The sequence below is a fragment of the Ferriphaselus amnicola genome, assembly GCF_000974685.2.
GTDB classification, from domain to species: Bacteria; Pseudomonadota; Gammaproteobacteria; order Burkholderiales; family Gallionellaceae; genus Ferriphaselus; species Ferriphaselus amnicola.
The window spans coordinates 57,480-288,165 of record NZ_AP018738.1 but is presented as its reverse complement, the minus strand read 5'-3'; the positions used below and the strand labels follow the sequence as shown (position 1 = coordinate 288,165).

Below are 230,686 nucleotides of genomic sequence, written 5' to 3'. Positions count from 1 at the left end.
CGATGGAGCGCATCGCCGTGATGGCCGCGTTGAACATCGCACATGAACTGCTCAAAACCCGCCTCGGCGCAGGATTTGACCTCGGAGAGTTTAAGCGTAGAATGCAGGCTATGCAGGCAACGGTGGACTCTGCCCTAGCCGAACAGGATGCTCTGTTCTAACATTTGAAACACAGATTAAGTTTGTCCCCTGCGGTGTTTGTCAGGCTCATAATTCTTTGAACCAATAAGCGCTGCTTAAGGTTGTAACCCACTCAATTGCTGTTGTGAGCGTCCCTTAGTCGGATGTTCCTGATGCAACCGGGAAGCGACCATCTTGAACCCAGGTTCAAGACATTGAGCCAACGGCACAGGCGGGGGGCTTTATTCCGGGCATGAGAGTGCTCACGAGAAATGCGACTTCGGTCGCATTTTTCATTTCCTAGCCGCTATCGAATCAACGAGCTACCATGATTCTTTGGGAGTTCATTCATTTCTCCTCTTCCGTGTTGCCCTACACCTAGAGACAAGGTACCATTCCCGCCCTTTCGCTTGACTGTAGAACATGGCGATAGTGTATCGCCGATTTGTGTAGTCTGATTTTGATTAAGGAATAGCGTGAATCATCCTTCGATGCCGGTACAGCAAGGTCTGTACGATCCGCGCCAAGAGCGCGATGCGTGTGGTGTGGGCTTTGTCGCTCATATCAAAGGTCAAAAAAGCCATGATCGCGTACGCGAAGGCTTGCAGATTCTGGAGAATCTGGTACATCGCGGTGCGGTAGGTGCCGATCCGCTAGCCGGTGACGGCGCGGGTATCCTGCTGCAACTCCCCGATGCCTTCTTCCGTGCCGTTTCCGGTGTCGAGTTGCGTGCAGCCGGCGAATACGGCGTTGGCATGCTGTTCCTGCCACGTGACGCGAAAGCGCGTGCCGCATGCGAAGCGGCCATCGCTGACAAGATCGTTGCCGAAGGTCAAGTGTTGCTGGGCTGGCGCGATGTGCCGGTGAACAGCGCAATCTTGGGCGAAAGCGTCAAGCTGGTGGAACCGACTGTTCGTCAGGTGTTCATTGGTCGCGGCGTCAATTGCGCCGATCAGGATAGTTTCGAGCGCAAGCTGTTCGTGATCCGCAAGACTGCCGAACATGCTATCCGCCATCTGCCGGACGATCAGGGTGCTGGCTTCTACATCCCGTCGTTGTCGTCACGCACCATCGTCTATAAGGGCATGCTGCTGGCAGATCAGGTTGGTACTTACTACCACGATCTACAAGACTCCCGAGTAGTCAGCGCGTTAGCATTGGTGCACCAGCGCTTTTCCACCAACACCTTCCCGACCTGGGATCTGGCTCACCCTTTCCGCATGATCGCCCACAACGGAGAGATCAATACTGTGCGCGGCAACGTCAACTGGATGACTGCCCGCCACGCTGCGATGTCCTCCAATCTGCTGGGCAAAGATCTGGAAAAACTATGGCCGCTCATCACCGAAGGCCAGTCCGACTCCGCCTGCTTCGACAACGCGCTGGAACTGTTGGTGGCGGGCGGTTATTCGCTGCCACACGCGATGATGTTGCTGATCCCCGAAGCGTGGGCTGGCAATCCGCTGATGGACGAAGAGCGCCGCGCCTTCTATGAATATCACGCTGCACTGATGGAGCCGTGGGACGGCCCCGCCGCCGTCGCATTCACCGATGGTCAGATGATCGGTGCGACCCTAGATCGCAATGGCCTGCGTCCCGCCCGCTACCTAATCACCGACGATGATGTCGTGCTGATGGCTTCCGAAATGGGCGTATTGCCCATCCCGCAGAACAAGATTGTCAAGAAATGGCGCTTACAGCCAGGCAAGATGTTCCTGATCGACTTACAAGCCGGTCGCATCATCAGCGATGATGAGCTTAAGAATCAATTGGCTACCGCCAAACCTTACCGCCAATGGATCGAGAAGTCGCGCTACTTCCTCGGCGACCTTGCCGCTGGCGGAGCGAATCCCGGCCTGAACGGCTCCTTGCTCGACACTCAGCAAGCCTTTGGTTATTCCCAAGAAGACCTCAAGTTCATCCTCGCGCCGATGGCGACCACGGGCGAAGAAGCGACCGGCTCGATGGGCAACGACAGCGCATTGCCGGTGCTTTCCAACAAGAACAAGGTGCTGTACAGCTACTTCAAACAGCTGTTCGCGCAGGTGACCAATCCGCCGATCGACCCGATCCGCGAAGAGATCGTGATGTCGCTGACCTCGTTCATCGGCCCCAAACCCAACCTGCTGGGCATCGACGAAACCACTCCGACGCTGCGTCTGGAAGTACACCAGCCGGTGTTGACCAATGACGATCTGGCCAAATTGCGTGACATTGCTACGCTGACCAACGGCCAGTACCGTTCGCGCGTGCTGGACATCACTTATCCGGCCATCGAAGGTGCTGCCGGTTGCGATGCCGCCATCCAAGCGCTGTGCACGGCTGCCGATCAGGCCGTGGCTGAGGGCATCAACGTGTTGATTCTGTCCGACCGTGGCGTTTCGGCCTCACGCGTTGCTATCCCGGCGCTGCTGGCTACCGCAGGCGTGCACCACCATCTGGTGCGCGAAGGTCTGCGTACCAGCACCGGCTTGGTCGTCGATACGGGTTCCGCCCGAGAGACTCATCATTTCGCGCTGTTGGCTGGTTATGGTGCCGAGGCTGTGTGCCCATGGCTGACTTTCGAGACATTGGCTGATCTCAGCGCTGGCCTGCCTGGAGAGCTATCCGCCTATGAGGCTGGCAAGCGATTCATCAAGGCGATCAACAAGGGATTGCTCAAGGTGATGTCCAAGATGGGCATTTCCACGTACCAATCCTACTGCGGCGCGCAGATCTTCGAGGCCATCGGCTTGAACGCCGCATTCGTCGAACGCTTTTTCACCGGCACCTCAACGCAGATCGAAGGTATCGGCTTGGCCGAAGTTGCCGAAGAAGCCGTGCGCATCCATCTGGATGCCTTTGGCAACGATCCAGTGCTGGCCGACATGCTGGATGCGGGCGGCGAATACGCTTTCCGCATCCGTGGCGAAGAACACATGTGGACGCCGGATTCCATCGCCAAGTTGCAGCACGCAACGCGCTCCAACAACTTCAAGACTTACAAGGAATACGCCCAGCTCATCAACGATCAGGCGCACAAGCTGAAGACGTTGCGCGGCCTGTTCGAGATCAAGCCGCTCGGCGCTGCGGTACCTTTGGATGAAGTCGATTCAGCCAAGGACATCGTCAAGCGTTTTGTCACCGGCGCGATGTCGCTGGGTTCGATTTCCACCGAAGCCCACACCGTGCTAGCACAAGCGATGAACCGCATCGGCGGCAAATCCAACACCGGCGAAGGTGGTGAAGATGCAAACCGTTTCCGCGCGCTGAAAGCCGGAGAGACATTGTCCGAAATCATCGGCAAGAACCGCATCGAATCCGACCGCGTGATGGCGGAAGGCGACTCACTGCGCTCTGCGATCAAACAAGTCGCCTCGGGTCGTTTCGGCGTAACAGCAGAGTACCTATCGAACGCTGACCAGATCCAGATCAAGATGGCTCAGGGCGCGAAGCCCGGCGAAGGCGGCCAGCTGCCCGGAGGCAAAGTTTCCGAATACATCGGCAAGCTGCGTCACTCGGTGCCTGGCGTTGGTCTGATCTCGCCACCGCCGCACCACGATATCTATTCCATCGAGGACTTAGCGCAGCTTATCCATGACCTGAAGAATGCCAACTCCTCGGCGTCAATCTCGGTCAAGCTGGTCTCCGAAGTAGGTGTCGGTACCGTAGCAGCGGGCGTGTCCAAAGCCAAGGCTGACCATATCGTGATCTCCGGCTATGACGGCGGCACCGGAGCATCGCCCTTGTCTTCGATCAAGCATGCAGGTACACCGTGGGAACTCGGTCTGGCCGAAGCACAACAGACGCTGGTGCTGAACCGTTTGCGTGGCCGCGTCGGCCTGCAAGTCGATGGTCAACTCAAGACTGGTCGCGACGTGCTGATCGGCGCCTTGCTGGGTGCAGATGAGTTCGGTTTCGCCACGGCGCCGTTGGTCGTAGGTGGCTGCATCATGATGCGCAAGTGCCATCTCAACACCTGCCCAGTCGGCGTCGCCACGCAAGACCCTGAACTACGCAAGAAATTCACCGGCCAGCCCGAACACGTGGTCAACTACTTCTTCTTCGTCGCCGAAGAAGTGCGTGAGTTGATGGCACAGATGGGTATCCGCAAGTTCGAAGACTTGATCGGCCGCTCCGACCTGCTCGACGTGAAGCAAGGCATCGCTCACTGGAAGTCGCAAGGTCTGGACTTCAGCAAGATCTTCCACCAGCCGGATATGCCTGCCAGCGTGGCACGCCGCCATGCCGAATCGCAAGATCACGGCCTAGACAAGGCGCTGGACAACCAACTCATCGCCGAAGCAGCACCGGCGCTGGAGAGCGGCAAGTCGGTCGTAATCCGCAGCACCATCGGCAGCGTCAATCGCAGTGCGGGCACCATGCTGTCGCACGAAGTCGCCAAACGCTACGGCAACACCGGCCTGCCTGACAACACCATCGTGGTGAAACTGAAGGGTACGGCTGGACAGAGCTTCGGCGCATTCTTGGCGAGCGGCGTGACTCTCGACCTCGAAGGCGAAGGCAACGATTACGTCGGCAAGGGGCTGTGCGGTGGTCGCATTGTGATCCGCCCAGCGCAAGATTGCTCCATCGTGCCGGAAGAGAACATCATCGTCGGCAACACCGTGTTATACGGCGCGACAGGCGGCCAGTGTTACTTCAATGGCGTGGCGGGAGAACGCTTCGCCGTGCGTAACTCCGGCGCGATCACCGTCGTCGAAGGCACCGGTGACCACGGTTGCGAATACATGACCGGCGGCATCGTCATCGTGCTGGGGCAGACTGGTCGCAACTTCGCGGCAGGGATGTCCGGCGGCGTGGCTTACGTGCTGGATGAAGATGGCAACTTTGCCAAGCGCTGCAACATGGCGATGGTCAATCTGGAACCGATCCCGGCGGAATCCGCTGCCAGCGAGACTGGCGAGCTGGAAACTCATGGTCGCGTACACTTCAACCACCTCGGCAAGGCCGATGAGGCGGTGCTGCGTACCTACGTCGAGAAACATCTTGGCTTCACCAACAGTGCTCGCGCCAAGAAGATTCTGGATAACTGGGCAGTCTATCTACCTAAATTCGTCAAAGTCATGCCGACCGAATATCGCCGCGCCCTATCGGAAATCGCGGCACAACAAGCCAAGCAAGTGGAGGTGGCATAATGGGTAAGCCTAGCGGTTTCATGGAATTCAAGCGACTGAACGAGGCTTATCTGCCTGTCGATCAACGCTTGAAGAACTACAACGAGTTCGTGCAGACACTGACCGACGAACAGTCCAAGGTTCAGGGCGCACGCTGTATGGATTGCGGCATCCCGTTCTGCAACAACGGCTGCCCGATCAATAACATCATCCCCGACTGGAACGACTTGGTGTATCGCGGCAAGTGGCAGGAAGCGCTGACCGTGCTGCACTCCACCAACAACTTCCCCGAGTTCACTGGTCGCATCTGCCCCGCGCCGTGCGAAGCAGCCTGCACCTTGAACATCGACCAAGCGGCTGTAGGGATCAAGTCCATTGAGCACGCCATCATCGACAAGGGCTGGGAAAGTGGCTGGGTAATACCACAACCTGCCATCAAGAAGACAGGCAAGAAGGTTGCCGTAGTCGGTTCCGGCCCGGCGGGCTTGGCGGCTGCACAGCAACTGGCACGCGCTGGCCATGCCGTGGTCGTGTTCGAGAAGAACAGCCGCGTTGGTGGCCTGTTGCGCTACGGCATTCCTGACTTCAAGTTCGAGAAATCACACATCGACCGTCGCATGGATCAGATGCGCGCCGAAGGCGTGGAATTCCGCACGAGTGTCTGGGTCGGTAAGAACATGCCAGGCAAAGGTACGGCGAATGATGCACAGACCACCGTCAGCCCAGATGAGCTGATGAAAGAATTCGATGCCGTGGTGCTGAGCGGCGGTTCCGAGACTCCACGCGATCTGCCCGTTCCCGGACGTGAGCTGCAAGGCGTGCATTTCGCGCTAGAGTTCCTGATCCCACAAAACAAGGAAGTCGCGGGCGATGGACGCAATCCCATCCACGCTGATGGCAAGCATGTGGTGGTGATCGGCGGTGGCGACACCGGCTCTGACTGCGTTGGCACGTCCAACCGTCACGGCGCAACGGCCGTCACTCAATTCGAAGTGATGCCACGCCCACCCGAGTTGGAAAACGGTCCGCTGACTTGGCCTTACTGGCCGCTCAAGCTGCGCACCTCCAGCTCCCACGAAGAGGGCTGCGAACGCGACTGGTCGGTGACTACTAAAGAATTCATCGGCGAGAACGGCAAGCTGTCCGGCCTCAAGGCCGCTCGCGTGGAATGGAAGGACGGCAAGCTGTCCGAGGTCGCCGGTAGCGAATTCATCGTCAAGGCCGATCTGGTGTTCTTGGCCATGGGCTTCACCAATCCGATCCAAGCCATGCTGGATGCGTTCGGCGTGGAAAAAGATGGCCGTGGCAATGCCAATGCCTCCACTGAAGGCAAGGGCTGTTATCAGACTAATGTGCCCAAAGTGTTCGCCGCTGGTGACGTGCGTCGCGGTCAGTCACTGGTAGTCTGGGCGATCCGCGAAGGCCGTCAGGCCGCACGCGCCGTGGATGAATTCCTGATGGGCAGCAGTGTTCTGCCCCGATAAGAAAAGAGCCAAATGAACTTCAATGTTAAGAACGACACCTTCCTGCGCGCACTGCTGCGCCAGCCGACTGAATACACCCCACTGTGGATGATGCGCCAAGCGGGTCGCTACCTGCCGGAATACTGCGCCACGCGCAAACGCGCAGGCAGCTTCCTCAACCTGTGCAAGTCGCCTGACATGGCGACCGAAGTCACTCTGCAACCGCTAGAGCGCTTCCCACTAGATGCCGCGATTCTGTTCTCCGACATCCTCACGGTACCGGATGCGATGGGTCTGGGGCTGTATTTCGCGGAAGGGGAAGGCCCAAAGTTTGAGCGTCCACTGCGGACGGAGGCTGATGTCATGGCACTGCGTGTGCCAGACATCGGCAAAGACTTGAAGTACGTCACCGATGCCGTATCGCAGATCCGCAAGTCGCTGAACGGTAGCGTACCGCTGATCGGCTTCTCCGGCAGCCCGTGGACGCTGGGTTGCTACATGGTCGAAGGCGGTGGCAGCGATGACTACGCCAAGGTCAAGACCATGATGTACAAGGAACCGGCGCTGATGCACCACATCCTGAGCGTCACAGCCGAGGCCGTGACGCTTTATCTGAACGCGCAGATCGAAGCAGGTGCACAAGCGGTGATGATCTTCGATTCTTGGGGCGGCGCACTGTCACATGGTGCCTTCCACGAATTCTCGCTGGCTTATACCCAGCGCATCGTGGATGGCCTGATCAAGGAAAAAGACGGCGTAAAGATCCCGTCCATCGTATTCACCAAGGGCGGCGGTCTGTGGATCGACAGCATCGCGAATATCGGTTGTGATGCCGTTGGCTTGGATTGGACCATGGACATCGGCATCGCGCGCCAGAAGGTCGGTCACAAGGTCGCGCTGCAAGGCAACATCGATCCGACCGTACTGTTCGCCACGCCGGAAGTGATCCGGAATGAGGTCGAAAAGGTGCTGAGCAGCTACGGTTACGGCAGCGGTCATGTGTTCAATTTGGGCCACGGTATCTCTCAATTCACCAATCCTGACAATGCAGCCGCATTGGTGGCTGCGGTGCATGAGCTGAGCCGAAAGTACCACTAGCGCAGAAATAATCATGTGCGGTTATACACATAGCCGTATTTGAACGAAGGCCGTTGGCGAAATCCAGCGGCCATTATTTTTCTAAATCATAACTATTTGATTTTTATAGATATACATCGTAGCATAAAAAATAGGCAAGGCTCAGAAACGCTATACACCGTTAGCAGTTAGACGTTCCATTCAACGATTATCCACACAGTTATCCACAGGAATTGTGTGTAAGATAAAAACCTATTTTGAGACCATGGTGTTAGCGGTTTTTTGTAGAAAACAACACAGGTTATTCGACTAAATGCACATTGTTCGCGTGGCGCTCGACCTGCCGCTGTCAACTCTTTTCGACTACTCGCTAGCGGCAGATTCAGAGGCCGTCGTCGGGCAGCGCGTACTGGTTCCTTTTGGTCGCAAACAGCTAATCGGAATCATCATGGAAGCGGTTGATAGCTCGGAATTAGCGGACGAGCGCATCAAGCCCGTGAGTCGAGTTCTGGACGATGTCGAACCGCTGCCCGCAGAATTACTCCGCCTGCTGCGCTTTTGCAGCGACTACTACCACTACCCTTTGGGGATGACCGTGCTGTCGGCGTTGCCGGCGCGCTTGCGCTCGGACGAGCCGGTGTCACGAAAAGTTCCGCAGATCTACGGCTTGACTGAAACCGGACTGGCACTCGATCTTGCCACGCTGCCGCAACGGCAGAAAGTGCAGTTGCGCATCCTGAACGCCTTGCAACAGGGGGTGATGGACATCGCGCAACTGCGTGCCCTGTCCGCTAGCGCACCCGCCGCACTCAGATCGTTGGTCGAAGCCGGCTGGGTGGAACTCGCCATTCAAACCGCACCTGCCCATCGCTTCGCGACCCAACACACGCTAACCGATGAGCAGCAAACTGCGGTGGACGCAGTGACGCAAAACATGGGCTATGGTTGCTTCTTGCTGCATGGCATCACCGGCAGCGGCAAGACCGAGGTCTATGTCCACCTGATGCACCATGCGCTGCAACAAAATAAACAAGTGCTGCTGCTGGTACCCGAGATCAATCTGACCCCGCAACTGGAAAACTATTTCCGCAGCCGCTTCCCAGATGCCGAACTGATCAGCTTGCACAGTGGACTAGGTGATGGCGAGCGCACGCAGAACTGGCTACGCGCTCAAAATGGGCAAGCGCGGATCATTCTCGGTACGCGCTTGTCGGTGTTCACGCCTCTACCGGAGCTAGGGTTGATCTTGGTGGACGAGGAACATGACAGTTCCTACAAGCAGCAAGACGGTCTGCGCTACTCCGCCCGCGACGTGGCCATCTTTCGCGCCCATCAGCGCGGCATTCCCATCGTGCTCGGCTCGGCCACACCTGCATTGGAAAGCTACTACAACGCACAGAGCGGGCGCTACCGCTTGCTGCGCCTGAATCAACGTGCAGTGGCACAAGCCACCCTGCCCAGCTTGCGCCTGATCAATACCAATCAGGTACTGATGCAGGAAGGCCTGAGTCCGCAATTACTGACCGCGCTGGAACAGCGCTTGCAGCGTGGCGAGCAAAGTTTGCTGTTCATCAACCGACGTGGCTACGCCCCGGTGCTGATGTGTACCGCCTGTGGCTGGCTCTCCACCTGCCCGCATTGCTCTGGCAAGCTGGTATTGCACCTGCCAGATCGGCGACTGCGCTGCCACCATTGCGGACTGCAACAGCGCGTTCCCAGCGACTGCCCATCGTGCGGCAATCCCGATCTGCAACCGGTCGGCATCGGCACCCAGCGGGTGGAAGCCATGTTGAACGAACGCTTTCCGCAATCACGCATCCTGCGCGTGGATCGCGACAGCACCCGTAACAAAGGCAGCTGGAGCGCCATGCGCCAGCAGATCGCCGATGACAAGATCGACATCTTGGTCGGCACGCAGATGTTGGCCAAAGGACACGACTTTCCCAAGCTGACGCTAGTCGGCGTGCTCAACCCCGACAACGCGCTGTACAGCAGCGATTTCCGTGCCTCGGAAAAACTCTTCGCCCAACTCGCCCAAGTCGCTGGCCGCGCTGGGCGTGCGGAAAAGCCGGGCGAAGTGCTGATCCAGACCGCCTTCCCCGACCATCCGCTATTCCACGCGCTGCGCGAGCACGACTACGTCAGCTGGGCCGAAACGTTACTGGCCGAACGCCGATTAGCTGGATTCCCGCCGTTCTGCTTTCAAGTCATGCTGCGCGCGGAAGGCCCGCACGCTGACGGCGTGTTCACCTTCCTACAACAAGCCCGGAAAGCGGGCACCGCACTCACCCATGAAGTTGAGCTATACGGCGTGGTGCCCGCCGCACTCCCCCGCCGCGCCAATCACACCCGTGCCCAACTGCTGATACAGGCCGATTCACGCGCCACACTTCAGCCGTTTCTGCGTGCCTGGCGCCCCTTGCTGGAAGCATTGCCCGCCCCCAAACTCCGATGGTCGCTCGACATCGACCCGTTGGAGTTCTAGCCGCGCAATTGGCCCACCCCTTTGGGTAAGATGGACTACTCCATCATAGCGGTTGACGCTGATACACTTGAAGCCTGACACTATTAGAATAATCTAATATACCAAGAGAGGTGTGAAATGGCAGATGGCGACACTCTGAACAACCCCAAGCGACGTGATTTTCTGGGCAAGTTCACTACAGCCGCAGGTGTGACCGGCGCAGCAGCAGCCTGCTGGCCTTTCGTCAACAGCATGAATCCCAGTCAGGACGTGCTGGCCAAATCCGTGACTGAGGTCGATCTCAGCAACATCCCGCCCGGCGGGATGCACACCGTCGCTTGGCAAGGTAAGCCGGTGTTCGTGTTGCATCGCACCGAAGCCGAGATCCGCAAGGCTCAATCCTCGCCCGGCGGACTCGCTCCCGAAGAAGATGGTCGCCGCGTCCAGAAGCCAGAGTGGCTGGTCGTGGTCGGCGTCTGCACCCATCTGGGCTGCGTACCCAATCACAACGAAGATGGCTGGCTGTGCGCCTGTCACGGCAGCATGTACGACACCAGCGGGCGCGTGGTGCGCGGCCCGGCTCCGAAGAATCTCGAAGTTCCCGCCTATAGTTTTGAAGGCGAGAATAAGATCATCATCGGCAAAGCCTAGGAGAGACTATGCCTAACAAGACCATAGACTGGATCGACCAGCGCTTCCCCCTGACCAATTTCGTCAAGCATGAGCTGACCGGCTACCCGACTCCGCGCAACCTCAGTTACTGGTGGAATTTCGGATTCCTCGCCGGGTTCGTGCTGGTACTGCAACTGGCCACCGGCATCTTCCTCGCTATGCACTACAAGCCGGATGCAGCGATGGCGTTCGACTCCATCCAGCACATCATGCGCGACGTGAACTACGGCTGGCTATTGCGCTACCTGCACTCCACCGGCGCGTCGGCCTTCTTCGTCGTGGTTTATATCCACATGGCTCGCACACTGTATTACGGCTCCTATCGCAAACCGCGTGAACTACTGTGGTGGACGGGGCAAATTCTACTGTTGCTACTGATGGCGATCTCGTTCATGGGCTACCTATTGCCGTGGGGGCAGATGTCTTACTGGGGCGCTGCCGTCATCACCAACCTGTTCCGTGCCACGCCCTTCATCGGCGATCAACTCGTGGTGTGGCTGCGCGGCGACTACGGCGTAGGCGATGCGACGCTGACCCGCTTCTTCGCCTTGCATTACCTGTTCCCCTTCATCATCAGCGCAGCCGTGGTGATCCACTTGGTCGCCCTGCACTCGGTGAAGAGCAGCAATCCCTCCGGCCTCAATTTGGCGGATAAGGACAACATCCCGTTCCACCCCTACTTCACCATCAAGGATATGTTCGGACTGGGTGTCTATCTGATGGTGTTCTGTAGCTTTGTGTTCTTTGCACCGAATGCCTTCATCGAAGCGGCCAACAACATCCCAGCCAACCCGATGCAGACACCGGCGCACATCGTGCCGGAGTGGTACTTCCTGCCGTTCTACGCCATTCTGCGCGCCGTGCCAGACCTGATCGGCGGTGTGATAGCCATGGCGTTGTCAGTGCTGATCTTCGCTGCCATGCCCTATATGGATCGTTCGCGTATCCCCGGCGGCGCACATTACCGGCCGTTCTATCGCACCATGTTCTACATGTTCACGATAGACATCGTGGTGCTAGGCTGGGTAGGCTCGCAGCCGGTGACCAACACCACCGTGATCGTGGGACAAGTCGCCACCTTCCTCTATTTCGCCACCTTCCTCGCCCTGCCGTTCATCTCCAAATTTGAGGAGCGTTACCTACTCTCACGCCACCTCCCTCCAGCCTTGAAACTGATGCTGGATGCAGATCAAGACAGGAGTAAACAGAAATGAATTTGAAGTCCTTCATACGACATACGGCTCTTACCTTGCTGATGACGCTTGCCTCTGGCGGGGCGTCCGCCAACGAAGTCGTGCTCGACCACAGTCCGTTGCCGGAAGATAACGCTGCATTAGTGCGTGGCGCAGAGATCGTCGCCACCAACTGCAATGGCTGTCATGGCTTGAAATACCTGCGCTATCGGCATCTGCTCAATTTAGGCGTCAACAAGGATAAGATTGAAGAGTGGCGCGGTGGCCAATCATTGGATGCGACGCTGGCATCGCAGATGCCTGAAGAGGCCGCCAAAGAATCCTTTGGTGGCGCCGTTCCGCCCGACCTAAGTTTGATGGCCAGTGCACGTGAAGGTGGTGGACACTACCTATACTCCTATCTGACGGGCTACCACAACACTCAAGATGGGGCATTGAGCAATGCGATCTTCCCAGAAACTCGGATGCCGGACGTGCTGGGTATCGCCACCGCCACCGACGAGAAGCAAAAAGCCGACATTCAAGCGCAAGCCAAGGATGTCAGCGCCTTCCTGATCTGGGCGGCTGATCCACATGCGCCGGAACGTAAGCAACTCGGCATCTATGTGCTGATCTACCTAGCATTCATGACCATTCTGCTTTACCTGTGGAAGCGCCGTATCTGGGCCAGGATAGATCAGGAACCGCCGATCGAATAGCGCGGGCGCGGTATCATGGGCGCTCTTGAACAACTGAGCGCCCTGCGACCCATGAGCCGCGAACTGATCTCCCGACTGGCCGACATCGTCGGCCTTCCTCATCTACTGACCGACACGGCCGCCGCACCGTATTGCAGCGACTGGCGTAGTCGCTATTCCGGCACGGCGCTGGCCGTGGCTTTTCCGGCTGATACGCAGCAGGTCAGCGCCATCGTTGCGCTGTGCTCGGCTCATCGAGTCGCCATCGTGCCTCAGGGCGGCAACACCAGCTTGTGCGGCGCTTCGGTACCGTTGGCGGATGGAACCCCGCAACTGGTGCTGAACCTGTCACGCATGAACCGCATCCGCGACGTGGATGCCACCGATTACACCATGACCGTGGAAGCGGGTTGCAAGCTGGCTGAGCTGTATGAAGCGGCGGATCAGGCCGAGCGACTGTTCCCGCTGGGGTTGACCGCCATCGCGCCGCACTGCGAGATCGGCGGCAATCTCTCCACCAATGCCGGCGGCATCGGCGTGCTGCGTTACGGCAACGCGCGTGATCTGGTGCTGGGGCTGGAAGTGGTATTGCCGGACGGCCGCATTTGGAACGGTCTGCGCCGTTTGCGCAAGGACAACACCGGCTACGATCTCAAGCACCTGTTCATCGGTGCGGAAGGTACGCTGGGCATCATTACCGCCGCCGTGTTGAAACTGTTCCCGCGCCCAAAATCCGTAGCGACTGCCTGCATCGCCGTGCGCGACCCGGCCGCTTCGGTGGCGCTGCTGGCACATCTGCGCGCCACCTGCGGCGACAAGATCAGCGGCTTCGAGATCATCTCGCGCTCCTGCCTCGATCTGGTGTTCAAGAACATTCAAGACACGCACGAACCTTTCGCCCGTCCGCATGAGTGGATCGTCATCACCCAACTGTCGGACGTGCTGGCTGCACCGCTGGACGTTGCACTACGTGATGCGCTGCAAGCCTTCGGCGACGGTATCCTTGAATTCGTCGTCACTACCGACAAGCATCACGCCGAACGCTGGTGGAAACTGCGCAAGAACATCAGCGATGCGCAAAAGATCGAGGGACTGAGCATCAAGCACGACATCTCCGTGCCCATCAGCCGCGTGGCCGAGTTCATCGCCCAGGCCAGTGCCGATCTGCGCACAGCCTACCCCGGCATCCGCATCGTCGCCTTCGGCCACATCGGCGACGGCAACATCCACTACAACGCCTCCCTGTTCGATGCCGCCCAAAACACAGCCTTCATCGCGCAGCATGAGCCGGAAGTGAACCGCATTGTGTATGAAGTCGTGGCCAAACTCGACGGCAGCATCAGCGCCGAACACGGCTTAGGGCAGTTAAAGCGCGAGGAGATCACGCATTACAAGAGTTGTCTGGAGCTAGAATTGATGCGTAACGTAAAACGGGCGCTTGATCCACTGAACCTAATGAATCCGGGGAAAGTGATTTAGGGTGGGCTCTGAGTGATGGTTTATTTCGGCAGTAGAAGTCTTTGCCTCCTACTACCGAAATAAACCATACCCATATATTATTTGGACGTGGTAATGGGAAAGAATAAAACGTCACTCATCCGAAAGTTTCTACTGGCTATTCTGTGGATAGCCCCCGCAGTACTATCCGTAGTGGCATGGATTCTGTCCACGAAAACAGGATACGAGTTTATGTTCGATAACATTGTTAAGGTGATTGTGGTTTTGTACTGTACATACTATTTTCACTGTCGAGCTAACGGTGACAATTACGTGTTTGGCCCTCAATCTATGTCCAATCCACCTTTGGCCTTGCAGATTTTGTCTGATATTCTAGCGATGATAGTACTTGTTGTTTCTGCCAGACTAATGTTCTGAGAATAGGAAACAATAGGTGACAGACCACGATTTCAATAAGAAGGCGGTCGACTGACCACCTCATTCCGGGAGTTAGTTGTCTTGCGCCCCCTGATCCACCCACCGCTTAAACAGTTTAATCTTGTCAGGGGATAACGAGCCTTTGATTCCATAAGGCATGCTGATCGATGGATCGGCTCGGCCTTCGATCAGCATGTTCAGCGTGCTGTTCTGGCTGTCGCCGGGTTTGATGACGGGACCGAATTGCGTGCCTTTCATCAAGCTCTGGTAACTACTCAGGTCGAGCTTGCTCTTCTCAAATCCCTTGCCGCCCGGTACGTGACAACTCAGGCAGTAGTCATCAACAATGGGGCGAATATCCGCCTTGAAGCTCACGACCTTATCGGCCTGAGCGGTTACTGAAACAGCGGTCAACAGCATCGCACCGAATGTCGTGATTATTTTCATTGTCACATCTCCCCAAATGGAAACATCGAACTTCGTACCAGCGCTCATCTTAAGTCCACTCACTTGATAAGGCTATCATCCAAAGGGGGTATAATTGCCAACGAAAAGTTTCCACATATTTAGCTGCCAGAGGTATAGATAACAGCTATAGGTTGACGGAAAATCCAGCCACTCTCGGAAAGTTGGCTCCATACTCGGGTGGCATACCCATCGAACGATTATCAGTGATGAAATACAACCCAAAAAGCAAGGTATTAGAATTTTCCTCTGAGGACGAGGCCGCGCTGTTCCACAACCAATTGACCGATCTCATGCGCGCAGCGATGAACGGTGTTGGAAATGCGGAGACCACGGATGAAGAGGGGGCGCGGCTGACAAAGGAGTTTTTTGAGAGATATGCGGTTTTGACAGATGCGCTGTGTCGCTTGCGCGCCCACTTGCCTAGGAAAATGGACGATTAACATAATGATTTGCACGTGGTGTGTAGCTTAGCTTATGGATGAGGTAAAGATGATGAATGAGAAAAACTCTAGACGTTCCTTTTTTGGAAGGGTGGCGGCTGCGGTTGGGGTCATTGCGGCGGCTGCTTACACAAAAACATTGATTTCCGGAGCAAAAACTTCAGATGCCGGTCTTTCGGAAAAATACTCAAATGATGCGTCGCAGCAAGAAGAGGCTTTGATGGCAAACCGCTTGGTTGTTATGACGGACGCTGAAAAAAAGCAGCGTCTGGATGAGTTGCTAAGCTGCCATTCCAAAGAGCTCTCATAGGATTTATCAGATACCTAAGCTGGAGGTGCATATGTCAGAAGAAAATAATGTGAAGATGGAAGATGCGGCAGAGCTGGATGCTGGGCGTCGTGATTTCTTGAAATTTGTATGCACTTCAAGTGCCGCAGCACTTGTGGTGGCACCTGAGGCAGCAGAGGCCGTTGTGAAAGCAGCAGACTCAGCCGATGCCGACACGACCGTTGCCGAATTCTTCCAGGGACATTTTGTGCTGATGTCTGATGAGGAAAAGAAACAAGCCATCGCGCGTCTTGAAAAGAGATATACCGCAAAATTTGGCAAAGAAACGACGGTCTCTGATGTCGCCGCGCCGGATGATGTGCTTTTTGGCTATGCCCTCGACATGTCGAAATGCATAGGCTGCAGACGATGTGTTCATGCGTGCGTGGAGGAGAACAATCAGTCGCGCGAGGGGACTGTGATCCAATGGATACAGGTAATGAAGATTCCGAAAGGGAATATTTCATTTTCAGCCGACGAATTGGAGAAAGGTTATCCCGAGAAAAGCCAGTTTGGCGATTATGGCGTGCAGGTTGGTGGGAATGCCTATCATCCGGCAGGAATGACCACCGAAGGCGCGCAAAGCTATTACCAAGATGAGACCGTTCCTGACAAAGACTTCTTCTACATGCCAGTGCAATGTCAGCAGTGCGAAAAGCCGCCCTGCGTGAAGGCTTGTCCAGTGAGGGCGACATTCAGGGATCATGCTGGCGTGGTATTGATCGACTACAACTGGTGCATCGGTTGCCGCATGTGCCAACTGGCATGCCCCTATCAAGCAAGGCGCTTCAACTGGGGCGAACCCCAACTTCCCGCTGAAGAGATGAATCCCAAGACGCACTATTTCGGGAACAGGCCGCGCATGAAGGGGGTAATGGAGAAATGCACCTTCTGTGTTCAACGTACGCGTGAAGGACGGAATCCTGCCTGTCTAGAGGCGTGTCCGGTGGGCGCCAGAAAGTTCGGCAACCTGCTCGATCCCGAGAGCGATGTCCGCAAGGTACTCGAAACGAAACGGGTATTCAGATTCAAGGAAGAGTTCGGTACCTATCCGAAGTTCTTCTATTACATCGGCTGAGGACGCATCATGAATAAAGCTTTGTCTTTTGCGAAGGACACCAGTCTGTATGCGATCAAAGGCGGATCCATGTACTACGCATGGCTCCTCTTCCTGTCGTTCTTCATACTGGTCGGCACTTACACGTCGTACAGGCAGTTCACCGAGGGACTCATTCTGACTGGGGCAACCGACCAAGTCACTTTGGAAATGTTCTTTGCGAACTTCGTGTTTACTGCGCATGTGGCGGCGGCAGCCGTGTTAGTGGTTGCCCCCGGCTATTTCTACCATCGTCAAGACATGAAGGAACTTGCCGTCATGGGCGAGATTGTCGCGATGGTATTCGTGGCGACCGGCATCACCTTCATTCTGTACCACATGGGGCGTCCGGACAGATTACTGCACATGGTGCCGGGCATCGGATTCCTGAACTTTCCGAACTCGATGTTGGTGTATGACACCATTGTTCTAAACGTGTACCTGTACCTGAACCTCATTGGTGTGTTTTACATTCTTTATAAGAAATACGTCGGCACGTTTGATTCCAAACATCTGGCAAGATGGTTTACCCCGATTGTTTATCTGGCCATAGCCTGGGGGCCACTGATCCACATCGTCACGGCATTTGTGCTCGCCAGTAATGCTCGAATGGAGTCATGGGCTACGGCAGTCTTGCCATTTGGATTTCTGTCGATGGCAGGTGCATCCGGCCCGTCTCTGATCATAGTGATCTTCTTGTTGGCTCGGAAATATACCAAGCTGGAAGTCAACGACTCGGTCATCGACCTACTCACCACAATCATCACTTGGAGTCTTGGCCTGTTGATGTTGGTGTTTGCCGCTGAGATGTTTTCTGTACTGTATTCAAGCACAGAGCACGCGCATTCGATGAAGTACAACATGTTCGGCCACAATGGCCTGAATATGTACGTCCCTTGGTTCTGGGGAGTCATGATTACGCTAGTCGGTAGCTTTGTAGCTCTGCTTTTCCCCAGGGTCAGAAAAAGTTACAACCTCTGGCTGCCACTGGTCTGTTTCCTAGTGTTCTTTGGGGTGCTGATTGAGAAACCGATGGTTCTGGTGTTCCCAGCCTTTAGCCCATCGCCGCTCGGGGAATACACCGAATACCATGTGACTTTGATCGAGTTTTTCAACGTATTGTTCATTTGGGCCATGGCATTTCTCTGGCTGACGCTGATCATAAAGGGCGCGATCGGCATTTTGACCGGCGACGTCCGGTACGAGAAGTCTCCATCCAACACGGTGAAACAGAGCTAAGGAAGCACGTTCCTTTCGGTGTTGCAGTGGTGAACTCATTGAAGAATCCGGCCGATTAGGAACTTGTGGCTATACAGAGTATGAGGAGATGTACTAAATGATTTCCCAGCGCAAGGTATCGAAAACAGCTGCATTCATCCTGAGCAGCTTCCTCCTTTTTGGAGTGGGGGCGTATCAACGTGTAAATGCAGCAGACGAAAGTGCCGGAAAGCAGGCCGCAAAGCCAGTGACAGAGTGCTATGAAAGCCGAGTGGATTACACGACTGTGACCCGAACTGAGAATGCTGTCCCCAAGTATAACTACCCGAGTGTCAAATGCTCCAAGACCACTGGCGCCGTCCTGTGGTATGGCGACCCAATGGAGGGAACGATACCGATGGGCGAGATGCCGGAGATCAAGGATGAGACTCACGGCAACTTTGGTAATGCGTTTGTAAAGCCGCGGGAGCCGCATCTGACGTATTTCAATATGGGCCCAGATGGCTGTAAATCCTGCCATGATGGTAAAACAGTGCCTTATCCCAAGGACAAGAAGCCGCGCGAACTAGCGATGCATCAGGATATTGTCGAGAACTCTCTCGAGTTGCAGCATGGCCGTGGTGCGGTATGGTGCCTTGATTGCCATAGCCCGACGAATCGCAATAAGCTGATGAATCGCCGAGGCGAGGAGATCAGCTTTAATCAGCCCCAAAGAATGTGCGGAGATTGTCACGGAGAGAAATACATTGATTGGCGAGCCGGCGTGCATGGCAAAAGATCGGGGGCTTGGGCCTCGCACGAGGGTAAGAAGCGTTGGTGGGTTTGTACGGAATGCCACAATCCTCACACCGTACAGAAGAATCGATTCAATCCGATCAAGCCTGAGCCCGCACCTCCCCTTCCTCGCGGCATGAAGAATGCCAATCATGAGCGAGTCAGATCAGAAAAGTGATGGACGAATTCAAAGATAAAGCACAGAAAACCTCGAAGAACCTTCTGCGCAACTCGATTTCCCTTCAAGGCGCGGGCCGGCGGATGCTCGGCGGCTTTGCCGTCCCGCTCACTACACTGCGCTCAAGCCACTCGCTAAGGTTTTCAGGGCTCCCTGCAATTTTGAGTAGCGCAGCGCTGGTGGGCAGCTGAGGCAGCAGCCAACTCAGCCAGAATGGCCTCCTCCCCGCTGGCGAGGCATTAAGCAACATCATCAACGGCCGAACGATAGAGTGGGCGCACTCCTTTTTTCGCGCCGCTGCGGCTATCGCCGTATAATCCGCCGCTGATTAACTCACAAGACTCATCATGCTTTGGCTCAAGGCGTTTCACATCATTATGGTCGTTTCCTGGTTCGCCGGGCTGTTCTATCTGCCGCGCATCTTCGTCAACCATGCGATGGTGAGCGATGCAGCGACACTGGAGCGGCTGGCGCTAATGGAGCGCAAGCTTTACAAGTTCGTCACTCCCATAGCCGCATTGGCATTGATCTCTGGCCTATGGTTATGGTTCGGCTATGGTTTCGAGGGGGGCTGGCTGCACGCCAAGGTCGCATTGGTACTGGGTCTGGTCGCCTATCACCTGTACTGCGGCCACTTGGTCAAGGAGTTCGCCGCAGGACGCAACGCGCGTAGCCATGTGTGGTTCCGCTTTTTCAATGAAGTACCAGTGCTGGTATTGATGGCAGTGGTCATACTCGTGGTCGTAAAACCGTTCTGATATGCCTGACTTCTTCGCACCTTGCCCGCGCGGGCTGGAAAAACTACTGACTGACGAACTGACCTCGTTCGGCGCAACCAAACTTACGCCCACCGATGGCGGCGTCGGCTTCTTCGGCGACTGGGCGGTGTGTTATCGCGCCAATCTGCAAAGCCGGCTCGCTTCTCGCATCCTGTGGCAGGTGCAGCCCGCACTGCTGTACCGCAGTGAACAGGACATCTACCAGATGGCGATGGATCTGCCGTGGCCGCGTTGGTTTGACGTAAGCGACACCATCCGCGTCAACGTCACCGCCATCAAGTGCCCGCTAAAGAGTCTGGAGTTCATCACCCTCAAGATCAAGGATGCCATCTGCGACAAATTCCGCAGTGCAAAGGGCGCGCGCCCCAGCGTGGATACGCTGGAACCGGACATGCGCATCCACGCTTTCCTTGAAGGCGAAAAGGTCACGCTGTATCTGGATACCTCCGGCGACGCGCTGTTCAAACGCGGTGTGCGCCTACACACCAACATCGCGCCGATCCGCGAGAATCTGGCGGCGGGCATTCTGATGATGACCGGCTGGAAGCCTGGCATTCCGCTGATCGACCCGATGTGTGGCAGCGGCACCTTCCTGATCGAGGCCGCACAGATGTCGCTCAACATCCAGCCCGGCATAGCACGGCGTTTCGCCTTCGAGAAGCTAAAAAATTTCGATGCCAAGCTGTGGGCTGAGATGCGTGAACACGCACTGGCTGCGCAATTACCAGTGAGCGAATTGCCTATCTACGGCAGCGATTTGTACGGCGACGCGCTGCGCGCTGCGCACGCCAATCTGGATGAAGCCGGCCTGCGCGAGACCGTCGATCTCAAGCAATGCAATGCGCTGGAGGCCTCGCCGCCCACCGACGAACCGGGCGTGCTGGTTGCCAACTTGCCTTATGGCGAACGCATGGGTGAACTGGACGAGATGGCTGAGCTGTACCCCAAGCTTGGCGACGCGCTGAAGCAAAAGTTCGCTGGCTGGAACGCTTACCTGTTCACCGCCGACCTGCGCATCGCCAAGCTGATGCGACTCTCGCCCAGCCGCCGCACGCCGCTGTTCAATGGCGCGATCGAGTGCCGCTTGTTCGAGTACAAGATGCGAGCGGGAAGCAATCGCCCCTAGGCTCAGGTCAGCTTCAAATGGCCAATGCCCGACATCAGGTCATTGTCCTTAGCCGCCTTGCTTTCCAGCTTGATGCGCAGGCGCAGATCGTTGAGCGAATCGGCATTCTTCAACGCTTCTTCATAGGTGATCAGGTCGCTATCAAACAAAGTGAATAACGCCTGATCGAACGTCTGCATCCCCAGCTCACGTGATTTGCTCATCACCGCTTTGATCTCATTGATCTCCCCCTTGAAGATGAGGTCGGCGATGAGCGGCGAGTTCAGTAGGATTTCCATCGCGGCGATACGACCCGTGCTGTTCTTGCGTGGCACCAGCCTCTGCGAGATCAGACTCTTCAAATTGAGCGACAAACTCATTAACACCTGTTCATGCCGCTCCTCCGGGTAAAAGCTGACGATGCGATCAATCGCTTGGTCGGCATTGTTGGCGTGCAAGGTAGCCAAACACAGATGGCCGGTCTCGGCGAAGGAGATAGCGTATTCCATCGCCTCGCGGTCACGTATCTCACCGATCAGAATGACATCAGGTGCTTGACGCATGGCATTCTTGAGGGCGGACAGCCAAGATTCCGTATCTATGCCGATCTCACGATGGGTGACGATGCAATTGCGATGCTCATGGACAAATTCAACGGGGTCTTCCACGGTAACGATATGGCCGTGACTGAACTCGTTGCGATGACCAACCATCGCGGCCAGTGTGGTGGATTTACCCGAGCCGGTGGCGCCAACCAAAATCACCAGTCCACGCTTACTCATCACGATGTCTTTGAGGATAGGCGGCAAATTCAGGCTTTCCACACTGGGAATCTGTGTGGTGATGGTGCGCAGCACCATGCCGACATTCATCTGCTGCAAAAAGACATTGACCCGGAAACGACCGATCTCCGGCGGACTGATAGCGAAATTACACTCGTGCGTCGTCTCGAAAGCATCACTCTGCCTAGGGCTCATCAGGCAGTTCGCCATATCCTGAGTATCCGCAGCACTCAGCGGCGGGCTCAGAAGCGGTGTCAGCACCCCGTCGATCTTCAGCGCAGGCGGAAAACCAGCAGTAATGAATAAATCGGAAGCCTTGCGCGCCAACATCTGGCGCAACAGAGAGTGAATCAGTTCAGTCGCAAGTACGCGATCCATGAGCGGCTCCAGTCGTAGGTCAGGCCGGGAACATATCCTTGTTGGCGGCACGGGTGCGAGCCTCGGATGAAGCGACGACACCGCGCCGCACCAAATCCATCAGGCACTGATCCAGCGTCTGCATACCGATGGCTTGGCCGGTCTGGATCGCGGAGTACATCTGCGGCACTTTAGCTTCGCGGATCAGATTTCGAATCGCCGGAGTACAGATCATGATCTCGTGTGCCGCTACGCGACCTGCACCGTCCTTGGTCTTGAGCAAAGTTTGAGAGATGACGGCACGCAACGATTCCGACAACATGGCGCGCACCATTTCCTTCTCGTCGGCGGGGAACACATCGATGATACGGTCGATGGTCTTGGCGGCAGAGCTGGTGTGCAGCGTGGCGAACACCAAGTGTCCGGTTTCGGCGGCGGTCATCGCCAGACGGATGGTTTCCAGATCGCGCATTTCACCGACCAGAATCACGTCAGGGTCTTCACGCAACGCCGAACGTAGCGCATTACTGAATGAGATCGTGTGAGGGCCGACTTCCCGCTGATTGATCAGACACTTTTTGCTCTCATGCACGAACTCGATCGGGTCTTCCACCGTAAGGATGTGTCCCAGCATGGTCTCGTTGACATGATTGATCATCGCCGCCAAGGTAGTGGACTTACCTGAGCCCGTCGGCCCAGTCACCAGCACGATACCGCGCGGGTACTCTGAGATGTCCTTGAATATCTTGGGCGCTTTCAGATCTTCCAGCGTCAGTACCGTGGAAGGAATGGTCCGCAGTACCGCACCCACGCCACGTTGATGATTGAAAGCATTGACGCGAAAACGTGCCAGTCCCGGCACCTCAAAAGAGAAATCGATCTCCTTGTTTTCCTCGTAATGCTTGCGCTGTCCGTCGTTCATGATGTCGTACACCATAGCGTGTACATCTTTGCTTTCCAGCGGCGGAAGGTTGATGCGGCGGATGTCACCATGCACGCGTATCATCGGTGGCAAGCCGGCAGAAAGGTGTAAATCTGAAGCTTTACTCTTGACGCCAAAGGCGAGCAGTTCGGTAATATCCACTATAATCCCCCATCGTTTGGCAGCCGCACTTGAGATGCTTGCCGAGTCAACCTGAAACGCAACCGATTATGACCACAATCACTTCTAACTGGCAAGCTGTGAACGCGGCTATCGCAGCAGCACGCGACGCCGGACGCGATTCAGTCAACGTTGGACTGTTGGCGGTGAGCAAGACCTTCCCTGCGGCAGCGGTACGCGAGGCTTATGCCGCTGGGCAACGCGCCTTTGGCGAGAACTATGTGCAGGAAGCCATCGACAAAATGGCAGAACTTGCCGATCTGCCCATCGAATGGCATTTCATCGGCCCGATCCAGAGTAACAAAACGCGCGCCATCGCCGAACATTTCGCGTGGGTGCATGGCGTGGATCGCCTGAAGATCGCAGAACGGTTATCAGAACAACGTCCCGCCAGCTTGCCTCCGCTAAACATCTGCCTGCAAGTGAACATCAGTGGCGAAGACAGTAAGAGCGGCGTAATTCCTGCCGAGGTGGAATCGTTGGCGCTGGCCGTTGCCAAGCTACCAAATCTGCGCTTGCGTGGCTTGATGGCGATACCCGCCCCTGCCGACGGCGAAGCGCAACGCACACCGTTCGCCCGTATGCGCGAATTGCAGCAAAAACTCAATGAGCACGGACTGGCGCTGGACACGCTGTCGATGGGTATGTCACACGATTTTGGAGCGGCCATCCACGAGGGTGCGACTTTAGTGCGCGTCGGGACGGCCATCTTTGGACGACGAAATTACGGAGAACCAACATGAGCATCTGTTTTATTGGTGGTGGCAACATGGCGACGGCACTCATTGGCGGCATGCTCAAGCGCGGCTTCTCCGCCGGACGCATCCGTGTGGTGGAGATCAATGCTGAGTCGCGCGTCAAGCTCCATACACAGTTCGGCGTGCGCGCCGTAGCCAGCATCGCGGAAGGAGTCACTCATAGCAACGTCATCGTGCTGGCCGTGAAGCCGCAACAGTTGCGCGAAGTGGCGCGCGAGATCGAGCCACTACTCAAAGAGCAACTGGTGATCTCCATCGCAGCGGGTATTCGCGCGGCTGATTTGGCACGTTGGCTGAACACCCAGAGTATCGTACGCACCATGCCGAATACGCCCGCCTTGATCCGGCGCGGCGTAACGGGACTGTATGCACTCCCCAGCGTGACGGCAGAACAGCGCGAACAGTCTGGACTCATCCTCGCCGCCGTCGGACACACTTTGTGGCTGCAGAATGAAGACATGATGGATAGTGTCACCGCGATCTCCGGTAGCGGTCCGGCCTACGTGTTCTATTTCATCGAAGCGATGCAGCAAGCCGCACGAGAGTTGGGCTTCAACGATGAAGATGCGCGCCGCCTGACACTAGACACCTTCCTAGGCGCCACTAAATTAGCCGAATCCAGCAATGAAGATGTCAGCGTGCTGCGCGCGCGCGTCACCTCCAAGAACGGCACCACGGAGCGTGCACTACTCAGCATGGATGCGGCAGCGGTCAAAGCCAGCATCGTAGCTGCCGCCCATGCCGCAGCTGATCGCTCACGGGAGCTCGGCGACGAGTTGGGTGGCGACTGATGTTGGCACAAGCGATCCAATTCCTGCTCGACACGCTGGTGCAACCATTCGCGGCGATCCTACTGCTGCGATTCCATCTGCAATGGCTGCATGCGCCTTTACGCAATCCTATCGGCGAATTTGTCATGGTGTTCACCGATTTTGTGGTGCTGCGCACGCGCCGCTTCATCGCTGCGGTTAGAGGCTACGATACGGCAACGCTCTTGCTGGCCGCATTAGCCGAAGGCATCTATGTAACTGCCAGTCTTGGTGTACAGGGTTACCCATTCGCGGGCTTCCCTGTACTCGGTTTGTTGGCATGGACAGCCATTAAGCTTCTGAAGATCAGTATTTATCTACTACTCGGCTCGCTGTTCGTCGAGGCCATTCTCTCTTGGGTAAACCCGCACACTCCGTTGGCACCAGCGCTGGCTGCGATCAACCGCCCATTCCTGACACCCTTACGTAGCCGCCTGCCGATGATAGGCAACTTGGATCTCTCGATGTTAGTGCTGTTCATCTTGTGCCAGCTCGTGCTGATCGTACCCATCACTTGGCTGGAACGTCTAGCCGTCGGACTACTCTGAGATGGCCGAGTGGTATCGCCGTGAAGGCGATGTGCTAAGTCTGACCTTGCACGTGCAACCAGGCGCCAAGCGCAGTGAGGTCGCAGGCTTGCACGGCGAAGCATTAAAGCTGCGTCTGGCTGCGCCGCCCGTAGAAGGCAAAGCTAATGAGGCGTTGATGCGTTTTCTGGCCGAACTGTTCAGCGTACCGCTGCGCAACATCGAACTGAAGCAAGGCGCACAATCCCGACACAAGGTCGTCCGCATCACCGCCAGCCTGATCACCCCCGAAGCACTGCTCCCTACCCCCTCCGCAAAGTAATTCACTTCGAACTCGCTTCTAACAAACAACTCTAGGTTGTTTGCACAACTCGTTCTTTATCAAGGCAATTCACCAACACCAACAATCCGCGCTAACTCCTTGTACCGTAAAGAAAAAACCTGATTTCTTGCTTGACCGACCTGATATTTTTCAATATAGTGGGCGCAAGTGGTGATTTGTGGGTTTTTGTGGGAAATTAGAAACGAGGTTTAGGGTGTTTCAGGGAGCGGTTCAACTCAATCTGGATAGCAAGGGCAGGCTGGCAATACCGGCCAAGCACCGTGACGTCCTGCTTGCGCAGTGCGCGGGGAGATTGGTATTGACCGCCGACCACCAAGATGCCTGTTTGCTGATCTATCCCGAGCCAGAATGGGCGCCGATCAGCGAAAAGCTGCAAAAGATGCCCGCGCTCAACCCGCAAGTCCGCCAATTGCAACGCCGCCTGCTCGGCCACGCCGAAACCATTGAGATGGATGCCGCCGGACGCGTACTGGTTTCTTCGACCCTGCGCGACTACGCCAAGCTAGACAAGCAAGTGGTGCTGGTTGGCCAAGGCAATAAATTCGAATTGTGGGATCAGCAGCGCTGGAACAAGTTGAGTGAAGAGATCATCGACTTCGGCGAAGGCGCATTACCGCCCGGCATGGAGGGCTTCACACTGTGAGCGAGGGTTTGTCCCACGCCACGGTGTTGTTGCAGGAAGCAGTCGAAGCGTTAGAGATTAAGTCGGACGGCATCTACGTTGATGGCACGTTCGGTCGCGGCGGTCACAGCCGCCTGATCTTGCAACAGTTAGGCTCGCATGGCCGCTTGATCGCGCTGGACAAAGATCCACTGGCGATCGCCGCCGCTCAACAGATCACCGATGTACGTTTCCAGATCGTCCACAGTGCTTTTGCCGATCTGGATGCCGTATTGCAGGAATTACATGTACCGCAAGTAGATGGCGTGCTACTCGATTTGGGCGTGTCTTCGCCGCAACTTGATGACGCACAAAGAGGTTTTAGTTTCCGTTTCGATGCGCCGCTGGATATGCGCATGGACACTAGCAAGGGCCAAACCGCCGCAGAGTGGCTAGCCGTAGCTGAAGAAAGTTTACTCAGAGGGGTTATCAGGGATTATGGCGAAGAACGGTTTGCTGCACAGATTGCAAGGACGATTGTTGCTGCGCGCCAAAAACAGCCTATCGAAACCACCCGCCAGCTCAGCGAGATCGTCGCTCAGGCCGTGCGCACCCGCGAACCCGGCCAGAATCCGGCGACGCGTACCTTTCAGGCTATACGGATTTATCTCAACCAAGAGCTCGACGAACTCGCGCGGATTCTGCCGCAGTGCGTGGAGCATCTAAGAGACAAGGGGCGACTGGTGGTCATCAGTTTTCATTCGCTGGAAGATCGTATGGTCAAACGCTTTTTGCGTGACATGGCCGAGGGCGACAAACTCCCGCGCAATGTACCGATCCGCGCCAGCGAAGTACCACAGGGCAAAGTGCAGCTGATCGGCAAGCCGATCCGCGCATCAGAAGCCGAGTTGGCAATCAATCCGCGCGCGCGCAGCGCGATCATGCGCATAGCCGAGCGGCAGGGAGTTTCAGCGTGAGTCGCATCGACCTACTGCTGCTGCTCGTCGCCATCGTCTGCGCCTTGGGCGTCGTCACCGCTCAGCATCACGCCAGAAAGCTCACCGTGGCCATCCAGCAAGAAAAGGATCGGTCGCAACAAATGGAAGTGGAATGGGGTCAGCTCCGCCTAGAACACAGCACGTGGTCGATGCCCGCTCGCGTCGAGAACATCGTCGTCAATCAGTTGCAAATGCAGCTACCTAACCAAAAGCAGATCCAGTATGTGCATGTCAGTCCAGCCCTGTTGCAGGAGGCACAGCCATGAGCTACGCCAGCTCGCTACGCCGCCGTCCGCCGGAGCCGATGAAGCTGCCGCCTTGGCGCGCGCGCTTGCTATTCATGGCAATCTTGCTTGGATTAGGCGGCCTCGTGGTGCGCTCCGCTTACCTGCAAGGATTCCACGACACGTTCCTGCAAAACAAAGGCAACGCCCGCTATAGCCGCGACATCGAGATCACCGCGCATCGCGGCATGATTACCGATCGCGTTGGCGAGCCGCTAGCCGTAAGTACGCCAGTCGAGTCCATCTGGGCGAACCCTGAAGATGTCGAAGCCACGCCGCAGCAATTAGAGAAGCTGGCAAAGGTACTGCATATCGGTAAGGATGAGCTGGCAAGTAAGCTATCGAATCGCGATAAAGGTTTCGTCTATCTCAAGCGCCAACTCCCGCCCGACGAGGCCGAAAAAGCTGTTCGCTTGAAAATCCCCGGAGTCGCCCTGCATCGCGAATATCGCCGTTTTTACCCCGGTGCAGAAGTAACAGCGCACCTGCTGGGTTTCACCGGCGTGGATGATAACGGCCAAGAGGGCCTTGAGTTACTGCTGCAAGATCGACTGGCCGGCATGCCTGGCAGCGAGCGCATCATCAAGGATGCACGCGGCCATGTGGTCGAGGACGTGGCCAATGTGCGCGCTCCCAAACCCGGCACCGATGTCGCGTTGAGTCTGGACAGCAAGCTGCAATATCTAGCCTTCCGCGAAATCAAGATGGCGGTCGAGAATCACCACGCCAAAGCGGGCTCCATCGTCGTGCTCGATGCCAAGAGTGGCGAAGTGCTGGCACTGGCGAACTGGCCTAGTTACAACCCGAACAACCGTGAGCGTCCGTCCTTGCAGACCATGCGTAACCACGCCGTGACCGACCTATTCGAGCCGGGCTCGACTATGAAGCCGTTCACTGCCGCCGCCGCATTGGAGTCAGGCAAAGTGCGCCCCGACACCGTCATCAACACCGAGCATGGCGTCTATGTGGTCGGTGGCCATAAGATCCACGACACTCACGCAGAAGCGTCGATGACCGTATCGCAGATCATCCAAAAATCCAGCAATGTCGGCGCAACCAAGCTAGCACTATCGCTGTCCCCAGAAACTTTTTGGCACAACCTGAGCGAGGTCGGCTTTGGCGCACTGACGGGCAGCAACTTCCCCGGAGAAGCCTACGGACGACTACGCGATTTCAAACGCTGGGTTCCCATCGACCAAGCCACGATGTCTTACGGCAACGGGATCTCAGTCAACCTATTGCAACTAGCTCGCGCCTACACCGTGTTCGCCAACGACGGTGAATTGCAGCCTGTAACACTCATCAAGCGCGACGTACCCCTAGTTGGGAAGAAAGTGTTCTCTGAAAGAACAGCGCGCGAAGTGCGCGCCATGCTGGAGCTAGTAGTACAGCCAGGCGGAACCGCACCGCAAGCGCAGATAAACGGTTACCGCGTGGCTGGCAAAACCGGTACCGCACACAAGCTGGACGGCGGACACTACGTAAACAAATACATCGCCTCCTTCGTTGGTTTGGCACCCGCCTCCAATCCTCGTTTGATCGTAGCGGTCATGGTGGACGAACCAGCGGGAGCCCAATATTACGGCGGTCAAGTAGCTGCGCCGGTGTTCAGCAACGTGATGGGTAGCGCCCTGCGCATACTGAACATTCCCAACGATGCGCCATTGGGCAATGTGTTGATGCCGCCCGCTGGCGAGATCATTAAGGAGGAGGTATGACCTTCACTCCCGATGCCTTGAAATCACTCGGAGTTTCGGTCACACGCCTGACCACCGACAGCCGTGCCGTGCAGCCGGGGGATACCTTCGTCGCTCACCCCGGAGCCGCCGCTGATGGCCGTCGTTTCATACCGCAAGCCATCGCCAACGGTGCTAATGCGGTGATCTGGGAATCTCACGGATTTGAGTGGAACACAGACTGGCACAGCCCGAACCTGCCCATTGCCAGCCTGCGCGAACACGCTGGCGTGCTGGCCGATGCTGTGTACGGCCAGCCGTCTGAAAAGTTATGGATGATCGGTGTGACCGGCACCAACGGCAAGACTTCGTGCAGCACTTGGCTGGCCACTGCACTCGCCGCGCAGGGCAAGAAGTGCGGCTTGATCGGCACGCTGGGCAACGGCTTCCCCGGAGCGCTGCAAGCGACGCTCAATACCACGCCGGATGCCATCCGCGTCCACGGATTGCTGGCCGACTTCCTAGCTCAGGGTGCGAACAGTGTGGCGATGGAAGTCTCCTCTCATGCGCTGGAGGAAGGTCGTGTCCAAGCCGTGCGCTTCGACGTGGCACTGTTCACCAATCTGAGCCGTGACCATCTCGATTTCCACGGCGACATGACGCACTACGCGGCCGCCAAGCGCAAACTGTTCGACACCCATCAGCTCAAGTACGCAGTACTGAATCTGGACGATGCCTACGGCATGGAATTCGCCGAACAACTACGCGACAGCGAAGTCGAGGTGATCGGCTATGGCTTGAGCGATGCAGCACTTCAACGCGCTGAACATCTGGGCATCCGCATGGTATTCGGTGGCGAGCTCAAGATGGACAGCGCAGGCCTAAAGCTGAACGTGCATTCGAGTTGGGGCGGCGCACAACTGAGCAGCCCGCTGGTCGGTCGTTTCAATGCCGCCAACCTGCTCGGCTCACTGGCCGTGCTACTGGTCAGTGATGTGCCGCTAGCACAAGCAGTAGCCGCCTTAGAGCAAGTGCAAGCCGTCCCCGGCCGGATGCAGAAAATCGGCGGCGGCGACCTTCCATCCGTCGTCGTGGATTACGCCCACACGCCCGATGCACTGGAAAAAGTGCTCGCTGCTCTACGCGAACTGGCAGAAGCACAGCACGGCCAGTTAATCTGCGTGTTCGGCTGCGGTGGCGACCGCGACAGCGGCAAGCGCCCGATGATGGGCAAGATCGCCGAGAAGCTGGCTCATCAGGTCATCGTCACCAACGACAATCCGCGTAGCGAAGCGCCACAAACCATCATCGACGAAATCGTGTCCGGCATGCAGAACGGCCAAGTCGAGGTAATCGAAGATCGCGCAGCAGCCATCACCACGGCCATTGCGCGAGCAGGCGCAAGCGATACCGTGCTGCTGGCAGGTAAGGGCCATGAGCCCTATCAAGAGATCGCCGGCATCAAACACCCGTTCAGCGATTTGACTCAGGCCGAGCAAGCTCTATCCGCATGGAGGGCTCACGCATGATGACGCTCCTGCAGATTTCGAAAGCACTGGGAGCTCCACGCTGCGAAGCAAACCCACGTATCGCCCAAGTGAACACCGACAGTCGCAAGATCATCGCAGGCGACCTGTTCATTGCCCTGCGCGGCGAACACTTCGACGGCGCGGCCTTTGTAGCGCAGGCCGCTAAAGATGGCGCAGTCGCCGCCGTGGTCAATGTGGGCAGCGAGATCGGCGACGTGACTATTCCCGTATTGCGCGTGGCCGACACCCGTTTGGCGCTGGGACAACTCGCCGCTTGGTGGCGTAAACAATTCGACCTGCCGCTGATCGCCGTCACCGGCAGCAACGGTAAGACGTCCGTAAAGGAAATGCTGGCAGCCATCTGCACCGTCGCGGCGGGCAACAAAGATGCCGTACTGGCGACCCAGGGCAATCTGAACAACGACATCGGCATGCCGCTCACTTTATTACGCCTGCGCAAATCGCATCGCTATGCCGTGATCGAGATGGGCATGAACCACCCTGGCGAGATCGACTACCTGACTCGCTTGGCGACTCCGAACGTCGCACTGGTGAACAACGCCAGCGGCGCGCATCTAGAAGGCCTCGGTACCGTCGAAGCCGTGGCGCGCGCCAAAGGTGAGATCTTTGCAGGTCTGTCCGCAGACGGTGTGGCCGTACTCAATGCCGACGACGCCCACGCCGGACTCTGGCGCAAGCTCGCCGCTCCGCATTCCATCATTGATTTTGGTCTGGATGCCGCCGCCGTAGTGTGCGGAAGCTGGCAGCCGATCGCAGCCGGTTCGCAGCTGACCATCAGCACTCCGGCAGGAGCTTCGCATCTGCATCTGCAAGTGCCCGGAGCGCACAATGCACGCAACGCGCTGGCGGCGACTGCCGCTGCGTTGGCGATAGGTATCAAGCTAGAACAGATCAAAGCCGGTCTGGAAGCTTTCGCTGGGGTGAGTGGTCGCTTGCAGCGCAAGCGCACCGCCAGCGGTGCGATCGTGATCGATGATACCTATAACGCCAATCCCGCTTCGATGCGTGCCGCCATTGCTGTGCTGGCACAAGCCGAAGGGCTGCGCATCTTCGTGCTGGGTGACATGGGTGAGCTGGGCACAGACGCAGCGCGCTTTCACGCCGAGATCGGTGCCGCCGCTGCGAACGCTGGCATCGAGCGTCTGTATGCACTAGGCGCACTGAGCGCGCATGCAACGCAAGCGTTCGGCGCAGGCGGACAGCATTTTGACCGCATCGAAGATTTGCTCGATGCACTGGATAGAGCGCTGGGACCCGAAGCCACGGTACTGGTGAAAGGATCACGCTTCATGAAGATGGAACGGGTAGTTGCCCACTGCATCGCTGGGGAGGAAACATGCTGCTCGCATTAGCACAATGGTTGGGCCAAGACGTACGCACGTTCAACGTGTTCGGTTACATCACGCTGCGCGCGGTGCTGGCCGCGATGACGGCATTGTTCATCTCCTTCGCCGTCGGCCCGTGGATGATCCGCAAGCTGACTTCGATGAAGATCGGCCAATCGGTACGCGATGACGGTCCGCAGACGCATCTGGTCAAGGCTGGCACGCCCACCATGGGCGGCGCACTGATCCTCACCTCGGTCGCCATCACCACTTTGCTTTGGGGCGATCTCCACAACGCTTACATCTGGGTGGCGCTACTTACCACGCTGGGTGTAGGCGCCATCGGCTGGGTGGATGACTACCGCAAAGTGGTGCATCGCAATCCTAAAGGCTTGTCGGCCAAGGCCAAGATGTTCTGGCAATCGCTGATTGCACTGGCAGTTGGCGTATTCCTGTGGAAGACCGCCGTACTGCCGCAGCACACCGAGCTGATCTTCCCATTCTTCAAGCATCTGATTCTGCCTCTGTCGGCCTTCGGCTTCCTCGTGCTGGTGTACTTCGTCATCGTCGGCACCAGCAACGCCGTGAATCTGACCGACGGGCTGGATGGTCTTGCAATCATGCCAACGGTGATGGTTGCCAGCGCCCTAGCGATCTTCGCTTACGTTGCTGGCCACGCCGTGTTCTCCAAATATCTGGGCGTACCGCACATTCCTGGCGCGGGTGAGTTAGCTGTGTTTTGCGCGGCCATCGCCGGAGCTGGACTGGCCTTCCTATGGTTCAACGCCTACCCAGCGGAAGTGTTCATGGGCGACGTCGGCGCGCTGGCACTGGGCGCGGCGCTCGGTGTGGTCGCCGTGATCGTGCGCCAAGAAGTGGTGTTGTTCATCATGGGCGGCGTATTCGTCGTGGAAACTCTGTCGGTCGCGGCGCAAGTGAGCTACTTCAAATTCACCAAGGCGAAATATGGCCAAGGGCGGCGCATCTTCCTGATGGCGCCGCTGCATCACCATTACGAACAAAAAGGCTGGAAAGAAACTCAAGTGGTGGTGAGGTTCTGGATCATCACCATGCTGCTGGTCTTGCTGGGACTGGCATCCCTCAAGTTGAGATAGGAGACTACGCAATGGAATGGGTCAACAAGAACGTGTTGGTGCTGGGTCTAGGTGAGACAGGCTTATCGCTCGTCCGCTGGTTGAGCGCGCAAGGTGCGCGTTTGCGCGTCGCCGATAGCCGCAACTTCCCGCCCGGCCTTGAATCCCTGCGCGAGCAATTCCCACTGGCCGATGTCCGCTGCGGATTCTTTCGTGGCGAATTACTCGACGGCATCGACGTGATCGCCATCAGCCCCGGCGTTCCCGTCGCCGAACCGCTGGTGCAAAAAGCCATGGAACGCAAGATTCCCGTGCTCGGCGATGTTGAACTATTCGCCCGCGCCTTGCCCAAGGAAGGCGGACCCAAGATCATCGCAATCACTGGCTCTAACGGCAAAACCACCGTCACCAGCATGGTCGGGGCCATGTGCCGCGCCTCATGGCTTGAAACCGAAGTGGCCGGCAACATCTCACCTGCGGTGCTGGATGCGCTACTGGATCGCGGTGGCAAGCAACCCGAAGTGTGGGTGTTAGAGCTATCCAGCTTCCAACTGGAAACCACTTGGTCGCTCAGCGCCGATGCCGCCACCGTGCTCAACATCAGCGAGGATCATCTAGATCGATATTCTGATATGTACGGCTACATCGCCGCTAAATCACGCATCTTCCGCAGCGATGGTTTACGTGGTGTGCAAGTACTCAACCGCGATGATCCCGAAGGCATCCGCATGGCGTTGCTGGGTCGTAGCACCGTCACCTTCGGGCTGAACAATCCACCTACCGGCAAGGACTGGGGCATCGCGCATGCTGACGGCGACATCTGGTTGATGCAAGGGATGTTGCGAGTGATGAAAGCCAGTGAGCTGCAAGTCAACGGCCAGCACAACATCGCGAATGCCTTGGCTGCACTAGCGCTATGCCGCGCCATCGGCTTGCCACTGGAGCCATTGGTACAAGCACTGCGCGAATTCAAAGGGTTGCCGCACCGGGTCGAAAAAGTCGCCGAAATCGGTAGCGTAAGCTATTTCGACGACTCCAAAGGCACCAATGTCGGCGCTACCGAAGCGGCGCTCAGCGGCATGGGACAGCCTACCGTGGTGATCATGGGCGGCGACGGCAAGGGTCAGGACTTCTCGCCACTCAAATCTGCCGTGACCGAGCATGCCCGCGCTGTGGTGTTGATCGGGCGCGATGCACCCGCCATCGAGTTCGCCCTTCAGGGCTGTAACAAGCCCATCTACAACGCCACGGACATGGCAGATGCCGTGCGTCTGTCCGCATCACTAGCTCAGCCCGGCGATGCCGTGCTGATGTCACCCGCCTGCGCCAGCTTCGACATGTTCCGCAACTACGTGCATCGTGCACAGGTGTTCATCGCTGCTGTGCAAGCGCTGCCACAGAAGGAAGCCGTATGACAGCAACGGCCAAGCGTTCATACGCTCCTTTGGTCGAATACGACGCCATCCTGAGTTGGGTGGCGCTACTACTTCTGTCTATCGGTCTGGTGATGGTCTATTCCGCGTCGATCGCAACCGCAGAGGCCAGCAAATACACCCATCAATCAACGTTCTATCTGCTACGCCAGAGCATTTTCATCGTCATCGGATTTATCGCTGGCGTGGTCGCCTTCCAGATGCCGGTGCGCGGCTGGCAAAAGCTCTCACCTTGGCTATTTTTGGTAGGCGTCGCTTTGCTCTTGCTGGTGCTGATCCCCGGCATCGGCAAAGTGGTGTACGGCAGCCGTCGCTGGCTCTCATTGTTTGTGTTCAATTTGCAGCCTTCGGAATTGATGAAGCTGTTCGCCGTGCTGTACGCCGCCGACTATACGGTGCGCAAAAGCAACGTCGGCCACTTGCTCACCAAAGCCTTCTTGCCCATGGCCGCAGTGATGGGGGTGGTTGGCACCTTGTTGCTGCTGGAGCCCGACATGGGCGCCTTCGTGGTGATCTTCGCCATCGCGTTCTGCATCCTCTGGTTGGGCGGCTTCAATCTAAAAGTGTTCGCTGGACTGATGATCGTGCTGCCTCTCGGATTCGCAGCATTGGTTCTGTCATCCGAATACCGAATGAAGCGCGTCACCGGCTTCATGGATCCTTGGTCAGACCCTTACGGCAAAGGCTATCAATTAAGCCACGCGTTGATCGCCTTCGGACGCGGCGAATGGACTGGGGTCGGTTTGGGTGGAAGCGTGGAGAAACTGTTCTATCTGCCGGAGGCACACACCGACTTCTTGATGGCCGTGATCGGCGAGGAACTCGGTTTCGTAGGTGTGCTGGTGGTGATGAGTCTGATCGCATGGTTCGTCGCCCGCGCTTACATGATCGGCCGCCAAGCCGCATTCATGGAGCGCCCCTTTGCCGCATTGGTCGCCCAAGGCATCGCCGTCTGGATCGGCTTCCAATCGATGATCAACATCGGCGTAAACATGGGCGTGCTACCGACCAAAGGACTGACCCTGCCCTTCCTTAGCTTCGGCGGCAGCGGCATCGTGGTGAACTGCGTCTCGGTAGCGATCCTGCTGCGCATCGACTATGAAAACAGACGATTGTCTAGAGGGCTGCCAGCATGAGTACGAGCAACATTCTCATCATGGCAGGCGGCACCGGCGGCCACATCTATCCCGGACTGGCGGTAGCCGATGTGCTGCGCGGTCAGGGCTGGAACGTGACCTGGCTGGGCGCGCCCAACAGCATGGAAGCCGAACTGGTGCCCAAGCACGGCTATCCAGTGGCGAATGTGAATTTCGGTGGACTTCGCGGCAAAGGGCTGCTGCGCAAACTGATGCTGCCGATCAATCTGCTACGCGCGCTGGCACAAAGCGCTGCTGCCATCTTCCGTCATCGTCCTGACGTCGTGCTTGGAATGGGCGGCTACATCACCTTCCCCGGCGGCTTGATGGCCTGGTTGCTGCGCCGTCCGGTGATGATCCATGAACAGAATTCAGTCGCGGGTCTCAGCAACAAGGCGCTGGGCAAGTTGGCTGCCCGAGTCCTATCCGGCTTCCCCAAGGTGTTGCCGAATGCGGAATGGGTGGGCAATCCAGTGCGCGCCAGCATCGCCCAGCTGCCGATTCCTGCTAACCGCTACGCAGGACGCAGCGGCCCGCTCAACGTACTGGTCGTCGGCGGAAGTCTGGGTGCAAAGGCGCTCAACGAATGCCTACCACAGGCTCTAGCCTTGCTGCCACAAGCAGATCGCCCACGGGTCACGCATCAAACCGGCAAGCAGCATTTCGCCGCCGTCGAAGCCTTGTACCAACAGGCTGATATCACCGCCGAGGTACGCCCTTTCCTCGACGATATGGATGTGCGCTACGCCAACGCCGATCTGGTGATCTGCCGCTCAGGCGCGTTGACCGTGGCCGAATTAGCGGCAGCAGGCGTGGCCAGCATACTGGTGCCGTTCCCCTTCGCGGTGGACGATCACCAGACCGGCAATGCGAAGTTTCTGGCGGAACAAGGCGCGGCAGTATTGCTGCCACAGACCGAGCTGACGCCGCAAAAGCTGGCGCAGCTCTTGCGGGACATGACACGCGAACGCGCGCAAGTGATGGCTGAAGCCGCGCGCCGTTTGGCAAAACCAGATGCAGCACAAAAAGTTGCGCAGATTTGCGCAGAACTGGCGGACGCATGACAACACGGCGCGAAGCGACTTGTTGCGGCGCAGGCTTACCTTTAGGTTATGCCGAAGCCAAACACCACGGGGTTATATCGTGAAGCATAAAGTCAAATCACTACATTTCGTCGGCATCGGCGGCTCCGGTATGAACGGCATCGCCGAGGTGTTGCTCAATCTGGGCTTCCAAGTGAGCGGTTCCGATCTGGCAGCAAGTGCCGTGACCCAACGCCTGCAAAAACAAGGGGCGACCATCCACATCGGCCATGCCGAGAGCAACTTGGGCAATGCGGATGCCGTGGTGACTTCGACCGCCGTACACGCCGACAACCCAGAAGTGGTCGCCGCTCGGGCACGCAAGATCCCCGTGGTACCGCGCGCGATGATGTTGGCTGAGTTAATGCGCTTGCGTCAGGGCATTGCCATCGCTGGAACGCACGGCAAAACCACCACCACCAGCCTCGCCGCTAGCGTGTTGGCACAAGGTGGCTTCGACCCGACCTACGTGATCGGTGGACGACTGAACAGCAGCGGTGCCAACGCCAAGTTGGGCACCGGCGAATTCCTAGTAGCCGAAGCGGACGAGTCAGATGCATCGTTCCTGTACCTGTCGCCGATTCTGGCCGTGGTCACCAACATCGATGCCGACCACATGGAAACCTACGGCCACGACTTCAACAAGCTGAAGCAGGCGTTCGTGGACTTTCTGGAGCGCTTGCCGTTCTATGGTCGCGCCATGTTGTGCGTGGACGATCCCAATGTGCGCGAACTGCTTGGCCGCATCAGCAAACCAGTGACAACTTACGGCTTCTCTGAGGACGCGCAGATACGTGCGGTCAACGTCCGTCACGAAGGCGGAAAGATGCGCTACACCGCCTTATGCCGCCATAACAGCGTGCCTATCGACCTCGAAGTGACGTTGAATCTGGCGGGTAATCACAACGTGCTGAATTCGCTGGCTGTCATCGCCGTGGCGTTGGAAATCGGCGTGGATGAGCAGGCCATCGTCACTGGGCTGGCCGAATTTCAAGGAGTGGGGCGTCGGTTCCAGCGGTATGGGGAGATCAGCTTGCCGAACGGCGGCAGCTTTACTTTGCTCGACGACTACGGTCATCACCCCGTGGAGATGGCCGCCACGCTAGCTGCTGCGCGCGGCGCGTTTCCCGGTCGACGCTTGGTGCTGGCGTTTCAGCCGCACCGTTACACCCGCACCCGCGACCTGTTCGAGGATTTCGTGAAAGTGCTGGGTACGGTAGATGTGCTGTTGCTGGCCGAGGTATATGCCGCAGGCGAGCAAGCCATCGTGGCAGCGGATGGACGCGCGCTGATGCGTTCGCTGCGGGTGGCGGGCAAAGAGGCAGTGTTCGTGGAACACATCGCTGACATGCCACAGGCGATCTTGAACTCGGCGCAAGCAGGTGACGTGGTACTGACGATGGGCGCCGGTTCGATCGGCGGCGTATCGGCGCAAGTGCGTCAACTAAGCGGAGCGGAGGCATGAATATGAGCGAACCTCGCCATTTCCTGCGCGGCGAGATGCAGGAGCACGTGGACATGAGCCGCCATGTGAGCTGGCGCGCGGGCGGTCAGGTGGAGCGCTTGTATCAGGCGGCTGACTTGGCCGATTTGGCGGTGTTCATGCAAACCCTGCCGCAAAATGAGCCGCTGACCACGGTCGGCTTGGGCAGCAATCTGCTGGTACGCGACAGCGGTCTGCGCGGCACGGTGTTACTCACCCACGGCGCGTTGACCGAGTTGCGGCTGGAAGCCGACGGTACGCTCTATGTGCAAGCCGGTGTACCGGGCGCGAAACTGGCACGCTTTGCCGCCATGCACAATCTGATCGGTGCCGAGTTCTGTGCCGGCATCCCCGGCACGGTGGGAGGCATGCTGGCGATGAATGCCGGTTGCTACGGAAGCGAGACTTGGAGCCATGTTGTGCGAGTGCAGGTACTCACCCGCAGCGGCGAACTTGTCGAGCGTACGCCGCAGGATTACGCCATCGCTTACCGCAGCGTGCAACGCGTGGACGACGACGGCGAACCTTTCCCCTTGCCGACCGACGAGCTGTTTGTCGGCGCATGGTTGCGCTTCGAGTCGGGTGATGGCGAGGCATCGCGTCAGGCGATCAAGGCGCTGCTGGAGAAGCGTGTCGCCAGCCAGCCCATCGGCACGCCTAACGCCGGTTCAGTGTTCCGCAACCCAGAAGGCGACTACGCGGCACGGCTGATCGAGTCATGCGGACTGAAAGGTCATCAGCTCGGCGGCGCACAAGTATCGCCCAAGCACGCCAACTTCATCGTCAACGTGGGAGGAGCGACGGCCGCTGACATCGAAGGATTGATAGAGCGGGTGCAAGCGGAAGTGGAAGCTAAGACCGGCATCCACCTGCACCCCGAAGTACGCATCATTGGTGAACACAAGAATCATGGATAACAGCCACCCTTCTCCCCTCCCTCTTCCTCCTTCAATGCTGGGCAAGGTCGCCGTGCTCTTCGGCGGACACTCTGCCGAACGTGAAGTGTCGTTGAAGAGCGGTGCGGCGGTATTGGCCGCATTGCAACGTAGCGGCGTGGATGCTCACGCCTTCGACCCTGCGGTTTTGTCTTTGCAAGCCTTGCGTGACGAAGGTTACGACCGCGCCTTCATCGCGCTGCATGGTCGCGGCGGTGAAGACGGCACGGTGCAGGGCGCACTGGAACTACTCGGCGTGCCTTATACCGGCAGCGGCGTGCTGGCATCAGCACTGGCGATGGACAAATGGCGCAGCAAGATGATCTGGCAGGCGGGCGGTTTACCCGTGCCGCAGTGCGAGTTGCTCACCGCCGATAGCGATTGGGCGGGCGTAGCCGAACGACTGGGACTGCCCTTGTTCGTGAAGCCAGCCAACGAAGGTTCCAGCGTGGGTATCAGCAAGGTGAAGTCGCTGGCCGAGCTGCCTGCTGCCTATCACGAAGCAGCCAAGCATGACGCATTGGTGATCGCCGAACGCGCCGTGCTGGGTGGGGAATACACGGCTGCGATCTTGGGTGACACTGCGTTGCCAGTGATCCGCATCGTGCCCGCCAACGAGTTCTACGACTACGAGGCCAAGTATCTGCGCGACGACACGCGCTACCTGTGCCCGTGTGGATTGAGCGCCGAGCAGGAAGCCGAGATGCAACGCCTAGCGCTGCAAGGTTTCGAGTTACTAGGTGGTTCGGGCTGGGGACGAGTGGATTTTCTGATGGACGAGGCGGGCAAGCCCTATCTGTTGGAAGCGAACACCTCGCCGGGCATGACCGACCACAGTCTAGTTCCGATGGCGGCACGACAGTCTGGCTTGAGTTTCGAGCAGTTGGTACTGCGAGTATTGGAGGGTGCGCATGTGGGATGACGCCAAAGCGCTGCGTAATCTCGCCAATGCCCTGTTCGGCATCAGCCTGCTGCTGATCCTAGCGGGAGCGGCGCATTACGTCGTGCATCTGCCGATCTTCCCACTGAAGTCAGCCAAGCTGACGGCCATGCCCCAGCGAGTGTCGGTAGAGCAAGTCGAGCGCGTGGTGCGCAATGAACTGAAGGGCAATTTCTTCACCGCTGACTTGGTGCATCTGCGCAAGTCGCTGGAGCAACTGCCTTGGGTACGCAAGGTCAGCTTGCGCCGTGAATTCCCTTGGCAGGTGGAGATCGCGCTGGAGGAACATCAAGCGGTCGCCCGCTGGAACGGCATCGAGCTAGTGAACAACCACGGCGAAGTGTTCTCTGCGGGAACAGAAGATGAGCTGCCCGAGTATTACGGCCCGACAGGAACCTCGGCCGAGGTGATGCAAAAGTTCGCCGACTTCGGTGCGCAGCTCAAGCCACTGGAACAAAGCATCGCGCAGATCAGCTTGTCGCCCCGCCGTGATTGGCGGATCAAACTGGATAACGGACTAGTGCTGGAACTGGGGCGCGAAGAAACCGGGAGACGGCTGTCGCGCTTTGTCGCGGTGTATCACTACAGCCTAGCTTCGTCGGCACAGAAGGTAAGTTATGTGGATCTACGTTATCGCAGCGGCTTTGCCGCGTACTTGCCGGGCGGCTTAGGCAAGACCACGGCCAAAGCAGCTAACAGCAAGGTTTAGGGTGGGAGAGGAACTATGAGCAAGGAATACAAAGATCTGATCGTGGCGCTGGACATAGGCACGTCCAAGATCGTGTGCATCGTCGGCGAAGTTAAGCCGGATCACACTATCGAGGTGATCGGCGCCGGGATGCAAGAGTCGTCCGGGATGAAGAAAGGCATGGTGGTGAACATCGACGCCAGCGTGAACACCATCCAGAAAGCATTGCGCGACGCGGAGTTCATGGCCGACTGCAAGATCAGCCAAGTCTATACCGGCATCGCTGGCAGCCACATCAAGAGCATGAACACCAGCGGCATGGTGAAGATCAAGGACAAGGAAGTCACGCAGGGCGACATCGACCGCGTGGTGGAAACGGCCAGCTCGATCAGTCTGCCTAGCGACCAACAGATCCTGCACATTCTGGAGAAGGAATTCAGCATCGACGGCCAAGGTGGCATCAAGAAGCCGCTGGGTATGAGTGGCATGAAGCTCGAAGTCGAAGTCCACATCGTCACCGGCGCGGTGGCGGCGGTGCAGAACATCATCAAGTGCGTTCACCGCTGCGGGTTGGAGATGAACGAGATGATCTTGCAACCGCTGGCTTCCAGCCGTGCGGTGTTGGAAGAGGACGAGCGTGAGCTGGGCGTGTGCTTGGTGGACATCGGCGGCGGCACCACCGACGTGGCGATCTTCACTGGCGGCGCGATCCGCCACTCGGCCGTGATCCCCATCGCCGGTGACCAAGTCACCAACGACATCGCCATGGCCTTGCGCACGCCAACCAAGGATGCCGAGGACATCAAGATCAAGTACGGCTGCGCATTGCGCCAATTGGCCGACGATGCGCCCATCGAAGTACCGGGCGTAGGCGAACGCGGCACGCGCATGTTGTCGCGCCAGACATTGGCCGAAGTGATCGAGCCGCGCATCGAAGAGCTGTACTCGCTGGTGCAAGCGGAACTACGCCGCAGCGGCTACGAAGATCTACTGTCCTCCGGCATCGTCATCACCGGCGGCAGCAGCGCGATGCAGGGCATGGTCGAGTTGGGCGAAGAGATTTTTCACATGCCGGTACGGTTAGGCACACCGCGTTACGTCGGCGGACTATCCGACGTGGTGCGTACACCGCGCTACTCCACCGGTGTCGGGCTGTTGCTGTACGGGTTGGAAAACCATTTGCAGCACAGCGAACACAAGATGCAAACCAAATCGGTCGGGGATGTACTCGGCAAGATGCGGGCATGGTTTCAGGGCAATTTCTGATTGATTCAGGGTTGATTTTATTCAGGGTGTGGTCGTTTTCATAAGGAGATAACAATGTTTGAATTAGTGGATGCACAACCTCATGGGGCGGTGATCAAGGTGGTAGGTGTGGGCGGCTGCGGCGGCAATGCAGTCGATCACATGATCGAACAAGGGATGAAAGGGGTGGAATTCATCACCATCAATACCGATGCACAAGCACTCAAGCGCAGCAAATCGCGCGTGCAATTGCAGATCGGCGCAAACCTGACCAAGGGTCTGGGTGCCGGTGCAAAACCTGAAGTCGGCCAAGCCGCAGCGGAAGAGGATCGCGAGCGCATCGCGGAACACATCCGTGGCGCGAACATGGTGTTCATCACCGCTGGCATGGGCGGCGGTACCGGCACTGGTGCAGCCCCTATCGTCGCCAAGGTCGCCAAGGAAATGGGCATCCTGACCGTAGCTGTCGTGACTAAGCCGTTCATGTTCGAAGGCAAGCGCATGACACTGGCGCAAACCGGCATCGAGGAACTGGCCGCTCACGTTGATTCGCTGATCATCGTGCCGAACGCCAAGTTGATGGAAGTGCTAGGCGGCAAGACCACGCTGCCACAAGCGTTCAAGGCATCGAACGGCGTGTTGCAAGGTGCCGTCGCTGGTATCGCTGAAGTCATCAACGTCCCCGGCATGGTGAACGTGGACTTCGCTGACGTGAGTACGCTGATGTCCGAGAACGGCATGGCCATGATGGGTGCAGCCACCGCCACTGGTGAAGACCGCGCCAAGCGTGCCGCCGAACAAGCCATCGCCAGCCCATTGCTGGAAGATGTCGATCTGTCCGGCGCGCGCGGCATTCTGGTCAACATCACCTCCAGCAGCAGCCTGACGCTGGAAGAATTGCACGAAGTGATGAACTGCTTCCAGTTCGCCGCTCAGGAAGCCACTGTGATCGTGGGTTCTGTGTTCGACGAAGACATGGGTGACGAATTGCGCGTCACGCTCGTCGCTACCGGTTTGGGCAAGGTCGGCGTACGTCGTCAACCCAAGCCTGTATTGGTCGCTCCTTCCTACGAGAATCAGCGTACCGGCACCGATGATATGCCCATGATCAACTACGGTGAGCTAGATCGTCCGACCGTGATGCGCAGTGGCCGTAGCCAACGCGAGACCGCCGTCGCTTCGCTACGCGAATCGGGTATGGAAATGCTGGACATCCCTTCTTTCCTGCGTAAGCAAGCAGACTAAGACGGATGCGCTCGACGTGGCCGAGACGCCTTTGGCCACGTCGGGATGCTGTAGTTGGCTGTGATAGAATCAACGCCAATCAAACAGTTCTGAACGAACATGATCAAGCAGCGAACACTGAAATCGACGATACAGGCAACGGGCGTCGGCTTGCACACGGGAGAGAAGGTTCAACTCACCCTCAAGCCTGCGCCCGTCAACCACGGCATCGTCTTTCGCCGCATCGATCTAACACCGCCGGTTGATATACCCGCAGCGGCTGAATCCGTACACGACACCCGCCTTTCCACCTGCATGGAAGTCAATGGCGCGCGTGTCTCCACCATCGAACATCTGATGTCTGCGTTCGCCGGATTGGGCGTGGATAACGCCATCGTCGAACTCACCAGTGCCGAAGTCCCCATCATGGACGGCAGCGCCGGTACCTTCATCTTCCTGCTGCAATCGGCAGGACTGATCGAGCAGGCTGTACCCAAGAAATTCGTCCGCATCCTCAAGCCCGTCGAGGTCAAGGACGGTGACAAGTGGGTGCGCTTCGAGCCTTACCACGGCTACCGACTCACCTTCACCATCGCCTTCGCCCACCCAGTGTTCACCGCCACTAAGCAGCACGTCACCGTCGATCTGGGGGAACACTCTTATGTCCGCGAAGTGAGTCGCTCGCGCACCTTCGGCTTCATGCACGAAGTTGAATACCTGCGCTCGCAAGGGTTAGCGCTGGGCGGCAATCTGGACAACGCCATCGTGATGGACGAATACCGCGTCATCAACCCAGACGGCCTGCGTTCGGACGACGAGTTCGTCAAGCACAAAGTGTTGGATGCCATCGGCGACCTGTACCTGATCGGGCATCCGCTGATCGGCGCGTTCTCCGGTTACAAATCGGGCCATGCGCTCAACAACGCCCTGCTGCGCGCGCTGTTAGCGGATGAATCGGCATGGGAATACGTGAGCTTCAATTCGGAAGAAGAAGCGCCCAACTTCCTGCGCATGCAGCTTCAGGCGATTTGACCGGCGCGCTCGGGCCATGCTGATCCTGCGCCTATTCCTCATCCTCTCGGCTCTACTCATCGCCGTTTCCGGCGGCATGTACCTATTCACTCGCAAACAACGCTACCTCAACTTCGCTTGGCAGACCGTGCGTCTGATCGTGGTCGTGATTCTCGTATTCGCCGCGTTATTCGTACTGGAGCGCTACGTATTGATCGGATGGAAGATACTGGTCTAGCTCATCCGAGCGATGCCAGCCGCGCCTCGAATTCCTGCACCGGCAGCGCCCTGCCGAATAAATACCCTTGGAAAGCATCGCAGCCATGCTGTTCGAGGAAGTCGCGCTGAGCCTCGGTTTCCACACCCTCGGCGATCACGTGCATGCCAAAGGTATGTCCCATGGTAATGACTGCCTGCACTACTGCAGCATCGCTAGCATCGGTAGCCAGGTCTCGGACGAAAGACTGATCGATCTTCAGTTGATCCAACGGCAACCGTTTGAGGTAAGACAACGAAGAGTAACCGGTACCAAAATCGTCTAAGGACAAACGAATGCCTAGTGCTTTGAGCGCTGCCATCGTGGCAATCGCATTACCCACGTTATCCAGCACCATACTTTCCGTCAGCTCGAACTTGAGTTGCCTTGGGTTGATTGCGGTCTCGAACAACACTTGCTTTACCTGCTCCACAAAACCCGACTGGCAAAACTGAAGGAACTGACGTTGATCGCAAGGTTAAGGTCGCGTGTGACCGCATGGCGAGACCATGCTTTAATCTGCGCACAGGCGGTATTGAGCACCCACAAACCAATAGGTAAGATCAATCCGGTTTCCTCTGCCAAGGAGATGAACTGATCGGGAGTGGTCATGCCGCGCTCGGGGTGGACCCAGCGCAGCAGAGCCTCTGCGCCGATGGCTTGACCAGCCGTATTCACCTGAATCTGGTAATGGAGTTGTAACTGCTGCCGCTCAAGCGCATGGCGCAACTGGCCTTCGAGTGTGCTGTATTCACTCAATGCCGCTTGTATGGCCGGATCAAAGAATCGCAAACTGTTGCGCCCATCTTTTTTGGCCTGATACATGGCCAGATCGGCATGCTTCATCAAGTCATCCACACTTACCTCGTTCCCGCAGAATAGGCTGATGCCTATGCTGGTCGTGCCCGTATATTCGATGTCTCGAATCAAATAACTGGCCTGAGTGATCTCATGGATTTTTTCGCCCACCAACCCTGCTTGAATGACCGCTTCCCGCTCGTCCTGGCTCAGATCTTCCAGCAGCACCACGAACTCATCGCCCCCCAGCCGAGCGATGGTGTCACCTTCCCGCATGGCATCCCCTAGACGCCGTGCCACTTCGACCAGCATCAAATCGCCCACGTCGTGACCGCGCGTATCGTTGAGTATCTTGAAATTATCTAGATCAAGAAACAACACCGCGCCGTGATGACCCCTACGTTTGCTGGCGGCTAATGCTTGGCCGAGTCGGTCATACAGCAAACGTCGATTGGGTAAGCCGGTCAGCGCATCGTAATAGGCCAGCCTATGGATTTCCGCATCGGCCTCTTTGTTATGGGTGATGTCAGAAAACGTACCCACATAACGCACCATCTTCCCGTCCAAGCTGCCAACCTCGGAAATGGTCAGCCATTCGGCAAATATCTTACCGTTCTTATGCTTGTTCCATATTTCCCCCTGCCAGCGATGCTCCTGCTTAAGCGTTCTCCATAACTGTTGATAGAACGCCTGATCTTGTCGCCCGGAGTGCAGCATCGCCGGAGTATTGCCCACAGCCTCTCCTGGGCTGTAACCGGTCAATTGAGTAAAAGCATGGTTGACACGCAAAATGACTGCGTTCGCATCGGTCACGATCATTCCCTCTTGCGCCTCGAACACGATAGCCGCAAGACGTAGCTCATCATCGGTGCGCTTGCGCTCCGTAATGTCGAAAAATGCGATGCGAAACTGTGGCTCAGCGCTATGCGAGAGTCTCTTGCAATTGATCTGTACCGGAAAAGTCGTGCCTTCATGGCGCTTGAGTGATAGCTCACAAATTTGAGCATCGTCCATCTTCAGCATATTGATGAAGAACTGATGCCAGCGCTTACGGTCTGCGGCAGCGACCTGCATGGAAAACAGACGGCGCAATAGCTTGCGACGTTCCCCGCCGAGCAAGGTGGCACTAGTCAAGTTCATGTCGGTGATAAGGCCGACGGCATCGAGGCTGAGATAGCCGATGGGAGCAAAGTCATACAGATCGACGTAACGATCCCGCGACTCTTCCAGTTCGAGCTGCGTTTGGCGCAGCGATTCGTTTTGCATCTCCAACTCGACTTGATGCACTCGCAACTCGTGCAGGAGCTGTTCTGGTGTGTGTGTATCCGTCTCCGGTGCAGGCGCACGATCCACTTGCATCTGGGCTTTGATGCGTAGCGGGTCGAATGGATTTGGGCGTTTTTTCATCAGCCGTGCCGATATTACGAGTTCGGCACCCGCTCCATCGCCAGCAGTATGCGCTGAGTTTCGCCATGTTCGCTAACAATGCGCCGCGCATTGAGCATCATGCGGCAATGCCCGATCTCGGGAAAATCGTGCTCCACTAGAAAACCTTCAAAGCCGGGGTTGTTCGGCAAAATGTGCTCCAGCAAGCTGCGTAGCGTAGGAATGTCCCACTGATGGTTGCCCAGCTCATAGATCAGCTTCCCCACCGTTTCTTCGGGCGTGGTGTTGAAGCAACAATAGAACGAGTCGCTGGCCGAGACGACATGCAGAGCAGCATCCAACACAATGAGCGGTTCACGCACCGTGTTGACGATGCCTTCAGCCAGTTTGCGAGCCGCCTCTGCCGTAGCTTCGGCCAAAATGCGCTGGGTGATGTCGGTCAGCGTCAACACCACACCGGCGATGACGTTATCCAGCGTGCGGTAGGGCTGAATGCGCAACAGATAGGTTTCTCCGGTGGTGATGCGCACTTCGCGTTCACGCGGTATCAGCGAATCCAACACGGCTTGGGCATCCGGCAGCAGATCGTCCGCCACGATATTGGAGCGGATATCGCCTAATGCCCGTCCCTGATCCGAAGCAACCAGTCGATAGACCTTGGTGGCCTCGCGGGTGTAGCGCTGAATGTTCAAGTGCTGGTCGAGGAAGATGGTGGCGATGCTTGTGCAGTCCAACAAGTTCTTCATGTCGTTCTGGTAGCGCGTCAGCAGTTCGATCTTGCCCTGCAACTCGGCATTCACAGTGATCAGTTCTTCATTGACCGACTGCAACTCCTCTTGTGAAGTTTCCAACTCCTCGTTGGTCGATTGCAGTTCCTCGTTGGTGGATTGCAACTCTTCGTTCGCCGACTGAAATTCTTCGCTGGTGGCTTGCACCTCCTCGATGTAAGTCTGCTGGCTCTCTTTAGCGTAAGCCAGTTCGCGCTCCAGTTCGTCGATGCGGCGCTTTTCCCGGCTGGCTTGTGCACTCTTGCTGCGCGAATTACTGACGACTGAGTGCGCTACGTCTTGGAAACTCAGCAACAACAACTGACCTTCGGTATTAGCTTCGTGCAGCGGACGCAAAGTGAAGCTGACACTCAGGAAGTCTTCGTGATCCTTGATGGCAACCTCCTTACTCAGGGTTGGTTCGCCTAGCTTGGCCTTGTCTATCGCGGTGCGCAGCTCCAATTGCAGCCCGTCACGCGCCATTTCGATCACGTTCAGCGTGGCATGACCGGGTGCTGGGCGTAGATACTTCCCAGTGTCGCCATGCACGAACAAGATGTTGCCTTGCAGGTCGGTCACCACAGAAGCGGGAGCGAACGACTGTAGCAGAGCGCGCTTGGTCAATTCGGCGAAATTTATTTCCTTGATCTGCGGTGTCATGGCTGCGGGTTCTTTCAAATGTGTACCTCCTGACCACACCACGCCGCCATACATCACGGCGCGGGTCGAAGTGAGGGAATGCGTGGCGCGGTAGAACTTCCACTTGCGATTAAGCGGGGTGAATAATTCGGGATGGTTGCCGATGCTCTCAGAGGGCGAGAGGAACAAGACCCCTCCCGATTTTAGCGAGTAATGGAACGTTGGGATAAGCCGGTGCTGTAACTCCGGCCCCAGATAGATCATCAGGTTGCGGCAGCAGAGTAGATCGAGCTTAGTGAACGGCGGGTCTTTGATGACATTCTGAATGGCGAAGACCACCATCTCGCGCAGCTCTTTTTTCACCCGGTAACCAACCTCGTGTTTGTCAAAGAAACGCTGTAGCCGCTCCGGCGCGATGTCCTGCGCGATGGCGGCTGGATAGATACCCGCGCGCGCCACGGCGATGGCGTCTTCGTCAAGGTCGGTACTGTAAAGTTGCACTTTGAACTGCTTGCCACTCTCACTACCGTATTCACGCAGCAACATGGCGATGGAATAGGCTTCCTCGCCGCTGGCACAACCCGCGACCCACACACGAAACACGTAACCCTCTGGCTTACCTTCGAACAACAAAGGCAGAATGTCTTGCTTCAGGATGGCAAACGCTTCGGCATCACGAAAGAAGCTGGTGACGTTGATGAGCAACTCTTTAAACAGCAACTGCACCTCGGCCGGATGCTCTTTGGCGTAACGCGCGTAGATCTCCATGTCCTCGATGTTGTGCATGGCCATGCGTCGTTCGATACGGCGACCGATCGTGCTCTGCTTGTATTGTGCGAAGTCGTGGCCGGTGGTCGAACGCAGCAACATCAGGATACGATTCAATCCACTGCTCTGATTTTCACTGGCAGGCGGTTCTTTCTGAGGGTGAACGCTAGACCGATTCAGTAATTGCGCCGGCATTTGCTCTACCGGCAAGACAAACATCGCATTACCCGCTTGAATCGCGCTGCTCGGCATTCCGTCGTATTTGGCCGTGCTCGGCTCCTGCACCAGCGTGATGCCACCCGCCGCCCGAATGGCGTGCAGCCCCTGCGTGCCATCGCCCCCCGTGCCAGACAAGATGATGCCGATGGCCTTGCTCCCTTGATCTTCCGCCAGCGCACGCAAAAAAGTGTCGATCACCATGCGCGTGCCCGATGGCGTGTCGCGTGCGGTTAGTTGCAACGCACCATGGAAGATATTCAGGTCGTGGTTCGGCGGGATCGCATAAACACAGTTCGGCTCGACCCGCATCTGATCCACCACCTGCACCACGGGCATGCTGGTCGTGCGCTGCAAAATCTCGGTGAGTAAACTATCGTGGTCTGGATCTAGGTGCGACACCAGCACGAACGCCATGCCACTGTCCGTCGGCATATTACGAAAGAATTGCTCGAATGCATCTAGGCCTCCCGCAGAGGCTCCGATCCCGACGATGGGAAAGTCAGTGGCCGCTGCCACGGCGGGGCCGGGCTTGACCGATACGTTGGTATGAGCGGATCTCGTTGCCACGAAGCGTTCCTAGGGTTTTTACTGCTGGGTTAGGGAGGTTACTCCATTTAGCCATCCCCAACCTACTTAACTACAGGCTACGTTTGAGTAAACTCTCCAGAGCTGTTTTGAGCGGCGACTCAGTCAACGATTCCGCCAGCGAACGCACCTCTTGCTGACCGTGACTACCCAGTGCGGAAACCATCTTGCGGCGCGGCGCGGCGTAGCCACCGACTTGCACGCGCACCCATACTTCGCGGATCGGGCAACCCTTGCTTTGGAACGACTCCAAAATTGTTGGCACGAGCTGGCGCAACTTGGCGGCGACCGTGCCGTTGTCAGCCAGTAGTTGCAAACGGCCTTTATCCACTTGCCCCACACGGCAACTCATCAGCAGCGACTTGGGCGCGACTTGTTCGAACAGGCTTTGCCATTGCTGCAACTCGCGGGCGTGTTCGAGCAAGGGTCGCAGCTCTGGGTTGTCGCTAAGGTAGGCAGTCAATTGTTTCGACATGGGGTTAGGGTGATAGTGAGTCGGTCTGTATGGTAATATGCCGCGCCTTTTGGCAGAAGCATTTGTCATTCCCATAGAAGAAGAAACATGATTTCCAAATTGCTGAAAAGTGTCTTCGGTAGTCGTAACGACCGCCTCCTCAAACAGTACCGCAAGTCGGTGCAGGCTATCAATGCGCTCGAAGCGCAAATGTCCGCACTGAGCGACGATGAATTGCGCGGCAAGACCGCAGCTTTCAAAGCGCGCGCCGCTGCGGGTGAATCGCTGGATGCACTGTTGCCGGAAGCCTTCGCCGTCGTGCGTGAAGGTGGTAAGCGCGTGTACGGGATGCGCCATTATGACGTGCAACTGATTGGCGGCATGTCACTGCATCAAGGCAAGATCGCCGAAATGCGCACAGGTGAGGGCAAGACGCTGATGGCGACGCTGCCCGCCTACCTGAACGCGCTTTCCGGCAACGGCGTACACGTGGTGACGGTGAACGACTACTTAGCCGCACGCGATGCCGAGTGGATGGGCAAGCTGTATCAATTCCTCGGACTGTCTGTCGGCGTGATCTTGTCGCAAATGCCACACGACCAAAAGCAATCCGCTTACGCCGCCGACATCACCTACGGCACCAATAACGAGTTCGGCTTCGACTATCTGCGCGACAATATGGCGACGCAGGCCAACGAACGCTATCAGCGCAAACTGAATTTCGCCATCGTCGATGAAGTGGACTCCATTCTGATCGACGAGGCGCGCACGCCGCTCATCATCTCCGGCCAAGCCGAAGACAGCGTCGAGATCTACAACCGCATGAACGTGCTGGTGCCCAATCTGAAGCGTCAGCAAGAAGAAGACGGCCCTGGCGATTTCAGCGTGGACGAGAAAAATCACCAAATCCTGCTGACCGAATCCGGCCACGAGCACGCCGAGCAGATGTTGGCAGAAGCAGGCCTGTTGCCGCCCGGCGGCAGCTTGTACGATCCAGCCAACATCACGCTGATCCACCATCTGTACGCCGCACTGCGCGCGCATAACCTGTTCTTCCTCGATCAGCATTACGTGGTGCAGAACGATGAAGTAGTGATCGTCGATGAATTCACCGGACGCTTGATGGCGGGTCGCCGCTGGTCGGACGGCCTGCATCAGGCCGTGGAAGCCAAGGAAGGCGTAGTCATCCAGAAGGAAAACCAGACGCTCGCTTCGATCACCTTCCAGAACTACTTCCGCATGTACGCCAAACTAGGCGGCATGACCGGCACGGCGGATACCGAGGCTTACGAATTCCAAACGATTTATGGCTTGGAAACCGTCATCATCCCGCCGCATCGCCCCACCGTGCGTAAGGACATGATGGACAAGGTCTATCTGACTGCGCCGGAAAAATATCGCGCAGTGGTCGAAGACATCAAGGACTGCTACCAGCGCGGCCAGCCGGTGCTGGTCGGCACGACCTCGATCGAGAATTCCGAGCTGATCTCGGAGCTGCTGAAGAAGGACGGGCTGCCACACCAAGTGCTGAACGCCAAGCAGCACGCCCGCGAAGCCGAGATCGTGGCGCAAGCCGGTCGCCCCAAGATGGTCACTATCGCCACCAACATGGCCGGTCGCGGTACCGACATCGTGCTGGGTGGCAACGTCGAGAAACAGACCGAACACCTGCATGCCGATACCTCGCTGGACGATGCGACGCGTAACCAGCGCATCGAATTGCTGAAATCAGAATGGCAATCGCTGCACGAGCAAGTTCTAGCAGCGGGCGGCCTGCACATCATCGGCACCGAGCGTCACGAATCGCGCCGCGTGGATAATCAGTTGCGTGGTCGCGCTGGTCGCCAAGGCGATGCTGGTTCCAGCCGCTTCTACTTGTCGCTGGAAGATCCACTGTTGCGCATCTTCGCCTCCGACCGCGTTGCGGCGATCATGAACAAGTTCAAGCTGCCCGAAGGCGAAGCCATCGAACACACTTGGGTGACGCGCGCGATCGAGAACGCACAACGCAAGGTGGAAGCGCGCAACTTCGACATGCGCAAGCAGATCCTCGAATACGACGATGTCGCCAACGACCAGCGCAAGGTGATCTACCAGCAGCGCAACGAGTTGCTGGAAAGCGGCGACATCTCCGAGACCATCATCGCCATGAGCCGCGATGTGTTGAACGACATCATCAGCGAGTTCATCACGCCGGGCAGCATGGAGGAACAGTGGAACGTGGCTGGGCTGGAAAAGGAACTGAAGGCGCGTTTCCTGCTCGACCTGCCGCTGCAACACTGGCTGGACGAAGACAAAGCGCTGGACGAACACAAACTGCGTGAGCGCATCGAACAAACCGCGCTGGATGCCTACCAGATCAAGGTCGGCATCGTCGGTGCCGAACTGATGCACCACTACGAGCGCGTAGTCATGCTGCAAAGTCTGGACACGCATTGGCGTGAGCATTTGGCGGCGTTGGATCATTTGCGTCAGGGTATCCATCTGCGCGGCTATGCGCAAAAGAATCCCAAGCAGGAATACAAGCGCGAGGCGTTCGAGCTGTTTTCGCACATGCTGGAAAGCATCAAACGCGAAGTCACGCAGCTATTGTTGACCGTGGAGATACGCAACGAAGCCCAAGTAGAAGAGGTCGAAGCGACTCCCGCTGTAGAAAATGTACAGTATCATCACGCCGACTACGACGAGGCACTTGGGCAGCCGGCAGCAGAAGATGAGCATCACCCCTTCGTGCGCGAAGACCAGAAGATCGGTCGCAATGATCCCTGCCCTTGCGGTTCGGGCAAGAAATACAAGCAATGTCACGGCAAATTGAGTTAATTCCACTGGAGAAACAGTATGACCACTGATGAACTGATCCTGCAAACTTTGCATCACACCACGCTGACCGAAGAGCTGCGCGATTCCGAGATCGAGGTATTGGCAGGTGTCGTCACCCTGCAACGCTACAAGGCCGGCGAAGTCATCATCGAGCCGGGGCGCAATCCGCTGGCCGAGTCACTGATGATTCTGGCTGAGGGCGAAGCTGAAATTCAGGCCACCGTGAACAACGAGCCCATGACACTGCAACTGAACAAGCAAGGCGATCTGGCCAGCATCATCGGCTTCGTCGGCGGCAAGGGTACCAACATCAACGCCCGCGTCGAGGTCAAGCAGGATGGCGCTGTGCTGCTGCTGGAGCGTTCCAAACTGGAATCGCTCCTCGACAAGCATCCAGCCATCGTCTATTACGTAATGCGCGGCTTAGTACGTTACATGCACGGCGTGGCGCGTCGCAAGACGGCTGAAACCGAAGAGATGAGCAACTATTTCTACAAGATGCACGGACGTTACTAGGAGTCATATCGATGCCGGTCAATCTGACATCGCCCGCCGCCGCTGATCTGTTGCCAGTCAGCGGCGTTTTGCTGGGCACTGCCGAAGCCAATATCAAACGCCCCAACCGCAAGGACTTGCTGATCATCCGTCTGGATGACGGTGCGACTGTTGCGGGCGTATTCACCACCAACCGCTTCTGCGCCGCACCGGTGACAGTCGCAAAAGACCACCTAGCGGCAGCTAAAGGTATCCGTGCACTGGTGGTCAACACCGGCAACGCCAATGCCGGCACGGGCGAACAAGGCATGGCCGCCGCGCTCACCACCTGCACTGAGGTCGCCAAACTAATGGCTTGCTCGCCAGAGCAAGTGCTGCCGTACTCCACTGGCGTCATTATGGAGCCGCTGCCGGTCGAGAAGATCGTCGCCGGGCTGCCGCAGGCCGTCGCCAATCTCACGGCTGACAACTGGCACAACGCCGCCCACGCCATCATGACCACCGACATCGTGGCCAAGGGCGCATCACGTCAAGTCGTCATCGGTGGCCAGACGGTCACCGTGACGGGTATCGCCAAAGGTTCCGGCATGATCCACCCCAATATGGCGACCATGTTGGGCTACATCGCCACCGATGCCGCCGTGCCGCAAGCATTGCTGCAAACGATGGTAAAAGCCGCCGCCGATGCTTCGTTCAACAGCATTACTGTCGATGGCGACACCTCCACCAATGACGCGCTGATGCTGATCGCCAGCGGTAAGAGCGGCGTAGCCATCACCGAAGAGAACTGTGCTGAACTGCAAGCCGCGATCAACGCCGTTGCCATCCACTTGGCGCAAGCCATTGTGCGCGACGGTGAAGGCGCGACCAAGTTCATGACCATCACCGTGGAAGGTGCGCGTGACGTGGCCGAGGCCAAGCAGATCGGCTACGCCGTGGCTCGCTCACCACTGGTCAAGACCGCCTTCTTCGCTTCCGATCCCAATCTAGGCCGCATCCTTGCCGCCATCGGCTACGCGGGCGTGAATGACCTCGACGTGACGCGCTTGAAGCTTTATCTCGACGATGTGCTCGTTGCCGAAAATGGTGGTCGCGCGGCGAGCTATCAGGAAGCAGACGGCGCGCGGGTGATGCAGCAGGAAGACATCACCGTCCGCGTCGTACTCGATCGTGGCGTTGCAACAGGAACCGTGTGGACCTGCGACTTCTCCTACGACTACGTGAAGATCAACGCCAGCTATCGGAGCTGATCTCCTTCAGCCCCAGCAGCCCAGCACAGCCCGCTTCATGCGGGCTGCGTCATTTGTAGCGCAAGCCATCTCCTCAAATATGCGATGACTATTCGCCAGCCGCGCCCTACAATACACGCCAAGTTTTCGCTTGTTGACCAACACAACGTCCATGTCTTCCGAAAACATACCCACCCACTTTTCTCGTCACCTCTGGCTGACGCTGCTTGCTTGCATCGTATTTTCGATCGGATTTGCGAAATACATCGCTGCTGAGAAAGCGATTGATCGCGCCAATGACTTACGCTTTCAGTCGCATGCGCTCGTCGATGAGTTGCGGCAATCCTCCGACGATCTGACGCGCATGGTGCGCAGCTACGTAGCAACGGGCAATCCGATCTACAAACAGCATTATCAAGAGATCCTAGATATACGCGACGGCAAGCGACCACGACCACTCAACTATCAAAACGTCTATTGGGATCTGGTGATGGCGGATGACCGTCGTCCCAGCGGATTCGGTCCATCGATCACGCTGCTAGACATGATGCGCAGCGTCAACTTCACTGGAGAAGAGTTCGCCAAGTTAGCCGAGGCCAAAACCAGTTCGGATGCACTCACCAAAATCGAGTTTGCCGCGATGCAACTGGTCGAGTCCACCTCTCCGATCACCGCCGCCAACCGCCTCAAGGCTACCGAGCTAGTGCAAGGGGTTAACTACCATCAAGCCAAGGCCGCGATCATGCGGCCGATCAGCGAAGCACATACGCTGATGGATATCCGCACCACGACAGCAGTTGAAGAAGCCGACTCTGTAGCACACACGATTCGAGTCATCTTGCTACTCTGCGGTGCATTGCTGTTCATCACCCTGTGGCGCACCTTCCGCGCCTTGAATGCCACACTGGGCGGCTCGGTCGATATGCTGCATAAGCATCTCGCTCATCTTGGCAGCGGTGATTTCTCAGCACCGATCCGAATCTCTCCCGGTTCTGAAAACAGTGTGCTGGCATGGGTGGCTGAAACTCAAACCAAGCTCAATCTGCTTGAACATGAGCGCACGCTGACGGAATCCAAGAACCGCCGACTGACTCAACTCTATGCTGCATTGAGTCAGTGTAATCAAGCCATCGTTCGCTGCACTACCCAAGAAGAGTTATTCCCACAGATCTGCCGAGATGCCGTCAACTTTGGCGGCATGAAAATGGCTTGGATCGGCTTGCTGGACCAAGCCGAGCAGCGAGTAAACCCTGCCGCGAGCTTCGGTGTAGGCAGCGAGTATGTCGATGGCATCCATATATCGGTTGATGCCGACTCACCAAGTGGACGCGGCCCAACTGGAACCGCCATCCGTGAAGATCGCCCCTCTTGGTGCCAAGATTTTCAGCACGATCCGCTCACCGCTCCTTGGCATGAGCGTGCCGCACCGTATGGCTGGCAAGCTTCTGCGTCGCTGCCCTTGCACTGCCAAGATATCGTGGTTGGCTCCTTCACTCTGTATGCAGGAGAGTTGGAGGCGTTCGATGAGGCCGCCCAGAACCTGCTGGTAGAGATGGCGCTGGACATCAGCTTTGCGCTGAATCGCTTTGCTGACACGAGAGAGCGGCTCCGCATCGAACATGCTTTGCGTGACAGTGAACAGGTAAGCCGCACCACCTTCAATCAAGCGGCCGTAGGCATTGCCCGTGTCGGGCTAGATGGCGCATGGCTGGAAGTCAATCAACGACTGTGCGACATCCTCGGCTACTCCAAAGACGAACTGATGCTACTCACGTTTCAGGACATCACGCACCCTGAAGACTTGGACATGGATATGAGCCAAGTGCGCGACATACTCAGTGGCAAGATCGAAACCTACAGCATGGAGAAGCGCTATTTCCACAAGTCAGGCGAAGCGATCTGGGCCAATCTGACCGTCACCTTAGTTCGAGAGCAAGACGGTAGCCCCAAATATTTCATCTCCGTCATTGAGGATATCAATCCACGAAAATTAGCCGAAAGTAAGCTGATCAAACTCTCCCTCGCAGTCGAGCAAAGTCCGAACACCATCGTCATCACCGACCTAGATGCCAACATCGAATACGTCAACGCCAATTTCACCAAGGTGACCGGCTACACCCTAGAAGAAGCCATCGGGCAGAATCCGCGCATCTTGCAATCGGGTCAAACCGCTCAGTCCACTTACGACGACTTGTGGGCTCATCTGACGCAGGGTGAAGTTTGGAGTGGTGAGCTCATCAACCGCCGCAAAGATGGGAGTGAATACGTCGAACTCGCAATGATCTCACCCGTGCGTCAAGCGAATGGGCAGGTCACCAACTATCTGGCGATCAAAGAAGACATCACTGACAAAAAGCTGGCTGAGGCACAGATACTACAACTGGCGCACTTCGATCAGCTCACTGGGCTACCGAATCGAAGTTTCCTGCAAGAGCGCTTCAAATATGCGTTTAGCTTGGCCGAGCGCAGTCACGAAAGTCTGGCCGTCCTATTCCTCGACCTCGATCACTTCAAAGATATTAACGATACGCTAGGGCACAGCATCGGCGATCAACTATTGAAGGAGGTCGCCAAACGACTTACAGCCTGTCTGCGCGAAGAAGATACGGTTTCGCGCCTAGGTGGAGACGAGTTCATTTTGGTGCTGCCAGGTGCAGATGCCAATGGCGCTGCACGCGTGGCGGGGAAGCTAATCGAGTCGGTTTCCCAACCATGCGAGATCGAGCAACACGAGTTGACCATCACACCGTCGATCGGCATCGCCATCTACCCGCATGACGGCGATGATTTCGAAACGCTGCTCAAAAATGCCGATACTGCGATGTACCGCGTCAAAGAAGCCACTCATAATGACTTCCGTTTCTTTACCACCGAGATGCAAGCTCACTCAGCCCGCACTCTGCAACTGGCGAATGCGCTACGTCACGCGCTATCGCGTAATGAGCTCTACCTGCTCTATCAGCCGCAAATATCCATGGATGGGCATGTGATCGGAGTCGAAGCGTTATTGCGCTGGCAACACCCGCAATTGGGGCTGATCTCACCCGCAGAATTCATCCCTGTCGCGGAGGACAGCGGTCAGATCATCCAGATCGGTGAGTGGGTGATGCGTACTGCGGCCAAGCAGCTCAAAGCATGGATGGACAGCGGCTTGCCGCCGATGATGGTAGCGGTCAACCTTTCCGCAGCGCAGTTCCGCCAATCCAATCTGGTGGAGCTCGTCACCAGCATCCTCGACGAAACCCAGCTGCCACCGAAGTTATTGGAGATAGAGCTGACTGAAGCCGTCGCCATGGACGATCCGCAAGCAGCCATCGCTGTGATGGACAAACTGCATGAGAACAACATCAAGATGTCCATCGACGACTTTGGCACCGGCTACTCTTCGCTCAACTACCTCAAGCGATTCAAGGTCTATAAGCTAAAGATCGACCAGTCTTTCATACGCGACATTCCTCAGGATGCGGAAGACAAGGCGATCGTCACCGCCATCATCAACATGGCCAGCAGCTTGGGTATGCACACCATTGCAGAAGGAGTTGAAACCGCCGACCAGCTTGCCTTCCTACGCCTGCAAGGTTGCAGCGAGGTGCAAGGCTATTACTTCAGCAAGCCGATACCCCCTGAGCAAATAACCCAATTCGTACGGAATTCGAATCGCAGCCTTGCGCAGTAGAGTCCGTCACGCCTCACCAATTTTCTTTACCTTTCCTTCGGAGTTTGTATGCGTTTCTGGTTGATGAAGTCTGAACCTACTGATGTCAGTATCGACGATCTCGCCGCCCTGCCTGAGCAGACGGTAGCGTGGTACGGCGTGCGCAACTATCAAGCGCGCAATTTCATGCGCGACCAGATGCAGATCGGCGATGGCGTGCTGTTTTATCATTCCAACTGCGCCGCACCCGGCATCGCCGGCATCGCCAAAGTCGCCAGCACGCCCTACCCAGACGCGACCCAGTTTGACCGCAACAGCAAATACTTCGATCCCAAAGCCACTCTCGAAACTCCGCGCTGGTTCAATGTCGATGTGCAACTGGTACAAAAGATCGAACTGGTCTCGCTCCCGGAGTTACGCGCCCATGCCGAGCTGGAACGTATGCGCACCTTGCAACGCGGCAATCGTCTATCCATCACCCCGCTCGATCCCTCCGAGTGGCGCTTTATCACCGAAAGACTGATTCGTTGATGGAGTGGCTGGCGGCGTATCTGGCAGTAGGTGCCGTCGCGGGATTCCTTGGCGGTATGTTCGGCATCGGTGGCGGCACGGTGATGGTGCCGTTCCTAGTCATCTTGTTCGATGCCCAGCATTTCTCCAACGACCATGTGTTACATCTGGCACTAGGCACCAGCATGGCTTGCATCCTCTTCACCGCCCTCGCCAGCCTGCGCAAACATCATCAGCATGGCGCAGTGAAGTGGCACGTGGTTCGCCAAATCACCCCCGGCATCTTTCTGGGTACGGCGCTGGGAGCGCTATCGGTGCTCAATATTTCACCACGCTTCCTGCTGGGCTTCTTCGCTTGCTTCGTCTATTTCGCTGCCATACAGATGCTGCTGAATCTACGTCCACATGCAGGGCGTGCGCTACCTGGCAGGCTGGGCATGAGCAGCATGGGCATCTTGACCGGTTGGCTGAGTAGTTTGGTATCCATCGGCGGTGGCACGCTAGTCGTCCCCTTTTTGCTGTGGTGCAACGTACCGCTGCGGCACGCCATCGGCACCGCGTCTGCCATCGGTCTGCCCATTGCTTTGGGCGGCAGCATCGGCTACGTCTTGACTGGCTTATCGGTCGATCCGGCCACGTTGCCTGCGCACACGCTGGGCTTCATCTTCTTGCCGGCCTTGCTCGGCTTGTCCACCGCCAGCGTGCTTACCGCCCCGTTGGGTGCCAAAGTTGCACATCGCTTGCCGATCGAGACCATGCGCAAGGTCTTCGCATTCGTGCTGCTCGCCTTGGCGACTAAAATGCTACTGAAGACGTTGGCGTAAAAAAGCCAGCGATGCGTCGCTGGCTGCTTGAAGTGCTACGAATCACTTCGCAGCGGGCGGGGTCACCGGTACATTCTTCAGGGTACCAAGATCGACATAACTGTCTCCGATACCGAATTTCAGTCCGAACCCACTCACCGGCAGATCAAACACCAGTGCAGTTCTGGCCATCGCACCGGGGGCAAACTCCTTCTTATCATAATTGGCGTGCAAGATCGTCAGCCCGCGCGACTCTTGATACAAACCACGCGCCTCGCTCAAGCCGCTGATGAAGTAGCGGCAACCGCCCGCTTCAGGATTTTGACAGCCTGCCGCAACACCGCTCGAAACGAACTGGAAGTTGTAATCCAGCACGGCCTGCGGGGCATCACTTGAATTCCTCAACTCAATGAACACCACCACCCACTCACCTACGCTGGCGGTCTGATCGCCTGCTCCGCGCGAAGCCAGCACCTTGCCTGGACGTGAGATGCCGATGATAGCAACGTCCAATCCGGGGACTCGAATCGCATCCTTGGTCTTGAGCGCAGTGTAAGGCTCGGTAATGACGGGAAGGGCAAGTCGGGCAGCGACCGCCGACTTGACCGCCACACTCGGGTCAACCCGAGTCTTCGCCCCCGACTTTGCAGCCTCGACATCGGCATCGGCCTGAGCTTTGGCATCAGCTGCCGCTTGTGCTCTAGCTTGAGCCTTGGCAATAGCATCACTAGCCGCCTTAGCTTCAAAGTCAGCTACGGCTTGCGCTGCTGTCGCGGCTCTTGCTTTGGCAACAGCCGCATCCTGAGCAGCAAGCTGCGCCTCTTCTGCCGCTTTAGCCGCAGCCTTGGCTTGAGATTCCGCCTTGGAGTTGGCTAACACGGCAGCCTCAGCCTGTGCCTCAGCCTCAGCCTTGGCCTTACTAGCCGTCGATGCGCGAGACTTAGCCACAGCATCTGCGTTGCGTGCATCTTCGCGGGCAGCAGCGATGGCGGCGTCGGTCTGCGAACTCACCCCCGAACCTGAACCGACATTATCCAGCGCTTCAGACGCTGCTTTCGCTTCAAGATCGGCGACGATCTTGGCAGCGTCGGCAGCCTTGACCTTAGCTTCAGCGGCATCACGAGCGGCAGTCTTGGCTTCCGCCCTAGCTTTAGCTGCTACATCGGCTTGATCTTCAGCCCTACCTTGAGCACGGTGAGCGCTTTTCGCCTTTTCGTCTGCGATAGACTGTAGCTCAGCAGCCGCCTTAGCCTTGAAATTGGCCGAACCTCGCGCCTTCTTGGCTTCAAATTCAATCTTCTCAAGAGACGGGGCCTCGTCCGACTTAGTTTCCACAGTCACAGCCTTGGTTTCCACTGGAGCTTGGACTTGCGCCTCTTGACTCTCAGCTGCCTCAGCATCAGCTTGGCGCTTCGCATCTCTGGCAGCTTTAGCCTCTGCCTTAGCCTGTGCATCTGACTGTTTTTTTGCATCACGGGCAGCCTTGGCATCGGCCTTAGCCTGCGCATCCGCCTGCTTCTTTGCTTCACGGGCAGCCTTAGCGTCGGCCTTAGCCTGCGCATCCGCCTGCTTCTTTGCTTCACGGGCAGCCTCAGCGTCGGCCTTAGCCTGCGCCTTGACGCTGCTACCCCCAGCTTCGTCTGGGGACGCCGGCTCTGCCGACTGTTCCGCTTTACTTGCTTCAGTGACATCTAACGCACCACTCACTTCCAGCGCTGGCTCAAGCTCCATGGTCGATTTTGCGTGACCTGATGCGCTCTTGGCTGAAGAGCTCCCACCAATCTGATCGCTGGTCTGAAGCTCTATCTTCGGCATCAAAGACTCAGATGCCATCGACAGAGCTGGCATCCCAGAAAGCAACGTCAACAGGAGCGCTGCTGGGTAATTTGGAGTGCGTTTAGACATTTATAGAATCCCTTTGGTGTCACACAAAATCATCTAGAAGTACAATTAATCTTATTTTTATATCTCATCAATCTATCATAGAATCAATAGATTGTGTAAGTTCAGTAGCCTCCCCTGACCACACGCCACCTTCACAGTCCGTATCTCAACCACTATTCCGCAAGCCGGCGGCGATCCCATTGATCGTCAAATGGATAGCACGCTTGAGCTTTTCATCAGTATCACCACCACGGTAGCGGTGCAACAGCGAAACCTGCAAGTGGTTCAGTGGATCGATATAGGGAGTGCGTGTCGTCAAACTACGCGCCAAGGTCGGATTATCTGAGAGCAAAGTGGATGCTCCTGTAATGGCGAACAGGCTTTCCACGGTACGCTGCCATTCTGCCTCGATCTCGCCGAAGATTGCGTTGCGCAGTTTTTCATCTGGCACTAGCTCAGCATAGCGCGAGGCAATACCCATATCGGTCTTGGACAGCACCATGTCCATGTTGGACAGCAGGCCACGGAAGAATGCCCAGTGCTGATTCATGGCTTGCAGTTGCTTCAGCCCAGCATCACCTTCACGTGCAAGGAACTGCTCGACAGCGCTACCAAAACCATACCAGCCCGGCAAGATCGCGCGGTTCAAACTCCAGCTGAACACCCACGGGATCGCACGCAAATCTTCAATGTTATTGGTGGCGCGACGTGCCGAGGGACGACTACCGATGTTCAACTCGGCGATCTCACGGATCGGCGTAGCCGCAAAGAAGAAGTCGGTGAAACCCGGTGTTTCATACACCAGCTTGCGATAGGCGTTGAACGCATCCAAGCTCAAGGCTTCCATGATGCGATGGAATTCCGGCATGGTGGAATCATCCCCGCGATGGTGCAGCAAGGTCGCTTCCAGCGTAGCGGCGACGAGAATCTCTAGATTTCGCCGACCGATGTCCGGGTTGGAATACTTGCTGGAAATGACTTCGCCCTGTTCGGTGATACGAATCTGCGCGTTCACGCTGCCCGGCGGTTGCGCCAGAATGGCTTGGTAGCTGGGGCCACCACCTCGTCCGACCGTGCCGCCGCGACCGTGGAACAAGCGCATCTCGATGCCGTGTTTCTCGAACACCTTCACCAATTCGACTTCGGCCTTGTACAACTCCCAGTTGGCGGTCAGATAGCCGCCATCCTTGTTGCTGTCGGAGTAGCCCAACATCACCTCTTGAGTGTTGCCTCGACTCTTCAGCAGGTCGCGATAGAACGGGATAGAGAACAACTCGTCCATGATGGCGCCACAGCCTTGCAAATCGGCAATGGTCTCGAACAAGGGGATGATGTTCAGATGCAGCAACGGCGCTGCCCCACTTTCCAGCAGGCCAGCCTGCTGCACCATCAGCGCCACCTCCAGCAGATCACTCACGGCATCGGTCTTGGAGATGATGTAGTTGGGCAGCGCAGCGCGGCCAAAGCGGCTGTGGATCTCGGCAGCGGCGTGCATCAAGCGCAGTTCGCCCTGAGCCACTTCGCTGAATTTATCGAGATCAGCCGCCAACGGTTGTGCGGCTTGCAACGCTTCTAGCAACGCCGTGCGACGCTTGGCCTCGCTCAATTCGGTGTAGTTGGTCTTGGTCGCCAACATCTCGCTGACCACCTGTTCGTGGATACCACTGTGTTGGCGCATATCCAACGGTGCCAAGTGGAAACCAAACACCTGCGCAGCGCGCTTGAGATGGGCGATACGACCACGTGCCAGATAGGTCGCACCATGAAATTCTAGCGAGCGGATCAGGATGTCGAGGTCGGCGATGAATTCGTCGGCGTTGGCATACGTAGCCGCGTGCGGATCGACCGGGCGCAGGTGCTTGACCTTATGCCCCAATCGTTCGGCAGTCGTAACCAGTCGTGAGTAGATCAGGATCAGTGCCCGGCGATACGGCTCGTCGTCACGGCTAGGTGATTTGTCAGGGGAGTGCGTAGCGAACTCAGCCAACTCTGGGCTGATCTCGATCAAGCGCGTGGACAGCGACAAGCGCGTACCCAGTAGATGAGTCTCTTCGAGATAGTGCTCCAGTACCATCGTGGAATGGCGTTCCGCCGCACCCAGCGTGGCCTTGTCGGTCACGAAGGGATTACCGTCGCGGTCACCACCGATCCAGCTACCCACACGCAGGAAAGTAGGCAGCTCGATGGGCTGTCCAAAGCGCGTTTCCAGCTCCTGTTCCAAACGGGCATACAGCTTGGGGATCTCAGCTAGGAAGGTATAACGATAGAACGACAGGCCGTTATTGATCTCGTCTTGCACCGTCAGCTTAGAGAAACGCAACATGCGCGTCTCCCACAGGATCAAAACGAAGCGGCGCAGCGCTTCCTCATTTTCGGCTAGCTCGTCCGGCGTCATTTCGATGCGGTCACGCTGCTCCAGCAGATCGGAAATGATGAGTTGGCAATCAAGAATACTCTTGCGCTGCACTTCGGTCGGGTGCGCCGTCAGCACCGGCGAGATCACCGCCTTACCGAAGAACTCATCCAGCTTAGCCGGATCGAGCTTGGCATCTTCAAAACGGTCGAGCGCCAATTGCACACTACCTTCTTGCGGACGCGAACCAGCCTTAAGGTGGGCGCGGCGACGACGATTGTGGTGTAAATCTTCGGCGATATTGGAGAGCTGCGAGAAATAGCTGAACGCGCGCACCACCGACAGCGTGTCACGCGGGGTCAGCTCATCGAGGATTTGTTCCAGTTGCACGCGGTCACGATCATCCTGCGTCTTGCGAAAGCGTACCGCCGTGCGGCGCACGTTCTCGATCAACTCAAAAGTCGCAGCCCCCTCCTGCTCGCGCAGGGTATCGCCAAGAATGCGCCCTAAAAGGCGGATATCTTCACGCAGCGGCAGGTCTTTGCTCGACAAATCGGCAGGGGCGGAAAGTAGGTTCATTACAGTCTTCATTTCAGCAGCATCTCAACAACATGGACGATAACGCGCGCGCAAACGCCATGCTAGAATGCGCCGCGCACAAAATCTCAATCAAGACATCAGGAATCTCTACTCAATGAGCCAGGCATCCCATACTCACACCGCTCCCGCTAAACTAGTCATTGCCTCGCGTGAAAGCGCCTTGGCGATGTGGCAAGCAGAACATATACGGGATCGTTTGCGCGCATTATACCCAGAAACCGAAGTCAGCATCCTAGGGATGACCACCCAAGGCGACCGTATTTTAGATGTCACGCTATCGAAGATCGGCGGCAAAGGCTTGTTCGTAAAAGAGCTGGAAACAGCATTGGAAGAGGGGCGTGCAGACATCGCGGTGCACTCACTCAAAGACGTCCCCATGCACCTGCCGGATGGTTTCATCCTTGCCTGCATCGGCGAGCGCGAAGATCCGCGCGATGCTTTCGTCTCCAATCATCATGCCAACCTTGAAGCGCTGCCGGCCGGCTCCGTAGTCGGCACATCCAGTCTGCGCCGAGAAAGCCAGCTGCGCGCCCGCTTCCCTCATTTGGTGATCCAGCCGCTGCGTGGCAACGTGCAGACCCGCTTGCGCAAGCTGGACGAGGGCCAGTACGCCGCCATCATCCTCGCCGCTGCCGGATTGAAACGTCTGGGTTTGGGCGACCGCATCCGCGCATTGATCTCCTCTGACGAAAGCCTGCCCGCCGTCGGCCAAGGTGCGTTGGGCATCGAGTGCCGCGCCGATCGCGCTGACTTAGTTCAGGCGCTTGCTCCACTGCACCATGCCGACACCGCCGCCTGCGTGCTAGCCGAACGCGCCATGAGCCGCCGTCTGGCCGGTAGCTGCCAAGTGCCACTGGGCGGCTTCGTCGAGGTGGTCGATGGTCAATTAAGGATGCGCGGCTTTGTTGCCACACCGGACGGCAGTCGCGTATTGCGCGCCGAGCAAGCTGGCAGCAAGGATGCCCCCGAAGCGCTGGGTAATGCCGTGGCCGACGCGCTACTGGCACAGGGCGCTGGCGAGATCCTCGCGGCATTGAATGACTGACACGCCCCTTGCCGGATTGAACATCGTCGTCACTCGCCCGCGCGAGCAAGCGACGAAACTGATGCAAAGCATCAGCCGCTTGGGCGGCAATCCGGTGTTGCTCCCCCTGTTGGAAATCTCCCCGCCTGCTGACCCGCAGGCACTAGCCGCACAACTGGCGCGACTGGCCGACTTTCAACTAGCCATTTTCATCAGCCCGAACGCGGTGCAGTACGGCATGGCCGCCATCCAATCAGTCGGCGGCTTGCCATCAAATTTGCGCATCGCCACCGTCGGTCAGGGGAGCGCCCAATCACTGCGCGAACTCGGGGTCGGCCCCATCATCGCTCCGCAGGAGAAATTCGACAGTGAGTCCCTGCTCACTCTGCCAGAATTACAAGATGTGGCTGGAAAGCGCGTGTTGATCCTGCGCGGCGACGGCGGACGGGAGTTGCTGGGCGATACGCTCAAGCAACGCGGCGCCCACGTTGAGTACGCAGAATGCTATCGGCGCGCCAAGCCAACATTCGATGCCGCCACCTTGCTGGCTACCACACCCGATGCACTCACAATCACTAGCAGCGAGGCATTGAGTCACCTGTGGGAATTGCTGGATAGCACAGAAAAACAGCGCATCACACTCCTGCCGCTGTTCACCCTCCACCCCCGCATCGCCGAAAAAGCACAACAACTAGGCTTTGGCGAAGTACATATCACTGCAACAGGTGATGACGGCCTGCTCTCAGGTTTGGTAGCATGGGCAAACCAGCGAAAATCATCATGAGCGAAACGACGCCTACACCGAACGGCCACCCCGAACCACACTCCTCACCGGATGCCGCCGCCCTGCGCATCGCACGCACGCGGAGCGTGTTCGACTTTTTATCCAATCTCAGCATCGGCCAGATGACGTTGACGCTCGTGCTAGCCATCTTCGTGTGGCAATGGTTCGATGCGCATCACCAACTCAACACCTTGCAGCAGGAACTGGCCAAGCGCCTGACCGAGATGGATGGCAATAACAAGGCCAATCAGGTGCTGGTCAAGCAAAGTCAGGAGTCGCTGAGCGCGCTGACCAACAAGGTCACCGCACTGGAAAGCGCCAATGCCGAAGCGCAAAGTGAGCGCGCCGCACTGGAGACGCTGTATCAGGAAATGTCGAGCAACCGCGACGAGACAGCGCTAGCCGAGGTCGAGCAGATGCTGATGATCGCCTCTCAACAGCTACAACTCTCAGCCAACGTCAAGGCGGCACTGATCGCCATGCAGCAGGCAGATGGTCGCTTGCAGCGCATGGATAGGCCTGCGCTGAACAATCTGCGCAAGTCCATCAACGGCGACATGGATAGGTTGCGCACCCTGCCCGCCGTGGATACGGCAGGCATCACCTTGCGACTCGACAACCTAATCGTTGCAGCTGAAATCATCCCGCTGAATCACGAAGTCAGCCAGACCACCTCCGCCAAGCCGACTATGCTTACACCGATCACCACGCCCACCAACGAAAACAGTTGGCAGCACCTGTGGCGCGAAATCTGGCAGGAAGCCCGCAACATGGTACGCATCGAGGACATGCGCAAGCGCGAGATGCCCTTACTGTCGCCGACCGAATCATTCTTCCTGCGCGAGAATTTGAAACTTCGCCTGCTGTCTGCACGGTTAGCCTTGCTGTCCCGTGACGAGACCAGCTTCCGCAACGATCTCAAAGCGGCGGCCGACTGGGTCAAGCGCTACTTCGATGCTAATTCGACGGATGGCAAGCAAGCACTCACCGCTTTGCAGAAGATGAGTACGGCAAACATCAACATCGAACTGCCGGACATCAATGGCAGCATTGAAGCAGTGCGCGCCTACCGCATGGCCCACGAGAAAGCGAAGCAATGAAGTTTCTGATCTGGCTGCTGGTATTGGCTGCCGCTGCCGTAGCACTCTCGCTGGCAGCGCACAATCCGGGCTACGTCCTGCTGGTCTATGCGCCCTACCGCATCCACCTTTCGTTGACGCTGTTCGCACTCATGTTGATCGGCCTGTTCGTACTGAGCTTCCTATCCGCGCAACTACTGATCCACGCCCTCAACCTGCCGGATAAAGTGCGCCGTTTCCGCACCGAGCGCGCCGAAGAAAAGAAACGCGGCGTGTTTCTGGACGCACTGACCGCCTTCCTTGAAGGACGTTATAGCACCGCTGAAAAAGCGGCCACACAAGCGATGGGGCTGGGCGAAACCAGCGACGTACTACCGGTCATCGCCGCCCGTGCCGCACACGCTCACCGCGAAGTCGAACGGCGCGATGCCTTCCTCGCCGCCATCAACGATGATTCCGCCATGAAGTTAGCCGCACAAGCGCAATTCGCACTGGATGAACAACAGCCGCAAGCCGCGCTGCTCGCCTTACAAGCTCTACGCGAGATCGGCAGCAAACACCACGCGGGGGTATTGAATCTGGAGCTGAAAGCGCAGCAGATGCTAGGGAATTGGGATGCGGTGCTGGAATGTTTGACCAACCTAGAACAGCGCCATGCGCTGGATGTCACCCGCCTAAGTCAGCTTCGCCAACATGCTTGGCAGGAAAAACTACGCGCCCATGCACACGATGCGGGACAACTACTGGCGACTTGGAAAGCGATTCCCGAAGAGCTGCGCCACCGCGCAAACATTGCCCTCGCTGCCGCGCAAACTTTCAGCGCGCAAGGCAACGCCCACCTCGCATGGCAGATCATCATCCACGCGCTGGAGACTCAGTGGGACAGCGACTTAGCCGCCTGCTTAGGCGACCACGTAAGCAATGATGCCGCCAAGCGCACCGAACAAGCCGAACAGCTGCTCAAAGCCCATCCCGACGATGCCGGACTACTACTTGCGCTAGGCAAACTCAGTCTGCACCAACAACTTTGGGCCAAATCGCACGACTACCTGAACGCCAGTCTGCGCGTCAAACCCAGCCGCGCCGCACATTACGCGCTCGGGCAACTCGCAGAACAACAAGGGAATTCCGACGAAGCACTGACACAGTATCGACGGGCTGCCGAGCGTCGGAGCACCAATCGCGCAAGGTAGGGATTTAGAAAAGGTTGGAGCGGGTGAAGGGAATCGAACCCTCGTCGTAAGCTTGGGAAGCTTCTGCTCTACCATTGAGCTACACCCGCATGTAAAATGCGGCGCAATTCTAACACGGGCAACCCAACAAGTGATTTCAGTCTCTATCAACGGTGCAACGCAAACTTTCGACCCTGCACCCAGCGTTGCCGAACTCATTCAGCAAATGCAATTGGTCGGCAAACGTATCGCTATCGAACGCAACGGAGAGATCGTGCCGCGCAGCCAGTTCGCCGAACAGCGACTGGCAGAGGGTGACAAACTTGAGATCGTCGTCGCGGTCGGCGGCGGTTAAGCAAGCCTAACTACGGAAAAAACATGAGCAACGATAATCTGATCATCGCCGGCAAGGCGTATTCTTCCCGCCTGCTGGTGGGCACTGGCAAGTACCAAGATTTTGCGCAAACGCGCGCGGCTATCGATGCCAGCGGTGCCGACATCGTGACGGTAGCGATCCGCCGCACCAATATCGGCCAGAACGCAGGCGAGGCTTCGCTGCTGGACTTCCTGCCACCTTCCGAATTCACCTATCTGCCCAACACCGCTGGCTGTTACAGCGCAGACGATGCCGTGCGCACACTGCGTTTGGCGCGAGAGCTGTTGGACGACCATCGGCTGGTGAAACTGGAGGTATTGGGCGATCCGCAGTCGCTGTATCCCAACGTGGTGGAGACCCTAGCTGCCGCCAAAACACTGGTAAAAGAAGGTTTCGAGGTAATGGTCTATACCTCGGACGATCCCATCATCGCGCAACAACTGGAAGACATCGGCTGCGCAGCCATCATGCCGCTGGCCTCGCTGATCGGCTCGGGCATGGGCATCCTCAATCCGTGGAATCTGCAGCTGATCCTAGAGCGCGTGAAAGTGCCGGTGATCGTAGATGCAGGCGTAGGTACGGCTTCCGATGCGGCCATCGCGATGGAACTAGGCTGCCAAGGCGTGCTGATGAACACGGCGATCGCGGCTGCACAAGATCCGGTGCTGATGGCCTCGGCAATGAGAAAGGCTGTGGAAGCGGGACGTGAAGCGTACCGGGCAGGACGGATGCCGAGGAAGTTTTACAGCGCCACGCCTAGCTCGCCGACCTCGGGCATGATCGGACGTTAAGTCCGATTCTTCATAAATTCAGTAAATGCGTCGGGCGGCAGTGGCTTGCTGAAATAGTAGCCCTGCCCGATGTCGCAGCCTAGTCCACGCAGGAAGTCGAGCTGACGCTCGGTTTCGATCCCTTCCGCAACCAATCCCATCTTCAAGCTGTGCGCTACCGCAATAATGGCAGTGACAATGGCTTCGTCGTCCGTATCCACACCAATGTCGCGCACGAAGGACTGGTCGATCTTCAGGGTATCGATCGGGAACCGCTTGAGGTAACTCAGGCTGGAATAGCCGGTACCGAAGTCGTCGATGGCGATCTGGATGCCGAGGCTGCGCAACCGTTCCAGCAACTGCGAAGTCTCCTCGATGTTGCTGATCATGGTGCTCTCGGTGATCTCCAACTTGAGTTGCCGCGCAGGCAAACCAGATTGCCGCAGCGCGTGGACGATCGTTTGGTGCAAATTCCCCGAGTCGAACTGTCGCACGGAAAGATTGATGGCGACTTGCAAGGCAAAACCTTGATCATTCCACTGCTTGGCCTGATGACAAGCCTCCCCGAGTATCCATTCGCCGATGATGGAGATCAGGCCGGTGTCTTCAGCGATCTCGACAAAGCTGCCGGGACTGAGTAATCCGCGCTCTGGATGCTCCCAACGGATCAACGCTTCCATACCGACCACCACATTGGTCTTAAGGTCCACCAAGGGCTGATAGTACAGACGTAGCTCGCCTTGCTGTATGGCGAGGCGCAAACCATTCTCGACCTGCAGCCGCTCGCGCGCCACGCTGTCAATCTGCTCGGTGAAGAATTGGGCATTGTTACGACCATTCGCCTTGGCGTGATACATCGCGGCATCTGCCATACGCATCAAGTGCCCAGGCTCTTTACCGTCTCGTGGATACTGGCTGATGCCAATACTGACGCCGATGTGCAAGCCATGACCGTCGATTTCGAACGGCTTGCCCAGCTCTTCCAGAATCTTGTCAGCCACCATCACTACATCGGCATCGGACTGGAACGAGGGCAGCAAAACCACAAACTCATCGCCCCCCAAACGCGCCACGGTATCTCCCTCACGCAAACACGACTCGATACGTTGCGCCGCGACTTGTAACAGAGCATCACCTACGTGATGACCGAGCGAATCGTTGATGTGTTTGAAATGATCGAGATCGAGGAACAGCACGGCGAGCTTGTGCCCTTCACGGTGCGCCTGATGAATCGCCTGCAAGATTCGGTCTTGCAGCAAACTACGGTTGGGCAAACCGGTTAGCGCATCGTGGTGCGCTAGATTCCAGATGGTCTGCTGGGACTGTTTATGTTCGGTGATATCACGCGAGTGCACCACGATGCCATCTACAGCAGGATTGGCCAGCTCGTTGCGAGCAAAAGCCTCCAAAATGCGCCAAGTACCATTCTTATGCCGGAAACGAAACTCGATCGGCCGAATCATCTCCTCGCCAGCCAGCACTCGCTCGAACTGATACTGCACGGCTTCGTTATCCTGTGGATGCACCAATTCGAACATATTATTGCCGATGAGCTCCTCCGGCTCGTAACCCAAGGCGTCCATGACCGCCGGACTTTCGTATTTAACGATGCCTTCAGGGCTCAGGATGCTAAAAATGTCACGCACCCGCTCGGTCATGGTACGGAAGCGCTCCTCGCTGTCGCGCAACTCACGCGTCATCATGCGGACCTCTTTCTCGGCTTGCCGAGCGACCCGAGCATCCAGCATTCCCAGCAATAAAGTAGCAGCAACGATCAAGCCAGAGCAAATCGCCACAATTACAGCTAACACATCCCCACTGTATTCAGGTGCGGCCGCCGTACAGATGCTATCTGGGGAAATGACGGCAGCGGCCATTCCGGTGAAGTGCATGCCGACGATAGCGATACCCATGAGGATCGCGCTGCCAGCCTTCTTCCAGATGGTGCTGGGGCTATTCTCGTCACGCAGAGAAAAGGCTAGGTACAGCGCGGCAACTGCGGCGATGATCGCGATAATGAGGGATAAGCTGAACAGCGGAAGGTCATAATTAATCGTCGGTGCGATCTGCATGGCCGACATCCCCACGTAGTGCATGGCGGCGATCCCCAAGCCCATGATGGTGCCAGTCAGCAGTAACTTCATCCAACCTAGCGATTTACGACTGGCCATGAACAACGTCAGACCAGAAACCAAGTTCGCCACCAGCAAGGAAAGCAGCGTGGTTGGAATGTGATAGGCAACGGGGATAGGTAGGTTGTACGCCAACATCCCGATGAAGTGCATCGCCCAGATACCGCAGCCCATCGACAGCGTTCCGCCTATCAGCCATAACTGACGCAGGTGGACACGTTTGGCGAGATTGACGCGCGAAGCCATGTCAAGTCCGATGTACGAAGCCATGACAGCGATGCCGATGGACAACAAGACCAGCCAGATGTCGTAACTACCTTGCATCAATACTTCCCTTTTGACAGCCCACGCTCAAGAGTCCGCCGTGGTGACAGCGGACTCGGGTAAAATTCTACTCCATTCGAGCCTATCGGCTATTCTTTCCAATAATCAAGTCATGTCCGAAACTAATCACCGTCACATTCGCAGCTTCGTATTACGTCAGGGACGCGTCTCGCCAGCTCAACAGCGTTGCGTGGACACGCTCATGCCGCGCTTCGGGATCGAGTACTCAGCGCAACCACTTGACTTGACTAAGGCTTTCGGGCGCATCGCGCCAAGAATCTTGGAGATCGGCTTCGGCATGGGTGACAGCACCGCCGCCATTGCTGCTGCCAAGCCTGAGAACGACTATCTGACACTGGAAGTGCATACGCCGGGGGTAGGAAACTTGCTCAAGCTGATCGACGAGCAAGGCTTAAACAACATCCGCATCATCCAGCACGATGCTGTGGAAGTGTTGCGCGACATGATCGCAGATGAGTCGCTGGATGGCGTGCATATCTACTTCCCCGATCCGTGGCACAAGGCGCGCCACAATAAACGCCGCTTGGTGCAATCACCCTTCGTCGCCAGCCTGATGCCCAAACTCAAAACGGGTGGATACATCCACTTCGCCACCGATTGGCAGGAATACGCGGAGCAAGCACTGGCCGTATTCACCGCCGAACCGCAGTTGGAGAACACCGCAGACGGCTACGCTCCCCGCCCCGATTACCGACCGCTGACCAAGTTTGAGCAGCGCGGAATCAAGCTAGGGCACGGGGTCTGGGATCTGATCTTTAGAAAGCGTTGAGACTCAGGGCTCGACGTTGATGGTCACGATGGAAAACTTGCCGCTGGCATCCTGCTTCAGGTGGGTGATGTGAGCGTTCTCCAGACCGGGCAGCGACTCCCGATCCACACCCAGCAGATCAGCCAGCAACACCTGCCCAGAATGGTAGTGAGCAACGACCAGAATGGTCTTGCCAGAATTTCCGTAACGTTGACGGATCATATCTGCCGCCTTACTCACCTGTGCCGCGCCTGCGACATAGGCTGCATTACTGGGGTCGTGTTGCCAGCAGCACTCGGTGATCTCCTGCCAAGTTTCCGCCGACTGTCCCGTTTGTTCTAGATAGGGACGGAGGGTTTGCTGGGTGCGCTCGGTCGGGCTAACCATAATCGCATCGAAGCGATAATTTTTAAGCGCCGCTGTCAGCGCCTCGATCTGCGCCAAACCGGTATCCGAGAACGTGCTGCTGTTATGCGTGTTGGTCACGCCTTTGGCGTTTGCCAGCGTCTGCGCATGACGCACAAAGTAAATGTCCAGCCCACCACCCGCCTGCGCAAGACCTGCGCTGAACATCAAAATCATCGAAATCAGTAAGCGCTGGAACATGGCAATCTCCTTAATTAGGCTGGCTTGCAGCGTATCAGTCCGACAGGAAGATTTCCAGCAGATCATTGAGGAAGCGCTGTCCGAGTTCGGTCGGCGTAAGGCGTCCGCCTTCTTGCACCAACAAACCACGCCGCTCGGCCTCGGCCAGTTCGCGTCGGATCAGCAGCAAAGGCAAGCTGGTACGCTCTTCGAACAGCGCCGCGTCGAAACCCTCGTTCAGCCGCAGCGCGTTCATCATGAACTCGAAGCTCAAGTCGTTGCGCGTGAGCGTGTGCTCGCTTTGTACCGGATCAGCTTTGGCAATAGCATCAAGATACGCCTGTGGCTGCTTGTAGCGGGCTTGACGAATCACCTTGTCGTGAAAGCTCAGCTTGCTATGCGCGCCTGCGCCGATGCCGAGGTAATCGCCAAACTGCCAGTAATTCTGGTTGTGACGCGAGCGCTTGCGTGGTTGGGCGTAGGCTGATGTCTCGTAGTGCTGGTAGCCGTGCCCAGCCAGTAATTCGACGATGCGCTGCTGCATGGCGGCGCTGGCATCGTCGTCCGGCAGCGAGGGCGGCTGATGCGCGAACAAAGTGTTCGGCTCCAGCGTGAGGTGATAACAGGAAAGATGCGGCGGAGCAAAGCTCAGCGCAGTGCAGACATCGGACTCGGCCTGTTCCAGCGTCTGCTCCGGCAGCGCGTACATCAGGTCGAGGTTGAAATTGTCGAAATGCTTCTGCGCCAACTCGATGGCACGTCGTGCCTCGTCACCGGAATGGATGCGCCCAAGCGCCGTGAGGTGCGCGTCGTTGAAGCTCTGAATACCCATCGACAGTCGATTAACGCCTGCGTCGCGGTAAGCAGCAAAGCGCTCCGCCTCCACCGTGCCGGGATTCGCCTCCAGCGTGACCTCGGCATTCACGTCCATCGGCAAGCGCATGCGTAGGCCGGTAAGCAACTTTTCCAGCGCTGCACCGCTCAACAAACTGGGCGTGCCGCCGCCAATGAAGATGCTATAGACCTTGCGCCCCCAGATCAGCGGCAGGGAAAACTCCAGATCACGCAATAACGCCTCGACATAAGCGTCTTCCGGCAGGCCACCGCGCATCTCGTGCGAATTGAAATCGCAGTAAGGGCATTTGCGCACGCACCAAGGCACATGGACGTACAGCGCCAGCGGTGGCATAGCTCTGAAGTTGACGGCGTGGGATTTCAGCCCGAATGGCTGGAGGATTTGAGTACTCATGCCGCCATTTTACAGGCAGTCAGCGAAGCCACTGCGTCAGTGTGTAGATCAGCAGTCCGATGGTGCCGCCCACCAGCGTGCCATTGATGCGGATGAACTGGAGGTCCTTACCGATATTGGTTTCCAGCGCACTCACCAGTTCATCGGCGCCCCAAGCATCCACTCGGCTGATGATGTAACGACGGATGTCTTCTCGGTATTTCTCGATCCACTGCGGCGCGACAGAAAGAAGTTGCTCGTTGACCCAACTCTGCATCGCTTGATCGGCCTGCAATTTCTCACCCAACAACTGGGCACTTTCCTCGATCCTGACACGGACAGTGGAATCTTCCCGCCCCAGATCCTCTTTCAGCCAAGTCAGCACATCACGCCAAGTCTGCGCCAGCGTTTCAGCCAACTGCGGATGCTGCAAGAAGTGCGCCTTGATTTCCTGTCCACGCAAGTGCATCTCAGGGTCACTCTTGAGGCGCGCGATGAATTCCATCATGTAGTGATCGAAACGCAGGCGCAGCGCATGCTGAGGATCGTGTGAAACTTCGGCGATGAGCGAGGACAAACCGCTCACCAGCTTAGCCGTGGAAAATTGACCGCCCCACTGATCCGCACCCAGACGCCGCAGCGTCCAGCCTAAATACTCCAGACTGCGCAACTCTTCGGCGATGGCTTCGGCCAACTTCGTTTGCACCTCTGGGTGAGCCATCACTTCATCCAGCATCCTTAATAGCTCATCCAGCACAGCCTGATGTCTCCGCTCACTGGTGAGGATGTCCAACATCTGTCCGCCGGCCTTGGCTAAGTCAATTTGATCCAGTCTGGCGATGGCGGTGTCGCGGATAAAATGCTGCACCCGCTGGTCGGCCAGTGCATCCAAACTGTAACGGGCAGCATCCGTCAATAATCGCCCTGTGAGTTGTGCATTACGCGGTGCAGCGAGCCAGCTCGCCAGCTTGTTCGCCGGATCAAATTCGCGGATCTTGCTCAGCACCTGCGCAGTGCTTAAAAAATGCTGGCAGATGAACGTGGCAAGATTCTCGCCGATGCGTTTCTTGCTTTGCGGGATGATGGCCGTGTGCGGAATGGGCAAGCCCAAGGGACGGCGGAACAGCGCTACGACAGCGAACCAATCGGCAATCGCCCCCACCATCGCAGCCTCAGCGAATGCAGCGACATAAGCAAACAGAGGATGAAAGCGATGCAACACGATCGCCAGTGCATACAACACCGCCGCCGACAGCAACAAATAGAGCGCTAAGCGCTTCATTCGCTGGAGTTGCTCGATCTGGCTGAGTTGCTTCATGCTGTTCGCTCCCTTATCGGAATAAGTATAGCGCATACTCACTCACGCCCTTCCATCGCTACATTTGGAATCCCCCGTTTCACGGGATGAGGTACTACCTCCCCAGCGCTTCCAGCGCTTTCTCCAGCCGCTTAACTGACACGATCACCGGCGTCTTTAGTTCTTGCGCGAACAGCGAGACGCGCAGCTCCTGCATCAACCAGAAGAAATCCTCCAAACGTGGATCGGTCTCGCCCTGCTGTGCCGAGATGCGGCGCTGCCATTGCTGCTGCAAGGGCTGCAACTGTGCTTGTTGCTGGGCATCGCGGGCTGGGTTGGAACGCAACTTTTCCAACCGCACGTTGATCGCCTTGAGGTAGCGCGGCAGATGTTGCAGCCGCTCGTAGGACGTACGTTCGATGAAGGTCTTGCCCAACAGCGCGTCGAGCTGGGAGCGCATGTCCTGCGCAGCTTGTGCATGTGACTTGGCGGCTTGCAGCGCTTTCTGCGCCTGCGCGTGCTCGGTCAACACCGCCGCCGCCAGCCGCACAATCTCTTGCGCCACCAGCGAGATCCGCCCTTTGGCATCTTTGCTGCGGGCAAGGAATTCCTTTTCATTACTCGGCAACGGCTCCATCAGGCAGCAACGCTCGAAGGTCACGGCGAGGATCTGCCGCAACAGATCCTGCTGATTGCCAAAAGGCATGAACTGCATCGCCAGCGCCTGCAAGCCGGGCAAGCTCTTTTCCAAGAACTTCACCTGCTCTTTGAGTGCCAACATGAACAGCCGCGCCAGGCCTTTGCGATGGGCGGCCTGCGCTTCCTCGCGAGTGTCGAAGATGCGCCGAGTCACGGCATCACCCTCATCGTGCAAGGCATTGAACACCGTGATCGTCTGACCGACGCGCGTGATCTGAGTAGTATCGATGAAGTCGCCGAAATCCCAGGTGGAGTGACGAGTTGCGCTGCCCCGATCCCCCTCTCCCGCCTGCAGGCGAGGAGAGTTTTCATGCGCACTCTTTGCCAAGGCAGGCGATACTTTCGGTGCCAGTTCCCCGCGCAATTGAACAAAGTTGCGCGACATGCCAAGTTGTCGTCCGTGCTCGTCCACCACCCGGAAGTTCATCAACAAGTGGGCTTGCAACTGCTCCAGCCGGAAGGCATCCAGCGGTGCTTCGAGTTGCTTTTGCTGGCGGATGTAACGCGCAAGCGCCTGCAACAACGGTGTATCCGACGGCGGCACTTCGCGGCAGAAGGCGGCGGCGAACTCGGGGACAGGTACCAGATGGCGACGCAGTTTCTGCGGCAAGGTCTTGAGCAGTTGCGTCACTTTATCAGCCAGCAGCCCCGGCACCAGCCACTCGCACTGCGTCGCCGACACCTGATTGATGAACGCCAGCGGCACGGCCAGCGTCACGCCGTCGTCTTTGTCGCCGGGTGCGAAGTGGTAGTTCAGCGCATAGCTGACACCACTCATCACCAACTGCGGCGGGAACTGGTCAGTGGTGATGCCTGCCGCCTCGTGGCGCATCAGGTCGTCTTTTTTCAGGTGCAGCAACTTAGCGTTCTCGCGTTCCGCTTCCTTGCGCCAATGCTCGAACGCCGCGCCGTTGTGGATGCCCGCCGGGATCCGTGCAGCGTAGAAGGCGAAGATCAGCTCGTCGTCCACCAGTACATCCGGGCGACGCGCTTTGTGTTCCAGCGCCTCGATGTCGCGGATCAGCTTCTGGTTGTGGGCGAAGAACGGAGCGCGCGTCTCGAACTCGCCCTCGACCAGCGCCTGACGGATGAACACCTCGCGCGATTCCTCTGGCGCCATCGGCCCGTAATGTACGCGCTTCTTGGGGTTGATGACCAGCCCGAACAGGGTGCTGCGCTCCCAAGCGGCCACCTGCGCTGCTTTCTTCTCCCAGTGCGGATCGAAGTAGTGACGCTTGATCACATGAGCACCGACTTCCTCCAGCCACTGCGGCTCTATGCGGGCCACGCAGCGCGCATAGAGCTTGTGCGTCTCCACCAGTTCCGCCGCCATCACCCACTTTGCGCCTTTCTTGGCCAGCACCGAATTGGGCGCAATGAAGAACTTGATGCCGCGCGCACCGAGGTAATCCATACCTTCCACACTACGCATCCCGATGTTGCCCAGCAAGCCAGTGAGCAGCGCCTTGTGCAACTGCTCATAGCTGGCGGGCTGCTCATTGAGGCGCAGCCCCATCTCCAGCACTTGGGCGTGCAGCTGCTGATGCAGGTCGTGCCATTCGCGCAGGCGCAGCGGCGACAAAAAGCTCTCACGACACTGGTCGGCCAGTTGGCGGTTGGATTTCTTGTGCTGCACTGCCTGCTGGAACCATGCCCAGATTTTTAGGTAGCCGAGAAAGTCGGAGCGCTCGTCGTTGAAACGCTGGTGCGCGGCATCGGCGGCCTCGCGCCGTTCCTGTGGCCGGTCACGCGGGTCTTGCAGCGACAAGGCGCTGGCGATGATGAGAATCTCGGTCAAGCATTGGTACTGCCGTCCAGCCAGCAACAGCCGCGCCACTTTGGGGTCGAGCGGTAGCTTGGACAGTTCGCGACCGATGGAAGTTAGCACCCGCTGTTCATCCATCGCTGCCAATTCCTGCAAGAGCTGATAGCCATCGGCAATGGAACGTGAGCCGGGCGGCTCGATGAAAGGAAACTCGGCGATGTCGCCGAGGTTCAGTGATGCCATGCGCAGGATCACCGTCGCCAGCGAGACGCGGAATATCTCGGCATCGGTGAACTCGGCGCGTTGGGCAAAGTCCGCCTCGTCGTACAGCCGCACGCAGATGCCGCTCATCACTCGTCCGCAGCGCCCGGCACGCTGATTGGCGGCGGCGCGGGCGATCTTCTCGATGCGCAACTGCTCCACTTTTTGGCGGATGCTATAGCGGTTGATGCGCGCCAGCCCGGAGTCGATCACATAGCCGATGTTAGGTACGGTGAGCGAGGTCTCGGCCACGTTGGTGGCAAGCACCACGCGCCGCTGGTTGGTCGGTTTGAACACCCTATCCTGCTCGGCGGCAGACAGGCGCGAGAACAGCGGCAGGATCTCCACATGTTTGGGGTGGTGCTTGCGCAAGGCTTCCGCCGTTTCGCGTATCTCGCGCTCTCCTGGCAGAAACACCAATACATCGCCCCGAAGTCCAGTTGCCCCGATACTCAACTCATCCAGCGCCCGGCACACCGCCTGCGGCACATCTTCCGGCTCGCCTTCGGCAGTGTCCTGCAAGGGACGGTAACGCACTTCGACGGGATAGCTGCGACCGGAGACCTGCAACACTGGCGCACCACCAAAGTGCTTGGAGAAGCGCTCCGCATCCAGCGTGGCCGAGGTGATGATGAGCTTGAGGTCGGGGCGCTGCGGCAGGAGACGTTTGAGGTAGCCGAGCAGGAAGTCGATGTTGAGCGAGCGCTCGTGGGCCTCGTCGAGGATGATGGTGTCGTACTGACGCAGTTTAGGGTCGCTGTGGATTTCGGCCAGCAGGATGCCGTCGGTCATCAGCTTGACGCAGCTGTCGGGCGAGACTTTATCGTTAAAGCGCACCTTGTAGCCGACCGCGCCGCCGAGTTCGCTTTTCAGCTCGTGGGCGATGCGATTGGCCACGGTGCGCGCCGCCACTCGGCGCGGCTGGGTGTGGGCGATGACACCGTTCACACCGCGCCCGAGGCTCAGGCAAATCTTGGGAAGCTGGGTAGTCTTGCCCGAGCCGGTTTCGCCGCAGACAATCACTACGTGATTCTCGGCGATAGCACGTGCCAACTCCTCTCGCCGCGCGACCACCGGCAGATCGGCGGGAAACTCGAACGGCGTGAGCTGGTTCAGCCGCGCCAAACGGCGCTCAGCGATCGCGGACAGCACAACAGGCTTCATGCTACCGGACAATCAGAGCGCCTCTAGCGCCTCGTCCACCAGCCCGTTATGGCGCAGCAGCGCATCAATCTTAGGTTCGCGGCCACGGAAGGCGACGAAGGAATCCATCGCTGGGCGATGACCGCCTACTGCCAGCACTTCGCGGCGGAAACGTGCGCCGGTATCGGCGTTGAGTACACCGGTCTCCTCGAACAGGCTATAGGCATCGGCAGACAGCACTTCGGCCCATTTGTAGCTGTAATAACCCGCCGAATAGCCGCCCGCGAAGATATGCGAGAAGCTGTTGGGGAAGCGATTGAAACTAGGCGGGATCAGCACGGCAACCTCTAGTCGAACCTCGTCCAGCAGTTGCAACACGGATTTGCCCGAATTCGGATCGAAGTCGCTGTGCAAGCGCATATCAAACAAGGAAAACTCGATCTGGCGCAAGGTGGCTAGACCGCTCTGGAAGTTCTTCGCGGCCTGCATCTTGTCGAACAGTTCGCGCGGCAGGGTCGCGCCGCTCTCCACATGACGGGTCATGCCTTGCAGCACCGACCACTCCCAGCAGAAGTTCTCCATGAACTGGCTGGGCAGCTCGACCGCGTCCCATTCCACACCGTTGATGCCGGACACCGGCAGGTCTTCGATCTCGGTCAGCAGATGGTGCAGGCCGTGGCCGAACTCGTGGAACAGGGTGATGACCTCGTCGTGGGTGAACACGGCAGGCTTGCCGCCCACCGGAGCGGAGAAGTTGCAGTTGAGATAAGCGACTGGCGTTTGAATTGCGCCCGAGGCCAGTCGGCGACGGGTCACGGCATCGTCCATCCACGCGCCGCCGCGTTTGCTGGCGCGGGCGTACAGATCGAGGTAGAACTGGCCGATCAGCTTGCCTTTCGCATCCAGTATGTCGAAGAAACGCGCGTCTTCATGCCACACCGGAGCGACCGAAGCACGCAACTTCACGCCGAACAGCGTCTCAGTGACGCTGAACATGCCCGCCAGCACCGCGTCCTCGGGGAAATATTGCTTCACCTCTTGCTCGGAGAAGGCGTAGCGGCGCTCGCGCAGCTTCTCGCTGATGTAGGCGATGTCCCAGGACTGCGGATCGTCCAGCCCCAACTCGGCGCGTGCAAATTCGCGCAACTCGGCTAAGTCTTGTTCGGCGAAAGGACGGGCGCGACGCGCCAGTTCACGTAGGAAATCCAGCACTTGCTGCGGCGTGTTAGCCATTTTGGTCGCCAGCGACAACTCGGCGGCATTGTTAAAGCCCAGCAGCGCCGCTTCTTCAGCGCGCAACTTGAGCAATTGCGCCATCAGCGGCGTGTTGTCCAGCTCCTGTTTGCCGAATTCGGCGGCGCGGGTGCTGTACGCGCGATACATCTCTTCGCGCAGGGCGCGATTGTCGGCGTACTGCATCAGCGGCAAGTAGGACGGTGCTTTCAGACTGAACAGCCAGCCGTTCTTGCCTGCGGCTTCAGCCGCTTCGCGGGCGGCTTGTTTGGCATCGTCCGGCAACCCCGCCAATTCAGCTTCGTCCTCGACCACGCGCTCGAAGGCATTGGTCGCGTCCAGCAGATTGTCGGAATAGCGCGAGCTGAGTGCGGAGTGCTCCTCTTGGATGGCGAGAAAGCGCGCCTTCACCTCGTCCGGCAGTTCGGCACCACCCAGACGGAAATCGCGCAGCTCGTTCTCGACGATCTTCTTGCGGGCTACCGAGAGGGTGTCGAACTCAGCACTGGCGCGTAGCGCCTTGACCTTGTTGAACAGCGCCAGATTCTGCCCCAACTCGGCGTAATACTGGGTGATCTTGGGCAGGTTGGCGTTGTACACCTCGCGCAATTCGGGCGAATTCATCACCGCGTTCAAATGCCCGACCGGCCCCCAAGCGCGCGACATGCGCTCGTTGGCTTCTTCCAGCGGCAGCATGAAGCTATCCCAAGTGGGCGCAGACTCATCTGCCAGCAGACGCGCGATCAGTGCGCGGTTGTCCGACAGCAGTTGCTCGACGGCAGGCGTGACGTGTTCAGATTTGATCTCCGCAAAACGCGGCAGACCGGAGGAATCGAGTAGTGGGTTCATGTGGCGAGTTCCGATGAAAGTCAAAAACCTGCCGTAGCAGGTTCGATAAGTTGAGTGAGGCCCCTACTGTTGGAATACGAGCTGCCCATCGAGCAAGGTATAACGCACCCGACCTTGCATCTCGTAGCCGTTGAACGGGGTGTTCTTGCCTTGACTCTTGAGCGCGGCTGGCTCGACTTTCCACGCAGCAGCAGGGTCGAATACGCATAGGTCGGCGTGAGCGCCGATGCTCAGATGCCCCATCTTCACGCCCAGCAACTGCGCCGAGTTGATGGTGATCCGTGCCAAGGCATCTACCAGCGGCACGTTTTCCTGTTCTGCCCATTTTAGTGCCAGCGGCAATAACAGTTCGATACCTGTCGCGCCCGCTTCCGCCTCGGCGAAGGGTAGTTGCTTGGCATCTTCATCTACTGGCGAGTGATTGGAACAGATCGAGTCTATGGTGCCATCGACCAGACCAGCACGGAGCGCCGCTTTGTCGCGCAGGCTGCGCAGTGGCGGGACGAGGTGGCAGTTGGCATCGAAGAAGCCGATGTCCATTTCGGTCAGATGGACGTGGTTCATCGACACATCGCACGTCACGTTCAATCCTTCGCGCTTGGCGGCGCGCACCATTTCGACCCCAGCAGCGCTGGAGATGCGGCAGATGTGCAGTGCAACCCCCGTCTCGCGGGCGAGTTGCAAAATGGTGGACAAGGCTATGGTCTCCGCCACCACGGGGATCGGCGGTAGCCCTAAGCGGGTGGACACCACACCGTCATGCGCCACGCCATTCTTGGCAAGGAAGCTATCTTGCGGGCGCAGCCAGACGCGGTAGCCGAACGTGGCGGCGTACTGCATGGCGCGCAACAGCACGCGAGTGTCCGTCAGCGGCGCATCCGCCTGACTGAAGGCTTTGCAGCCCGCGTCGGTCAGCTCGATCATCTCGGTCAGCTCAGCGCCTTTCAGACCGTAAGTCAGCGCCCCAATCGGAAACACGCGACATTGATTCAGCGAGCGGGCGCGGTGCTTGAGCATCTCAACCAGCCCAGGCTCATCCAGCGGCGGATCGGTATCCGGCGGACAAGACAGCGACGTCACGCCGCCCGCCACGGCTGCGCTCATCTCGGATTCCAGCGTGGCACGGTATTCGTAGCCGGGCTCGCGCAAACGTGCTGCGATGTCCACCAACCCCGGCATAACGATCAGCCCGGCAGCATCGATCACCTGTTCAGCGACGAAACCGGCAGGCGCGAGTCCGATGGCGACGATGCGGCGGTCAGCGATGAACACATCTTGCTTGGCATCGAGCTTGTTCTTGGGGTCGATCAAGCGACCATTCTTGATATGGATGTTCATTGTTTGCCTCCCGCGAGCGTACTCATCACCGCCATGCGCACCGCGATGCCGAACGTCACTTGCGGCAGAATGACCGACTGCGCGCCGTCAGCCACGCTGGAGTCGATCTCCACGCCACGATTCATTGGGCCGGGGTGCATCACGATGGCGTCAGACTTGGCAACGGCCAGCCGTTCCTGCGTCAACCCGTAGTATTTGAAGTATTCCTGCGCCGAAGGCAGCAACGCGCCCTGCATGCGCTCGTTCTGTAAGCGCAACATCATCACCACATCCACGTCTTTCAAGCCGCGCTCCATGTCGTGATAGACCTGCACACCCAGATTCTCCACCGCTGTCGGTAGCAGCGTCTTGGGCGCGATCACGCGCACTTCTGGCACACCCAGCGTAGTCAGCGCGTGGATCTGCGAGCGCGCCACGCGGGAATGCAGCACGTCGCCGACGATGGCCACGCGCAGGTTGTGGAATTCTTTCTTGTAGTGGCGGATGGTGAACATGTCGAGCAGCGCTTGCGTCGGGTGCGCATGGCGGCCATCGCCCGCGTTGATGACGTGGATGCTGGGCGCGACATGCTTCGCAATCAGGTGCGCCGCGCCGCTGGTGGAGTGGCGGACGACGAACATATCGGCGTGCATCGCACACAGGTTGTCCACGGTATCCAGCAGCGTTTCACCCTTGCTGGTGGAAGACGAGCCGATGTTGAGGTTGACCACGTCGGCGGACAGTTTTTTGGCGGCGATCTCGAACGTGGTGCGGGTGCGCGTGCTGTTCTCGAAGAAGATGTTGAACACTGATTTGCCGTGCAACAGCGGCACTTTGCGGATCTCGCGCTCGTCAGCGGTGCCGAGAAATCCTTCGGCGCGATCAAGGATGTCGCGCACGATACGGGCGGGTAAACCTTCGGTGGTCAGCAAATGCTGTAGCTCGCCGTGCTTGTTTAACTGTGGATTATTCACGCCAGAATTCCTGTCGTTGGTTCATCGAAATACGCCTGCAAGATGTGCTGCGCAGCCACTTGGTCGAGCAGCGGTTTTTGTTTGATGCCGTGGATGCCACGGGCAGTCAGCGCCTCGCTCGCGGCGGCGGAAGTATAGCGCTCATCCACCAGAATGACAGGCAATTTGAAACGGCCTTTCAAACGGTTGGCGAAGCGGCGACACAGGGCTGTCATCTGGTGCGGAGCGCCATCCTCATGGCAGGGCAAACCCACCACCAAGGCGCTCGGCTGCCACTCTGCCAACAGCTTGGCGATGGCAGCAAAACGCTCGTCAGTCTTTTCGGTGCTGATGGTGGTGAGTGGCTGGGCAGAATTCAGTAGGGTGTTGCCGGTGGCCACACCGATGCGCTTTTCGCCAAAGTCGAACGCCAGCAGGATTCCAGAAAAATCAGGTGCGGACACGCCGTCAGGCATGACCGGCTTCTTCCGACAGGGTGGCGTAATCCACACCCAGCTTGGCCATCGCAGCGGCGTAACGCTCCTCAGCAGGCATGTCGAACAAGATGTGCTCGTCGGCGGCCACTGTCAGCCAAGCATTCTGGGCCAGTTCGCTTTCCAACTGCCCTTGCTCCCAACCGGCATAGCCCAGCGTGATCAGCAGATTTTCGGGGCCATTGCCTTCGCCCACGGCTTGCAAAATGTCTTTGGAAGTGGTCAGGCCGACCTTGTCGTTGATCGCCAGAGTAGATTGCCAGCGCCCCTTGGGCTCATGCAGCACGAAACCACGATCCGTTTGCACCGGCCCACCAAAATGTACCAGCTCGCGCCCACGATCCCCATCCTGCAATGGAACCTTGATCTGTTCGAAGAGCTCGCCGACCGTCAGGCTGATCGGCCGATTGACGACGATGCCCATCGCCCCCTGATCTGAGTGCTCGCAAATGTAGGTGAGCGTCTTGGCGAAATACGGATCCTGCATCGCAGGCATCGCGATCAGGAAGTGGTGACTGAGATTGAAGTTCGACATGGCTGCATTGTAATCGGATGCAGCGCCCGGCACAATTTCACTGATTACAGGTGGCGGAGCCATTGCCATCCAGCATAACGGCTGCCGCCTATCCTCAGCGGCCAACAGGCAACAACTGAAAGCCACACCTCAAGTCTGGCTAGACTGAACCAGTGCGTGTAGTTTAGCTTTTGCAGCGCCACTCGATAACGTCGCGGCAGCACGTTGCACACCCTCGGCGAGGCTGGCTGTCAGTCCGGCCACGTAGATCGCCGCACCGGCATTAAGCAATACAATGTCACGCGCCGCCCCGGCTTGATTGTCAAGCACACCAAGAAGCATGGCCTTTGCCTCTGCCGCATTCGACACGCGAATTGAATCTAGCGATGTTGCCTGCAAACCGAATTGCTCTGGAGTGACGGTATATTCGGTCACTTCGCCATCCTTCAATTCAGCGACGAATGTCGGACCGCCAATAGTGATCTCGTCCAAGCCATCGCTACCATTCACCACCAACACATGGCGACTGCCCAAGCGCTGCAACACCCGCGCCTGAATACCTACCAGATCAGGATGGAACACGCCCATCACCTGATTCTCAGCTCCAGCGGGATTGGTCAACGGCCCAAGCACGTTGAACAGCGTGCGCACCCCTAACTCGCGACGCACCGGCGCAGCGTATTTCATCGCACCATGAAAGTTGGGGGCAAACATAAAACCAATGCCGACACTGTCAACACAATGTCCGACCTGCTCTGGTGTCAGATTGATGTTGACGCCCAGCGACTCCAACACGTCAGCAGAACCGCAGGTGGATGAGACAGAGCGTCCGCCATGCTTGGCGACTCGGGCTCCAGCAGCCGCAGCAACGAACGCGCTGGCTGTCGAAATATTAAACGTGTGCGCCGCATCGCCGCCTGTGCCGCAGGTATCTACCAAATGGTCGCGCTGTGTGACCGGCACCTTGGTAGCAAACTCGCGCATCACAAAAGCCGCACCAGAGATCTCGCCGATGGTTTCTTTCTTCACGCGCAAGCCAACCAGAATGCCTGCAATCTGTGCTTGAGTGACTTCACCACTCATGATCTGCCGCATCAACGACAGCATTTCGTCGTAAAAGATCTCGCGTTGATCGATCAGGCGCGCTAAGGCTTGCTGTGGGGTGATCATGGCTTACCCTCCAAGAAATTCTTCAGCATGTCATGCCCATGCTCGGTAAGGATAGACTCTGGGTGAAATTGCACGCCATGCACAGCCAGCGTCTTGTGGCGCACACCCATGATCTCGCCATCATCCGTCCAAGCTGTAATCTCCAAACAATCAGGCATCGACTCACGCTCGATCACCAACGAGTGGTAGCGCGTGGCAGTGAAGGGATCGGGCAACCCAGTGAAGACACTATTATTGTGATGATGGATTTGCGACGTTTTTCCGTGCATCAACGTTTTGGCGTGAATGATGCGCCCGCCGAATGCTTGACCGATACTTTGATGACCGAGACAGACCCCAAGCAGCGGAATCTTGCCCGCAAAGTGCTTGATCGCCGCCACCGAAATGCCCGCCTCGTTCGGCGTGCAGGGGCCGGGAGATACCACCAAGTGCTGCGGATTCAGCTTCTCGATCTGCTCGACAGAGATCTCGTCATTACGAAACACCTCAACCTCAGCGCCGAGTTCAGCGAAATATTGCACTAAGTTGTAGGTGAACGAATCATAGTTGTCGATCATTAGCAGCATTTTTATCCAGTCCTTTGATTGCTAACTCTATGTTGCCAAAACAGCTCTTAAAACATCCCCAATTTCAATTAGCCTCGGGGGAATTTCACTCATCGTGGATGGTTTGATCGAACGATTTCGAGATATGCGCATTATCGCATTCAAACATTAGGCATGTAACCCTCGCAACGGCCTCGTGCAAGGGCTACTCAAAAGTTGGGGGACGACTAGGCTGAGAAACCGAGGTGATGGAGCTACATGGTGAGCGGGTATCAGAGAAATTTTCTGACATAATTTTGGCACAAGCCACAAAATAAAAATGGCCCGCATCACTGCAAGCCATTGATATTTGGTGGCGAATCCCCGATTCGAACGGGGGACCTGCGGATTATGATAACTTACCTTATTAAACAATGCCCTGCGCCATTTGTCATCATGCCTACGTAGCCATAAATAGCTTATGCAAGTGCAAATTAGCTAATTCGTAGCTACGAATTAGCTACTGCGCCCCCTCTAGTTAAGAGTGGGACAAAATTGACACCGTCACTAGTGACTATGCAGCTTCTCCTGCAGCCATACCTTAATCAAAGATTGGTAGGGCACATCGCGTGAGTTAGCTGCTGCCTTGAGCGAATCAAGCAGGTGCTGAGGAAGTCTCAACGAAATCGTCTTAGTGCTTGGCTTGAGATTAGGCAGTACAACGCGCTGGGCTTTGCTCCAGTCAAGATGCTCAGTCGAGTCATGCTCTTCCCAATAGATGCGCTCCTCTGCTTCGGTCGCGAAGGCCGGAATTGGTCTAGTCTGTTTGCTCATAAATCTGCCGCTCCTTTTTGTGCATATCTCGGGCCGAAATTACTCGAATCTTGGCCCCGTCACCCCGAAGAGTGAAAGTGATATGAACCGTTCTTCCTTCATCGGTTTTTCCTAGTGCGTGATACCGCGCTTCTTCTTGACTGTGCTTAGCATCAATAAGAAGTAGTAACGGATCATTGAAAAACACCTGCTCAGCCTCTGCCATAGAAACGCCATGCTTTTCATTCTTGCGAGCGTTCCCGTCATCCCAGTCAAATCCAGAGATTTTAGTCAGATTAATCATGGCCAGTATATTATGAATACATACCAAGATTGGCAAGTGCGATTATTCAATAATTCGGATTTGCAGGAAAGTGAAGGAGAAAACCTTTTCCTTTGATGCTCCCTTACTTTAAGTGAGATGCGTTACAACCACCCATTCTTAATGAATCCATAAAGATTCGCAGAATGCGAGCCGACAAAGAGCACGTCATCTGAGAAAGGATTGAATCGCGCAATACTGGACAATCAATCTTGATGGACTCAAGAATAGTAAGCAGATTTTTTACATTCCCGCGAAAGGGCTAACTTAAAATTTTGCAAGGCAAGGGGGAGTTATGTCACGGCGGTTTGCTACGCTGGCGTCCGAAAGCTTAACGAAAACAAGAAAGCTATTTTGAATGCCGCTTATAGATTTCATGTAGCGAGATCCTATGGCTCATACCCCAACCTAAGCATTACTTCTTCAAGTTGGCCGATCTCCGACTCGATTTCAGACAGTTGTACGTCACTGAAAGGCAATACCGCCATCGCTTCAATTGCAGCACGAATGGCCTGCAGCACCCTGCCCAAAGGATCGGCACACTCATTACCCATAGTAAGCTTATTCGCTCTCCATACTTCAAAATCAATCATCTCTTGTGCTGACAAGTGTTCGACGACATCCTTTTCCAAAGGCATCTTTTCTGTGAAAAAGGAAAGAATGACTGTTTGCTGGCGCTTACCGGATTCCGGGTCGACCTCATGCCGAATGAACTGATAGCGCCTTCCCTGAACTCGTATCTGCATGACTTACTCCTGAAGAGGGCGATCATTTGCTTGGCTGGCACGTAAGGTTTGCTTCAACGCAGCCAGTAGTCGCCAGATCGGCCCCGTATCGATTGGCATCAGCTCGGGAAGTTCCGGCAATTCCGTCCTGAACTGTCTCAATTCAGAAGCGATCGCGGCAAGTGCCTCAGCCGACTGCTGCTGTTTGATTGCCCGAGCCCACACTTCCCTAAAAGCTCGAAGCTGTTCCTGTTCTTCATCTGTCAGTCCGCCAAGGTTGCATAAAGATGGCACAAAGGATGCGGGCCAAGAGATAAGGACGGCCTGCTGCCTACGGCCTGTCTCCGGATCGGATTGGTTGCGTATCAATTGGACTCGACCATTGGCATGACGTATCTGCATCTTGGATCTCCTGATTTCATATCTATCGTAATGATTGAACGTTTTCTATCAAGCAATATTTTCCATCCGCCTTCATCCGCCTGATTCAACCATCCAAATTAACTTATCCGCACTCATCCGCACAAACATTAATTCCAGCCAGATTTATCCGCATCCATCCGCGCTGATTGCCACCAAACAAAACCTTATCCGCGTATATCCGAGGGCTTGTGACCATCTATCGTCCGGCTACCAATACAAAAAGGCTTGGGACTACATCCCTAGGGTGTCCTCAGGCCCGTCGATTTGAGGATGTCGAAGAAGACCTGTAAGCAACACAGCGCAGGAGGTGATGGAGCCACACGCTGGCAGGCAGTGAGTGAGACCAGTCGGCACTCAGTGATGAGGGGGAGTAATTGTCATTGAACTACACCACGCGGTGGGATTGAGCTGCCGCAGGAGTAGTGACTAAATTGGCACAATGTCTGATGATCGGCCTAAGCAGACGGTAGGGCTGATACGAGTTGGTGTCCGCTCTCGCCATTAGTGGTCATTCGAAGAATTAATTTTCGGATGAGTTTCTTCCCCGAATACCCCGAGAATTCCCCCAGACAGGAACATCGAAATCGCTACAAACCAGAATGCCGCCGTCACCGAACCGCTGAAGTGTGCGGCAATACCGAGTCCGAGTGCGCCGATGCCGTAACCCAGATCGCGCCAGAAGCGGTAGATGCCGATAGCTGAACCCCGCCAGTTGGGATGTGAGATGTCGGCCACGGCAGCGGAGAGATTCGGGTACAGCAGCGCCATGCCGAAGCCGGAGACGGCTGCGGAGAGCGACCACCACGCCATGCCTTCCTGCAACAGCATCATCGCCACGCCCGCGCCGCAAATCCACATGCCCCACACGTTGGGTTTGTGCCGCCCGATATGGTCGGATAATTTTCCAGTGAAGAATTGGGAACCGCCCCAGACGAAACCATACACGCCGACCACCCAGCCGATGTCGGGCAAACTCAAGCATTGCTGGAAAAGGAACACCGGATAGAACACCCACACCAGCGCATCGACGAACTTCTCTACCAGTCCAGCCTGACTGATGGCCGCTAAACGCTTGTCGCGCCACGACATCAGTGTGAACACCTCCCATGTTGTCGGCTGCGCACTGATGTTGGTCGAATAGCGCGGCTTGATGGTTGTAGAAGGTGTGGTGGCGTGTTTGGCCGCTTCCAGCTTAGCCCACGGCAGTGTGTCTTTGACCCACAACAAAGTCAGCAGCATGGCGAGCAACACGGTCGTCATGCCAAACAGCAGTAGCCCGCTACGAGGTCCTAGCATGGTCGCCAGATAGGCGGTGATGATGCCTGCCAGCGCCAGCCCGATATATCCGGAGAACTCATTTAAACCGATAGTCAAACCGCGCTGATCGGCACGAGTAATGTCCAGCTTGGATGTCTGTGTCATCGACCAGGTCAAGCCCTGATTGATACCAAGCAATACGGTTGCGGCGACGATCCAACTCCATGAGGGGGCGAAATAGATCAGCAACGGAATCGGCAGTGCTGCCGCCCAACCCAACAGCAATACTTTCTTGCGCCCGATGCGCTCGGACAGGCGACCCGCCACAAAATTGAGCGTGCCTTTAACTAAACCGAATGCCACCACAAAAGCGGTAAGTAACATGAACGAATTCTTCGGCACTCCGAATTCAGATTCGGATAATGCAGGTACTACTGTGCGCATCATGCCGATGGTGAAACCCACCAGCATGACTTGCAGCAGTTGATGCAGGAACTGATCTAGGTTAACTCGAATACCGTGTTGCATACCCATCAGCCCGCGAGGTTGGCAGCTACCATCTTGTCCATCTCGGCTGGGCGCGGCGGAATCTCTTTGACTAAGTTCTCGATGAAAGCGGCTTTATCCATCGACAATGCCTGATTCCAGCGCTTCTCGAATCCGATGGTCGAACTCGGCTTACCGGACAAACCCGCACCGCACACGCTGCCTGCCTGATGCCCCGGATAGATTTCGACTTCATTGGATAAATGCAGCAGCTTGGCATGAATGCTGTCAAAAAGTTGACCCGCCATCTCGCGCTCACGTCCCAAGAGATCAGGGCGACCGATGGCACCAACGAACAGCGTGTCACCGGTGATAACGAACCAAGGCAGCTCCCCGCGCCGCATATCTGTCACTAGCAGGCAGATGCTGTCGGGCGTATGTCCGGGAGTGTGCAGGACTTCGACATTGACGTTGCCGAGGTTGAGCGACTGACCATCGCCCAATGACTCATACTCGAACTTGACCCGTCCTTTGTTCGATTCGTGCAGGCAGTACGGCGCACCGACCATCTGGGCGAGTTTCCTGCCGCCGGAATAATGATCGGCATGGACATGGGTGTCGATCACATAATTGATGGAGACCCCAGCTTTCTTCGCCTCCTCGATGTACCACTCCTCATCGCCTGCGACCACATCTACCGCCATGGATTTACCCTTGGTGCCGCAGCCGAAGAAGTAAGACAGTGACGACTCTTTTGTTGCCAGTTGTTTGAAAAACATCCCGCCCTCCCTTTTAAATTAGAACACCAGAACCTTATCTGCCCACACCGTCCACTCCGACAACTCAGCCAAGGTGCTACGGCGTGCGCCATCTGCAATATCGCTTTCGCTCATGCCTCGCGCATCCATACAGGTGCCACAGATACCAACCTCGCCGCCGTGCCGAATCACATTGCCGAGCATGGTTTCCACGTTGTAGAAGCCTGACGGTACTTTCTGATTGCGGTGTGCCGCCGATGCCGCATCACCAATCAAAAAAACCCGCACGGCATTGCCTTCCATTTTGGAAACAGCGCCAGCCAAACGCAGGCCGTTATAGGTGCGCTCACTTCCATATGGGCCATCGTTGAGGATATAAAGATGATTCATGGCGACCTCCTTGGGTTGATTATCATTCTAGTCGATACTGGAATGATTAAGCGCCATCTGTCATTCTGTGTCAAGTTAATCTATAGTCTTAGTCATACAATCCAGCCAATTACGGACTAATGCCATGAAAGACTCTCGCAAGATAAAAGACCTGCTCTATGAGCAGGTGTCACGGATAGGCAAGGTATTCTCCAGCCCCAAGCGCTTGGAGCTGATCGAACTGCTTTGTCAGAGCGAGAAGACGGTGGAGACGCTGGCGAACGAGGCATCTATCAGCGTAAAGCTGACCAGCTCACATTTACGCGAGTTGCGCATGGCGCATCTGGTTGAAACCGAGCGTCAGGGTAAAAACATCTACTACCGTCTCGCCGACAAGTCGGTAGCTGACATGTGGGTACAGATCCATACTCTGGCGGAGGAGCGATTGATTGAGCTGCAACTAGCATTGCAGAAGATCGCCTCGCAACCGGATGATTTGGTGCCGAGTGATCGTGACAGCCTAATGAAGGCGGCACGCAAAGGTGAGGTGGTGGTACTCGATGTCAGGCCGACAGGGGAATATTTGAATGCGCATCTGCCGTTTGCTCGCTCGATTCCAATCGAGGAACTACGCCAGCGTCTGAGTGAACTTCCTAAAGACCGCGCCATTGTCGCTTACTGCAGAGGGCCTTATTGTCTGATGGCAGTGGATGCCGTTGCTCTGCTAAGGCAAGAAGGATATTCAGCCATCCATCTGCGGGAAGGTATAGCGGAGTGGGAAGCTGCGAGTGGTAAGTAGCTCGTCGATTAGCTGCTGATGTCCGCTCGGGGGCCGATAGCAGAAATAGCCGGCCTCGTTCCTCAATTTCCGCTTTGGCCGAATTCCTGGCCGTCACATCCTCGGCCTTTGCGGTCACAAAGCCTATTGCTGCCGAATGACAGATGTGATGTAGTTTGCTGACACTGGCTGTGAGTACCTAGTTAAGTGATAACTTTTCATTCTGTTGAAGAATTGCTCACTGATTATTGACGTGATTCGAATAAATATAGTAACCAATTCGTTCTGATTCATTTAGGTGCATTGAAAGCATTTGTTGCCACCAATTAGTGCATTTAATTGTCTCCTGACCTAAAACGCCTCATTTAATTCTGGCGTAATACTTGCTTTACAAGCGGTATGAATATCAATACTGCTGAATTCCCCTTACGCGTACTGCTGGTGGATGAAACCTTCGAGCGCGCCGCACTGCTCAAGCACGCGCTGAATGAAGCCGGCTGCCACCTCGCCGCTCATGTTTCCGCAAGTGCTGATTTGCCGGGTTTAGTGAGCGAACTCAAGCCCGATATTGTCATCCTCGATACAGACTCACCTGATCGAGATACGCTGGAGCATCTGTGCATCATCAGTCGTGACCAGCCACGACCTATCGTATTGTTTACACACGATGAAGATAGCGAAAAGATACGCGCAGCGATACGTGCAGGGGTCAGTGCCTATGTGGTCGATGGACTGAAAACTGAACGACTGCGCCCCATCATGGAAGTAGCGATCGCTCGATTCAACCAGTTCCACGCCATGCGTCAAGAGCTGGAAAAAGCCGAGAATCAATTGGCCGAACGCAAGGAAGTGGATCGCGCCAAGGGCATATTGATGAAGCAACGCGACTGGAGTGAAGACGAGTCATATCAGGCGTTGCGCAAAATGGCGATGGATAAGGGACTCAAACTAGCCGATGTGGCTCGCCAAGTCATCACGGTGGCAGAGTTGATGGGATAGCTGGCACAGCGATTGCTTAGCTAACAACAACGATCCAACGGCGGATCGAGTAAGTAAATAGACTCCGACCATGATGGTCGGACAGAATCAAGGACAAAGGCGTCCATTTGCGAGAGCGGTATCTCTTGCAGATGGACGCCTTTTTTATTTGCTAGTTTTTAACCAAGGAGCGATGTCATGAACGATGAAACCAACAACAGCCGGAGAGATTTTATGAAGAATGGAATGGGTTTACTGGGAGGCGCCGCCTTGATGGCCATGGTACCGCCGGGTGTGCGCAGTGCAGCTTGGGCAGCAGGTTCCGACGCCCCGGAACTGAAAGAGGTCCGAGTCGGATTCATTCCACTAACCGACTGCGCCTCCGTGGTCATCGCCTCGGTGATGAAGTTCGACGAGAAATACGGCATCAAGATCATTCCATCTAAGGAAGCGTCCTGGGCGGCTGTGCGCGACAAGCTGACTAACGGTGAACTTGATGCAGCTCACGTTCTGTATGGCTTGATCTATGGCGTACACCTAGGCATCGGCGGACAAAAGAAAGACATGTCCGTGCTGATGACGCTGAACAACAACGGTCAGGCGATCACCCTATCCAACCAGCTCCGAGACAAGGGCGTGACCAATGGCGCGACGCTGAAGAAGCTGGTGGATGCCGAGAAGCGCGATTACACCTTTGCCCAGACATTCCCCACCGGCACCCACGCCATGTGGCTGTATTACTGGCTGGCCAGTAACGGCATCAACCCGATGAGTGACGTGAAGACCATCACCGTGCCGCCACCGCAAATGGTCGCCAACATGCGCGTCGGCAATATGGACGGTTTCTGCGTCGGCGAGCCGTGGAACAACCGCGCCATCTACGACAAGATCGGTTTCACTGCGGCCACCACGCAAGACATCTGGAAAGACCACCCAGAAAAGGTGCTGGGCTGCACCGCCGAATTCACCCAGAAGAATCCCAACACTGCACGCGCGCTCATCATGGCGGTACTGGAGGCCTCCAAGTACATCGACGATATGGCCAATCGCCGCAAGGTCGCCGAGATCATCGCCGACAAGTCCTACGTCAACTGTCCGGTGGAGGTGATCGATCAGCGTCTGGAAGGCAAGTACGAGGACGGCCTAGGCAAGAAGTGGAACGACCCCAATTACATGAAGTTCTACAACGATGGCGCGGTCAACTTCCCCTTCCTGTCTGACGGCATGTGGTTCCTCACCCAACAGAAACGCTGGGGTCTGCTCAAGGATGATCCCGATTATCTGGGCGTCGCCAAGAAGATCAATCAGGTCGAGCTGTACAAGCAGGCGGCTGCGCAGGTCAAAGTGCCCGTGCCCAAGGACGTGATGCGCAGCAGCAAGTTGATGGACGGTACGGTGTGGGACGGCAAGGACCCCAAGAAGTACGCCGCCAGCTTCAAGATCCACGCTTGAGGTGACCATGCAACTTCGTGACTTCAAGGAATTCATGGTGCACTCGGTGCTGCCCCCGTTGCTGGGGGTGGCATTTCTGGTCGGCCTGTGGGGCATGCTGGCGCAAACCAATGACACGCTGCCGGGACCAGTCAAAACTTGGCACTCGGCAGTAGAATTGTTCAGCGACCCCTTCTATCGGCACGGCCCCAACGATCAGGGCATAGGTTGGAACATCCTGAATTCGCTCCAGCGCGTCGGCACCGGTTTTGGCCTAGCCGCGCTGATTGGCATCCCGCTGGGCTTCATGGTCGGGCGCTTCACCTTTCTGGACAAGATGGCCTCGCCCATCATCAGCTTGCTCAAGCCGGTATCCCCGCTGGCTTGGCTGCCCATCGGTCTGCTGGTATTCAAGGCCGCCAATCCAGCGGCAATCTGGGTGATCTTCATCTCCAGTATCTGGCCCATGGTCATCAACACCGCCATGGGCGTACGCCAACTGCCGCAGGATTACCTCAACGTGGCGCGCGTACTCAAGCTGTCAGAGTGGAAGGTATTCACCCGCATCCTGTTCCCTGCCACCCTGCCCTACATGCTCACCGGCGTGCGGCTGTCCATCGGCACCGCTTGGCTGGTCATCGTAGCAGCGGAGATGCTCACCGGCGGCGTTGGTATCGGCTTCTGGGTATGGGACGAATGGAACAACCTGAATGTGGAGCACATCATCATCGCCATCTTCGTGGTCGGCATCGTCGGCCTGTTGCTGGAACAGATGCTGGTATGGCTGGCCAAGCGCTTCAGCTACTAGGAGACTCAAATGAAACGATACGTAAATGTCGAGAACGCTGGCATGGTGTTCACCACACGCCAGGGCGAATTCATCGCACTGCGCGACATCGACCTGACCATCGAACGCGGTGAGTTCATCACGCTAATCGGCCACTCCGGTTGTGGCAAATCCACCCTACTCAACCTGATCGCTGGGCTGTTGCTGCCCAGCTCCGGCCACCTGTTCTGCGCCGAGCGCGAGATCGCAGGGCCTGGACCGGAGCGCGCCGTGGTGTTCCAGAACCACTCGTTGTTGCCTTGGATGACTTGCTTCGACAACATCTATCTGGGCGTGGAGCGCGTATTCGGCGATACCGAGGACAAAGCCAAGCTGCGCCAGCGCACGCTGGATGCACTGGCGCTGGTACACCTGTCACACGCCGAGAAGAAATACCCGCACGAGATCTCTGGCGGCATGAAGCAGCGCGTCGGCATCGCCCGAGCGCTGGCCATGCAACCCAAGGTATTGCTGATGGACGAGCCCTTCGGAGCATTGGATGCGCTGACCCGTGCCCACTTGCAGGATGAACTGATGAAGATCGTCGCCGCCACCCAGAGCACCGTGGTGATGGTTACGCATGACGTGGACGAGGCGGTGCTCCTGTCCGACCGCATCGTGATGATGACCAACGGCCCAGCGGCAACCATCGGCGAGATCCTCAGCGTCGATCTGCCCAAGCCGCGCAACCGTCTGGCACTGGCCAACAACCCGCATTACCACCAGTTACGCGGCGCGGTGCTGGAGTTCTTGTACCAGAAGCAGGCGCACAAAGAAGCGGCTTAGCACGATGAAGCTGTCCTTCTTTAAGAGTCTATTCTCACCGTCTCCCCTCCAATCGGGAGTGGCGATTCAGTATTTGGGGCGAACTGGCGATTTTCTCATGATGGGATCTGAGATTGTAGCCATCCCAAAGGGTGGATGTACGCTGGACTGGGTACTCGATACTTTGAGGTCCCGTGGAGATAAATGGGTTTACGCGTTAGATGAACATAATGTGCTATGCCTAGCGAATGGAGAGTTTATTACTCCTCATGAAGAGGTTAGGCCAAGCTACGAACTCGAAATATATTCCAAAAGGTCCTCTTTCGAGCCATGAACAAACAATCCTGGCCTAGAGAAACGCGCTCTACCTGTTGCTACTGCGGCGTGGGCTGCGGCGTCATCATCGAATCTGATGTCGAGCATATCAGCGGTGTGCGTGGCGACCCAGCACATCCGGCCAATTTCGGTAAGCTGTGCAGCAAGGGTTCCACGCTGCATCTGACCGCGCGCCCGGAGCAACGTCTGTTGCAACCGGAACTGCGCATCGGGCGAGCAGACCCGCGCCTACCGGTGGATTGGGATTCGGCACTGGATCACGCCGCCGAACGCTTTGCCGACATCATCGCCACACATGGGCCGGATGCCGTTGCCTTTTACATCTCCGGCCAGTTGCTGACCGAGGATTACTACGTCTTCAACAAGCTGGCCAAGGGCCTGATCGGCACCAACAACGTGGACAGCAATTCGCGGCTGTGCATGTCGTCCGCCGTCTCCGCCTACAAGCTGACGCTAGGAGCAGACGCTCCGCCCGGCTGCTACGACGACATCGCCCACGCAGGCTGCGTCTTCATCGCCGGATCGAACACCGCGTTTGCGCATCCCATCCTGTTCCGCCGCATCGAGGACGCGCGCAAGGCCAACCCGAAGCAGAAGCTGATCGTGGTCGATCCGCGCCGCACCGACACCGCGCAGGCCGCCGACCTGCACCTGGCCATCCAACCCGGCAGTGACGTGATGCTGTTCAACGCCATGCTGCATGTGATGATATGGGAAGGCTGGTGTGACGAGGCTTACATCGCTGCCCACACCGAAAACTTCGCCGCCGTGCGGCAGGCTGTGCAAGCAGCCACACCACAAGTCGCTGCCGAGCGTTGCGGCATATCGGTCGCCGACATCGTGCAGGCAGCACGCTGGTTTGCCAGCGGGCCGACGCTGTCGCTGTACTGCCAGGGCCTGAACCAGTCCGCGCACGGCACCGACAAGAACGCCACGCTCATCAACTTGCATCTAGCTACCGGCCAGATCGGCAAACCGGGTGCCGCCCCCCTGTCGCTCACCGGCCAGCCGAATGCGATGGGCGGGCGCGAGGTCGGCGGCATGGCCAATCTGCTGTCCGGCCACCGCGATTTAGCCAACCCGCAACACCGCGCCGAAGTCGCTGCGCTGTGGAGCGTACCGTCCATCCCCGAGCGCCCCGGCAAGACTGCCGTAGAGCTGTTCGACGCACTCCACTGCGGCGAGATTAAAGCCGTGTGGATCGCTTGCACCAACCCAGCGCACTCCCTGCCGGATGCGCAGAAAGTGCGCGAGGCGCTGGCGCACGCCGAGTTCGTGGTGGTTCAGGAAGCCTTCCGCGACACCGACACCGTACCGTTCGTCGATCTGCTACTGCCCGCCAGCACCTGGGGCGAGAAGGATGGCACCGTCACCAACTCCGAGCGCCGCATCTCGCGGGTGCGCGCTGCCGTGCCGCCTCCGGGCGAAGCACGCCACGACTGGCAAATTGCCGCCGAATTCGGCCAACGGTTGGCGCAACGTCTCGGTAAATCTGCGCTGCTGGGCTATCCCGACACCGAAACGATCTTCAACGAGCATCGTGCCAGCACCGCCAAGCGCGATCTGGATATCTCCGGCCTGAGCTACGCCTTGCTGGAAGAAGCCGGGCCGCAACAATGGCCGTTGCCAGCCTCCGCTAACGCAGGAACGGCAAGACTGTACGCCGATGGCCGCTACCCCACACCGAGCGGTAAGGCTCGCTTCCATGCCGCCACCGATCTGCCACTGGCTGAAGACACCGATGCACGCTACCCGCTGCACCTCAACACCGGACGGCTGCGCGACCAGTGGCACGGCATGAGCCGCACCGGAAAAACGGGGCGCTTGTTCAGTCATGTCGATGAACCGCTGCTGTCCATGCACACCGCTGACATGGCAGAAAGACAACTGGCGAACGGCGACATTATTGAGGTAACCAGCCGACGCGGCGCGCTGGTGCTGCGCGTCAGCACCTCTACTGAGATGTCAACGGGGCAAGCCTTCCTGCCCATGCACTGGGGCGAGCAGTTCATGCGCGGGCTGGGCGCCAATGCGCTGATCGAAGGTGCGACCGATCCGCACTCCAAACAGCCCGAACTCAAGCACGCCGCCGTGCAAGTGAGCAAACTTGAGCTACCTTGGCAGGTCATCGGCATGGTCTGTGGCGATACGCTCGCCCGCCTACGTCCGCTGCTGCCGCACTTTCGCTACGCAAACGTTGGATTATACGGACGCGAACATGAGCTTTCGGTGTTCCGTGCCGCCCATGAAACCGCCGTGGATGCCACACTGCTGGCTGAACTGGATGTCGCACTGAATCTGGATGCAGCGACCATGAGTTACCACGATGCCAAACGCGGCATCTCGAAAAAAGCCCGCATCGAGCACGGCAAGCTGCGCGCGGTGCGGCTCACCGGCGAGACGCTGGCGCGCGACTGGCTGAAAGAGCTGATGGCCAGCGATGCCGATGCGACGGCCTTGCGCCCCTGGCTGCTCGCCCCCGTATCTGCGCCGCCCGCTGGGCAGCATGCGCGTGGTCGCATCGTCTGCAACTGTCTGGACGTATCCGAAAACGAGATCAACACCCAACTGGCGCAGGGCGGCGGACTGCCCGTCTTGCAGGAAAAACTGCGCTGCGGCACGCAATGCGGCTCCTGCCTGCCCGAACTGAAACGATTAGCTGCAAGCAACTTTAAGAGGAGTGGAGCATGAAGAGACTGAAACTGGTGATGGTAGGCAACGGCATGGCGGGCGTACGCACGCTGGAAGATCTACTCAAACTGACACCCGACCTATACGACGTCACGGTGTTCGGCGCGGAGCCTTACCCCAACTACAACCGCATCATGCTGTCGCCGGTGCTGGCGGGCGAACAGGAGATTGAGGACATCATCCTGAACGATCTCGACTGGTATGCGCAGAACAAGATCACCCTGCACCTGAACAAGAAAGTGGTGCGCATCGACCGGTTGAACAAGATCGTCCACGCCGAAGATGGCACCACGGCGGACTATGACCGCCTGCTGCTGGCGACCGGCTCCACGCCGTTCATCCTGCCCGTGCCCGGCAACTCACTGGACGGCGTGATCGGTTACCGCGACATCCACGACACCCACGCCATGATAGACGCAGCGGCAAAGTACCAGCACGCCGTGGTCATCGGCGGCGGCTTGCTCGGGCTGGAAGCCGCCAACGGTCTGGCTTTGCGCGGTATGGACGTGACCGTGGTGCACATCATGCCTTGGCTGATGGAGCGGCAACTGGACAAAGCGGCGGCTGACTTGCTGCGAGCTTCGCTGGAAGCCAAGGGGCTGAAGTTCCGTCTGGAAGCGCAGACGCAGGCGCTGATAGGCAGCGAACAGGGGCGCGTGTCAGCGATTCGTTTCAAGGACGGAACAGAAATTCCCGCCGATCTAGTGGTGATGGCGGTCGGCATCCGTCCCAACACGGCGCTGGCGGAGTCCGCTGACATTGATTGCAATCGTGGCATCGTAGTAGATGACACGCTGCAAACCAGCGACCCAGCCATCTACGCCGTGGGCGAATGCGTATCGCATCGCGGCACGGCTTACGGACTGGTCGCGCCCTTGTTCGACATGGCCAAGGTCTGCGCCAATCATCTGGCGCAACTGGGCATCGCGCGCTATCAAGGCTCGGTGACTTCGACCAAACTTAAGGTCACCGGCATTGATCTGTTCTCGGCGGGCGACTTCACCGGTAACGAGCACACCGAAGAAATCGTGCTGCACGATGCCGCCGGTGGTGTGTACAAAAAGCTGGTGCTGCAAAACGACGTTCTGGTCGGTGCGGTGATGTACGGCGACACCAAGGATGGCGCTTGGTATTTCCAGATGATCCGCGACGGCAAGAACGTGGCCGAGCTGCGTGACCACCTTATGTTCGGCCAATCTCATCTGGGCAACACCGGCCATCAGGGGCAAAACAGCACGGCGGCCATGCCGGACAGCATGGAGGTGTGCGGTTGTAATGGCGTGTGCAAAGGCACCATCGTCAATGCGATCACGGAAAACGGCCTGTTTACGCTGGACGAGGTGCGCAAACACACCAAGGCATCGGCCTCCTGCGGCTCCTGCACTGGGCTGGTCGAACAGATCATCGCCTCTACCGTGGGCGGCGCATACACGCCGCAGGCGAACAAGTCCAAACCGATGTGCGGCTGCACCGAGCTGACCCACGAGGCGGTGCGCGCGGCGATCAAGGAGCGCACGCTGATCCGCATCCCGCAGGTGATGCAGGAGCTGGAATGGCGCACGCCGAACGGCTGTGCTTCCTGCCGCCCAGCACTGAACTACTACGTGCTGTGCGCCCATCCGCGCGTGGCGCAGGACGATCCACAGTCGCGCTTCATCAACGAACGGGCGCACGGCAATATCCAGAAGGACGGCAGCTTCTCGGTGGTACCGCGCATGTGGGGTGGGACGACGACTGCCGCGCAACTGCGCCGCATCGCCGACGTGGCCGACAAATACAACATCACTGCCATCAAGGTGACGGGTGGCCAGCGCATCGACATGTTCGGCATCCAGAAGGAAGACCTGCCCAGCGTCTGGGCCGACCTCGACATGCCTTCCGGCCACGCCTACGCCAAGGCGCTGCGCACGGTGAAGACCTGCGTGGGCAGCGAATGGTGCCGCTTCGGCGTGCAGGATTCCACCCAGATGGGGATTGATCTTGAGCAGGCCCTGTGGAAGCTAAACTCGCCGCACAAGGTCAAGATCGCCGTGTCCGGTTGCCCGCGCAACTGCGCCGAATCAGGCATCAAGGATGTCGGCATCATCGGCGTGGATTCCGGCTGGGAACTCTACGTGGCAGGCAACGGCGGCATCAAGACTGAGGTCGCGCAATTTTTGGTTAAGGTGAAAACCCGCGAGGAGGTACTGGAATACTCAGGCGCCTTCCTCCAACTCTACCGCGAAGAGGCGCGCTATCTGGATCGCACCGTGCATTACGTCGAGCGCGTCGGACTGGATTACGTGAAGCAGCAGGTGATCGAAGATGCCGCCCAGCGCAAGGCGCTGTATGAACGCCTGCGCTACGCATTGCAAGAAGAAAAAGACCCGTGGGCGACCGAAAACGTCAATCCGCGCGAATTCTCCCCACTCTCAATCTGACAAGGAACTCATCATGGAAAACTGGCAACTGATTGCAACACTGGAAGACATCCCACCGCTGGGTTCGCGCGTGCTGAAGACCGCGCAAGGCGACATCGCGCTGTTCCGCAGTGCCGACGATCAGGTGTTCGCCCTGCACGATAAGTGTCCGCACAAGGGCGGACCGCTGTCGCAGGGCATCGTGTTCGGCCACACCGTGGCCTGTCCGCTGCACGGATGGAACATCAATTTAGAGGATGGGCAAGCTATTGCACCTGACAAAGGTTGTGCAGGAAAACTGATTACAAAAATTGAGAATGGTGCCGTATTTCTTCGAACTTGATATTCCAACTGGTGACTAAGCTAGGGTTATCTACTTGCCGAACGCATGCTTAACGAAGAGTGAGATGCGAAACTCAGAAGCGGTTCGAAGTTGTAAGCATTTTCTGGGGCTGGGAATTGTGTAGTCGCCCTTAGCAATCATCTGCCCAAAACTGCCCTAGGATCGAGGAATGGTGTATCCGGCAGAAATCTACCCTTCGTCCACTCTGGGTTGGCTGCTGCCCATGGCAATTGAGGGAGCGGCACAGACCATAGCCTACGGCAAAGTGCTCCATTCATTGGCTACAAAGGCACTCAGACCCAAAGCATGTTTATCACACTCAGCACTTCCCCAAGCTTGTTCAGCTTCGCTTCTAGCTCCTGTGAAGCAAATAGACTTGTCTTAACACTGGCTAATGCAAGTTCGTTTCGTTAACCAGATTTTCTCATGTCAGCAGGGGATTTTCGAGGTGCTCTAATGTTCAGGTAGCCTTGTTGGTGAGATTGCGGGATGGGTTAGTAGCATTGAGTGAGGCGGTTTGGAAGTTGCGGCTAGCGAGGGAGCGGTGGTGACGGTGGTTCATGGATAGTCCTTTCGCGGTGGCTGCAGGTGGGTAATGGAAATGGGGTAATATTTCAAATCAATTGCAGCATGGTTGCCGACTTTTGCGTCACAGATGGGAAATGCTCTATGAAAAAGACCGAACCGATGACTCTTGATCGTTATCGATTACTATTTGATATGGCGGCAGACTGTATGCTGATACTCGACATGACTGGACGAATCGTCGAAGTCAATCGGTCAGGTGCGGAACAGCGAGGGTATTCTCAGCAGGAGATGATTGGTCGTCGCATCAGCGAGTTCGACCCTCCCGAGTTTGCATCGCGAGTTCCTGAGCGCATGAGGACTTTGATGCTAAATGGTCAAGCTCGCTTTGAGTCGGCGCATATATGCAAAGATGGTCGAGTCATGCCTGTTGAAATCCACTCGCGAGTCATCGAGCTTGATGGTGCGATACATGTATTAAGTGTGATTCGCGATATTACCGCCCAGAAGGAAACTCTCGGCATCATCGATCAATCTCGAATTCAACTTGAGCAACAACACGCATTCTCTCGCGCCGTTTTGAACAATGCTCCGATGGGAATGCACATGTACTGTGTCGATTCGGATGGTCACTTGGTATTCAGCGGAGCCAACCCTGCGGCCGATCACATTCTCGGTGTGGATAATTGTCAGTTCATTGGGAAAACAATTGAGGAAGCATTCCCTGCTCTGATTGCTACCGAAGTTCCATCTCAGTATCGCAGAGTTGCCGCGTATGGTGGCACCTGGTTCACGCAACAGATCTCATATCAGGAGGGAAGAATCAACGGCGCCTATGCAGTGAGTGCATTCCAAACGCTTCCCAATCAGATGGCGGTATTTTTTCAGGATATTACTGCAAGTAAACAACAAGAACAGGCATTAAAGGAAAGCGAAGAGCGTTGGAAATTTGCATTGGAGGGGGCAGGAGATGGAGTGTGGGACTGGAACCCGAAAACGGACCAAGCAATTTTCTCCGAACGCTGGATGGAAATGGTCGGTTATTTCGATCATGATTTTCCTCAACTAGGTGCGGCGTGGATTGAGCACCTACACCCAGAAGACAAAGCGCGAGTAACACATGCGATAGCCGAATATCTTAACGGGACCGAATCAAGTTATTCGGTTGAGTTTCGTATGCGGTGCAAAAATGGCTCTTGGAAGTGGATTCTGGCGCGAGGGATGTTAGCTAGTCGGGATGAGCAAGGGAATCCGTTGCGCATGGTAGGGACGCACTCCGATCTGACCAATCGCAAACAGGCCGAGCAAGAGATGGCGGAAAAGACCTCACTGTTGGTTGCCACACTGGAGTCGACCGCTGACGGCATATTGGTGGTGGATAGCGCAGGCAAGATTACCAGTTACAACCAGCAATTCATGAGGCTTTGGGGTATTCCGGATGCTGTAATGGCCGGTGGTGACGATGCTACTGCGATTGCATATGTGCTTGATCAACTTGTGGATCCGGATGGTTTCTTGAGTACAGTGCGGATGCTCTACCAGCAACCGGCAGAGGAAAGCTTTGATGTTTTGGCGTTCAGGGATGGTCGCCATTTTGAGCGCTATTCGCGACCGCAATGCATAGGTGAGCAGATAGTCGGACGCGTTTGGAGTTTCCGAGATATATCCAAGCGACGTCAAGCAGAAGAGTCATTGAAGCTTGCTAGCATGGTGTATGGCAACAGCACTGAGGCCATCATGGTGGTCGATGCCAATGACAATATCGTTGCAACCAATCCAGCCTTTACGTTAACAACAGGGTTTTCTGAATCGGAGGTCGTCGGCAAAAATCCTCGCCTACTCAGCTCGGGGCGCCAGGGTGCAAGTTTTTATCGGGAGATGTGGCAGGCGCTGAAGCAGACGGGGCGCTGGCAAGGGGAGGTATGGAATCGTCGTAAGAATGGTGAGGTATTCGCAGAACAACTTTCCATCAATACGATTTATCACCCAGATGGCTCGGTTAATCGGCGCATAGCGCTTTTCTTGGATATAACCGACAAAAAACATGCCGATGAGTTGGTCTGGAGGCAAGCGAACTACGATACGCTGACAGGCTTGCCAAACAGGCGTATGTTGCGAGATCGACTAGAGCAAGAGATTAAAAAAACACAACGTAGCCAGACTTCTCTGGCTATTCTTATTATTGACCTTGATCGCTTCAAGGAGATCAATGACACCCTAGGCCATCATATTGGCGACGATCTCCTAGTTGAGGCAAGTAGGAGAATCGAGGCGTGTGTACGCGAGTCCGATACTGTGGGGAGGCTGGGCGGAGATGAGTTTACGGTGCTGCTGAGCCAACTTAATGGAGTTGGTGATGTGGAACGCCTAGCTGGCCAGCTTCTTGAGCGTCTGGTGGCACCGTACAAACTTGGAGAAGAGTTGGTTTACTCTTCTGCCAGTATCGGTATCTCTATCTACCCTGATGATACAACCCAGCCATCACAATTGATGCAATACGCTGACCGTGCAATGTATGCGGCCAAAGGTCAAGGAAAGGGCAGATTTAGTTTCTTCACCCCATCTTTACAGGCAGATGCACTGAATCGATTACGCTTATCTAGCGAATTGGCTGGCGTTTTGGAGTCTGGGCAGCTCAGAGTTTATTTTCAACCGATTGTTGAGCTATCTACCAATAATATATTTAAAGCTGAAGCACTTTTGAGATGGATTCATCCAGCAAGAGGGATGATTAGCCCGATGACATTCATTCCATTGGCGGAGGAAACTGGACACATCATTCCAATTGGGGAGTGGGTGCTGCACGAATCTGTACGCTGGCTAAAGCGATGGAATCAACTTTCTCATGGTGGTTTCCAAATTAGTGTAAACAAATCACCTATACAGTTTAGAAGTGGTGATAGCGCAGACGTGTTGTGGGTTTCGCACTTGAAAGAAAATGGCCTCAGTGGCAGGAATCTTTGTGTTGAGATTACCGAAAGTTTGTTGTTGAACACAGATGAGACAACTTCTCGCAAGCTTTTCAGCTTCCGAGATGCGGGTATTCAAGTTTCGATTGACGATTTTGGTACGGGTTATTCCTCACTGTCCTACTTGAAGAAGTTTGATATCGACTATTTGAAAATTGACCAGTCCTTCGTTAGGAATATGGCCAGCGATCCGTCGGATTATGCTCTTTGTGAGGCGATAGTGGTGATGGCGCATAAATTAGGTCTTAAAGTGATAGCCGAAGGGGTTGAAACATTAGAGCAGCGCGACCTTCTATTGAAAATAGGGTGCGATTTTGGGCAGGGCTATTACTTTAGCAGACCGATACCTGGGGAAGAGTTGGACTCTATGCTTACACAAAATTCGGGGTACTCTCACTGAAGGTTACCTCAGCGAGAATTATTCAACTCGAATTGACTAACTAGGTTGTTCATTTGATCCGAGGTACTGAGCAGATGGGCCATCATCATCCAAGTCTGGCCGATATCGTTCTTATTGCCCTGCACCAGTTCGGCCAACTGCTCCATTTTCTGGGCTACTTCCATACTGGCCTCCGATTGCTGCCTAGCCGCCAGCGAGATTTGTTGCGATACATCCCTCACCTCGACACTCGCCTCCGATATCTGCGCCAATCCTTGCACGCTCTGCTGCATCTTGCCGACACCCTCGCCCACCTCGCTCACAGCAAGGTTCATTGAATCTACGGCCAACTGAGTAACTGTCTGGATCTCGCTAACCATGCCCGTGATGGAAATGGTGCAATTGGTAGTGTGCGTCGCCAAATTGCGTATCTCGTCCGCCACCACGGCGAAACCACGCCCCACCTCACCCGCGCGCGCCGCCTCGATCGCCGCATTCAAAGCCAGCAGATTAGTTTTGTTGGCAATGTCCTTGATCGCCTTGGTGATAGTGCCGATGCGCTGGATGATCTGATCCAGCTCGCCTATGGTCTTACCTGAAGAGCGCACCGCCTCGACCACTTTAGTGTTCGCCTCCATGCTCTGGTTGATACTGGTATTACTACCTACTACCAGTTCACGCGAACTGGCAGCACGCTGCAAAGCATGAGCTGCGCCGTCCGCCACCTCACTCGCCGACTGCGTCAATTCCTCGGTCGTAGCTGCCACCGAAGCTACCTGTTCGGCCTGTTTATTGGAAGCTTGCACCACATCACCCAGCTTGTTGCCCAACGCTACACTCTTCTGCTCAATGAGCAGAGAGGCATCATGGATGGCATTCAGCATCGCCTTCAAATTTATCTGCATCACCGCCAGCGAAATAGAAAGTGCACCAATCTCATCATGGCGATGTGTGTCGATCTCCTCAGTCAGCACCCCCTCAGATAGCATGTCGAAGTGCTGGGTGATTTTCCGCAAGGGCTTGAGGATGGAACCTGCCAGCCATTGGCTGGCAAGCAAATTCACCAGCAGGCAGAGCAGTGCTCCCCAGATGCTTACCTGCACCACGGACCGGTAATCAGCTTTCGCCACCTCTCGCCGCTGGATACCACGCTGCTCGATATAAGCTTCCAGCGCCGAGGCGTGTTCCTTGGCCTGCTCGTACAGGGGCGCGACCACCTTCAGCATGATCTCGTTGGCGCGCGGATAATCGCCCGCCCGCAAGGCGGCCTCTGCCGGAGCCAGCCCCTTCTTGAGATAGTCATCCAGCACTCTGGCATATTCCTCAGCCAGGGCATGGGCTCGGCTATCCTCCTGACGCAGCAGCGCCTCGCCCAACCTGGACAGCTCTGCCGACTTATCGGTAATTTTATTCAAATGTTTACTCAACGGATGCTCATGCAGCGCCGCGTTGCGCGTCCCCGGCTCATGTTGCAAACCCAGCGCGATGTGCTTGTAAGCGCCGTCCATCAGCGCCATCGCGACGTCAATCTGATGCTGCGGGGTTAGATCGTCCCGGTAGGCCATTTCCAATATCTGGTTGCTCTGGGATAGACGGGACAAACCCAGAAATGCCCCTATGACGGTAATCAGCACCGTCAGCGACATAACCAAACCCAAGCGAGTACGGATGCTCAGCAGTTTAAACAGCCTGCTGCCCTTGTCCGAATTGAACGCAGCCCGGCTGGAACTCAGTTGCCGATACAAAGCTTCCGTTTCGTTGATTTTCAATCGAGTCGGCTCTGAACGCACCGACATATACCCCACCGGCTGACCATTTTTCTTGACTGGCACAACGAACGCATCCACCCAGTAAAAGTCACCGTTCTTGGCTCGATTCTTCACCAAACCACGCCACGGCTTCCCTTGTTTGAGATGCCGCCACATATCTTCGAAGGCCTGCGGCGGCATGTCCGGGTGGCGCACCATGTTGTGATTGCTGCCCAGCAACTCATCACGCTCGAAACCGCTAATCTCGATGAATGCATCATTGACGTAGCTGATTGCACCTTTCAGATCAGTCTTGGATACCAGATACTTTCCGGTAGGAAAGGCAATCTCGTTTCGAGTGACAGGTTGGTTGTTCTTCATTTTTCTGGTTATCCAATTTCGCTCAAGTAGTAGATGTCCTAATTCTCTGTATCGGAAGATCCTCAACATTCTTTATGACGGCCTTTCTGGCTGCGCGTACAGTTTCGTGGTTTACTTTACGGATCAGTGAAGTAGTCTGACTTGCGTGCGACCAGACTGACGATGGCCTGTTGTGGTTCTTGCAGATAATTGTGCAACCCCTGTCGCCGATCCGGCTACGCCCTTCGACGATGGGTGAGCGTGCCTCGAAGAATTTCCGGTTGGAGATAACGCCTCGCCGGTCATGCTTGCCGTAACTGATTTCCAGCCCAAAGTTGTTGGACAATGCGTCGATCAGGGCACTGATCCGCAAGGCAAAGCCATCACCGAAGACAAGCATGGACTTGCCCGCGCCGTTCGCCAAGGATGGGTGGCACGAAAATCCAGCGAAGCTGGACGCTGTATTGCGGGGCTGGGATAGCACGCCCCCCCACGTTTCGAATTTCGACATTTCCATTTGCAAGTGCCTGACTGTTTGGTTTTATCTGGCTCGAAGTAGCTGTTCAAATTCTGCCAAGGGCAGCGGCTTACCAAACAAATAACCTTGGTAATTGGTACACCCCTTGCGCGCCAGCAAGTGCCTCTGCTCCTCGACTTCCACACCTTCAGCGATGATGTCCAGATCCAGACTGCTCGCCATGGCGATAATGGTACGAACAATGGCTCGATCAAACTCATCGTGCAGAATACCGCGCACGAAGGACTGATCGATTTTGAGTTGATCCAGTGGCAAGCGCTTGATATTGGACAGCGAGGAATAACCTGTACCGAAGTCATCCATGGAGAATTTCACTCCCAGCGACTTAAGCTGACTCATCGTGCTGATGGTAGAGTCAACATTGTCCGCAATCATGCTTTCGGTAATTTCCAGTTTAAGATGTGCGGGATTAATACCACTCTGCTCAAGCAGCTCTTTGACTTGCCACACAAACATCGTTTCCCTGAGTTGCCGCACACTCACGTTGACCGAAAGTACCAAATCACGGGTGAGCGCATTGGATTCCCATTGCTTAAGCTGGGCACAAGCCGTTTGCAGCACCCAATACCCAATCGGCACAATCAAACCGGACTCCTCTGCAACCGGAATAAACTGGAGTGGCGAGATCACTCCCATCTCAGGATGTATCCAGCGCAGCAGGGCTTCCGCACCAATTGACTGATGGTCTTGGTTCACCTGTACTTGGTAATAGAGCTGCAATTGTTGCCTAGCTAGTGCCAGATGCAGCCCCTGCTCCAGTTGGTTTCGTGCATTCAGTACCGCTCGTGTCAACGGATCATAGAAACGCACAGCGTTACGCCCGGCACTCTTTGCCTGATACATCGCAATGTCGGCTTGCTTGATGAGTTCATGTACATCAACCGAATGGTCGCAATACATGGCTACACCGATACTTGGCGTACTGTGATGCTCGTCGTCACTCAACGAGTAAGGCCGGCCCAATTCGCATAGTATTTTTTCCGCCACTCGCTCGGCATGAGCCGCTGCCTCGTTATGTGAGGTACTAAGATTCTCCAGCAGCAATACGAATTCATCTCCTCCTAATCGCGCCACAGTGTCCTCTTCACGCACACACGACTTAAGGCGAACCGCCACTTCGACTAATAACAAATCACCCACTGCGTGACCTTTGGTATCGTTGAGCGATTTAAAGTTATCTAAGTCAATAAACACAACAGCACCATGTTTGGCGTTGCGGATATTGGCTGACAGGGAATGCTGTAACCGATCCATCAGCAAGCGTCGATTGGGCAACTGGGTAAGCGGATCGTAATAAGCCAGTTGCTGAATGTCTTGTTCTGATTTCTTGCGTGCCGTGATGTCTGTACGTATCGCGATATATTGGTAGGGCTTGCCGTGCTCATCCTTGAACGGCACCACGGTCATGTCCAACCAGTAAAGACTGCCGTCCTTGGCGCGATTGCAAACCTCGTTATGCCAAACGTTACCGTGCGTAATTACTCGAAACATCTCCTTGAAGAATTCTTTGGGGTGGTGCCCGGACTTAAGTAGGCGGTGATTATTCCCCAGCAACTCTTCGCTAGAATACTGGCTGATCTGACAAAACCGATCATTCACATAAATGATCGTGCCAGTGACATCGGTAATGGAAACGATTGCGTGCTCGTCCAAGGCCAGTTTCTGCAATTGCAATTCCATCATCGCTCGCCGCGACTTTTCCTCGCTTTCTTGCAGCATTTTTTGTGACTCTTTGCTGGCAAGCAAATTGGCTCGAATCTGTTGATTCAGTATTTCCAACTCCTGAGTGCGCTCGGTGACGCGGGCTTCCAGATGTTGATAGATGGAATCAAGATTGCTCGACATTCGATTGAATGAGTTGGCGATCACACCAAACTCGTCTTGGGATTCAATCTTGATAGGATGGCTGAAATCCTGAGTGCGCTCAATCTCCTCGATGGCCTGCTGGAGCTTGAGTATTGGGTGAATGATGGCTCGGTCTTGCAAACGCAGGTATAGGTAAATCGCCAAGATACTAATCACCAGCAACATACCCAACTGTTCCGCGAACATGATCCACATCGGCATCAGCAACTCATTCGCATCCTGTTCCACCACCAATGTCCAACTGGAATCATAGAACGGCATAGAAGCACCAATCTTCTGCTTACCATCCACGCCAGTGTAGAAACCCATCGCCTCGCGGCAACCCGTGGTGCATTTAGCATTAGTCGCATATACCCCGCCCTTACTGCAAATCACTCCAGCTTGTTGCAGGGTGGTACGCCAGGGCAGCTCACTGCCCTGCCCTTTCAGGAACTGACCGGGGCGAGCGTGCGACTCGGTAATCAGCAGATTTTCTTTGTTAACGATGTAGTAATCGAAACTCTTGCCCACCCCAGCGAGGTAATACGCTCCCATATCGCCTGCCAGATTGCCTATCTCGCCACTCACGATATTGCTCAACATACGAGCATCGGCATGCACGTAAAGCATGCCTGCGCCCACGGGGGCGGCAAAGGTAAGCACAGGTACGGTGCCGTCGTACCACGGATCGGAATAGCCCGATCGAGTGTCGATCTGCTTAGTCCAAGCGGCACCTTCGCGCTTAGGATCGGAGGAAATCCGAATGACTCCATCCGTTACATAATCAATGGCGTGATACACCGCCCAAGTGGGAATCTTGCGCGTACCCGCGATGATCTCGTCTTTGAACGGATGCTCATCCAACCGGAATACATCGGTAGCAACGATTTCCTTTAACTGGCTACGCACAGCGGTCTCGTCGGCCTGTGCAACCAGATGAGCGAGCTGCTTGGCGAGCTTCTCATTCTGGTCGATGAAACGAATCACCCCCTGCTGCTTGGCATCAGTAAAGTTCATCAGTCCGCCCAAGGCGGTCTGTACGTTCAGCCAATAACTCTGGTAGGTAAAATAGGCAAAGCCTGCTGTCAGTGAAAGTCCGAACACCCCCGCCGACAGCAGGAAGACCTTCCATTTGATACTCAGGTTACGCCATTTGGCAAACCAACGCCCCGCAGTCATGATTGCCCACCATGTGGCGGACGCTGTTGCAGCAAGGTTTCAAATGCTGCAACCTGCATCGGTCGGCTGTAGTGGTAACCCTGCGCCACTTCACAACCATACTCTGTCAGCATCGACGCCTGACCTGCCGTTTCCACGCCTTCGGCGATCAAACTCATTTTGAGGTTGTGCGCCATGCCAATGATGGTCTTCACCATCTCAGCATCGTCTTCATTCTTGTCCGAATCGCTGACAAATGACCGGTCGATTTTCAGAATATCAATGGGGAAACGACGCAAATAGGACAAGCTGGAATACCCTGTGCCGAAATCGTCCAGCGCCAAGTGAATACCTAACGCTCGTATCTCGTCCAGTACCGTCCCCAAGCCATGGGGATCGAGCAATAGGCTCTCTGTCATCTCGATTTCCAGCAACGACGGGGTCACCCCAGTGTCGTCTAGCGCACCACGCAGTACCTGCAATAACTCCGCCGGACGCATGAATTGTCGTGCGGACACATTAAAACTGACTTTCAACCGCAACCCTTGATCCTGCCATCGCTTAGCTTGTCTGCATACCTCTCGAATTACCCAATCACCAATCTCGATGATAAGGTTGCTATGCTCCGCCACCGGAATAAAGCGAGCCGGCGACACTTGCCCCATGCCCGGATGATTCCAACGAATCAATGCCTCACAGCCAATGACGCGGCCATTGCGCAGATCCACTTGCGGTTGATAATACAGTTCGAATTCTTGGTTCTCCACGGCTTTGCGTAGCAAGCGCTCGATCTTCAGCCGCTCCAACGCCTTTTCCTGCAATTCACTGGTAAAAAAGCGATGCGTGGCACGACCAGACTGTTTGGCCTGATACAGGGCGGCATCGGCATTCTTGAGTAGAGTCACACCATCGCGGCCATCCTGCGGACAAATGCTGATGCCAATGCTTGGCGTAATATGCAATTCATCGTCCCCCGTATGGAAGGGCATACTGATTTCCTGAAGGATTTTATGTGCCACGCCTCCTGCATCCTCCGGCCCTCCAATATCGTTAAGCATGATGACGAATTCATCACCACCGACTCGTGCCAGCGTATCTTCACTGCGAATACATGTAAGCAGGCGCTCAGCCACCTTCCGCAATAGATCATCACCCGCCAGATGACCCAGCGCATCATTCACATCCTTGAAGTGATCCAGATCAAGGTATAGCAGAGCGACCTGCGCATTGCGCCGTGCCGCACTGCTGAGTGCCTGAGCAAGGCGATCTTGTAGTAAGCGACGATTGCTCAGCCCTGTAAGCTGATCGTGATAAGCCAGATGCTCGATCTGCGCCGTCGCCTGCTTTTGTTCGGTAATGTCATGAAACAGTGTTTGAAAGGCCTGACGACCATCGGGCAACTGCACCCGCTGCACTGATACACCCACATCAATCATGCGACCGCTGCGGGTGCGATAACGCGACTCAAAATCATCGCGTCCAGTTTGACTGATCTTTTTCTTGCGCGTCGCAATGGTGGCAGCATCGTCCAACGCCTCAAAATCCCACACATGCAGTTGCAGCAACTCCTCGCTGCTATATTCCAATTGACGTAACGCCTCGTGGTTGTGTGCAATCACTTGGACATTCTCTCCGATCAACAGCACGCCTTCCGGCATTTGTTCGAAGAGGGACTGGTATTGAGACTGTGCAAGCGCGGCTGCTTGCTCCGCATCCTTACGCGTCTGAATATTCTCGATAATGGAAATACCGTAATCTGGGGTGCCATCCTCTTTCCAGATAATGGAAAGCGTCAACGCCACCCAGACGCAGCTTCCATCCTTCCGGATATAACGTTTTTCCGCTTGGAAATAATTGATACGCGCTGCCAGCAATTCACTCAGCGCATCCAAATCACGCTCAATATCATCAGGATGGGTAATACTCCGAAAGGACAATTGCAGCAGCTCTTCTTCGCTGTAGCCCGTGATTTCACACAACTTGTGGTTCACGCGCAACCATCTGCCATTCAGCCCTACATGCGCCATGCCCACCGCCGCCATGTCGAACGTCTGCTGAAACAGTGCACGCTCATGACGCAATTCGCGCAGCATGGCGTAGCGCCGCGACACATCGTGGAACACCATCACCACACCGATCGCCTGTCCATGTTCGTCCAACACCGGTGCAGCAGAATCTTCCACCGCCACGGTGCTGCCATCGGGGCGATGCAGTACCATGCCGTTCGACATCGGTATCGGACGGCCGTCACGCAGCACGATCTCCGCCGGAGACGCCACACGTATTTGATTGTTGGTATCGTAAAGCTGAAATACCTCGCTTAGCGCCTTGCCCCTCGCTGCGGCCTCCGTCCAGCCCATCAGCTTTTGAGCAGTTTCATTGATGGTCTCGATACGCCCTTGCATATCGACGACCAACACCGCATCGCCAATGGACTGATAAATGGCACGTACACGCGCATCACCCGCTCCAATTTTGCGTAACGCTCGGAACGTCAATATAAAAGCTAGTAGCGACAGCAACTGTAAAAGAATTGCTACCCATCCTGCCCCATAGAAGCTCGGCGTGGCACTAAGCGTGACGAATCGGTCATCGGCCTGAGCTTGTAAAGTCGAGCGCCAGCGCTCCAACTCAGCGCGCAATGTCCTATCGCGCCCCATCACTTGCCGATCCACTTCGCGATAGGACAGTGGGTTGGTCGATTTCAGGCTGCGTAAGGCGATGGTGTACTCTTCCACCAAGGACTGCTCTAGGCGTTGCAACTCGGTAACACTTGAAACGGGCACCCCCTCTGCTTGCAGAGTCTCTTGCGCCTGGTGCAACCGATATTTCACTCGATCTGCTGCCAGCATAAATTGCTGCTGGTGCTTGGCAAGTAACACTGGATCGTGCGCACGCAACAGCATGTCTTTCCATTCCTGCGTTTGCCATGCCACATCGGACTCCACTGTAGCCAGCAGATCATTCAAACGCACAATGGCAGCCGTGTCGCGACGTGCCTCGATGCCAAGTTGCTCTATTGCTTGGCCGAACCAATAGCCACCCACTGCCATCGACAACAGTGAAGAACCGAGCACTACCCATAACCAACGGCGAATATACCGCTCACGCTCAATACCGTACCTCAACATACCCCCCCCCCCCCCCCGAGCTACGGGAGGGTTCTATACGTGCGTTTCTACGGCCACTGAAGAGCAATTTAACGCCCCCACCTAGAGAGTTGTGCGCCACTCAAGGTAGATCCATCTAACCAACACCTCCGGACGAACATTCCCAGCACAACAGGCTTGAATCACGTCCGCATATTCAACAAAGATCCGATCAACATACTCGACCGGACAAAAGTGTTCGCATGTCAGGCTGACATAAATCTCATTCGAATATTTTGCAATGTCACTCATAGTGTTATGACTCCCATTAGTTTTAACTGCTTTACGTTGTAATAACACATGACCATCAGAGGTCTTATCTCCCACTGCCATATTCACTCTGGCTCATGGGCGCACAATAACAAAGCGTCTAGCGCCAGCCGCCGTAGCTCCCCCACCCCCTGTTGAACCGCCCGATGCCCCTCCTCCAGTACTTGTGCCACCATTAACACCCGAGTTATCACCACAGGTGTTGGAGCTAGTTGACTTGGCCTCTCCTGACTTACCATCCCCTGAGTTCTTGTGATCATCCATTCCATGAGACTCGTTGCCGTCAGATTTGTGCTCAGAAGATTTGCTATCTTCTGATTTTCTATCCGAAGAACTACGACCATCCATTCCATGGGACTCGCTGCCGTCAGATTTGTGTTCAGAGGATTTGCCATCTTCTGATTTCCTGCCCGAAGCGCTGTGACCATCATCCGAGTGCTCGCTGCCTGCCTCGCGAGGGCTGCTATCAGACTTATGGCTATCAGCCCCCGCGCCACTGCTGCCCATCGAACCACACCCACTTGGATTACTCCGGTGTGCTTTTGCAAACACTAATGTCTTTTTGGGCGGCGGGCTAGCAGCCGAGTGCTCACTCTCGTGCTCTGTTTTCTTATCTTCGGCTTTTCTGGATTCCGTTTTATCGTCCTCTTTCTTCGAGTCCGCCATAGCCGCAGAGGCCATCGAGAGTAACAAAGCCCCAAAAACCACCTTCGCTGTTTTCATTTCCATATACCCTCCACTAAGTTAACAACTACTGATAGGTGCCCACAAACTGACGCAAGTAGCTTTTCGCCTTCCCATACTGTGAAGCCCCCGCACAATACATATCAACAAATCCAGAATTACTCGGGTTCACTTCCAGCTCAAGCCAAACAGCCACTTTTTGCGATGAGATTTCCTTGTCCCACGTACTGGCGCTTTTCGTTAGCCCGCCCGCTGCCGTTTGAATGAACAGCAATGGGCGTATTTGACTGGAAATGAATAGATCGTTAATTCGCATACTCTGGATAGCAACGTCCACCTGCTGCGAACTCAGTGGCGTTGCAATCGTCCCGGCACCTTCACCCACGGCCACCCGACGCACAATCGAGGTGGGGTTACCCGCTTTCGCGTAAAACGCATATCCCAGCGGCAGTGTAGTGGGTGAGGTCGTCAAGTCTTGCCATCCCTCATCTCTGTCTGGCGCTCCGTTGCCATTGATGTCGGCCAGCAGACTATCTACCGAAGCAAACTGTCCGGTGATGCGCCCAATTCCTGCCTCTGCCAGAGTTTGGGCAAGATTAGCATCGCGCATGCTGCCACCAACACGCTTGACCAGCATCGAGCGCTCGAAATAAGCGATCGTCATGCCCGCCACCAGCGCCATCGTCATCATGGCCATCACCAGCGAAAATCCTTGTTGCCGCCACCTCACTGGATCACCTGTCCCAATGGGCTGACGACGACCGTCCTCGGCGTTACCTTCTGCGAGGAGGTGCTTGCAATGCTTACCGTTCCCGCAGTCGATGCCATCCCATACGAGTTGAATACAAATTTTGCCGTTCCTGATACGTTGACTCCCAATGGGAGCGCTGTCCGAATCGCACCCGCCGCACCATTCTGCACCTGCGACAGGACTGAGGTGCTGTCGATGATCACGGTGACGTCACTCGACAGCTCCATCGCGCGTGACCTCGCTACACGTAAAGACTGTGCAATCGTCTGAGTCGTCTGCGAAATCTTGTTATTAGCCATCATATGAGACATGCTGCTAATCGCCATGACAGACATAATCGCGACAATCGCCACCGCAATCATTAGCTCGACCAAAGTAAAACCTTGACTGGTTTTCACAGTACATTCCTTGGAAAAACGACACCACAAACACGCGCAGTGCGATAGTGCAGCAAGGTATCTTTGTCATCAGGATTGATATAGGAGGGATCGGGCGAACGCGTTCGAGTTTCTACACAGATCTCGAATCCGCCGTCTGGGCTAGCGTTTGTCGCTGTCTGCCTAGCACCACCAATGGTAAGCGGCCAAACATCAATATTGGCGATACGCGCTGTCCGCTCTGAAACAACCACTAGACTTTGTACAGGTGCAGCGGGGAGCTCGGCGACCGTCGGCGCAACTGCTAGGGTCATGTTCCCCGAGTTGCCATCCCAAGCAAAACGCACTGCATTATTGCTATAGGGCGAAATATTGTTCGGCCAGATTTTGTACCCAGCAGGCAACACTCCACTAACCGTCACAGCATCATTCTTTTGGGCAAGCTTCCCTGCGGGGTTAGGATTAGTAACACCGGCAGGGTAAGCAATATCGAACTGGGGACAGGCAGTACATACCTCGGCTTGCAACAAAAACTCGGCGAGAATTTTGTACACCACTTGGGCATCCTCTTCAGCCGAGGCCAGGTTATCCTGCTGAATAATCAGTTTCGCATTCGATGACAGCATGGCGCCCGAGGCCAGCGCAACGATAACTCCCAGAGCTAGCCCCACCATAAGCTCCGTAAGGGTAAATCCTCGGCATTGGTTTGGCAGGGGAATGGGCATCAATAACTCACGGTACACAGCGGATTGACCGCCTGCGCCTGCCCAGATTCCTTATAGGGGACATTGAGCGCTATCGTCAACACGGCATGTGCCGGAAGCGCGTTGATACCGACGACATTACCTTGAGTGTCTTCGACACGCTTCAAGGTAATTGGGTATGTTCTGCGGGTTTCAGGTGAGTAGATATTCTTGGGAAAAGCGGCAAGCGAAGCGGCCACCGCGTCACGGCTTTGGTTAGAAATTGCAATCAGAGGCTGCATCGCCTGCATTCCTGCCGTCGTCGCGGCATGTCGCGACGAAGCATCCTTCTGCATGGCCATGCCCATCACTTGGCTACCGACAAAACAAAATGCAGCGATGCCCAAAATCAGCGAAGCAACCATTGCTTCGACAATTGAGAATCCTGCTTGCCCGCTCGCGAGCGAGCGTATCATCTTCGCAGATGGCACTGTATTTCCCTCATTGAGTGTCACAGCCAAAGTCGTCAGCACTTAACCTAGAATCTAGGTTAACCACATAAAATCAGGAGATTTTTTCTTTTCTCGATTGAACCAGACAGGCACGGGGGGGGGGAATACGTGCAAGCACGTAGATAAGAAACATCAAAATAGACTAAGCGACCTAAGTTTTGTGGCCATGAAGCCCGCCAATCTAGCTATCCAACACACACTTATCACCAGCCGGACACACAGCGATAGCATGAACAGTATTTGCCACTTAAATCTGTCGGACTTTTTAATTGATAGTAAGGGCAGCCCACTGGGATAAAACCTGCTCGCAGGTGTATTCCAATGCTCTGAACTCAGGTCAGGGTAATACCAAGTCTGGAGATGGTCCTTAATAAATCGCTCAAGCTAGCAGTATCCAGCTTCGCAAAAATATGTGACCGATGAAGCTCTATGGTTCGATGACTCACTCCCAATTGCGCGCCCATGTCTTTGCAGGACAAACCAGCAATGGAGAGTTTAAGTACCTCAACCTCCCTGTCGGTCAAGTCGCTCAACTTGGCATCAAACAATTTCCGTGCAAGTTGACGCTCTAAATCGATCTCGTGTTTTTGGATGACCTGTTCAATACGACAGACCAACTGCTCACCACTGACCGGCTTGATAAAAAATTCCTCAGCGCCATTTTGCATAGCACTTACTACACGAGGAACATCTGCAAATGCGGTTAAAAAAATAATCGGCAAATCGCTGCAACGCTCAATCAGGGCTCGCTGAACCTGCAACCCGCTGAGTCCCGGCATTCGCATGTCGAGTAAAATGACCCCTTGCCCAGTAGGATTCCGATCCAATAACGCTTCACCGCAGTCGAATGCTTCAACCGCATACCCGGAAATTTTCAGCAAAGTAACCAAGCCCCGCCTAACCGACGCATCGTCATCAACAATGTAAATTGTATGTGCCATGATGTTTCGCGTTCATTGATTCTGAATATTTAGGGAGGGTAAAGTGAAAGGCGGTTTGCTCGCCAACTCGCTCGTACCAAAGCCGCCCACTCCAACTCTCAATCAATACACGACTAATGGCGAGTCCCATACCGCCGCCGCGTTCCTTGGTCGTAAAGAAAGGATCAAACATCTTGTCCACAACACGCTGCAAAATCTCCGGCCCATCATTTAATACCGTGATTACGACAGTTTCTTGCTTAGATGTCACTCTGATTACAATATTACTGGATACGGAACCATTTCCGGCTGACTCCAACGCTTGATAGGCGTTGACCAGTAAATTCCTGAGCACTTTATCAAGTAGCAAACGGTTAGCTACAACCTCCACTTTACAACTCATCCCATCAACTTCAATGCCAGAAAGTACGCCTACTTGTTCCTTCTTAAACTTACGCAAGATTTCATGGATGGTGTCAACGATTTCAAACGACTGATCGGCTGTAGCGTGGTGATGCATACTGGCCATCAGATCGCGCAGAATGTCACCTGCACGTTTGATTTCGGCAATGTTGCTTTTCAGCACTTGATTGAGTTTTTCTCGATTAAGGTCTTCTGACTTGCTCAGCCGCAAAGCCGCCTCACTATAGCTTCCAGATGCATTGAGCGGCTGATTCAACTCGTGTGCCAGTGCAAGCATCGTTTGGGCAATAACTTGTTGCTCAATCAAGTTTTCAGATTGCTGATTAAGTCTTTTGACCTCTGCCTCTACCTGTTTAAGTTGCGAGATATTTTCGATCACTGAAATGAAAAAATCCGGTGAGCCGTCGGGCTTACGGCACAGCGAAACAGTAAGCCGAATCCAAACGATATCGCCCGACTTATGGAAATAGCGTTTTTCCATGGAGTAATTGACAATCGTGCCCGCAAGTAGTTGCTCCACATTGGCCAAATCCTGCCCAAGATCATCGGGGTGCGTGATGTCCTGAAAGGTGAGCTTCATCAGTTCATCGTGACTATAGCCCACGATTTGGCAGACTGCGCTGTTGACTCTGACCCATGTACCATCTAGGGCGACGTGTGCAATTCCTACCGCAGCCAGCTCAAAGCTAGACTGAAAGAATGGCACAGCATCTTTGATAAAAATCGATTTAACCCGGCGAGCAACTGCAAGACGAAGACGGGTTAAATCGATCAGTGGATTTTGTTTGTTTGACATGCCTTTCGTCATTTCTGATAACTCATTTGGCAGCTTCATGACCTCCAGCCTCAGTGCTTTTTGATACCTCTGCGGGCCGATTGGATGTTTCAGCCTCGGTTTGCAATACTGCTAGCAGTCCAATGATTTGGTCTTTCAGCTGCAACAGCTGTTCGCTAGCCTGCCGCGCTTCCGCTGCTTTCCCGCCCAGGTACAAACTGACGATCTCGCGCCCGAGTTGATGTACTTTGACGTGTGGAGCCTCGATATTTTTGAACGCAGCCAAGTGACCATAGCGCAAACCACCAATGTCGTAATACCAGCCACCGAAGCGGCAGCGATGATGGTCGGTCAACTCTGCTTCGGTCAGATGCAGCGACTCTCCGTCCAGCAACGCGATAACCTGGCGTACCCAGCGCAGATGATCGTTTTGCGCAACCAACAAGGGAAAGTCAGATTTTCGCCAGTGGGCTTTGCCCCACTGCAACCAAGTAGAATTGGCTCTGTAGTGTTTCAGCCAGTCACCAACAGTCTCAGCAGGCATGGGCTTCGCGATACCATAACCTTGCGCCAGATCGCACCCCAAACTGAGTAGTGCAGTGCCATGCAATTCCGTTTCGACGCCCTCAGCAATCGTGCTGCGATGAAATACTTGTGCCAGCGAAATCGAACCTTCGATAATGGCGGCATCGTTGGGATCTTCCAGCATGGCGCGCACGAACGTCTGGTCAAGCTTGAGTGTATCGGCGGGCAAATGGCGTAGATAAGTCAGCGATGAATAGCCTGTGCCAAAGTCGTCAATGGAGAAAGATACGCCGATTTTCTTGCAGTTAGTCATAATTTGACTCACCAGCTCTAGATTCTCCAGCGAAGCAGTTTCCAGAATTTCAATTTCCAGATAGCTGGGCGGAACCATAGGATGTCGCGATAGTGCTTGACGCAAACGCTCAGCGAAGTCGGCACGCATCAAATGACGGCCATTAATGTTGACGCTGACTTTCTGTAATTCCAGTCCGGCTTGCAGCCAGTGTTCGATTTCAAACAAAGCCTCTTCAATCACCCATTCACCAACACCGAAAATCAAATCGGTATGTTCAATCTGCGGCAGGAATTCAATCGGTGAGAGCAAACCACGCTCTGGATGTTGCCAGCGAATCAACGCTTCAAAACCAACCACATCACCCGTACGCATGTTGACCTTAGGTTGATAGTGCAGCCGGAATTCACGCTCATGCAATGCCAGTCGTAATCGCGCCAGAATCTTTTGCTGACTCTGCACGATTTGGTCAGTGGCTGAATCAAAGAAGTGCAGGCAATTCCGCCCCATCTGCTTGGCTTGATACATCGCCTGATCAGCCTGCCGCAGCAGCAAATCCGAGTCCAGATCATGACTGCCGACTTCGGCTACCGCACCCAGACTCGCGGTAATTTCCAAGGTATGTCCGTTAATCTGATAAGGCAAAGCTAACTGGCTAACGATACGTTCCAATGCTCTCTTAGCTTCCGGCAAATCACCCGCAGAACTGAGTATCAGCACAAACTCATCTCCGCCAATACGAGCAACGGTATCTTCGCCTCGCAGCGCCGACTCAATGCGCCTGGATACCTCAATCAGTAATTGGTCCCCCATTTCGTGTCCGAAATTGTCATTGATCGGTTTGAAATGATCCAGATCAAGGAAGCACACCACCAGCAACTTCTGGTTGCGATAAGAAAACGCAACGGCTTGTTTCAAACGGTCAGTCAGTAAAGCGCGGTTGGGCAAGCCAGTCAAAATATCGTGCCCCGCCATCCAGTGCTCCTTTAGTACCTGCTGGTGCTTTTCAGTAACATCATGGAACACCATCACACAGCCGATCAACTCACCATTAGGCAGAAATATCGGCGCTGCTGAATCTTGGATGTTGTACTCGCTCCCATTGCGCGATAGCAGAATAGAATGATTTGCCAGCTCGACTATGCGCCTCTCCCGCAACACGGTATGAACCGGATTGATAACGCGCATCCGTGAACTTTCATTGATGATGTGCAACACCGTGTCGAGCAGCAAGCCACGCGCTTCGTCAATGCTAATACCGGACAATTGTTCAGCGACAGGATTCATGAAAGTAACTTTGCCCTGTTCGTTGGTGGTGACCACAGCATCCCCGATGCAGGCAAGCGTTACTTCAGCGCGCTCTCTCTCGATCATCAGCAAATCGGCCGCATTGTGCATGTCGATTTTCTGGGATTCAATCTTGCGCATCAGGTCAGCAACAGCCTGACTGACCTCAGCCACCTCATCATTACCCTGTGCTGCTGAACCCAACAAGGCTTCCACTTCTGGCGTAAACGCCGTGTCGTGAGCAAATAAGGTGACAGCCTCCCCTTTGGCTTGAATACGCTTGGCAATACCGGTCAGCCAGCGTCCGAAATAAAACCAGGCCAGCAAAGTTGAGAGCACTGCTACGACAAGCAGCTCTACTAAACTTCGAGAGAAGTTGATGGGAGACTTTTCGACAAAATCGACACCCAGCATGGGCGACGCATTGTCATGATCGTCCCACGGAATACTTACGCTGTAATCCTGTAAGGATGGACTGGATTCTCCCAGTGCTGTTGGGCCAGCAGAGCTAGCAACCACTTTATCTTGCCAGACGAGGCGCAATCCAACATCAGGAAAGGTGTTGTGGAACAGCACGGCATTGTCGAGCAAAGAGAAAAAACAAGCTGTCCCCATACCTTCGTCAGCACCCAACCAGACCGGTTGAAGGTAGAGGTGGTAAAGGCGTTGGTTATGAGCATCGAAATACCAGCGCGAGGCCGAGTCTTTGGGGATCGATGGCATGTCTGCATCAACACCATAACTGGCAATCAATTTGTGGTCGGCGCTGTAGATTTGGACAATCTGGAAGGCTGTCGAGCCACCTAGAGACGTAAAATGGGCATTCAACCGGACTTGTCGGCTGCTGGGATTATCAAGCAAATGCTCGTTTTCAAAATGGACTTTATTACGCTGTGCGATCTTTTCCTTGTTGTCTTCCAATTGATCAATACGCACACGCAAATACTCCAGCGCATCCTGTTTTTTCGATAACAGCAAATGCCGATTGAAATCTGCGTAAAGAAATCCAACCGTGAGCGCTAGGGCAAGCGACACCAGTAACCAAAGTACGGCCAAGCGCCTTAGCGTACGTGACACAATGCCTTTGCGAATATTCATCGATTCAGTCCTTACGGCCTGCCCAGCGATCATCGACCGTCTCCCGGAGCAAACGCTCCGAGGCCGTCAGATCACCACTGGATGCTGAAAAGAACTGTGCAGTTTGCTGAAGTTGCGCATCGGAGAAGCGTCCGTCTCGGCTATAGAGTCGAGGATATTGCTTAAGGGCGGCCAGTAGTGCTGCTTTTTCAGATGCGTCTGAAATTTGCAGAGTTTCGACGATTTTCTCAGGCGGATTGGTAGCCATCCAGCGCAACGTGCGTTGCAGAATCGCCACCATGGTGGCGACCTTTTCGGGTGTCTGGCTGATAACATCAGCATGTGTGTTCAGTGTCGCATGCAGAAAGCTGGCACCAGGAATATTTTTCGTGGTGCGACCATCAGCTAAATTAGCCAGCGCGAAAACCTGCCCAGAACTTTGCAGTCGCGAGGCAAAGGGCTCGTCACCCATTAGCGCATCAGCCTGTTTGCTCAGCATCAGGGAGGATTGCGTATCCCAACTTTGACCAGCAGCAATGATGCGCACGTCATTCGTACCGACACCATTCGACTTGAGCATAATTTCGAGCAATTGCTGCGAAGTAGTTTTGCTGCCCAAGGTGCTAGTATTGACACCAATCACGCGCCCTTTGAGGTCACGAATAGTTTTGACTTTCCGGTTCAAGTCGCTGCGTACCATGAGGATGAACAACGGCAAATCATTGACTGCCGCCAGCGCCACAACCTTCCGCTGGTGTTGGCGTTGCGACAGGACGGCAGGCAGTCCCGCAACGGCAAAATCGCTATTGCGTCCCAACAGCTCCTCCAGCGCAATAGCGCCCCCAGTGGCATAAATCAGACGGACATCGGCATTTTCAGCACGATCTGCTCCGATCTTATGGATCAGTTCGATGGGGAGATACGAGATATTGCCAGGTCCTGGCACGCTGACAACCAAACTCAACGGAGCCGCCTGACTGCCTGAAAGGTACGAAAACCAAGCTAACCCCGCCACGCACCAAGCTATTTTGCGAAGAAGATCAACCTGCATTTCCACCTCCTGATAATTGCGCGCTGCCTTCAGAAACCTCGACTCTCTACGAGCCAGATTCTACACCTGCTGCAAATCGAGGCTCATAACCGAATGTTTTGTCATTTTGACTTTGCGACTCCAAATGTATTGCGCAATTAACCTTTAGAAATAAGTGTAAAAACGGTCTTTATGCCATTACTCAAGAATCGCGTCGATATGAGCCTCACGCTTTACCCACTCCCGAGCTTCCTCTAGGGTTGCGCAGAGCTTACGCCTTAAAATCGATCCTTCTATCGCTTTCAGAATGTTAATAATATTCTGATTGTCAGTAACCGATGCTAGAACAATGCGCGGATTACTGTAGGACGCGCCATTCCAATACGCAGCATGTATCACAATTTGTGATGGAGTAACGTCATAATTGTCAACCCGAGAGTATTCACTAACACCGAACCGAATGTTGTCAAATTGACTACTGGTGTGAATCTCATTCATTGCCGACATGATGTCATCGGAAGTAACCGTTCCGTAGTACCGTATAAGGAAACCCTTAGACTCCCAGCTCAGTTTATATCCCAAATCGTCCCCCTGTGGTCGTTGCGATTCTGACTTGCCAACTTATGGATGCCCATAGTTTTCTCGCCGAAGGATAGCAATAGATTGCATTGCATGTCCACATATCCTCTGCCTTGCCAAAGATATGTCCGTTCCAGCGGTCAAGTCAGCACCAACTACCGAAGAAGTTCCTGCACTTCTATGGAAAAGCCGAAGTTAGATTCTTTAACCCTGCCACAAGCGGTCGATAGCCTATCTTCATATTTCATGCACGAGCATTTCTCGTAACACATAGAGGCATGTGAAATGCTGAAGATTGAACTGATGCCAATTGTGCGGGTGCAGGGTCGCAAAGCCCTGCCCTGCCGGAGGCGGTTTGTCGGGTGCCTACTGCCCAAGGGCAGTAGGGCGAAGGCGACGAGCCGAAGCTCCCAAAGCGCAAGCGGAGGGGCTGGGGGAGCCATTCAATATGAGCGTGCCCCAGCACGATCAAGGGCGCCCCAGCGACCGGTATTGAATGGGGGCGAAGCCCCGCGACCGACGTCCGCAAGGATGCCCTTTAGGGCACCTCACCTTCAAGGTGAGGCGGAGGGTCAAGAGGAGCAGGCTTGCCGAAGCCTCTTGACCCTCCGCCTCACGGTACGTGAAAGGAGGTCGCGCTATGCTTCATCGCGTGGATCGGCGTCCAGCCGATCAACACTGACAGAGCCCGACCCTAGTCGGGTTTGCATAGCAAATCAGTGTGTTAGCGAAAACATGCTTTTGAATCTCTCCCGACGACAAATGTCGGGACGGTGAATCAGCTATGACGACACCAAAGAAGGCACAAATGCAGGGAGATATGACGGTGGATAAGACTCCAACCCGTCATATCCCCTGTTACATCCACCGCCATATCAATCTCAGTGATCGTACTCAGGCAAATACGACCACATGAGTTCGTGCACTGGCTTTTTCCCTACACTCACAGGTTCAATTTGAACCGAAGTTGGTGAAGGGAGTGACTCAATGGCTGCCACCCAAAAGCGTTTCGGGCGCTCATCCTGCTGAGCATAGTAATGATCGTTGTCCATCACTTGGGGAGCTTTAGAGCACTGCAACGCGCTTAGGAGCAATCGACCAAAACCAGACAATTGATGCCTTGGTACAAGATACAAAACTCGATCATACGCACCCCGTCTCTCCACTGCGTCGAGGTGATGTTGCACAATCATCGCCATCCTATCCTTGGCCTTCGGCGTCAGCTCAACTTCGATCGCCCAGGTTTCATCCGGATAGAGCTTGAGGTCAGATCCGGCCTTCAACAATAAATCCGGTCGATGTTTCAATGGCGGATTCATCCCCCGAATTGCCGGCTCGTTCAGCACAACATGCTTATCGCTCATCCGCTGAAGAATAATCCGAATTTGCTGTGTCTCTAGGTAATGAGCCGCAAATTCCGATTTGCACTTCCCTGCCTCGAATGTCCGGGGATTTGTCACAGCACAAGCGGCCTTAATCCCTGCTGCTGAAATTCCGAAGAGATGCGTCTGCCGACCTGCGAGCATCACGACATCCTTAACCAGCATCCCTTGACCTAGTAATCGGCTAAGTTGCCGACGCGCGACTGATTCACTGATGTCGAGCAGATCCATGACGTTAGAGATGTTAGTGAATCTCTCGTGATCAGCCAGAAACTCCAGGATGAGTTGCGATTTCTCATTTGCCCGCTCAATCCGCGTCGCCCAGCTCAACCAGGGCAGATTTGTCCCGGGCAATTTATATTCCTCATACATTGCGACCTCCGATGGAGGAATGAACATGACTAAGTTTGACTCTTATCGAGTCTAGGATGTGATGCAGAGTGTTCATATTGAACCTTTCGATCAAATCTGTCCGTCGAAAGGTGGGCTAGCAGGACCAATATATCCCTTGGAGTAATTTTTATCAACCCATTGTTTATTATTATATGTTTTTCATTTCTTACAAGAATAGAACCCCCTGAGTTCAGCCTTCCACAGGGAGAGTGCTAGCCCACCCGTTTGCCTTAAGGCGCACGATATGTCTCCGCATCACTTATGAAGATTATTGAGGAGCAGTTGAGTGGCTTGGTAAGCCACTAGGGATGTTTTGTTCTCCGTTTCACTATTTTTTCAAACCCAAGAAATGCCCCTTCGAATTCCAATCATGATTGCCAGTGTGAAATCGAATCATCCGACTATTTCTTCCTAAGCGATGCAATGCATTTCCTACGTATCCGACCCTTCGGAGCCTCTGTGCTTGCCTCGGGGTGGATGGGTGACTCGCGCTCACCCCCTCCTGACTTAAAGTCAGGTTGGTGGGTAGGGAAGAGCTTGCCATAAACAACACAACGATATGATTATATGAATAATAATCATTGATATAAAACAATTAAACGATTTTACTACGGTCATCTTCATGATTTTGTAGGTGCCAAAATGTCCCAATCAACTCCACTCATCAATTGCTTCGTACACACGAAGAAGCACACCTTCATGCAGCGAGTGCATCTCAGTGCGCAGCTCCCATCCGGCAGGACAAGGGGGAGGAAGTTACGGCCGGTGGCATCTCAAAGACACCACTTTCAAACCAAGTGAGCTGACACACCCTATGGCTTGCGCCCCTAATCCATTGCCTTTCACGACCTTCAATTTATGGGAGGCCGCAAATTATTTGAGGATGCATCCAGAAGAGTTGCGCCGTAGAGCAAAGCTTGGCGAAATTCCTGGAGCCAAAGTGGGCAAGTGCTGGGTATTTATTCTGCAAGACCTTGTCGAGCACATCCGTTCACTTTATCCTTCCAAGCGGCAGGAAGTGCGAGTGACGTCGAACCGAAAGGAATTAACATGTCACTCACAAAACGAGGAAGTATTTGGTGGATCATCTTCACCTCGCCGTCAGGCGACCGTATTAGATGTTCTTCTGGAACAACCGAAAAAGCCAAGGCTCAAGAACTCCATGACCAAATGAAAGCTGAAGCATGGCGAGTAATCAGACTGGGAGAAAAGCCGAGTTATACGTGGGATGAGGCGGGGGTAAAGTTTTTGCTGGAAACCCAACACAAGGCAAGTCATCGAGATGACAAAGCTAAGCTGGGGTGGCTACAGCAATTTCTTCGGAATAAACCTCTTCAAGAGATTGATCGTGAGTTGATTGCCAAAATTGCGCAGAGGAAGGTTGCGGAAGCATCTACCTCCACAGCGAATCGTTATTTGGCACTGATTCGAACTATCCTGAGAAAAGCCTGCCACGAATGGGAGTGGATCGACAAGGTACCGAAGATTCGAGCTTATCCTGAACCCAAACGTCGCATCAGATGGTTGCCTCCTGAACAGGTGGCTGTTTTGATGAAAGAGCTACCCGAACACCTAAGGGATGTTGTGGTGTTCTCATTATCAACAGGATTGCGGCAGGGGAATGTGCTGAAGTTAGAGTGGAGCCAAGTTGATTTGGATTTGAAGCTTGCCTGGATACATGCCGATCAGGCAAAAGCCAGAAAGGCGATTTCCGTTCCACTGAACTCGACTGCTATGGGGGCGTTGCTAAGACAAGCTGGAAAGCATCCGGTGAGAGTTTTCACCTATTGCGGCAAGCCTCTTGTGACAGCGAACTCCAGAGCGTGGCGAAAAGCCTTAGAGCGTTCCGGCATTACAGACTTTCGCTGGCACGATTTAAGGCACACTTGGGCTTCGTGGCTTGCGCAGAGCGGAGTACCAATGAATGTATTGCAAGAGTTGGGGGGATGGGCGTCTTACGAGATGGTTCGTAAGTATGCTCACCTGTCGCCGGCACAACTGGGGGTCCACGCCGAGAAGGTATCAGAGAGGTTTTCTGACACAATTTTGGCACAATCCACTAAATAAAAATGGCCTGCATCACTGCAAGCCATTGATTTTTGGTGGCGAATCCCCGATTCGAACGGGGGACCTGCGGATTATGATTCCGTCGCTCTAACCGGCTGAGCTAATTCGCCATTTTGGAGGCGGCGATTTTCCATACTTCACGTATGTTTGTCAATTCAAAATCACTGCAAAACCGATGAACTAATGCGCTGCCTCCCAGTTTTTTCCCATTCCGACGCTTACAGCCAAGGGAACTTGCAGATTTGCGACACCGCACATCAGCTCGGGAAGCATTTCGCTTACCTTGGCGAGCTCGTCGTCGGGAACTTCAAGGACGAGCTCATCGTGAACTTGCATGATCAGGCGTGTATGGCAGCGCTGTTCTTCCAGCCATCGCTGAACTGCGATCATCGCAAGTTTGATCAAGTCGGCTGCCGTACCCTGCATAGGCGCGTTGATGGCGGCACGCTCAGCGGCTTGGCGGCGCATTCCATTCGCCCCATTGATTTCGGGCAGCCAGAGGCGACGACCAAAGACGGTTTCGACATAACCCTGCTGTTTGGCTTGTATGCGAGTGCGCTGCATATAGTCCGCCACACCTGGATAGCGGGCAAAATATCGATCCATATATGCTTGAGCTGCTGAGCGTTCAATATTGAGCTGGCTGGCCAAGCCAAATGCTGACATGCCGTAGATCAAGCCAAAGTTGATGACTTTAGCGTAACGACGTTGTTCGTTGCTTACGAGCTCAGGAGAAACACCGAAGACTTCTGCGGCGGTAGCGCGGTGGATATCCTGCCCTTGCGAGAACGCTTCCAACAGGCCCGAGTCGCCGGAGAGGTGGGCCATGATACGCAGTTCGATTTGTGAGTAGTCGGCGGAAATAATATGGCTGCCGGGTGACGCTATGAATGCCTCACGAATACGACGCCCTTCCGCCGTGCGCACAGGGATATTTTGTAGATTTGGATCGCTAGAAGCGAGTCGCCCCGTAACAGCGACGGCCTGAGAATAGCTGGTGTGCACCCGCCCGGTACGGGGATTCACCATTTGCGGCAGTTTGTCTGTATAGGTGGATTTAAGTTTAGCTAGGCTGCGATACTCCAGCAGGATCTTGGGCAATGGATAATCCAAGGCCAACTCCTGTAGCACTTCCTCGTCGGTGGAGGGTGTGCCGCTAGGTGTCTTTTTCTTGACGGGCAACTTGAGCTTATCGAACAGGATCTCCTGAATTTGCTTGGGCGAATTGAGGTTAAATGGCTGGCCAGCGGCCTCATATGCCTGAGATTCTAGGGCGAGCAATTTCTCGCCAAGCTCGCGACTCTGAACATTCAGCAACCTTGCATCCAACAACACACCATTCCTCTCCATGACATACAATACCTCCCGACTAGGCAGCTCGATCTCACGATAGATGTGAGCAAGCCCGCCCTCTAGTTGAGGGGAGAGTACGTGATGCAACTGCAAGGTAATGTCAGCATCCTCAGCCGCATATCGCGTAGCCGTTTCGAGATCGACCTGATTGAAGCCTATCTGCTTCGCCCCTTTTCCAGCCACTTCGGCATAGCTGATGGTCTTGACGCCTAAGTGGCGCAGAGCCAGATCGTCCATGTTATGTGGTTTGTGACTTTCCAAAACATACGACTCCAGCAAGGTATCTTCTGCAACTCCTGCGAGCGCGATTCCGTGGTTGGCAAAAATATGCTGATCGTACTTAAGGTTCTGCCCCACTTTTTTGTGACTTGGGTTTTCTAGCCAAGGCTTAAGTGTTGAAAGCGCCAAGTCAAAATCAAGTTGATCGGGTGCGCCGGGGTAAGTGTGGGCGAGCGGAAGATAGGCTGCATGGTGGGGCTCTACGGCAAACGAGATGCCAACGAGCCGCGCGCTCATTGCATCGAGCCCCGTGGTTTCTGTATCGACCGACACCAGATCGGCTTGGGTTAGCTTAGCTAGCCAAGACTGTAACTGTTCCATGCTCAAGATGGCTTCGTAACACCCCGAGGAGGAAACGGGCGCTATAGCATTACTATCGTGTGGGCTTGCGGCTGGCGGCGTGACAGCAGCGCTAGTCAATGAAACGGATTCTATGTCACGCAACCAGCTCTTTAGGCCGAATCGCTCGAAGAATTCTTTGAGTTGTTGCGTATCTTGCTGAGGTGCAGCCAAGTCGTCAAAGTGGTTAGGCAGCGCCACATCGCACTTGACCGTAAGTAAGCGCTTAGCTTGCGGTAGCCACTCAAGCGCGTTACGTAGATTCTCGCCCACCACGCCGCTGATCTCGCCTGCATGTGTGGTGACTCCATCCAGCGTACCGTACTGAGTCAGCCACTTCACGGCCGTTTTGGGCCCACACTTACTCACCCCTGGCACGTTATCCACGGCATCGCCGGTGAGCGTCAAATAATCTACGATGCGCTCCGGCGGCACCCCGAATTTGGCCGTGACTCCGGCCTCGTCAAGGATCTCGTTAGTCATCGTGTTGACCAATCTGACTTGCGGATTGACCAGTTGCGCGAGATCCTTATCTCCCGTTGAGATCGTGCATTGCACACCCGCTTCTGCCGCCTGACTGGAAAGCGTACCGATCACATCATCAGCCTCGACTCCATCGATCATCAGAATATTCCAGCCTGAAGCGGCAACGACTTGAAGTAACGGTTCGATCTGGCTACGCAAATCGTCTGGCATCGGCGGGCGCTGCGCTTTGTACGCCGGATACCAATCATCGCGGAAGGTTTTACCCTTCGCATCGAACACGCAGGCGCTATAATCCGACGGGTAGTCAGCACGTAGGCGGCGTAACATGCTGAGTACACCGTAAATCGCCCCCGTTGGCTCGCCGCTTGGGCTGCGCAGATCGGGCATGGCGTGGAAAGCGCGGTACAGGTAAGAAGACCCGTCCACCAACAGCAGAGTTTTCATCTTTAGACCATAGGTTATGAAATGAGCGACCAGTCCAAACTGCCCGTATCCAAACTGTCAGACATGACCAGTTCAAAGGAGGCATGGCGTGTCTTTGGCATTATGTCAGAATTCGTCGCTGCCACTGAGCGACTCAGCGCGATCCAGCCTGCGGTCAGCATCTTCGGCAGTGCGCGCACCAAGCCTGACCACCCGTATTATCGAATCACCGAAGAAATTGCCCGACTGTTGTCGGATGCTGGATTTGCAGTGATTTCCGGTGGCGGCCCCGGAATCATGGAAGCAGCCAATAAAGGGGCCTTTTACGGACGCTCCCCCAGCGTAGGCTTGAATATCCAGCTACCGCACGAGCAGCACACCAACCCATATCAAAACGTCAGCCATACCTTCCAGCACTTCTTCTCACGCAAAGTGATGTTCGTGAAATTTGCCAGTGCCTATGTAGTCATGCCGGGTGGCTTTGGCACTTTGGATGAGCTGATGGAGGCGTTGACACTGGTTCAAACAGGCAAGACTCGTCGGATTCCTATTATCCTCGTCGGCAGCGGATTCTGGAGAGGCATGCTGGACTGGATTCGCAACACGCTCTTGACCGAGGGAATGATCCATTCCGACGATTTGGATCTAGTGCAACTGATCGATGAACCAGAGGCCGTAGTCAGTGCGATTTTCAAACACTACGAAACGCGCGGCTTCGAGCCTTCAGCCGCCGAGCGCGAAATGCAGCTCAACCTATAACGGCATCAGCTAAAATACGGCCAAAATCAACTTGGAACCCAACATGCGTCGCTTGACTCTCGTATTGCTCGCCCTCGGACTAAGTGCTTCGGCCTTGGCAGCCGACTCGCGCCCCGCCCCCGATTTAAAGCCCGTGCCGCCTCCCCCCGCGTTCAATGCTGATGAACAGCCTGCGGATGCAGAGCCCGAGGTAACCATCAAAAAAGATGAGGGTCAGGTGGTTGAGGAATATCGTGCTGGCGGTCGTTTGTACATGATTAAAATCACGCCAAAACACGGCAAGCCCTACTATTTGGTGGATGATCGCGGCGATGGCAAATTTGCCCGCCAGGAATCGCTCGATTCCGGCGTTCGCGCACCAAGTTGGACTATCCACCGCTTTTAGTCATGTCTGTATTTACCCGAGTCACCGAGGCGGAGCTGACCGCTTGGCTGAGCGATTATTCGCTCGGCCAATTGCTACAACTTCAAGGCATCGCCTCCGGCATCGAAAATACCAATTATTTCGTTACCACCACGAATGGTCGTTTCGTGCTGACGCTCTTCGAAAAGCTGACTCAGCATGAACTACCGTATTACCTGAACCTGATGGCGCACTTGGCTCGACACGGCATACCCTGCCCCGCCCCTGTAGCGAACCGCAGCGAGCAGTTTTTAGGAGTGCTCAATGGCAAGCCCGCCAGCATTGTCAGTCGCTTGTCGGGAAAATCGCTGATACAACCATCTTCCACACAGTGCGCAGCGATCGGCTCCATGCTGGGCGAGATGCATCTTGCTGGACAAAGTTTTGGGCTGAGCTTAGCCAACCCTCGTGGCGCAGCTTGGCGTGCGGAAACCGCGCAGCAGGTGGGCAAATTTCTGTCTGCGCCAGATGCAAAACTGCTTGCCAGTGAGATCGACTTCCACCGGTCACACGAATTGAGCGAACTGCCTCAGGGCGTCATTCACGCAGATCTCTTCCGCGACAACGTCTTATTTGATGAGAATCGCGTAGGCGGCCTGATCGACTTCTATTTTGCGTGCAACGACGCGCTACTGTACGACGTTGCGATCACCGTGAATGATTGGTGCATGGGTGGCGATGGGGCTCTAGACGAGGCTCGCACTCGCGCCTTACTCACGGCCTATCATGGCGTGCGCCCATTCACGGCTGACGAAGCCGAACTCTGGCCAGTTGCCTTAAGAGTGGCCGCCTTGCGATTCTGGATATCGAGACTGTTCGACCTGCATTTGCCACGACCGGGCGAGATGATCCACGCGCACGATCCAGAGCAATTCAAACGCATTCTGCAACAACACATCGCCAGCGCTGGCAACGCCATCTGGCTGGAGTAATTAAGACATGGACGCACGAAAAGTCGCCGCCTTGCACGGCTGGCAATGGATACGCGAAGGCTGGACTTTGTTTCAGAAAAGCCCTGTGCTGTGGGTAGTGCTGATCGTGGTCGGCCTGACGGGATTGATCGCATTATCCGCCGTGCCCGTCGTCGGTGAACCACTCGCCACCCTACTTTTTCCCGCATTGCTGGCGGGATATATGCAGGGCTGCCGCGCGTTAGAGCGTGGTGAAGAGCTAGAGCTATCTCACTTATTCGCTGGATTTCGGCATCACAGTCAGCAACTGGTCACGCTAGGCGGCGTGAATCTGGTCGGCCAGCTACTGATCTTCGGCGTAATGATGCTGACAGGCGGCGCCTCCCTAGTCAGCCTATTCATGAGCGGCAAGCCGGTCGATGATCCCGCCCTAATTGCTCAAGCTGTGGCAGGAGCCGGTTTTGCCATTGTGATCGGCATCGCACTGTTCACCATACTGCTGATGGCCAGTCAGTTCGCACCTATGCTAGTGACATTTGACCGATCCACGGCATTGCCCTCGCTCAAAGCCAGCTTGCATGCTTGTTTGAACAACATCCTTCCGTTGTCAGTGTATTGCTTGATGTTACTGCCCTTCGCACTGGCAGCCTCAATACCGGCAATGCTAGGCTGGCTAGTGCTGCTGCCCGTGATGGTCACGTCGATGTACGCCGCATACCGCGATTTGTTTGAGTCAGAAGCTAGCGTGACTCTTGTCGCTTAAGTGAAAGCAGCCGCTCCGAATCACGGTAGCGGCTGCTTTGTTTGAACTTCCTTTGGGGCTACTTAGGTCCGCTGATAAACGTCCTCAAAGCGCACGATATCATCCTCGCCCAGATAGCTACCGGTCTGCACTTCGATCAAATAAAGTGGTGTTTCACCGATATTTTCTAGGCGATGCTTAATCCCGACAGGGATATAGATCGACTCGTTGGCATGCAATAAACGATTAGCACGTCCCACAGTAACTTTGGCATTGCCTGCCACGACGATCCAATGCTCTGAACGGTAGTGATGCAGTTGCAAAGACAGCTTTTGTCCAGGATTGACCACGATGCGCTTAACTTGGTAGTTCTTGCCTTGATCGATGCCCTCGTAATATCCCCATGGGCGATAAACGCGGCGATGCACCAGATGCTCAGAACGCTCCGCCTGCTTCAGATACTCCACCGCCTGCTTCACGTTCTGCGAAAAATCCTTGTGCGCGACCAGCACCGCATCCGGCGTTTCCACCACCACCATGTCTTCTAGGCCGATCGCCGTCACCATACGGCTTTCTGCGCGGATGTAAGTATTCTTCGTTTGTGGAGCAAAGATGTCGCCACGCAGGACGTTACCATTGGCATCACCGGGAATCGCGGCGGCCAGCGCATCCCACGAACCTACATCGTCCCAGCCAATATCAGCGGTCACCATCGCTGCGGAGCGTGTGTGTTCCATCACGGCGTAATCAATAGAATCGGATGGCGAAGCGGCAAATGCAGCCTCATCAACCCGACTGAAGTCCAGATCATGCTTGCCGCCGTGCCAAGATGCTTTGGCAGCCGCATATATCGCAGGGGCGAACTTCTCCAGTTCCTGTAGATAGACGGAAGCTTTGAACACAAACATGCCGCTGTTCCAGAAGAACTGGCCAGAGTCCAAGAAACGCTGTGCCGTATCCGCATCTGGCTTCTCGACGAACCGTGCAACAGCATAGCTAGCAGTGGCACCTTCTAGCGCAACCCCGCGCTCGATATAGCCGAAACCAGTAGCTGCGCTGTCTGGAGTAATGCCAAAAGTGACCAACTTATCTTGCTTTGCCAACTCAGCGGCTTGATTGATTGCAGCATGGAAGGCAGCCACGTCCTGAACCAAGTGGTCTGCCGGCAATACCAATAAAGTGGCATCAGCACTTTGTTCGAGCGCGGCAAACGCGGCAATCGCCACAGCAGGCGCCGTGTTGCGACTGACGGGCTCTAATACCAAAGAAAGGGGGGAGATATCGATCTCGCGCAACTGCTCGGCAGCGAGAAAGCGATGCTCGGCATTACATACCACCAATGGCTTAGCTAAGTCGGCCAGCCCAGACAGACGCAACAAAGTCTCTTGAAACAGCGTTTTATCAGTCACTAAGGGTAGAAACTGCTTGGGTAGAGCTGCACGAGACAAAGGCCACAAGCGAGTTCCAGAACCGCCAGATAAAATTATCGGGTAAATCATTGTCGCTTTTCACCACCTCTATTGAAACAATCAAATCCGCCGTAGGAAGACGGGCATCAGGCTTAAGCTCTAGGAAGGGAGTTCAACGTCTTTTGACTCCCCCTCCTAGCCACCATTGTAATATGACCTTCACAGAAGAACATAAGCTCTTTGTAATATCTTTTCCTACATTCAGTAGTAAATTTATGCAGAGCTTAAGCTGATGTAAGCTTGGCGTACTCCAGCGCCAGCCATTTGCTACCTGCGTGCTTGAAATTGACTTGCACCCGCCCTTCCGTGCCATTGCCCTCCAGCCCAGTAATCGTGCCTTCGCCGAACTTCTGGTGGAACACGCGCTGGCCGATGCGCCAAGCGCCTTCCTTGACGGGTGCGGGGGGAGCGGGCGGCAATTTTGTGCTGCCAGCAGCCGGGGGTGAGTAAGCTCTAAACGCGGACGGAGTGCGCTGCGTCAGTCTGGGCGACAGCCATTGCAGCAGCTCATCCGGTAACTCGCGCAGAAAGCTGGACATCATGTTGTAGTTCACCTGCCCGTGCAGCATGCGGCTCTGAGCGAAGGTCAGATACAAGCGGCGGCGTGCGCGGGTCAGCGCCACGTACATCAGGCGGCGCTCCTCATCCAGCCCGCCGTCCTCGTTCTGACTGTTCTGGTGCGGGAACAGGCCTTCTTCCAACCCGGAGATGAACACGCTGTGAAACTCCAGCCCCTTGGCGGCGTGGACGGTCATCAGGTGCAGCGCGTCGCTACCCGCCTCGGCCTGATGCTCGCCCGCCTCCAGCGTGGCGTGGGTGAGGAAAGCGACCAAGCTGTCGTCCTCGTTCTCATGCACGAACAGGGTGGCGGCGTTGAGCAGCTCGTTCAAGTTATCGATACGCTCCTGCGCCTCGTGCTTCTTGGCGCCAGTCTCGTTCTGGTAGTTCGCCATCAGACCGCTGTGCGCCAACACATGATCGACGATCTCGGGCAGCGGCAGGTTTGCAGTGGCGCTACGCATCTCCTCGATCAGTCCGACGAAACCGGTGACCTTGCCGCCCATGCGTGCCGCCGCATCGAACAGCGTGGTGTTGTACTGCTTAGCCGATTCCTGCAATTGCTCGATGCTGCGTGCACCAATACCGCGCGTGGGGAAATTGATGACGCGCAGCAGCGAGTTGTCGTCGTCCTGATTCACCAGCAGCCGCAGATAGGCCAGCGCGTGCTTGATCTCCTGCCGCTCGTAGAAGCGCTGCCCGCCGTACACCCGATAGCTGACACCCGCTGCGACCAGCGCATGTTCCAGCGCGCGCGACTGCGCGTTGGAGCGATACAGCACCGCCATCTCGGACAGCGCCACGCCCTCGCGGTGAAGATGGCGAACCTCATCAGCGATGAAGCGCGCCTCGTCCATGTCGGTCGGCGCTTCGTACACACGCAACGGCTCGCCCTTGTGCTCCGCCGTCCACAACTCCTTGCCGAGGCGGTTGCGGTTGCGGCTGATGAGCGCGTTGGCGGCATCGAGGATGTTGCCGTGCGAGCGGTAGTTCTGCTCAAGCTTGATGACGTTCTCGACATGGAAGTCGCGCAGCAGTTCCTGCATGTTGCCGACGTTGGCACCGCGGAAGGCGTAGATGGACTGGTCGTCGTCGCCCACCGCGAACAGCGCATTGCTCTGCCCGGCCAGCAGCTTCAGCCAGCGGTATTGCAACGGGTTGGTATCCTGAAACTCGTCCACTAGGATATGCTTGAAACGCTCCTGGTAATGCTCGCGCAACTGCTGGTTGCGCGACAGCAGTTCGTAACAACGCAGCAGCAGTTCGGAGAAATCCACCACCCCCTCGCGCTGACACTGCTCGTCGTAAGCGGCAAACACCTCGATCTTGCGGCGCGTATAAGGATCATAAGCCTCCACCTCATGCGCGCGCAGCCCCTGCTCCTTATTGCGGCCAATGAAGTTCTGCAACTCGCGCGGCGGATACTTCTCGTCGTCCACATTGAGTGCCTTCATCACCCGCTTGATGGCGGATTGCTGGTCGGACGAGTCGAGGATCTGGAAGGTCTGCGGCAGATTCGCCTCGCGGTAGTGCGCGCGCAACAAGCGGTTACACAAGCCGTGGAAGGTGCCTATCCACATGCTGCGCGTGTTGATCGGCAGCATCGCAGACAAACGCGCCTGCATCTCTTTCGACGCTTTGTTGGTGAAGGTCACCGCCAGCACACCGCTGGGCGACACCAAGCCGTTACTGATGAGGTAGGCGATGCGGGTAGTGAGTACGCGCGTCTTGCCGCTGCCCGCTCCCGCGAGGATGAGGGCGGATCGCGCAGGCAGTTCGACCGCTGCGCGTTGTTCAGGGTTGAGGCCGGAGAGCAGATCCATCTTGGAGCCTTGCAAATGAAATGGGGAATCAGAAACCTGATTCCCCATCGTCGTGATACAGCCGTGATTACTTCTTTTTGCTTTCGATCAGATCGTGAATGATCGGACCAAGCACCAGTTCCAACGCAAAGTTCATCTTGCCGCCGGGAACCACTAGGGTGTTTGGACGCGACATGAACGAGTCGTGGATCATGCCCAGCATGTAGCTGAAGTCGATACCTTTAGGATCGCTGAAGTGAACGACCACAAAGCTTTCATCTGGAGTCGGAATATCACGGGCGATGAACGGGTTAGAAGTATCTACCGTCGAAACGCGCTGGAAGTTAACGCGGGTACGCGAAAACTGCGGTGTGATGTGATTGATGTAGTCTGGCATACGACGCAGGATGGTATCCACCGTCGCTTCAGCGGAATAGCCACGCTCAGACTTGTCGCGAGCGATCTTCTGGATCCATTCCAAGTTGACGATAGGCACCACGCCCACACCCAGATCGACATAACGGGAAGCGTCGATATCGCCGTGCTTGACCAAGCCATGCAGGCCTTCGTAGAACAGAATATCGGAGCCTTCGCCCACAGTTTCCCATGGAGTGAACTGGCCAGGGCCGAGGTTGGTGCCGAAGCGCGCGTTCAACTCCTTAGCTTCTGCATCGCTGTGGATGTAGTAACGGCGATCACATTTGCCGCTCTCGCCGTAGCTCTTGAACGTCTGCTCGATCTTGTCGAAGTGGTTGGCTTCTGGGCCAAAATGGCTGAACGAATTGTTGCCATTCTTAGCAGCTTCGGCAGATGCAGCGCGGAATGCCATGCGATCCAGACTATGCAAGCTATCGCCCTCGACGACTGCTGCCTCGATCTGCTCACGGCGGAAAATGTTCTCGAACGCACGCTTGACGGTAGTTGTACCAGCACCGGAAGAACCGGTTACAGCGATCACGGGGTGTTTGCGCGACATAGTTTCTCTCCTGAATGTGAAAAAAATTTTGCTGGCGATTCTAACAGAATTATTTAGCAGCCGTTGGCGACTGAGCATCCGCTCGGTCTAGCCGCTATAATGCGCCCTCGCAAACGAAATCGTACTCAGAAATGCAGCCCAACTATCACCCGAAAGACATCGAATCCGCCACTCAACAACAGTGGGATGACTCTCAAGCATTCAAGGCTTCGGAGCAAAGTGACAAGCCCAAGTACTACTGCCTGTCCATGTTCCCGTACCCCTCGGGCAAATTGCACATGGGGCATGTGCGCAACTACACCATCGGCGATGTGCTTTCGCGCTACCACCGCATGAAGGGCTACAACGTGATGCAGCCTATGGGTTGGGACGCATTCGGCTTGCCCGCCGAGAACGCCGCGATGGCGAACAACGTACCGCCCGCCGCGTGGACCTACTCCAACATCGAATACATGAAGCAACAGCTCAAATCATTGGGCTTGGGCGTCGATTGGTCGCGCGAGATCGCCACCAGCAAACCAGATTACTACCGCTGGGAGCAATGGCTGTTCACTCGCCTGTTCGAAATGGGCGTGATCTACAAAAAGACCTCGACGGTGAATTGGGACCCGATCGACAACACCGTGCTGGCCAACGAACAAGTCATCGACGGACGCGGCTGGCGCTCCGGCGCGCTGGTGGAAAAGCGCGAGATCCCGATGTACTTCTTCCGCATCACCCAGTATGCCGAAGAACTGCTGGCCGACCTTGACCAGCTCGACGGCTGGCCCGAGCAGGTCAAGACCATGCAGCGCAACTGGATAGGAAAAAGTTTCGGCGTGCGCTTCGCTTTCCCGTATGGCGACAACGAGAAGCTGTGGGTCTATACCACTCGCGCCGACACCATCATGGGCGTCACCTTCGTCGCCGTGGCTGCCGAGCACCCGCTGGCCTTACAAGCTGCGCAAGGCAATCCCGCGCTGGCCGCTTTCATCGAAGAATGCAAGCAAGGCGGTGTCGCCGAAGCCGACATCGCCACCATGGAAAAGAAGGGCATGGCCACCGGCCTCAAGGTCACCCACCCGCTGACTGGTGAAGAAGTGCCGGTGTGGGTCGGTAACTACGTGCTGATGGGCTACGGCGAGGGCGCGGTGATGGCTGTGCCGGCGCATGACGAGCGGGATTTCGGGTTCGCCAAGAAGTATGACCTGCCGATCAAGCAATCCATTCAAGTCGCGGGCGAGACTTTCTCGATCGATGCGTGGGCAGAGTGGTACGGCAACAAGGAGGGCGGTGTTTGCGTCAACTCGGGCAAATACGATGGCTTGGGCTATGACGCAGCGGTGGATGCCATCGCCGCCGACCTCGCCGCGCTGGGGCTAGGCGAGAAGAAGACCCAATTCCGCCTGCGCGACTGGGGCATCTCGCGCCAGCGCTACTGGGGCTGCCCTATCCCGATCATCCACTGTCCGAGCTGCGGCGACGTGCCGGTGCCGGATGACCAATTGCCGGTGGTATTGCCGGAAGATGTGGTGCCGGACGGTGCGGGTTCGCCGCTGGCCAAGATGCCGTCGTTCTACGAATGCAGCTGCCCCAAGTGCGGCGGCGCGGCGAAGCGCGAGACCGACACCATGGACACCTTCGTGGAATCGTCCTGGTATTTCGCCCGCTACACCAGCCCAGATTGCAGCACCGGCTTAGTCGATGAGCGCGCCCGCCAGTGGTTGCCGGTGGACCAATACATCGGCGGCATCGAGCACGCCATCCTGCATCTGCTGTATGCGCGCTTCTTCAACAAGCTGATGCGCGATGTCGGCGTGTTCGGCGAGGAAGCCAAGGAATCGCGGCGTTTTGACGAGCCGTTCAAAAATCTGCTCACTCAAGGCATGGTCGTCGCCCCAACCTTCTACCGGGAAGAGACCAACGGCAAGAAGCTGTGGATCAACCCGGCTGATGTCGAAGTCGAGCTCGATGCCAAAGCCCGCGCCATCGGCGCCAAGCTAAAATCGGACGGCCTGCCGGTCATCATCGGTGGCACCGAGAAGATGTCCAAGTCCAAGAACAACGGCGTTGATCCGCAGTCCATCATCGACCAATATGGCGCGGATACTGCGCGCCTATTCATGATGTTCGCCGCCCCGCCCGATCAGCAATTGGAATGGTCAGATGCGGGCGTAGATGGCGCGTTCCGCTTCCTAAAGCGGGTGTGGAGTCTGTCGGTCGAATTGAGCGATGGAGCCAAGGCCGCAGCAATCGGCAATCTGTCCGCAGACGATCAAACCTTGCGCCGCGAACTGCACCTAGTGCTGAAACAGGCCAGCTTCGACTTTTCGCGCTTTCAGTTCAATACCGTAGTCTCCGCCGCGATGAAGATACTGAATGCGCTCGATAAAGCAAAAGTAAGCGCTGACCGTGCGGTGCTGGGTGAAGGACTTTCCATCCTGCTGCGCCTACTTTCCCCCATCGCTCCGCACATCACGCAGACGCTGTGGAGCGAGCTGGGCTACGGCGACGACATCTTACAAGCCGCTTGGCCGGAAGTGGACGAGGCCGCGCTGGTGCAGGACGAGATCGAGCTGATGATCCAGATCAACGGCAAGCTGCGCGGCAGCGTCAAGGTTCCGGCTGGCGCAGATAAGGCGACCATCGAGCAAATGGCGTTGGCGACTGACGTGGTGCAGAAGCAGCTCAACGGCGGCGCGGCCAAGAAGGTGATCGTGGTGCCAGGGCGACTCGTCAACGTGGTGGCCTGATCGTGGCTCTGCGCTGGTGGCTCCCGTTACTCGCTCTGCTGTTGTCGGCCTGCGGCTTTCATTTACGTGGGCAAGCCAAGCTGCCGTTCGAGACGCTTTATCTACAAGTTCCGAACGAGTATTCGCCGTTGGCGCAGGAGCTACGTAACAGCTTGGTAAGCAACGGCATTAAGCTCGCGAAAAAATCGGGTGAGGCGCAAGTGGTGTTACAGATCGTCAGAGAACTCCCAGAAAAGAAGATTTTGACACTGGGCGGTAGCGGTCGAGTGCTGGAATACCAGTTGCTCTATAGCGTCTCGTTACGTCTCTATGATCAGCAGCAAAATGACTGGCTGCCCGCACAGGAAATCGTGATCCATCGCGACTTCCCGTGGGATGACACACAAGTGCTGGCTAAGCAACAGGAAGAGGTCCTACTGAACGAGAACATGCGCAGTGACCTAGTGCAGCAGATCATCCGTCGGCTGTCGTTCGCTAAACTGCGCGCACAGGAATGAAACTGACCGCCGACAGCCTGCCGCGTCATCTGGCCGCAGGCCTCAAACCGCTATACGTGATCCACGGTGATGCGCAGTTATTAGCACTGGAAGCTGCAGACAGCATTCGCGCCGCTGCTCGTTCAGCGGGCTACACCGAGCGGGAAGTCTTCACTGCCGACAAAGATTTCCGTTGGGCAGAGCTGCGCAACAGCGCGCAAAGCTTGTCCTTGTTTGCCGACCGCAAGGTGATCGACTTGCGCATCCCCACTGGCAAGCCGGGCACCGAGGGCGGACAGGCGTTGCAGGAACACTGTGCGCAGCTTACGCCGGACGTGCTGACCCTGATTACTTTACCGCGACTGGACAAGTCCGCCTCCAGCAGCAAGTGGTTCACCGCCTTGGAGCAGCACGGCGTGACCATCGCCGCCGATGACATCCCCCGCAACGCTCTTCCCGCATGGATCGCCAATCGCTTGCAGCGGCATGGCCAATCAGCGGACCGCGAAACGCTGGAATTCTTGGCCGATCAGGTGGAAGGCAATCTGCTGGCGGCCTGGCAAGAGATCCAGAAGCTGAGTCTGCTCTATCCCGCAGAAGCGCTGAGCTTCGAGCAGGTCAAGGACGCGGTGATGGACGTGGCACGTTACGACGTGTTCAAACTGGCCGAGGCCATGCTGACCGGCAATTCCGCACGCTACACGCGCATCCTCGACGGCTTGCGCGCGGAAGGCACGGCGACAGTGCTGATCCTGTGGGCGCTGACCGAAGAGGTGCGCACGTTGGTCAAGCTGCTGAGCGGCGTTCAGCGCGGTGGCAATCTGGCCAGTCTGATGAAAGACGCGCGCGTCTGGGGCAATCGGCAAGAGTCGGTAGGAAACGCTGTGCGTCGGATTCGCTTGTCGCAGGCAGAAGTGGCCTTGCGCCATGCGGCGCGACTGGACAAAGTCATCAAGGGCCTACGTTCCGGCGATGTTTGGGACGAGCTACTCCAGCTAGGACTGCGTTTCGCCAAAGCTTGATCATGGAACCTGCACTGATCGTCCTCACCAACCTACCTGATCGAGCCACCGCCGAGCGACTGGCCCATGCGCTCATCACCAGCCGCGCCGCCGCTTGCGTCAATATCCTAGCCGAATGCAGTTCGATCTATCGCTGGCAAGACGCGGTGGAGCAGGCGAACGAGATTCCTCTGCTCATCAAAACCACGGTCGCCGCTTACCCCTGCGTGGAGCAAACGATACGCGAACTCCATCCTTATGAACTTCCCGAGATCGTGGCTGTCCCTGTCGTTGCCGGCTTGCCCGCCTATCTGGCTTGGGTCGCGCAAGAAACCACACCCAATACACTATGAAACTACTGAAGCTCTTTGCATCCTTGATATTGCTATGCGCGGTCAATCTGGCCCACGCTGGCGTATTCGACCGCATCGGCGGCAACAAGTCGGCAACGTTCCTCCCGCCCGATCAGGCGTTTGGACTGGAAGTCAGTAGTTGTGATGAGCGCACGCTGCTCGCCGGTTTTCGCGTCACGCCGGGCTACTATCTGTATCGCAACAAAGTGACGTTCGAGTTAGCGGACGGCAACGGAAAAATCGTGCGCACTACCTTGCCGCCAGGCGAGATCAAGGACGACCCCAACTTCGGCAAGATCGAGGTCTATCACCAGTCGTTCCAAGCCAAGATCGAGCTAGAGAGCGTCAATCTGGCGCAGCCGCTATCCTTGCTGGCGACTTATCAGGGGTGTAGCGAGAACGGCTTGTGCTATCCGCCCATCAATAAAACCGTCATGGTGGGCTTGTCGCAAACCGTGTGTGCCGCTTCGGCTGCCACCGTGGATGAGCCTGCCAATGAGGACGGGCGCATCGCTAAGGTGCTGCAACAAGGCAATTTCTGGTTGGTCATTTCCGTCTTCTTCGGCGCGGGATTGCTGCTGGCATTCACACCATGCGTGTTTCCAATGGTACCGATTTTGTCCGGCATCATCGTCGGTCACGGCCACAAGATCACCCATCGCCATGCCTTCTTCTTGTCGCTGGCTTACGTGCTGGGGATGGCGCTCACTTATGCGGCGGCAGGTGTGGCCGCAGGGTTGTCCGGCGAACTGATCTCGAATGCGCTGCAAACGCCTTGGGTACTAGGCAGTTTCGCGGCACTATTCGTGATTCTGTCTCTGTCCATGTTCGGCCTCTATGAGCTGCAATTGCCTTCGGCATTGCAAAGCCGGCTGACCGAGACCAGCAGCCATCTGCATGGCGGACATTTCGGTGGCGTGTTCGCGATGGGCGCGCTGTCGGCCATTATCATGAGCCCGTGCGTGGCCGCGCCGATGGCGGGGGCATTGCTCTACATCGGCAAAACGCACGATGCGCTGCTGGGTGGCTCCGCCTTGTTTGCCTTGGCACTAGGCATGGGATTGCCGTTACTGTTGATCGGCACATCCGCCGGTGCTTTATTGCCGCGCGCTGGGGCATGGATGGAATCCGTCAAGCGCATTTTCGGTGTGATGATGTTAGGCGTAGCGATCTGGATCGTATCGCCACTATTTTCCATATCGCTCCAAATGGGCTTATGGGCGGCGTTGCTGATCCTATCCGCTATGTTCCTGCGTGTGCTGGATGCCTTGCCGCCCAACGCTTCCGGTTGGCGCAAACTGTGGCGCGGTATAGGCGTGCTGATGTTGATGCTAGGGGCGGCTTATTTGGTGGGAGCACTGTCGGGCGCGCGCGACATCTTCCGCCCTCTGGGGGCATTAGGACATACGCAGGCTGACATACCCACTAGCCTACCGTTCGAGCGAATCAAATCATTGGCTGAGTTGGACGCACGTATCGCTAATGCGCAGGGCAAACGGGTGATGCTGGATTTCTACGCAGACTGGTGTGTGTCGTGCAAGGAGATGGAGCGTTTCACTTTCGCGGATCCGCAAGTGCGTGCCAAGCTCAAAGATACCGTATTGCTTCAGGCCGACGTAACTGCCAACAATGACGACGATAAGGCGCTACTCAAGCGCTACACCCTGTTCGGCCCGCCCGCCAGTTTGTTCTACGATGGGCAAGGCAAGGAGTTGGGCGACTTCCGCGTGACCGGCTTTCAAAACGCAGAGTTATTCCTGCGCTCGCTGGCAGCAGCAGGATTCTGATTCCCCGCGCTAAACGACCGAGGCCAGCGGTGTCAAGTTGGCGGCCTCGGTCAGCAGGAATTGCTCGAATGCCTGCGCCGCCACCGATAAGCGCTTGTTGCGCCGATGAACGATGTGCCAATTACGCACGATAGGGAAACCATCCACGTTCAACACCCGCAACCGATTAGTTTCCAACTCGAGACCGATGCTGTGTTGCGAGATGATGCCCAGCCCCATGCCCGCCTGCACCGACAACTTGATCGCTTCGTTGGTGTCCATCTCCATGTTGTTCGGCAGCGGGATGCGATGACTGGCGAAGTAGCGTTCGGCCACGCTACGCGTACCGGAACCACGTTCACGAAATAGAAAGGTCTCTTGCGCCAGTTGCCTAGGTTTGATGCCTGCACCGTCCGCGAGCGGATGTGTCGGCGTTGCGATTACCACCAGCGGATTCTGCATGAAGGAAATGGCCAGGATATCCGCCCCCTCTGGTGGCAAACCCATGATGGCGAAGTCGGCACGATTCTCGGTGATTTGTTGCAGCACTGCGTCGCGGTTACCCACCAGCAGACTGACCTGTATCCCAGCGTTGCTTTGGATGAATTTGGCGAGCAACTGCGGCATGAAATAGTTCGCCGTACTAACCACAGCGATATTCAAGTGCCCACGCTCCAACCCTTTCATCTCGCTGAACACCAGCTCCATCTCCTGCAGTTGCTCCAGCACGGTTCGGCTGTAATGCAACATTTCTCGTCCTGCTTCAGTGAGAAACAACTTCTTTCCAGCTTGCTCGAACAGCGGCATTCCGATAATCTCCTCAACCTGCTTGATCTGCATGGAAACCGCCGGTTGTGAGAGGTAGAGCTCTTCTGCCGCGCGCGAGTGGTTCAAATGGCGTGCGACGCTTTCAAAGACTTGGAATTGGCGCATGGTAACGGGCAACATGGTCTGAATTCTAGCACAACCATAAATTTGACTTATGGTCTTGATAAAAATATCTGACTGTTATTTATGATAACAAGGCCGTAAAGTTCGAACCGTAGTAGTTACATTCAACGACAAGAGGAGAACACAATGGATCAATCAAATCGTTATGCAAACCTGAACCTGAAAGAAGCGGATCTGATCGCTGGCGGCAAGCACCTGTTGGTTGCCTACAAGCTGATCCCAGCAAAGGGTTATGGCTTTTTGGAAGTGGCTGCTCACGTTGCGGCTGAATCTTCTACCGGTACCAACGTTGAAGTATCCACCACCGATGATTTCACACGTGGTGTGGACGCGCTGGTATATGAAGTTGACGAGACAGCCTTTGGTGATGATCCAGTCAAGGGCGGCGGCTTGTTCAAGGTTGCTTATCCGGTGGAATTGTTTGATCCAAATCTGACTGATGGCACTTACAATATTTCGCACATGTGGTCTCTGATCTTGGGTAACAACCAAGGCATGGGTGACCATCAAGGTTTGCGCATGCTCGACTTCTTGGTACCAGAAATGATGGTCAGGAAGTTTGACGGTCCGTCCGCAAATATCACCAACCTGTGGAAGGTGTTGGGTCGCTCTGAAACCGACGGCGGTTACATCGCTGGCACCATCATCAAGCCTAAGTTGGGTCTGCGTCCTGAGCCATTCGCCAAGGCATGCTACGACTTCTGGTTGGGTGGCGATTTCATCAAGAATGACGAGCCACAAGCTAACCAACCGTTCTGCCCAATGGAAGTGGTTATGCCGAAAGTGGCTGAAGCCATGGATCGTGCTCAACAGGCAACCGGTCAAGCTAAGCTGTTCTCGGCAAACATCACCGCCGATTACTATAAAGAAATGATCCATCGCGGCGACTATGTGCTCAATACGTTCGCTAAATACAACTCTGCTAGCCACGTAGCCTTCCTCGTTGACGGATTCGTGACTGGTCCAGCAGGTGTGACCACTGCTCGCCGTGAGTTCCCAGACACCTTCTTGCACTTCCACCGCGCAGGCCACGGTGCTGTCACTTCCTACAAGTCACCAATGGGTATGGACCCGCTGTGCTACATGAAGCTGGTGCGTCTAATGGGCGCGTCCGGTATGCATACCGGCACCATGGGCTACGGCAAGATGGAAGGTCACGGCAAAGAAACCGTGCTGGCCTACATGCTGGAGCGTGATGAGTGCCAAGGACCTTACTTCTACCAGAAGTGGTACGGTATGAAGGCAACAACTCCGATCATCTCCGGTGGTATGAACGCACTGCGTCTGCCAGGCTTCTTCCAGAATCTGGGTCACGGCAACGTGATCAACACCTGCGGCGGCGGTTCCTTCGGCCATATCGATAGTCCAGCAGCCGGTGGTATCTCCCTCGGTCAGTCTTACGAGTGCTGGAAGACCGGTGCTGACCCGATCGAATACGCGAAGACACACAAAGAGTTCGCACGCGCATTCGAGTCCTTCCCGAAAGACAGCGACAAGTTGTTCCCGGGCTGGCGCGAAAAGCTGGGCGTACACAAGTAAGAATCGCTCAGCTGCATCGAAGCAAAAATGCGCCCCCACACGATGGGGGCGTTTTTTTCCAGACTTCGAATCCCCTCTTGCTCGCAGGGAGAGGTTAGAAGTGGGCGAACTCCATGTTGCCCGATCCCCATCAATTCCCGCTCTAGGAGTGGGAAGTTTAGGAGTTAGCGATGACAAACAAGACTCAATTCACGGTCGGCAAAGAGCCGTTTTATCAAGCTCAAGGCGATGAAGTCCAATTATACGAAGCCGCTTACGCCGCGCGTCTGCCGGTGATGGTGAAAGGCCCGACGGGCTGCGGCAAATCGCGCTTCATCGAGTATATGGCATGGAAGTTGAACAAGCCGCTCATCACGGTAGCGTGCAATGAAGACATGACCGCAAGCGACCTCGTTGGCCGTTATCTGCTGGATGCCAATGGCACGCGCTGGCTGGATGGCCCGCTCACTACCGCAGCCCGTATCGGCGCGATCTGCTATCTGGACGAAGTTGTCGAGGCTCGTCAGGACACCACGGTGGTAATCCACCCGCTGACCGACCACCGCCGCACCTTGCCGCTAGATAAGAAAGGCGAGTTGATCGAGGCTCATCCCGATTTTCAATTGGTGATTTCCTACAACCCTGGCTATCAGAACCTGATGAAGGATCTGAAGCAATCGACCAAGCAGCGCTTCACCGCTTTCGAGTTCGACTACCCGACTGCGGAATTGGAAGCAGATATCCTGTCCAAGGAAACCGGTCTGGACGTGGCGATCTGCGGCAAACTGGTACAGATCGGCCAGGCAGCCCGTAACCTGAAAGGTCACGGACTGGATGAAGGTATCTCCACACGACTGCTGGTCTATGCGGCGACGCTGATCAAGAACGGTGTCGATGCTAAAGCCGCATGCCGCATGGCAATGGTGCGACCGATCACCGACGACGCGGATATCCGCGATACGCTCGATCACGCGATTGATGCTTCGTTCGCCTGAGCTCAGAGCGAGCGAACCACCGGAGGACTGAGTAATGACGGATGTCGTGACGGAAAGAGCCGAAGAGACGGCAAAATACTGGGAGCAACTGGGTTGCAGATTCTCCCAAGTGAATGCCGTCTTTGATGAGTGCATGAAAGAAGCCAAGGCACTACTGTCGAAGGCGGGCTTGGAGACTTATATCGAGAATGCCCGCATCATCGGCAAGATGGGACGTGGCGCAGAACCACTACTGATCTATCTGGAAGAAGCGCCGAGCGTGGCGAGCATCGTTGGAGAACATGCGCTGATCAAGCTGCGCGAATTCTCCGAGTACATGTCCACGCATACCAACTTCAAGGCGATCGTGCCGTTCCTACAGACCAGCGGTGCCGTCGCCCGCCGTCTGAACAGCGACAAGATGTTCAATCGCTACATTGAGCTGGTCCGCGACATGATGGATCGCACTTCAGGTTCGATCCACGGTCACCATACGACCTTTGCCAGTCCGGGCTTACCAGAGTTGCTTAAGCAGGCGCCCAAATTACTAAGCGTACTATCGCTGCAAGGATTTCAAAACTGGATCGAATACGGGATCAAGTACTACAACGACCACCCAGAACGACAGGAAGAATATTTTCGCTTGGAATCCGCCGATGCTATCGCGGTCATGCAGCGCGAGCGGCATGGCACCTTGCTGGTGGATAACGAGCGCAAGCTGGATACCTACATCCGTGCGTTATGGAACGACAGCGACTATCTCATTCCCTATTCGGCCGCTTTCGATGATCTGCGTAAGGCGATGCCCTACTACACCGATGATGGCATTCGCTTGCCCGACGTCTATGACGACATCAATGGCGTATCAGGCATTGACCGCTATCGCGCCGCGCTGGCACACATGGCAGCGCATCGTCGCTGGTCGCAACAGATGATCGTGGACAACTGGAGCCCGTTCCAGCGCGCCAGCGTCGAGATATTCGAAGACTCTCGCGTGGAATACCTGGCCTGCCAGAAATACCCAGGCCTGCGCAAACTGTTTCTCGCCTTACACCCCATCCCTAGGGAGGAAGACCTGCAACTCGAAGAACAAGGCATCTCGGTATTTAGGCTCAGATTGGCCATGGTATCGCGTGCCATCCTCGATCCAGACTTCACTTACCAGAACGAACATGTGCGCGAATTCGTCAATCGTTTCCATGAGCTGATGGCAACGGGAGAATCGACCAGTGCAGCGATGGCCTCGGTTGCACTGGCATTCATCGCTCGCACACGCGGCCAACGCGATCTGTCGGCCCGGATGTACTTCGACAATACCGAGGTGGACTACCGCGACGATAACCGCCATCTGTGGATCTATATCGAAGAGAGCGACGAAGACGAGATGTTCGAGCATCTCGATAAGCGTCAGAACACGGAGGCGGAATTGCACGCGCTGCCACCCCGTCACTACGACGAGTGGGACTACAACGCACAAAACTATCGCCCAGATTGGGTGAGCGTGTATGAGTCGCTCCATCCGCGTGGCAATCCGACCATGATCGACGCGCTGCTGGCTAAAAATGCCAAACTGACCAAACGCCTGAAAGCGTTACTCGAGATGCTCAAGCCGCAAGATAAGGTGCGCATTCGATATCAGGAAGAGGGCTCGGAACTCGATCTGGATGTGGCCATCCGCTCCTTGATCGACTACAAGAGCGGCAGCTCGCCAGACCCGCGCATCAATATGTCGCATCGCACCGATGGCCGTAGCTTCGCCATCACCTTGCTGCTTGACCTGTCGCAATCGCTCGACGAGAAAGCGTCAGGTAGCAACCAGACCATCCTCGAACTCAGTCAGGAAGCCGTCTCACTTCTGGCTTGGTCGGTACAGCAGGTCGGCGATGCGTTCGCAATCGGCGGTTTCCACTCCAACACTCGCCACGATGTGCGCTACTACCACCTCAAAGGCTTCAAGGAACCTTGGGGCGATGAGGTCAAGTCGCGCCTAGCGGCGATGCAGGCAGGATACTCGACTCGAATGGGGGCAGCGATGCGTCATGCCGGCCACTATCTGAAATCGCAACAAGCGGACAAGAAACTGCTGTTGATCCTCACCGACGGCCAGCCGGCCGACGTGGATACCAAAGACGGCAACCTGCTGATCGCCGATGCACGCCAAGCGGTAAAGGAATTGGACCAAGAAGGCATTTACAGTTACTGCATTAACCTTGACCCCAAGGCTGACGAGTATGTGGAAGACATCTTTGGCAAGCAGTACACAGTCATCGACAACATCGCTCGGTTGCCCGAGCGACTACCTCAGTTGTTTATTTCACTTACGAAGTAAGCGAACGTGGGGGGCGCTGAACTATGTAGCTTCAGCGCCCCCCACGATTTGCTCGACTAGGGATGTTTTCGCCTTCACAGCTTCCGCCCCGACCAAAGCGAAGCCATGCAACCTGCCAGCAGCATCCCGAAACAGTGCCTGCCAGCCGTCCGCCGTTTCCGACTCCTGCCATGTACCCGAAACCCCTGGTGCAGGCGGACTGATCACAGTCGGACAAGCCGGAATCTTAACGACTACGGGCATCACTGGGTAACTCAAAGCGGTCATTTCTCCGCTCAGTGTTTTAGCTAAAGCGCGTGCACCGTGCATGATCGGCAACACAAAAGGCAGCAACTGCCCGTGAATCTCAGCACAATCACCCAGCGCATATACCCCATCAATCGAAGTCTGGAGATATTGATCGGCCACAATACCCCGACCAGTCTTCAGCCCTGCAGCACTCGCCAGCTCGGTAGAGGCACGCAGCCCAACTGCTGAAAGCACGAGATCAGCGTGATGCGTTGTTCCTTGATCATCAATCAAGGAGTAGCCAGCGCCCTCTGCATTGATTTGAGCGATAGTGCGCCCAAAATGGAAGCGAATACCGATATGCCCCAAGCGGTCGCGCAAAAAGCTGCCCGCCTGCGTCGGCAATAGTCGCCCCAAAGGATGGGTCGATGGATCGAATACTTCGACTTGATACCCCGCACCACTTAGATCATTGGCGAACTCGCAACCGATCAGTCCAGCGCCAAGTATCGCAACGCGTCGTTTACCGACCAGCCGATCACGAAACCTCACATAGTCCGTGAGACTGTTCACCGACAGCACAGCTGCTGGCGCGTCCCCCTGAATGTTGAGGCAGATTGGCTTGGCTCCGATAGCTAGCACCAACTTTTCGTAGGCCAATTCTCCTGCCGAGCTATGCAATACATGATGCTCAGGGTGAACGGCATGTACTTGTGTATGCGTCAGAAACTCGGCATCAAGTTGCTCCGCCAATCGAGGAGCCGATGCCTGCACCAGTTGCGCGACCTCGCGTTTCAGAGCCAGCGCGTTCGACAAATTGGGTTTAGCGTAGAACCCCCCGTCGTCAGCACTGACGACCTTCACCGGAGTCGATTTATCCAGCTTACGGAACTCGCGCAGCAAGGTAATGCCTGCCAGACCGCTGCCGACGATAACGACGGGGCCCATCACTTAGTCCTCCAACAAACTACGCAACATCCACGCATTCTTCTCATGGATCTGCATGCGTTGTGTGAGTACATCTGCGGTCGGCTGGTCGTTAGCTTCGTTGACCACGGGGAACATGGCTCGCGCGGTGCGAACCACCGACTCCTGCCCGGCGATGAGCTGACGGATCATCTCTTTGGCACCCAGCAAACCTTCGCTTTCGGAGATGCTCGTCAACTCAGCGAACTCGCGATAACTCCCCGGAGCGGGGAAACCCAAGGCGCGAATGCGCTCAGCAAGCAGATCCACCGCCATCCACTGCTCGTTGTACATATCCATGAACAACAAGTGCAGGGTCTGGAACATCGGCCCAGTCACGTTCCAATGGAAATTGTGAGTCTTGAGGTAAAGAGTGTATGTGTCGGCGAGCAGATGCTTCAAGCCATCTGCGATCTCGGCGCGCTGCGTGTCGGAAAGTCCGATGTCGATGCGAGATACGTCTGTCTTCTTGGTAGTCATGATCTTCTCCTTAGAGTGATTGCACCCACCTGCCGATGGCAAGTGGGTAACGGGTCAAATCTCCCGCATATCGAAATCAGCCTTGGCCACCCCGCAGTCAGGACAATTCCATTCGTGCGGAACGTCCTCCCAGCGAGTGCCTGCGGCGATTCCGTGTTCGGGGTCACCTTTTGCTTCGTCATAAACGAAACCACATACGATGCATTCGTACACTTTCATGTTGTACTCCTTTTCAAGCAATGCTGTTCAATTGGGTGCGGTACTGGTTGGCGTGGCGCTCTTCCACGCGGGCCAATGCGGCGAAACGTTTAGCTGCCTTTGCCAGCGTGGCGGCGAAACGGGTGGCATGCTCCTTCGACTCGGCGATCTGCTCATCGATCTCCTGTACCGCGTCGCTTCGACCTTCGGCTTCGGCGGCGTGACGGAACGCCGGATACATCTCGGTGAACTCGTAGGTCTCACCTTCGATGGCCATATTCAGACAACGCGCGGGACTCATCTGATCGGCAGGAAACAGCAAATCAAGATGACCGAAAGCGTGCTGCACCTCCTGATCTGCCGTCTCCTCGAACACTCGGGCGCTGGCTTCGTCTCCGGCAGCACGGCACAGCTTGGCAAAATATCGATATTTGATGTTGGCCATCGACTCGCCGGCAAACGCCGCTTCGAGATTCTTGATGGTGGCGGAGGCGTTACTCATGATGCTTTCCTTTCGTAAGTTTGTTAGCGACAGGTGCATCTTAGAAGTCTGGCGATCAGCCTTCCAATTGATTCTCGATATGAGGGTGATAGGAGATGCCTATGAAGAAGTGAACCACATCAGGCGGATGCCGCGATGATCAGGCCGGTGTGCAGCCGGGCAGCTCGCAATCCAGAATGGCGCGATGCAGAAGATCGATGACGCGGTGGCGCGGAAAGCTACTGCGCCATACCAGTCCGACGCGGCGACTGGGTTCGGGGGCGACGAATGGCAGGATAGCCAGCGTCGGGTCATTACCGGTGAGCGGATCGGCCGCGCTGGCTGGCATCACCGTCACGCCCATGCCGGTGGACACCATGCGGCGCAACGTCTCCAGCGAGCTGCCTTCCAGCAAGCGAGGCAAGCGCCCACTCAGGCCGCTACTGGCGTGAGCACACAGGTCTAACACCTGATCGCGGAAACAGTTGCCGGCGGATAGCATCAACAAGGGCTCGTCCAGCAGCCAAGCCGGCTGCACCGCTGATTCGCCCTGCCATCGGTGGCCGGCAGGCACCACGGCACGGAATGGCTCGTTGTACAGCGGCAGCGCCACCATGCCGCTCTCTACATGCGGCAAGGCGATGATGATCACGTCGATCTCGCCATGCCGCAAAGCCTCCAACAAACGGTCAGTGTAGTTCTCCTGCAATACCAGCGCCAGCTGCGATGCTCGTTGGGCAAGCAGGGGGGCCAGAACCGGCAACAAATAAGGTCCGATGGTGTAGATCGCCCCCAAGCGTAGCGTGCCACTAAGATGATCCTTGCCTTCGGAAGCGATATCTTTGATGCGATCAGCTTCGGCCAAAGTACGTTCAGCCTGCTGAACGATGCGAATACCGATGGGAGTGAGCTGGAGCTCGTTATTGCCACGCTCGAACAAAGCCACTCCCAGCTCGTCCTCAAATTTTTTGATGGCAACCGAAAGTGTGGGTTGCGACACGAAACAACGCTCAGCCGCATGACCAAAATGGCGCTCGGCAGCCAATGCGACAAGGTAGCGTAATTCGGTAAGAGTCATAGTTTTGCCATCCTAGCACGGTGACACACTGAATCATGGCCTCGTCGTGGACTTTTCAGACTTGACGCTTCCCTGCTTATCAGTTCTACTTCCATCACCCACCCAAAGAGGTGGGGATAACCCCACCAATTTAGAGGTGGCATTCCAAGAGTACTGGAATATATTAGGAATAGAGGAGAGTTCCATTGTCCCAGCGAATTGCATCAACTCGTTGGTTTATAAGGGGTGTATGCGGAGCCCTCGGCCTACTGTCGCTTTGCGTTAGTGCCGTCGAGGTGATCGTTCATCCAAATGTTACCGCGACTGCGCTAACGGTCAGCACTGCGCGCTCAACATTTGGCATGCGACAAAACAAATGGCCTGATGGCACGCCTGTTCGGGTATTCGTACTCGCTGACGCACACCCTTTGCATAATGCCTTTTGCAAGGAAGTTCTGGATGTCTTTCCCTACCAGCTACGACAGTCTTGGGATAGGCAGGTGTACTCCGGCATCGGCCAAGCTCCCACTGAGTTGTTTTCCGAAGAACAAATGATCGAGCGGGTGTCCACGACACTCGGCGCGATCGGCTACGTCAAGAAAGTGAGCGACCATGATGCGGTTCGCATTATCACTGTGCACTAGTATGCTGCTCAGCGCAGCCAGCGCACGGGCAGGAGAACTGCCTGAAAGTTTACAAATCCACGGCTTTGTCAGTCAGTCTGCCGTATGGACCAGCGACAATCGAGTCGGCGGCAGCCAGCCCGGCAAAGCCGGATTCGACATGTACGAGCTTGGCGGCAACCTGTCATGGCGACCCAATGGGAACTGGTTACTCTCGGGACAGTTGCTGTCACGTCGCGCAGGTGGCATTGATAGCTCGACGACACGAGTGGACTATGCATTCATTGACAGCAACTTGCTGGACATGTCCGAGCAGCGTGTCGGTATCAGACTGGGCAAGATCAAGAATTCGTTCGGCCTCTACAACACGACCCGAGACGTTGCGCACACTCGCCCTGGCGTGCTTCTCCCCCAGTCCATCTATCACGATCAGGTGCGCAGCTTTTTTCTGTCGGCACCCGGCGTAGCTCTATATGGAGACCGAGAGATAGCCGGCGGCAGCCTGTATTGGCAGATCAGCGCGATTCGTCCCGAGGTCAATGATCGCAATCTGACTGCCTTCATGGTCGATCAACAGCCGGGAAGTTTTGATGGACGCACTTCGATACTGGGACAAGTGCTCTATGACTTTGATGGTGGGCGTTGGCGCAGCGGCCTCTCTTTAGGTTCACTGAAGATGCGCTATCAGCCCGCCCCCATAGACTTCCTGCATGCCGGAACTATCACGCTCAACACAGGCGTATTGTCGCTGGAGCACAACACAGAAGCATGGACGCATACCGTCGAATACGCGCTGACCCACCAAATACGCAATGGCTTTAACGTACCCGTTGCACCGATACTCGACATGGGAAGCACGATCGAAGCCGTGTACCTCCAGACTCAGTGGCGCTTTATCCCTCGCTGGCAAGCGCTGGCACGTTTCGATGCCGTATATCTTGATGCGAATGATCGTAATGGGCAGCGCTTCTCGACCATGACAGGCCTACCGTCGGCTCAGCGTTACGCGCGCGACTGGACGCTAGGTTTACGTTTTGATCCCAGCAAAGACTGGTCACTCTTTCTGGAAGGTCATCACGTCAATGGAGCTGCTTGGCTATCCAAGTTAGACAATCCGCCGATGGTACTCACCTCGCCCTGGAATCTGCTATTGATGCAGGCCGCGTGGCGCTTCTAAGCAAGGAACGCGGATGACACCTCCTTTACGCCCACGAAACTTTCTCAGTATCCGCTGGAAAATACTGCTATTGGCAGGCTTCGTCTTGTGTGTCACCGGCGGACTGTTCGTATGGCAGCAATATCGCATTGAGCTACGTCAGTTCGACCAAGCTCAAGCCGAGGGTCAGGTAAGAGCGCAAGAGCTGGTCCAGCGATTATTCAAATTGCAGGCGGATCGATTGCAGATGCAGGCGCTCATGTTCGCTGGCTTGCCGAACGTACGGCAGGATCTGATCGATCGGCAGCAGGGGAGCTTGGAGCGAGACTTGGAGGGGTTGTGGTCCGAACTCAATATGGGCCAGGGTTTGCTGGCGGTCAGCATCTATGACAACCATCAGCAGCGACTCGCGGGCTGGGGTGAGTATGGCTCGGCACAACAATCGCGCATGGCCATTGCCGCCGAACGCCAAGAGCGGCCATTGAGTTGGCTGGAATGCGCACAACAATGTGCCTACCAGTTGGTCACGCCAATCTCATATCGAGGGGAAACGCTAGGAGCAATCGCGGTAACCGGCAATCTAGAAAACATCATCCTCGATCTACGCCAACTGATTGGGGCCGAGGTAGCCGTGTTTGCCGGCAAGCCACAAAGAACCACCACCCCGCTCAGCGGAATGTCCCTGTTATCGTTCAGCGGAGGAACGGCCACACAAGAGCTGCTGAATACCGCCATCCATCGCTCTTGGCAGAAGGGACAGGTTCAACTCGGCCTAGACAATCGAATCCATCAACTGATGCTAGTGCCTGTTAGCGATGGATTACAAGCTCATCTAGTGTTCGCGACGGATGTTACGACGCAGGTACGAGCGATACGCGCCGCTGCGCGCCGAAGTTTCTGGTTGGGCTGTGTCGCCTTATTGCTGGGATTGGTGTTACTTTACGCAATGTTGCGTCCAACCATGCGCCGCCTCCAACATGTGACAGGCTTGCTACCACTGCTCGGGGAGGAACGCTTTGAAGACGTGCGCAAGAGTTACCGCGCTCGTCCGCGCGGCCGTTTTCCTGACGAAGCGGACGAACTGGAATCGTTGGCCGTGATCCTATCCAGCCGACTCGAAGGACTACGTACCGAGTCACGCGAACATTTGCACGACCTTGCGGCACAAGCGAATCAACTAGAGCGCGAGCGTGATCTCTTCTATAGCCTGTTCAACACCGCCCCTGTTTTGATCCTCACCTATGGCCGCGACCGGCGCATCCGCATGGCCAATGCAACCGCCCATGAGCTAAGCGGGCAAAGTTCGGGAAGCATCTTGGGGCAAGATTTTGCTGATATTTTTCTAGATACTTGGCAGCGCAATGGGTATCCACAGGAGCTGGCAGGCATGATGTCGGGCAATGTCTATCACGGCGAATCGAATCGACTCCAGCCGGATGGCACGGTACGTGACATCGTGTGGTTTCATACTCGACTCGCGCATGAGGCAGGAGAAACTCCCGCCTATCTGTCCGTCGGCATGGATGTAACCGAGCACCGGCAAACCAAGCATCAACTTCATAAACTGTCGGAGTGCGATGCGGTCACTGGGCTGCTCAATCGCCGAGCGTTCAAGCGTGAGCTCGATGCCTTGCTCACTGTCGGCGAGCAAGGGACGATGTTGGTATGCGATCTCGACCAATTCAAAGTGGTCAACGAGGCGGAAGGACACGAAGCGGGAGATGCCCTGCTACAGGCATTCGCCGCATACGTCGAAACCTTGACTCCCACCCCTAGACTCATGGCGCGTTTAGGCAGCGATGAGTTCGCCCTCGTATTTTCCGAGCTGAACAGCACGGATGCCATCGCACTCGCACGCCAACTAAATCACATTCAGCCGCAGCAAATGGCGCGACTGCAAACAGCTCAAGCGCTATCAACGTGTGTTGGCATGGTTCAGTTCCCCATGCACGGACAGGATGCCGATACGCTACTCGGTAGCGCCCAGTTCGCATTGCTTCAGGCACAAGATAAAGGGCACGGCTCTTGGCATCTGTACTCAGCGGACGACCCACAACGAGATTCCATGGGCAAACGGGCACACTGGAAACGTGAAGTGGAGCGAGCGCTAGAAGATGGGCGCTTGGTACTGCACTTCCAGCCCATCCGCAACATCGCCAAAGGCACCATCAGCCATTACGAAGCCCTGCTGCGCTTGGTCGGGGAGGATGGCAAGCTGGTAATGCCGGGTGACTTCATCGAGGCAGCTGAAAGTACCGGCCTGATTCGCAGGGTCGATCGTTGGGTGATCGAAGCGGTCGTCGCTTTCGCCGCAGGGCGTCCTGAATTCAAGGTGGCGCTCAATCTTTCGGGCCGCAGTTTCGATGACGATCTGGCCTTTGAGACGATGAAAGCAGCACTCAAACGCCATGGGGTAAAAGGCAAGAATCTACAACTGGAGATCACTGAGACTGCCGCTCTGGCCAATATGAGTAAAGCGACCCGCGTGATGGCGCAACTGCGTGGCTTGGGCTGTGCGTTTGGGCTGGATGACTTCGGCGTCGGCTATAGTTCGTTCCAATATTTGAAGGAACTACCCATCGATTTCGTCAAAATCGATGGCTCCTTCATTCGTGGATTGACCAGTAACGCGGACGATGTGATGTTCGTGCGCGCCCTGAACAATGCAGTTCAGGGCTACGGCAAGACCACTGTTGCGGAATTCGTCGAGGATGAAGCGACACTCGCCCTGTTGCGTGAGATCGGCGTGGATTGCGCGCAAGGCTACCTGATCGGCCGCCCAGCGGCGACGCTCATTTAGCGCGCTGGTGGAACACAAAGAAGCGTAGCGCTAGGAACATCGCCACGATATACACCGACGTGGAAAGCGCTTGCGCCAGCATTTCGTGAATGCCGGCTTGTAAGGCAAAGCGGAGTATCAGTAGATTGATGGAAAAGCATAAAGCGAAGGCCAACAAATAGCGCGCGCCCTGTGCGCTCATCTTTCCCTCGTGGCGGAACACAAAGCGACGCGACACGAAGAACCCCAATACCAAGCCGACAAGATAGCCCGCCGCATTGGCGACGTAAGGTTGGTAACCGAGCGCGGTAAGACCAAAAATGGTAGCGAAACCAGCCACGGTATTGATCGCACCTGAGAGTGAATAGCGCGACAAGATGCCAGCTTCGTGTTTGATTCGGGTCATTGGGTTTAGTAGGGGCTATCGGTGTGTGGGTTGCTTGTAGCGCCATCACTCTTGGATAACGCTCGGTAGATTGTCTCACACTCCTGCGCCACCGCATCCCAGCCATGGCGGAATGCGGGCACGGGAGTGATACGCTGCAACTGTTGCTCGACCGCCCGCACCCAATCCTCCAAGCTCTCCGCCAATCCGATCACAGACCCAGAGTCAGCACTAACTTGCTCCGAAGCCCCGCAGGCGTCGGATACGACTACGGGGACGCAAGCAGCCATCGCCTCGGAGATGACCATACCGTAAGGCTCCGCCTTGGCTGGATGAAGCAGCACATCAAAGTCACGCAAATAATCCGCGTCGGTACGCCAGCCCAACAACTGGAAACCTCCCAGCCAACCTGCGAATAGATGCTCGATCTCATCCGCTCGGGGGCCGACCACCCAAAATTCGAGCTTAGGGCGAGTGCGCCGTAACTGAGCAACGATCTCGACGGCCAAGGGCAAACCCTTGCGTTGCCACTCTCGGCCGACGAACCCGACGATGCCTCCGTTTTCGGCAGCGACTCTGTTTGGACGACTCGCACTAGGAATCACACCAGGCACGACGGGTACAGTCAATTTGTGCGCGTACTCGGGGTAGTAGCGCGCTAGCAGGTCTCGGATAATCTCGGAGTTGGGGATAATGGCTTGCGCTCTGGCCAACTCGCGTCGCTCGAGATACAACTGCGCCCAGATACGCAGCGAGAGTTTTTTCCACCAAGGCCGCTCACGCACGCTGGCAAAGGGCGGGCCATGGAAGGTGGTCACATGATGCACATCGACACGTTCATGACTGTGGATCAACCAGTCGGGGTGTGGATGCTCACGCAGCCAAGTCGCGACTTGGCGACTGAAACGCAAATAGGCGATCCAGCGTGGGCGCGGCCGAATGTCACCCAGCTCTACCACGGTGATGCCTTGGGGCAGAGCGACATGGCAACGTGCGCACACCACCACGACCTGATGTCCTTGTGCGGCGAGTTCGCGGGTGAGCTCCCACACGTAACGCTCCATTCCGCCAACTGGACCGTAGCGGCGCACAACGTGAATCAGTTTCAACGGCTCATCAGACATGGAGGGGGCACGCAGAGCCAGTATAATCCGGCCTCAAATCTAAAGACCCGCATGGTATGCAAAAGCTGGAAGAAAAACTATCCCTGATGAGCTTCGGCATCTGACTAGCCCATGACAATAGCTACTCCCACTTACAGCAAGAGCGACTATCGTCCAGATATAGATGGACTTCGGGCCATTGCTGTCTTATCGGTCGTCGCATATCACGCCTTTCCGAGCCTCATTCACGGGGGCTTCATCGGCGTAGATATTTTCTTCGTCATCTCCGGCTATCTGATCTCCAAACACATCTGGGAAGAGCTAGGGGCAGGCACGTTCAGCATCAAGACATTCTACGTTCGCCGCATTCGGCGAATCTTTCCAGCTCTGAGCGTAGTATTGCTGGCCAGTCTGCTGGCTGGCTGGGTGATCCTGTCGCCGGGGGAGTATGAGCAACTCGGCAAACACGTCGAGAGTGGGGCTGGATTCGTCGCCAACCTGATCTTCTGGAAAGAGGCTGGTTATTTTGATAATGCGGCCGACACCAAGCCACTATTACACCTGTGGTCTTTGGGCATCGAGGAGCAGTTCTACATCGTTTGGCCGCTGATCCTCGCCTTTCTCTGGCGACGCCCCAACCATGCGACTTGGGTTTTCCCTATCGTACTGGGCGCATCATTTGTCTATAGCCTAGTGCTGGTGCAGCAGAACGTAGTCGCTGATTTCTACTCTCCACTGTCGCGGTTTTGGGAGCTGGCATTCGGGGCTATGTTGGCGCATACAGCAACACAACGTATCTCGATGACCCAAGTACAGCGCAGTCTGCTCGCTTGGCTAGGGCTGGCATTGATTTTCGTCGGCGTGTCGGTACTCGATAGCCACGACCTTTTCCCTGGCGCCTGGGCGCTGCTCCCGGTAGTGGGTGCAGCCTGCCTGATCCAGGCCGGTGAGCGCGCTTGGCCTAATCGTCATGTGCTTTCACGCGACAGCATAGTGTGGATCGGACTCATCAGCTATCCACTTTATCTGTGGCATTGGCCGCTACTGTCTTTCGCACGCATCATGGAGTCGGCCACGCCCTCTCCCATGCTACGACTGGGATTGGTGATAATCAGCGTTGTGTTGGCTTGGTTAACCTACCGCCTGATCGAACGCCCGATACGCTCTCAGGCACGCTCACGCAACCTTATCCGAGCGCTTTGCCTGAGCATGCTGGCAGTGGCTTTAGCTGGGGAGGCTGTACGCAAACTGGATGGCGTCAAATGGCGGATGTTGTCCATGCTGAACGGAGACCCTACGACCTTGATCGTGGGTAAGGATAAAGATCATTGGCCGCACGCGTGTGGGCTGAGTGAAGAACAGCAGCAGAAGTTCCAATATTGTACCCGCAGCGCACCCCGCGCCCATTACGCACTCCTCGGCGACAGTAAGGGCGAAGCACTGTTCTATGGATTGGTACGCGAATCTTCGCCTGACATGAGCTGGGTCATGCTAGGAACGGTTTATCCGCCGAGTACGAACCCGGCGGCAGAGGATCGCCAGCAAGCGAAGAATCAGCTCGCGTGGAAAACCGTGGAGCAAGATCCTGATATTTCGGTGGTGCTTATGGTCATGGCACTGCGCGGCATCTTCCCATTGGACAGTGAGACGGGCTTCATCTCTGGCAGTCCGGCAGCGGGGATATTGGACTCGTACAGCCGAGCGATAGGCCGACTTGAAAGTGCGGGGAAACGCGTGATGTTCGTGATCGACAACCCGACTTTCCCTGATCCACGCAGTTGCATCAGCGGAGGACTAACCGGAAGTGAGTTGCTCAATCGCTACTTGCGACGCAATGAGAATCCGCGATGCACGCTCAAATACAGTGAGCATCTCAAAGGAGTCCAAGCCTATTACGACTTCATCCAGCAATTGAAACTACAGCATCCGACGCTTGCTGTTTACGATCCCACACCGTTGTTGTGTGACGCCCCCAAGAACCAGTGTGTTGTCACACGCAACGGTAAGTTTCTATATAGCTATGGTGATCACATCTCGGATACAGCGAATTCGATGCTAGCGCAGGACATGTTGCCTAAAGTACGCGAATTAGCGCGCTGAGCTGGCTCAAGACTTTTGTTTCAGCCAGAGTTTGATGTAGCGGTAGTAGCTGTTCTCGGCATTCATCACGGCTAACATGAAACCTTCACGCCCATCGAGAAAGCCCGCCCGCAGCACATAGGTTCGATAGAACGCCCAGCTGCCGTGCAAGATCGCCTGCGCCAGACCTCCCCGCTTACCTTTTGCATCCATCTGTTCGGCAGCGGCACTGGAATAGTGATTTAATTTGGAGATCACACTTTCCACGTCCCGATAGGTGTAATGGATCAAGGGCTGACTCAAGCTCTCCACTCGGCCTTGAAGTTGTACCGACTCATGCACCAAGGCCTCACTGAATCGCCCCGCCCCACGTTGGAATAGACGTAGTACATAGTCTGGATACCAGCCCGAATGTCGAATGAATCGCCCGCAAAAGCTGGAGCTACGTGGCAGCCGATAACCTTCAGCCTGCGGTGAGGCCAACACCGCTTTGATTTCTGCGTGCAGCTGTGGCGAGACCCGCTCATCAGCATCTAATGACAGTACCCAGTCTCCTGTTGCATAAGCTAATGCACGGTTCTTTTGCACACCAAACCCTAGCCAATCGAGATGCGAATACACGTTGGGGGTGAATTCGTGAGCGACCTCAAGGGTTCCATCGGTACTGCCGGAGTCCACGACAATGATCTCATCCGCCCACGCAACCGAAGCAAGGCAGTCACGAATATTGGCGGACTCGTTATGCGTAATGATAATGATCGAAAGGCTGGGCATGGGCGAAATCCCGTCAGGCGGTTGGTGTCTGCTCATCCAGCCTAGCGAACAACCAAGCCGTAAAGAAGGCAAAGAACAAGCCTTCGGTATGATCCAACAGCATGGAGTTGAGTAGGCAGGTTAGAACATAGGCCACGACTAAGCCTTGTGCGGCAACGCGCTCAAAGGGTGGAAGTCGGTTAGCACAGCGCCATTGGGTGAAGAAAAGCAGCAGTAGCAACAGCGTACCGGGCAACCCCACTTGCACCGCCAGCATCAAGTATTCGTTATGCAGATTGGCGGTGATCGTCACGTCGGCGCCGGCGGCTTGCTGCTTATACGCTGCGGCTACTCCGCCGGTGCCGTACCCCGCCCATGGCCGCTGCTCGATCAGCTTCAGCGCATTCGCATAGAAATCGAATCGCGTCCCCATGGAAGAGAGGCTATGGTCTGCGCCCGGTTGCCACGTCTGCACTTCAGTCACGGCTGTCGCCACGCGATCATGAAAGCGAGGAACTGCCTGATAACTGACCGCAAGTAGGACGATAGGCAGCAACATGGCTGCCACGATAGATTTCCAACCCAGCGCCCGCCCCTGTTGCTGCAACTTGTCTCGCAGCACAGTCCAGCCTAGCCAGCTGAGTAAGGCCAGCAACACCAGATAGCCGGTACGCCCTTGAAGCATCAGCAGCACATTGCTCCAGGCCAGCAAGGTCAGAAGCAAAAATCCTAGACGCTGTCTGGAGGTGGTGGCAAGCCTAGCGCGGAGCGCGAAAAGAAAGCCGACATAACTGGTCAGCACGCCTTGCGTGATATGACTGTGAAAGATGCTGGGATTGTCCACCAATGCGGATGGGCCGATCAGGTAGCGCAAACTGGGGGTGATCGGCACTAGGTGCAAGCCGATCACCCAAGACAACACGAGCGCAAAAATCATGATGATAAAGAACGCCCGTAAGCTACGCTCACGCGTCACGGGTTCGCGCAGCAACAGCATAAGCAAGGGAATCACGGCAAGGTCCGCGTATTTACCAAGGATGCCCATGGCCTCGCCCCAAGGCGTAGTACCCCATAGCGTTCCAAAAAATAACACCCCGAACAGCGCAAATGATGAGCGCGCCACCGGATTGCTACGTATCAGCGCTGGAAGTGCGGTACCGAACACAGGAAGTGCAACTAGCAGCAAAACGGCCAAAACCAGATTGTTGACGGCGACTTGTTGCGGAACGGTGAAGGCCAGGGCGATGACTAGCCATTGGGCACTACGACTCAAAACGGACGAAGACATGAATCAATGACTCCTGAGATCCGGCGAGTATTCCGGCACCCAGCGAGTGAGCACCTGCTTCACGGCGGCATCGCTTTGTTGTGGGGCCTCAGCCCAGCTCAAAAGAGCCGCTTGAAGATCGACATCGGCTGCCCGCGCCTGAGCAATGCGTAGTTTCGCGTGCGGAGTAGGCAGAGTATGTTCATTATCAGCGAGCAACTCCTCATACAGCTTCTCACCAGGACGCAACCCAGTAAATTCGATCTTGATATCGTCTTCACCCATTCCAGACAGGCGAATCAACTCTTTCGCCAGATCGACGATCTTGACCGGCTCGCCCATGTCCAGCACGAATATCTCACCGCCCTGCCCCATCAGCCCGGCTTGTAACACCAACTGTGCCGCCTCAGGAATCGACATGAAGAAGCGGGTGATGTCGGGGTGCGTCACGGTAATCGGCCCACCTTTGGCGATTTGCTCGCGAAACTTCGGGATCACACTGCCGTTACTCCCCAGTACGTTGCCGAAGCGAACGATCACAAAGCGTGTGCCAATAGGTTGTTGCAGACTCTGACAGACCATCTCCGCCAAACGCTTACTCGCGCCCATCACATTGGTCGGGTTGACGGCTTTGTCAGTGGAGATCAGCACAAACTTACTGACCCCATACCGTTGCGCGGCTTGCGCCACCCGCCACGTCCCTAGCACATTATTCTGGATCGCCTGCCAAGCATTACGCTGCTCCATCAAGGGAACGTGCTTGTAGGCAGCCGCGTGGAAAACCACAGCGGGTTGCCAATGGCTCATCACCTCGTCTAACCGGGCCGAGTCACGCACATCGCCGATCAAGTATTCACAACGAAGCTCAGGCTGGCTGACGCGCAGCTCCTGCTCGATGGTGTAAAGGGCGAATTCACCTTGGTCGTAGAGTAGCAAGGAGGAAGGGCGGAAGCGCGCGATCTGGCGACATAGCTCAGAGCCGATCGACCCTCCAGCACCGGTGACCATCACCACCTGACCGGTAAGCAGGCGATGCAACCCGTCATCATCAAGCTGTATCGGATCACGTCCCAGCAAATCATCCAGCTCGACCTCGCGCAATTGAGACACCGATACTCGCCCACTCAGCAGATCATCAAACGAGGGCACGGTCAGTACTTTCACCCCAGCCTTTTGGCATAGGTCGATCACCCGCTTGCGCTGTTGGTGCGTGGCCGATGGCATAGCGATGATGGCCTGTCGAACGCTCGCTCGCTCCGCCCAAGCCGAAAGACTGTCAAGTGTACCGAGTACTTTGATGCCATCCAGTGAGCGCCCGATCTTGTCGGGGTTGTCATCCAGCATGCCCATCGGATGCCACAGCCTGCTACGTTGCAACTCACGAGACAAACTAACTGCCGCATCACCCGCACCGAGAATCAGCACAGGCTCGCTCGACAATCCCATCGAGCCAGAAAACTGACGCTCCTTCCACATCCGATAGAGTAGCCGATTGCCCCCCATCAACAACAATAGCAGCAGCGGATCGAGCAACAACACAGAACGAGGAATAACCACATTGCTGCGCAACATCCAAAACAGCAAGGGGATGGCGGAAGCGGAAAGCAATACTGCAAGCAAGATACGCCTAAAATCATTCAGGCTGGCATAACGCCAAATGCCTTGATACAAGCCAAAGTGCCAGAAGGCAAGACCCTGGAGCGGCACGACCCACACTAAGGTCTGCCACATTTCAGTCAAAAAGTGTGCAGGTGGCTCTAAGTTAAAGCGCAACAGGTAAGCCAAAATCCAGGCGAAAACAGCAATGCACAGATCATGGAGAATGGCCAGTTGGGTACGCGGGTGAATCATGGCATTTCACCCTGAAAGGTTTGCCAGCGCCGATGTATGAGGAACATCAATCCAGCATATATTGCGATCCAAGCTAGGAATGTTGTTACAACCCATGATGAGGACTGATGCAGTGCAATCATCCCTGTGATCGCTACGCCTATCATCAGCACGTACGCAGCGACCGCAAGTTGTTTATGACTCCATCCCATGTCGAGAAGTCGCTGATAGAAATGCTCACGGTGTGGCACGGTGATCTTTTTTCCGTGGAGCTTGCGTATCACTTGGGTGACTGAACTATCCGCAATGAAAGGAAAGAATACCAGTAGCGGGAACCAAAGTGACCAAAGCCCCAATTGCCACCCTGCGACACCCATCGCTGACACTAGGAATCCCAAGACCATCGAGCCGGAGTCGCCTAAAAATATTTTTGCTGGGGAATAGTTATAGTAGAGGAAGCCGAGTGCAGCTGCAGCCACTGAAAAATTCAGCATCGCAAAGGTTGGCTGACTCCCAATAAGCGCAGCTACGCCGTAAGCGGTGAAACCAAAGAATGCCATGCCGCCAGCCAGTCCATCCGCGCCGTCCATAAAGTTGTAAAGATTAGTCATCCACACAACAATGAAGAGCAAAACAGCGGCCAGCAGTGGATATTGCATCATCACTCCTGAGCCGAACAACAGTAAGAGTGAAGCTCCACTCTGCACCAGTAACCGAGTTCTTAACGGCACACCGCGCCTATCATCCATCAAAGAAACAACAAACACAGCCAAGAGGGGCAGCACAACCCACCAAGACAGCTCCTTGAATACCAAAACCCACGCAGCCAGAATACCTGCCAGCAAAGCGATGCCACCTGAGCGCGGAGTGGATGGGGGCTCTAGGTCTCTCTGCGCGTCGTGCTGTGTCGTCTGCGAGATATTTTTCCCATATACCAGCAAAGTGGTCACCAGCATGGTGATCAAAGCCGCAACCAGCGGTAGATAGTGGCTCATCGATTAGCTTAGCGTTAGGAGTATTGAGGGGCGGATTTTACGCACTTCACGTCTTTACTGCGACACTCAATACTTTTCTGATAGCTGCGACCATTTCAGCCATCTCATCTACTCCCAGCGTTGGATGCAGTAGAAAAGCAAGGCTAGTCTCGCCGCCCTGTTTGGCATTCGGTAACCGCCGCGCCGGATCGACCAGCCCAGCGAAGGCCTGCTCGCGGTAGATCTCGGCACAGCCGCCGTGGAAGCAGGGTACGCCTTCGGCAGTGATGGCCGCCACCACGCGGTCTTGCGACCAATCCGGGCGCAGGCGCTCAAGTTCGAGGAAGGCGTGCAGCCGATAATAGGCGTCGTTGACCCATTCCGGACGCACTGGGACATGCACGCCGGGTAGTCCAGCCACGCCCTCGGTCAGTTGCCGGGCGTTGGCTCGGCGCTGCGCCAGCCATTCCGGTAGTTTTTCCAGTTGCCGCAAACCGATGGCCGACTGCATCTCAGTCAGTCGCCAGTTACTGCCAAAACGGGTGTGCAGCCAGCGGTGGCCAGGCGGATGTGGCGTGTGATAGACCAACTCGTAGTCCTTGCCGTGATCCTTGTACGCCCATGCGCTCCGCCAGGCGGCTTCGTCCTTGAGCAGCAACATCCCGCCTTCACCGCCGGTGGTCATGATCTTGTCCTGACAGAAGGAGAAGGCAGCTGCATCGCCGAATGAGCCGACTTTACGTCCGCGATACTCGGCACCCACCGCTTGGGCGCAATCTTCGATTAGCTTTAAGTTATGTCTTAGTGCCAGATTCTGCAGTGCCTCCACGTCGCACGGCCAGCCACCTAGATGCACCGCAATGATTGCGCGAGTGCGCGGCGTGATGGCCGCCTCGACCGCAGTGACCGAGATGTTCTGGCTGTCCGCCTCGATGTCCACCACCACCGGAATCGCACCGCGCGCCACCACGCAACTAGCGCTGGCAATGAAGGTGCGCGCTGGGACGATGACCTCGTCGCCCGCACCGATGCCCAGCGCATACAAGGCCAGCTCCAGCGCCAGCGTGCCGTTGGCCAACGCGATGGCGTGCGGCATGTCGTGATAGCGGGCGAACGCCTGCTCAAACTGTTTGCCCAGATCACCGGTCCAGTAGTTCACCCGACCGGAACGCAACACCTCGGCGACTGCCGCGATCTCGTCCTCCGCGAACTGCGGCCAGCCGGGCATGGGAACGGCGCGCAACGGCGCACCACCTTCGATAGCAAGCATCAACTCTCCTGTTTTTTGATGATACGAGCGGGAACGCCCACGGCGACACACCCGTCCTCGATATTATCTACCACGGCTGCGCCCGCCCCTATGGTGACGTGCGCGCCCATGCTGATCTGCTGGATGACCGAGCTGCCGATGCCGATCCAGCTTGCCGCGCCGACCACCACTTCGCCGGCCAGACGCGCACCGGGGCACAGATGTACGCCGTCGCCGATGCGGCAGTCGTGATCCACGCTGGCCGACGTATTCACGATCACGCCGCGCCCGAGCACTGCGTCGGCTTGGATCACCGCCTGCGCGAACACCACACAGCCCTCGCCCAGCCGCGCCGATGAACTGACCCACGCCGTGGGATGTACGATGGCCGGCACAACAAACCCCTGCGCCCGCATCAGTTCCAGCAGGCGCAGACGGGTGGCGCTGTGGCCCACCGCGATGGCGGCAGCATCGTATTCGCCCAGCCAGCGACTGGCTTCGGCGGGCGCGCCCAGCACCGGCCAGCGCAACGTGCCATTCAGTTCGGCGTGGCGGTCGTCTAGGAATGCGATGCACGTCCAGCGTCCCGAGGCTTCCGCCGTTTCGGCCAGCACCTTGCCATGTCCACCCGCGCCTATGATCAACAAGCCGCTCATTTCCGACTCCCCGTGAATTTTTCCATGCTGACGTGCCCCGCATGACTGACGCCCTCGGAACGCACCACCTTCAACACTGTCAGCCCCAGTATCTTCATGTCCAGCCAGAACGACAGGTGATCCACGTACCAGACATCCAGACGAAACTTGTCTTCCCAGCTGATCGCATTACGCCCGTTCACCTGCGCCCAGCCAGTGATGCCCGGCGTCACCTCGTGGCGGCGCGCCTGCTCCGGCGAGTATAGCGGCAGATACTCCATCAGCAGCGGACGCGGCCCGACCAGACTCAGTTCGCCCTTCAGCACATTGAGCAACTGCGGCAACTCATCCAGACTGAGCTTGCGGATCATCTTGCCCAAAGGAGTGAGGCGCTCAGAATCCGGCAGTAACTCTCCGTAGGCGTCTGTAGCCGAGGTCATTGTACGGAACTTGTAGATAACGAACGGGCGACCATGCAGACCGGGACGCTGCTGGGCGAACACCACCGGCGTGCCCAACCGCCAAGCGATGAGCAACGCCACCAGCAAGATCAGTGGCCACAGCAGCAGCAACAGTAGCAGCGCCACCGTGAAGTCGAACCCGCGCTTCATGTCAGCAACCTGCGGTAATAATCCAGCCAAGCCGTCGCCACCGTCTCGCTACTGAAGTCGGCCTGCGCCCGCAATCGCGCCTGTGCTCCCAACTGGAGACGGCGCGCTGGGTCATCCGCCATCTCGCACAAGCAGGCCTGCAAGGCTGCGATGTCGCGCGGCGGGCAAAGCAAACCGGTGCGCCCCTCTTCCACGGCATCCACCACGCCATAGATGCGCGTGGCGATCGCCGGGATGCCCGCCGCCGCCGCTTCGATGACGACCGTGCCAAAGCCCTCGCGGTAGCTGGGCAGACAAAATACGTCGGCGGCAGCCATGTAATCTTCGGGACGCGCGGCATAGCCGACCTGATGCACCTGCGCAGCGCAGCCTGCTGTCAGCTCGGCCAGCGCCGGGAGTAGGTTCCCTTCGTCGGGGCCGACCAGCAGCAGGTGCGCATCAGGGTAGTCTTCCGCAATACCGGCAAAGGCGCGGGCCAGGTCGAGCACGCCCTTGTCCCGATTGAGCCGCCCGAGGAACAGAAACACTAGGTCGTCCTGCGGGATGCCCAGCTCCTGCCGGATGCGGGCGCGCACTGCTGCGTCCGGGCGGAAGCGCGCGATATCCACGCCCGAGATCGAGCCACAAGCCAGCACGCTGGATTGTTCCGCCGTGACCACGCCCTCATCCAGCAGAAACTGGCGTTGCGAAGCGCTGTCCGCCAGCACCTTCGTCGCTAGCCGGGCTATCAGCTTATCCATGCTCTTCAGCAGCCAACGGAACGCCCCGCGCTGCGTGACCCACACCTGCCCAGTGTAGATGTGGATGCGCACCGGCGTCCCCGCCAGACGAGCCGCGAGCATGGCGATCAGCCCAGCCTTGGGCGTGACCGAATGCACCACATCGAATTGCTGCTGACGAAACATCTGCGTCAAACACCACAAAGCCAGCAAGTCGCGCCACGGGGATATCTGCCGTTCGATGCTCACAGGCAGCACTGTCGCCACCCCGTCCAAGGCCGGAATGGATGCGCCAAGCGTCAGGTTGGCCACCACGCTCACCTCGAATGCTGTGGCCAGCTTGCGTATCGGCTGTTGCAGGAAGGCGGTCACCGTCATCGGGCTAGAAACAACCAGACAAACCTTCATTCCGCCTCCCTTCTGTTGGCATCGTCCGCTAGTCCGGCATGCACCTCCGCCCATTGCATCTCTTCGCCTTTCCCGATCGGGGAGCGGCCAGATACCATGCTGCGAGTGAAAAGGCAGGATGCGATACCGTCCCGCGCGACTCTCGCTAGGAACACCGACAGGGAAAGGAGCGCCGACCAGACATCGCCAACTGACCAAAAGTGACGCAGCTGCATCTTCAACACCGACCAGCGGATTCTCAATTGCTTGCCGGGCTGGATATGGTCTCGCACCCGATAGGCAAACAGTACTTCAGGCAATGTGGCGAACCGGCTATCCGCATGGCTGCGTAGCAATAACTCCTGATCCTCGCAAAGATAGGGGGCTGGGGATGCGTAGCGGTGACGGCGAAACCACTCGATGCGCCCCATCCAAGTGGGGTGGGGCAGATAGAAACCCAGCCAAGGACGGGCACATATCTGCTCATGGGTTTGCATGAAGGGAAGATTTCCGACCGACCGGTCGTCCATGGAGATCTTAGCAGCGCGCACGCCCAATAAATCCAGCTGTGGGTCTCGCTCCAACATAGCCACTTGCTTGGCGAAACGCTCAGGATACGAAACATCGTCCTGATCCATTCGCGCAAAATAACGTCCCCGTGCCATATCTATCGCCTCGTTCAGACGCGTTGCAAGCCCCTTGTTACGCCCATCCTGCTGGATATGTATGCGCGAATCGCAAATGTCGCGAATAGACTCCAGCGCCTGATCGGTTGATCCATCATCGATGAGCAGCAGCTCCCAATCTTGGTACGTCTGCCGAACGATAGAAAGCACCGCAGCCCGCAAATACTGGCCGGCATTGAAGATCGGCATGGCCACGGTGATCATCGGCGTTTGGCTCACAGCCGCACCCACCCTGCGGGGAAAAGGTCGTCCGTGCGGTTATCGTTGGCAAACCAATTGCGCGGTGCGATCACCAGCTTGTCGGCGCGGGCATTCAGCCAAGCCCCCCACCAGCTAAATGAGCTGTTGGCGATGATGTGATGGCGACACAAACTCATCAGCCGCATGTCGTTATAGCTTTCCGCACCCCGGTTGTGCGCGATGAAGTGACAGGGGGCATCCACCTGAAGGTTCGCCTGCACCCACGGCATATCATCCGAGAATACGAAGAACTCTGGGTGCGCTACTCGCTCGCCCATCATGCGGATCGCTGAACGGTAATACTCCAACGAGCAAACTCCGTGATTGGCATGGGTCTTGGCATTGGCAACATAATCTCCCCGACGGATATGCAGACTGACCGCATTGCATCCGGCGATATGCGCCGCCCATTCGGCATTCTGAAGGCCCAACGGCGACTGGAAGGTAAAATCGTCACGTATCGTTGCCTCAAACTTTCTGAAGTAATGCTCTGACTGCCAGTAGCCTTGCAGATAACTATCGTTAGGCACCGCAGACAAACCAGACCAGTAGTGAAAGTGCGGCTCGACAATAAATCCAGCTCTTCGCAGCCAAGTCATAGCCGGTCGCGCCACGATGCGCCGGATGCTTGGAACAGCCTGCCAGCCCAGAATATCACGCACCTCAACCTCGGAAGATAGCGCAATAGACCCGCCAAAGACGTTCTGTAACTCAAAGCCCTGATGCAAACCGTAACCCGTAAAACCGGCGGTATCGAGCTTCAGTGCCAATCCCCGCTCGAGCGACAAGGCACGTCCAGCAGCGAACTGGAACATCTGGTTGCCAAGTCCGCCGATGATTTGACTGATAATCACTGTTCAGCCCCGCTCCCAGCGCGCCTGCCATTGTCGACGATCGACAAAGATCGAGTTGATGAATGTATCCGCATACAGCATGTAGTCATGAGCTTGCATAAACTCGACGATATCCGTCAATTTTCGTGGCTCCTGTCGGGTCTCGTAAGTGATCGTTTCCACACATATGCAAGCAGGGCGATATTTGTCCCAGTCGATCTGCTCTAGGATCGTTTTGTCCAGCCCTTCGATATCCAGATTCATGAAATCAAGATCTCCCGCCATTTCCAGTATCTCATTGATTCCCCTGAGCCTCACAGACAGCGTCTTTTCGAGTCGATGCCCCATAGATACATAGCGCTCCATCTCATGGCGAGAAAAGGTATTCAAGGTCGGCGAATCCAGAATGAAAAACTCCGCCCTAGCCTCTCCCGAGAAGTGTACGCCTTCCTCAAGAACTCGATCTTTTGGCCGAGCTTTGCGTAATAGGTTTGCAAAATAAGGGTCTGGCTCTACTACTATTCCTGTTCCGCCCCTAGCGGAAAGCAACGCCGTATTAGATAGGTGATATGGGTGGTTCGCCCCCACATCCAAATAACGTTTGGGGCGAGCCCCACAAATCAGGTCGAGCAAAAAAACCACCAACAGGTCTTCCCCGCATTGCGAAAAAGATATCCGCCTGAACATAAACGATGGCTGCATCGAACGAATCCGGTTCCGAGTTGCCGGTGACAGATATCTCTTTAGTAAAGCACGCATTTAACTGCCCTCATTCATCGTTTGATAGCAACACAATGCCAACCAAAGCACGCCACATCGTCACTTTCATGACGATTCCCACGTAAGACAAAATACAGCAACGAGAGTCCGGACGTCAGATAGGCGAGAGGCCAACACCAATCTTTCTCCCTTCTTGCCATAGAGGGCAGTCGCATCACCTCCTGCCGCGCATAAGCGAACCAGTCACCATTGGCGGTCAGCTCACTGATGTCGAATCCCTTGTTCGGCAGATGATATTCATACCAGTAGCGACTGAACCCCGTCGCATAGTGATAGGGAGCAAAGTGAACGAGTGATGCGAAGGGCGCTGTCGTGATCAACCTCCCGCCCGGCTTGAGTAGCCTTGCAAATTCGTCCAGTGCTTTTGTTGCATCCGGCAAATGTTCAAATACCTCGCTACAAAGGATGACATCGAACGATGAGCTCGGCTCTGGTATATCGACGATGTCGCAGATGATATCTATCCGACTGGTATCCCAAACCCCCGTCTGAAGTCCCTTTGCATCACCGCTCCCCTCATACTGGCAAACGTCCTGTGACACGTAATCAAAATGGGCGCACAGCGGTTTGTTGCGCAACTCACCCGCTCCGGCATCAAGTATACGGAGGCCGCTAGGTAGTTCGCCCAGAGTCTTCGCCAGCCACACACCCCTCTGCCGTTCATTGACATTTACTTTTAGTAATTCCTTAACGCCTTCTTTGATGCCTTTCAACGGACTCTCCTTACCTACTCTCAACGGACTCTGATCTTCCTAGCCGGGTTCCCAGCGTATATTGCAAATGGCTCGACACTCTGACGAACCACCGAGCCAGCGCCAATAATAGCGCCATCTCCAATGGAGATACCATCAAGGATAGCTACATTACAACCAACCCATACATCATTTCCAATGCGAATCCCTTTGGTTGTCGTAGCCTGATTGACCATGGGAACTCCATTCACGTCCATGCCATGATTCCCCGCCATGATACAAACATTGGGACCCGACATGAAATGACTCCCTATGTGAATATCTCCGTAGAGGTAATTATTATGTCCAATCTGGGAGTGCGCCCCAACATGAATGTCAATAGCCTGAAACCTGACATAATTTCCAATGAGTACATCTGCACCAAGCTTTACTCGCCGATATCCATGACACTGGAATCCCACTCCAAAGCAACTAGTGAGGAAAAAGCGACCAAACAGGGCAAATCTCGCCAAAGTATAAAGATTGGCCGGCAACAAACGTATCGCCACCCACCACATTTTGCGTTTGGTGTTTCTGGCAAAATCAACAATCCCCGTCTTCACCAACAAATTAGCTCCTGAGCTTTCATTCCACCGAAAGGCGTTTGCGCTTTAACCAGCCAAAGCTAAGCGCAGTCCCCGCCACATTCATCATTAGCCATCCGAACGCAGCACCCACTAAGCCATATCGCGTGATTAATGCAGGGGAAAACACCACTGACAAAACGAGCGTAAATGCATTGGAGAACAAAGCATTGTTGGCCTTGCCATTAGCCAGCCAAACAAGATAGCCTATGTTCCAAATTGCATGCATAGCAGTTCCTATCAACAACACGGACAATGGCGCATAGATATAAGCAACCGCCACCGGATTATTTAACCACCTTTCCAGCAACCAAACCCCCATGAAATAAAATATCCCGCCACCGACCACCACCACCAGCATGACTACGACGGTCAACTTTGCACAAAACGAACGCAACGCTTCGAAATCATCACGCATGTTAACTACCTTGGGCAACGCTGCATTCATGACGGGATAGATGAGTTGCAATACTCCGATCGCTATCGACCAAGCTATCGAATAATAACCAAACAGCTCGACACTGACCATTTTACTAAGGATGATTTTGTCCATCTGGATAGTCAGCGCTCCCAATATCGTAGCGCCAGACAGACTAACGACCAGTGGCATCATTTTCAGCACGACCCCTGTGCTCCAAACCACATGATTGCGCCCACCACCAATCGCTTTCCATGCCAATCTCGCCCGAAACAAAGTTTCCAGCAGCGTCACTATGACAAACCATATTAAATATGCTGGCAGAGTCGGCCAAACATTGACGATAACGATCCCTCCGATATGTTTCAGGAGTGCAGAGATGGACATCACAACATTAAGTTCGACTTGCGATTGCGTACCGATGAGCGCACTTCGATAAAGTGAGCCAGGGAACTGGGCCGCAAAAATCGCCCCAGCTCCGTAAACTGCCCACTGCCCAACCTCCGCAGGCAAACCACTTAGTTCCAGCCAGTTGCTTGCCAATACCCCCGAAAAGGGCAGAATCAGACACATGGCAAGCATTGCGAATATCCAGTAGACACGCTCAAAACTGCGCAATAGGGTTGCAGCCCCTTGAGTCCCTCTCTGATGTGCACTCTCACATAGCGTGAACTCTCGGGCTAAGGATTGGCTCATCCCAGCATCAAGCAATCCCAACAGGGCCTGTAGCATCGCCACGAAACTAACTAAGCCAAACTGTTTAGGGCCAAGTGCGGCAAGATACCAAGGCAACGCAAGTATCGGAGCTAGGGCAACGACCCCAGTGCCGATGTAATTCGCCACGATGTTCTTTCTGAGCGTCACGACTGGCACTCCTCACTCGGCCAAGGCAACACCGCTCTTGGCCAGCATTGAGTTACTAACGATTCGATTCCGTCGCGGCCATGTGCAAACACGAGGTCAATCAGCACCGAATAAATCACGGCTATAGACTTTCTCCGCTACATCTTTGATATCGTCAGCCATGCGATTCGCCACGATAATGTTCGCCTCCCGCTTGAACTGCGCCAAGTCGTTCACTACACGCGAGTTGAAGAAGTGAGTTTCTTTCAGTGCAGGCTCATACACGATGACCTCCACGCCCTTGGCTTTGATGCGCTTCATGATGCCTTGGATGCTGGAGGCGCGGAAGTTGTCTGAGCCGCTCTTCATCACCAGTCTATGGATGCCGACAACCGAGTGCTGGGGACTGAGTGCTGCGTGCTGCGTGCGGGGTGCGCTGTCGCTGGCGAGCTTTTTCAGTATCTCTGCGGCAATGAAGTCTTTGCGGGTGGTATTGGAGTCCACGATGGCCTGCACGATGTTTTGCGGCACGTCGTTGTAGTTCGCCAGCAGTTGCTTGGTGTCTTTCGGCAGGCAGTAGCCGCCGTAGCCGAACGAGGGGTTGTTGTAGTGGTCGCCAATGCGCGGGTCGAGGCAGACGCCTTCGATGATCTGTTTGGTATCCAGACCGTGGGTGGCAGCGTAGGTGTCGAGTTCGTTGAAGTAGGCGACGCGCATGGCCAAGAAGGTATTGGCGAACAGCTTGATGGCTTCGGCTTCGGTGCTGTCGGTGAACAAAACAGGGATGTCTTGTTTGACAGCACCTTGTTGCAGTAACCCTGCGAAAACTTTGGCGCGCTCGGAACGCTCGCCCACGACGATGCGTGAGGGATGCAGGTTATCGTGCAAGGCGCGACCTTCGCGCAGGAATTCAGGCGAGAAGATTAAATTGCAAGTTACGAGTTCTGAGTGCTGAATGCCGAGTGCTACATGCTCCGTGAATTGCGCGCGGGTTTTGGCGGTGTAGCCGACGGGGACGGTGGATTTGATGATCATCACCGCGCGCGGGTTGATGGCCATCACGTCCTTGATCACGGCTTCAATCGATTTTGTGTTGAAGTAGTTGGTCTCGGGATCGTAGTCCGTTGGGGTGGCGATGATGATGTAGTCGGCACCGGTGTAGGCCTCGACCTTGTCCAGCGTGGCCTTGAAGTTAAGTGTCTTGTGCGCTAGGTAGTGCTCGATCTCAACATCTTCGATCGGCGATTGCTTGCGGTTGAGCATCGCCACCTTCTCGGGAACGATGTCCAGCGCAACCACTTCGTGATGCTGCGACAGCAGAATAGCGTTGGAAAGGCCGACGTAGCCGGTTCCGGCGATGGCGATTTTCATGAATTTCGACAGTTAAAATGCGAATCGCAGAATCATACGATCAACGCGGAGCAACACAAACGAACGCCTCATTTAATTCAACCTTTGCAAGAGTCAAATGATGCAACTCCCGTTGCTTGCCGAGGCCAGTCCAGCGCAAAGTTAAAACGCGAACCGTTCCGGTTGTACGGCGTTTTGCAACGAGGCGACACTGGTTTCAAACAAAGTGACGCTCTCGAACACCCCTGGCGCAACACAAGTGATGAGTTTGGCTTGCATCAGCGGCGCGTCGCCGACGATGGCGAACAGGCGGCCACCGATGTTCAGCGCATTTTGAAACGCCTCAGGCAACACGGGAACGGAGCCAGTTAGCACGATGGCATCGTAGCTGCCATTCCAGCCCTGAGCGGCATCGCCGACTTCCAGTTTGACATTGTCAATATGGTGGGATGCCAGCGTGTGCGCGGCATTGGCGCTCAATTCAGCATTGATTTCAACGCTGGTGACGTGATTAGCCAAGTTCGCCAGCAAGGCGGTCAGGTAGCCACTGCCGGTGCCGATTTCCAGTACACGATCCGAGCTTTTCAGGCGCAGCTCTTGAGCAGCGCGCGCTTCCAGCTTGGGTTGCCACATGGTGACACCGTGCCCCAGCGGAATTTCCATATCCATAAAGGCCAAGGCTTGCTTGTCGGCGGGGACGAAATGTTCGCGGCGCAGCTTCTTGAGCAGGTCGAGCACGCGACCATCCAGCACATCCCAAGGCCGGATCTGTTGTTCCACCATGTTGAATCGAGCTTGTTCCATGTTGTTCATCCCCTGTCCCTGTGGCGTTGGTTATGTTTTGAGCGGCGGAGTATAGCAAGGCCGCCGCCCTTGCTCAATCCGCTGTGCTTGCTTTTGCTGCGACTTTCCAGTAACTTGCGGCGCTTGCGTGGGGGTCTTCGCCGTGATCGGTGAAGTGAGAAACACCCTTTGAACCTGTACGGATCATGCCGTCGTAGGGAAGCGCCAGCACCTGCTGATGCCCCTGCGTTTTATTGGAGCATCAAATGAACGCCAATCCCCAATTCCTGAATGAGCTAGCCCACGTCGATGAGGCAGCGATCAAGCCTTTGCCCAACTCGCGCAAGGTCTATGTGCAAGGCTCCCGTCCCGACCTTCGCGTGCCGATGCGCGAAATCACCCTGTCTGACACGCGCCTGAGTCACGGCGTTGAGACCAATCCACCGATCCACGTCTATGACTGCTCCGGCCCCTACACCGATCCGGCCGTGCAGATCGACATCCGTTCCGGCCTTGCGCCCATGCGCGAAAGCTGGATCGTCGAGCGCGGCGACACCGAGACCCTGAGCCAACTCACGTCCGACTACGGCCAACAACGACTGAACGACCCCGAGCTTGCCGCGATGCGCTTCAATCTCAGCCGTGCGCCACGTCGCGCGAAAGCGGGCGCTAACGTCACCCAGATGCACTATGCGCGTCAGGGCATCATCACGCCGGAGATGGAGTACATCGCCATCCGTGAGAATCAAAAGCGCGATGGCCAGTCCGACATGATGCTGCAACAGCACCCCGGCGAGAACTTCGGTTCGCCCATGCCCAAGCAGATCACGCCCGAATTCGTGCGCAGTGAAGTCGCAGCTGGACGTGCCGTCATCACCGCTAACATCAACCATCCTGAGATCGAGCCGATGATCATCGGCCGCAATTTCTTAGTGAAGATCAACGCCAACATCGGCAACTCGGCGCTGGGCTCCAGCATCCAAGAAGAAGTCGAGAAGATGACTTGGGCCATCCGCTGGGGCGGCGACACGGTGATGGATCTTTCCACCGGCAAGCACATCCACGAAACACGCGAATGGATCATCCGCAACTCGCCCGTGCCCATCGGCACCGTGCCGATCTATCAGGCGCTGGAAAAGGTCAACGGCAAGGCCGAAGACCTGACCTGGGAAATTTTCCGCGACACGCTGATCGAGCAGGCCGAGCAGGGCGTGGACTATTTCACCATTCACGCCGGCGTGCTGCTGCGCTATATCCCGATGACTGCGAAGCGCATGACCGGCATCGTGTCGCGCGGCGGCTCCATTATGGCGAAATGGTGTTTGGCGCATCACAAGGAGAACTTCCTCTACACCCACTTTGAAGAGATCTGCGAGATCATGAAGGCATATGACGTGACCTTCAGCCTCGGCGACGGCCTGCGTCCCGGCTCGATCTATGATGCCAACGACGAAGCGCAGCTCGGTGAACTCAAGACGTTGGGCGAGCTGACGCAGATCGCGTGGAAGCACGACGTGCAAGTGATGATCGAAGGCCCCGGCCACGTGCCGATGCACATGATCAAAGAGAACATGGACTTGCAACTGAAGTGGTGCCACGAAGCACCCTTCTATACGCTCGGCCCGCTGACTATGGACATCGCCCCCGGCTACGACCACATCACCAGCGCCATCGGTGCTGCGATGATCGGCTGGTTCGGCACCGCCATGCTGTGTTACGTCACACCCAAAGAGCATTTAGGCTTGCCCAACAAGGCCGACGTCAAGGAAGGTATCATCGCCTACAAGATCGCCGCCCACGCCGCCGACCTCGCCAAGGGCCACCCCGGCGCGCAGATCCGCGACAACGCCATGAGCAAAGCGCGCTTCGAGTTCCGCTGGGAAGACCAGTTCAACATCGGCCTCGACCCCGACCGCGCCCGTGAATTCCACGACGAGACCCTACCCAAGGACTCCGCGAAAGTCGCCCACTTCTGCTCCATGTGCGGCCCCCACTTCTGCTCGATGAAGATCTCGCAAGATGTCCGCGACTTCGCCGCGCAAGAAGGCATCTCCGAACAAGCCGCGCTGGAAAAAGGTATGGAAGTGAAATCGATCGAGTTCGTGAAACAGGGGGCAGAGGTTTATCACAAGGCGTAAGTCATTTCGCACTCTGTAGAACAAACGGGCCGCATTGCGGCCCGTTTATTTTTCAACCATTAGTATTTGGCGTTTGCAACCTAAGCATTCGTTAACAAATACTTTCTCGCCTTCTATCTCCTTCAATTCAATAAACTCTAGGCGCGAGCCACAGTATCCGCAGGTATCAGGCTGGTCGGACATGATGAAATAATCTGGAGGCGCCGGCGATATTTCTGAACCTTGCATTGAGATTTTGTCCTCAGATTTCAGCAAATCCAATTTCCTTCAAGTAATTGAAGGTTCCGTCATAGTACTGTGGGCTTCGGGTGTGGTCTTCAATGTCCCCCGAAGGCACGACCAATACCATTCCTTGCCTCGCTCTGGTCATCAGCACTCGGTAAGCATTTTTCAAATACTGCTTTCGCTCATCTTTATTGATCCTGTTCCAGCCGTTCCCACGAAACGAATGATGACTCCAGCCACTTTTTGTATAACGGAAATCCGCATCCCACGTTACACAAGACCAATCGAGTTCAAGCCCTTGCACGTGGAATTCCGTTGCAACATCTTCCAAGTAGTAAGAGGAGCGAACGTCGTCCTTTTCATTTAGGAACCAGTTCACGGGGTCCATTGGAGATTTAACATCAATTGCATGAGGTTTCAGCCGCTCTGCCTGAGACGACACAACGATTCCATAGCGCTCACTGCCTCGTGCTTGATGCTTAAGCCAAGCCTTTGCCTTTCCTACGTCTCTGGTAATTACGATTGGATAGCGCGCCTTGATGTTGTGATAAGTACGTTTAGCCGAATCAATATCTATATCAAGCAACTGCTTCACTAACAAAGAAACATCTTCCGCCCGGAAAGAGCGCATGGATACACCCAGATGCAGCTCATCCAAGAAATTCACGTTGGCGTGTGACTCTATCCGCTTTAGAGCTTCACCAGCTTGATACTCACTATCAGTCAGACGCGAAGAAACATAGACGTGCCAATCAGGGAAAGAGCGGGTTATTGAATTAATCCATTCACCAATTCCGGCCTCGCCTGTATTGATTTCTTGACCTCCCCCTACGAGACAAACTATGGTCGCCCAATCTTTATGTCTACCCATGCACGAAATTAAGAACTCCGGTTCAGATTGGTTAAAGTTTGGGTGATTCTTCTTGCGTCGCATAAATGAAGAGGTCTGCTCAAGATTCCATGCTCGTTGTGCTTCATCAAAAATTGCCACATGCTCGATCGGTGCCGCGCTTGAGTCCTGCAAACAGTCATCCCTGAAGTGATGAACATTTTGTATAAAGGACTTTACCGCGCTTCTTGCCTCCCCGATTTTTACGCGGTCGCCCCTGCTTTTTCCGCGAGATACCTTATCGCGAGCGAGCGCTTCACAAAGAATTTTCACTAGAGGGCCATTGCCTGACAAATAGACGCTATATAGATCGTCTTTCGCCTCGGAGTGCTTTGTTGCCACATCAATCCCCACCAAGGTTTTCCCTGCCCCCGGCACGCCTGTCACAAAGCAAAGCGCTTTTTGAGACCTTTCCTTCGAACGTTGAATGACTTCGGATATTGCAGAAGACGTGAGTCTCAAATTGGTTGCGCCAGCATCAGACCTCGTAATATCGGCAACGGCATGATTGTTATACAAGGCCATCGCTGCCTCAATAATTGTTGGAGTTGGGCAATAGCGACCTGCCTCCCACTCAGCGACATCGAGCTTCCCCTCCCCAACAAAGCGAAGTACCGCGTTTATCACCGCCCCTAATTGTTCCTTGTTCGATTTCAAAGGAAATATCAATTTGTCGTTTTGCGGAGTGATTTCAACAGATATGGGGGATATTCCGGCCTCAGTCGCTACCAATACAGGCGCGATATATTGTTCATGGCTTGATTCATGAAAATTCTTTAAGTCCAGTGCATAGTCGAAGACTTGGTCAAATGCATAGCTGGTATGTGTTTTTTCTCCGACCTTAAATTCAATGACAAATATCACTGGACCGATTAGCAAAACCGCGTCAATCCTTCGCCCCATTCGCGGGATGGAATATTCAAAATATATTGATCCCTCACGACCATCTAAGATACTGTTTAATATATCTATTTGAGCAACCCATGCATCGCGCTGGGTATGAATGAGGGCAAAGTCATTGTTGCGGGACAGCTTTCCCAATACTTCGTCAGTTGAAGCCTGCAGAAAGTCTGCAATTGATGCTGAGTAATATGCTCGCAACATTTTCTTGGATGATCGTCATGATGATCTCTGAAGAATAGCCTTTCTCGCACCGCGGCAAAACAGTTTTTCTTAAGGCTGAGTAGCGTTTACCATAACAACATGAAGATCCTGTTTTGCCGCCCCTCCTGCGCCGCTTGCTGCATCGCGCCTTCGATCACTTCGCCCTTGCCGGGGATGCCGGATGGCAAGCCTGCCGGGGTGCCGTGTGTGCAGCTTGATGACGAGTTGCGCTGCAAGGTGTTCGGTCTGCCTGAGCGGCCCGATTTCTGTGGCGGATTGCAGCCTTCGGCGGAGATGTGCGGCGAGTCAAGCGAAGCGGCGCTGGTTTGGCTGACGCAGTTGGAAGTCGCGACGCGGCCTTAGTTTGTGCGAGGTTGCGCCGCAGCAAATCGGCAGTCTTTTTTCTTTCCGGCCTACTGCGCGGCTTGTTAACATAGCCGACAGGAGGATTTATGCGCATTCCAGCGAAGTACGCCAACATTCTATTCGGCGGCATGTTGTCGGCCATCATGGTGACGGTGATCTCGGGCACGGTATTGTTTGTGAACCAAGGCTATTCACCGGAGTTCTTCCGGCAGTGGTTCAAAGGGTTCACCTCGGCTTGGCCGATCGCGTTTCCCACCGTTTTGGTGGTCGCACCGCGTGTGCGGAAGATGGTGGCGCGATTGACTGAGCCCGCCGCTGGGTAGCCTCTATAATCGCGCCCCATGCACACATACCGCACTCACGTTGCCCCTGATGTTTCCGCTGATTGCCCTTGCGTCGGGCATTGCACGACTGCGCTGGGGGATGATGTGTGTCGAAGTTGTTTGCGCACGTTCGAGGAGATCACGCGCTGGCCAGAGTTAAGTGAGGATGAGCGGCGAGCGATCAATCGCCGTATCGTTACAGAGGGCAAGCCTTCAGGGCATTGAGGTCCAGTCGGTGAAGGTGGCCGCTTGGCCGTGGTGATTTCCCGTTGCATCCAGCAGATTCCATACGGTGACACGTTCGATGAGGAAACGCTGGCCGCTGCTGGAGATGCGCACGCCAGAGTAATCGTCGATGTAGCCGTGCTGCGTCACTCGTTTCAGCAGTTTTGCCCGCGCTTCGCGTGCCAACGGCTCGGCGGAAAAACGCGATGGCAACTCGGTGAAGGTGACGAAATCCAGCTCGAACAGTTGCAGCGTGAGCCGGTTGCCGTAGAAGAACACAGGGTCGGCTTCAGTGCCGTGGGCGAGAATGGCTCGCGGGGCGTTCCATAGCGCGTCAGTTAAGGTTTCGTCACGGCTAGGCTCGACCAGAGTGCGTCCGGTGAGGCGGTGGAAGCTGTCAGCGACGAGTTGAAGACGGGCTTCCAGTTCAGCGGAAAATGCGGGTTTTTCGATGTGTTCGAGCATGGCGCGGATTATAGCCAGCTGCCGTGTTCCTTGTCTTTTCAAGCACAAACAGCTTGACAGAAAGTCGCTCAGGCATTGTAATTGCGCGCTTTTTTACAATTCGCCACAGGAGTCTCCAAATGAAACGTACATACCAACCTTCCGTCACCAAGAGAAAGCGCACTCACGGTTTTCTGGTTCGCATGAAAACCAAGGGTGGCCGTGCTGTCATTCGTGCACGTCGTGCCAAGGGCCGCGCACGTCTTGCCGTCTAAGGAAAGTCTCGATTTTCCGGGCGAGCGCCGCTTGCGCCAACGCGTTGAATTTAACGCGGTGATGGTCGGCAAGGGCTTGCCCAACAAGTGTTTTGTGATTTACCAGCGAGCGAATGAGGTGGGAGTTTCCCGCCTCGGTATCGTCGCCAGCAAACGGGTGATGCCGACCGCCGTGGCACGCAATCTGGCCAAGCGGACGGTGCGAGAAGCCTTTCGGCAACTCTTTCCCGTCGAGTGCGCGCTGGACGTAGTGGTGCGAGTGCGTCGTCCCGTGCGGCGTGAAGCGGTAGCAGAGTGTCGAGAGTCGCTCACGCAATTGTTTCAGGCGGTGCAGGCGTGATGCGCTGGCTACTGCTCAAACTGATACGCGGCTACCAGTATGCGATCAGTCCGATGTTTCCGCCGTCGTGTCGTTTTACTCCCAGCTGTTCGTGCTATGCCAGCGAGGCGGTGGAGAAACATGGCGCGTTGCGCGGTGCTTGGCTGGCTATCAAACGGGTGTTGCGTTGCAACCCGTGGAACGACGGCGGTTACGACCCCGTCCCTTGAATTTACGCAAAGATCATCATGGACCTTCAACGGCTGTTTCTCTTTCTGATCTTTTCTGTCTCTTCCATGTTGGTGTGGGAGAACTGGCAGCGGGCGCAACATCCTGCACCTGCACCGGTGACGGCCGCTTCCGGCGTGCCTGCGGCGACCACCTCGCTGACAGCCGCTCCGGCAGGTAGCGCCCCGGCGACCGAAGTCAAGCGCATCAGCGGTGCCAAGATCGTAGTCAAAACGGACAATTTCGTCGCAGAGATCAACACCGTTGGCGGCGATCTCCGCCGTCTGGAACTGGCGCAACACCGTGACGCGAAGGACAAAGCAAAGCTGTTCGTGCTGATGCAGGAACAGGGCACGCACAGCTATTTGGCTCAGACTGGCCTGCTGGGCGCTGGCTTGCCGACACACAATTCACTGTTCAGCAGTGCCGCCAGCGAATACCAAATGGCCGCTGGCCAAGATTCGCTGGAAGTGCGTCTGACCGCGAACGACATCGTCGGCGCGACCGTAACCAAGATCTATACCTTCCATCGCGGCAGCTATGTCGTGGATGTGGGCTACGAGATCCAAAACACCGGCGCAGCACCCATGGCGGCAACCGCCTATTTCCAATTGGTGCGTGACAGCTCTGCCCCCGAAGGTGACTCCAAATTTGTGCCGACCTACACCGGCCCTGCGGTCTATACCGACAAGGAGAAATTCCAGAAGGTCGATTTCTCCAACATCGAGAAAAGCAAGACCGACTACCCCAAGACGGCTGACAACGGCTGGGTAGGCATGCTGCAACACTATTTCGTCTCGGCGTGGCTGCCCAAGGACAAGACTCAACGCGAGTATTACACCAAGGCGCTGGGCAATGATCTGTTTGCAGCTGGCGTGATCGTGCCGGTGGCGGCCATCGCTCCGGGGCAGGCCGGTAAAGTCAGCGTGCCCTTGTACGCAGGTCCAGCGCAAGCCAAATTGGATGACGTTGCACCTGGCCTCGGCCTCACTGTCGATTACGGCTGGCTGACCATCATCGCCACGCCGATCTTCTGGCTGCTGACCAAGATTCAGAGCATCGTCACCAACTGGGGCGTTGCCATCATCCTGTTGACCGTGCTGATCAAGCTGGCCTTCTTCCCGCTTTCCGCCGCCAGCTATCGTTCGATGGCCAAGATGCGCGTGGTCGCTCCCAAGCTGGAAAAGATCAAGGAACGCTATGGCGATGACCGCGAGCGCTTGCACAAGGAAATGATGGAGCTGTACAAGACCGAGAAGATCAATCCGCTCGGTGGCTGCTTGCCGATGCTGATCCAGATTCCGGTGTTCATCGCACTGTACTGGTCGATCCTGTCCAGCGTCGAAATGCGCCACGCGCCCTTCTTCGCGTGGATCACCGATCTTTCGACCCCAGATCCGTTCTACGTGTTGCCGCTCATCATGGCAGTCAGCATGTTCCTCCAGTCGAAATTAAATCCCACGCCAGCTGACCCGCTGCAAGCCAAAATGATGCAGATCATGCCGCTGGTATTCGCGGTCGTGTTCTTCTGGTTCCCTGCCGGACTGGTACTGTACTCGGTTGTCAATAACGTGCTCTCCATCGCGCAGCAGTGGTACATCACCCGCAGCTTGGAGTCTGCTACCAAAGTTGCAGCGAACGATCCTCGATAACATCGCCGCCATCGCGACCGCTCCTGGTCGCGGCGGCATCGGCGTAGTGCGCATCTCCGGCCACGGATTGACGGCGCTAGCGCAGGCCATCACCGGCAAAGCGCCTGCGCCGCGCCATGCCACTTACGCTTCTTTCCTCGATTCAACCGGCCTCGTGCTGGATCAGGGCATTGCTCTGTTCTTTCCTGCGCCACACTCGTACACCGGCGAAGACGTGCTGGAGCTGCAAGGCCACGGCGGCCCGGCGGTGCTACAAGCCGTGTTGCAACGCTGTGTTGAACTGGGCGCGCGGCTGGCACGTCCCGGCGAATTCACTGAACGCGCCTTCCTCAACAACAAGCTCGATCTGGCTCAGGCCGAAAGCGTTGCCGACCTGATCGATGCCACCACCACACAAGCAGCGCGCAGCGCCATGCGCTCGTTGCAAGGCGACTTCTCCCGCGCCATTCACGCGCTGGTGGACGAACTCATCCGCCTGCGCATGCTGGTCGAAGCGATGCTGGACTTTCCCGAAGAGGATGTGGATGCGCCCGATCTGACCCGCCGCAACCGTGAACTGTCTTCGGTACGCGACGGCTTGGAGCGGGTACTCACCTTGGCGCAACAAGGCAGCCTGCTGCGCGAGGGTGCGCACATCGTGCTGGTTGGCCAGCCCAACGTCGGCAAGTCCAGTCTGCTCAATCGCCTCTCCGGCGAAGAGGTCGCGCTGGTCAGCGACATCCCCGGCACCACCCGCGACGTGATCCGCCAGGCCATCCAGCTCGAAGGAGTACCACTGCACATCCTCGACACGGCCGGCCTGCGCGAATCACAGGACATAGTCGAGCAAATGGGCATCGCCCGCACCCGTAGCGCTGCGGAGATAGCCGATCTGATCCTAGTGCTGCTGGATGCCACGCAGGGCATGACCGCCGCCGACCGCGACATCCTCGCTGCACTGCCGCCACAAATTCCGCGCCTGTTTGTGTTCAATAAGTGCGACTTGATGGGAGCTGACGGCAAGCAAGAAGATACCGATCATCTCTATCTTTCCGCTAAGACTGGAACGGGACTGGATGAGTTGCGCCAGCGCCTGCTGACGCTGATCGGCTGGCATCAGGAGGCCGGTGTATTCATGGCGCGCGAACGCCACCTGCGGGCGCTGAAACTTGCACGCAGACACTTGGCACAAGCGGCAAGCGAAGTCGCTCGCGCCGAACTTTTTGCCGAAGAGCTGCGCCTCGCGCAAGAGGCACTCAACTCGATCACCGGCGAATTCACTGCCGACGACTTGCTAGGCGAGATATTCAGCCGATTTTGCATAGGAAAGTAACAAGCCTTCCTGCATAAATAGCCCCCCTCACGGGTAGAAGTAGAACTTCCTGCTCAGAATTAGCACTAACTCTCCACTCTTTTCCTAAACGTCCCCAATTTTCTGCATGAGATTCCCCGTATTGAAGCAATGCGCCCTAGGCGTAGCCGCATCCGTTTTGTTTGTTGTTGGTAACGTAGTGTGGGCAGGTTCCAGCGATTTTGCCCAATGCCGCCAACTCTTCCCTAATCAGACCCCGCCGCCGATTCACTTTCAGCAGGATATGAAACCCCGAGCACTCTGCTTTGACGGTTACGCGGTGCTGCACTCGGGCGTCAGTCACACGCCGATCTATGTCGTCGAAAAGCTCAATCGCTCGGTGCTGGAGCCGGAGGTTGATCGAACCGATAGGTTTTATGAGGAAGCGCGCTTACCCCACGCTGAGCGAGCAGATCTGAATGATTATCAAGGTTCTGGTTATGACCGAGGGCACATGGCACCCGCCGCCGATATGGGAACGGATCAGGCGATGGCGCAAAGCTTTTCCTTGGCCAATATGGTGCCGCAAGCACCTCAGAACAATCGCAAGACATGGGCGAAGCTAGAGAAGGACACGCGCAAATACGTCATGCGAGCGGAGGGTGATGTTTATGTGATCTCCGGCCCTGTGTATGATGCTCGACCAAGCACCATAGGTAGAAACCGCGTCTGGGTTCCGCAGCATTTGTTTAAGTTAGTTTATGATCCCAACAGCCATCGGGCGTGGGCACACTGGATAGATAATACGGATGATGCCAAAGCGGGGCGCCCCATTAGCTACGATGAGTTGGTCCGGCGCACCGGAGTGGAATTTCTCCCTACCACCATGTGAGACTGACAAGAGACTTGCCATGCCTTTCTGCCCTAACTGCGCTAAAGAAATCCACGCAAATGCCCAAGTATGTCTGGCTTGCGGTGTAACTCAGCCCATTCCTGAAGGGGTCCGTGGCTGGTCTTGGGGTGCGTTCCTGCTGAACTGGATTTGGGCGATCGGCAACAACACATGGATCGGCTTGCTCTCGATAATCCCTTACCTCGGCTTTATCATGGCCGTGATCCTTGGCTTCAAAGGTCGGGAGTGGGCGTGGCGAAATAAGCATTGGGACAGCGTCGAGCATTTTCAACGGGTACAGAAACGGTGGTCGTTCTGGGGCGTAGTAATCTGCATTGGTGGCGCCATCCTAGGCATCGTGACAGCGATAGCCATCCCAATGGTACTGGGCGATGGTACGCAGACAGAATTCCATGTTGAGACTCGGCGGGGAGATGCAGCACCGGAGACGCCCAGCAGACAACTCCCCTCAAAATACTTCTGATGTCCCATGCTCACACTGCCAACCATCTCTTCGACTACCGCCTTTATCTGGGAAGGAGCCAAGCCAAATGGAACCCATGAATCAGACTTCTCCTCCACTCATTGAGTCTCCCTGTGTTCTCAACTGCTGCTTGGACGAGCAAGAGATTTGCATGGGCTGTGGCCGCTCCTTAGACGAGATTTTGGGATGGTGGGACGCCGATGAGGAGGCTCGTCGAATAATCGTTCGTAACGCACAGCAAAGGAAGTCCAAGTGAGGACAATGAAACTCTGCCCAATGTCTGGTGGACGCGTCTAGAATAAAGAAACTACTTGTCACCCCTAGTGACGTGCCAGTCTGGCTTTGACTAAATGGAGAACGAATCATGGAAACAAAAACGATTGCCTTAATTGTGGGTGTTGGTATCGCTGGAGCCGTACTGTCTTCGGTAATCACCACCAAAATGCTCAGTCACGAAGAAGTGCCTACAGAGTCCAAGCCGGTCATAAGCGCAGTAGCTGACACACCAGTATCGAGCAAGGACACCGCCGAGAGTAAGAAGCCCGCCGTGGATAAAGATGAGCCTGTCGCACGCAAACCGGCACGCACGCACGCACGGGAAGTGGCCAGTAAAGTTGCCGCGCCCGAAATCCGCTATAAGACCGTGACTAAGCAAGTGTGTGAGCAAAAGCCCGTAACCGAGCAAGTCGAGGTGGCGGACGCTCCTAAACCTCCACAGCACAGCCCTGGCGCAATGATCCTTGGCGGCCTGATTGGTGGCGTAGTCGGCAATCAAGTGGGGGACGGCAATGGTCGCACTTTGGCTACGATTGCGGGTGCGGGCGCTGGGGCATATGTGGGCGATCAAGTCGCGGCTAGAAATCAACCCAAGCCGGGCACCCACCTTGAGACGCGCACGACGACCAAAGAAGTCTGCCATGACGAGACTCAGCAAGTCCCCATCAAGTAATTCGCATGAACCCAAAGCCTGACGACCCAGAGGATGGTGTCATGTGCCACTGCAGTGGCACTAGGCGAAGCTATATTCAAAGTCTGTTCGAGCAAGGCAAGGATATAGCTGCCATTTCTAGGTGGACTGGCGCGCTCTCTGGCTGCGGTGGTTGCGAATGGGATATTGCAGATTTCCTCAAGGAACTTGACGCTAAGACGAGCAAGAAATTGTAAGTGTGATTACTCACCATCCGTGGTTTCAGCCTTTGGAGAAGGCTGTCCGCAAGTGTTACAATCCGCATAGATTTTTGGAACAAAACGGGAACAAAACCTGCAAACACAGGTGCATTTCTTGTCCGTTTTGCCTACTTTTATTACCTGACCCCAGCGCATGAAATTAAGAGGTGAATCACACCTCTACCTTAATGCGTTGTCATGTAGCCCAATGAATAAACAAGGATTGCTATGAGTTTGAAATGCGGTATCGTCGGCTTGCCCAATGTTGGCAAGTCCACCATGTTCAATGCGCTGACCAAGGCTGGCATCGCTGCCGAGAATTATCCCTTCTGCACCATCGAACCTAACGTCGGCATCGTTGAAGTGCCGGATGCGCGCATGGACGAACTGGCCAAGATCGTCAAACCGCAACGTATGCAATACGCCATCGTCGAGTTCGTGGACATTGCCGGCTTGGTGGCGGGTGCGTCTAAGGGCGAAGGCTTGGGCAACCAGTTCCTCGCCAACATCCGCGAGACCGATGCCATCGTCAACGTGGTGCGCTGTTTTGAAGATGAGAACGTGGTTCACGTCGCCGGCAAGGTCGATCCGCTGGCCGACATCGAAGTCATCCTGACCGAGCTGGCACTGGCTGACATGGCCACTGTCGAGAAGGCTATCCAGCGCGACGGCAAGAAAGCCAAGTCCGGCGATAAGGACGCGCAAAAGCTCATCGCCGTGCTGGAAAAGCTGCTGCCGCACCTGAACCAAGGCCAACCAGCGCGCACCTTCGCCTTGTCCGACGACGACAAGCTCATCATCAAACCGCTGTGCCTGCTCACCATCAAGCCCGCCATGTATGTCGGCAACGTGCTGGAAGACGGCTTCGAGAACAACCCCTACCTCGACCGCCTGCGTGAATACGCCACCAAGGAAGGCGCACCGGTCGTCGCTCTTTGCGCCAAGATCGAGCAGGAACTGGCCGACCTCGACGATGCCGACAAGCGCGAATTCCTCGCAGATCTAGGCTTGGACGAACCCGGCCTGAACCGCCTGATCCGCACCGGCTACGAACTGCTGGGCTTGCAGACCTACTTCACCGCTGGCGTGAAAGAAGTGCGCGCATGGACCATCCACAAAGGCGACACTGCACCACAAGCTGCGGGCGTCATCCACACCGACTTCGAACGCGGCTTTATCCGCGCCCAGACCATCGCCTATGAAGACTTCATTGCCTGTGGCGGTGAAGCGGGCGCCAAGGAAAAGGGCAAGATGCGCGTCGAAGGTAAGGAATACGTGGTGCACGATGGAGATGTCATGAATTTCTTATTCAACGTCTAAGCTGGATTAGCTGTTTTTCAGTGTTCGCTGATGTTCGGAATAATTAGAATACGCCACTAAAAACATGTAGTTGCAAACTCTTGTGTGCGTTGGTGTTCATTGGTATCTGCAAGACTTGGGGGCATGATTGGGGGCATAATAGTAATACGCCCTCATTGATTGGAGAAATTATGCCCGCTGATGTCAACGAAACCCTTATAGATAAAGGGAAAGAGTCTCTTAAAAATGCCCCCAATAGCATTGCAGTCCGTGCCCCCAAGGGGAGAATCAGCGATGCGGCATTGCGTGCCCTTAAGCCAGCAGGCAAACCCTACAAGCAATCCGTCGGTGAAAGTCTTTATCTGGAAGTAATGCCGGGCGGGTCAAAGCTCTGGCGCTGGAAATATCGCATCGAGGGTAAAGAAAATCGCTACTCCCTTGGCAGCTATCCAGAACTTTCATTAAAGGAAGCAAGAGAGGCAGTCGGAGCTGCGCGCAAACTGGTCAATCAAGGTTTGCATCCAGCGCAACAGAAGAAGCTTGATCGAATCAAGGCTACTCACGCGCAAGCCGGTACGCTTGAGGCCATCGCCAAAGAATGGCTTGCCCTGAAGGACTGGGAGGAAATCACCAAGAAGCGACGGGAAAATATGCTCAAGCGCGTTGTCTTCCCAACCCTTGGTGAACTACCAATCAGGCAGATCACCTCGCCAATGATTCTGGATGTCTTGAAGAAGGCTGAAGCCAACAATGGGCTGTCAGTCAGGGACGAGGCAAAGCGCACTTTGTTTGGCATCTTTGAATTCGCGCTGGAAATGGAGCGGGTTGAAGTTAATCCTGTTCGCCAATGGAAAACGGCACTGCCAAAGAATAAGACGCAGCACAAACGCCCATTGGACAAAACGGAAATCGGGAAGCTGATGCGCGACACTGATAATCCCGGCGGCAGTCTGCAAACTCAATGCGCCTTTAAGTTGATGTGGCTGACACTTGCCCGACCGTCTGAAGTGGTCGAAGCCGAGTGGGCGGAATTCGATCTTGAAAAGGCAATCTGGCGCATTCCTGCCGAGCGCATGAAAATGCGCAAGGAGCATGTCATTCCATTACCCACGCAAGCGATTGAGGTACTTCATCGCATGAGTGTAATCTCCGGCGACAGAAAGCATGTCTTTCCGCATCGGGATAATAGAGCCAAGCCAATGGTCGCAGCTTCATTCCGGCAAATGCTGAATGTTTTAGGCTGGGGTGGGAAATATAGCCCTCATGCCACCAGAACAACCGGCAGCACCCGGCTAAACGAAATGGGATTTTCTGCCGATTGGATCGAGCGCCAACTAGCGCACACCGAGCCCAATGCAGTACGGCGTACCTACAATCATGCTGATCATTTCAGGGATAGAGCCAAGATGATGCAGCACTGGGCAGACTTGCTAGACGAATGGAAGAGGGGCGACAGTAACGTCGTGTCGATTAAACGTGAGGCGGCAGCCTGAGTTTCATTCTTGCCGTCGCTGGACGCGGCGATGTTTGCCGGGCAGATTTAGGGTTTAAGCGCCATGCCAGAGGGGGCTCATGCGCCGTTTTTGCGTGGGTTTTGCGGGCGTTTTTCCGTACCAATAAAACCACGAACCACGGCTTTTTCGTGCGCACTTCGACCAGCACGCCAAGCATGGCTTAGGCAATTATTGCTCGCCTGCTACCTGGCAAACTGATAGATTGCACTATTGCGATTAAAACCGACTTTATGCGATCCAAACCCGTTACGCCGGAGTCCCGCCATGATCACTGAACCCTGGGTATCCGTGGATCAGATTGCCGAGCATCTGGGGGTCACCCGCGACTCGATCTATCGGTGGATCGACCGAAAGAGCCTGCCTGCGCACCGCGTCGGTAGATTGTGGAAGTTCAAAGTATCAGAGGTGGATGAGTGGGTGCGCGCCGATGGTGCAAACGAGGTTACTGGTGCCGGTCCAGCCTCGTTCGATGATTGAAAGCAAGGCCAATAAATACAAAAGGGAAAGAACGAGATGCTGACCGAAGACAATTTGGCCGACCTACTAAATACCCTCGGTTTCGAGAAAAAAGGGACGATTTACCGCAAGACAATTGGTGTTGCCGTGTTGGAGGTGAACTTCACAAAGAAGGAAATCATTTATCCCGAAACTGCTGGCCTGGTCATCAATGAACGCCAAACGTGCAACTTCGAAGCCAACGAAAATTTTGTTGTGCTTGAATGTGTTCATCGCCTTCTGGAAAAAGGTTACAAGCCAGAACACATCGAGCTGGAGCCAAAGTGGAAGCTTGGCCGTGGCGCAAGTGGTGGCCGCGCAGACATTCTGATCAAGGACAACGATGGCCGCCCCTTATTGATTGTCGAATGCAAAACAGCAGGAACGGAATTCAAGCGTGCTTGGAACAAGACCCTGCAAGATGGCGATCAGCTTTTCAGCTACGCGCAACAGATCAGTGAAACGCAGTTTCTTTGTCTTTACACATCTGATCTCGATGCGGGGGCGCTGGCCTACACAAGCCACATTATTGCGCACCGAGACAATGAAAAATACCTGGCGGACAACCCGCTTTTCAAGGGCTTCAAATTAGTTGCCGATGTCAAAGAGCGTCATGCCGTCTGGCGTGACACTTACAAGCTGGACTACACGACCAAGGGCATTTTCGAAGAGAACATTCAGCCCTATCACATCGGCAAAGACAAATATTCACTAGCAGACTTGCATGCCATCTCTGCCAGCGACCAGCAGAAAAAATACCACGAGTTCGCCACCATTCTGCGCCAGCACAATGTGTCGGGGCGCGAAAACGCCTTTGACAAGCTGGTCAATCTATTCCTGTGCAAGCTGGTGGATGAAATTGAAAACCCGTCGGACTTGAAGTTTTATTGGAAAGGCGTTGCCTACGACACCCATTTTGACCTGATGGATCGGCTCCAGCAGTTGTATCAGGCGGGCATGGGCAAGTTTCTCGGGGAAGATATCACCTACATCAACCAGGGAGACGTCAACAACGCCCTGCGGTTCATCAAGCAGAACCCGGATGCTACGCAGCGCGCTGTGTGGAATCTGTTCATTCAGCAGAAATTCTTCACCAACAACGATTTCTCGTTGATTGACGTTCACAACGAAAAGTTGTTCTACCAGAACGCGGAGGTGCTGCTGAAAATCCTGCAAATGTGGCAGGACATCCGGTTGACCGATCCGCACGGACATAACCAGTTTTTGGGCGATATGTTCGAGGGCTTTCTCGATCAGGGCGTCAAGCAGAGCGAGGGGCAGTTCTTCACTCCCATGCCCATCTGCCGTTTCATCATGATGAGCCTGCCGCTGGCCTCACTCATTCAGCGTAGCGCCACGCCACCCAAGGCCATCGACTACGCCTGCGGCGCAGGCCACTTCCTGACCGAGCTGGCTTTGCAGATCAAGCCTCTGGTTGAAACCCACAAGCCAAGTGCTGATCTGACCGCTTATCACCAGGCCTTGTACGGCGTTGAGAAGGAATACCGCCTGTCCAAGGTGGCTAAGGTGTCGGCGTTCATGTATGGGCAGCAGGAAATCAACATTTGCTACGGCGATGCGTTGATCAACCAGCACGAAGCATTCCCGGAGATCAAGGATGGGACGTTTGACCTGTTGGTCGCCAATCCGCCTTACAGCGTGCGCGGCTTTTTGGAAACGCTTCCCGAAGAAGAGCGCAAGGCCTATACCCTGACCGAGACCATTAACGATCTCGAAACATCCAACAGCATCGAAACGTTTTTCATCGAACGCGCCAAGCAGTTGCTGCGCGCCAATGGCGTGGCCGCCATCATTCTGCCGTCCAGCATCTTGTCCAACGGTGGCAGCACCTATACCCGTACCCGCGAAATCCTGATCCAATATTTCGATATCGTGGCCATTGCCGAATTCGGAAGCGGCACCTTTGGCAAGACGGGTACCAACACCGTCACCCTGTTCCTGCGCCGCAAGAAGACTGCACCCGATACTGCCGCGCACTACCGCGAACGCGTAGAAGAATGGTTCAAGGGATGCGATGCCAGCAAGCGTAAACAGGTCATCTACAAGGATGAGCACCTGATTGCACGCTATGCTGCACACATCAATGTGCCGCTGGATGATTACAAAACTCTGCTCAAGGGTGATCCCAACGGCGCATGGACCGCGCACCTGGAGGCGGTCTACCTCGAAAAATTCAATAGCAGCACTGAGGTTGCCAATTTCAAGAAGGCTAAGTGGTTTAAGGCCTTGAAGCCGGAAGAGCAGGGGGCCGAAGTCCAAAAGCGCTATTTGGCATTCGTCCAGGCCATCGAGCGCGACAAGCTCTACCACTTCGTGATGGCCAGCGATCAGATCAACCCGGTGTTGATCATTCGCAGTCCGACCGAGACAAAAGCAATCCAGCAATTCCTCGGTTACAAGTGGAGTGATTCAAAGGGAGACGAGGGCATAAAGCTGGTTAAGGATGCCCATGGGCGACATCTGACGCCGCTTTATGACGAAACCAATCGGGACAACGCGGCGAAGCTGAATTCCAGCATTGCTGCGAATTTCAATGGCTCGCTGGCAACCGTCCCGGCTGCATTGCAGGACGTAGCACGTACAGCTCCCTTGGTGGATATGCTGGATTTTTCTCGCCCTGTTTTTGAAAAACAGATATCTACCACACCACAGGTTTCTGTCGCCATGGTTTCAAAGTGGCCTGCCGAACGTCTCGGAGCACTTGCCGAAGTCATACCCGGTCAATCGCCGGAGTCTACTTATTACAATGACCAGAAAAAAGGACTGCCGTTTTATCAAGGGAAGAAAGATTTCGGCATAACAGAACTGCTTTCCCCGACAGCTTGGACGACTCAAGTTACCAAAGAGGCGGTCAAGGGCGACATTTTGATGAGCGTCCGGGCTCCAGTAGGTGATGTGAATTTCTGTCCTCTGGATAAGATTTGTATCGGCAGAGGACTGGCCGCAATTCGGACAGGAGACAGGATTGACTCGCGATTCCTGTTTGAGTTTATTGCCAGCAATAAAGAACTCTTCAAAGGAAAACAAGGCGCGGCTTTCGAATCAATCTCTGCGACGGATCTCCGAGAGAAAAAAGTACCTCTTCCCCCCAAGAATGTCCAAATTGCCGCAGCCAAAGATTGTGTTGCCGTAGATGCAGACCGAAATGCAGCTGAGGCGAGGATGAAGTCTGCCGAGAGTGATCTCGTCACCAACATAGAGGCTATCTATTCGTCTTCAGCTCCACGGATAGAAATCGACAAGCTCGCCACCAACATTCAGTACGGCCTCAACGAGGCCATGAACGAGGGTGGCGTTGGCTACAAGATTTTCCGCATGAACGAAATCATCCGTGGCCGCATGGTGGACAACGGCAGCATGAAGTTTGCCGATATCAGCGCCGAGGAGTTTGCCAAGTACAAGCTTAATAAAGGCGACTTGCTCTTCAATCGCACCAACAGCATTGAGCACGTCGGCAAGACTGGATTGTTCGATCTGGATGGCGACTATTGCTTTGCCTCATACCTCGTGCGAGTAGTGCCGAACACCAGCATGGTGTTGCCGAAATTCTTGGAAAAGATGATGAATTCGTCAGCTTTCCAAATTGAGGCCAAGGGCAAGGCATCCAAGTCCATCAATCAGGCCAACATCAACGCGACGGTGATGCGCAATATCAAGGTGCCGGTGCCTCCCCTTTCGGAGCAGAGGAAGTTCATCGCCAAAATCGATGCGCTAGAAGAAAAGATTACCAAGGCGCAAGCGATCATTGACGGTGCAGCCGCCCGCAAGCAGGCCATCCTGCAGAAGTACCTTTAAAGAAAGGCCAAGATGAGCGACTTCCAAAAGCAATACGCCTTGTGGGATGAATTCCTGTCTGTATGGCCCGCAGCGCGTCTGGCTACGATGACACTGGACGAATACAGCCTCGCGGGATCGAAGGATAGTTTCACCTACTGGATCGAATCGCGTCTCGACGAAATGGGCAGCATCTGGGGCGGCTCGTCGTTCAAGTTCGGCGTGTTCTCGCGTAAGGACACCGAGGACAAGAAATCCGATGCCAAGCTCTCCTATTCGGATACACATGGCTGGTATTCATCGCTGGGCACAACGGCAGGGGCAGCCTTTGCGCAGGTGCGCGGTTTCGTGGCACAGGTGGCAGATTGGGCAACTAAAGGCGATCTGGACGCTATCGACTCGTTCGAGCATCTGGGCGAAGCCTTCAAGTGGAAGATTGCCTTCCACTATCAGAACCGGCAGGCTCCGGTGATCGTGGACATCTTCAAGCGTGCACCGCTGGCAGTGTTCGTTGGTGGTACTGCAAGCCAGAGCATGGCCACGCTGCAGAAGGCGACGCTGGCCAAACGGCCTGATGGATTGGATATTCTGGAGTTCGGTAAACAAGTGTGGGAGGTGTGGAGCCAGAAGAATCTGGCAATCTGGAAGCTCTCGCACGGTAACCCACCCAGTTTCACCGATGCCGAGCGTCAGCAGTATCTGGATGGTCAGTTGGCGGTGATGCACCGGGACACCGGGAAGGAGCAAGGCAAGAAGTTCGCGGAGGCACCGGTAGGCACATTGTTCTTCTTGTGTCACGGCAATAGCACGCAGCGTATTGGCCAGTTTACGTCTGAAGCCATGCCCTGTGCCAAGGGCGATGGCTGGTTGCAGCGTAGCTACCGCGTTCTCAAACCCGCCAAGCGTACAGACCGCTACACCACTAATTCCAAGAACTGGTCGCCCCAGGGCAATTCGACCTTCTGGCAGGTGGGCGCGCACGACTTGCCGGAATTCGAGGCCACCTTGCTTAAGCCGTTTTTCGGCACAGACTTGGCAGAAGTTGCCACGCTGGCCGGTGAGCCAATTGAAGCGGCCAGTCTGGGCGACGGGGCTGCGCCATCACCGTCCCCCACTACGGCTGCGAGCAGCAACAAGTCCACAATTACCTGCTTTAACCGTATTTACTACGGCCCGCCCGGCACCGGCAAAACCTACACGCTGATGCAACTGCTCAAGCGTGATTACGAGCCTCAGGCCGCATCTATCTCCACCGAAGAATGGCGAGCCCAAATCATTGCTGAGAAGGTTGCAGTATTGAAGTGGTGGGAGGGGGCTGCCGCCGCCTTATACGATCTTGGGGGCAATGCCACGGTGCCTGCAATTGCAGAACACCCCTTTATCAAGGCCATTGCAGCCGCAAAGAACCGAACTCAAGGCATCAAGCAAACCCTTTGGGGTACCTTGCAACACCACACGGTGGAGTCATCCGCAACAGTCAATACCAAGCTCCGCATGAGCCCAAGCATATTTGACAAGAAGGCCGACTCAGAATGGATGTTCGCCGGTGATTGGCAGGATGCTTGTGCTGACGTGATCACTCTGGTCGATCAGCTCAAGGTTGGCCAGCAAGATGCGGCCAAGGTACAGCGTTACAGCTTCGTAACGTTTCATCAGTCTTACGGCTACGAAGAGTTCGTTGAGGGATTGCGCCCCGTTCTAAACAGCGATGGCGAAGCTAGTGAAGTCGAATATGAAATCCGCCCCGGTGCATTCAAGGAACTCTGTCGGAAGGCACGCCAGGCTCCAGAACAACGTTTCGCGATGGTTATTGACGAAATCAACCGGGGCAACATTAGCAAGATTTTCGGTGAGCTGATAACTCTGATTGAGCCGGACAAGCGCGATCCACTGAATGGCAGCACTCCGCCCTTGGAGCTGACACTGGCCTATTCGGGCGAAAAGTTTTCAGTGCCAGCGAACGTAGATATCATCGGCACGATGAACACGGCGTGTTGAATTGCGTGTAAAACTGACCCACCAATTGCATTGAACTTTGACCCACCCTTGAATTATCTCTGAACGTTTCAAGTTGTGGATAGTTTTCTGTTTTTGCCCTCCTTTCCCGATTGAGTTGAACTGTTTCTGAAGCGGTAACTGTCGTTGCCGGACTCCACGATGTGGCAGTGGTGCGTCAACCTGTCGAGCAACGCCGTTGTCATCTTTGCATCCCCGAACACACAGCCCCATTCAGCGAAGCTTAAGTTGGTCGTGATCACAAGACTCGTGCGCTCATAGAGTTTGCCAATGAAGTGGAACAGTAATGCACCTCCCGCTTGGCTGAACGGCAGATAGCCCAACTCATCCAGAATCACCAGATCGGCATACATCATCCGGTTAGCAATCTGCCCCTGTTTGCCCGCAGCCTTCTCCAACTCCAACGCATTCACCAACTCAATGGTCGAGAAGAACCTGACTCGACGATGCTGATGTTGCACCGCCTGCACACCGAGTGCCGTCGCCAGATGCGTCTTGCCCGTGCCAGGGCCTCCGACCAGCACCACATTGTGTGCCTGATCCAAGAACTCGCATCGATGCAACTGCCGGATGAGTGCCTCGTTCACCACGCTCTGGCTGAAGTCGAAACTCGCCAAGTCACGGTAGACTGGGAAACGGGATGCCTTCATCTGGTAGGCGATAGAGCGTACCTCGCGTTCCGCCATCTCGGCCTTGAGCAAGGTACTCAACATCACTTGTGCACTCTGATAGGCAGGTGAACCTTGGCTAGCCAGTTCATCCACCGCCTGCGCCATGCCGTATAACTTGATGCTCTTGAGCGTGGTGATCATGGCTTCATGCTGCATGGCGCACCTCCCTCAATTGGTCATAGCGGCTAACGTTAGACTGCGGCTCGACCACGAGCGTCAGATGGGCCGGCGTATCAACAGGGGCTGGTGGTGCAGGCTCAATCAGTCGCGTCAGCAGATTGAGCACATGCTGCTTGGATGGCACACCGCTCTCTAGGGCCAACTCGACTGCTGTGAGCACGGCAGCTTCATCGTGCTGTAAGACGAGGGCTAAGATTTCTACCATCTCCCGATCTCCACCCAGTCGCTTGAGCAAGATGTTCTGCAAATGCTTGAAGCCTTCGGGTAGTTCAGCGAACGGTGCACCGTTGCGCAATGCACCTGGCTTGCGTTGAAGCACGCTCAGGTAATGACGCCAGTCGTAGATCGTCTGACCATGAGCATGCTTATTCGAAATCATCCGCACATGCTCGGCAATGATTTGAGATTCAGCTACGAACAACAGCTTGTCGGCATACACCCTCAGGCTGATGGGGCGGTTGGCATAGGAGGCCGGAACACTGTAGCGGTTACGCTCGAACATGACCAAGCAAGTCGGCGACACGCGTTTGACGTGTTCAACAAATCCATCAAATGGGCAGGACAGCGCCATCAGGCAAGGATGTTCGTCCGCATAGACATCTGCGATACGACGTTCCGATTGTAGGGGATGAGGGAGTTCTTTCCAGAGCGACAGGCAGCGTTGATGTAGCCAGTCATTGAGTTCATGCAGACTCCCAAACGCGGGGAGTTTGTTCCAGATGCGATGCCTTGCATCTTGTACGTTTTTCTCAATCTGTCCTTTCTCCCAACCGGAAGCTGGATTGCAGAATTCAGCATCGAACAGGTAGTGGCTCACCATGGCAGAGAAGCGGATATTGACGTCGCGTTGTTTGCCGCGTCGGACCTTGTCTACTGCGGTGCGCATGTTGTCGTAGATGCCACGCGCAGGCACGCCGTCGAAGACAGCGAAGGCATGGTTGTGTGCGTCGAACAGCATCTCGTGTGTCTGCAACGGATAGGCACGCAGATAGAAGGCTCGACTGTGACTGAGTTTGAAGTGAGCAATCTGAAGTTTGGTGCGTTCTCCCGCGATGACGGCCCAGTCTTCGCTCCAATCGAACTGGAAGGCTTCACCAGGTGCAAAGATGAGCGGAATGAAGGTGCCGCGTCCCGCCGTCTGCGCCTGTTCTTGTTGTTGCTGTCGCCATCGTTTAGCGAAGGCAACCACTCGGTCGTAGGAGCCTGTGAAGCCTAGCTGCACCAAGTCGCTGTGCAGTTGCTTGAGACTACGCTTCTGTTTGCGTCCTTTGCCAGCTTCGGTCTTTAGCCATGCAGTTAGCTTGACGGCATAGTCGTCGAGCTTGCTGGGGGTCTTACGCTTGGGGTACTTGGGCTCAACGACTTTGTTGGTCAAATACTTCCTGATGGTGTTGCGGGAGAGTCCGGTCCTTCGAACGATCTCTCTGATGGGCATGTTGTCGCGCAAATGCCAGCGCCTGATGCTGCTTAATATCGCCACGTTGATCACTCCTGTTTGTTCCCGCTCAAATATTGAGCAGGACAGTATCTATACGTGGGTCAAATTTGGATGCAATTTACTGCGCTAGGTGGGTCAGTTTTGGGTGCAATTCAACAAGTACAGGTGAAATCAATGTCAGCAGCCCAGAAGGAAGACCTTCACCAGCGCATCACCAACCAGATCATCGCCGCCATCGAAGCAGGTGCAGGCGTTTATCAAATGCCGTGGAATCCCAAGCTATGCACTGGTGCAGCCATCGGCATTCCCAATAATCCAGTCGGGCGCTACGGATACAGAGGGATCAACATTCTGTCGCTCTGGGCGAGCCAGCAACAGCATAATTATGCCACGCCAGAATGGGCAACCTTCAAGCAGTGGCAGGCAGCAGGGGCGCAGGTTCGCAAGGGCGAGAAAGGCACGTTGACGGTCTTCTTCAAGGCCACGAATGCAGGCAGCAGTGCACCAGCGGAAAATGATGAGCAGCAACCTGGCAGGCACTTTATCGCCAAGGCAGCGTATGTGTTCAATATCGCTCAGGTGGATGGATACGAGCCGCCAGCAGCGCCAACACTTACACCAATTGAGCGCCATGCCACTGCCGATGCGTTTATCCAATCCAGTGCAGCGATCATCCAGCACGACAGTCACCACGCTTGCTATATCCCCAGCCGGGACGAAATCCACTTGCCACCGGAGGGAGCATTCTTTGATGCGCAAGGCTACTATGGCACGGTGTTGCATGAGCTAGTGCATTGGACTGGGCACGCTGACCGATGCGCCCGCGATCTACGCAACCGCTTTGGCACTGAAGCCTATGCCACCGAGGAGCTGGTTGCCGAATTGGGCGCTGCCTTTCTCTGCGCACAACTGGGCATAACTCCCGAGCCGCGCATTGACCACGCGCGCTACATCGAGTCCTGGCTGAAGGTGTTGAAGCACGACAAACGGGCGATATTCACTGCCGCAGCCAAAGCGAATCAAGCCGCCGACTATCTGGCATCATTGAGTAAGAAGACAGCAGGCGACGGCTCACCGCCACCACCTGATGCAGACAGTTAATAGGGGAGCAAAGCATGGAGGACTTACTCGCCATCGGCATGGACGGGGAGGAAACCAATTTCGACAAGCTGTTTAGGCGGGCAATCGGTGTTCTCGATAGTGCCCGATATTCCTATGTCTTGGCAGGTGCATTGGCACTCGATCTTTATGTGCCTCCACGCTTCACCGATCAAATCCATATCCTTTGTCAGCACAACGAGCACGCGCCGATTGCATCGGCACTGGCCGCATCGGGGTTTGCTATCACCCAGTCAGCGCCGAGCATTGCCACATTGAAGGCGGCTGATGCCAAGGGGTATATCGTTCTCAACGGGAGCGATAGCAGCGCAATGCGCTACGCACTGATGCACGCAACGCAGCGGCAGGTGTTTTCAGTAACGGCAAGGGTTGTATCGCCACAGGCATTGCTATGGCTATTTCTGGAAAGCGACGAGATACAGCATCACGCCGATGCGATTGCCTTGATCGAATCGGGGCTGGTATCGCCCGAGGAAATCCAAGACCTGCTAACCCGCGAGGGAGCAGGCGCAGCGCTGGCAAAATATATGAACCTATGGGCAGATATTCGGGACGGAAGGTATGCCCGTACATACAGCGATTCAGTTAAGGCAAGAGTACTCCGCAACAGAAAAAATGATGCTGAGCGGAGGCGTTAATGCCTCTCTTGTTTACCTAGTTCTGCCTCGAAATCCAAAAGAGAGGTCGGTAAATGCCGAATAAGCAATGCCTGCATTCACAGTGTGTTGGGGTAGCATGGCGTAAATGCTTTTTAGGAATGTTTTGCTTTGACCAAAAAAATACTCAGGGAGTCTATAGTCCTTGAGAGCTGCATAAACATCACTGGTTCCTGTGGCTGCGAAGATTACCGTATTGACTTGCTGTAGACGACTTTGCCAGTTATCAACATAATTTTCTTTGTCGGGGCTGCTGGCCGGGTGCTTAGGCGCGATGACTGCTGTGCCGTGGGCAAGAACATTTCGCAAAGTGAAAAGCGCCTTTATAGCTTCCTGATCATAGCCTTGATTTTTGGCTACTAGTGAGATGTCAAAGTAAAAGTTATATTGGCTCACTAACTTCTCGAATCCGCCGCTTCCCTCAATTTCGATTAAAAATTTCTCAAGTAGCTGCTCGGCCTTGTCTTTCTCAGTTTTCCCCAGTTGTGTGCCTTGCTCGATCAGACGAGCCATTTCATGCTTGACTGAGCTTGCAAGCCAGAATCTCAAAGTGCCTTCAATGATTGATGCGTTGAGCATCAGAAGTGGGAATGTTGTTCGATATGTCTCAAACCCTAAACTTTGACTTCGTTTATGCTCCAATGCGAGTATTTCGTAGCTAAGTGTCAGTGCATCGGCTGTTTCAAGTACATAGTGATGGGCCATAAGTTTCCCCTTGAATACTGATGTGTAGAAAGAAGCAATTATCACTCAATCGCTTGCTTCCTGCTAAATTGGATAGGCAGTAAATTGAATCTCCAGATGAAGGTGACGTGCCTTCATTCTCAAGGAGACAACATGCTGCACAACCGATTACCCATCGTTCCATCGCACATCCTGAAGGCCCACAAGGTTTATGAACCCAGTGACAGCCGCTTCATGTCAGCCGCACGCTTCCTGCAAGCACTGTGGCGAGAAGAGAAAGGCTTGCCGATTGGCGTTCACCGCGATCCCAAGGGCAAACGCCGCAAGCTGGGCAGCCGACTCGATTCCAAGCTGGCAAGACAGGGGAGCAACTTCCTTTCCCCCGAGATTGCCAAGCTCGCATTCCGCGAATCGGTGTACCGTGAAATCGGCGCACTGATTGATGAAGAACGACTCTGGACGAACATGCTTTCCAGCCAGCCGCTTTGCTTTAACCTGTTTGGCGGAATGAAACTGGATGCAGAGAAGGCCAATCAATTCTTCAAGCAATTGTTCCCGGAGTATGTCGCCGCTGTGACTGGCATTTACTTCGAGCATTCACCGGGGCGCGGCAATCCAGACTTCACCGAAGACTACACCGCCTTCGATGTGCTGGTGACATGCACGACCGTTGACGGAGAGAGCGGATTCATCGCCATCGAGGTGAAGTATTCCGAGACGATGGGCGAGCCGATAGGAACATTGCGCCCGCGCTATGAAGAGCTGTCCAATCGTGTCGGCCTGTATAACGCACCGGATGCACCAGCACTACGAGCAAGCCCGTTGCAGCAGTTGTGGCGAGAGCACATGCTCAGTCGCACCATGATCGACAGCGAGACTTATTCGACAGGGCGATTCATCGTGATCTATCCGAAGCAGAATCATCAGTGCGCCGGAGCGGTGAAGTCATACCAGAAGCAATTGGTATCGAGTGACCCTGATGTGTCTGGCTTTCAGGCGGTAACGCTGGAGGATTGCGTGGCGACGTTCCGAGCCATTGGCGATAACGAAACTGCCAACGCATTGCATGGGCGCTACTTGGATTTTGAGCGAGTAGAGCAGGCAATCTTTGGGTAGAATGCACGGGCCGGGGGAAATTCTCTCGGCCTATTTTTCACCTAATAACCGCCCTCATTGTTCGCTAATGTTCGCCTGTATCCAATTGATTTGGGGGCATAAATGGGGGCATTTTACTGAACAGGATAATGCCATGCCCAATAGATATAAGCCTTGCAGAGCACTATTCTGGTTTAACGTCTAACGTCTAACGTCTAAAGGGAGCGGCGGCATGAGAAAAGTGATCAGTTTTATGATGTTGTCGGCAGCACTTGCCGCTTGCACCCAAGAGAAGCAGAACGAGATCAGTCGTAGTATTCAGAATTGGACGGGAACAGATGGTGTGCTCGACGTCTATGCGGGCGACACACTGGTCAAGCGCTTCATCAAGATCGACAAACTCAGCACCGCGCAAGGCACCGACGATAGCAAGCCGCGCCCGTATCGCTACGGTTACGGAGTGGTGGACGAGAATCAGAATTTCAAAGTAGATGACGGTGAGAAGAAGGTCTATTTCGAGTTCAGCGACTACTCTACGAGCTATGTGTTTTACGAGAACTACAAGAACTAGAAAGCCGCTTCGAACGGAAATCGCCTATTGGAATTCTGAGTTCGGTGCTCGATTGAGTAGGGCTTCGACAGCAGTAGCAGCAGGTACGTTTTCGTACAGGATGCGATAGACCGTCAGGCTGATGGGCATATCAACATCGAGTTGCGTCGCGAGGCGGTGAACCTCGCGGACAGTATAGACACCTTCAGCAACGTGGCCGAGCTGCTTCAGAATATCGGGCAGGGATAAGCCTTGCGCCAGTAATAGCCCGACTTGGCGGTTGCGCGAGAGATTGCCGGTGCAGGTGAGAATAAGGTCGCCCGCACCGGAAAGCCCACCTAGTGTTTCTCCCTTGCCGCCAAGCCTGAGTCCCAGTCGGGAAATTTCGGCCAAGCCTCGGGTGATCAAGGCGGCGCGGGCGTTGCAGCCAAAGCCCAGACCGTCAGCGATGCCAGCCGCGATAGCGAGAACATTCTTCACTGCACCACCCACTTCGACGCCGATCACGTCATTGCAGGTATAGACCCGCAACCGAGCATGGTGCAGGGCGCTGGCGGTACGTCGTGCGAATTCGGTGTCGCCCGAACCTAAAGTTAGCGCAGTGGGCAGACCTTGAGCGACCTCAAGTGCAAAGCTGGGGCCGGACAGTACGCCGCGCGGGAAGGTGGCAGGTAACACCTGTGCGACCACTTGGTGTGGAAGCAATGAGGTTTGCGCTTCGAAACCTTTACACAACCACAGCACCGGAATCGACCTAGGGAATAAGGAGATACGTTGCAGTGTGGCCCGCAGGCCGGATACCGGCACCGAAACGATGAGCAACTCCGCTTCAGCGAGAGCAGCCTCGAAATCGGCGGTCAGGTGCAGAGCGTCTGGTAAAGATACGTCCGGAAGATAGCGTAGATTGATATGGGTGGTAGCCATCTCCGTCATCTGCACAGCATCGCGCCCCCACAAGGTGACGCGATGGTGCGCTGACAGGCTGATGGCTAGCGCCGTACCCCAAGCACCTGCACCGAGTACGCTGATGTTCATTATTCGCCCCAGACTTCGGTGGATTTGATAAAGCCCGAGATGCCGTCGGGATGGCGAACTTCCAGCCAACCGGTTTCAGTGTTCTGCTTCAATTCCAAGAGTACGCTCTGCGCCACTTTGAACAGTATTGATGACCCCGCATCTGGCGAAAGTCGGACTTCAGCCATCGGTGCGATAACCATCAACGTGCGTTTTTTATCCAGCGCTTTGCTTTCCATCCAGGACATTTTGCCTGCACTGTCGCGCACTTTGACCCAGTCGCCATTGTCGATCACGATCTCCAACGGCATTCCGCGACTTGCGATGGCAAGCTTCTTCGAGCTAGCTTGAGGAAAATCGTAGCAAATGGCGGGATGACTACCGACCGAACGGTATTCGAGCGCCGTCGCACCGCTCGCGGTGAACAGCAGTCCAGCGAAACAGGCAAGACGGGCGGCGAATATCATCAGTGGGTCGTGGCGGAGGCCGCTTCTTGTTGCGCTTGCTGTTCTTTTTGTTGCAGGTACAACGAATCAAAGTTCACTGGATTGAGGAGCACAGGAGCGAAACCAGCACGCACGGAAGCATCAGAGACGACTTCTCGCAGGTAAGGATAAAGCATGTTCGGGCACATCACGGCCAGCAGCGGATCGAGATTCTCAACAGGAACATTGCGAATCTGGAACACGCCCGCTTGAGTTGCCTCGATCAGGAACATCACCTTATTTTCCTGTTCGCTGATGCTCGCAGTAACGGTTACCGTGATCGTGACCTCGAACGTACCTTCATCCAGCTGCTTAGCTTGGCTATGGAGCTGCAGGTCGATTTGCGGATTGGCTCGCTCCAGATAGATAGCGGGCGCGTGTGGCACTTCCAGCGACAGGTCTTTGACGTAGAGTTTTTCGATGCTGAACAGCGGGGCTTGTTCTTGGCTTGCGGCTTCGGTCATGGTTAGTCCTTCGGGTTCATTGATTCAGTAATTCGGTTAGTTCACCGGCATGCTCCAGCGCGGCGAGATCGTCGTAGCCCCCAACATGGGTGTCGCCGATCCAGATCTGCGGTACGGTGCGGCGTCCTGTTCTCTCCATCATGGCGATACGCAGTTCAGGCTGTAAATCCACGCGCACTTTTTCGATCACGGCCACCCCTCTGGCGTGCAGCAAGCGCTCTGCCATCACGCAATAGGGGCACACGGCGGTGCAATACATGACGACATGCGCCATTATCTCTCCAGCGGAAGTTTGGCTTTTTGCCAGGCGGTCACGCCGCCGCCCAGATTGTGAACTTGGGTGTAGCCTTCTTTGTTCAACAAGGTGCACGCAGATGCTGAGCGTTGCCCACTGCGGCAAGCCACTACGATGGGCTTATCACGATAGCTTTCCAGCTCTTTTAAGCGACTACTCAGCTTGCCTAGCGGGATCAATTTGGCTTTCAGGATGTGTCCTGAATCAAATTCGTTTTGCTCTCGCACATCTAGGACCAGTGCGCCTTTGTGATTGATGAGCTGCAGCGCGGCGGCGGTGTCGATCTCGGTGATGCCACGGACTTTGTTACCGATGAACGACCAGATCAGCATGACACCGCTGAAGACCACGACCGACAACATGATGAAATTATCCAGCAGAAACTGCACGTTGATGCTCCTCGAATTTTTGCAGCGCGAATTTTAACAGAGCGGCATAGCGCGCGGGGTCTTTCAATGCCATCGCTTCAAGCGTATCGCGGGTTGCCGCAAACTCGGCCGGGTAAGACCAAATGGCGCGCTCCAACATGACTTCCGCCTCTTGCATGCGTCCTGTGATAGCCAAGAATAATACTTCCCGATATACCACCTGACCGATGGGGAAGGCGTGCATCACCCGTTGGTTGAGCGGATGTTTGAAGTCCACATGATCTTCGTTCACCTGATACATCGGATTCAGGTATAGCTCGGCGTAGGCTCGCAGTTCTGGCTGGCCTGCGAGTGCATTCAGACCTGCCACCTCGCGTTTTACATAGGTTTGATCATCCAAAGAAGCTGCATGCAGTGTCGTTAGAGCTTCCAGCTCACGGTAGTTGCGCAGTAGCAGCGCGCTAGCACTGAGGCCGAACAGTAATAAACCTGCCACGACGATCTGCCCCACGCGCGGCAGCGCTAGCCGATAGCCTTGCGGCTCCAGTGCTCCGAGTACAAACGCAGCAATGCCCAAAAAATAGGCATACCACAGGGGGTATTCGAGCAAGCTGTGCAGCCCTAGCACCGCACAGATGCCGTAGCCCCACCACATCGACGGCGAGGCGGGATTGCCGCGCACCCTAAGCAACCAAGTGAGTAGCGATCCTAGCACCAGCAATAATCCGACAAGTCCTGTCTCAGCCGCAAGTTGCATCGGCAAATTATGGGCATTGTTGTACAGACTATTAACCGCCGGATTGCCTAAGTCTGGGAGACGAATGAAATGCTGCCAAGCAAATTGGCTGAAACCGGCACCGAACACCGGATAATCAGCCCATATTTGTAAAGCTTCGCGCCACAGGAACAGGCGAATGCTGTTGCCACCAGACTCTTGATATAGCCGCGAGAATGAGGTGATTCCCTCGTGCGTCACCAACCATGGCAATTGAACTACGCCATGCATCAGCGCAAATCCGGCTAACACCAGCACACTGTAACGCCAGAGCCAGCGCAACTCTGGACTCCTGTGCCGGTACGGAAGAGCCAGCAGCGGAAGTGCGCCGAGGTAAAGCCAACTACTACGCGAACCGCTCAACACCATCACGAACAACAACGGCAAAGCAAGCAGCACGGTAAACCAGCTAGGCAATTTGCGCGTTGAGCCGAGCAGCCCCAGTGAGATCAAACCCAATGCGAGTTGATTCGCGTAGTGATTCGGCTGAGCCAGATTGCCATAGACCGCCACTGATATTTTGCTGGTGACCACGCGATCGAACACTGTGTGCAAGTGATAATGCTGGAAGATGCCAAATAGCGCATTCAGCTCCGCACCCAGCAAGGCGAAACCCGCCAAACCGACCAGTAAATGAGGCAATCCGAAGTGCTGGCGCAATCGGAAGCCCAGCAACATAAGTAAAGCACACCACAGAAAATACTCCGCCAGCAACTGCGCCTGTCCTGGGTAGGCCAGCTTTCCCTGCATCAAGTGCAACAGGGCGATGAGCGTTAAGCCCATGGGCAATATTATGATTTGGGGAACGTCTGCCTCGCGCTTACTACTGGGCACAAGCAGCCACAACGATGCAAACAAACCTAACGCCACGGCGCTCCACTCTTGATAGAAAGTGGTCAGCGGGTAGGCGTGACTGGGATATAGAAAAGGGAAAACCCACATCAACCCGACCAAGGTCAAGCTGATGTGGGCTAAATTACGGGAGGAGAAGCTCAGGCCTGGCAACTACCGCTCTTGATGCCAAATTTGGCAAGGATGGTGGTCAGCGGGCAGATTTGGGTAAAGCCGCTTTGGAACAGATTCAGCCCGACAAAGGCGGTGAACCCCAGAAAATACGAACTGACAAACAGCGGGCTGGCTTCTACGCCCAGCGCCAATGACAACATGACAAAGAAACCCGCGACGATGCGGACGATACGTTCTGCACTCATTACTCTCTCCTAGGAATGGATTTTACTGAAACTTTTTGTATAGGGTGGCGTAATACAACACAGGGATCACCACCAGCGTCAGCACGGTGGAAACCAAGATGCCAAAGATCAAGGCCAAGGCGAGGCCATTGAAGATCGGATCGTCGAGGATGAACATCGCACCCAACATCGCGGCCAAGCCCGTCAGTACGATGGGTTTGGAGCGTGCCGCCGCCGCCGTGATGACCGCTTGTTGCAAGGCGACTCCTTGGCTGAGCTGGAGGTTGATGAAATCCACCAGCAGGATGGAGTTACGCACGATGATGCCGGCCAGCGCAATCATGCCGATCATGGATGTTGCGGTGAACTGCGAGCCGAACAGCGCGTGTCCCGGCATCACTCCGATGATGGTGAGCGGGATCGGCGCCATGATGATGAGCGGCACAACATAGCTCTTGAACTGCGCCACCACCAGCAGATAGATCAGGATCAGCCCGACACCATAGGCGATGCCCATGTCGCGGAAAGTCTCAAAGGTGACCTGCCATTCGCCATCCCACTTCAGCGCGTAGCTGGCATAGGGATCGACCGGTTGCTTGAAGAAGTAGGGTGCCAGCGTGCCCCCTTGCTCCAGCGGCATATCGGCGACCTTGCCATTGATGCCGAACATCCCGTACAGCGGGCTGTCCAGCTTGCCCGCCATATCGCCCGTCACATACACCACGGGCAGCAAATCCTTGTGATAGATCGGGTAATCACGCTCGACCTGCTCGACCTGCACCACCTCGGAAAGCGGTACCAGCACACCATCGCGGGCGCGTACTTTAAGTTTGAGCACGTCGTCGATACGGCTGCGGCGCTCGGATGGCAAGCCCAAACGTAGTGGCGGGGCGTATTTGGACGACTCCTCGTGTAAGGCGGTCACATCCTGCCCAGCCAGCGCCACTTGAACGACATCGGCGATGTCACGCGGAGCCACGCCCAGCAGCGCAGCCTTGCTTTGCAGCACATGCAGCACTAACTTGGGTGCAACCTCGGTGACGCTATCGTCGATGCCAACGATGTCGGCGGTCTTGGAAAACTGCTCATGCACCTTGCCCGCCACCTTGCGCGCACCCTGATAGTCTGGGCCATATATCTCAGCCACGATGGGCGACATCACCGGCGGACCTGGCGGCACCTCGACGACCTTGACCTTTGCGCCCCATTTCTTGGCTATCGCCTCAATCGGCTCACGCACCGAGGTGGCGATCTGGTGGCTACTACGACTGCGGTTATGCTTATCTTGCAAGTTGACCTGAATATCGCCTTGCTCCGAAGCGTCACGCAGGTAGTATTGACGCACTAGGCCGTTGAAATTGATTGGCGATGCCGCCCCAGCGTAAGCCTCGAAATCAGTCACTTCGGGCACGGTCGCGAGATAAGCTCCAATCTCGTGCATCACGCCAGAAGTCTGTTCCAGCGCCGTACCGCTAGGCATGTCCACCACCACTTGGAACTCGGATTTGTTGTCGAACGGCAGCATCTTCAGCACCACCAGCTTAACTAAAGCCAACGACACCGCTATCAACAATCCGGCCAAGATGCCCAGCCACAATTTGCGCCGCGCAGCTTTGCCCTGTTCGCCATTCAAGAACGGCGTCAAGCGAGTACGGAAGAAGCGCGTGAGGCCGGTTTCGGTCGTCTCCTTAGCCGCGGCGTGATGATGTGCTCCAGTCAACTTGAGCGCTAACCAAGGCGTCACGATGAATGCAATCGCCAGCGAGATCAGCATGCCCATACTGGCATTGATCGGGATCGGGCTCATGTACGGCCCCATCAATCCGCTGACGAATGCCATCGGCAGCAGCGCCGCGATTACGGTGAAGGTGGCAAGGATAGTCGGGCTGCCGACTTCATCCACCGCATCGGGAATGATCTCGGACAGTGGTAAGTTCGGCTCCAACTCGCGGCGGCGATGAATGTTTTCCACCACCACGATAGCATCGTCCACCAAAATGCCGATGGAGAAAATCAGCGCGAACAGTGATACGCGGTTGAGCGTAAAGCCATATGCCCAAGACGCGAACAGAGTCACTGCCAAGGTTAGCAACACAGCCACGCCAACGATGATCGCCTCACGCCGCCCCAAGGCGAACCACACCAGCGCGACCACTGCCGCCGTAGCGAAGATCAGCTTCTTAATCAGCTTCATCGCCTTGTCGTTAGCGGTTTCACCGTAGTTACGCGTGATCGTCACTTGTACATCCGAGGGAACCACGCTGCCCTTGAGTTGCTCGACGCGTTGCAACAGCGCATTGGCGATCTCGACTGCGTTCTCGCCTGGCTTTTTGGTCACCGCAACCGTGACCGCCGAGAATTCCCCCTTGGCTTCCAGCCCCTTATCGCCTGCCGCCGCCCCTGAACCCAACCACACATAGCTGGACGGCTGATCCGCACCATCCTGAATCTCGGCCACATCGCGCAGATAGACCGGCTTGCCTTCCGTCACACCTACGACCAGCTGTCCAACTTCGCTGGCGTTGCTCAAGAAGTTGCCGGTCTGTACTAACACTTCGCGATTGTTCTGCACCAGCGTACCTGCATCTTCCGACACATTGGCTGCTTGTAGCACTCCGCGAATCTCTTGCACTGTGAGCTGGTGTGCATTGAGCGACTCGGGATTGAGTTGCACTCGCACCATGCGCTGCGTTGCACCCAGCGTCGTGACTTCGCGGGTTCCTTTGATCCGCTTCAGCTCAGTCTCCATCGCATGAGCGACCTGAGTCAGGGCTAAGCCACCCCCTGCTTCTTGCTCTCGCCACAGCGTGAGCGCAAGCACCGGCACATCGTCGATGCCTTTAGCTTTGATGATGGGCTGTGCCACTCCGAGTGTTGGCGGCAGCCAATCACCGTGGGAAAGAATGACATCATAGAGCTTGACCAGCGAGGGCACGTGCTGCTCGCCGACCTTGAATTGAACTGTCAGCACCGACATGCCGGGCTGAGAAACTGAATACACATGATCCACGCCGGCGATCTGCGACAACACTTGCTCGGCGGGGGTAGAAACGGTGCGCGCCACATCCTGCGCAGACGCACCTGGGTAGGCAATCAGGACATTCGCCATCGTCACATTGATCTGTGGCTCTTCCTCTCGCGGTGTTACCAATACCGCGAAGATTCCAAGCAGCGCCGCCACTAAAGCCAGCAGCGGCGTCATCTGTGAATGTAAGAATGCCCTTGCGATACGTCCTGATATACCCATGTTTTCCTTAACTTACTTCAGCTTGTCAATCCCCATGGCCTTGAGGATGAGTTTTTCATAAATCGGCTCGGACTTGCCAGTCTTCATCTTGCGAATGAAGTACTTCTCGAACGCGATCTTGGCCAGATGCACCCACTTACCGGACGAGAACCAATCCACGTTACGCGGTGGGATTTGCGGTAGTGCCACAAATGCCACGCCCGTATCACCGAAGTCAGCCAGACAGACCGCGTTCCAAGTCGCCTTGTCAGTCGGAGGATTGCCGGTCAACTCGGAATGGATGTTGTGCGCAGTTGCCGTAACCATGGATTCGATCATGTAGCCGGTTTTGGGTACGCCAACAGCCACGGGCGTTCCTCCCATCGGCGGGATCGCGATACACACACCCACCGAGTAGATGTTCTTGTACTTAGGATTGCGCTGATGCTCGTCCACGATAGTGAAGCCGCGAGGATTGGCCAAGCCCTCAATCCCGAACACAGCATCCACGCCCTTGAAAGCTGGCAGCATCATCGCAAAATTGTGCGGCAACACATGCTCTTTCTTGACTTCACCTTTTTCGTCCACTTCGGTGACATACATCTTGTCAGCGTCAACCTTGGTGACTTTAGCGTTGCATATCCAGTTGATGCTGCGCTCACGCAACGCTGACTCCAGCAAACCTTTGGAGTCACCCACGCCACCCAAACCGAGGTGGCCGATGTATGGCTCAGCGGTCACAAAAGTCATCGGCACCTTGTCGCGAATCTTGCGACGACGCAGATCGGTGTCCATGATGAAAGCAAACTCATAGGCTGGGCCATAGCAGGATGCGCCTTGTACTGCACCGACCACAATGGAACCCGGCTGCTTGCAGAATGTCTCCCAACTCTTCGCTGCGCTGACAGCATGATCCACATGGCAAATCGAGTGGGTGTGACCATTCGGCCCGAGCCCTTCCACTTCATCAAAAGCTAGCTTCGGGCCAGTGGCGATAATCAGGTAATCGTAATTCACCGTTTCGCCATTCATCAGTTCAATCTGATTTTTCTCGGGATGGACGCGTTTAGCTCCCGCCGAGATGAAGTCGATGCCCTTGCGCTCCAAGTAGGGACGGATCGGGAAGGCAATATCGTCGCGGACGCGCCAATTGACGGCGACCCAAGGATTGGACGGTACGAAATGGAAACTCTCCGAGTTGGAGATCACGGTTACTCTGTCGCCCTTGCGGATCTTTTCCTGCATTTCATACGCCATTGGCATCCCGCCTATGCCTGCGCCCAACACCACGATATGTGCCATGCTTGCTCTCCCTGTTAAATAGTTAAATGATTCCTACTTTTTTTGTTGCACTCCCATACCTGCCTTGACCGGATCGAGCGCAACCTTCTCGCCCGGATTCAAGCCTGCCATTACCTCTACTTCATTCTGCCCGGCGGACTCACCTAGGCGCACTTGGCGCAAGCGCACCCCACCTTTTTTGTCCACGACATAGACTGCCACCACTTCGCTGCGACGTAACACGGCACTCACCGGAACCAGTATCTTGCTGGCCTTGCCCGTGACGAAATGCGCACGTACGAACATGCCGGGATAAACACCGGCCTCGTTAGCAGGCAAGGTCACGCGCACTTGGGTACTGTGAGTGCGCGCATCCGCTACCGGTTGCACCGTCACCGAGGCCGCCGTTACCCAACGATTCAACGCTGGCAACTCCAGCTGTACTTGAGGTTGAGTACCAACACTGCGCACCACTTGTTCTGGCACGTTGACCACTGCACGCAATTGGCTCGGGTCGAAGCCCGTCATCAATGGCTTGCCCACCGTGACCAACTCACCCACCTCCACCATGCGCGCAGCCACCACGCCAGCATAAGGCGCGACCACCGAGGAGTAGCCGCGCGTCAAAGCCGATTGACCCGCACCCGCATCGCTGGCCGCCGCTTGCGCCAACGCCAACTTATAGTCCGCCTGAGCCTTGTCTAGTGCAGCCTGACTGATGAACTTCTGCTCGAACAACTGACGCGAACGCTCATAGTTTGCTTTTGCGTTGGTCAGCGCCGCTTGCGATTGCATAACTTGAGCTTGACTTCCTGCCAATGCCTGCGCTGCTTCGCGTTCGTCGATACGAACGATCACTTGCCCTTTATGCACCGTGTCGCCGACATCAAACGAGACCTCTTTAACTCGCCCAGAAATCTGCGCAGATACGGTGGATTGGCGTACCGCTTCGATCACGCCCTCGGCTTTATAGCTTTGCGCCACCTCGCGCAGCACCACAGTCGCCGTAGCCAAAGGCTCGGCGGCACATACTTCCGTTGCTGCAAAGATTCCGAATCCAATCAGTCCGCCAGCTGCAAGTCGCTTCATCCAGCCCACCTGAAAATAATAGTTGAGCATATTAGTATATGCTAATATATTTGGCAAATCAAACACGTTACTGGGTACAGAACACTTCGCGCATCATGCTGACTAGCTTCAAGGTGCGTAAATCACCGATGCGGTAATAGACGCGATTCGCATCCTTGCGAGTACACAGCACCCCTTTGTCGCGCAGGATGGCTAAATGCTGGGAAATGTTGCTTTGCGAAGTGCCTACGTTATCCACAATGTCTTGCACGCTGACCTCCTCCTCGCCGAGAACGCAGAGAATCTTCAGTCGCAAAGGATGGGCGATGGATTTGATGGCCAAAGAGGCCTGTTCGATGTCTTCGTCACGATCAATCAACGAGTTTGCCATGCGTGCCGTTATCCTGATAAGGCCGTCGAGAATTGCGACGACTTAAGTTAAAATACCCGAGTTGGGGAATCGGGGAACTTGCGACCGACTGCCACACTCCACCGCACTGTCCGCAAGTCTTTAAGTAAGTCCTTATATTCTGATACAACATGCCATGAAAGTCACTCCTGTTCTATTAGTTATCCTTGATGGCTTCGGCTATCGCGAAGATCACGATTTCAACGCCATCGCCAGCGCGCGCAAGCCAAACTGGGATCGGCTGTGGGCGAAGTATCCGCACACGCTGATCCACACGTCCGAAATGTCGGTCGGCCTGCCTGACGGACAAATGGGAAATTCCGAGGTCGGCCACCTCAACATCGGTGCAGGTCGTGTGGTATATCAAGAACTTACCCGAGTGGATGTCGCCATTCAGGATGGCAGTTTCAATACCAATTCCGCTTTCACTCAAGCGATTACCCAAGTCAAGCAAAGCGGCAAAGCTTTGCACATCTTGGGTTTGCTGTCCTCTGGTGGAGTTCACAGTCATGAGAACCACATTTACGCCATGCTGGAGCTGGCCAAGCAATCTGGCTTGAGTAATGTCTATGTTCACGCCTTTCTGGATGGACGCGACACCCCGCCACGCTCGGCCGCCACTTCGCTGGAACACTTGCAAGCCAAATGCGATGAGCTTGGCGTTGGTCGCATTGCCTCGCTCGTCGGTCGCTATTTCGCCATGGATAGGGACAATCGTTGGGAACGCGTGCAATCTGCCTATGACTTACTGACTGAAGGTCGCGCCGACTTTGTCGCGCCCGATGCCGCCACCGCACTCGCCGACGCATATGCTCGTAGTGAGAATGATGAGTTCGTGAAAGCCACCGCGATCGTGCCTGCCGGAGCCGCACCGATCCGCATGGAGGATGGTGATGCCGTCATCTTCATGAACTTCCGCGCTGACCGCGCACGCCAGCTCACGCATGCGCTAACCGACGGTAGCTTCGATGGCTTCGCACGTAGCAGTTTTCCCAAGCTTTCCAGTTTCGTGACCTTGAGCAATTACGGCGAAGATGTTCACGCGGTGGCAGCGTTCGCGCCGGAAGCCATCCGCAACGGTATCGGCGAATACCTGTCGAGTCTTGGCTTGAAGCAGTTGCGCATCGCCGAGACTGAGAAGTACGCCCATGTCACCTACTTCATGAGCGGTGGCCATGAGCAACCCTACCCCGGCGAAGACCGTATTTTGGTGCCTTCACCGAAAGTAGCGACTTACGACCTGAAGCCAGACATGAGTGCCTTCGAGGTCACCGACAAGCTAGTGGCGGCCATCCAGAGCGGAAGCTATCAGGCCATCATCTGCAACTATGCCAACGGTGATATGGTGGGCCACAGCGGCGACATGGAGGCAGCCGTCAAGGCCGTCGAGACGTTGGATGTGTGCATCGGACGCGTAGTCGAGGCGATGCAGGCGGCAGGTGGTGAAACCATCATCACCGCCGATCATGGCAATGTAGAACAGATGATCGACCGCAATACCCAGCAGGCTCATACCGCACATACGCTGAATACTGTGCCCTTCCTTTACGTGGGTCGCCCAGCCAAACTGGCGGATACCGGTGCGCTAAAGGATATCGCCCCTTCCTTGCTCGCCATGATGGGGTTGCCGCAACCTGTCGAAATGACGGGGCACTCGCTCATCCAGTTCCAGTGAGATTTCGCCTGCGTCTGCTGCTCTGCTTTTGCCTACTGGCAAGTGTTCCTGCCAGCGCCGGGAATCCTCGACAGGAAGAGTTGGAGCAGTTACGCGAGCGTATCCGCTCTATGCAGCAGGCGCTGGAAAAGACCACTGAATCAAAATCCGAGGCCGCCGACTCTTTGCGTGAATCGGAACTTGCTATCAGCAACAGCAACCGTGCGTTGGCCGAGCTTTCCGATCAGAAGCACGCAAGCAACCTAGAGCTTCAACAGCTTGATGGCCAGTCGGCACAAATAGGCAAGGACATGGAAGGCCAGCAAGCATTGTTGGGCAAGCTGATGTATCAACAATACGTCGGCGGTCAGCACGAATACTTGCGTCTCTTATTCAATGGCCGCGACCCTAACCAGATCGCCCGCGACCTGCGTTACTACGAATATATCGCCCGCGACCGCGCTGCTTGGCTGGATAAACTGCGAGCTAATCTTGCGCAGCTGGCGAACGTGACTGAACGAACGCGCGACAAACGCGCCCAGATTGTCGCTCTGCAACAAGAAGAACAGGCACAGAAAACCAAGTTGGAAAAAGACAAGAAGGCTCGCCAAAAGACACTTCTCGATATTGCTCAGCAGCTCAAGCAGCAGCGGCGCGAGATCCAACGTATGCAGCAGAATGAGAATCGCCTGTCCAAATTGATGGAACAGCTTTCCAAATTACGTGCCAAACCTCGTAGCAAGGAGCGAGCCCCAGTCGCGGCTAAGCAGACTCCGGTGGCACGGAACGAGAAATTACCGGACAGCCGCCATGATGGCAGCTCTTTTGCCCAACTGCGTGGAAAGCTGGCGCTACCAGTGAAGGGTGCGATCAGCAATCAGTTCGGCGCCACGCGCCCCGATAGCACCATGCAATGGAAGGGACTATTTTTGCGCGCCACCGCTGGTCAGCCCGTGAAGTCGGTAGCTGCAGGGCAGGTCGTTTATGCCGACTGGCTGCGGGGCTTTGGCAATCTGCTGATCGTTGATCACGGCGATGGTTACATGAGTTTGTACGGCAACAATGAAACGCTGTACAAACAAGTCGGTGATGAGCTTCGCGGCGGTGACACTGTCGCTACCGTTGGCAACAGCGGCGGAAATGAGACTTCCGGTTTATACTTCGAGCTACGCCATGAGGGCAAACCGTTCGATCCGATGAAATGGGTGAGCGGCAAGTAATTACAGGACAAACAGATGCGCAATCGAATCGAGAAATTTGGCCTAATCGGTATTGGACTGATCGCAGGCGTGGCGCTTAGCCTGCATTTTTCAGCCAGCGCTGAAAAAGACGCCAACCAGCCCTTGCCGATCGAGGAGATGCGCGCATTTGCCGATGTGTTCGGCAAGATCAAGAGCGATTATGTCGAGCCAGTCAGCGACAAGAAGCTGATGACTGAAGCTATCAATGGGATGTTGAATGGCCTCGATCCGCACTCGGCTTATCTCGAAGGTGATGCCTTCAAGGAGTTGCAGATCAGCACTCAGGGTGAGTTCGGTGGCTTGGGTATCGAAGTCGGTATGGAAGATGGTCTGGTCAAGGTGATCTCCCCGATCGAAGACACCCCTGCCTACCATGCCGGCATCAAGTCTGGAGATCTCATCCTCAAACTGGACGACACGTTGGTTAAAGGGCTGACACTGAATGATGCCGTGAAGAAGATGCGCGGCAAGCCCGGCTCCAAGATCACACTGACGGTGCTTCGCAAGAGCGAGCCGAAACCACTCACCATCGTCATCACCCGCGCAGTCATCAAGACGCAGAGTGTTAAATCCAAGTTGATCGAGCCTGGTTACGGCTTCGTGCGCGTCACCCAGTTCCAAGAGCACACCGGCGAGAATCTAGCCAAGGCCATTGAAGCGCTTTACAAACAGAGCAATGGCGAGATGCATGGCCTCGTGCTCGACCTGCGCAATGATCCGGGTGGACTACTGAATGGTGCCGTTGGTGTAGCCGCTGCCTTCTTGCCCAAAGATACGCTAGTGGTCTATACAGAAGGCCGCACCGAAGATGCCAAGATGAACCTGACCACCGCACCCGAAAACTATCTGCGTGGCGACAAGGATGACTATCTGAAGAACTTGCCGGCATCGGTCAAAAGTGTGCCGATGGTCGTACTGGTGAATGGCGGATCGGCCTCAGCCTCCGAAATCGTGGCGGGCGCATTACAAGATCACAAGCGCGCACTCATCATGGGTACACAAACTTTCGGCAAAGGCTCGGTGCAAACCATTCTGCCACTGAGCAACAACTCCGCCATCAAGCTCACCACCGCGCGTTATTACACACCTAATGGCCGCTCGATTCAGGCCAAAGGCATTGTTCCCGACATCATCTCGGAAGATCCTGCGACCGCGGCTCAGGACAATGCCTTCCGACTGCGCGAGGCCGATCTATCGCACCACTTGAGTAACGATAAGCAAACAGAAGATCAGCCTGAAACCAAACCTGCTACCTCTGCCAAAGACGCACCTAAACCCAAAGAGGGTAATGCCGCCAAGCCCGAGATCGTAGAGTTCGGCGCGAAAAATGACTTCCAGTTGAATCAGGCGATGAATCTGCTGAAAGGTATGCACATCCTGCAAGGTAAGAAGCCGTAAGGTGACAAAATGATCAATCCTTTCGAGACGCAAAAAGAGCGCGAACTCTTCTTCACTGATAGCCCCGCAGGGCAGGTTGAGCGAGCTCTCGAATTACTGACGGGTTTGTATGAGTTCAAAGTGGAGCGCGGCACCCAAGCTAACAGCTTGCGCATCAACTATGACATTCAACATTACTCGCTAGAAGGGCTTGAGCACGCGCTGGTTGATGAGGGATTCCGTTTCGAGGATAACGCCTTGCGTAAACTAGGGCGCAAGCTGATCTATTACTGTGAAGACGTGCAATACCACAATCTTAAAATGCCAGAATGGCAAACAAAGACGCGCGGGCGCGAGATCTTCGTCAAAGTCTATGAGCATCACTCTCATGGCGATCACGACGAGACGCCGAAAGAATTACGCGACTTCAAGTAACACCCCACCCAGTGAATGACTCTGAATTGCTGCGCTACAGTCGGCACATCTTGTTGCCGGAAATTGGGATTGAGGGACAGGAAAGACTGCGCTCGGCGCATGCACTGATCATCGGGGCAGGCGGACTAGGCTCACCAGCTGCGCTGTTCCTCGCTGCCAGCGGCGTAGGTACGATCACCCTTTGCGACGGCGACACGGTCGATCTGACCAACCTACAGCGCCAGATCCTGCACCATACCTCCAGCGTCGGACTGAGTAAGGTCGAATCGGCTCAAGCGGCTTTAGCCGAAATCAATCCAGAAGTGAAGGTGCACACCATCGCAAAACGTGTGGACGAAGCGCATTTGGCGGAATTGGCTATCAACGCCGATGTAGTGCTGGATTGCAGTGACAACTTTGCCACTCGCTATGCCATCAATCGAGTCTGTTCGCACTTACAAAAGCCGCTGGTCTCGGGTGCCGCCATGCGCTTTGACGGCCAGATCACCGTGTTCGACCTGCGCCAACCGGACAGTCCCTGTTACCACTGTCTCTATCCCGAACACGCCGAAAGCGCCGAGACACGCTGCGCAGTCATGGGCGTATTCGCTCCCTTGGTCGGCGTGATCGGCAGCTTACAGGCCGCCGAAGCGTTGAAATTGCTGATGGCGGTAGGTAAGCCCCTCACAGGACGTTTACTAGTGATGGACATGCTGGACATGAACTGGCGCACACTCAAACTGGTACCGGATGCGCAGTGTCCAGTTTGCTTGACTCGGGGTGTTTAGCTTAACAGTTGCTGCAAACTCTAGTTTTCCGCCCCATCCACGTCCAGACCTAGCTCCTGCACTTTCCGTGTCAGTGTATTTCGTCCCATGCCCAGCAGCACGGCAGCTTCGATGCGGCGGCCGCCGGTATGCTGTAGCGCTTGGGTGATGAGGATGCTTTCAAATTGACGATTGAGCGCGTCGAGCAGATTTTGGTCACCACGTTGCAGTGCTACGGTTACCTCTTGTGCTAGTGCACCACGCCAATCAGTGTTGACACTCGCTTCCTCATCAACCTTAGTTTCGCGCCACTCGGGGGGGAGGTCAGCCACTTCGACTTGCTGTGATGGGGTCATCACAATGATCCAGTGACAGAGGTTCTCGAGTTGCCGCACGTTGCCAGGTATCTCTTGCGCCATTAGATGCTGGAGCGCAGCCTCGCTCAGTTGCTTTTGCTCCACACCGAGTTCACGAGCACTGCGTTGCAGAAAATATTTGGCCAGCAGCGGGATGTCTTCTCGGCGTTCGCGCAGTGGCGGCAGGCGCAAACGAATGACGTTGAGGCGATGAAAGAGGTCTTCACGGAATAAGCCTTGCTTGACCCGCTCGTCCAAATTTTGATGAGTAGCTGCAATGATGCGAACATTGGCCTTGATCGGTTGATGACCACCAACACGGTAATAGTTACCGTCGGACAGCACACGCAACAGCCGAGTTTGCAGCTCGGCAGGCATATCACCGATTTCATCTAAGAACAGGGTGCCCCCAGCCGCCTCTTCAAATCGCCCATGCCGCGTATTTGTGGCGCCGGTGAAAGCCCCGCGCTCATGCCCAAATAGCTCGGATTCGAGCAAGTCTTTGGGAATAGCCGCAGTATTGAGAGCAACGAACGGCTTGTTCGCGCGGGGGCTGTGGCGATGCAAGGCGCGCGCGACTAGCTCTTTACCGGTGCCCGACTCCCCGTTGATAAGCACGGTAGCATGGGTCTGTGATAGCCGCCCGATAGCACGAAAAACCTCTTGCATGGCTGGCGCTTGCCCTAGCATATCAGGCGTAACGGGCGAATCTTCGATAGCCGCCTCGCCACGCTGACTTTGCTCCATCGCGCGGCGGATCAACTCGACGGCATGGTTGATGTCGAACGGCTTGGGTAGGTATTCGAACGCGCCACCTTGAAAGGCGGAAACCGCGCTTTCCAAATCGGAATAGGCGGTCATGATGATGACGGGCAACTGCGGGAACTGATCACGCAGAGTTTGTAGCATCTCCAGTCCCGAAGTACCGGGCATCCGAATGTCACTAACCACCACTTGCGGCAAGCCGCCAGGCAGGGCTTGCAATGCTTCATTGGCTGAGACGAAACTACGGAATTCGATGCCTTCACGGGTCAGTGCTTTCTCCAGCACCCAACGGATGGAGCGGTCGTCGTCGATGATCCAAACAGGTTTCATGCTCATTCCTCAATCATGTTGCAGGGGCAGCAGTACTGTAAAGCAGGTGCGCCCCGGTTCGCTTTCCACTTCAATGTTACCTTGATGCTGGCTGACAAAATCTTGCGCCAGCGTTAGCCCAAGGCCGTGGCCGTCTGGGCGGCCGGAGACCAGCGGATAGAAAATCTTATCTCGAATGGCCTCGGGGATGCCGGGGCCGTTGTCGACGATCTGTACCATCACCGCGAGGCGGTGGCGCTTGCGCATCAGGGTCATCTGACGAGCAATGCGAGTGCGTAGCACGATATTGCCCTTGCCGTGCATCGCCTGCGCAGCGTTGCGTACGATATTGAGCATGACTTGAATGAGTTGCTCTTTGTCGCCGCGCAGATCGGGCAGGCTGGTGTCATAGTCACGCCGGATGCTCAAGCCCTCAGGAATCTCAGCCAGCACTACGCTGCGCACTCGCTCTAACACCTCGTGGATATTCAATGCACCAAAATGAGGCATCGTCTGTGGTGTCAGTAGCCGCTCCATCAAGGAGCGCAGCCGATCCGCCTCTTGAATGATGACTTGCGTGTACTCGCGCAAGCCAGGACGATCGAGTTCTTGCTCCAAGAGTTGTGCCGCACCTCGTATGCCGCCCAGTGGATTCTTGATCTCATGAGCGAGGTTGCGCAGCAATAGGCGATTGGCCTGCGTCTGATCCAACATCTGCTCTTCGCGCGCTAGTCGTAGCGGGCGGTCAATGGGATGAAACTCCAGCAGTAGCTTGTAATCTGGATCGTTCAATAAGGGTGTGATGGCGGCACGCAACTGTAGTTTTGTGTGGCCGGAGGTGCCTAGGGTAAGCTCATGTTCGATGTAACTGGCATGGTTACTCAACGCATGCTGCATCGCTCCAGCCAATTGCCCAGTTTGGGTAAAGGCATGCTGGATGGGATGGCCAATCAAATGCTTCCGGCTGACATCGAAAAGATTCTCCGCCGCTGGGTTGAGATAGGCGATGCGCGCCTGACCATCCAGCAACAGGATGGCCGTGGCAAGTTGTTCAAGTGTGGGGATCGAAGTATCAGGCATGTTGGCTATAAAGCAGATTCCATGCCACGCCGAAGGTCATTTTAGGCGAGCCAATTCAGAGTTGAGTGCTTCGATGTTCTTTTGATGCAGCACGACATCGGCCTGATTGTTAGTCTTGGCACGAGCTTCGCTCAACAGTGACAACTCGGTCGCTCGCTCTTGCTCCAATATCCGCCGCCGCATGTCATCCCGTTCGCGTTGGGTCTGCCCATCGACTCTAGGGAAGCTACTCGGTGAAACAGCTCTAGATGACTGTGTTTGCCTAGCTACTGGCGGTGCCAAATCCAGCCGTTTGGCACCTTTGCTCGGAGTGCTGGAGTAGGTAACGTGGCCACTCCCATCCACAGATTTGTAGATATCCGCCAAGGCGGAGAGGCTCAATAGCAACCCCAGACTCAAGCAAATCAATCTCATCGCACTGCCCTAAAAGAAACGACTCGAAGTATAGCAGGCCAAAAAACAAAAACGGGGCCGAAGCCCCGTTCCTGATACACCTGCGATATTGCTTACAGGCTGTAGTACATGTCGAATTCCACTGGATGCGTGGTCATGCGCATACGAGTCACTTCCGTCATCTTCAGTTCGATGTAAGCATCGATGAAGTCGTTGGAGAACACGCCGCCACGAGTCAAGAATTCACGATCTTTATCCAGAGCCGCCAGTGCTTCATCCAACGAAGTACATACGGTTGGGATCAGTGCATCTTCTTCGGGTGGCAGGTCGTACAGGTTCTTGTCAGCAGGATCGCCAGGGTGGATCTTGTTCTGAATACCATCCAAGCCCGCCATCATCAGTGCGGCAAAGCACAAGTATGGGTTAGCGGAAGGATCTGGGAAACGTGTCTCGATGCGGCGTGCCTTGTCGCTAGCGACGTGAGGGATACGGATCGAAGCGGAACGATTCTTGGCAGAGTAAGCCAGCTTGGTCGGTGCTTCGTAGTGAGGAACCAGACGCTTGTAGGAGTTGGTGCCCGGATTGGTGATCGCGTTCAGTGCCTTCGCATGCTTGATGATACCGCCGATGTAGTACAGGGCAGTCTCAGACAAACCGGCGTAGCCGTTGCCGGCGAACAGGTTCTTGCCATCTTTCCAGATAGACTGGTGAACGTGCATGCCAGAACCGTTATCGCCAACGATAGGCTTAGGCATGAAGGTCGCTGTCTTGCCGTACTGATGAGCGACGTTGAAAATCACGTACTTCTGAGCTTGGGTCTGGTCAGCGCGCTTAACCAGCGTGCTGAACTTGGTGCCCAGTTCGCACTGGCCAGCAGTCGCCACTTCGTGGTGATGCACTTCGACCTCGATACCGATGTCTTCCAGCGCCAGACACATTGCTGCACGGATGTCGTTCAGGCTATCAACGGGAGGAACTGGGAAATATCCACCCTTGACGGTAGGACGGTGGCCAGTATTGCCGCCATCGAATTTTTCACCAGAGGACCATGCCGCTTCTTCGGAATTGATTTTCACGAAGCAACCGGACATATCAATGTTCCAGTTAACGGAGTCGAAAATGAAGAACTCTGGCTCTGGGCCGAAGTAAGCAGTGTCACCCACGCCGGAAGATTTCAGGAATGCCTCAGCGCGCTTGGCGATGGAACGTGGATCGCGGTCGTAACCCTTGCCGTCAGATGGCTCGATCACGTCGCAAGTCAGCACCAAGGTGGTTTCGTCCATGAACGGGTCGATATAAGCCGAGTCAGGATCCGGCATCAACAACATGTCAGACGCTTGAATACCCTTCCAGCCAGCGATGGAGGAACCATCGAATGCGTGGCCATCTTCAAACTTGTCCGCCCCGAAATACTTGGCGGGTACGCCTACGTGCTGCTCTTTACCACGAGTATCGGTAAAACGCAGATCAACAAACTTGACTTCATTATCCTTGAGTAACTGAATTACATCTGCTGCCGACTTGGACATCGCTCTCTCCCAAATAAAAACAATTAAAACAAACCTGTCCTTCCTGAGCAGGAAGCGTGCCATACCGCATCGCTCGGAAAGCGGCATTTTGCCATATTCAATAAGGTAGATGGCAACAATCGTGCGCACCAACCCAGAGCGGCAGCCGCGCGAATTGCACCATTATTGGGCGAAAATTTGATAAATATGGATGGAACGAAACCAAGGATCATCCCCGACGATCTGCTCGCTTTTACGTTTTAGTGCGGCCAGCTCTTCGTGCTTGAGCCCAGCAGTAAATATTTCAATATCGACCTTGCCGTCGAGATAGTGAAGGACCACAGAGCTTTCGAGCGGCGCGGCGCTATCTAGTCGCTGCGACAAATGATCCAGCAGTTTGCTTCGGCTGGGCAAATGGGCATTTGGTCGGGCCTTGGAGTCATCCTCGGGGTCGATGTGAACCATCACGTCCATCACATGATGGTTACGCAGGACCCGCTGGCGGGCACTTTCAGCAATATAGTGCCCTTCAGATACGCTAATTCTTGGATTGACAATGACATGAGCATCCACCAAGGCGTGATCCGCCATTTTGCGCGTACGCAATTCGTGCAGGCTGAATACGCCAGGAGTATCCAGCAAGGTCTGGCGTATGGCTGCGACTTCGCTTTCATCTAGCCCCGTATCAATCAGCTCAGCCAAGGCCTCGCGCGCTAACTTCCCCCCCATGTGGGCAATCATCACCCCCACCACAGCGGCAGCCAACAGATCAAGAAAAGCGAAGCCAAGCAAGTTGCCACCGATACCAGCCAGCACCACTAGCGAAGAGGCAGCATCAGAGCGGGCATGCCAAGCATTGGCGACCAACATCTGCGAGCGCACCCGCTTGGCGACAGCCAGCATATAACGAAACATCCCTTCCTTGGCCGCCAGCGCCACCAAAGCTACCCAAAACGTCACAGGATGAACCACCTGCACTTGCGCAGGATGTTGCAAGCGCAGTGCCGCTGCCACTAGCAAAGCCACACCTAGCGCAGCCAGTAGCACACCCAAAATCAACGTGGCTGCCGTTTCGATACGTGCATGACCGTAAGGATGATTGGCATCAGCATGACGATTTCCCTGTCGATTGGCATAAAGCACCAGCACGTCAGAGAGCAAGTCCGACAGCGAATGCAAGCCGTCAGCCATCAAAGATTGTGATCGACCAAAATACCCGGCCAGTATCTGAAGCACCGTCAACAGCAAGTTGATGACAATACTTACCCAAGTGCTCTTTCGTGCGGCGGCAAAGCGCTCTGGATGCTTAGGCTCAAACTCTGGAGACATTGTCTGGGTGTGATTTTTCATGCGGGATGGGTTAGTATTCTGCGTCGGGCGCAGGATACCACTTGCGCCACTATCATTGAATATGGATGCCATTCTTATGGGAAATATCACCAAGATACTGCAAGCGGCACAACAACGCGCTCAGGAAATGAAGTTGTCGTATCAAGGTGCGCTGACTCCTAATGAGGCCTATGAGCTGATGAACCAAGCTTCTGGTGCCGTCTTAGTGGATGTACGAACCACTGCAGAGACGATCTGGGTCGGCCAAGTTCCGGGGGCAGTGGAAATCGAATGGATGGGCTACCCGTCAATGAGGCCGAATGCACACTTCCTTGCGCAGCTCGAACAGGAAGTCTCTAAAGAAGCATTAGTAGCGTTCATTTGCCGAAGTGGGCAACGCTCTCATCACGCCGCAGTCGCAGCTACGCAGGCTGGCTACGTTAACTGCTTCAATGTGCTAGAGGGATTTGAGGGCGATCTGAACGATGAAGGGCATCGTAATGTGCTGAATGGTTGGCGCGCCCTAGGGTTGCCCTGGGAGCAAACCTAAGTAATAGATGCCATCACCTGGCTTCGCCCACAAGCCGAATTCTTTCGGCTTATTTTCATCAAAATCTGGACAACCACCCCTCATTTGCGGCAAACTTCGCTCATGAAGAATGTACTTGTCTTGCATGGTCCAAATCTGAATCTGCTCGGCAGCCGTGAGCCGGCCGTGTATGGACGCGTCACGTTGGTCGAAATTGACCAAAAATTGGCGCAGTTTGCCCGCGAACAAGGAGCAGAGTTATCTGCTTTCCAAAGTAATGCTGAATCTGCCTTGATTGAGCGTATCCATGCCGCTCGATTGGATGGCACCACCTTTATAGTAATCAACCCTGCCGCATTTACCCACACGAGCGTCGCTTTGCGTGATGCACTCGCCGCAGTGGGCATTCCTTTCATCGAGGTTCACTTGTCCAATGTATTCGCTCGCGAATCATTCCGCCACGAGTCGTATTTTTCAGACATCGCGGTGGGAATCATTAGCGGTCTGGGTGCAACCGGCTATGAGCTGGCAGTGCAGTACGCGCTGCAACAACCCTAGGAGACAATAATGGATTTACGTAAACTCAAAGCACTGGTCGATCTGGTCGAAGGCTCAGGAATCGCCGAACTAGAAATTTCCGAAGGCGAAGAGCGTGTTCGCATCACGCGCACCGTTGCTGCCAGTCAGCAGCTCTACGCTGCACCACAGCCGGTCGCCATGCCAACTGCTCAAGTCGCTGCACCTGCTATTGCCTCTGAACCAGCCAAGCCTGCCGAACCGGAGGGTCACGTGGTTAAGTCCCCGATGGTTGGCACGTTCTATCGATCATCTTCGCCAGGTGCCAAGGCATTTGTTGATGTCGGACAAAGTGTCAATGCTGGCGATACGTTGTGCATCATCGAGGCGATGAAGTTACTCAACGAAATCGACTCCGACAAAGCAGGCGTAATCAAAGCTGTTCTAGTAGAAAATGGTCAGCCCGTCGAGTACGGCCAACCACTATTTGTAATCGGCTGATCATGTTTGAAAAGACCCCCGCTCTTCAAGCCGCCGATGACGGTGCTCAGGGCAGCGTGTTGAAGCGCACGATTTTGCGTGCTGCCGCTGCCGCCAAGCCTGAACCAGTCCCAATGTTTGAGAAAGTACTGATTGCCAATCGAGGCGAAATCGCACTGCGCATTCAGCGCGCATGTCGCGAAATGGGTATCAAAACCGTTGCGGTTCACTCCGAAGCCGATGCTGATGCAAAATACGTCAAGCTAGCCGACGAATCGGTGTGTATTGGCCCCGCCCCTTCGGGACAAAGCTACCTCAGCATCCCAGCCATTATCAGCGCCGCCGAAGTCACTGATGCTCAAGCGATCCACCCCGGTTATGGATTTCTCTCCGAGAATGCAGATTTTGCTGAGCGCGTAGAAAAGAGTGGCTTCGTATTCATCGGCCCACGCGCGGAAACCATCCGCTTGATGGGGGATAAAGTATCTGCCAAGAATGCCATGAAGAAAGCAGGCGTTCCCTGCGTCCCTGGTGTCGATGGTGCTTTGCCTGACGATCCAGCGG

The 230,686-nt window shown here is 55.7% G+C and carries 200 protein-coding genes, 2 tRNA genes, 1 other RNA gene and 1 pseudogene (2 of these 204 only partly in view); 113 read left to right on the top strand and 91 right to left on the bottom strand.

Annotated features, from left to right (window positions below):
* From OYT1_RS01310 to OYT1_RS01265, 10 genes are all read left to right on the top strand, one after another.
* On the top strand, nucleotides 1-161 hold the 3' portion of the coding sequence (locus OYT1_RS01310) for a cell division protein ZapA (protein ID WP_062625701.1). 154 nt of this gene lie to the left of the window's left edge; only the last 161 of its 315 coding nucleotides appear in the window; the start codon falls outside the window, past its left edge; it ends in the stop codon at nucleotides 159-161.
* 22 nt (nucleotides 162-183) lie between these two features.
* A non-coding RNA gene (gene ssrS, locus OYT1_RS01305) (6S RNA) lies at nucleotides 184-363 on the top strand.
* 248 nt (nucleotides 364-611) lie between these two features.
* Nucleotides 612-5,258 carry a glutamate synthase large subunit gene (gene gltB, locus OYT1_RS01300; RefSeq protein WP_062625702.1) on the top strand — a complete coding sequence of 1,549 codons (4,647 nt, stop codon included), beginning with the start codon at nucleotides 612-614 and terminating at the stop codon, nucleotides 5,256-5,258.
* Nucleotides 5,258-6,721, top strand: coding sequence for a glutamate synthase subunit beta (locus OYT1_RS01295; RefSeq protein WP_062625703.1), 1,464 nt, complete (start codon nucleotides 5,258-5,260; stop codon nucleotides 6,719-6,721). The genes gltB and OYT1_RS01295 overlap by 1 nt, the downstream gene beginning before the upstream one ends.
* A gap of 12 nt (nucleotides 6,722-6,733) precedes the next feature.
* The gene (gene hemE, locus OYT1_RS01290; protein WP_062625704.1) at nucleotides 6,734-7,798 is read left to right on the top strand and encodes a uroporphyrinogen decarboxylase; all 1,065 of its coding nucleotides are present in this window, start codon (nucleotides 6,734-6,736) and stop codon (nucleotides 7,796-7,798) included.
* Nucleotides 7,799-8,090: 292 nt separating this feature from the next.
* Nucleotides 8,091-10,262 (top strand): primosomal protein N', encoded by a 2,172-nt coding sequence (locus tag OYT1_RS01285; RefSeq protein ID WP_062625705.1) that lies wholly within the window; start codon nucleotides 8,091-8,093, stop codon nucleotides 10,260-10,262.
* Nucleotides 10,263-10,379: 117 nt separating this feature from the next.
* The gene (gene petA / locus OYT1_RS01280) at nucleotides 10,380-10,892 is read left to right on the top strand and encodes a ubiquinol-cytochrome c reductase iron-sulfur subunit (RefSeq protein ID WP_062625706.1); all 513 of its coding nucleotides are present in this window, start codon (nucleotides 10,380-10,382) and stop codon (nucleotides 10,890-10,892) included.
* A gap of 8 nt (nucleotides 10,893-10,900) precedes the next feature.
* Complete coding sequence (locus tag OYT1_RS01275) at nucleotides 10,901-12,127, top strand: cytochrome b (RefSeq protein WP_062625707.1); 1,227 nt, start codon at nucleotides 10,901-10,903, stop codon at nucleotides 12,125-12,127.
* Nucleotides 12,124-12,804, top strand: a complete 681-nt coding sequence (locus OYT1_RS01270; protein ID WP_088178185.1) for a cytochrome c1 — start codon at nucleotides 12,124-12,126, stop codon at nucleotides 12,802-12,804. The genes OYT1_RS01275 and OYT1_RS01270 overlap by 4 nt, the downstream gene beginning before the upstream one ends.
* Nucleotides 12,805-12,819: 15 nt before the next feature.
* Complete coding sequence (locus tag OYT1_RS01265; protein ID WP_232013205.1) at nucleotides 12,820-14,262, top strand: FAD-binding oxidoreductase; 1,443 nt, start codon at nucleotides 12,820-12,822, stop codon at nucleotides 14,260-14,262.
* 468 nt (nucleotides 14,263-14,730) lie between these two features.
* Here the strand turns inward: OYT1_RS01265 and OYT1_RS01255 are convergent, their stop codons facing one another.
* A complete protein-coding gene (locus tag OYT1_RS01255) occupies nucleotides 14,731-15,105 on the bottom strand; it encodes a c-type cytochrome domain-containing protein (RefSeq protein ID WP_062625709.1) in 375 nt (124 codons plus the stop codon).
* Between the two features lie 227 nt (nucleotides 15,106-15,332).
* Here OYT1_RS01255 and OYT1_RS01250 point away from each other — a divergent pair, with 227 nt between their 5' ends.
* The 8 genes from OYT1_RS01250 to OYT1_RS01215 all read left to right on the top strand — a co-directional run bounded on the left by OYT1_RS01250 (nucleotide 15,333) and on the right by OYT1_RS01215 (nucleotide 21,065).
* Nucleotides 15,333-15,566 carry a hypothetical protein gene (locus OYT1_RS01250; protein ID WP_062625710.1) on the top strand — a complete coding sequence of 78 codons (234 nt, stop codon included), beginning with the start codon at nucleotides 15,333-15,335 and terminating at the stop codon, nucleotides 15,564-15,566.
* A gap of 49 nt (nucleotides 15,567-15,615) precedes the next feature.
* Nucleotides 15,616-15,876, top strand: a complete 261-nt coding sequence (locus tag OYT1_RS01245; protein ID WP_145983651.1) for a hypothetical protein — start codon at nucleotides 15,616-15,618, stop codon at nucleotides 15,874-15,876.
* 31 nt (nucleotides 15,877-15,907) lie between these two features.
* A complete protein-coding gene (locus tag OYT1_RS01240) occupies nucleotides 15,908-16,972 on the top strand; it encodes a 4Fe-4S dicluster domain-containing protein (protein ID WP_197714099.1) in 1,065 nt (354 codons plus the stop codon).
* A gap of 9 nt (nucleotides 16,973-16,981) precedes the next feature.
* Nucleotides 16,982-18,229 (top strand): NrfD/PsrC family molybdoenzyme membrane anchor subunit, encoded by a 1,248-nt coding sequence (gene nrfD, locus OYT1_RS01235; RefSeq protein WP_062625712.1) that lies wholly within the window; start codon nucleotides 16,982-16,984, stop codon nucleotides 18,227-18,229.
* A gap of 97 nt (nucleotides 18,230-18,326) precedes the next feature.
* A complete protein-coding gene (locus OYT1_RS01230) occupies nucleotides 18,327-19,160 on the top strand; it encodes a cytochrome c3 family protein (protein ID WP_062625713.1) in 834 nt (277 codons plus the stop codon).
* A complete protein-coding gene (locus OYT1_RS01225; RefSeq protein ID WP_062625714.1) occupies nucleotides 19,160-19,351 on the top strand; it encodes a hypothetical protein in 192 nt (63 codons plus the stop codon). The genes OYT1_RS01230 and OYT1_RS01225 overlap by 1 nt, the downstream gene beginning before the upstream one ends.
* Before the next feature lie 156 nt (nucleotides 19,352-19,507).
* On the top strand, nucleotides 19,508-19,918 hold the full coding sequence (locus OYT1_RS01220; protein ID WP_062625715.1) for a CopD family protein: 411 nt from the start codon (nucleotides 19,508-19,510) through the stop codon (nucleotides 19,916-19,918).
* Nucleotide 19,919: 1 nt separating this feature from the next.
* Nucleotides 19,920-21,065 carry a THUMP domain-containing class I SAM-dependent RNA methyltransferase gene (locus OYT1_RS01215; protein WP_062625716.1) on the top strand — a complete coding sequence of 382 codons (1,146 nt, stop codon included), beginning with the start codon at nucleotides 19,920-19,922 and terminating at the stop codon, nucleotides 21,063-21,065.
* A 2-nt stretch (nucleotides 21,066-21,067) separates the two neighbouring features.
* Here the strand turns inward: OYT1_RS01215 and OYT1_RS01210 are convergent, their stop codons facing one another.
* Together OYT1_RS01210 and OYT1_RS01205 are read right to left on the bottom strand one after the other, a co-directional pair.
* Nucleotides 21,068-22,204 (bottom strand): PilT/PilU family type 4a pilus ATPase, encoded by a 1,137-nt coding sequence (locus OYT1_RS01210; RefSeq protein ID WP_062625717.1) that lies wholly within the window; start codon nucleotides 22,202-22,204, stop codon nucleotides 21,068-21,070.
* A 19-nt stretch (nucleotides 22,205-22,223) separates the two neighbouring features.
* Nucleotides 22,224-23,267 carry a type IV pilus twitching motility protein PilT gene (locus OYT1_RS01205; RefSeq protein ID WP_062625718.1) on the bottom strand — a complete coding sequence of 348 codons (1,044 nt, stop codon included), beginning with the start codon at nucleotides 23,265-23,267 and terminating at the stop codon, nucleotides 22,224-22,226.
* A gap of 68 nt (nucleotides 23,268-23,335) precedes the next feature.
* Between OYT1_RS01205 and OYT1_RS01200 the strand changes: the two genes are divergently transcribed.
* From OYT1_RS01200 to OYT1_RS01095, 22 genes are all read left to right on the top strand, one after another.
* Complete coding sequence (locus tag OYT1_RS01200) at nucleotides 23,336-24,028, top strand: YggS family pyridoxal phosphate-dependent enzyme (RefSeq protein WP_062625719.1); 693 nt, start codon at nucleotides 23,336-23,338, stop codon at nucleotides 24,026-24,028.
* On the top strand, nucleotides 24,025-24,834 hold the full coding sequence (gene proC / locus OYT1_RS01195; protein WP_062625720.1) for a pyrroline-5-carboxylate reductase: 810 nt from the start codon (nucleotides 24,025-24,027) through the stop codon (nucleotides 24,832-24,834). Before OYT1_RS01200 ends, proC begins: the two co-directional genes overlap by 4 nt.
* On the top strand, nucleotides 24,834-25,400 hold the full coding sequence (locus OYT1_RS01190; protein WP_062625721.1) for a YggT family protein: 567 nt from the start codon (nucleotides 24,834-24,836) through the stop codon (nucleotides 25,398-25,400). The genes proC and OYT1_RS01190 overlap by 1 nt, the downstream gene beginning before the upstream one ends.
* 1 nt (nucleotide 25,401) lies before the next feature.
* Entirely contained in the window at nucleotides 25,402-25,701 is a 300-nt protein-coding gene (locus tag OYT1_RS01185) for a DUF167 domain-containing protein (protein ID WP_062625722.1), read from the top strand.
* Between the two features lie 214 nt (nucleotides 25,702-25,915).
* Entirely contained in the window at nucleotides 25,916-26,365 is a 450-nt protein-coding gene (gene mraZ, locus OYT1_RS01180; RefSeq protein WP_062625723.1) for a division/cell wall cluster transcriptional repressor MraZ, read from the top strand.
* A complete protein-coding gene (gene rsmH, locus OYT1_RS01175; protein WP_062625724.1) occupies nucleotides 26,362-27,300 on the top strand; it encodes a 16S rRNA (cytosine(1402)-N(4))-methyltransferase RsmH in 939 nt (312 codons plus the stop codon). The genes mraZ and rsmH overlap by 4 nt, the downstream gene beginning before the upstream one ends.
* Nucleotides 27,297-27,587 carry a cell division protein FtsL gene (ftsL, locus tag OYT1_RS01170; protein ID WP_062625725.1) on the top strand — a complete coding sequence of 97 codons (291 nt, stop codon included), beginning with the start codon at nucleotides 27,297-27,299 and terminating at the stop codon, nucleotides 27,585-27,587. The genes rsmH and ftsL overlap by 4 nt, the downstream gene beginning before the upstream one ends.
* Complete coding sequence (locus OYT1_RS01165; protein WP_062625726.1) at nucleotides 27,584-29,323, top strand: peptidoglycan D,D-transpeptidase FtsI family protein; 1,740 nt, start codon at nucleotides 27,584-27,586, stop codon at nucleotides 29,321-29,323. The genes ftsL and OYT1_RS01165 overlap by 4 nt, the downstream gene beginning before the upstream one ends.
* Entirely contained in the window at nucleotides 29,320-30,810 is a 1,491-nt protein-coding gene (locus OYT1_RS01160; RefSeq protein ID WP_062625727.1) for a UDP-N-acetylmuramoyl-L-alanyl-D-glutamate--2,6-diaminopimelate ligase, read from the top strand. The genes OYT1_RS01165 and OYT1_RS01160 overlap by 4 nt, the downstream gene beginning before the upstream one ends.
* Nucleotides 30,807-32,183 carry a UDP-N-acetylmuramoyl-tripeptide--D-alanyl-D-alanine ligase gene (locus OYT1_RS01155; RefSeq protein WP_062625728.1) on the top strand — a complete coding sequence of 459 codons (1,377 nt, stop codon included), beginning with the start codon at nucleotides 30,807-30,809 and terminating at the stop codon, nucleotides 32,181-32,183. The genes OYT1_RS01160 and OYT1_RS01155 overlap by 4 nt, the downstream gene beginning before the upstream one ends.
* Nucleotides 32,168-33,271 (top strand): phospho-N-acetylmuramoyl-pentapeptide-transferase, encoded by a 1,104-nt coding sequence (gene mraY, locus OYT1_RS01150; RefSeq protein WP_062625729.1) that lies wholly within the window; start codon nucleotides 32,168-32,170, stop codon nucleotides 33,269-33,271. The genes OYT1_RS01155 and mraY overlap by 16 nt, the downstream gene beginning before the upstream one ends.
* A gap of 11 nt (nucleotides 33,272-33,282) precedes the next feature.
* Nucleotides 33,283-34,665, top strand: coding sequence for a UDP-N-acetylmuramoyl-L-alanine--D-glutamate ligase (murD, locus tag OYT1_RS01145; RefSeq protein ID WP_062625730.1), 1,383 nt, complete (start codon nucleotides 33,283-33,285; stop codon nucleotides 34,663-34,665).
* Complete coding sequence (gene ftsW / locus OYT1_RS01140) at nucleotides 34,662-35,819, top strand: putative lipid II flippase FtsW (protein WP_062625731.1); 1,158 nt, start codon at nucleotides 34,662-34,664, stop codon at nucleotides 35,817-35,819. Before murD ends, ftsW begins: the two co-directional genes overlap by 4 nt.
* Nucleotides 35,816-36,883: an undecaprenyldiphospho-muramoylpentapeptide beta-N-acetylglucosaminyltransferase gene (gene murG / locus OYT1_RS01135; protein ID WP_062625732.1), complete on the top strand. Its 1,068-nt coding sequence runs from the start codon at nucleotides 35,816-35,818 to the stop codon at nucleotides 36,881-36,883. Before ftsW ends, murG begins: the two co-directional genes overlap by 4 nt.
* A 79-nt stretch (nucleotides 36,884-36,962) precedes the next feature.
* The gene (murC, locus tag OYT1_RS01130) at nucleotides 36,963-38,366 is read left to right on the top strand and encodes a UDP-N-acetylmuramate--L-alanine ligase (RefSeq protein ID WP_062625733.1); all 1,404 of its coding nucleotides are present in this window, start codon (nucleotides 36,963-36,965) and stop codon (nucleotides 38,364-38,366) included.
* Nucleotides 38,363-39,301 carry a UDP-N-acetylmuramate dehydrogenase gene (murB, locus tag OYT1_RS01125; RefSeq protein WP_062625734.1) on the top strand — a complete coding sequence of 313 codons (939 nt, stop codon included), beginning with the start codon at nucleotides 38,363-38,365 and terminating at the stop codon, nucleotides 39,299-39,301. Before murC ends, murB begins: the two co-directional genes overlap by 4 nt.
* Nucleotides 39,294-40,241, top strand: coding sequence for a D-alanine--D-alanine ligase (locus OYT1_RS01120; protein ID WP_062625735.1), 948 nt, complete (start codon nucleotides 39,294-39,296; stop codon nucleotides 40,239-40,241). Before murB ends, OYT1_RS01120 begins: the two co-directional genes overlap by 8 nt.
* Nucleotides 40,231-40,968, top strand: coding sequence for a cell division protein FtsQ/DivIB (locus OYT1_RS01115; RefSeq protein WP_062625736.1), 738 nt, complete (start codon nucleotides 40,231-40,233; stop codon nucleotides 40,966-40,968). Before OYT1_RS01120 ends, OYT1_RS01115 begins: the two co-directional genes overlap by 11 nt.
* Nucleotides 40,969-40,983: 15 nt before the next feature.
* Nucleotides 40,984-42,213, top strand: coding sequence for a cell division protein FtsA (ftsA, locus tag OYT1_RS01110; protein WP_062625737.1), 1,230 nt, complete (start codon nucleotides 40,984-40,986; stop codon nucleotides 42,211-42,213).
* A gap of 54 nt (nucleotides 42,214-42,267) precedes the next feature.
* Nucleotides 42,268-43,437, top strand: a complete 1,170-nt coding sequence (ftsZ, locus tag OYT1_RS01105; RefSeq protein ID WP_062625738.1) for a cell division protein FtsZ — start codon at nucleotides 42,268-42,270, stop codon at nucleotides 43,435-43,437.
* Nucleotides 43,438-43,536: 99 nt separating this feature from the next.
* On the top strand, nucleotides 43,537-44,448 hold the full coding sequence (lpxC, locus tag OYT1_RS01100) for a UDP-3-O-acyl-N-acetylglucosamine deacetylase (RefSeq protein ID WP_062625739.1): 912 nt from the start codon (nucleotides 43,537-43,539) through the stop codon (nucleotides 44,446-44,448).
* A 16-nt stretch (nucleotides 44,449-44,464) separates the two neighbouring features.
* Nucleotides 44,465-44,665, top strand: a complete 201-nt coding sequence (locus OYT1_RS01095) for a hypothetical protein (RefSeq protein ID WP_062625740.1) — start codon at nucleotides 44,465-44,467, stop codon at nucleotides 44,663-44,665.
* Between the two features lies 1 nt (nucleotide 44,666).
* Here OYT1_RS01095 and OYT1_RS01085 read toward each other — a convergent pair.
* The 3 genes and pseudogenes from OYT1_RS01085 to OYT1_RS01075 form a co-directional block, all read right to left on the bottom strand.
* Nucleotides 44,667-46,747: pseudogene (locus tag OYT1_RS01085) on the bottom strand (putative bifunctional diguanylate cyclase/phosphodiesterase).
* 155 nt (nucleotides 46,748-46,902) lie between these two features.
* Nucleotides 46,903-49,827, bottom strand: a complete 2,925-nt coding sequence (locus OYT1_RS01080; RefSeq protein ID WP_062625741.1) for a chemotaxis protein CheB — start codon at nucleotides 49,825-49,827, stop codon at nucleotides 46,903-46,905.
* A 70-nt stretch (nucleotides 49,828-49,897) separates the two neighbouring features.
* Nucleotides 49,898-50,320 carry a DciA family protein gene (locus tag OYT1_RS01075; RefSeq protein ID WP_062625742.1) on the bottom strand — a complete coding sequence of 141 codons (423 nt, stop codon included), beginning with the start codon at nucleotides 50,318-50,320 and terminating at the stop codon, nucleotides 49,898-49,900.
* Between the two features lie 87 nt (nucleotides 50,321-50,407).
* Between OYT1_RS01075 and secA the strand changes: the two genes are divergently transcribed.
* The 6 genes from secA to OYT1_RS01045 all read left to right on the top strand — a co-directional run bounded on the left by secA (nucleotide 50,408) and on the right by OYT1_RS01045 (nucleotide 59,832).
* Complete coding sequence (gene secA / locus OYT1_RS01070; RefSeq protein WP_062625743.1) at nucleotides 50,408-53,119, top strand: preprotein translocase subunit SecA; 2,712 nt, start codon at nucleotides 50,408-50,410, stop codon at nucleotides 53,117-53,119.
* Nucleotides 53,120-53,137: 18 nt separating this feature from the next.
* Nucleotides 53,138-53,635: a Crp/Fnr family transcriptional regulator gene (locus OYT1_RS01065; protein ID WP_062625744.1), complete on the top strand. Its 498-nt coding sequence runs from the start codon at nucleotides 53,138-53,140 to the stop codon at nucleotides 53,633-53,635.
* An 11-nt stretch (nucleotides 53,636-53,646) separates the two neighbouring features.
* Nucleotides 53,647-54,864 carry a bifunctional glutamate N-acetyltransferase/amino-acid acetyltransferase ArgJ gene (gene argJ, locus OYT1_RS01060; RefSeq protein ID WP_062625745.1) on the top strand — a complete coding sequence of 406 codons (1,218 nt, stop codon included), beginning with the start codon at nucleotides 53,647-53,649 and terminating at the stop codon, nucleotides 54,862-54,864.
* A gap of 151 nt (nucleotides 54,865-55,015) precedes the next feature.
* Nucleotides 55,016-58,519, top strand: a complete 3,504-nt coding sequence (locus OYT1_RS01055; protein ID WP_084611902.1) for a bifunctional diguanylate cyclase/phosphodiesterase — start codon at nucleotides 55,016-55,018, stop codon at nucleotides 58,517-58,519.
* Between the two features lie 48 nt (nucleotides 58,520-58,567).
* On the top strand, nucleotides 58,568-59,029 hold the full coding sequence (locus OYT1_RS01050) for an EVE domain-containing protein (RefSeq protein WP_062625746.1): 462 nt from the start codon (nucleotides 58,568-58,570) through the stop codon (nucleotides 59,027-59,029).
* The gene (locus OYT1_RS01045; RefSeq protein WP_062625747.1) at nucleotides 59,029-59,832 is read left to right on the top strand and encodes a sulfite exporter TauE/SafE family protein; all 804 of its coding nucleotides are present in this window, start codon (nucleotides 59,029-59,031) and stop codon (nucleotides 59,830-59,832) included. Before OYT1_RS01050 ends, OYT1_RS01045 begins: the two co-directional genes overlap by 1 nt.
* A 42-nt stretch (nucleotides 59,833-59,874) precedes the next feature.
* Here the strand turns inward: OYT1_RS01045 and OYT1_RS01040 are convergent, their stop codons facing one another.
* Both OYT1_RS01040 and ppc read right to left on the bottom strand, forming a co-directional pair.
* The gene (locus OYT1_RS01040; RefSeq protein WP_145983649.1) at nucleotides 59,875-61,716 is read right to left on the bottom strand and encodes a hypothetical protein; all 1,842 of its coding nucleotides are present in this window, start codon (nucleotides 61,714-61,716) and stop codon (nucleotides 59,875-59,877) included.
* A gap of 145 nt (nucleotides 61,717-61,861) precedes the next feature.
* Nucleotides 61,862-64,639 (bottom strand): phosphoenolpyruvate carboxylase, encoded by a 2,778-nt coding sequence (gene ppc, locus OYT1_RS01035; protein WP_408608778.1) that lies wholly within the window; start codon nucleotides 64,637-64,639, stop codon nucleotides 61,862-61,864.
* Nucleotides 64,640-64,742: 103 nt separating this feature from the next.
* Here ppc and hemC point away from each other — a divergent pair, with 103 nt between their 5' ends.
* From hemC to OYT1_RS01015, 4 genes are read left to right on the top strand one after another with little or no spacing between them, the layout of a single operon-like run.
* Nucleotides 64,743-65,693, top strand: coding sequence for a hydroxymethylbilane synthase (gene hemC, locus OYT1_RS01030; protein WP_062625750.1), 951 nt, complete (start codon nucleotides 64,743-64,745; stop codon nucleotides 65,691-65,693).
* Nucleotides 65,686-66,456 carry a uroporphyrinogen-III synthase gene (locus tag OYT1_RS01025; RefSeq protein WP_062625751.1) on the top strand — a complete coding sequence of 257 codons (771 nt, stop codon included), beginning with the start codon at nucleotides 65,686-65,688 and terminating at the stop codon, nucleotides 66,454-66,456. The genes hemC and OYT1_RS01025 overlap by 8 nt, the downstream gene beginning before the upstream one ends.
* Nucleotides 66,453-67,556: a uroporphyrinogen-III C-methyltransferase gene (locus OYT1_RS01020; protein ID WP_062625752.1), complete on the top strand. Its 1,104-nt coding sequence runs from the start codon at nucleotides 66,453-66,455 to the stop codon at nucleotides 67,554-67,556. Before OYT1_RS01025 ends, OYT1_RS01020 begins: the two co-directional genes overlap by 4 nt.
* The gene (locus OYT1_RS01015; RefSeq protein ID WP_062625753.1) at nucleotides 67,553-68,728 is read left to right on the top strand and encodes a heme biosynthesis HemY N-terminal domain-containing protein; all 1,176 of its coding nucleotides are present in this window, start codon (nucleotides 67,553-67,555) and stop codon (nucleotides 68,726-68,728) included. The genes OYT1_RS01020 and OYT1_RS01015 overlap by 4 nt, the downstream gene beginning before the upstream one ends.
* A 15-nt stretch (nucleotides 68,729-68,743) precedes the next feature.
* Here OYT1_RS01015 and OYT1_RS01010 read toward each other — a convergent pair.
* A tRNA-Gly gene (locus tag OYT1_RS01010) sits at nucleotides 68,744-68,817 on the bottom strand.
* 41 nt (nucleotides 68,818-68,858) lie between these two features.
* Here OYT1_RS01010 and thiS point away from each other — a divergent pair.
* Nucleotides 68,859-69,062: a sulfur carrier protein ThiS gene (gene thiS, locus OYT1_RS01005; RefSeq protein ID WP_062625754.1), complete on the top strand. Its 204-nt coding sequence runs from the start codon at nucleotides 68,859-68,861 to the stop codon at nucleotides 69,060-69,062.
* 23 nt (nucleotides 69,063-69,085) lie between these two features.
* Nucleotides 69,086-69,874: a thiazole synthase gene (locus tag OYT1_RS01000; RefSeq protein ID WP_062625755.1), complete on the top strand. Its 789-nt coding sequence runs from the start codon at nucleotides 69,086-69,088 to the stop codon at nucleotides 69,872-69,874.
* Here OYT1_RS01000 and OYT1_RS00995 read toward each other — a convergent pair.
* Nucleotides 69,871-72,309, bottom strand: a complete 2,439-nt coding sequence (locus OYT1_RS00995; protein WP_062625756.1) for an EAL domain-containing protein — start codon at nucleotides 72,307-72,309, stop codon at nucleotides 69,871-69,873. The two genes, OYT1_RS01000 and OYT1_RS00995, sit on opposite strands and share 4 nt — an antisense overlap.
* A gap of 112 nt (nucleotides 72,310-72,421) precedes the next feature.
* Between OYT1_RS00995 and trmB the strand changes: the two genes are divergently transcribed.
* Nucleotides 72,422-73,099 carry a tRNA (guanosine(46)-N7)-methyltransferase TrmB gene (gene trmB / locus OYT1_RS00990; RefSeq protein ID WP_062625757.1) on the top strand — a complete coding sequence of 226 codons (678 nt, stop codon included), beginning with the start codon at nucleotides 72,422-72,424 and terminating at the stop codon, nucleotides 73,097-73,099.
* A gap of 3 nt (nucleotides 73,100-73,102) precedes the next feature.
* Here trmB and OYT1_RS00985 read toward each other — a convergent pair whose 3' ends face one another.
* The 18 genes from OYT1_RS00985 to OYT1_RS00900 all read right to left on the bottom strand — a co-directional run bounded on the left by OYT1_RS00985 (nucleotide 73,103) and on the right by OYT1_RS00900 (nucleotide 92,284).
* Entirely contained in the window at nucleotides 73,103-73,684 is a 582-nt protein-coding gene (locus OYT1_RS00985; RefSeq protein WP_062625758.1) for a histidine phosphatase family protein, read from the bottom strand.
* 34 nt (nucleotides 73,685-73,718) lie between these two features.
* Nucleotides 73,719-74,912 carry a radical SAM family heme chaperone HemW gene (hemW, locus tag OYT1_RS00980; protein WP_062625759.1) on the bottom strand — a complete coding sequence of 398 codons (1,194 nt, stop codon included), beginning with the start codon at nucleotides 74,910-74,912 and terminating at the stop codon, nucleotides 73,719-73,721.
* Between the two features lie 19 nt (nucleotides 74,913-74,931).
* Nucleotides 74,932-76,209, bottom strand: a complete 1,278-nt coding sequence (locus OYT1_RS00975; RefSeq protein WP_197714098.1) for a DUF445 domain-containing protein — start codon at nucleotides 76,207-76,209, stop codon at nucleotides 74,932-74,934.
* A gap of 94 nt (nucleotides 76,210-76,303) precedes the next feature.
* On the bottom strand, nucleotides 76,304-80,077 hold the full coding sequence (hrpA, locus tag OYT1_RS00970; protein WP_062625760.1) for an ATP-dependent RNA helicase HrpA: 3,774 nt from the start codon (nucleotides 80,075-80,077) through the stop codon (nucleotides 76,304-76,306).
* Nucleotides 80,078-80,089: 12 nt separating this feature from the next.
* On the bottom strand, nucleotides 80,090-82,138 hold the full coding sequence (locus OYT1_RS00965) for a M3 family metallopeptidase (protein WP_062625761.1): 2,049 nt from the start codon (nucleotides 82,136-82,138) through the stop codon (nucleotides 80,090-80,092).
* 63 nt (nucleotides 82,139-82,201) lie between these two features.
* Nucleotides 82,202-83,476, bottom strand: coding sequence for a dihydroorotase (locus OYT1_RS00960; RefSeq protein WP_062625762.1), 1,275 nt, complete (start codon nucleotides 83,474-83,476; stop codon nucleotides 82,202-82,204).
* Nucleotides 83,473-84,429: an aspartate carbamoyltransferase catalytic subunit gene (locus tag OYT1_RS00955; RefSeq protein WP_062625763.1), complete on the bottom strand. Its 957-nt coding sequence runs from the start codon at nucleotides 84,427-84,429 to the stop codon at nucleotides 83,473-83,475. Before OYT1_RS00955 ends, OYT1_RS00960 begins: the two co-directional genes overlap by 4 nt.
* Nucleotides 84,426-84,884, bottom strand: coding sequence for a Holliday junction resolvase RuvX (gene ruvX, locus OYT1_RS00950; protein ID WP_062625764.1), 459 nt, complete (start codon nucleotides 84,882-84,884; stop codon nucleotides 84,426-84,428). The genes OYT1_RS00955 and ruvX overlap by 4 nt, the downstream gene beginning before the upstream one ends.
* Complete coding sequence (locus OYT1_RS00945) at nucleotides 84,877-85,437, bottom strand: YqgE/AlgH family protein (RefSeq protein ID WP_062625895.1); 561 nt, start codon at nucleotides 85,435-85,437, stop codon at nucleotides 84,877-84,879. Before OYT1_RS00945 ends, ruvX begins: the two co-directional genes overlap by 8 nt.
* A 129-nt stretch (nucleotides 85,438-85,566) precedes the next feature.
* On the bottom strand, nucleotides 85,567-86,586 hold the full coding sequence (gene trpD / locus OYT1_RS00940) for an anthranilate phosphoribosyltransferase (RefSeq protein ID WP_062625765.1): 1,020 nt from the start codon (nucleotides 86,584-86,586) through the stop codon (nucleotides 85,567-85,569).
* Nucleotides 86,583-87,152 carry an anthranilate synthase component II gene (locus OYT1_RS00935; RefSeq protein WP_062625766.1) on the bottom strand — a complete coding sequence of 190 codons (570 nt, stop codon included), beginning with the start codon at nucleotides 87,150-87,152 and terminating at the stop codon, nucleotides 86,583-86,585. Before OYT1_RS00935 ends, trpD begins: the two co-directional genes overlap by 4 nt.
* Before the next feature lie 525 nt (nucleotides 87,153-87,677).
* A complete protein-coding gene (locus OYT1_RS00930) occupies nucleotides 87,678-87,944 on the bottom strand; it encodes a BrnA antitoxin family protein (protein WP_062625767.1) in 267 nt (88 codons plus the stop codon).
* On the bottom strand, nucleotides 87,928-88,227 hold the full coding sequence (locus OYT1_RS00925; protein ID WP_062625768.1) for a BrnT family toxin: 300 nt from the start codon (nucleotides 88,225-88,227) through the stop codon (nucleotides 87,928-87,930). Before OYT1_RS00925 ends, OYT1_RS00930 begins: the two co-directional genes overlap by 17 nt.
* A 407-nt stretch (nucleotides 88,228-88,634) precedes the next feature.
* Nucleotides 88,635-88,991 (bottom strand): hypothetical protein, encoded by a 357-nt coding sequence (locus tag OYT1_RS00920; protein ID WP_062625769.1) that lies wholly within the window; start codon nucleotides 88,989-88,991, stop codon nucleotides 88,635-88,637.
* A gap of 3 nt (nucleotides 88,992-88,994) precedes the next feature.
* Entirely contained in the window at nucleotides 88,995-89,372 is a 378-nt protein-coding gene (locus OYT1_RS00915) for a hypothetical protein (protein ID WP_062625770.1), read from the bottom strand.
* 522 nt (nucleotides 89,373-89,894) lie between these two features.
* The gene (locus OYT1_RS00910) at nucleotides 89,895-91,184 is read right to left on the bottom strand and encodes an MFS transporter (RefSeq protein ID WP_062625771.1); all 1,290 of its coding nucleotides are present in this window, start codon (nucleotides 91,182-91,184) and stop codon (nucleotides 89,895-89,897) included.
* Nucleotides 91,184-91,915, bottom strand: a complete 732-nt coding sequence (locus OYT1_RS00905) for an MBL fold metallo-hydrolase (protein ID WP_062625772.1) — start codon at nucleotides 91,913-91,915, stop codon at nucleotides 91,184-91,186. Before OYT1_RS00905 ends, OYT1_RS00910 begins: the two co-directional genes overlap by 1 nt.
* A gap of 18 nt (nucleotides 91,916-91,933) precedes the next feature.
* Nucleotides 91,934-92,284 carry a DsrE/DsrF/TusD sulfur relay family protein gene (locus OYT1_RS00900; RefSeq protein ID WP_062625773.1) on the bottom strand — a complete coding sequence of 117 codons (351 nt, stop codon included), beginning with the start codon at nucleotides 92,282-92,284 and terminating at the stop codon, nucleotides 91,934-91,936.
* 124 nt (nucleotides 92,285-92,408) lie between these two features.
* Here OYT1_RS00900 and OYT1_RS00895 point away from each other — a divergent pair, with 124 nt between their 5' ends.
* The 9 genes from OYT1_RS00895 (at nucleotide 92,409) to OYT1_RS00850 (ending at nucleotide 106,704) form a co-directional block, all read left to right on the top strand.
* On the top strand, nucleotides 92,409-93,062 hold the full coding sequence (locus tag OYT1_RS00895) for an ArsR/SmtB family transcription factor (protein ID WP_062625774.1): 654 nt from the start codon (nucleotides 92,409-92,411) through the stop codon (nucleotides 93,060-93,062).
* A 378-nt stretch (nucleotides 93,063-93,440) separates the two neighbouring features.
* Nucleotides 93,441-94,040 carry an ANTAR domain-containing response regulator gene (locus tag OYT1_RS00890; RefSeq protein WP_062625775.1) on the top strand — a complete coding sequence of 200 codons (600 nt, stop codon included), beginning with the start codon at nucleotides 93,441-93,443 and terminating at the stop codon, nucleotides 94,038-94,040.
* Nucleotides 94,041-94,217: 177 nt separating this feature from the next.
* Nucleotides 94,218-95,471 (top strand): CmpA/NrtA family ABC transporter substrate-binding protein, encoded by a 1,254-nt coding sequence (locus OYT1_RS00885; RefSeq protein ID WP_062625776.1) that lies wholly within the window; start codon nucleotides 94,218-94,220, stop codon nucleotides 95,469-95,471.
* Nucleotides 95,472-95,478: 7 nt separating this feature from the next.
* Complete coding sequence (ntrB, locus tag OYT1_RS00880) at nucleotides 95,479-96,258, top strand: nitrate ABC transporter permease (RefSeq protein ID WP_062625777.1); 780 nt, start codon at nucleotides 95,479-95,481, stop codon at nucleotides 96,256-96,258.
* A gap of 9 nt (nucleotides 96,259-96,267) precedes the next feature.
* Nucleotides 96,268-97,062 carry an ABC transporter ATP-binding protein gene (locus OYT1_RS00875; protein WP_062625778.1) on the top strand — a complete coding sequence of 265 codons (795 nt, stop codon included), beginning with the start codon at nucleotides 96,268-96,270 and terminating at the stop codon, nucleotides 97,060-97,062.
* A 309-nt stretch (nucleotides 97,063-97,371) separates the two neighbouring features.
* The gene (locus OYT1_RS00865; RefSeq protein ID WP_062625780.1) at nucleotides 97,372-100,068 is read left to right on the top strand and encodes a nitrate reductase; all 2,697 of its coding nucleotides are present in this window, start codon (nucleotides 97,372-97,374) and stop codon (nucleotides 100,066-100,068) included.
* Nucleotides 100,065-102,488: a nitrite reductase large subunit NirB gene (gene nirB / locus OYT1_RS00860; RefSeq protein WP_062625781.1), complete on the top strand. Its 2,424-nt coding sequence runs from the start codon at nucleotides 100,065-100,067 to the stop codon at nucleotides 102,486-102,488. Before OYT1_RS00865 ends, nirB begins: the two co-directional genes overlap by 4 nt.
* 13 nt (nucleotides 102,489-102,501) lie before the next feature.
* Nucleotides 102,502-102,810, top strand: a complete 309-nt coding sequence (gene nirD / locus OYT1_RS00855) for a nitrite reductase small subunit NirD (protein ID WP_062625782.1) — start codon at nucleotides 102,502-102,504, stop codon at nucleotides 102,808-102,810.
* Between the two features lie 669 nt (nucleotides 102,811-103,479).
* Nucleotides 103,480-106,704, top strand: coding sequence for a sensor domain-containing protein (locus OYT1_RS00850; protein WP_062625783.1), 3,225 nt, complete (start codon nucleotides 103,480-103,482; stop codon nucleotides 106,702-106,704).
* Nucleotides 106,705-106,712: 8 nt separating this feature from the next.
* On the opposite strand, the gene OYT1_RS00845 is transcribed toward OYT1_RS00850, so the two are convergent.
* Entirely contained in the window at nucleotides 106,713-108,812 is a 2,100-nt protein-coding gene (locus OYT1_RS00845) for a methyl-accepting chemotaxis protein (RefSeq protein WP_062625784.1), read from the bottom strand.
* A 283-nt stretch (nucleotides 108,813-109,095) separates the two neighbouring features.
* Here OYT1_RS00845 and OYT1_RS13610 point away from each other — a divergent pair, with 283 nt between their 5' ends.
* Nucleotides 109,096-109,272, top strand: a complete 177-nt coding sequence (locus OYT1_RS13610) for a hypothetical protein (protein ID WP_172588490.1) — start codon at nucleotides 109,096-109,098, stop codon at nucleotides 109,270-109,272.
* Between the two features lie 60 nt (nucleotides 109,273-109,332).
* Here OYT1_RS13610 and OYT1_RS00840 read toward each other — a convergent pair whose 3' ends face one another.
* The 12 genes from OYT1_RS00840 to OYT1_RS00780 all read right to left on the bottom strand — a co-directional run bounded on the left by OYT1_RS00840 (nucleotide 109,333) and on the right by OYT1_RS00780 (nucleotide 127,420).
* Nucleotides 109,333-112,353: a putative bifunctional diguanylate cyclase/phosphodiesterase gene (locus tag OYT1_RS00840; protein ID WP_062625786.1), complete on the bottom strand. Its 3,021-nt coding sequence runs from the start codon at nucleotides 112,351-112,353 to the stop codon at nucleotides 109,333-109,335.
* Entirely contained in the window at nucleotides 112,350-115,409 is a 3,060-nt protein-coding gene (locus OYT1_RS00835; protein ID WP_062625787.1) for a sensor domain-containing protein, read from the bottom strand. Before OYT1_RS00835 ends, OYT1_RS00840 begins: the two co-directional genes overlap by 4 nt.
* 417 nt (nucleotides 115,410-115,826) lie before the next feature.
* A complete protein-coding gene (locus OYT1_RS13510; protein ID WP_145983648.1) occupies nucleotides 115,827-116,480 on the bottom strand; it encodes a hypothetical protein in 654 nt (217 codons plus the stop codon).
* 22 nt (nucleotides 116,481-116,502) lie between these two features.
* Nucleotides 116,503-117,126, bottom strand: coding sequence for a hypothetical protein (locus tag OYT1_RS00825; RefSeq protein WP_232013203.1), 624 nt, complete (start codon nucleotides 117,124-117,126; stop codon nucleotides 116,503-116,505).
* 35 nt (nucleotides 117,127-117,161) lie between these two features.
* Nucleotides 117,162-117,584 carry a GspH/FimT family pseudopilin gene (locus OYT1_RS00820; protein ID WP_062625790.1) on the bottom strand — a complete coding sequence of 141 codons (423 nt, stop codon included), beginning with the start codon at nucleotides 117,582-117,584 and terminating at the stop codon, nucleotides 117,162-117,164.
* Nucleotides 117,581-118,288 carry a PilW family protein gene (locus OYT1_RS00815; RefSeq protein WP_062625791.1) on the bottom strand — a complete coding sequence of 236 codons (708 nt, stop codon included), beginning with the start codon at nucleotides 118,286-118,288 and terminating at the stop codon, nucleotides 117,581-117,583. The genes OYT1_RS00820 and OYT1_RS00815 overlap by 4 nt, the downstream gene beginning before the upstream one ends.
* Nucleotides 118,288-118,722: a type IV pilus modification PilV family protein gene (locus OYT1_RS00810; protein ID WP_062625792.1), complete on the bottom strand. Its 435-nt coding sequence runs from the start codon at nucleotides 118,720-118,722 to the stop codon at nucleotides 118,288-118,290. Before OYT1_RS00810 ends, OYT1_RS00815 begins: the two co-directional genes overlap by 1 nt.
* Nucleotides 118,723-119,090: 368 nt before the next feature.
* Nucleotides 119,091-119,699 carry a response regulator transcription factor gene (locus OYT1_RS00805; RefSeq protein WP_062625793.1) on the bottom strand — a complete coding sequence of 203 codons (609 nt, stop codon included), beginning with the start codon at nucleotides 119,697-119,699 and terminating at the stop codon, nucleotides 119,091-119,093.
* The gene (locus OYT1_RS00800) at nucleotides 119,674-120,936 is read right to left on the bottom strand and encodes a sensor histidine kinase (RefSeq protein ID WP_062625794.1); all 1,263 of its coding nucleotides are present in this window, start codon (nucleotides 120,934-120,936) and stop codon (nucleotides 119,674-119,676) included. The genes OYT1_RS00805 and OYT1_RS00800 overlap by 26 nt, the downstream gene beginning before the upstream one ends.
* The gene (locus OYT1_RS00795) at nucleotides 120,920-124,078 is read right to left on the bottom strand and encodes an EAL domain-containing protein (RefSeq protein WP_172588489.1); all 3,159 of its coding nucleotides are present in this window, start codon (nucleotides 124,076-124,078) and stop codon (nucleotides 120,920-120,922) included. The genes OYT1_RS00800 and OYT1_RS00795 overlap by 17 nt, the downstream gene beginning before the upstream one ends.
* 4 nt (nucleotides 124,079-124,082) lie before the next feature.
* Nucleotides 124,083-125,108, bottom strand: a complete 1,026-nt coding sequence (locus OYT1_RS00790; protein ID WP_062625796.1) for an ABC transporter substrate-binding protein — start codon at nucleotides 125,106-125,108, stop codon at nucleotides 124,083-124,085.
* Nucleotides 125,109-126,547: 1,439 nt separating this feature from the next.
* Nucleotides 126,548-127,420, bottom strand: a complete 873-nt coding sequence (locus tag OYT1_RS00780; protein ID WP_062625798.1) for a helix-turn-helix domain-containing protein — start codon at nucleotides 127,418-127,420, stop codon at nucleotides 126,548-126,550.
* Between the two features lie 835 nt (nucleotides 127,421-128,255).
* Between OYT1_RS00780 and OYT1_RS14005 the strand changes: the two genes are divergently transcribed.
* Both OYT1_RS14005 and OYT1_RS00770 read left to right on the top strand, forming a co-directional pair.
* The gene (locus OYT1_RS14005; RefSeq protein WP_331838576.1) at nucleotides 128,256-128,615 is read left to right on the top strand and encodes a helix-turn-helix domain-containing protein; all 360 of its coding nucleotides are present in this window, start codon (nucleotides 128,256-128,258) and stop codon (nucleotides 128,613-128,615) included.
* Nucleotides 128,516-129,508, top strand: a complete 993-nt coding sequence (locus tag OYT1_RS00770) for a tyrosine-type recombinase/integrase (protein WP_331838575.1) — start codon at nucleotides 128,516-128,518, stop codon at nucleotides 129,506-129,508. The genes OYT1_RS14005 and OYT1_RS00770 overlap by 100 nt, the downstream gene beginning before the upstream one ends.
* Nucleotides 129,509-129,541: 33 nt before the next feature.
* Here the strand turns inward: OYT1_RS00770 and OYT1_RS00765 are convergent.
* Nucleotides 129,542-129,618, bottom strand: a tRNA-Met gene (locus OYT1_RS00765).
* A gap of 70 nt (nucleotides 129,619-129,688) precedes the next feature.
* The gene (gene polA / locus OYT1_RS00760) at nucleotides 129,689-132,409 is read right to left on the bottom strand and encodes a DNA polymerase I (protein WP_062625800.1); all 2,721 of its coding nucleotides are present in this window, start codon (nucleotides 132,407-132,409) and stop codon (nucleotides 129,689-129,691) included.
* 21 nt (nucleotides 132,410-132,430) lie between these two features.
* On the opposite strand from polA, the gene OYT1_RS00755 reads away from it, so the two are divergent.
* The 4 genes from OYT1_RS00755 to OYT1_RS00740 are packed head-to-tail and all read left to right on the top strand — an operon-like array spanning nucleotide 132,431 to nucleotide 135,224.
* Complete coding sequence (locus OYT1_RS00755) at nucleotides 132,431-133,147, top strand: LOG family protein (protein WP_062625801.1); 717 nt, start codon at nucleotides 132,431-132,433, stop codon at nucleotides 133,145-133,147.
* Between the two features lie 43 nt (nucleotides 133,148-133,190).
* Entirely contained in the window at nucleotides 133,191-133,532 is a 342-nt protein-coding gene (locus OYT1_RS00750) for a DUF2782 domain-containing protein (protein ID WP_062625802.1), read from the top strand.
* 2 nt (nucleotides 133,533-133,534) lie between these two features.
* Nucleotides 133,535-134,482, top strand: coding sequence for a homoserine kinase (locus OYT1_RS00745; protein ID WP_062625803.1), 948 nt, complete (start codon nucleotides 133,535-133,537; stop codon nucleotides 134,480-134,482).
* Nucleotides 134,483-134,489: 7 nt separating this feature from the next.
* Nucleotides 134,490-135,224 (top strand): BPSS1780 family membrane protein, encoded by a 735-nt coding sequence (locus tag OYT1_RS00740; RefSeq protein ID WP_062625804.1) that lies wholly within the window; start codon nucleotides 134,490-134,492, stop codon nucleotides 135,222-135,224.
* A gap of 62 nt (nucleotides 135,225-135,286) precedes the next feature.
* Here OYT1_RS00740 and OYT1_RS00735 read toward each other — a convergent pair whose 3' ends face one another.
* The 3 genes from OYT1_RS00735 to OYT1_RS00725 form a co-directional block, all read right to left on the bottom strand.
* Nucleotides 135,287-136,702: a mannose-1-phosphate guanylyltransferase/mannose-6-phosphate isomerase gene (locus OYT1_RS00735; RefSeq protein ID WP_062625805.1), complete on the bottom strand. Its 1,416-nt coding sequence runs from the start codon at nucleotides 136,700-136,702 to the stop codon at nucleotides 135,287-135,289.
* Nucleotides 136,703-136,896: 194 nt separating this feature from the next.
* Nucleotides 136,897-139,053, bottom strand: a complete 2,157-nt coding sequence (locus OYT1_RS00730; RefSeq protein WP_062625896.1) for a UvrD-helicase domain-containing protein — start codon at nucleotides 139,051-139,053, stop codon at nucleotides 136,897-136,899.
* 67 nt (nucleotides 139,054-139,120) lie between these two features.
* Entirely contained in the window at nucleotides 139,121-140,008 is an 888-nt protein-coding gene (locus OYT1_RS00725) for a phosphoribulokinase (RefSeq protein WP_062625806.1), read from the bottom strand.
* 131 nt (nucleotides 140,009-140,139) lie between these two features.
* On the opposite strand from OYT1_RS00725, the gene leuS reads away from it, so the two are divergent.
* The 5 genes from leuS to dsbD are packed head-to-tail and all read left to right on the top strand — an operon-like array spanning nucleotide 140,140 to nucleotide 146,357.
* Nucleotides 140,140-142,740, top strand: coding sequence for a leucine--tRNA ligase (leuS, locus tag OYT1_RS00720; RefSeq protein ID WP_062625807.1), 2,601 nt, complete (start codon nucleotides 140,140-140,142; stop codon nucleotides 142,738-142,740).
* Between the two features lie 2 nt (nucleotides 142,741-142,742).
* Nucleotides 142,743-143,237, top strand: coding sequence for an LPS-assembly lipoprotein LptE (locus tag OYT1_RS00715; RefSeq protein WP_062625808.1), 495 nt, complete (start codon nucleotides 142,743-142,745; stop codon nucleotides 143,235-143,237).
* A complete protein-coding gene (gene holA, locus OYT1_RS00710) occupies nucleotides 143,234-144,238 on the top strand; it encodes a DNA polymerase III subunit delta (protein ID WP_062625809.1) in 1,005 nt (334 codons plus the stop codon). The genes OYT1_RS00715 and holA overlap by 4 nt, the downstream gene beginning before the upstream one ends.
* A gap of 2 nt (nucleotides 144,239-144,240) precedes the next feature.
* Entirely contained in the window at nucleotides 144,241-144,570 is a 330-nt protein-coding gene (gene cutA, locus OYT1_RS00705) for a divalent-cation tolerance protein CutA (protein ID WP_062625810.1), read from the top strand.
* Nucleotides 144,567-146,357, top strand: a complete 1,791-nt coding sequence (dsbD, locus tag OYT1_RS00700) for a protein-disulfide reductase DsbD (protein WP_062625811.1) — start codon at nucleotides 144,567-144,569, stop codon at nucleotides 146,355-146,357. The genes cutA and dsbD overlap by 4 nt, the downstream gene beginning before the upstream one ends.
* A 9-nt stretch (nucleotides 146,358-146,366) precedes the next feature.
* On the opposite strand, the gene OYT1_RS00695 is transcribed toward dsbD, so the two are convergent.
* A complete protein-coding gene (locus OYT1_RS00695) occupies nucleotides 146,367-147,284 on the bottom strand; it encodes a LysR family transcriptional regulator (RefSeq protein ID WP_062625812.1) in 918 nt (305 codons plus the stop codon).
* A 129-nt stretch (nucleotides 147,285-147,413) separates the two neighbouring features.
* On the opposite strand from OYT1_RS00695, the gene OYT1_RS00690 reads away from it, so the two are divergent.
* The 3 genes from OYT1_RS00690 (at nucleotide 147,414) to OYT1_RS00680 (ending at nucleotide 152,108) form a co-directional block, all read left to right on the top strand.
* Nucleotides 147,414-148,826 carry a ribulose-bisphosphate carboxylase gene (locus OYT1_RS00690; protein ID WP_062625813.1) on the top strand — a complete coding sequence of 471 codons (1,413 nt, stop codon included), beginning with the start codon at nucleotides 147,414-147,416 and terminating at the stop codon, nucleotides 148,824-148,826.
* Between the two features lie 170 nt (nucleotides 148,827-148,996).
* On the top strand, nucleotides 148,997-149,800 hold the full coding sequence (locus OYT1_RS00685; protein ID WP_062625814.1) for a CbbQ/NirQ/NorQ/GpvN family protein: 804 nt from the start codon (nucleotides 148,997-148,999) through the stop codon (nucleotides 149,798-149,800).
* Nucleotides 149,801-149,834: 34 nt separating this feature from the next.
* Complete coding sequence (locus OYT1_RS00680; protein ID WP_062625815.1) at nucleotides 149,835-152,108, top strand: nitric oxide reductase activation protein NorD; 2,274 nt, start codon at nucleotides 149,835-149,837, stop codon at nucleotides 152,106-152,108.
* Nucleotides 152,109-152,129: 21 nt separating this feature from the next.
* Here OYT1_RS00680 and OYT1_RS00675 read toward each other — a convergent pair whose 3' ends face one another.
* From OYT1_RS00675 to OYT1_RS00655, 5 genes are all read right to left on the bottom strand, one after another.
* Nucleotides 152,130-153,284, bottom strand: a complete 1,155-nt coding sequence (locus OYT1_RS00675) for an NAD(P)/FAD-dependent oxidoreductase (RefSeq protein ID WP_062625816.1) — start codon at nucleotides 153,282-153,284, stop codon at nucleotides 152,130-152,132.
* A gap of 3 nt (nucleotides 153,285-153,287) precedes the next feature.
* On the bottom strand, nucleotides 153,288-153,782 hold the full coding sequence (locus OYT1_RS00670) for a Dps family protein (RefSeq protein ID WP_062625817.1): 495 nt from the start codon (nucleotides 153,780-153,782) through the stop codon (nucleotides 153,288-153,290).
* 54 nt (nucleotides 153,783-153,836) lie between these two features.
* Nucleotides 153,837-154,001, bottom strand: coding sequence for a rubredoxin (locus tag OYT1_RS00665; RefSeq protein WP_062625818.1), 165 nt, complete (start codon nucleotides 153,999-154,001; stop codon nucleotides 153,837-153,839).
* A 13-nt stretch (nucleotides 154,002-154,014) separates the two neighbouring features.
* Nucleotides 154,015-154,482: a rubrerythrin family protein gene (locus tag OYT1_RS00660; protein WP_062625819.1), complete on the bottom strand. Its 468-nt coding sequence runs from the start codon at nucleotides 154,480-154,482 to the stop codon at nucleotides 154,015-154,017.
* Nucleotides 154,483-154,621: 139 nt separating this feature from the next.
* Nucleotides 154,622-155,539: a LysR substrate-binding domain-containing protein gene (locus tag OYT1_RS00655; protein ID WP_062625820.1), complete on the bottom strand. Its 918-nt coding sequence runs from the start codon at nucleotides 155,537-155,539 to the stop codon at nucleotides 154,622-154,624.
* 341 nt (nucleotides 155,540-155,880) lie between these two features.
* Between OYT1_RS00655 and OYT1_RS00650 the strand changes: the two genes are divergently transcribed.
* Genes OYT1_RS00650 through OYT1_RS00640 form a run of 3 tightly spaced genes read left to right on the top strand, consistent with a single transcriptional unit; the run spans nucleotide 155,881 to nucleotide 160,097 of the window.
* Nucleotides 155,881-156,162 carry a hypothetical protein gene (locus tag OYT1_RS00650; protein ID WP_232013202.1) on the top strand — a complete coding sequence of 94 codons (282 nt, stop codon included), beginning with the start codon at nucleotides 155,881-155,883 and terminating at the stop codon, nucleotides 156,160-156,162.
* A 1-nt stretch (nucleotide 156,163) separates the two neighbouring features.
* Nucleotides 156,164-157,318 carry a TonB-dependent receptor gene (locus OYT1_RS00645; RefSeq protein ID WP_062625821.1) on the top strand — a complete coding sequence of 385 codons (1,155 nt, stop codon included), beginning with the start codon at nucleotides 156,164-156,166 and terminating at the stop codon, nucleotides 157,316-157,318.
* A gap of 13 nt (nucleotides 157,319-157,331) precedes the next feature.
* The gene (locus OYT1_RS00640; RefSeq protein WP_084611907.1) at nucleotides 157,332-160,097 is read left to right on the top strand and encodes a bifunctional diguanylate cyclase/phosphodiesterase; all 2,766 of its coding nucleotides are present in this window, start codon (nucleotides 157,332-157,334) and stop codon (nucleotides 160,095-160,097) included.
* Here the strand turns inward: OYT1_RS00640 and OYT1_RS00635 are convergent.
* Together OYT1_RS00635 and OYT1_RS00630 are read right to left on the bottom strand one after the other, a co-directional pair.
* Nucleotides 160,090-160,482: a GtrA family protein gene (locus tag OYT1_RS00635; RefSeq protein ID WP_062625823.1), complete on the bottom strand. Its 393-nt coding sequence runs from the start codon at nucleotides 160,480-160,482 to the stop codon at nucleotides 160,090-160,092. The genes OYT1_RS00640 and OYT1_RS00635 overlap by 8 nt on opposite strands.
* Nucleotides 160,483-160,487: 5 nt before the next feature.
* Nucleotides 160,488-161,585 (bottom strand): glycosyltransferase family 4 protein, encoded by a 1,098-nt coding sequence (locus OYT1_RS00630; RefSeq protein WP_172588488.1) that lies wholly within the window; start codon nucleotides 161,583-161,585, stop codon nucleotides 160,488-160,490.
* A gap of 111 nt (nucleotides 161,586-161,696) precedes the next feature.
* Here OYT1_RS00630 and OYT1_RS00625 point away from each other — a divergent pair, with 111 nt between their 5' ends.
* Nucleotides 161,697-163,664 (top strand): acyltransferase family protein, encoded by a 1,968-nt coding sequence (locus tag OYT1_RS00625; protein WP_062625824.1) that lies wholly within the window; start codon nucleotides 161,697-161,699, stop codon nucleotides 163,662-163,664.
* A 6-nt stretch (nucleotides 163,665-163,670) separates the two neighbouring features.
* Here OYT1_RS00625 and OYT1_RS00620 read toward each other — a convergent pair whose 3' ends face one another.
* The 16 genes from OYT1_RS00620 to OYT1_RS00545 all read right to left on the bottom strand — a co-directional run bounded on the left by OYT1_RS00620 (nucleotide 163,671) and on the right by OYT1_RS00545 (nucleotide 179,346).
* Complete coding sequence (locus OYT1_RS00620; RefSeq protein WP_062625825.1) at nucleotides 163,671-164,417, bottom strand: glycosyltransferase family 2 protein; 747 nt, start codon at nucleotides 164,415-164,417, stop codon at nucleotides 163,671-163,673.
* A gap of 13 nt (nucleotides 164,418-164,430) precedes the next feature.
* A complete protein-coding gene (locus OYT1_RS00615; protein ID WP_062625826.1) occupies nucleotides 164,431-165,684 on the bottom strand; it encodes an O-antigen ligase family protein in 1,254 nt (417 codons plus the stop codon).
* Between the two features lie 3 nt (nucleotides 165,685-165,687).
* Nucleotides 165,688-167,514 (bottom strand): polysaccharide biosynthesis protein, encoded by a 1,827-nt coding sequence (locus tag OYT1_RS00610; protein WP_062625827.1) that lies wholly within the window; start codon nucleotides 167,512-167,514, stop codon nucleotides 165,688-165,690.
* A complete protein-coding gene (locus OYT1_RS00605) occupies nucleotides 167,511-168,449 on the bottom strand; it encodes an MraY family glycosyltransferase (RefSeq protein WP_232013238.1) in 939 nt (312 codons plus the stop codon). The genes OYT1_RS00610 and OYT1_RS00605 overlap by 4 nt, the downstream gene beginning before the upstream one ends.
* An 85-nt stretch (nucleotides 168,450-168,534) precedes the next feature.
* Nucleotides 168,535-169,737 (bottom strand): DegT/DnrJ/EryC1/StrS family aminotransferase, encoded by a 1,203-nt coding sequence (locus tag OYT1_RS00600; RefSeq protein WP_062625829.1) that lies wholly within the window; start codon nucleotides 169,735-169,737, stop codon nucleotides 168,535-168,537.
* Nucleotides 169,737-170,372, bottom strand: a complete 636-nt coding sequence (locus tag OYT1_RS00595; protein WP_062625830.1) for an acetyltransferase — start codon at nucleotides 170,370-170,372, stop codon at nucleotides 169,737-169,739. The genes OYT1_RS00600 and OYT1_RS00595 overlap by 1 nt, the downstream gene beginning before the upstream one ends.
* Nucleotides 170,369-170,962 carry a sugar transferase gene (locus OYT1_RS00590; RefSeq protein WP_062625831.1) on the bottom strand — a complete coding sequence of 198 codons (594 nt, stop codon included), beginning with the start codon at nucleotides 170,960-170,962 and terminating at the stop codon, nucleotides 170,369-170,371. Before OYT1_RS00590 ends, OYT1_RS00595 begins: the two co-directional genes overlap by 4 nt.
* A complete protein-coding gene (locus OYT1_RS00585; protein WP_062625832.1) occupies nucleotides 170,959-172,089 on the bottom strand; it encodes a glycosyltransferase in 1,131 nt (376 codons plus the stop codon). The genes OYT1_RS00590 and OYT1_RS00585 overlap by 4 nt, the downstream gene beginning before the upstream one ends.
* Nucleotides 172,086-172,973 (bottom strand): glycosyltransferase family 2 protein, encoded by an 888-nt coding sequence (locus OYT1_RS00580; protein WP_145983646.1) that lies wholly within the window; start codon nucleotides 172,971-172,973, stop codon nucleotides 172,086-172,088. Before OYT1_RS00580 ends, OYT1_RS00585 begins: the two co-directional genes overlap by 4 nt.
* Nucleotides 172,970-173,848 (bottom strand): alpha-1,2-fucosyltransferase, encoded by an 879-nt coding sequence (locus OYT1_RS00575; protein WP_062625834.1) that lies wholly within the window; start codon nucleotides 173,846-173,848, stop codon nucleotides 172,970-172,972. Before OYT1_RS00575 ends, OYT1_RS00580 begins: the two co-directional genes overlap by 4 nt.
* 3 nt (nucleotides 173,849-173,851) lie before the next feature.
* Nucleotides 173,852-174,529, bottom strand: coding sequence for an FkbM family methyltransferase (locus OYT1_RS00570; protein ID WP_197714097.1), 678 nt, complete (start codon nucleotides 174,527-174,529; stop codon nucleotides 173,852-173,854).
* 71 nt (nucleotides 174,530-174,600) lie between these two features.
* Nucleotides 174,601-175,320, bottom strand: coding sequence for a class I SAM-dependent methyltransferase (locus OYT1_RS00565; protein ID WP_197714096.1), 720 nt, complete (start codon nucleotides 175,318-175,320; stop codon nucleotides 174,601-174,603).
* A 20-nt stretch (nucleotides 175,321-175,340) separates the two neighbouring features.
* A complete protein-coding gene (locus OYT1_RS00560; protein ID WP_197714095.1) occupies nucleotides 175,341-175,901 on the bottom strand; it encodes an acyltransferase in 561 nt (186 codons plus the stop codon).
* 22 nt (nucleotides 175,902-175,923) lie between these two features.
* Nucleotides 175,924-177,204 (bottom strand): lipopolysaccharide biosynthesis protein, encoded by a 1,281-nt coding sequence (locus OYT1_RS00555; RefSeq protein WP_062625837.1) that lies wholly within the window; start codon nucleotides 177,202-177,204, stop codon nucleotides 175,924-175,926.
* A 96-nt stretch (nucleotides 177,205-177,300) separates the two neighbouring features.
* Entirely contained in the window at nucleotides 177,301-178,554 is a 1,254-nt protein-coding gene (locus OYT1_RS00550) for a nucleotide sugar dehydrogenase (RefSeq protein ID WP_062625838.1), read from the bottom strand.
* A 141-nt stretch (nucleotides 178,555-178,695) separates the two neighbouring features.
* Entirely contained in the window at nucleotides 178,696-179,346 is a 651-nt protein-coding gene (locus tag OYT1_RS00545) for a protein-L-isoaspartate O-methyltransferase family protein (protein ID WP_062625839.1), read from the bottom strand.
* Between the two features lie 236 nt (nucleotides 179,347-179,582).
* Here OYT1_RS00545 and thiC point away from each other — a divergent pair, with 236 nt between their 5' ends.
* Nucleotides 179,583-181,454: a phosphomethylpyrimidine synthase ThiC gene (gene thiC, locus OYT1_RS00540; RefSeq protein WP_062625840.1), complete on the top strand. Its 1,872-nt coding sequence runs from the start codon at nucleotides 179,583-179,585 to the stop codon at nucleotides 181,452-181,454.
* A gap of 241 nt (nucleotides 181,455-181,695) precedes the next feature.
* Here the strand turns inward: thiC and OYT1_RS00535 are convergent, their stop codons facing one another.
* On the bottom strand, nucleotides 181,696-183,672 hold the full coding sequence (locus OYT1_RS00535; RefSeq protein WP_062625841.1) for a DUF2075 domain-containing protein: 1,977 nt from the start codon (nucleotides 183,670-183,672) through the stop codon (nucleotides 181,696-181,698).
* 99 nt (nucleotides 183,673-183,771) lie between these two features.
* On the opposite strand from OYT1_RS00535, the gene OYT1_RS00530 reads away from it, so the two are divergent.
* The 3 genes from OYT1_RS00530 to OYT1_RS00520 all read left to right on the top strand — a co-directional run bounded on the left by OYT1_RS00530 (nucleotide 183,772) and on the right by OYT1_RS00520 (nucleotide 184,586).
* Nucleotides 183,772-184,035: a YkgJ family cysteine cluster protein gene (locus OYT1_RS00530; RefSeq protein WP_062625842.1), complete on the top strand. Its 264-nt coding sequence runs from the start codon at nucleotides 183,772-183,774 to the stop codon at nucleotides 184,033-184,035.
* Nucleotides 184,036-184,124: 89 nt separating this feature from the next.
* On the top strand, nucleotides 184,125-184,361 hold the full coding sequence (locus OYT1_RS00525) for a DUF2798 domain-containing protein (protein ID WP_062625843.1): 237 nt from the start codon (nucleotides 184,125-184,127) through the stop codon (nucleotides 184,359-184,361).
* 18 nt (nucleotides 184,362-184,379) lie between these two features.
* Complete coding sequence (locus OYT1_RS00520; RefSeq protein WP_084611908.1) at nucleotides 184,380-184,586, top strand: DUF1289 domain-containing protein; 207 nt, start codon at nucleotides 184,380-184,382, stop codon at nucleotides 184,584-184,586.
* Here the strand turns inward: OYT1_RS00520 and OYT1_RS00515 are convergent.
* On the bottom strand, nucleotides 184,575-185,051 hold the full coding sequence (locus tag OYT1_RS00515) for an MEKHLA domain-containing protein (RefSeq protein WP_062625844.1): 477 nt from the start codon (nucleotides 185,049-185,051) through the stop codon (nucleotides 184,575-184,577). The two genes, OYT1_RS00520 and OYT1_RS00515, sit on opposite strands and share 12 nt — an antisense overlap.
* A gap of 119 nt (nucleotides 185,052-185,170) precedes the next feature.
* Between OYT1_RS00515 and rpmH the strand changes: the two genes are divergently transcribed.
* From rpmH to OYT1_RS00440, 15 genes are all read left to right on the top strand, one after another.
* The gene (gene rpmH / locus OYT1_RS00510) at nucleotides 185,171-185,305 is read left to right on the top strand and encodes a 50S ribosomal protein L34 (RefSeq protein WP_035383880.1); all 135 of its coding nucleotides are present in this window, start codon (nucleotides 185,171-185,173) and stop codon (nucleotides 185,303-185,305) included.
* A complete protein-coding gene (rnpA, locus tag OYT1_RS00505; protein ID WP_172588486.1) occupies nucleotides 185,274-185,645 on the top strand; it encodes a ribonuclease P protein component in 372 nt (123 codons plus the stop codon). The genes rpmH and rnpA overlap by 32 nt, the downstream gene beginning before the upstream one ends.
* Entirely contained in the window at nucleotides 185,645-185,854 is a 210-nt protein-coding gene (yidD, locus tag OYT1_RS00500; protein WP_088178188.1) for a membrane protein insertion efficiency factor YidD, read from the top strand. Before rnpA ends, yidD begins: the two co-directional genes overlap by 1 nt.
* An 18-nt stretch (nucleotides 185,855-185,872) precedes the next feature.
* Nucleotides 185,873-187,504, top strand: a complete 1,632-nt coding sequence (gene yidC, locus OYT1_RS00495) for a membrane protein insertase YidC (RefSeq protein ID WP_062625847.1) — start codon at nucleotides 185,873-185,875, stop codon at nucleotides 187,502-187,504.
* A complete protein-coding gene (gene mnmE, locus OYT1_RS00490) occupies nucleotides 187,482-188,816 on the top strand; it encodes a tRNA uridine-5-carboxymethylaminomethyl(34) synthesis GTPase MnmE (RefSeq protein ID WP_062625848.1) in 1,335 nt (444 codons plus the stop codon). Before yidC ends, mnmE begins: the two co-directional genes overlap by 23 nt.
* Nucleotides 188,817-188,922: 106 nt before the next feature.
* Nucleotides 188,923-189,666: a DNA/RNA non-specific endonuclease gene (locus tag OYT1_RS00485; protein ID WP_062625849.1), complete on the top strand. Its 744-nt coding sequence runs from the start codon at nucleotides 188,923-188,925 to the stop codon at nucleotides 189,664-189,666.
* 19 nt (nucleotides 189,667-189,685) lie between these two features.
* Nucleotides 189,686-190,150, top strand: a complete 465-nt coding sequence (locus tag OYT1_RS13730) for a zinc ribbon domain-containing protein (RefSeq protein ID WP_062625850.1) — start codon at nucleotides 189,686-189,688, stop codon at nucleotides 190,148-190,150.
* On the top strand, nucleotides 190,059-190,406 hold the full coding sequence (locus OYT1_RS14045) for a DUF1289 domain-containing protein (protein WP_408608775.1): 348 nt from the start codon (nucleotides 190,059-190,061) through the stop codon (nucleotides 190,404-190,406). The genes OYT1_RS13730 and OYT1_RS14045 overlap by 92 nt, the downstream gene beginning before the upstream one ends.
* 108 nt (nucleotides 190,407-190,514) lie before the next feature.
* A complete protein-coding gene (locus OYT1_RS00470) occupies nucleotides 190,515-191,099 on the top strand; it encodes a glycine zipper 2TM domain-containing protein (protein ID WP_062625851.1) in 585 nt (194 codons plus the stop codon).
* Nucleotides 191,100-191,104: 5 nt separating this feature from the next.
* A complete protein-coding gene (locus tag OYT1_RS00465; RefSeq protein ID WP_062625852.1) occupies nucleotides 191,105-191,314 on the top strand; it encodes a (2Fe-2S)-binding protein in 210 nt (69 codons plus the stop codon).
* 231 nt (nucleotides 191,315-191,545) lie between these two features.
* Nucleotides 191,546-192,637 (top strand): redox-regulated ATPase YchF, encoded by a 1,092-nt coding sequence (ychF, locus tag OYT1_RS00460; protein ID WP_062625853.1) that lies wholly within the window; start codon nucleotides 191,546-191,548, stop codon nucleotides 192,635-192,637.
* A 170-nt stretch (nucleotides 192,638-192,807) separates the two neighbouring features.
* Nucleotides 192,808-194,109: a tyrosine-type recombinase/integrase gene (locus OYT1_RS00455; protein ID WP_084611909.1), complete on the top strand. Its 1,302-nt coding sequence runs from the start codon at nucleotides 192,808-192,810 to the stop codon at nucleotides 194,107-194,109.
* Between the two features lie 285 nt (nucleotides 194,110-194,394).
* Nucleotides 194,395-194,607, top strand: coding sequence for a helix-turn-helix domain-containing protein (locus OYT1_RS00450; RefSeq protein WP_062625854.1), 213 nt, complete (start codon nucleotides 194,395-194,397; stop codon nucleotides 194,605-194,607).
* Nucleotides 194,608-194,643: 36 nt separating this feature from the next.
* Complete coding sequence (locus OYT1_RS00445) at nucleotides 194,644-198,441, top strand: N-6 DNA methylase (protein ID WP_062625855.1); 3,798 nt, start codon at nucleotides 194,644-194,646, stop codon at nucleotides 198,439-198,441.
* Between the two features lie 12 nt (nucleotides 198,442-198,453).
* Nucleotides 198,454-200,418: an McrB family protein gene (locus OYT1_RS00440; protein WP_119283438.1), complete on the top strand. Its 1,965-nt coding sequence runs from the start codon at nucleotides 198,454-198,456 to the stop codon at nucleotides 200,416-200,418.
* Between the two features lie 68 nt (nucleotides 200,419-200,486).
* Here OYT1_RS00440 and istB read toward each other — a convergent pair whose 3' ends face one another.
* Nucleotides 200,487-201,263 (bottom strand): IS21-like element helper ATPase IstB, encoded by a 777-nt coding sequence (gene istB, locus OYT1_RS00435; protein WP_062627778.1) that lies wholly within the window; start codon nucleotides 201,261-201,263, stop codon nucleotides 200,487-200,489.
* Nucleotides 201,253-202,776, bottom strand: a complete 1,524-nt coding sequence (gene istA / locus OYT1_RS00430; RefSeq protein WP_062627779.1) for an IS21 family transposase — start codon at nucleotides 202,774-202,776, stop codon at nucleotides 201,253-201,255. Before istA ends, istB begins: the two co-directional genes overlap by 11 nt.
* 123 nt (nucleotides 202,777-202,899) lie before the next feature.
* Here istA and OYT1_RS00425 point away from each other — a divergent pair, with 123 nt between their 5' ends.
* The gene (locus OYT1_RS00425; protein ID WP_084612050.1) at nucleotides 202,900-203,826 is read left to right on the top strand and encodes an ArdC family protein; all 927 of its coding nucleotides are present in this window, start codon (nucleotides 202,900-202,902) and stop codon (nucleotides 203,824-203,826) included.
* A gap of 14 nt (nucleotides 203,827-203,840) precedes the next feature.
* Nucleotides 203,841-204,482: a hypothetical protein gene (locus OYT1_RS00420; protein WP_062627201.1), complete on the top strand. Its 642-nt coding sequence runs from the start codon at nucleotides 203,841-203,843 to the stop codon at nucleotides 204,480-204,482.
* 12 nt (nucleotides 204,483-204,494) lie between these two features.
* Here the strand turns inward: OYT1_RS00420 and OYT1_RS00415 are convergent, their stop codons facing one another.
* Entirely contained in the window at nucleotides 204,495-205,205 is a 711-nt protein-coding gene (locus OYT1_RS00415) for a hypothetical protein (RefSeq protein WP_062627202.1), read from the bottom strand.
* A gap of 132 nt (nucleotides 205,206-205,337) precedes the next feature.
* On the opposite strand from OYT1_RS00415, the gene OYT1_RS00410 reads away from it, so the two are divergent.
* Both OYT1_RS00410 and OYT1_RS00405 read left to right on the top strand, forming a co-directional pair.
* Entirely contained in the window at nucleotides 205,338-206,300 is a 963-nt protein-coding gene (locus tag OYT1_RS00410; protein WP_062627203.1) for a PGN_0703 family putative restriction endonuclease, read from the top strand.
* Nucleotides 206,301-206,511: 211 nt separating this feature from the next.
* A complete protein-coding gene (locus OYT1_RS00405; RefSeq protein WP_062627204.1) occupies nucleotides 206,512-206,850 on the top strand; it encodes a hypothetical protein in 339 nt (112 codons plus the stop codon).
* Between the two features lie 24 nt (nucleotides 206,851-206,874).
* Here the strand turns inward: OYT1_RS00405 and OYT1_RS00400 are convergent, their stop codons facing one another.
* The 11 genes from OYT1_RS00400 to OYT1_RS00350 form a co-directional block, all read right to left on the bottom strand.
* Nucleotides 206,875-207,864 (bottom strand): NAD(P)H-dependent glycerol-3-phosphate dehydrogenase, encoded by a 990-nt coding sequence (locus OYT1_RS00400; RefSeq protein ID WP_062627205.1) that lies wholly within the window; start codon nucleotides 207,862-207,864, stop codon nucleotides 206,875-206,877.
* Nucleotides 207,864-208,310 carry an SH3 domain-containing protein gene (locus tag OYT1_RS00395; protein ID WP_062627206.1) on the bottom strand — a complete coding sequence of 149 codons (447 nt, stop codon included), beginning with the start codon at nucleotides 208,308-208,310 and terminating at the stop codon, nucleotides 207,864-207,866. Before OYT1_RS00395 ends, OYT1_RS00400 begins: the two co-directional genes overlap by 1 nt.
* A complete protein-coding gene (secB, locus tag OYT1_RS00390; protein WP_062627207.1) occupies nucleotides 208,310-208,792 on the bottom strand; it encodes a protein-export chaperone SecB in 483 nt (160 codons plus the stop codon). Before secB ends, OYT1_RS00395 begins: the two co-directional genes overlap by 1 nt.
* A gap of 16 nt (nucleotides 208,793-208,808) precedes the next feature.
* Complete coding sequence (gene grxC / locus OYT1_RS00385) at nucleotides 208,809-209,066, bottom strand: glutaredoxin 3 (protein WP_197714094.1); 258 nt, start codon at nucleotides 209,064-209,066, stop codon at nucleotides 208,809-208,811.
* Complete coding sequence (locus tag OYT1_RS00380; RefSeq protein ID WP_232013201.1) at nucleotides 209,066-209,476, bottom strand: rhodanese-like domain-containing protein; 411 nt, start codon at nucleotides 209,474-209,476, stop codon at nucleotides 209,066-209,068. The genes grxC and OYT1_RS00380 overlap by 1 nt, the downstream gene beginning before the upstream one ends.
* The gene (locus OYT1_RS00375) at nucleotides 209,457-211,013 is read right to left on the bottom strand and encodes a PglL family O-oligosaccharyltransferase (protein WP_172588485.1); all 1,557 of its coding nucleotides are present in this window, start codon (nucleotides 211,011-211,013) and stop codon (nucleotides 209,457-209,459) included. The genes OYT1_RS00380 and OYT1_RS00375 overlap by 20 nt, the downstream gene beginning before the upstream one ends.
* A gap of 209 nt (nucleotides 211,014-211,222) precedes the next feature.
* A complete protein-coding gene (locus OYT1_RS00370) occupies nucleotides 211,223-211,441 on the bottom strand; it encodes a YgaP family membrane protein (RefSeq protein WP_062627210.1) in 219 nt (72 codons plus the stop codon).
* 22 nt (nucleotides 211,442-211,463) lie between these two features.
* Entirely contained in the window at nucleotides 211,464-214,667 is a 3,204-nt protein-coding gene (locus OYT1_RS00365) for an efflux RND transporter permease subunit (protein ID WP_062627211.1), read from the bottom strand.
* Between the two features lie 12 nt (nucleotides 214,668-214,679).
* Entirely contained in the window at nucleotides 214,680-215,948 is a 1,269-nt protein-coding gene (locus OYT1_RS00360) for an NAD(P)/FAD-dependent oxidoreductase (protein WP_062627212.1), read from the bottom strand.
* A 33-nt stretch (nucleotides 215,949-215,981) separates the two neighbouring features.
* A complete protein-coding gene (locus tag OYT1_RS00355) occupies nucleotides 215,982-217,016 on the bottom strand; it encodes an efflux RND transporter periplasmic adaptor subunit (RefSeq protein WP_062627356.1) in 1,035 nt (344 codons plus the stop codon).
* A gap of 67 nt (nucleotides 217,017-217,083) precedes the next feature.
* Nucleotides 217,084-217,386, bottom strand: coding sequence for an ArsR/SmtB family transcription factor (locus tag OYT1_RS00350; protein WP_062627213.1), 303 nt, complete (start codon nucleotides 217,384-217,386; stop codon nucleotides 217,084-217,086).
* Nucleotides 217,387-217,540: 154 nt separating this feature from the next.
* On the opposite strand from OYT1_RS00350, the gene gpmI reads away from it, so the two are divergent.
* Genes gpmI through OYT1_RS00325 form a run of 5 tightly spaced genes read left to right on the top strand, consistent with a single transcriptional unit; the run spans nucleotide 217,541 to nucleotide 222,878 of the window.
* Nucleotides 217,541-219,079 carry a 2,3-bisphosphoglycerate-independent phosphoglycerate mutase gene (gene gpmI / locus OYT1_RS00345; protein ID WP_062627214.1) on the top strand — a complete coding sequence of 513 codons (1,539 nt, stop codon included), beginning with the start codon at nucleotides 217,541-217,543 and terminating at the stop codon, nucleotides 219,077-219,079.
* Complete coding sequence (locus OYT1_RS00340; protein WP_232013200.1) at nucleotides 219,076-220,278, top strand: murein hydrolase activator EnvC family protein; 1,203 nt, start codon at nucleotides 219,076-219,078, stop codon at nucleotides 220,276-220,278. The genes gpmI and OYT1_RS00340 overlap by 4 nt, the downstream gene beginning before the upstream one ends.
* 15 nt (nucleotides 220,279-220,293) lie before the next feature.
* Nucleotides 220,294-221,697, top strand: coding sequence for a S41 family peptidase (locus OYT1_RS00335; RefSeq protein WP_062627215.1), 1,404 nt, complete (start codon nucleotides 220,294-220,296; stop codon nucleotides 221,695-221,697).
* Nucleotides 221,698-221,706: 9 nt separating this feature from the next.
* Nucleotides 221,707-222,111, top strand: a complete 405-nt coding sequence (locus OYT1_RS00330; RefSeq protein ID WP_062627216.1) for a hypothetical protein — start codon at nucleotides 221,707-221,709, stop codon at nucleotides 222,109-222,111.
* An 11-nt stretch (nucleotides 222,112-222,122) separates the two neighbouring features.
* Nucleotides 222,123-222,878 carry a HesA/MoeB/ThiF family protein gene (locus tag OYT1_RS00325; protein ID WP_062627217.1) on the top strand — a complete coding sequence of 252 codons (756 nt, stop codon included), beginning with the start codon at nucleotides 222,123-222,125 and terminating at the stop codon, nucleotides 222,876-222,878.
* 20 nt (nucleotides 222,879-222,898) lie between these two features.
* Here OYT1_RS00325 and ntrC read toward each other — a convergent pair whose 3' ends face one another.
* The 5 genes from ntrC to OYT1_RS00300 form a co-directional block, all read right to left on the bottom strand.
* Nucleotides 222,899-224,308, bottom strand: coding sequence for a nitrogen regulation protein NR(I) (gene ntrC / locus OYT1_RS00320; RefSeq protein ID WP_062627218.1), 1,410 nt, complete (start codon nucleotides 224,306-224,308; stop codon nucleotides 222,899-222,901).
* Between the two features lie 9 nt (nucleotides 224,309-224,317).
* The gene (gene glnL, locus OYT1_RS00315; RefSeq protein WP_062627219.1) at nucleotides 224,318-225,367 is read right to left on the bottom strand and encodes a nitrogen regulation protein NR(II); all 1,050 of its coding nucleotides are present in this window, start codon (nucleotides 225,365-225,367) and stop codon (nucleotides 224,318-224,320) included.
* 36 nt (nucleotides 225,368-225,403) lie between these two features.
* On the bottom strand, nucleotides 225,404-225,781 hold the full coding sequence (locus OYT1_RS00310; RefSeq protein ID WP_084612037.1) for a DUF4124 domain-containing protein: 378 nt from the start codon (nucleotides 225,779-225,781) through the stop codon (nucleotides 225,404-225,406).
* Between the two features lie 92 nt (nucleotides 225,782-225,873).
* Entirely contained in the window at nucleotides 225,874-227,289 is a 1,416-nt protein-coding gene (gene glnA / locus OYT1_RS00305; RefSeq protein ID WP_062627220.1) for a type I glutamate--ammonia ligase, read from the bottom strand.
* Between the two features lie 162 nt (nucleotides 227,290-227,451).
* On the bottom strand, nucleotides 227,452-228,618 hold the full coding sequence (locus OYT1_RS00300) for a cation diffusion facilitator family transporter (protein ID WP_062627221.1): 1,167 nt from the start codon (nucleotides 228,616-228,618) through the stop codon (nucleotides 227,452-227,454).
* A 76-nt stretch (nucleotides 228,619-228,694) separates the two neighbouring features.
* On the opposite strand from OYT1_RS00300, the gene OYT1_RS00295 reads away from it, so the two are divergent.
* The 4 genes from OYT1_RS00295 to accC form a co-directional block, all read left to right on the top strand.
* On the top strand, nucleotides 228,695-229,147 hold the full coding sequence (locus tag OYT1_RS00295) for a rhodanese-like domain-containing protein (protein WP_062627358.1): 453 nt from the start codon (nucleotides 228,695-228,697) through the stop codon (nucleotides 229,145-229,147).
* Nucleotides 229,148-229,249: 102 nt separating this feature from the next.
* Nucleotides 229,250-229,684: a type II 3-dehydroquinate dehydratase gene (gene aroQ, locus OYT1_RS00290; protein ID WP_062627222.1), complete on the top strand. Its 435-nt coding sequence runs from the start codon at nucleotides 229,250-229,252 to the stop codon at nucleotides 229,682-229,684.
* 9 nt (nucleotides 229,685-229,693) lie between these two features.
* On the top strand, nucleotides 229,694-230,143 hold the full coding sequence (gene accB / locus OYT1_RS00285) for an acetyl-CoA carboxylase biotin carboxyl carrier protein (protein WP_062627223.1): 450 nt from the start codon (nucleotides 229,694-229,696) through the stop codon (nucleotides 230,141-230,143).
* A 113-nt stretch (nucleotides 230,144-230,256) separates the two neighbouring features.
* Nucleotides 230,257-230,686 carry the 5' end (the start) of an acetyl-CoA carboxylase biotin carboxylase subunit gene (accC, locus tag OYT1_RS00280; RefSeq protein WP_062627359.1) on the top strand. 926 nt of this gene lie beyond the right edge of the window, so the window shows 430 of its 1,356 coding nt (coding positions 1-430); the start codon lies at nucleotides 230,257-230,259; its stop codon lies off the right edge, out of view.

Coding starts and splice junctions, on each gene's coding strand:
- gltB (WP_062625702.1), top strand. CDS start 612: ATGCCGGTACAGCAAGGTCTGTACGATCCGCGCCAAGAGCGCGATGCG.
- OYT1_RS01295 (WP_062625703.1), top strand. CDS start 5,258: ATGGGTAAGCCTAGCGGTTTCATGGAATTCAAGCGACTGAACGAGGCT.
- hemE (WP_062625704.1), top strand. CDS start 6,734: ATGAACTTCAATGTTAAGAACGACACCTTCCTGCGCGCACTGCTGCGC.
- OYT1_RS01285 (WP_062625705.1), top strand. CDS start 8,091: ATGCACATTGTTCGCGTGGCGCTCGACCTGCCGCTGTCAACTCTTTTC.
- petA (WP_062625706.1), top strand. CDS start 10,380: ATGGCAGATGGCGACACTCTGAACAACCCCAAGCGACGTGATTTTCTG.
- OYT1_RS01275 (WP_062625707.1), top strand. CDS start 10,901: ATGCCTAACAAGACCATAGACTGGATCGACCAGCGCTTCCCCCTGACC.
- OYT1_RS01270 (WP_088178185.1), top strand. CDS start 12,124: ATGAATTTGAAGTCCTTCATACGACATACGGCTCTTACCTTGCTGATG.
- OYT1_RS01265 (WP_232013205.1), top strand. CDS start 12,820: ATGGGCGCTCTTGAACAACTGAGCGCCCTGCGACCCATGAGCCGCGAA.
- OYT1_RS01255 (WP_062625709.1), bottom strand. CDS start 15,105: ATGAAAATAATCACGACATTCGGTGCGATGCTGTTGACCGCTGTTTCA.
- OYT1_RS01250 (WP_062625710.1), top strand. CDS start 15,333: ATGAAATACAACCCAAAAAGCAAGGTATTAGAATTTTCCTCTGAGGAC.
- OYT1_RS01245 (WP_145983651.1), top strand. CDS start 15,616: ATGATGAATGAGAAAAACTCTAGACGTTCCTTTTTTGGAAGGGTGGCG.
- OYT1_RS01240 (WP_197714099.1), top strand. CDS start 15,908: ATGTCAGAAGAAAATAATGTGAAGATGGAAGATGCGGCAGAGCTGGAT.
- nrfD (WP_062625712.1), top strand. CDS start 16,982: ATGAATAAAGCTTTGTCTTTTGCGAAGGACACCAGTCTGTATGCGATC.
- OYT1_RS01230 (WP_062625713.1), top strand. CDS start 18,327: ATGATTTCCCAGCGCAAGGTATCGAAAACAGCTGCATTCATCCTGAGC.
- OYT1_RS01225 (WP_062625714.1), top strand. CDS start 19,160: ATGGACGAATTCAAAGATAAAGCACAGAAAACCTCGAAGAACCTTCTG.
- OYT1_RS01220 (WP_062625715.1), top strand. CDS start 19,508: ATGCTTTGGCTCAAGGCGTTTCACATCATTATGGTCGTTTCCTGGTTC.
- OYT1_RS01215 (WP_062625716.1), top strand. CDS start 19,920: ATGCCTGACTTCTTCGCACCTTGCCCGCGCGGGCTGGAAAAACTACTG.
- OYT1_RS01210 (WP_062625717.1), bottom strand. CDS start 22,204: ATGGATCGCGTACTTGCGACTGAACTGATTCACTCTCTGTTGCGCCAG.
- OYT1_RS01200 (WP_062625719.1), top strand. CDS start 23,336: ATGACCACAATCACTTCTAACTGGCAAGCTGTGAACGCGGCTATCGCA.
- proC (WP_062625720.1), top strand. CDS start 24,025: ATGAGCATCTGTTTTATTGGTGGTGGCAACATGGCGACGGCACTCATT.
- OYT1_RS01190 (WP_062625721.1), top strand. CDS start 24,834: ATGTTGGCACAAGCGATCCAATTCCTGCTCGACACGCTGGTGCAACCA.
- OYT1_RS01185 (WP_062625722.1), top strand. CDS start 25,402: ATGGCCGAGTGGTATCGCCGTGAAGGCGATGTGCTAAGTCTGACCTTG.
- OYT1_RS01165 (WP_062625726.1), top strand. CDS start 27,584: ATGAGCTACGCCAGCTCGCTACGCCGCCGTCCGCCGGAGCCGATGAAG.
- OYT1_RS01160 (WP_062625727.1), top strand. CDS start 29,320: ATGACCTTCACTCCCGATGCCTTGAAATCACTCGGAGTTTCGGTCACA.
- OYT1_RS01155 (WP_062625728.1), top strand. CDS start 30,807: ATGATGACGCTCCTGCAGATTTCGAAAGCACTGGGAGCTCCACGCTGC.
- mraY (WP_062625729.1), top strand. CDS start 32,168: ATGCTGCTCGCATTAGCACAATGGTTGGGCCAAGACGTACGCACGTTC.
- murD (WP_062625730.1), top strand. CDS start 33,283: ATGGAATGGGTCAACAAGAACGTGTTGGTGCTGGGTCTAGGTGAGACA.
- ftsW (WP_062625731.1), top strand. CDS start 34,662: ATGACAGCAACGGCCAAGCGTTCATACGCTCCTTTGGTCGAATACGAC.
- murG (WP_062625732.1), top strand. CDS start 35,816: ATGAGTACGAGCAACATTCTCATCATGGCAGGCGGCACCGGCGGCCAC.
- murB (WP_062625734.1), top strand. CDS start 38,363: ATGAATATGAGCGAACCTCGCCATTTCCTGCGCGGCGAGATGCAGGAG.
- OYT1_RS01120 (WP_062625735.1), top strand. CDS start 39,294: ATGGATAACAGCCACCCTTCTCCCCTCCCTCTTCCTCCTTCAATGCTG.
- OYT1_RS01115 (WP_062625736.1), top strand. CDS start 40,231: ATGTGGGATGACGCCAAAGCGCTGCGTAATCTCGCCAATGCCCTGTTC.
- ftsA (WP_062625737.1), top strand. CDS start 40,984: ATGAGCAAGGAATACAAAGATCTGATCGTGGCGCTGGACATAGGCACG.
- ftsZ (WP_062625738.1), top strand. CDS start 42,268: ATGTTTGAATTAGTGGATGCACAACCTCATGGGGCGGTGATCAAGGTG.
- lpxC (WP_062625739.1), top strand. CDS start 43,537: ATGATCAAGCAGCGAACACTGAAATCGACGATACAGGCAACGGGCGTC.
- OYT1_RS01095 (WP_062625740.1), top strand. CDS start 44,465: ATGCTGATCCTGCGCCTATTCCTCATCCTCTCGGCTCTACTCATCGCC.
- OYT1_RS01075 (WP_062625742.1), bottom strand. CDS start 50,320: ATGTCGAAACAATTGACTGCCTACCTTAGCGACAACCCAGAGCTGCGA.
- secA (WP_062625743.1), top strand. CDS start 50,408: ATGATTTCCAAATTGCTGAAAAGTGTCTTCGGTAGTCGTAACGACCGC.
- OYT1_RS01065 (WP_062625744.1), top strand. CDS start 53,138: ATGACCACTGATGAACTGATCCTGCAAACTTTGCATCACACCACGCTG.
- argJ (WP_062625745.1), top strand. CDS start 53,647: ATGCCGGTCAATCTGACATCGCCCGCCGCCGCTGATCTGTTGCCAGTC.
- OYT1_RS01055 (WP_084611902.1), top strand. CDS start 55,016: ATGTCTTCCGAAAACATACCCACCCACTTTTCTCGTCACCTCTGGCTG.
- OYT1_RS01050 (WP_062625746.1), top strand. CDS start 58,568: ATGCGTTTCTGGTTGATGAAGTCTGAACCTACTGATGTCAGTATCGAC.
- OYT1_RS01045 (WP_062625747.1), top strand. CDS start 59,029: ATGGAGTGGCTGGCGGCGTATCTGGCAGTAGGTGCCGTCGCGGGATTC.
- OYT1_RS01040 (WP_145983649.1), bottom strand. CDS start 61,716: ATGTCTAAACGCACTCCAAATTACCCAGCAGCGCTCCTGTTGACGTTG.
- ppc (WP_408608778.1), bottom strand. CDS start 64,639: ATGAAGACTGTAATGAACCTACTTTCCGCCCCTGCCGATTTGTCGAGC.
- hemC (WP_062625750.1), top strand. CDS start 64,743: ATGAGCCAGGCATCCCATACTCACACCGCTCCCGCTAAACTAGTCATT.
- OYT1_RS01025 (WP_062625751.1), top strand. CDS start 65,686: ATGACTGACACGCCCCTTGCCGGATTGAACATCGTCGTCACTCGCCCG.
- OYT1_RS01020 (WP_062625752.1), top strand. CDS start 66,453: ATGAGCGAAACGACGCCTACACCGAACGGCCACCCCGAACCACACTCC.
- OYT1_RS01015 (WP_062625753.1), top strand. CDS start 67,553: ATGAAGTTTCTGATCTGGCTGCTGGTATTGGCTGCCGCTGCCGTAGCA.
- OYT1_RS01000 (WP_062625755.1), top strand. CDS start 69,086: ATGAGCAACGATAATCTGATCATCGCCGGCAAGGCGTATTCTTCCCGC.
- OYT1_RS00995 (WP_062625756.1), bottom strand. CDS start 72,309: ATGCAAGGTAGTTACGACATCTGGCTGGTCTTGTTGTCCATCGGCATC.
- trmB (WP_062625757.1), top strand. CDS start 72,422: ATGTCCGAAACTAATCACCGTCACATTCGCAGCTTCGTATTACGTCAG.
- OYT1_RS00985 (WP_062625758.1), bottom strand. CDS start 73,684: ATGTTCCAGCGCTTACTGATTTCGATGATTTTGATGTTCAGCGCAGGT.
- hemW (WP_062625759.1), bottom strand. CDS start 74,912: ATGAGTACTCAAATCCTCCAGCCATTCGGGCTGAAATCCCACGCCGTC.
- OYT1_RS00975 (WP_197714098.1), bottom strand. CDS start 76,209: ATGAAGCAACTCAGCCAGATCGAGCAACTCCAGCGAATGAAGCGCTTA.
- hrpA (WP_062625760.1), bottom strand. CDS start 80,077: ATGAAGCCTGTTGTGCTGTCCGCGATCGCTGAGCGCCGTTTGGCGCGG.
- OYT1_RS00965 (WP_062625761.1), bottom strand. CDS start 82,138: ATGAACCCACTACTCGATTCCTCCGGTCTGCCGCGTTTTGCGGAGATC.
- OYT1_RS00960 (WP_062625762.1), bottom strand. CDS start 83,476: ATGAACATCCATATCAAGAATGGTCGCTTGATCGACCCCAAGAACAAG.
- ruvX (WP_062625764.1), bottom strand. CDS start 84,884: ATGCCTGACGGCGTGTCCGCACCTGATTTTTCTGGAATCCTGCTGGCG.
- OYT1_RS00945 (WP_062625895.1), bottom strand. CDS start 85,437: ATGTCGAACTTCAATCTCAGTCACCACTTCCTGATCGCGATGCCTGCG.
- trpD (WP_062625765.1), bottom strand. CDS start 86,586: ATGATCACCCCACAGCAAGCCTTAGCGCGCCTGATCGATCAACGCGAG.
- OYT1_RS00935 (WP_062625766.1), bottom strand. CDS start 87,152: ATGCTGCTAATGATCGACAACTATGATTCGTTCACCTACAACTTAGTG.
- OYT1_RS00930 (WP_062625767.1), bottom strand. CDS start 87,944: ATGAGCAAACAGACTAGACCAATTCCGGCCTTCGCGACCGAAGCAGAG.
- OYT1_RS00925 (WP_062625768.1), bottom strand. CDS start 88,227: ATGATTAATCTGACTAAAATCTCTGGATTTGACTGGGATGACGGGAAC.
- OYT1_RS00920 (WP_062625769.1), bottom strand. CDS start 88,991: ATGCAGATACGAGTTCAGGGAAGGCGCTATCAGTTCATTCGGCATGAG.
- OYT1_RS00915 (WP_062625770.1), bottom strand. CDS start 89,372: ATGCAGATACGTCATGCCAATGGTCGAGTCCAATTGATACGCAACCAA.
- OYT1_RS00910 (WP_062625771.1), bottom strand. CDS start 91,184: ATGGGTATGCAACACGGTATTCGAGTTAACCTAGATCAGTTCCTGCAT.
- OYT1_RS00905 (WP_062625772.1), bottom strand. CDS start 91,915: ATGTTTTTCAAACAACTGGCAACAAAAGAGTCGTCACTGTCTTACTTC.
- OYT1_RS00900 (WP_062625773.1), bottom strand. CDS start 92,284: ATGAATCATCTTTATATCCTCAACGATGGCCCATATGGAAGTGAGCGC.
- OYT1_RS00895 (WP_062625774.1), top strand. CDS start 92,409: ATGAAAGACTCTCGCAAGATAAAAGACCTGCTCTATGAGCAGGTGTCA.
- OYT1_RS00890 (WP_062625775.1), top strand. CDS start 93,441: ATGAATATCAATACTGCTGAATTCCCCTTACGCGTACTGCTGGTGGAT.
- OYT1_RS00885 (WP_062625776.1), top strand. CDS start 94,218: ATGAACGATGAAACCAACAACAGCCGGAGAGATTTTATGAAGAATGGA.
- ntrB (WP_062625777.1), top strand. CDS start 95,479: ATGCAACTTCGTGACTTCAAGGAATTCATGGTGCACTCGGTGCTGCCC.
- OYT1_RS00875 (WP_062625778.1), top strand. CDS start 96,268: ATGAAACGATACGTAAATGTCGAGAACGCTGGCATGGTGTTCACCACA.
- OYT1_RS00865 (WP_062625780.1), top strand. CDS start 97,372: ATGAACAAACAATCCTGGCCTAGAGAAACGCGCTCTACCTGTTGCTAC.
- nirB (WP_062625781.1), top strand. CDS start 100,065: ATGAAGAGACTGAAACTGGTGATGGTAGGCAACGGCATGGCGGGCGTA.
- nirD (WP_062625782.1), top strand. CDS start 102,502: ATGGAAAACTGGCAACTGATTGCAACACTGGAAGACATCCCACCGCTG.
- OYT1_RS00850 (WP_062625783.1), top strand. CDS start 103,480: ATGAAAAAGACCGAACCGATGACTCTTGATCGTTATCGATTACTATTT.
- OYT1_RS00845 (WP_062625784.1), bottom strand. CDS start 108,812: ATGAAGAACAACCAACCTGTCACTCGAAACGAGATTGCCTTTCCTACC.
- OYT1_RS13610 (WP_172588490.1), top strand. CDS start 109,096: ATGCTTGCCGTAACTGATTTCCAGCCCAAAGTTGTTGGACAATGCGTC.
- OYT1_RS00840 (WP_062625786.1), bottom strand. CDS start 112,353: ATGACTGCGGGGCGTTGGTTTGCCAAATGGCGTAACCTGAGTATCAAA.
- OYT1_RS13510 (WP_145983648.1), bottom strand. CDS start 116,480: ATGGAAATGAAAACAGCGAAGGTGGTTTTTGGGGCTTTGTTACTCTCG.
- OYT1_RS00825 (WP_232013203.1), bottom strand. CDS start 117,126: ATGATGACGATGGCGCTGGTGGCGGGCATGACGATCGCTTATTTCGAG.
- OYT1_RS00815 (WP_062625791.1), bottom strand. CDS start 118,288: ATGCCCATTCCCCTGCCAAACCAATGCCGAGGATTTACCCTTACGGAG.
- OYT1_RS00810 (WP_062625792.1), bottom strand. CDS start 118,722: ATGATACGCTCGCTCGCGAGCGGGCAAGCAGGATTCTCAATTGTCGAA.
- OYT1_RS00805 (WP_062625793.1), bottom strand. CDS start 119,699: ATGGCACATACAATTTACATTGTTGATGACGATGCGTCGGTTAGGCGG.
- OYT1_RS00800 (WP_062625794.1), bottom strand. CDS start 120,936: ATGAAGCTGCCAAATGAGTTATCAGAAATGACGAAAGGCATGTCAAAC.
- OYT1_RS00795 (WP_172588489.1), bottom strand. CDS start 124,078: ATGAATATTCGCAAAGGCATTGTGTCACGTACGCTAAGGCGCTTGGCC.
- OYT1_RS00790 (WP_062625796.1), bottom strand. CDS start 125,108: ATGCAGGTTGATCTTCTTCGCAAAATAGCTTGGTGCGTGGCGGGGTTA.
- OYT1_RS00780 (WP_062625798.1), bottom strand. CDS start 127,420: ATGTATGAGGAATATAAATTGCCCGGGACAAATCTGCCCTGGTTGAGC.
- OYT1_RS14005 (WP_331838576.1), top strand. CDS start 128,256: ATGGCTTGCGCCCCTAATCCATTGCCTTTCACGACCTTCAATTTATGG.
- polA (WP_062625800.1), bottom strand. CDS start 132,409: ATGAAAACTCTGCTGTTGGTGGACGGGTCTTCTTACCTGTACCGCGCT.
- OYT1_RS00755 (WP_062625801.1), top strand. CDS start 132,431: ATGAGCGACCAGTCCAAACTGCCCGTATCCAAACTGTCAGACATGACC.
- OYT1_RS00750 (WP_062625802.1), top strand. CDS start 133,191: ATGCGTCGCTTGACTCTCGTATTGCTCGCCCTCGGACTAAGTGCTTCG.
- OYT1_RS00745 (WP_062625803.1), top strand. CDS start 133,535: ATGTCTGTATTTACCCGAGTCACCGAGGCGGAGCTGACCGCTTGGCTG.
- OYT1_RS00740 (WP_062625804.1), top strand. CDS start 134,490: ATGGACGCACGAAAAGTCGCCGCCTTGCACGGCTGGCAATGGATACGC.
- OYT1_RS00735 (WP_062625805.1), bottom strand. CDS start 136,702: ATGATTTACCCGATAATTTTATCTGGCGGTTCTGGAACTCGCTTGTGG.
- OYT1_RS00730 (WP_062625896.1), bottom strand. CDS start 139,053: ATGGATCTGCTCTCCGGCCTCAACCCTGAACAACGCGCAGCGGTCGAA.
- OYT1_RS00725 (WP_062625806.1), bottom strand. CDS start 140,008: ATGTCGCGCAAACACCCCGTGATCGCTGTAACCGGTTCTTCCGGTGCT.
- leuS (WP_062625807.1), top strand. CDS start 140,140: ATGCAGCCCAACTATCACCCGAAAGACATCGAATCCGCCACTCAACAA.
- holA (WP_062625809.1), top strand. CDS start 143,234: ATGAAACTGACCGCCGACAGCCTGCCGCGTCATCTGGCCGCAGGCCTC.
- cutA (WP_062625810.1), top strand. CDS start 144,241: ATGGAACCTGCACTGATCGTCCTCACCAACCTACCTGATCGAGCCACC.
- dsbD (WP_062625811.1), top strand. CDS start 144,567: ATGAAACTACTGAAGCTCTTTGCATCCTTGATATTGCTATGCGCGGTC.
- OYT1_RS00695 (WP_062625812.1), bottom strand. CDS start 147,284: ATGTTGCCCGTTACCATGCGCCAATTCCAAGTCTTTGAAAGCGTCGCA.
- OYT1_RS00690 (WP_062625813.1), top strand. CDS start 147,414: ATGGATCAATCAAATCGTTATGCAAACCTGAACCTGAAAGAAGCGGAT.
- OYT1_RS00685 (WP_062625814.1), top strand. CDS start 148,997: ATGACAAACAAGACTCAATTCACGGTCGGCAAAGAGCCGTTTTATCAA.
- OYT1_RS00680 (WP_062625815.1), top strand. CDS start 149,835: ATGACGGATGTCGTGACGGAAAGAGCCGAAGAGACGGCAAAATACTGG.
- OYT1_RS00675 (WP_062625816.1), bottom strand. CDS start 153,284: ATGGGCCCCGTCGTTATCGTCGGCAGCGGTCTGGCAGGCATTACCTTG.
- OYT1_RS00670 (WP_062625817.1), bottom strand. CDS start 153,782: ATGACTACCAAGAAGACAGACGTATCTCGCATCGACATCGGACTTTCC.
- OYT1_RS00665 (WP_062625818.1), bottom strand. CDS start 154,001: ATGAAAGTGTACGAATGCATCGTATGTGGTTTCGTTTATGACGAAGCA.
- OYT1_RS00660 (WP_062625819.1), bottom strand. CDS start 154,482: ATGAGTAACGCCTCCGCCACCATCAAGAATCTCGAAGCGGCGTTTGCC.
- OYT1_RS00655 (WP_062625820.1), bottom strand. CDS start 155,539: ATGACTCTTACCGAATTACGCTACCTTGTCGCATTGGCTGCCGAGCGC.
- OYT1_RS00650 (WP_232013202.1), top strand. CDS start 155,881: ATGCGACAAAACAAATGGCCTGATGGCACGCCTGTTCGGGTATTCGTA.
- OYT1_RS00645 (WP_062625821.1), top strand. CDS start 156,164: ATGCTGCTCAGCGCAGCCAGCGCACGGGCAGGAGAACTGCCTGAAAGT.
- OYT1_RS00640 (WP_084611907.1), top strand. CDS start 157,332: ATGACACCTCCTTTACGCCCACGAAACTTTCTCAGTATCCGCTGGAAA.
- OYT1_RS00635 (WP_062625823.1), bottom strand. CDS start 160,482: ATGACCCGAATCAAACACGAAGCTGGCATCTTGTCGCGCTATTCACTC.
- OYT1_RS00630 (WP_172588488.1), bottom strand. CDS start 161,585: ATGTCTGATGAGCCGTTGAAACTGATTCACGTTGTGCGCCGCTACGGT.
- OYT1_RS00625 (WP_062625824.1), top strand. CDS start 161,697: ATGACAATAGCTACTCCCACTTACAGCAAGAGCGACTATCGTCCAGAT.
- OYT1_RS00620 (WP_062625825.1), bottom strand. CDS start 164,417: ATGCCCAGCCTTTCGATCATTATCATTACGCATAACGAGTCCGCCAAT.
- OYT1_RS00615 (WP_062625826.1), bottom strand. CDS start 165,684: ATGTCTTCGTCCGTTTTGAGTCGTAGTGCCCAATGGCTAGTCATCGCC.
- OYT1_RS00610 (WP_062625827.1), bottom strand. CDS start 167,514: ATGATTCACCCGCGTACCCAACTGGCCATTCTCCATGATCTGTGCATT.
- OYT1_RS00605 (WP_232013238.1), bottom strand. CDS start 168,449: ATGCTGGTGACCACTTTGCTGGTATATGGGAAAAATATCTCGCAGACG.
- OYT1_RS00600 (WP_062625829.1), bottom strand. CDS start 169,737: ATGCTTGCTATCGAAGGTGGTGCGCCGTTGCGCGCCGTTCCCATGCCC.
- OYT1_RS00595 (WP_062625830.1), bottom strand. CDS start 170,372: ATGAGCGGCTTGTTGATCATAGGCGCGGGTGGACATGGCAAGGTGCTG.
- OYT1_RS00590 (WP_062625831.1), bottom strand. CDS start 170,962: ATGAAGCGCGGGTTCGACTTCACGGTGGCGCTGCTACTGTTGCTGCTG.
- OYT1_RS00585 (WP_062625832.1), bottom strand. CDS start 172,089: ATGAAGGTTTGTCTGGTTGTTTCTAGCCCGATGACGGTGACCGCCTTC.
- OYT1_RS00570 (WP_197714097.1), bottom strand. CDS start 174,529: ATGCAGCCATCGTTTATGTTCAGGCGGATATCTTTTTCGCAATGCGGG.
- OYT1_RS00550 (WP_062625838.1), bottom strand. CDS start 178,554: ATGAAAATCGCCATCGCCGGAACCGGCTACGTCGGCCTTTCCAACGCT.
- OYT1_RS00545 (WP_062625839.1), bottom strand. CDS start 179,346: ATGAACAACATGGAACAAGCTCGATTCAACATGGTGGAACAACAGATC.
- thiC (WP_062625840.1), top strand. CDS start 179,583: ATGAACGCCAATCCCCAATTCCTGAATGAGCTAGCCCACGTCGATGAG.
- OYT1_RS00535 (WP_062625841.1), bottom strand. CDS start 183,672: ATGTTGCGAGCATATTACTCAGCATCAATTGCAGACTTTCTGCAGGCT.
- OYT1_RS00530 (WP_062625842.1), top strand. CDS start 183,772: ATGAAGATCCTGTTTTGCCGCCCCTCCTGCGCCGCTTGCTGCATCGCG.
- OYT1_RS00525 (WP_062625843.1), top strand. CDS start 184,125: ATGCGCATTCCAGCGAAGTACGCCAACATTCTATTCGGCGGCATGTTG.
- OYT1_RS00520 (WP_084611908.1), top strand. CDS start 184,380: ATGCACACATACCGCACTCACGTTGCCCCTGATGTTTCCGCTGATTGC.
- OYT1_RS00515 (WP_062625844.1), bottom strand. CDS start 185,051: ATGCTCGAACACATCGAAAAACCCGCATTTTCCGCTGAACTGGAAGCC.
- rpmH (WP_035383880.1), top strand. CDS start 185,171: ATGAAACGTACATACCAACCTTCCGTCACCAAGAGAAAGCGCACTCAC.
- yidD (WP_088178188.1), top strand. CDS start 185,645: ATGCGCTGGCTACTGCTCAAACTGATACGCGGCTACCAGTATGCGATC.
- yidC (WP_062625847.1), top strand. CDS start 185,873: ATGGACCTTCAACGGCTGTTTCTCTTTCTGATCTTTTCTGTCTCTTCC.
- OYT1_RS00485 (WP_062625849.1), top strand. CDS start 188,923: ATGAGATTCCCCGTATTGAAGCAATGCGCCCTAGGCGTAGCCGCATCC.
- OYT1_RS13730 (WP_062625850.1), top strand. CDS start 189,686: ATGCCTTTCTGCCCTAACTGCGCTAAAGAAATCCACGCAAATGCCCAA.
- OYT1_RS14045 (WP_408608775.1), top strand. CDS start 190,059: ATGGTACGCAGACAGAATTCCATGTTGAGACTCGGCGGGGAGATGCAG.
- OYT1_RS00470 (WP_062625851.1), top strand. CDS start 190,515: ATGGAAACAAAAACGATTGCCTTAATTGTGGGTGTTGGTATCGCTGGA.
- OYT1_RS00465 (WP_062625852.1), top strand. CDS start 191,105: ATGAACCCAAAGCCTGACGACCCAGAGGATGGTGTCATGTGCCACTGC.
- ychF (WP_062625853.1), top strand. CDS start 191,546: ATGAGTTTGAAATGCGGTATCGTCGGCTTGCCCAATGTTGGCAAGTCC.
- OYT1_RS00455 (WP_084611909.1), top strand. CDS start 192,808: ATGCCCGCTGATGTCAACGAAACCCTTATAGATAAAGGGAAAGAGTCT.
- OYT1_RS00450 (WP_062625854.1), top strand. CDS start 194,395: ATGATCACTGAACCCTGGGTATCCGTGGATCAGATTGCCGAGCATCTG.
- OYT1_RS00445 (WP_062625855.1), top strand. CDS start 194,644: ATGCTGACCGAAGACAATTTGGCCGACCTACTAAATACCCTCGGTTTC.
- OYT1_RS00440 (WP_119283438.1), top strand. CDS start 198,454: ATGAGCGACTTCCAAAAGCAATACGCCTTGTGGGATGAATTCCTGTCT.
- istB (WP_062627778.1), bottom strand. CDS start 201,263: ATGCAGCATGAAGCCATGATCACCACGCTCAAGAGCATCAAGTTATAC.
- OYT1_RS00425 (WP_084612050.1), top strand. CDS start 202,900: ATGTCAGCAGCCCAGAAGGAAGACCTTCACCAGCGCATCACCAACCAG.
- OYT1_RS00420 (WP_062627201.1), top strand. CDS start 203,841: ATGGAGGACTTACTCGCCATCGGCATGGACGGGGAGGAAACCAATTTC.
- OYT1_RS00415 (WP_062627202.1), bottom strand. CDS start 205,205: ATGGCCCATCACTATGTACTTGAAACAGCCGATGCACTGACACTTAGC.
- OYT1_RS00410 (WP_062627203.1), top strand. CDS start 205,338: ATGCTGCACAACCGATTACCCATCGTTCCATCGCACATCCTGAAGGCC.
- OYT1_RS00405 (WP_062627204.1), top strand. CDS start 206,512: ATGAGAAAAGTGATCAGTTTTATGATGTTGTCGGCAGCACTTGCCGCT.
- OYT1_RS00400 (WP_062627205.1), bottom strand. CDS start 207,864: ATGAACATCAGCGTACTCGGTGCAGGTGCTTGGGGTACGGCGCTAGCC.
- OYT1_RS00395 (WP_062627206.1), bottom strand. CDS start 208,310: ATGATATTCGCCGCCCGTCTTGCCTGTTTCGCTGGACTGCTGTTCACC.
- secB (WP_062627207.1), bottom strand. CDS start 208,792: ATGACCGAAGCCGCAAGCCAAGAACAAGCCCCGCTGTTCAGCATCGAA.
- grxC (WP_197714094.1), bottom strand. CDS start 209,066: ATGGCGCATGTCGTCATGTATTGCACCGCCGTGTGCCCCTATTGCGTG.
- OYT1_RS00375 (WP_172588485.1), bottom strand. CDS start 211,013: ATGGGCTTAACGCTCATCGCCCTGTTGCACTTGATGCAGGGAAAGCTG.
- OYT1_RS00370 (WP_062627210.1), bottom strand. CDS start 211,441: ATGAGTGCAGAACGTATCGTCCGCATCGTCGCGGGTTTCTTTGTCATG.
- OYT1_RS00365 (WP_062627211.1), bottom strand. CDS start 214,667: ATGGGTATATCAGGACGTATCGCAAGGGCATTCTTACATTCACAGATG.
- OYT1_RS00360 (WP_062627212.1), bottom strand. CDS start 215,948: ATGGCACATATCGTGGTGTTGGGCGCAGGCATAGGCGGGATGCCAATG.
- OYT1_RS00355 (WP_062627356.1), bottom strand. CDS start 217,016: ATGAAGCGACTTGCAGCTGGCGGACTGATTGGATTCGGAATCTTTGCA.
- OYT1_RS00350 (WP_062627213.1), bottom strand. CDS start 217,386: ATGGCAAACTCGTTGATTGATCGTGACGAAGACATCGAACAGGCCTCT.
- gpmI (WP_062627214.1), top strand. CDS start 217,541: ATGAAAGTCACTCCTGTTCTATTAGTTATCCTTGATGGCTTCGGCTAT.
- OYT1_RS00335 (WP_062627215.1), top strand. CDS start 220,294: ATGCGCAATCGAATCGAGAAATTTGGCCTAATCGGTATTGGACTGATC.
- OYT1_RS00330 (WP_062627216.1), top strand. CDS start 221,707: ATGATCAATCCTTTCGAGACGCAAAAAGAGCGCGAACTCTTCTTCACT.
- ntrC (WP_062627218.1), bottom strand. CDS start 224,308: ATGAAACCTGTTTGGATCATCGACGACGACCGCTCCATCCGTTGGGTG.
- glnL (WP_062627219.1), bottom strand. CDS start 225,367: ATGCCTGATACTTCGATCCCCACACTTGAACAACTTGCCACGGCCATC.
- OYT1_RS00310 (WP_084612037.1), bottom strand. CDS start 225,781: ATGAGATTGATTTGCTTGAGTCTGGGGTTGCTATTGAGCCTCTCCGCC.
- glnA (WP_062627220.1), bottom strand. CDS start 227,289: ATGTCCAAGTCGGCAGCAGATGTAATTCAGTTACTCAAGGATAATGAA.
- OYT1_RS00300 (WP_062627221.1), bottom strand. CDS start 228,618: ATGAAAAATCACACCCAGACAATGTCTCCAGAGTTTGAGCCTAAGCAT.
- OYT1_RS00295 (WP_062627358.1), top strand. CDS start 228,695: ATGGGAAATATCACCAAGATACTGCAAGCGGCACAACAACGCGCTCAG.
- aroQ (WP_062627222.1), top strand. CDS start 229,250: ATGAAGAATGTACTTGTCTTGCATGGTCCAAATCTGAATCTGCTCGGC.
- accB (WP_062627223.1), top strand. CDS start 229,694: ATGGATTTACGTAAACTCAAAGCACTGGTCGATCTGGTCGAAGGCTCA.